Origin of the sequence: Bacillus sp. 37MA (assembly GCF_000372765.1) — a bacterium.
GTDB classification, from domain to species: Bacteria; Bacillota; Bacilli; order Bacillales; family Domibacillaceae; genus Domibacillus; species Domibacillus aminovorans.
In genome coordinates this window covers 1,830,492-2,061,177 of the sequence record NZ_KB889752.1, presented here as the reverse complement: position 1 = coordinate 2,061,177, position 230,686 = coordinate 1,830,492, and the positions used below count along the sequence as shown (strand labels likewise).

252 protein-coding genes, 1 other RNA gene, 6 pseudogenes and 3 riboswitches (2 of these 262 only partly in view) are annotated in these 230,686 nt (G+C 42.4%); of the genes and pseudogenes, 222 read left to right on the top strand and 37 right to left on the bottom strand.

Going from position 1 to position 230,686, the window contains the following annotated elements; translation table 11 throughout:
* From A3M5_RS24775 to A3M5_RS0111490, 8 genes are all read left to right on the top strand, one after another.
* On the top strand, positions 1-1,662 hold the 3' portion of the coding sequence (locus A3M5_RS24775) for a glycosyltransferase family 4 protein (RefSeq protein ID WP_018393930.1). It extends 612 nt beyond the left edge of the window; only the last 1,662 of its 2,274 coding nucleotides appear in the window; its start codon lies off the left edge, out of view; it ends in the stop codon at positions 1,660-1,662.
* Positions 1,659-2,519 (top strand): nucleotidyltransferase family protein, encoded by an 861-nt coding sequence (locus A3M5_RS0111520; protein ID WP_018393929.1) that lies wholly within the window; start codon positions 1,659-1,661, stop codon positions 2,517-2,519. Before A3M5_RS24775 ends, A3M5_RS0111520 begins: the two co-directional genes overlap by 4 nt.
* Positions 2,520-2,570: 51 nt before the next feature.
* Positions 2,571-2,720 (top strand): 50S ribosomal protein L33, encoded by a 150-nt coding sequence (rpmG, locus tag A3M5_RS0111515; RefSeq protein WP_018393928.1) that lies wholly within the window; start codon positions 2,571-2,573, stop codon positions 2,718-2,720.
* 42 nt (positions 2,721-2,762) lie between these two features.
* Positions 2,763-3,329 carry a 5-formyltetrahydrofolate cyclo-ligase gene (locus A3M5_RS0111510; RefSeq protein ID WP_018393927.1) on the top strand — a complete coding sequence of 189 codons (567 nt, stop codon included), beginning with the start codon at positions 2,763-2,765 and terminating at the stop codon, positions 3,327-3,329.
* Positions 3,330-3,380: 51 nt separating this feature from the next.
* Positions 3,381-4,943, top strand: coding sequence for a rhomboid family intramembrane serine protease (locus tag A3M5_RS0111505; RefSeq protein WP_018393926.1), 1,563 nt, complete (start codon positions 3,381-3,383; stop codon positions 4,941-4,943).
* Positions 4,944-4,945: 2 nt separating this feature from the next.
* Positions 4,946-5,155 (top strand): YqgQ family protein, encoded by a 210-nt coding sequence (locus tag A3M5_RS0111500; RefSeq protein ID WP_026221693.1) that lies wholly within the window; start codon positions 4,946-4,948, stop codon positions 5,153-5,155.
* 2 nt (positions 5,156-5,157) lie between these two features.
* Entirely contained in the window at positions 5,158-6,087 is a 930-nt protein-coding gene (locus tag A3M5_RS0111495; protein ID WP_018393924.1) for an ROK family glucokinase, read from the top strand.
* A gap of 363 nt (positions 6,088-6,450) precedes the next feature.
* On the top strand, positions 6,451-8,322 hold the full coding sequence (locus tag A3M5_RS0111490) for an LTA synthase family protein (RefSeq protein WP_018393923.1): 1,872 nt from the start codon (positions 6,451-6,453) through the stop codon (positions 8,320-8,322).
* A 70-nt stretch (positions 8,323-8,392) separates the two neighbouring features.
* Here A3M5_RS0111490 and A3M5_RS24065 read toward each other — a convergent pair whose 3' ends face one another.
* Positions 8,393-8,569, bottom strand: a complete 177-nt coding sequence (locus A3M5_RS24065; protein ID WP_018393922.1) for a DUF2759 domain-containing protein — start codon at positions 8,567-8,569, stop codon at positions 8,393-8,395.
* A gap of 176 nt (positions 8,570-8,745) precedes the next feature.
* Here A3M5_RS24065 and A3M5_RS0111480 point away from each other — a divergent pair, with 176 nt between their 5' ends.
* The 10 genes from A3M5_RS0111480 (at position 8,746) to A3M5_RS0111435 (ending at position 14,205) form a co-directional block, all read left to right on the top strand.
* Positions 8,746-9,375 carry an MBL fold metallo-hydrolase gene (locus A3M5_RS0111480; RefSeq protein WP_018393921.1) on the top strand — a complete coding sequence of 210 codons (630 nt, stop codon included), beginning with the start codon at positions 8,746-8,748 and terminating at the stop codon, positions 9,373-9,375.
* Positions 9,376-9,473: 98 nt separating this feature from the next.
* A complete protein-coding gene (locus A3M5_RS25430; RefSeq protein ID WP_155894709.1) occupies positions 9,474-9,641 on the top strand; it encodes a hypothetical protein in 168 nt (55 codons plus the stop codon).
* Between the two features lie 275 nt (positions 9,642-9,916).
* Positions 9,917-10,141 carry a DUF2626 domain-containing protein gene (locus A3M5_RS0111470; RefSeq protein WP_018393919.1) on the top strand — a complete coding sequence of 75 codons (225 nt, stop codon included), beginning with the start codon at positions 9,917-9,919 and terminating at the stop codon, positions 10,139-10,141.
* 153 nt (positions 10,142-10,294) lie between these two features.
* Positions 10,295-11,374: a competence type IV pilus ATPase ComGA gene (gene comGA / locus A3M5_RS0111465; protein ID WP_018393918.1), complete on the top strand. Its 1,080-nt coding sequence runs from the start codon at positions 10,295-10,297 to the stop codon at positions 11,372-11,374.
* Complete coding sequence (gene comGB, locus A3M5_RS0111460; RefSeq protein ID WP_082193905.1) at positions 11,277-12,368, top strand: competence type IV pilus assembly protein ComGB; 1,092 nt, start codon at positions 11,277-11,279, stop codon at positions 12,366-12,368. Before comGA ends, comGB begins: the two co-directional genes overlap by 98 nt.
* 15 nt (positions 12,369-12,383) lie before the next feature.
* Complete coding sequence (comGC, locus tag A3M5_RS0111455; protein ID WP_018393916.1) at positions 12,384-12,704, top strand: competence type IV pilus major pilin ComGC; 321 nt, start codon at positions 12,384-12,386, stop codon at positions 12,702-12,704.
* Complete coding sequence (gene comGD / locus A3M5_RS0111450) at positions 12,694-13,137, top strand: competence type IV pilus minor pilin ComGD (RefSeq protein WP_018393915.1); 444 nt, start codon at positions 12,694-12,696, stop codon at positions 13,135-13,137. Before comGC ends, comGD begins: the two co-directional genes overlap by 11 nt.
* 13 nt (positions 13,138-13,150) lie before the next feature.
* Entirely contained in the window at positions 13,151-13,435 is a 285-nt protein-coding gene (locus A3M5_RS25820) for a hypothetical protein (protein WP_018393914.1), read from the top strand.
* A complete protein-coding gene (gene comGF / locus A3M5_RS0111440; protein ID WP_196803565.1) occupies positions 13,374-13,847 on the top strand; it encodes a competence type IV pilus minor pilin ComGF in 474 nt (157 codons plus the stop codon). Before A3M5_RS25820 ends, comGF begins: the two co-directional genes overlap by 62 nt.
* Entirely contained in the window at positions 13,783-14,205 is a 423-nt protein-coding gene (locus A3M5_RS0111435; RefSeq protein ID WP_155894708.1) for a hypothetical protein, read from the top strand. Before comGF ends, A3M5_RS0111435 begins: the two co-directional genes overlap by 65 nt.
* Here the strand turns inward: A3M5_RS0111435 and A3M5_RS22900 are convergent.
* Positions 14,180-14,983, bottom strand: coding sequence for a YqhG family protein (locus A3M5_RS22900; RefSeq protein WP_018393911.1), 804 nt, complete (start codon positions 14,981-14,983; stop codon positions 14,180-14,182). The genes A3M5_RS0111435 and A3M5_RS22900 overlap by 26 nt on opposite strands.
* 7 nt (positions 14,984-14,990) lie before the next feature.
* Complete coding sequence (locus tag A3M5_RS0111425) at positions 14,991-16,577, bottom strand: DEAD/DEAH box helicase (RefSeq protein ID WP_018393910.1); 1,587 nt, start codon at positions 16,575-16,577, stop codon at positions 14,991-14,993.
* 167 nt (positions 16,578-16,744) lie between these two features.
* Between A3M5_RS0111425 and A3M5_RS0111420 the strand changes: the two genes are divergently transcribed.
* Positions 16,745-17,335, top strand: coding sequence for a DUF4652 domain-containing protein (locus A3M5_RS0111420; protein WP_018393909.1), 591 nt, complete (start codon positions 16,745-16,747; stop codon positions 17,333-17,335).
* Positions 17,336-17,363: 28 nt separating this feature from the next.
* Here A3M5_RS0111420 and A3M5_RS0111415 read toward each other — a convergent pair whose 3' ends face one another.
* The gene (locus A3M5_RS0111415) at positions 17,364-17,705 is read right to left on the bottom strand and encodes a rhodanese-like domain-containing protein (protein WP_051080869.1); all 342 of its coding nucleotides are present in this window, start codon (positions 17,703-17,705) and stop codon (positions 17,364-17,366) included.
* A gap of 197 nt (positions 17,706-17,902) precedes the next feature.
* Here A3M5_RS0111415 and lipM point away from each other — a divergent pair, with 197 nt between their 5' ends.
* From lipM to A3M5_RS22890, 3 genes and pseudogenes are all read left to right on the top strand, one after another.
* The gene (lipM, locus tag A3M5_RS0111410; protein ID WP_018393907.1) at positions 17,903-18,739 is read left to right on the top strand and encodes an octanoyltransferase LipM; all 837 of its coding nucleotides are present in this window, start codon (positions 17,903-17,905) and stop codon (positions 18,737-18,739) included.
* Positions 18,740-18,982: 243 nt separating this feature from the next.
* Positions 18,983-19,777: pseudogene (locus A3M5_RS22895) on the top strand (ribonucleotide reductase barrel domain-containing protein); the annotation flags it as partial.
* A 318-nt stretch (positions 19,778-20,095) separates the two neighbouring features.
* Positions 20,096-21,862: pseudogene (locus A3M5_RS22890) on the top strand (vitamin B12-dependent ribonucleotide reductase); the annotation flags it as partial.
* A 94-nt stretch (positions 21,863-21,956) separates the two neighbouring features.
* On the opposite strand, the gene A3M5_RS0111395 reads toward A3M5_RS22890, so the two are convergent.
* Positions 21,957-22,334, bottom strand: a complete 378-nt coding sequence (locus A3M5_RS0111395; protein WP_018393903.1) for an SA1362 family protein — start codon at positions 22,332-22,334, stop codon at positions 21,957-21,959.
* Positions 22,335-22,532: 198 nt separating this feature from the next.
* Positions 22,533-22,717: pseudogene (locus A3M5_RS26845) on the bottom strand (DUF1385 domain-containing protein); the annotation flags it as partial.
* Between the two features lie 114 nt (positions 22,718-22,831).
* Between A3M5_RS26845 and A3M5_RS0111385 the strand changes: the two are divergent.
* The 32 genes from A3M5_RS0111385 (at position 22,832) to A3M5_RS0111230 (ending at position 48,581) form a co-directional block, all read left to right on the top strand.
* Positions 22,832-23,251, top strand: a complete 420-nt coding sequence (locus tag A3M5_RS0111385) for a YqhR family membrane protein (RefSeq protein WP_018393901.1) — start codon at positions 22,832-22,834, stop codon at positions 23,249-23,251.
* Between the two features lie 60 nt (positions 23,252-23,311).
* Positions 23,312-23,749: a type II 3-dehydroquinate dehydratase gene (aroQ, locus tag A3M5_RS0111380; protein WP_018393900.1), complete on the top strand. Its 438-nt coding sequence runs from the start codon at positions 23,312-23,314 to the stop codon at positions 23,747-23,749.
* 3 nt (positions 23,750-23,752) lie between these two features.
* Positions 23,753-24,814, top strand: a complete 1,062-nt coding sequence (locus tag A3M5_RS0111375) for a M24 family metallopeptidase (protein ID WP_018393899.1) — start codon at positions 23,753-23,755, stop codon at positions 24,812-24,814.
* Between the two features lie 18 nt (positions 24,815-24,832).
* Positions 24,833-25,390 carry an elongation factor P gene (gene efp / locus A3M5_RS0111370; protein ID WP_018393898.1) on the top strand — a complete coding sequence of 186 codons (558 nt, stop codon included), beginning with the start codon at positions 24,833-24,835 and terminating at the stop codon, positions 25,388-25,390.
* Between the two features lie 97 nt (positions 25,391-25,487).
* Positions 25,488-26,594 (top strand): acyl-CoA dehydrogenase family protein, encoded by a 1,107-nt coding sequence (locus A3M5_RS0111365; RefSeq protein ID WP_051080868.1) that lies wholly within the window; start codon positions 25,488-25,490, stop codon positions 26,592-26,594.
* A gap of 189 nt (positions 26,595-26,783) precedes the next feature.
* Entirely contained in the window at positions 26,784-27,695 is a 912-nt protein-coding gene (gene spoIIIAA, locus A3M5_RS0111360; RefSeq protein ID WP_018393896.1) for a stage III sporulation protein AA, read from the top strand.
* On the top strand, positions 27,692-28,204 hold the full coding sequence (gene spoIIIAB / locus A3M5_RS0111355) for a stage III sporulation protein AB (protein WP_018393895.1): 513 nt from the start codon (positions 27,692-27,694) through the stop codon (positions 28,202-28,204). Before spoIIIAA ends, spoIIIAB begins: the two co-directional genes overlap by 4 nt.
* A 13-nt stretch (positions 28,205-28,217) precedes the next feature.
* Positions 28,218-28,421, top strand: a complete 204-nt coding sequence (gene spoIIIAC / locus A3M5_RS0111350; protein WP_018393894.1) for a stage III sporulation protein AC — start codon at positions 28,218-28,220, stop codon at positions 28,419-28,421.
* Between the two features lie 100 nt (positions 28,422-28,521).
* Complete coding sequence (locus A3M5_RS0111345) at positions 28,522-28,830, top strand: SpoIIIAC/SpoIIIAD family protein (RefSeq protein ID WP_018393893.1); 309 nt, start codon at positions 28,522-28,524, stop codon at positions 28,828-28,830.
* Positions 28,827-29,921: a stage III sporulation protein AE gene (gene spoIIIAE / locus A3M5_RS22885; protein WP_018393892.1), complete on the top strand. Its 1,095-nt coding sequence runs from the start codon at positions 28,827-28,829 to the stop codon at positions 29,919-29,921. The genes A3M5_RS0111345 and spoIIIAE overlap by 4 nt, the downstream gene beginning before the upstream one ends.
* A gap of 4 nt (positions 29,922-29,925) precedes the next feature.
* Positions 29,926-30,447: a stage III sporulation protein AF gene (gene spoIIIAF / locus A3M5_RS0111335; RefSeq protein WP_018393891.1), complete on the top strand. Its 522-nt coding sequence runs from the start codon at positions 29,926-29,928 to the stop codon at positions 30,445-30,447.
* Positions 30,440-30,985 (top strand): SpoIIIAG-related protein, encoded by a 546-nt coding sequence (locus A3M5_RS22880; RefSeq protein ID WP_018393890.1) that lies wholly within the window; start codon positions 30,440-30,442, stop codon positions 30,983-30,985. The genes spoIIIAF and A3M5_RS22880 overlap by 8 nt, the downstream gene beginning before the upstream one ends.
* Entirely contained in the window at positions 30,985-31,506 is a 522-nt protein-coding gene (locus A3M5_RS0111325; protein ID WP_018393889.1) for a SpoIIIAH-like family protein, read from the top strand. Before A3M5_RS22880 ends, A3M5_RS0111325 begins: the two co-directional genes overlap by 1 nt.
* Positions 31,507-31,659: 153 nt before the next feature.
* A complete protein-coding gene (accB, locus tag A3M5_RS0111320; RefSeq protein WP_018393888.1) occupies positions 31,660-32,145 on the top strand; it encodes an acetyl-CoA carboxylase biotin carboxyl carrier protein in 486 nt (161 codons plus the stop codon).
* A gap of 12 nt (positions 32,146-32,157) precedes the next feature.
* Complete coding sequence (gene accC, locus A3M5_RS0111315) at positions 32,158-33,516, top strand: acetyl-CoA carboxylase biotin carboxylase subunit (protein WP_018393887.1); 1,359 nt, start codon at positions 32,158-32,160, stop codon at positions 33,514-33,516.
* A gap of 18 nt (positions 33,517-33,534) precedes the next feature.
* Positions 33,535-33,954, top strand: a complete 420-nt coding sequence (locus tag A3M5_RS0111310) for an Asp23/Gls24 family envelope stress response protein (RefSeq protein ID WP_018393886.1) — start codon at positions 33,535-33,537, stop codon at positions 33,952-33,954.
* 102 nt (positions 33,955-34,056) lie between these two features.
* Positions 34,057-34,449 (top strand): transcription antitermination factor NusB, encoded by a 393-nt coding sequence (nusB, locus tag A3M5_RS0111305; protein ID WP_018393885.1) that lies wholly within the window; start codon positions 34,057-34,059, stop codon positions 34,447-34,449.
* A gap of 15 nt (positions 34,450-34,464) precedes the next feature.
* A complete protein-coding gene (gene folD, locus A3M5_RS0111300; RefSeq protein WP_018393884.1) occupies positions 34,465-35,325 on the top strand; it encodes a bifunctional methylenetetrahydrofolate dehydrogenase/methenyltetrahydrofolate cyclohydrolase FolD in 861 nt (286 codons plus the stop codon).
* A gap of 82 nt (positions 35,326-35,407) precedes the next feature.
* A complete protein-coding gene (gene xseA, locus A3M5_RS0111295) occupies positions 35,408-36,760 on the top strand; it encodes an exodeoxyribonuclease VII large subunit (protein WP_018393883.1) in 1,353 nt (450 codons plus the stop codon).
* Positions 36,747-36,980 (top strand): exodeoxyribonuclease VII small subunit, encoded by a 234-nt coding sequence (gene xseB / locus A3M5_RS0111290; RefSeq protein WP_026221692.1) that lies wholly within the window; start codon positions 36,747-36,749, stop codon positions 36,978-36,980. The genes xseA and xseB overlap by 14 nt, the downstream gene beginning before the upstream one ends.
* A complete protein-coding gene (locus A3M5_RS0111285) occupies positions 36,977-37,858 on the top strand; it encodes a polyprenyl synthetase family protein (protein WP_018393881.1) in 882 nt (293 codons plus the stop codon). Before xseB ends, A3M5_RS0111285 begins: the two co-directional genes overlap by 4 nt.
* 93 nt (positions 37,859-37,951) lie before the next feature.
* Positions 37,952-39,847 (top strand): 1-deoxy-D-xylulose-5-phosphate synthase, encoded by a 1,896-nt coding sequence (gene dxs, locus A3M5_RS0111280; RefSeq protein ID WP_018393880.1) that lies wholly within the window; start codon positions 37,952-37,954, stop codon positions 39,845-39,847.
* Positions 39,848-39,849: 2 nt separating this feature from the next.
* Entirely contained in the window at positions 39,850-40,677 is an 828-nt protein-coding gene (locus A3M5_RS0111275; RefSeq protein ID WP_018393879.1) for a TlyA family RNA methyltransferase, read from the top strand.
* 140 nt (positions 40,678-40,817) lie between these two features.
* The gene (ahrC, locus tag A3M5_RS0111270) at positions 40,818-41,267 is read left to right on the top strand and encodes a transcriptional regulator AhrC/ArgR (RefSeq protein WP_018393878.1); all 450 of its coding nucleotides are present in this window, start codon (positions 40,818-40,820) and stop codon (positions 41,265-41,267) included.
* A 16-nt stretch (positions 41,268-41,283) separates the two neighbouring features.
* Complete coding sequence (gene recN, locus A3M5_RS0111265) at positions 41,284-42,975, top strand: DNA repair protein RecN (RefSeq protein WP_018393877.1); 1,692 nt, start codon at positions 41,284-41,286, stop codon at positions 42,973-42,975.
* 89 nt (positions 42,976-43,064) lie between these two features.
* Positions 43,065-44,156, top strand: coding sequence for a SpoIVB peptidase (gene spoIVB, locus A3M5_RS22875; RefSeq protein WP_018393876.1), 1,092 nt, complete (start codon positions 43,065-43,067; stop codon positions 44,154-44,156).
* 173 nt (positions 44,157-44,329) lie between these two features.
* Entirely contained in the window at positions 44,330-45,109 is a 780-nt protein-coding gene (gene spo0A, locus A3M5_RS0111255) for a sporulation transcription factor Spo0A (RefSeq protein ID WP_018393875.1), read from the top strand.
* Between the two features lie 747 nt (positions 45,110-45,856).
* Positions 45,857-46,078, top strand: a complete 222-nt coding sequence (locus tag A3M5_RS25425; protein WP_155894706.1) for a hypothetical protein — start codon at positions 45,857-45,859, stop codon at positions 46,076-46,078.
* Positions 46,079-46,111: 33 nt separating this feature from the next.
* Positions 46,112-46,324, top strand: coding sequence for a hypothetical protein (locus A3M5_RS25815; protein WP_196803564.1), 213 nt, complete (start codon positions 46,112-46,114; stop codon positions 46,322-46,324).
* A gap of 311 nt (positions 46,325-46,635) precedes the next feature.
* A complete protein-coding gene (locus A3M5_RS25410) occupies positions 46,636-46,782 on the top strand; it encodes a hypothetical protein (protein WP_018393873.1) in 147 nt (48 codons plus the stop codon).
* A 693-nt stretch (positions 46,783-47,475) separates the two neighbouring features.
* Positions 47,476-48,036 carry a recombinase family protein gene (locus A3M5_RS0111235; RefSeq protein WP_018393871.1) on the top strand — a complete coding sequence of 187 codons (561 nt, stop codon included), beginning with the start codon at positions 47,476-47,478 and terminating at the stop codon, positions 48,034-48,036.
* 230 nt (positions 48,037-48,266) lie between these two features.
* Entirely contained in the window at positions 48,267-48,581 is a 315-nt protein-coding gene (locus tag A3M5_RS0111230; protein WP_018393870.1) for a hypothetical protein, read from the top strand.
* Between the two features lie 191 nt (positions 48,582-48,772).
* Here the strand turns inward: A3M5_RS0111230 and A3M5_RS25405 are convergent, their stop codons facing one another.
* Both A3M5_RS25405 and A3M5_RS0111225 read right to left on the bottom strand, forming a co-directional pair.
* Positions 48,773-48,943, bottom strand: coding sequence for a hypothetical protein (locus tag A3M5_RS25405; protein WP_155894704.1), 171 nt, complete (start codon positions 48,941-48,943; stop codon positions 48,773-48,775).
* Positions 48,944-49,189: 246 nt separating this feature from the next.
* On the bottom strand, positions 49,190-49,429 hold the full coding sequence (locus tag A3M5_RS0111225; RefSeq protein ID WP_018393869.1) for a DUF2627 domain-containing protein: 240 nt from the start codon (positions 49,427-49,429) through the stop codon (positions 49,190-49,192).
* A gap of 170 nt (positions 49,430-49,599) precedes the next feature.
* Here A3M5_RS0111225 and lpdA point away from each other — a divergent pair, with 170 nt between their 5' ends.
* Genes lpdA through A3M5_RS0111205 form a run of 4 tightly spaced genes read left to right on the top strand, consistent with a single transcriptional unit; the run spans position 49,600 to position 54,303 of the window.
* Entirely contained in the window at positions 49,600-51,024 is a 1,425-nt protein-coding gene (gene lpdA / locus A3M5_RS0111220; protein ID WP_018393868.1) for a dihydrolipoyl dehydrogenase, read from the top strand.
* A 13-nt stretch (positions 51,025-51,037) separates the two neighbouring features.
* Positions 51,038-52,048: a thiamine pyrophosphate-dependent dehydrogenase E1 component subunit alpha gene (locus tag A3M5_RS0111215; protein WP_018393867.1), complete on the top strand. Its 1,011-nt coding sequence runs from the start codon at positions 51,038-51,040 to the stop codon at positions 52,046-52,048.
* Entirely contained in the window at positions 52,048-53,031 is a 984-nt protein-coding gene (locus A3M5_RS0111210; RefSeq protein WP_018393866.1) for an alpha-ketoacid dehydrogenase subunit beta, read from the top strand. Before A3M5_RS0111215 ends, A3M5_RS0111210 begins: the two co-directional genes overlap by 1 nt.
* A 27-nt stretch (positions 53,032-53,058) precedes the next feature.
* Positions 53,059-54,303 carry a dihydrolipoamide acetyltransferase family protein gene (locus A3M5_RS0111205; protein WP_018393865.1) on the top strand — a complete coding sequence of 415 codons (1,245 nt, stop codon included), beginning with the start codon at positions 53,059-53,061 and terminating at the stop codon, positions 54,301-54,303.
* A 39-nt stretch (positions 54,304-54,342) separates the two neighbouring features.
* Here A3M5_RS0111205 and A3M5_RS0111200 read toward each other — a convergent pair whose 3' ends face one another.
* Entirely contained in the window at positions 54,343-55,203 is an 861-nt protein-coding gene (locus A3M5_RS0111200; protein ID WP_018393864.1) for a DUF1002 domain-containing protein, read from the bottom strand.
* A 201-nt stretch (positions 55,204-55,404) separates the two neighbouring features.
* On the opposite strand from A3M5_RS0111200, the gene A3M5_RS22865 reads away from it, so the two are divergent.
* The 5 genes from A3M5_RS22865 to A3M5_RS0111175 all read left to right on the top strand — a co-directional run bounded on the left by A3M5_RS22865 (position 55,405) and on the right by A3M5_RS0111175 (position 62,018).
* The gene (locus A3M5_RS22865; RefSeq protein ID WP_196803563.1) at positions 55,405-56,934 is read left to right on the top strand and encodes a methylmalonyl-CoA mutase family protein; all 1,530 of its coding nucleotides are present in this window, start codon (positions 55,405-55,407) and stop codon (positions 56,932-56,934) included.
* A complete protein-coding gene (gene scpA / locus A3M5_RS0111190; protein ID WP_018393862.1) occupies positions 56,931-59,114 on the top strand; it encodes a methylmalonyl-CoA mutase in 2,184 nt (727 codons plus the stop codon). Before A3M5_RS22865 ends, scpA begins: the two co-directional genes overlap by 4 nt.
* Positions 59,111-60,190 (top strand): methylmalonyl Co-A mutase-associated GTPase MeaB, encoded by a 1,080-nt coding sequence (gene meaB, locus A3M5_RS0111185; protein WP_018393861.1) that lies wholly within the window; start codon positions 59,111-59,113, stop codon positions 60,188-60,190. Before scpA ends, meaB begins: the two co-directional genes overlap by 4 nt.
* Before the next feature lie 337 nt (positions 60,191-60,527).
* Positions 60,528-60,965 (top strand): BrxA/BrxB family bacilliredoxin, encoded by a 438-nt coding sequence (locus A3M5_RS0111180; protein WP_018393860.1) that lies wholly within the window; start codon positions 60,528-60,530, stop codon positions 60,963-60,965.
* A gap of 57 nt (positions 60,966-61,022) precedes the next feature.
* A complete protein-coding gene (locus A3M5_RS0111175) occupies positions 61,023-62,018 on the top strand; it encodes an aromatic acid exporter family protein (RefSeq protein ID WP_018393859.1) in 996 nt (331 codons plus the stop codon).
* Here the strand turns inward: A3M5_RS0111175 and prli42 are convergent.
* On the bottom strand, positions 62,001-62,096 hold the full coding sequence (prli42, locus tag A3M5_RS25400) for a stressosome-associated protein Prli42 (RefSeq protein ID WP_018393858.1): 96 nt from the start codon (positions 62,094-62,096) through the stop codon (positions 62,001-62,003). The genes A3M5_RS0111175 and prli42 overlap by 18 nt on opposite strands.
* A gap of 155 nt (positions 62,097-62,251) precedes the next feature.
* On the opposite strand from prli42, the gene mce reads away from it, so the two are divergent.
* From mce to gnd, 4 genes are all read left to right on the top strand, one after another.
* Entirely contained in the window at positions 62,252-62,659 is a 408-nt protein-coding gene (gene mce, locus A3M5_RS0111165) for a methylmalonyl-CoA epimerase (protein ID WP_018393857.1), read from the top strand.
* Positions 62,659-64,212, top strand: coding sequence for an acyl-CoA carboxylase subunit beta (locus A3M5_RS0111160; protein ID WP_018393856.1), 1,554 nt, complete (start codon positions 62,659-62,661; stop codon positions 64,210-64,212). Before mce ends, A3M5_RS0111160 begins: the two co-directional genes overlap by 1 nt.
* A gap of 91 nt (positions 64,213-64,303) precedes the next feature.
* Positions 64,304-65,422 (top strand): M20/M25/M40 family metallo-hydrolase, encoded by a 1,119-nt coding sequence (locus tag A3M5_RS0111155; protein WP_018393855.1) that lies wholly within the window; start codon positions 64,304-64,306, stop codon positions 65,420-65,422.
* A 32-nt stretch (positions 65,423-65,454) separates the two neighbouring features.
* Complete coding sequence (gene gnd, locus A3M5_RS0111150; protein WP_018393854.1) at positions 65,455-66,864, top strand: NADP-dependent phosphogluconate dehydrogenase; 1,410 nt, start codon at positions 65,455-65,457, stop codon at positions 66,862-66,864.
* Between the two features lie 363 nt (positions 66,865-67,227).
* On the opposite strand, the gene A3M5_RS0111145 is transcribed toward gnd, so the two are convergent.
* Positions 67,228-69,081, bottom strand: coding sequence for a PAS domain-containing protein (locus A3M5_RS0111145; protein WP_018393853.1), 1,854 nt, complete (start codon positions 69,079-69,081; stop codon positions 67,228-67,230).
* Positions 69,082-69,460: 379 nt separating this feature from the next.
* On the opposite strand from A3M5_RS0111145, the gene A3M5_RS26450 reads away from it, so the two are divergent.
* On the top strand, positions 69,461-69,586 hold the full coding sequence (locus A3M5_RS26450) for a hypothetical protein (RefSeq protein WP_018393852.1): 126 nt from the start codon (positions 69,461-69,463) through the stop codon (positions 69,584-69,586).
* 210 nt (positions 69,587-69,796) lie between these two features.
* Here A3M5_RS26450 and zwf read toward each other — a convergent pair whose 3' ends face one another.
* A complete protein-coding gene (gene zwf, locus A3M5_RS0111135) occupies positions 69,797-71,296 on the bottom strand; it encodes a glucose-6-phosphate dehydrogenase (RefSeq protein WP_018393851.1) in 1,500 nt (499 codons plus the stop codon).
* A gap of 135 nt (positions 71,297-71,431) precedes the next feature.
* Here zwf and rnz point away from each other — a divergent pair, with 135 nt between their 5' ends.
* Positions 71,432-72,349 carry a ribonuclease Z gene (gene rnz, locus A3M5_RS0111130; RefSeq protein WP_026221690.1) on the top strand — a complete coding sequence of 306 codons (918 nt, stop codon included), beginning with the start codon at positions 71,432-71,434 and terminating at the stop codon, positions 72,347-72,349.
* Here rnz and proC read toward each other — a convergent pair.
* Entirely contained in the window at positions 72,346-73,167 is an 822-nt protein-coding gene (proC, locus tag A3M5_RS0111125) for a pyrroline-5-carboxylate reductase (protein WP_034286035.1), read from the bottom strand. The genes rnz and proC overlap by 4 nt on opposite strands.
* Before the next feature lie 159 nt (positions 73,168-73,326).
* Between proC and A3M5_RS0111120 the strand changes: the two genes are divergently transcribed.
* Both A3M5_RS0111120 and A3M5_RS0111115 read left to right on the top strand, forming a co-directional pair.
* Positions 73,327-74,289 (top strand): MBL fold metallo-hydrolase, encoded by a 963-nt coding sequence (locus tag A3M5_RS0111120; protein ID WP_018393848.1) that lies wholly within the window; start codon positions 73,327-73,329, stop codon positions 74,287-74,289.
* 5 nt (positions 74,290-74,294) lie between these two features.
* On the top strand, positions 74,295-75,059 hold the full coding sequence (locus A3M5_RS0111115) for an SDR family NAD(P)-dependent oxidoreductase (RefSeq protein WP_018393847.1): 765 nt from the start codon (positions 74,295-74,297) through the stop codon (positions 75,057-75,059).
* 31 nt (positions 75,060-75,090) lie between these two features.
* Here the strand turns inward: A3M5_RS0111115 and A3M5_RS0111110 are convergent, their stop codons facing one another.
* Complete coding sequence (locus A3M5_RS0111110; protein ID WP_018393846.1) at positions 75,091-76,059, bottom strand: alpha/beta hydrolase; 969 nt, start codon at positions 76,057-76,059, stop codon at positions 75,091-75,093.
* The gene (locus A3M5_RS0111105) at positions 76,008-76,931 is read right to left on the bottom strand and encodes an aldo/keto reductase (protein ID WP_018393845.1); all 924 of its coding nucleotides are present in this window, start codon (positions 76,929-76,931) and stop codon (positions 76,008-76,010) included. Before A3M5_RS0111105 ends, A3M5_RS0111110 begins: the two co-directional genes overlap by 52 nt.
* A 65-nt stretch (positions 76,932-76,996) precedes the next feature.
* On the opposite strand from A3M5_RS0111105, the gene A3M5_RS0111100 reads away from it, so the two are divergent.
* The 15 genes from A3M5_RS0111100 to A3M5_RS0111030 all read left to right on the top strand — a co-directional run bounded on the left by A3M5_RS0111100 (position 76,997) and on the right by A3M5_RS0111030 (position 89,293).
* On the top strand, positions 76,997-77,542 hold the full coding sequence (locus A3M5_RS0111100) for an NUDIX hydrolase (protein ID WP_018393844.1): 546 nt from the start codon (positions 76,997-76,999) through the stop codon (positions 77,540-77,542).
* Between the two features lie 51 nt (positions 77,543-77,593).
* Positions 77,594-78,223, top strand: coding sequence for a stage II sporulation protein M (gene spoIIM, locus A3M5_RS0111095; protein ID WP_018393843.1), 630 nt, complete (start codon positions 77,594-77,596; stop codon positions 78,221-78,223).
* A gap of 55 nt (positions 78,224-78,278) precedes the next feature.
* Positions 78,279-78,761 (top strand): ferric iron uptake transcriptional regulator, encoded by a 483-nt coding sequence (gene fur / locus A3M5_RS0111090; RefSeq protein ID WP_018393842.1) that lies wholly within the window; start codon positions 78,279-78,281, stop codon positions 78,759-78,761.
* 48 nt (positions 78,762-78,809) lie between these two features.
* Positions 78,810-79,700 carry a site-specific tyrosine recombinase XerD gene (gene xerD, locus A3M5_RS0111085; protein ID WP_018393841.1) on the top strand — a complete coding sequence of 297 codons (891 nt, stop codon included), beginning with the start codon at positions 78,810-78,812 and terminating at the stop codon, positions 79,698-79,700.
* A gap of 129 nt (positions 79,701-79,829) precedes the next feature.
* Positions 79,830-81,023 (top strand): phosphopentomutase, encoded by a 1,194-nt coding sequence (gene deoB, locus A3M5_RS0111080; protein WP_018393840.1) that lies wholly within the window; start codon positions 79,830-79,832, stop codon positions 81,021-81,023.
* Positions 81,020-81,835, top strand: a complete 816-nt coding sequence (locus A3M5_RS0111075; protein ID WP_018393839.1) for a purine-nucleoside phosphorylase — start codon at positions 81,020-81,022, stop codon at positions 81,833-81,835. Before deoB ends, A3M5_RS0111075 begins: the two co-directional genes overlap by 4 nt.
* A gap of 13 nt (positions 81,836-81,848) precedes the next feature.
* Positions 81,849-83,153: a pyrimidine-nucleoside phosphorylase gene (locus A3M5_RS0111070; RefSeq protein ID WP_018393838.1), complete on the top strand. Its 1,305-nt coding sequence runs from the start codon at positions 81,849-81,851 to the stop codon at positions 83,151-83,153.
* Between the two features lie 131 nt (positions 83,154-83,284).
* The gene (gene spoIIAA / locus A3M5_RS0111065; protein WP_034299260.1) at positions 83,285-83,638 is read left to right on the top strand and encodes an anti-sigma F factor antagonist; all 354 of its coding nucleotides are present in this window, start codon (positions 83,285-83,287) and stop codon (positions 83,636-83,638) included.
* On the top strand, positions 83,623-84,063 hold the full coding sequence (gene spoIIAB / locus A3M5_RS0111060; RefSeq protein ID WP_018393836.1) for an anti-sigma F factor: 441 nt from the start codon (positions 83,623-83,625) through the stop codon (positions 84,061-84,063). The genes spoIIAA and spoIIAB overlap by 16 nt, the downstream gene beginning before the upstream one ends.
* A gap of 15 nt (positions 84,064-84,078) precedes the next feature.
* Positions 84,079-84,816 (top strand): RNA polymerase sporulation sigma factor SigF, encoded by a 738-nt coding sequence (gene sigF, locus A3M5_RS0111055; protein WP_018393835.1) that lies wholly within the window; start codon positions 84,079-84,081, stop codon positions 84,814-84,816.
* 40 nt (positions 84,817-84,856) lie between these two features.
* Positions 84,857-85,453 (top strand): stage V sporulation protein AA, encoded by a 597-nt coding sequence (locus A3M5_RS0111050; RefSeq protein ID WP_018393834.1) that lies wholly within the window; start codon positions 84,857-84,859, stop codon positions 85,451-85,453.
* A complete protein-coding gene (locus A3M5_RS0111045) occupies positions 85,416-85,871 on the top strand; it encodes a stage V sporulation protein AB (protein WP_231373236.1) in 456 nt (151 codons plus the stop codon). The genes A3M5_RS0111050 and A3M5_RS0111045 overlap by 38 nt, the downstream gene beginning before the upstream one ends.
* Before the next feature lie 14 nt (positions 85,872-85,885).
* On the top strand, positions 85,886-87,304 hold the full coding sequence (locus A3M5_RS0111040; RefSeq protein WP_018393832.1) for a spore germination protein: 1,419 nt from the start codon (positions 85,886-85,888) through the stop codon (positions 87,302-87,304).
* Positions 87,305-87,408: 104 nt separating this feature from the next.
* Positions 87,409-88,728: a diaminopimelate decarboxylase gene (lysA, locus tag A3M5_RS0111035; protein ID WP_026221686.1), complete on the top strand. Its 1,320-nt coding sequence runs from the start codon at positions 87,409-87,411 to the stop codon at positions 88,726-88,728.
* A 196-nt stretch (positions 88,729-88,924) separates the two neighbouring features.
* Entirely contained in the window at positions 88,925-89,293 is a 369-nt protein-coding gene (locus A3M5_RS0111030; RefSeq protein WP_018393830.1) for a GNAT family N-acetyltransferase, read from the top strand.
* Here the strand turns inward: A3M5_RS0111030 and A3M5_RS0111025 are convergent.
* On the bottom strand, positions 89,288-89,854 hold the full coding sequence (locus A3M5_RS0111025; RefSeq protein ID WP_082193901.1) for a DUF309 domain-containing protein: 567 nt from the start codon (positions 89,852-89,854) through the stop codon (positions 89,288-89,290). The two genes, A3M5_RS0111030 and A3M5_RS0111025, sit on opposite strands and share 6 nt — an antisense overlap.
* A 93-nt stretch (positions 89,855-89,947) precedes the next feature.
* Between A3M5_RS0111025 and A3M5_RS0111020 the strand changes: the two genes are divergently transcribed.
* From A3M5_RS0111020 to A3M5_RS0110965, 12 genes are all read left to right on the top strand, one after another.
* The gene (locus tag A3M5_RS0111020) at positions 89,948-90,682 is read left to right on the top strand and encodes a segregation/condensation protein A (protein ID WP_018393828.1); all 735 of its coding nucleotides are present in this window, start codon (positions 89,948-89,950) and stop codon (positions 90,680-90,682) included.
* A complete protein-coding gene (gene scpB, locus A3M5_RS0111015; RefSeq protein ID WP_018393827.1) occupies positions 90,672-91,256 on the top strand; it encodes an SMC-Scp complex subunit ScpB in 585 nt (194 codons plus the stop codon). Before A3M5_RS0111020 ends, scpB begins: the two co-directional genes overlap by 11 nt.
* Positions 91,257-91,310: 54 nt before the next feature.
* Positions 91,311-92,369, top strand: a complete 1,059-nt coding sequence (locus tag A3M5_RS0111010) for a D-alanyl-D-alanine carboxypeptidase family protein (protein ID WP_018393826.1) — start codon at positions 91,311-91,313, stop codon at positions 92,367-92,369.
* The gene (locus A3M5_RS0111005) at positions 92,369-92,950 is read left to right on the top strand and encodes a nucleoside recognition domain-containing protein (protein WP_018393825.1); all 582 of its coding nucleotides are present in this window, start codon (positions 92,369-92,371) and stop codon (positions 92,948-92,950) included. Before A3M5_RS0111010 ends, A3M5_RS0111005 begins: the two co-directional genes overlap by 1 nt.
* Complete coding sequence (locus A3M5_RS0111000; RefSeq protein ID WP_018393824.1) at positions 92,950-93,459, top strand: spore maturation protein; 510 nt, start codon at positions 92,950-92,952, stop codon at positions 93,457-93,459. The genes A3M5_RS0111005 and A3M5_RS0111000 overlap by 1 nt, the downstream gene beginning before the upstream one ends.
* A gap of 90 nt (positions 93,460-93,549) precedes the next feature.
* Entirely contained in the window at positions 93,550-94,281 is a 732-nt protein-coding gene (locus A3M5_RS0110995) for a pseudouridine synthase (RefSeq protein WP_018393823.1), read from the top strand.
* 123 nt (positions 94,282-94,404) lie between these two features.
* Positions 94,405-94,941 carry a thiol-disulfide oxidoreductase ResA gene (gene resA, locus A3M5_RS0110990; protein WP_018393822.1) on the top strand — a complete coding sequence of 179 codons (537 nt, stop codon included), beginning with the start codon at positions 94,405-94,407 and terminating at the stop codon, positions 94,939-94,941.
* Between the two features lie 13 nt (positions 94,942-94,954).
* Entirely contained in the window at positions 94,955-96,571 is a 1,617-nt protein-coding gene (gene resB / locus A3M5_RS0110985; protein WP_018393821.1) for a cytochrome c biogenesis protein ResB, read from the top strand.
* A gap of 21 nt (positions 96,572-96,592) precedes the next feature.
* Positions 96,593-97,783: a c-type cytochrome biogenesis protein CcsB gene (ccsB, locus tag A3M5_RS0110980; RefSeq protein ID WP_018393820.1), complete on the top strand. Its 1,191-nt coding sequence runs from the start codon at positions 96,593-96,595 to the stop codon at positions 97,781-97,783.
* A 92-nt stretch (positions 97,784-97,875) separates the two neighbouring features.
* Positions 97,876-98,580, top strand: coding sequence for a response regulator transcription factor (locus A3M5_RS0110975; protein WP_196803590.1), 705 nt, complete (start codon positions 97,876-97,878; stop codon positions 98,578-98,580).
* Entirely contained in the window at positions 98,577-100,355 is a 1,779-nt protein-coding gene (locus A3M5_RS0110970) for an ATP-binding protein (protein WP_018393818.1), read from the top strand. Before A3M5_RS0110975 ends, A3M5_RS0110970 begins: the two co-directional genes overlap by 4 nt.
* 44 nt (positions 100,356-100,399) lie before the next feature.
* Positions 100,400-100,535: riboswitch (FMN riboswitch) on the top strand.
* Between the two features lie 144 nt (positions 100,536-100,679).
* Positions 100,680-101,252 carry an ECF transporter S component gene (locus A3M5_RS0110965; RefSeq protein WP_018393817.1) on the top strand — a complete coding sequence of 191 codons (573 nt, stop codon included), beginning with the start codon at positions 100,680-100,682 and terminating at the stop codon, positions 101,250-101,252.
* Between the two features lie 44 nt (positions 101,253-101,296).
* Here the strand turns inward: A3M5_RS0110965 and A3M5_RS0110960 are convergent, their stop codons facing one another.
* Positions 101,297-101,545: a ferredoxin gene (locus A3M5_RS0110960; protein WP_018393816.1), complete on the bottom strand. Its 249-nt coding sequence runs from the start codon at positions 101,543-101,545 to the stop codon at positions 101,297-101,299.
* 197 nt (positions 101,546-101,742) lie between these two features.
* Here A3M5_RS0110960 and A3M5_RS0110955 point away from each other — a divergent pair, with 197 nt between their 5' ends.
* The 6 genes from A3M5_RS0110955 (at position 101,743) to A3M5_RS0110930 (ending at position 107,393) form a co-directional block, all read left to right on the top strand.
* Positions 101,743-102,792: a YpbB family protein gene (locus tag A3M5_RS0110955; protein ID WP_196803562.1), complete on the top strand. Its 1,050-nt coding sequence runs from the start codon at positions 101,743-101,745 to the stop codon at positions 102,790-102,792.
* Entirely contained in the window at positions 102,789-104,231 is a 1,443-nt protein-coding gene (locus tag A3M5_RS0110950) for a RecQ family ATP-dependent DNA helicase (protein WP_018393814.1), read from the top strand. The genes A3M5_RS0110955 and A3M5_RS0110950 overlap by 4 nt, the downstream gene beginning before the upstream one ends.
* A gap of 80 nt (positions 104,232-104,311) precedes the next feature.
* Positions 104,312-104,593 (top strand): hypothetical protein, encoded by a 282-nt coding sequence (locus A3M5_RS0110945; RefSeq protein WP_018393813.1) that lies wholly within the window; start codon positions 104,312-104,314, stop codon positions 104,591-104,593.
* A gap of 32 nt (positions 104,594-104,625) precedes the next feature.
* Entirely contained in the window at positions 104,626-105,390 is a 765-nt protein-coding gene (locus A3M5_RS0110940) for a metallophosphoesterase (protein WP_018393812.1), read from the top strand.
* Positions 105,391-105,441: 51 nt separating this feature from the next.
* Entirely contained in the window at positions 105,442-106,341 is a 900-nt protein-coding gene (locus tag A3M5_RS0110935; RefSeq protein ID WP_018393811.1) for a MerR family transcriptional regulator, read from the top strand.
* A 74-nt stretch (positions 106,342-106,415) separates the two neighbouring features.
* Positions 106,416-107,393 carry a YpdA family putative bacillithiol disulfide reductase gene (locus tag A3M5_RS0110930; protein WP_018393810.1) on the top strand — a complete coding sequence of 326 codons (978 nt, stop codon included), beginning with the start codon at positions 106,416-106,418 and terminating at the stop codon, positions 107,391-107,393.
* Positions 107,394-107,406: 13 nt separating this feature from the next.
* Here A3M5_RS0110930 and A3M5_RS0110925 read toward each other — a convergent pair whose 3' ends face one another.
* Positions 107,407-108,360 carry an asparaginase gene (locus A3M5_RS0110925; protein ID WP_018393809.1) on the bottom strand — a complete coding sequence of 318 codons (954 nt, stop codon included), beginning with the start codon at positions 108,358-108,360 and terminating at the stop codon, positions 107,407-107,409.
* A 75-nt stretch (positions 108,361-108,435) separates the two neighbouring features.
* Between A3M5_RS0110925 and prsW the strand changes: the two genes are divergently transcribed.
* The 35 genes from prsW (at position 108,436) to A3M5_RS0110750 (ending at position 138,627) form a co-directional block, all read left to right on the top strand.
* Positions 108,436-109,104, top strand: a complete 669-nt coding sequence (prsW, locus tag A3M5_RS0110920) for a glutamic-type intramembrane protease PrsW (RefSeq protein WP_018393808.1) — start codon at positions 108,436-108,438, stop codon at positions 109,102-109,104.
* 146 nt (positions 109,105-109,250) lie between these two features.
* Positions 109,251-109,967, top strand: a complete 717-nt coding sequence (gene sleB, locus A3M5_RS0110915) for a spore cortex-lytic enzyme (protein ID WP_231373285.1) — start codon at positions 109,251-109,253, stop codon at positions 109,965-109,967.
* Between the two features lie 11 nt (positions 109,968-109,978).
* A complete protein-coding gene (gene ypeB, locus A3M5_RS0110910; RefSeq protein WP_018393806.1) occupies positions 109,979-111,310 on the top strand; it encodes a germination protein YpeB in 1,332 nt (443 codons plus the stop codon).
* Between the two features lie 102 nt (positions 111,311-111,412).
* Complete coding sequence (locus A3M5_RS0110905) at positions 111,413-112,081, top strand: flagellar brake protein (RefSeq protein ID WP_018393805.1); 669 nt, start codon at positions 111,413-111,415, stop codon at positions 112,079-112,081.
* An 83-nt stretch (positions 112,082-112,164) separates the two neighbouring features.
* Complete coding sequence (cmk, locus tag A3M5_RS0110900; protein ID WP_018393804.1) at positions 112,165-112,839, top strand: (d)CMP kinase; 675 nt, start codon at positions 112,165-112,167, stop codon at positions 112,837-112,839.
* Positions 112,836-113,429 (top strand): lysophospholipid acyltransferase family protein, encoded by a 594-nt coding sequence (locus tag A3M5_RS0110895; RefSeq protein ID WP_018393803.1) that lies wholly within the window; start codon positions 112,836-112,838, stop codon positions 113,427-113,429. The genes cmk and A3M5_RS0110895 overlap by 4 nt, the downstream gene beginning before the upstream one ends.
* Before the next feature lie 93 nt (positions 113,430-113,522).
* Positions 113,523-114,662, top strand: a complete 1,140-nt coding sequence (gene rpsA / locus A3M5_RS0110890; protein WP_018393802.1) for a 30S ribosomal protein S1 — start codon at positions 113,523-113,525, stop codon at positions 114,660-114,662.
* Positions 114,663-114,677: 15 nt separating this feature from the next.
* On the top strand, positions 114,678-115,748 hold the full coding sequence (gene fni / locus A3M5_RS0110885) for a type 2 isopentenyl-diphosphate Delta-isomerase (RefSeq protein WP_018393801.1): 1,071 nt from the start codon (positions 114,678-114,680) through the stop codon (positions 115,746-115,748).
* A gap of 118 nt (positions 115,749-115,866) precedes the next feature.
* On the top strand, positions 115,867-117,177 hold the full coding sequence (gene der, locus A3M5_RS0110880) for a ribosome biogenesis GTPase Der (RefSeq protein ID WP_026221682.1): 1,311 nt from the start codon (positions 115,867-115,869) through the stop codon (positions 117,175-117,177).
* Positions 117,178-117,197: 20 nt separating this feature from the next.
* Positions 117,198-118,247, top strand: a complete 1,050-nt coding sequence (locus A3M5_RS0110875; RefSeq protein WP_018393799.1) for an NAD(P)H-dependent glycerol-3-phosphate dehydrogenase — start codon at positions 117,198-117,200, stop codon at positions 118,245-118,247.
* Between the two features lie 18 nt (positions 118,248-118,265).
* On the top strand, positions 118,266-118,469 hold the full coding sequence (locus A3M5_RS0110870; RefSeq protein WP_018393798.1) for a DUF2768 domain-containing protein: 204 nt from the start codon (positions 118,266-118,268) through the stop codon (positions 118,467-118,469).
* 14 nt (positions 118,470-118,483) lie between these two features.
* Positions 118,484-119,209 carry a YphF family lipoprotein gene (locus A3M5_RS0110865; protein ID WP_018393797.1) on the top strand — a complete coding sequence of 242 codons (726 nt, stop codon included), beginning with the start codon at positions 118,484-118,486 and terminating at the stop codon, positions 119,207-119,209.
* A gap of 96 nt (positions 119,210-119,305) precedes the next feature.
* Positions 119,306-120,781: a stage IV sporulation protein A gene (gene spoIVA, locus A3M5_RS0110860; protein ID WP_018393796.1), complete on the top strand. Its 1,476-nt coding sequence runs from the start codon at positions 119,306-119,308 to the stop codon at positions 120,779-120,781.
* A 176-nt stretch (positions 120,782-120,957) separates the two neighbouring features.
* Positions 120,958-121,230: a non-specific DNA-binding protein Hbs gene (hbs, locus tag A3M5_RS0110855; protein ID WP_018393795.1), complete on the top strand. Its 273-nt coding sequence runs from the start codon at positions 120,958-120,960 to the stop codon at positions 121,228-121,230.
* Between the two features lie 154 nt (positions 121,231-121,384).
* Positions 121,385-121,954, top strand: a complete 570-nt coding sequence (gene folE / locus A3M5_RS0110850) for a GTP cyclohydrolase I FolE (protein ID WP_018393794.1) — start codon at positions 121,385-121,387, stop codon at positions 121,952-121,954.
* Between the two features lie 88 nt (positions 121,955-122,042).
* Complete coding sequence (locus tag A3M5_RS0110845) at positions 122,043-122,798, top strand: heptaprenyl diphosphate synthase component 1 (RefSeq protein ID WP_018393793.1); 756 nt, start codon at positions 122,043-122,045, stop codon at positions 122,796-122,798.
* A gap of 4 nt (positions 122,799-122,802) precedes the next feature.
* A complete protein-coding gene (locus tag A3M5_RS0110840) occupies positions 122,803-123,507 on the top strand; it encodes a demethylmenaquinone methyltransferase (protein WP_018393792.1) in 705 nt (234 codons plus the stop codon).
* Between the two features lie 24 nt (positions 123,508-123,531).
* Positions 123,532-124,494: a heptaprenyl diphosphate synthase component II gene (gene hepT / locus A3M5_RS0110835; RefSeq protein WP_018393791.1), complete on the top strand. Its 963-nt coding sequence runs from the start codon at positions 123,532-123,534 to the stop codon at positions 124,492-124,494.
* A 96-nt stretch (positions 124,495-124,590) separates the two neighbouring features.
* Positions 124,591-125,037 (top strand): nucleoside-diphosphate kinase, encoded by a 447-nt coding sequence (gene ndk / locus A3M5_RS0110830; RefSeq protein ID WP_018393790.1) that lies wholly within the window; start codon positions 124,591-124,593, stop codon positions 125,035-125,037.
* A 125-nt stretch (positions 125,038-125,162) separates the two neighbouring features.
* Entirely contained in the window at positions 125,163-125,933 is a 771-nt protein-coding gene (locus A3M5_RS0110825) for a CheR family methyltransferase (protein ID WP_026221679.1), read from the top strand.
* A 151-nt stretch (positions 125,934-126,084) separates the two neighbouring features.
* On the top strand, positions 126,085-127,260 hold the full coding sequence (gene aroC, locus A3M5_RS0110820) for a chorismate synthase (protein WP_018393788.1): 1,176 nt from the start codon (positions 126,085-126,087) through the stop codon (positions 127,258-127,260).
* Positions 127,261-127,263: 3 nt separating this feature from the next.
* Complete coding sequence (aroB, locus tag A3M5_RS0110815; RefSeq protein WP_018393787.1) at positions 127,264-128,358, top strand: 3-dehydroquinate synthase; 1,095 nt, start codon at positions 127,264-127,266, stop codon at positions 128,356-128,358.
* Positions 128,352-128,723, top strand: coding sequence for a chorismate mutase (gene aroH / locus A3M5_RS0110810; RefSeq protein WP_018393786.1), 372 nt, complete (start codon positions 128,352-128,354; stop codon positions 128,721-128,723). The genes aroB and aroH overlap by 7 nt, the downstream gene beginning before the upstream one ends.
* A 15-nt stretch (positions 128,724-128,738) precedes the next feature.
* Entirely contained in the window at positions 128,739-129,836 is a 1,098-nt protein-coding gene (gene hisC, locus A3M5_RS0110805; protein ID WP_018393785.1) for a histidinol-phosphate transaminase, read from the top strand.
* 15 nt (positions 129,837-129,851) lie between these two features.
* Positions 129,852-130,955: a prephenate dehydrogenase gene (locus A3M5_RS0110800; RefSeq protein ID WP_018393784.1), complete on the top strand. Its 1,104-nt coding sequence runs from the start codon at positions 129,852-129,854 to the stop codon at positions 130,953-130,955.
* A gap of 16 nt (positions 130,956-130,971) precedes the next feature.
* Positions 130,972-132,249 (top strand): 3-phosphoshikimate 1-carboxyvinyltransferase, encoded by a 1,278-nt coding sequence (gene aroA / locus A3M5_RS0110795; protein ID WP_018393783.1) that lies wholly within the window; start codon positions 130,972-130,974, stop codon positions 132,247-132,249.
* Between the two features lie 159 nt (positions 132,250-132,408).
* Positions 132,409-133,677 carry a tetratricopeptide repeat protein gene (locus A3M5_RS0110790; RefSeq protein ID WP_018393782.1) on the top strand — a complete coding sequence of 423 codons (1,269 nt, stop codon included), beginning with the start codon at positions 132,409-132,411 and terminating at the stop codon, positions 133,675-133,677.
* A 19-nt stretch (positions 133,678-133,696) separates the two neighbouring features.
* Entirely contained in the window at positions 133,697-134,260 is a 564-nt protein-coding gene (locus A3M5_RS0110785) for a ReoY family proteolytic degradation factor (protein ID WP_018393781.1), read from the top strand.
* An 87-nt stretch (positions 134,261-134,347) separates the two neighbouring features.
* Positions 134,348-134,809, top strand: coding sequence for a YpiF family protein (locus A3M5_RS0110780; protein ID WP_026221678.1), 462 nt, complete (start codon positions 134,348-134,350; stop codon positions 134,807-134,809).
* Positions 134,810-134,962: 153 nt separating this feature from the next.
* Complete coding sequence (locus A3M5_RS0110775; RefSeq protein WP_018393779.1) at positions 134,963-135,466, top strand: Rieske (2Fe-2S) protein; 504 nt, start codon at positions 134,963-134,965, stop codon at positions 135,464-135,466.
* A 14-nt stretch (positions 135,467-135,480) separates the two neighbouring features.
* The gene (gene qcrB, locus A3M5_RS0110770) at positions 135,481-136,155 is read left to right on the top strand and encodes a menaquinol-cytochrome c reductase cytochrome b subunit (RefSeq protein WP_018393778.1); all 675 of its coding nucleotides are present in this window, start codon (positions 135,481-135,483) and stop codon (positions 136,153-136,155) included.
* 45 nt (positions 136,156-136,200) lie between these two features.
* Complete coding sequence (locus A3M5_RS0110765; protein WP_018393777.1) at positions 136,201-136,968, top strand: menaquinol-cytochrome c reductase cytochrome b/c subunit; 768 nt, start codon at positions 136,201-136,203, stop codon at positions 136,966-136,968.
* Between the two features lie 51 nt (positions 136,969-137,019).
* Entirely contained in the window at positions 137,020-137,604 is a 585-nt protein-coding gene (gene lhaT, locus A3M5_RS0110760; protein WP_155894703.1) for a lipoprotein heptaprenylglyceryl N-acetyltransferase LhaT, read from the top strand.
* Between the two features lie 63 nt (positions 137,605-137,667).
* A complete protein-coding gene (locus A3M5_RS0110755; protein ID WP_018393775.1) occupies positions 137,668-137,874 on the top strand; it encodes a sporulation protein YpjB in 207 nt (68 codons plus the stop codon).
* 72 nt (positions 137,875-137,946) lie between these two features.
* A complete protein-coding gene (locus tag A3M5_RS0110750; protein WP_018393774.1) occupies positions 137,947-138,627 on the top strand; it encodes a zinc metallopeptidase in 681 nt (226 codons plus the stop codon).
* 38 nt (positions 138,628-138,665) lie between these two features.
* Here the strand turns inward: A3M5_RS0110750 and A3M5_RS0110745 are convergent, their stop codons facing one another.
* Positions 138,666-139,535, bottom strand: a complete 870-nt coding sequence (locus tag A3M5_RS0110745; protein ID WP_018393773.1) for a YitT family protein — start codon at positions 139,533-139,535, stop codon at positions 138,666-138,668.
* 107 nt (positions 139,536-139,642) lie between these two features.
* Between A3M5_RS0110745 and A3M5_RS0110740 the strand changes: the two genes are divergently transcribed.
* The 16 genes from A3M5_RS0110740 to A3M5_RS0110665 all read left to right on the top strand — a co-directional run bounded on the left by A3M5_RS0110740 (position 139,643) and on the right by A3M5_RS0110665 (position 153,521).
* Complete coding sequence (locus A3M5_RS0110740; RefSeq protein ID WP_034286755.1) at positions 139,643-139,966, top strand: nucleotide pyrophosphohydrolase; 324 nt, start codon at positions 139,643-139,645, stop codon at positions 139,964-139,966.
* Entirely contained in the window at positions 139,963-140,760 is a 798-nt protein-coding gene (gene dapB, locus A3M5_RS0110735; protein ID WP_018393771.1) for a 4-hydroxy-tetrahydrodipicolinate reductase, read from the top strand. The genes A3M5_RS0110740 and dapB overlap by 4 nt, the downstream gene beginning before the upstream one ends.
* A 15-nt stretch (positions 140,761-140,775) precedes the next feature.
* On the top strand, positions 140,776-141,168 hold the full coding sequence (locus tag A3M5_RS0110730) for a methylglyoxal synthase (RefSeq protein ID WP_018393770.1): 393 nt from the start codon (positions 140,776-140,778) through the stop codon (positions 141,166-141,168).
* A 1-nt stretch (position 141,169) separates the two neighbouring features.
* Positions 141,170-142,312 (top strand): N-acetyl-alpha-D-glucosaminyl L-malate synthase BshA, encoded by a 1,143-nt coding sequence (bshA, locus tag A3M5_RS0110725; RefSeq protein WP_018393769.1) that lies wholly within the window; start codon positions 141,170-141,172, stop codon positions 142,310-142,312.
* Entirely contained in the window at positions 142,305-143,498 is a 1,194-nt protein-coding gene (locus A3M5_RS0110720; RefSeq protein WP_018393768.1) for a CCA tRNA nucleotidyltransferase, read from the top strand. Before bshA ends, A3M5_RS0110720 begins: the two co-directional genes overlap by 8 nt.
* On the top strand, positions 143,483-144,457 hold the full coding sequence (locus A3M5_RS0110715) for a biotin--[acetyl-CoA-carboxylase] ligase (RefSeq protein WP_018393767.1): 975 nt from the start codon (positions 143,483-143,485) through the stop codon (positions 144,455-144,457). The genes A3M5_RS0110720 and A3M5_RS0110715 overlap by 16 nt, the downstream gene beginning before the upstream one ends.
* Positions 144,458-144,704: 247 nt before the next feature.
* On the top strand, positions 144,705-145,544 hold the full coding sequence (gene panB, locus A3M5_RS0110710) for a 3-methyl-2-oxobutanoate hydroxymethyltransferase (RefSeq protein ID WP_018393766.1): 840 nt from the start codon (positions 144,705-144,707) through the stop codon (positions 145,542-145,544).
* Positions 145,541-146,413, top strand: coding sequence for a pantoate--beta-alanine ligase (gene panC / locus A3M5_RS0110705; RefSeq protein ID WP_018393765.1), 873 nt, complete (start codon positions 145,541-145,543; stop codon positions 146,411-146,413). Before panB ends, panC begins: the two co-directional genes overlap by 4 nt.
* A complete protein-coding gene (gene panD, locus A3M5_RS0110700; RefSeq protein WP_018393764.1) occupies positions 146,398-146,781 on the top strand; it encodes an aspartate 1-decarboxylase in 384 nt (127 codons plus the stop codon). Before panC ends, panD begins: the two co-directional genes overlap by 16 nt.
* Before the next feature lie 76 nt (positions 146,782-146,857).
* Positions 146,858-149,662 carry an ATP-dependent DNA helicase DinG gene (gene dinG / locus A3M5_RS0110695; RefSeq protein ID WP_018393763.1) on the top strand — a complete coding sequence of 935 codons (2,805 nt, stop codon included), beginning with the start codon at positions 146,858-146,860 and terminating at the stop codon, positions 149,660-149,662.
* A gap of 50 nt (positions 149,663-149,712) precedes the next feature.
* Positions 149,713-149,883: a YpmA family protein gene (locus A3M5_RS24060; RefSeq protein WP_018393762.1), complete on the top strand. Its 171-nt coding sequence runs from the start codon at positions 149,713-149,715 to the stop codon at positions 149,881-149,883.
* Between the two features lie 6 nt (positions 149,884-149,889).
* On the top strand, positions 149,890-150,384 hold the full coding sequence (locus A3M5_RS0110685) for a cell wall elongation regulator TseB-like domain-containing protein (protein WP_018393761.1): 495 nt from the start codon (positions 149,890-149,892) through the stop codon (positions 150,382-150,384).
* A 17-nt stretch (positions 150,385-150,401) separates the two neighbouring features.
* The gene (locus A3M5_RS0110680) at positions 150,402-151,595 is read left to right on the top strand and encodes a pyridoxal phosphate-dependent aminotransferase (protein WP_018393760.1); all 1,194 of its coding nucleotides are present in this window, start codon (positions 150,402-150,404) and stop codon (positions 151,593-151,595) included.
* Positions 151,596-151,698: 103 nt separating this feature from the next.
* Complete coding sequence (locus tag A3M5_RS0110675) at positions 151,699-152,385, top strand: DnaD domain-containing protein (protein ID WP_018393759.1); 687 nt, start codon at positions 151,699-151,701, stop codon at positions 152,383-152,385.
* 12 nt (positions 152,386-152,397) lie between these two features.
* Entirely contained in the window at positions 152,398-153,054 is a 657-nt protein-coding gene (nth, locus tag A3M5_RS0110670) for an endonuclease III (RefSeq protein WP_018393758.1), read from the top strand.
* Positions 153,051-153,521: a YpoC family protein gene (locus A3M5_RS0110665; protein WP_018393757.1), complete on the top strand. Its 471-nt coding sequence runs from the start codon at positions 153,051-153,053 to the stop codon at positions 153,519-153,521. The genes nth and A3M5_RS0110665 overlap by 4 nt, the downstream gene beginning before the upstream one ends.
* Before the next feature lie 47 nt (positions 153,522-153,568).
* Here A3M5_RS0110665 and A3M5_RS22860 read toward each other — a convergent pair whose 3' ends face one another.
* Together A3M5_RS22860 and recU are read right to left on the bottom strand one after the other, a co-directional pair.
* Positions 153,569-156,229, bottom strand: a complete 2,661-nt coding sequence (locus A3M5_RS22860) for a transglycosylase domain-containing protein (RefSeq protein WP_018393756.1) — start codon at positions 156,227-156,229, stop codon at positions 153,569-153,571.
* A gap of 26 nt (positions 156,230-156,255) precedes the next feature.
* Entirely contained in the window at positions 156,256-156,861 is a 606-nt protein-coding gene (recU, locus tag A3M5_RS0110655) for a Holliday junction resolvase RecU (protein ID WP_018393755.1), read from the bottom strand.
* A gap of 283 nt (positions 156,862-157,144) precedes the next feature.
* Between recU and A3M5_RS0110650 the strand changes: the two genes are divergently transcribed.
* The 8 genes from A3M5_RS0110650 (at position 157,145) to A3M5_RS0110615 (ending at position 163,940) form a co-directional block, all read left to right on the top strand.
* Positions 157,145-157,387, top strand: coding sequence for a hypothetical protein (locus A3M5_RS0110650; protein WP_018393754.1), 243 nt, complete (start codon positions 157,145-157,147; stop codon positions 157,385-157,387).
* 20 nt (positions 157,388-157,407) lie between these two features.
* The gene (locus tag A3M5_RS22855; protein WP_018393753.1) at positions 157,408-157,770 is read left to right on the top strand and encodes a DUF1798 family protein; all 363 of its coding nucleotides are present in this window, start codon (positions 157,408-157,410) and stop codon (positions 157,768-157,770) included.
* A gap of 73 nt (positions 157,771-157,843) precedes the next feature.
* Entirely contained in the window at positions 157,844-160,090 is a 2,247-nt protein-coding gene (locus A3M5_RS0110640; protein WP_018393752.1) for a DEAD/DEAH box helicase, read from the top strand.
* A 17-nt stretch (positions 160,091-160,107) separates the two neighbouring features.
* Positions 160,108-161,334, top strand: coding sequence for a ribonuclease H-like domain-containing protein (locus A3M5_RS0110635; RefSeq protein ID WP_018393751.1), 1,227 nt, complete (start codon positions 160,108-160,110; stop codon positions 161,332-161,334).
* A 290-nt stretch (positions 161,335-161,624) separates the two neighbouring features.
* Positions 161,625-161,954, top strand: a complete 330-nt coding sequence (gpsB, locus tag A3M5_RS0110630; protein WP_018393750.1) for a cell division regulator GpsB — start codon at positions 161,625-161,627, stop codon at positions 161,952-161,954.
* A gap of 55 nt (positions 161,955-162,009) precedes the next feature.
* Positions 162,010-162,400: RNase P RNA component class B (gene rnpB, locus A3M5_RS24055), an RNA gene on the top strand.
* A 4-nt stretch (positions 162,401-162,404) separates the two neighbouring features.
* Entirely contained in the window at positions 162,405-162,782 is a 378-nt protein-coding gene (locus A3M5_RS0110620; RefSeq protein ID WP_155894702.1) for an EAL domain-containing protein, read from the top strand.
* A 12-nt stretch (positions 162,783-162,794) separates the two neighbouring features.
* A complete protein-coding gene (locus A3M5_RS0110615; protein ID WP_018393747.1) occupies positions 162,795-163,940 on the top strand; it encodes a THUMP domain-containing class I SAM-dependent RNA methyltransferase in 1,146 nt (381 codons plus the stop codon).
* 100 nt (positions 163,941-164,040) lie between these two features.
* On the opposite strand, the gene A3M5_RS0110610 is transcribed toward A3M5_RS0110615, so the two are convergent.
* From A3M5_RS0110610 to A3M5_RS25810, 3 genes are read right to left on the bottom strand one after another with little or no spacing between them, the layout of a single operon-like run.
* Entirely contained in the window at positions 164,041-165,693 is a 1,653-nt protein-coding gene (locus A3M5_RS0110610) for a b(o/a)3-type cytochrome-c oxidase subunit 1 (RefSeq protein ID WP_018393746.1), read from the bottom strand.
* The gene (locus A3M5_RS0110605) at positions 165,686-166,171 is read right to left on the bottom strand and encodes a cupredoxin domain-containing protein (RefSeq protein ID WP_018393745.1); all 486 of its coding nucleotides are present in this window, start codon (positions 166,169-166,171) and stop codon (positions 165,686-165,688) included. Before A3M5_RS0110605 ends, A3M5_RS0110610 begins: the two co-directional genes overlap by 8 nt.
* A gap of 25 nt (positions 166,172-166,196) precedes the next feature.
* A complete protein-coding gene (locus A3M5_RS25810; protein ID WP_018393744.1) occupies positions 166,197-166,337 on the bottom strand; it encodes a hypothetical protein in 141 nt (46 codons plus the stop codon).
* Between the two features lie 216 nt (positions 166,338-166,553).
* Positions 166,554-166,654, top strand: a riboswitch (purine riboswitch).
* Positions 166,655-166,759: 105 nt separating this feature from the next.
* On the opposite strand from A3M5_RS25810, the gene A3M5_RS0110595 reads away from it, so the two are divergent.
* The 19 genes and pseudogenes from A3M5_RS0110595 to arsC all read left to right on the top strand — a co-directional run bounded on the left by A3M5_RS0110595 (position 166,760) and on the right by arsC (position 186,415).
* Positions 166,760-167,347 (top strand): xanthine phosphoribosyltransferase, encoded by a 588-nt coding sequence (locus A3M5_RS0110595; RefSeq protein ID WP_018393743.1) that lies wholly within the window; start codon positions 166,760-166,762, stop codon positions 167,345-167,347.
* The gene (locus A3M5_RS0110590; RefSeq protein ID WP_018393742.1) at positions 167,344-168,648 is read left to right on the top strand and encodes a nucleobase:cation symporter-2 family protein; all 1,305 of its coding nucleotides are present in this window, start codon (positions 167,344-167,346) and stop codon (positions 168,646-168,648) included. Before A3M5_RS0110595 ends, A3M5_RS0110590 begins: the two co-directional genes overlap by 4 nt.
* A 96-nt stretch (positions 168,649-168,744) precedes the next feature.
* Positions 168,745-169,569, top strand: a complete 825-nt coding sequence (locus A3M5_RS0110585; RefSeq protein ID WP_018393741.1) for a tyrosine-type recombinase/integrase — start codon at positions 168,745-168,747, stop codon at positions 169,567-169,569.
* 567 nt (positions 169,570-170,136) lie between these two features.
* Positions 170,137-171,861 carry a GAF domain-containing protein gene (locus tag A3M5_RS22845; protein WP_018393740.1) on the top strand — a complete coding sequence of 575 codons (1,725 nt, stop codon included), beginning with the start codon at positions 170,137-170,139 and terminating at the stop codon, positions 171,859-171,861.
* Positions 171,862-171,903: 42 nt separating this feature from the next.
* A pseudogene (locus A3M5_RS26170) lies at positions 171,904-172,161 on the top strand (transposase); the annotation flags it as partial.
* Positions 172,162-172,166: 5 nt separating this feature from the next.
* The gene (locus tag A3M5_RS24760) at positions 172,167-172,466 is read left to right on the top strand and encodes a DUF2512 family protein (protein ID WP_231373235.1); all 300 of its coding nucleotides are present in this window, start codon (positions 172,167-172,169) and stop codon (positions 172,464-172,466) included.
* A 202-nt stretch (positions 172,467-172,668) separates the two neighbouring features.
* Entirely contained in the window at positions 172,669-173,223 is a 555-nt protein-coding gene (locus A3M5_RS0110565; RefSeq protein WP_018393738.1) for a tyrosine-type recombinase/integrase, read from the top strand.
* Between the two features lie 192 nt (positions 173,224-173,415).
* Positions 173,416-173,856, top strand: a pseudogene (locus A3M5_RS0110560) (solute carrier family 23 protein); the annotation flags it as partial.
* A 487-nt stretch (positions 173,857-174,343) separates the two neighbouring features.
* Positions 174,344-174,829 (top strand): YhcN/YlaJ family sporulation lipoprotein, encoded by a 486-nt coding sequence (locus tag A3M5_RS22835; protein ID WP_082193897.1) that lies wholly within the window; start codon positions 174,344-174,346, stop codon positions 174,827-174,829.
* A gap of 208 nt (positions 174,830-175,037) precedes the next feature.
* Complete coding sequence (locus A3M5_RS0110545; RefSeq protein ID WP_051080867.1) at positions 175,038-175,508, top strand: chemotaxis protein CheX; 471 nt, start codon at positions 175,038-175,040, stop codon at positions 175,506-175,508.
* Positions 175,509-176,013: 505 nt separating this feature from the next.
* Positions 176,014-179,643, top strand: coding sequence for a dynamin family protein (locus A3M5_RS0110535; RefSeq protein ID WP_018393732.1), 3,630 nt, complete (start codon positions 176,014-176,016; stop codon positions 179,641-179,643).
* Positions 179,621-179,836, top strand: coding sequence for a hypothetical protein (locus tag A3M5_RS24755; RefSeq protein ID WP_231373234.1), 216 nt, complete (start codon positions 179,621-179,623; stop codon positions 179,834-179,836). Before A3M5_RS0110535 ends, A3M5_RS24755 begins: the two co-directional genes overlap by 23 nt.
* Complete coding sequence (locus tag A3M5_RS0110530) at positions 179,820-180,662, top strand: sulfurtransferase (protein WP_018393731.1); 843 nt, start codon at positions 179,820-179,822, stop codon at positions 180,660-180,662. The genes A3M5_RS24755 and A3M5_RS0110530 overlap by 17 nt, the downstream gene beginning before the upstream one ends.
* Positions 180,663-180,834: 172 nt before the next feature.
* Positions 180,835-181,158: a metal-sensitive transcriptional regulator gene (locus tag A3M5_RS0110525; protein ID WP_051080866.1), complete on the top strand. Its 324-nt coding sequence runs from the start codon at positions 180,835-180,837 to the stop codon at positions 181,156-181,158.
* 28 nt (positions 181,159-181,186) lie between these two features.
* Positions 181,187-181,399: a copper chaperone CopZ gene (gene copZ, locus A3M5_RS0110520; RefSeq protein ID WP_018393729.1), complete on the top strand. Its 213-nt coding sequence runs from the start codon at positions 181,187-181,189 to the stop codon at positions 181,397-181,399.
* A gap of 71 nt (positions 181,400-181,470) precedes the next feature.
* A complete protein-coding gene (locus A3M5_RS0110515) occupies positions 181,471-183,891 on the top strand; it encodes a heavy metal translocating P-type ATPase (RefSeq protein WP_018393728.1) in 2,421 nt (806 codons plus the stop codon).
* Between the two features lie 408 nt (positions 183,892-184,299).
* Positions 184,300-184,647 (top strand): ArsR/SmtB family transcription factor, encoded by a 348-nt coding sequence (locus tag A3M5_RS0110510; protein WP_018393727.1) that lies wholly within the window; start codon positions 184,300-184,302, stop codon positions 184,645-184,647.
* Positions 184,648-184,662: 15 nt separating this feature from the next.
* Complete coding sequence (locus A3M5_RS0110505; protein ID WP_018393726.1) at positions 184,663-185,961, top strand: arsenic transporter; 1,299 nt, start codon at positions 184,663-184,665, stop codon at positions 185,959-185,961.
* Between the two features lie 34 nt (positions 185,962-185,995).
* Positions 185,996-186,415, top strand: a complete 420-nt coding sequence (arsC, locus tag A3M5_RS0110500; RefSeq protein WP_018393725.1) for an arsenate reductase (thioredoxin) — start codon at positions 185,996-185,998, stop codon at positions 186,413-186,415.
* Between the two features lie 114 nt (positions 186,416-186,529).
* Here the strand turns inward: arsC and A3M5_RS0110495 are convergent, their stop codons facing one another.
* Together A3M5_RS0110495 and A3M5_RS0110490 are read right to left on the bottom strand one after the other, a co-directional pair.
* Positions 186,530-188,641, bottom strand: a complete 2,112-nt coding sequence (locus A3M5_RS0110495) for a heavy metal translocating P-type ATPase (RefSeq protein WP_018393724.1) — start codon at positions 188,639-188,641, stop codon at positions 186,530-186,532.
* A 5-nt stretch (positions 188,642-188,646) separates the two neighbouring features.
* On the bottom strand, positions 188,647-189,018 hold the full coding sequence (locus tag A3M5_RS0110490) for an ArsR/SmtB family transcription factor (RefSeq protein ID WP_018393723.1): 372 nt from the start codon (positions 189,016-189,018) through the stop codon (positions 188,647-188,649).
* A gap of 137 nt (positions 189,019-189,155) precedes the next feature.
* Here A3M5_RS0110490 and A3M5_RS26655 point away from each other — a divergent pair.
* Positions 189,156-189,308, top strand: a pseudogene (locus A3M5_RS26655) (copper resistance protein CopC); the annotation flags it as partial.
* A gap of 77 nt (positions 189,309-189,385) precedes the next feature.
* On the opposite strand, the gene A3M5_RS0110485 reads toward A3M5_RS26655, so the two are convergent.
* The gene (locus A3M5_RS0110485) at positions 189,386-190,021 is read right to left on the bottom strand and encodes a ZIP family metal transporter (RefSeq protein WP_018393722.1); all 636 of its coding nucleotides are present in this window, start codon (positions 190,019-190,021) and stop codon (positions 189,386-189,388) included.
* 112 nt (positions 190,022-190,133) lie between these two features.
* Between A3M5_RS0110485 and A3M5_RS0110480 the strand changes: the two genes are divergently transcribed.
* From A3M5_RS0110480 to A3M5_RS0110465, 4 genes are all read left to right on the top strand, one after another.
* Positions 190,134-191,183, top strand: coding sequence for a flavin-containing monooxygenase (locus A3M5_RS0110480; RefSeq protein ID WP_018393721.1), 1,050 nt, complete (start codon positions 190,134-190,136; stop codon positions 191,181-191,183).
* Complete coding sequence (locus A3M5_RS0110475) at positions 191,180-191,872, top strand: DsbA family protein (RefSeq protein ID WP_018393720.1); 693 nt, start codon at positions 191,180-191,182, stop codon at positions 191,870-191,872. Before A3M5_RS0110480 ends, A3M5_RS0110475 begins: the two co-directional genes overlap by 4 nt.
* Entirely contained in the window at positions 191,872-192,318 is a 447-nt protein-coding gene (locus A3M5_RS0110470; protein WP_018393719.1) for a disulfide oxidoreductase, read from the top strand. The genes A3M5_RS0110475 and A3M5_RS0110470 overlap by 1 nt, the downstream gene beginning before the upstream one ends.
* A 204-nt stretch (positions 192,319-192,522) precedes the next feature.
* Entirely contained in the window at positions 192,523-192,849 is a 327-nt protein-coding gene (locus A3M5_RS0110465) for a YnfA family protein (protein ID WP_026221673.1), read from the top strand.
* A gap of 54 nt (positions 192,850-192,903) precedes the next feature.
* Here the strand turns inward: A3M5_RS0110465 and modB are convergent, their stop codons facing one another.
* From modB to A3M5_RS0110450, 3 genes are all read right to left on the bottom strand, one after another.
* Entirely contained in the window at positions 192,904-193,584 is a 681-nt protein-coding gene (gene modB / locus A3M5_RS0110460) for a molybdate ABC transporter permease subunit (protein ID WP_018393717.1), read from the bottom strand.
* The gene (modA, locus tag A3M5_RS0110455; RefSeq protein ID WP_018393716.1) at positions 193,565-194,383 is read right to left on the bottom strand and encodes a molybdate ABC transporter substrate-binding protein; all 819 of its coding nucleotides are present in this window, start codon (positions 194,381-194,383) and stop codon (positions 193,565-193,567) included. The genes modB and modA overlap by 20 nt, the downstream gene beginning before the upstream one ends.
* A gap of 87 nt (positions 194,384-194,470) precedes the next feature.
* Positions 194,471-195,574: an ABC transporter ATP-binding protein gene (locus A3M5_RS0110450; protein ID WP_018393715.1), complete on the bottom strand. Its 1,104-nt coding sequence runs from the start codon at positions 195,572-195,574 to the stop codon at positions 194,471-194,473.
* A 138-nt stretch (positions 195,575-195,712) separates the two neighbouring features.
* On the opposite strand from A3M5_RS0110450, the gene A3M5_RS0110445 reads away from it, so the two are divergent.
* Together A3M5_RS0110445 and kimA are read left to right on the top strand one after the other, a co-directional pair.
* Positions 195,713-196,645: a helix-turn-helix transcriptional regulator gene (locus A3M5_RS0110445; protein ID WP_018393714.1), complete on the top strand. Its 933-nt coding sequence runs from the start codon at positions 195,713-195,715 to the stop codon at positions 196,643-196,645.
* A 238-nt stretch (positions 196,646-196,883) separates the two neighbouring features.
* Positions 196,884-197,028, top strand: a riboswitch (cyclic di-AMP (ydaO/yuaA leader).
* A 161-nt stretch (positions 197,029-197,189) separates the two neighbouring features.
* Positions 197,190-199,016: a potassium transporter KimA gene (gene kimA, locus A3M5_RS0110440; RefSeq protein WP_018393713.1), complete on the top strand. Its 1,827-nt coding sequence runs from the start codon at positions 197,190-197,192 to the stop codon at positions 199,014-199,016.
* 163 nt (positions 199,017-199,179) lie between these two features.
* Here kimA and A3M5_RS0110435 read toward each other — a convergent pair whose 3' ends face one another.
* On the bottom strand, positions 199,180-200,445 hold the full coding sequence (locus A3M5_RS0110435) for a cation:dicarboxylate symporter family transporter (protein WP_018393712.1): 1,266 nt from the start codon (positions 200,443-200,445) through the stop codon (positions 199,180-199,182).
* 308 nt (positions 200,446-200,753) lie between these two features.
* On the opposite strand from A3M5_RS0110435, the gene A3M5_RS0110430 reads away from it, so the two are divergent.
* The 4 genes from A3M5_RS0110430 to A3M5_RS0110415 all read left to right on the top strand — a co-directional run bounded on the left by A3M5_RS0110430 (position 200,754) and on the right by A3M5_RS0110415 (position 204,927).
* Entirely contained in the window at positions 200,754-201,983 is a 1,230-nt protein-coding gene (locus A3M5_RS0110430) for a sensor histidine kinase (protein WP_018393711.1), read from the top strand.
* Between the two features lie 4 nt (positions 201,984-201,987).
* Complete coding sequence (locus A3M5_RS0110425; RefSeq protein WP_018393710.1) at positions 201,988-202,917, top strand: response regulator; 930 nt, start codon at positions 201,988-201,990, stop codon at positions 202,915-202,917.
* Positions 202,918-203,116: 199 nt separating this feature from the next.
* Positions 203,117-204,379, top strand: coding sequence for a DUF445 domain-containing protein (locus A3M5_RS0110420; RefSeq protein WP_018393709.1), 1,263 nt, complete (start codon positions 203,117-203,119; stop codon positions 204,377-204,379).
* Positions 204,380-204,576: 197 nt separating this feature from the next.
* Positions 204,577-204,927 carry a YhjD family protein gene (locus tag A3M5_RS0110415; RefSeq protein WP_018393708.1) on the top strand — a complete coding sequence of 117 codons (351 nt, stop codon included), beginning with the start codon at positions 204,577-204,579 and terminating at the stop codon, positions 204,925-204,927.
* A gap of 5 nt (positions 204,928-204,932) precedes the next feature.
* Here A3M5_RS0110415 and A3M5_RS0110410 read toward each other — a convergent pair whose 3' ends face one another.
* Positions 204,933-205,814: a 5'-3' exonuclease gene (locus tag A3M5_RS0110410; protein ID WP_018393707.1), complete on the bottom strand. Its 882-nt coding sequence runs from the start codon at positions 205,812-205,814 to the stop codon at positions 204,933-204,935.
* Between the two features lie 222 nt (positions 205,815-206,036).
* Between A3M5_RS0110410 and A3M5_RS0110405 the strand changes: the two genes are divergently transcribed.
* A complete protein-coding gene (locus A3M5_RS0110405; RefSeq protein ID WP_018393706.1) occupies positions 206,037-206,408 on the top strand; it encodes a GGDEF domain-containing protein in 372 nt (123 codons plus the stop codon).
* On the top strand, positions 206,368-206,514 hold the full coding sequence (locus tag A3M5_RS25395) for a hypothetical protein (protein WP_155894701.1): 147 nt from the start codon (positions 206,368-206,370) through the stop codon (positions 206,512-206,514). The genes A3M5_RS0110405 and A3M5_RS25395 overlap by 41 nt, the downstream gene beginning before the upstream one ends.
* A gap of 36 nt (positions 206,515-206,550) precedes the next feature.
* Here the strand turns inward: A3M5_RS25395 and A3M5_RS0110400 are convergent, their stop codons facing one another.
* A complete protein-coding gene (locus A3M5_RS0110400; RefSeq protein WP_018393705.1) occupies positions 206,551-206,937 on the bottom strand; it encodes a ribonuclease HI family protein in 387 nt (128 codons plus the stop codon).
* Between the two features lie 49 nt (positions 206,938-206,986).
* Here A3M5_RS0110400 and A3M5_RS0110395 point away from each other — a divergent pair, with 49 nt between their 5' ends.
* The 12 genes from A3M5_RS0110395 (at position 206,987) to A3M5_RS0110340 (ending at position 216,211) form a co-directional block, all read left to right on the top strand.
* Positions 206,987-207,643 (top strand): reverse transcriptase-like protein, encoded by a 657-nt coding sequence (locus A3M5_RS0110395; protein ID WP_018393704.1) that lies wholly within the window; start codon positions 206,987-206,989, stop codon positions 207,641-207,643.
* 20 nt (positions 207,644-207,663) lie between these two features.
* Positions 207,664-207,840 (top strand): zinc-finger domain-containing protein, encoded by a 177-nt coding sequence (locus A3M5_RS24050; protein ID WP_018393703.1) that lies wholly within the window; start codon positions 207,664-207,666, stop codon positions 207,838-207,840.
* A gap of 90 nt (positions 207,841-207,930) precedes the next feature.
* Positions 207,931-208,350 (top strand): transcriptional regulator MntR, encoded by a 420-nt coding sequence (mntR, locus tag A3M5_RS0110385; RefSeq protein ID WP_018393702.1) that lies wholly within the window; start codon positions 207,931-207,933, stop codon positions 208,348-208,350.
* Between the two features lie 49 nt (positions 208,351-208,399).
* Positions 208,400-209,524, top strand: a complete 1,125-nt coding sequence (locus A3M5_RS0110380) for a conserved virulence factor C family protein (protein ID WP_018393701.1) — start codon at positions 208,400-208,402, stop codon at positions 209,522-209,524.
* Positions 209,525-209,543: 19 nt separating this feature from the next.
* Positions 209,544-209,975: a BrxA/BrxB family bacilliredoxin gene (locus tag A3M5_RS0110375; protein WP_018393700.1), complete on the top strand. Its 432-nt coding sequence runs from the start codon at positions 209,544-209,546 to the stop codon at positions 209,973-209,975.
* A complete protein-coding gene (locus tag A3M5_RS0110370; RefSeq protein ID WP_018393699.1) occupies positions 209,972-210,757 on the top strand; it encodes a class I SAM-dependent methyltransferase in 786 nt (261 codons plus the stop codon). Before A3M5_RS0110375 ends, A3M5_RS0110370 begins: the two co-directional genes overlap by 4 nt.
* On the top strand, positions 210,750-211,703 hold the full coding sequence (locus A3M5_RS0110365; RefSeq protein ID WP_018393698.1) for a thymidylate synthase: 954 nt from the start codon (positions 210,750-210,752) through the stop codon (positions 211,701-211,703). Before A3M5_RS0110370 ends, A3M5_RS0110365 begins: the two co-directional genes overlap by 8 nt.
* 12 nt (positions 211,704-211,715) lie before the next feature.
* Positions 211,716-212,204, top strand: a complete 489-nt coding sequence (locus A3M5_RS0110360; protein WP_068981743.1) for a dihydrofolate reductase — start codon at positions 211,716-211,718, stop codon at positions 212,202-212,204.
* Between the two features lie 291 nt (positions 212,205-212,495).
* Complete coding sequence (locus A3M5_RS0110355) at positions 212,496-213,476, top strand: ABC transporter substrate-binding protein (RefSeq protein WP_026221671.1); 981 nt, start codon at positions 212,496-212,498, stop codon at positions 213,474-213,476.
* Positions 213,477-213,528: 52 nt separating this feature from the next.
* Positions 213,529-214,455, top strand: a complete 927-nt coding sequence (locus tag A3M5_RS0110350; RefSeq protein WP_018393695.1) for an ABC transporter permease — start codon at positions 213,529-213,531, stop codon at positions 214,453-214,455.
* A gap of 1 nt (position 214,456) precedes the next feature.
* A complete protein-coding gene (locus A3M5_RS0110345) occupies positions 214,457-215,242 on the top strand; it encodes an ABC transporter ATP-binding protein (protein ID WP_415874113.1) in 786 nt (261 codons plus the stop codon).
* A 120-nt stretch (positions 215,243-215,362) separates the two neighbouring features.
* Positions 215,363-216,211 (top strand): DegV family protein, encoded by an 849-nt coding sequence (locus tag A3M5_RS0110340; RefSeq protein ID WP_018393693.1) that lies wholly within the window; start codon positions 215,363-215,365, stop codon positions 216,209-216,211.
* A gap of 115 nt (positions 216,212-216,326) precedes the next feature.
* On the opposite strand, the gene A3M5_RS0110335 is transcribed toward A3M5_RS0110340, so the two are convergent.
* Positions 216,327-216,815: a PCYCGC motif-containing (lipo)protein gene (locus tag A3M5_RS0110335; protein WP_018393692.1), complete on the bottom strand. Its 489-nt coding sequence runs from the start codon at positions 216,813-216,815 to the stop codon at positions 216,327-216,329.
* 135 nt (positions 216,816-216,950) lie between these two features.
* Here A3M5_RS0110335 and A3M5_RS0110330 point away from each other — a divergent pair, with 135 nt between their 5' ends.
* From A3M5_RS0110330 to A3M5_RS0110290, 9 genes are all read left to right on the top strand, one after another.
* On the top strand, positions 216,951-217,718 hold the full coding sequence (locus A3M5_RS0110330) for an SGNH/GDSL hydrolase family protein (RefSeq protein WP_227431858.1): 768 nt from the start codon (positions 216,951-216,953) through the stop codon (positions 217,716-217,718).
* Positions 217,715-218,293 (top strand): YpmS family protein, encoded by a 579-nt coding sequence (locus A3M5_RS0110325; RefSeq protein WP_018393690.1) that lies wholly within the window; start codon positions 217,715-217,717, stop codon positions 218,291-218,293. The genes A3M5_RS0110330 and A3M5_RS0110325 overlap by 4 nt, the downstream gene beginning before the upstream one ends.
* 11 nt (positions 218,294-218,304) lie before the next feature.
* Positions 218,305-218,829 carry a peptide-methionine (S)-S-oxide reductase MsrA gene (gene msrA, locus A3M5_RS0110320; protein ID WP_018393689.1) on the top strand — a complete coding sequence of 175 codons (525 nt, stop codon included), beginning with the start codon at positions 218,305-218,307 and terminating at the stop codon, positions 218,827-218,829.
* Positions 218,826-219,251, top strand: coding sequence for a peptide-methionine (R)-S-oxide reductase MsrB (gene msrB, locus A3M5_RS0110315; RefSeq protein ID WP_018393688.1), 426 nt, complete (start codon positions 218,826-218,828; stop codon positions 219,249-219,251). The genes msrA and msrB overlap by 4 nt, the downstream gene beginning before the upstream one ends.
* 27 nt (positions 219,252-219,278) lie before the next feature.
* Positions 219,279-219,506: a YozE family protein gene (locus tag A3M5_RS0110310; RefSeq protein ID WP_018393687.1), complete on the top strand. Its 228-nt coding sequence runs from the start codon at positions 219,279-219,281 to the stop codon at positions 219,504-219,506.
* 59 nt (positions 219,507-219,565) lie between these two features.
* On the top strand, positions 219,566-220,327 hold the full coding sequence (locus A3M5_RS0110305; RefSeq protein ID WP_018393686.1) for a sporulation protein: 762 nt from the start codon (positions 219,566-219,568) through the stop codon (positions 220,325-220,327).
* Positions 220,328-220,394: 67 nt separating this feature from the next.
* Positions 220,395-221,102, top strand: coding sequence for a purine-nucleoside phosphorylase (gene deoD, locus A3M5_RS0110300; protein ID WP_018393685.1), 708 nt, complete (start codon positions 220,395-220,397; stop codon positions 221,100-221,102).
* On the top strand, positions 221,099-221,878 hold the full coding sequence (locus A3M5_RS0110295) for a M15 family metallopeptidase (protein WP_018393684.1): 780 nt from the start codon (positions 221,099-221,101) through the stop codon (positions 221,876-221,878). Before deoD ends, A3M5_RS0110295 begins: the two co-directional genes overlap by 4 nt.
* Positions 221,879-222,010: 132 nt before the next feature.
* Positions 222,011-223,459: a lmo1851 family serine protease gene (locus tag A3M5_RS0110290; RefSeq protein ID WP_018393683.1), complete on the top strand. Its 1,449-nt coding sequence runs from the start codon at positions 222,011-222,013 to the stop codon at positions 223,457-223,459.
* Positions 223,460-223,596: 137 nt separating this feature from the next.
* On the opposite strand, the gene A3M5_RS0110285 is transcribed toward A3M5_RS0110290, so the two are convergent.
* Positions 223,597-223,881, bottom strand: coding sequence for a hypothetical protein (locus A3M5_RS0110285; protein ID WP_018393682.1), 285 nt, complete (start codon positions 223,879-223,881; stop codon positions 223,597-223,599).
* 148 nt (positions 223,882-224,029) lie between these two features.
* On the opposite strand from A3M5_RS0110285, the gene yoyC reads away from it, so the two are divergent.
* The 4 genes from yoyC to A3M5_RS0110260 all read left to right on the top strand — a co-directional run bounded on the left by yoyC (position 224,030) and on the right by A3M5_RS0110260 (position 226,144).
* Positions 224,030-224,272 (top strand): protein YoyC, encoded by a 243-nt coding sequence (gene yoyC / locus A3M5_RS0110280; RefSeq protein ID WP_018393681.1) that lies wholly within the window; start codon positions 224,030-224,032, stop codon positions 224,270-224,272.
* Between the two features lie 56 nt (positions 224,273-224,328).
* Positions 224,329-224,664: a rhodanese-like domain-containing protein gene (locus tag A3M5_RS0110275; RefSeq protein WP_018393680.1), complete on the top strand. Its 336-nt coding sequence runs from the start codon at positions 224,329-224,331 to the stop codon at positions 224,662-224,664.
* 98 nt (positions 224,665-224,762) lie between these two features.
* Positions 224,763-225,533, top strand: coding sequence for an SDR family oxidoreductase (locus A3M5_RS0110270; RefSeq protein ID WP_018393679.1), 771 nt, complete (start codon positions 224,763-224,765; stop codon positions 225,531-225,533).
* Positions 225,534-225,703: 170 nt separating this feature from the next.
* On the top strand, positions 225,704-226,144 hold the full coding sequence (locus tag A3M5_RS0110260) for a nuclease-related domain-containing protein (RefSeq protein WP_018393677.1): 441 nt from the start codon (positions 225,704-225,706) through the stop codon (positions 226,142-226,144).
* 149 nt (positions 226,145-226,293) lie between these two features.
* On the opposite strand, the gene A3M5_RS0110255 is transcribed toward A3M5_RS0110260, so the two are convergent.
* Positions 226,294-227,664, bottom strand: coding sequence for an MATE family efflux transporter (locus tag A3M5_RS0110255; protein WP_502685412.1), 1,371 nt, complete (start codon positions 227,662-227,664; stop codon positions 226,294-226,296).
* Positions 227,665-227,859: 195 nt separating this feature from the next.
* Here A3M5_RS0110255 and A3M5_RS22830 point away from each other — a divergent pair, with 195 nt between their 5' ends.
* Positions 227,860-229,074, top strand: a complete 1,215-nt coding sequence (locus A3M5_RS22830) for a polysaccharide deacetylase family protein (RefSeq protein WP_018393675.1) — start codon at positions 227,860-227,862, stop codon at positions 229,072-229,074.
* A 141-nt stretch (positions 229,075-229,215) separates the two neighbouring features.
* Here A3M5_RS22830 and A3M5_RS0110245 read toward each other — a convergent pair whose 3' ends face one another.
* Positions 229,216-229,953, bottom strand: coding sequence for a YwqG family protein (locus A3M5_RS0110245; protein WP_018393674.1), 738 nt, complete (start codon positions 229,951-229,953; stop codon positions 229,216-229,218).
* Between the two features lie 457 nt (positions 229,954-230,410).
* Between A3M5_RS0110245 and A3M5_RS0110240 the strand changes: the two genes are divergently transcribed.
* Positions 230,411-230,686 carry the 5' portion of a hypothetical protein gene (locus A3M5_RS0110240; protein WP_018393673.1) on the top strand. Its footprint extends 159 nt past the window's final position, so the window shows 276 of its 435 coding nt (coding positions 1-276); its start codon is at positions 230,411-230,413; its stop codon lies off the right edge, out of view.

The window sequence follows — 230,686 nt, the reverse complement described above, 5'->3', positions numbered from 1 at the left end:
GAGTATGGACAAATGAATGCAGATCATAAGCTATTGATTCCACCAGTCATTCGATTGACAGATGATAATGCCCGCACTTTTTTTGAAGAGATTGATTCATTAGCTATTCAAGAATCTGCTAGACAATTTCATGAACGGATCATTCATATTCCACTCGTATATGAACGTATGAATGAAGGGAAGCCGTTAATGACAGCAGACGAGTTGAATCGCTGTGAAGCTGTATTCCAACTGAAAAATGAGTGGGATGAAAAGGCAGCCTCTCAAATGTGTGAGGCGGGCGGTGTCCTCGATTTAGAATGGGCTTTTTGTTTATATGCTTGTTTGCAGAATCTTGATACTGAACTGGAAAGTGCAAAAGATTCTCTTCGCTATTTACTAGACGGGGCGAGTAAAGATTTTCCAGACTTTGATTATGCTCATCAAAGAATGAGGCTTCATTACGGTGTTGAACTTATTCCAACAATCTTAAGTGAAGAGATGGATGAAATGGACGGCGCTATTTTGATGCTTACATGGGAATATCCGCCAAATATTATTGGTGGAATGGCAAGACATGTTCACGGGCTTGCCGAAGCACTCGTTGAATCAGGTCGCGAAGTCATTGTCCTTACGTCTTCTTATCAAGGTTCTCCAGAATATGAATGTGTAAATGGTGTTCATATATACCGTACCGGTCCTCTCCATGAAGGAGAGCCCGACTTCATGCGCCGTGTGGCGGATTTGAATATGTGCTTGTTCCAAAAAGGAGAAGCGCTCATTCGTGATCATGATATTTCAGTGATTCATACGCATGATTGGTTAACTGGTGACGCAGCTATTCTTCTCGCAGATAATCATTGGCTTCCAATTGTGTCAACTATTCATGCAACAGAACATGGCCGTAATAATGGAATTCACAATGAATTGCAGTCTGCTATTGCCTGGAAAGAAAAAGAACTTATTTCGATATCGAACACGGTAATTGTATGTAGCCAGCCTATGAAAGAGGAATTACGCGTGCATTATGAAGCGAAAAGAAAAGACATTCATGTGATTCCAAACGGTGTTGAATTTGAAGAGAAAACAACGGTAGAAGGGCGATTCAACAAAATGGGCCCGTTCATCTTTTCACTTGGCCGTATGGTATTTGAAAAAGGATTTCAAACATTTTTTGATTTGGACTTAAAAAACTTGAAAAAAAAGAATATTCAGTTTATTATTGCGGGTAAGGGTCCGCTATTAGACGAGTGGCGAATGGAAGTGAGGAAGCGCGGTTTCGAAGGCATCATTCATTTTGTCGGCTATGTGAGCGACGATGAGAGAAAAGCATTATTTCAAACGTGTAAAGCGGCTGTTTTTCCAAGTCTTTATGAACCGTTCGGCATAGTGGCGCTTGAAGCAATGGCCTTTCAAAAGCCGGTTATTGCGTCAGCGACAGGCGGGCTTAAGTCATTTGTTTTACATGAGCAAACAGGTCTTTTATTTGAACCGGGAAATGCAGGTGATTTATCCGAAAAAATCACAACAGTTTTGGAACGCCCGGATCTCGCGAAAGAACTTGGTGCGAATGGACATGAAATGGCAAAAGCATTGTATAGCTGGAAACACATCAGTGAGCAGACAGAAAAGGTGTACGATCAAACCGTTTTTATCAAGAAAATGGAAGGTGTTCGCACATGATAGGAGTATTGCTTGCAGGAGGAAGAGGAAAACGTCTCCGGCCGATTACAGATTATATTCCGAAGCCGATGGTGCCGTTATTAAACAGGCCGCTCTTAGATTACAATTTGAACGTATTTAAGATGAATGAAATTCGCCGTGTATTTATGACTGTCTGTTATAAAAAAGAGATTATCAAACAGTATGCGGGGAATGGAGAAGAAATTGGAATGGACATTCAGTACATTGATGAAATAACACCGCTTGGAACGGCGGGGAGTCTTTTTGCATCGAGTGATTTATTTGAAGAAACTGTGGCTGTGCTGAGCGGGGATGCATTGACAAATGTACCGCTTCTCGATGCATATGCTTTTCACAAAGATCATAAAGCGCGTGTCACCATAGTCATAACCCCATCAGAGCGGCCGGAACAATTTGGTGTGTGCCTAGCGGACCAAGAAGGCCGTCTCATCTCTATTCTGGAGAAACCAGACGAACCACGCCTCTTGACGAATCAGGTAAGCACAGGCATTTACTTAATTGAACCTTCTCTTTTTTCCGATTATGCATTCAGTGGAGAAGTTGATTTTGCGAAAGACGTATTCCCGGCACTAATTGCCAATGAAGAGCCTATTTATGTATATGAAACGAATGCATATTGGCAGGACATTGGTACACTTCGTCAATATGGACTGGCCGAAAAAAGGCTCAAAAGGGGCATTTCAGGAATTAGCATGCCACAGCAATTTTATCCATGGTCTAACAGCATCTCTACACCATATCCACTTGAAAAAACGCAGGTTGCTGCACTTAGTGATTCACATTCATCAATCTTGAAAAAACAGGCTGGTGTTTCTGATGAAAAAGTGCTACTATAATAAAGTCGCAATGAACATAATAAGCGAGACAAGTTTGGAGGGAAATAAACTATGCGTGTAAATATTACATTGGCTTGCACTGAGAGCGGTGATCGAAACTACATCACAACAAAAAACAAACGTAACAACCCGGATCGTCTCGAGTTGAAAAAATACAGCCCGCGATTGAAAAAAATGACAGTGCATCGTGAAACGAAGTAAGCAGCAGGAAATTTTCCTGCTGTTTTTCTTTTGGAGGAAATCATGGAAAAAAAACAAATGAGATTATATATAAAAAAGAAGTTGTCAACACTTGTAAAAACAGAATATGAGCAGCGATGTCATCGTATCACGCAGCTATTGTATGCGCTTCCTGAGTGGCGGCAATCTAACGTAGTTGCATTAACGGTATCTGCACCGTTCGAAGTCGATACGTGGTCGATTATTCGTCATGCATGGATGAATGGAAAAAAAGTTTGTGTGCCAAAATGTGTACCGTTAACAAAAGAGATGCAGTTTTATCTTCTTTCTGATTTTCAAGAACTTGAGAAAGTATATGCGGGTATATATGAACCGATCATTGATAAAACAAGCGCTATATCTTGTGAATGTATTGATATTATGATCGTTCCGGGACTATTATTTAATAAAAATGGATATAGAATCGGATTTGGCGGTGGATATTATGATCGTTTTTTACCTGACTTTACAGGCTATACCGTATCATTGGCATTTTCATTTCAGTTGAGTGATGACATCCCAGTAGAAGTGCACGATTTACCTGTTCAGAAAATTGTGACAGACGAATTTGTCATAAATTGTTTGAAGTAACTCTTCTTACTTTACCAGCTGTATGTGTTCCGCTATAGTGGGAACAATAAGATGTACGAAAGTAGTGATGAAATGAATATACAAACAGATGTGATTTTCTGGCGGCTGGCGTTTTTTTTCGTTGTTGAACAAGAGTACACGATTGCTCGGTTAAGCCAGGACAAACGGGAAATATGGCTGGAGAACCGCTCAAATAAAGAAGCAATGCTTATCCGGTTAAAGAATCAGGATCTTGGATGGGCGGCAGAACTCGGCCGAGATGTAAAACGGATTGTCTGGAATGGTGAGCAAATCCGTAAAAAAATGGGTATGAGAAAACTGTCTTTATTGAATATTGTGGTTTCTCAACACCCGCCAGTTGATGAATATGAAAGCTATTTAAAACCTGTTCTGTCATCAAAAGGCGGCAAAACGAAAGCAGACACATTGCTCTTTACAGGAAATGGTCTCAGTCAGTCGCTCCGGCAGTTGGAGTTAGTTTTATCACCTGTTCCAGAACGGCGTGATTTTGATGGAGCGGAAGATGAAGCAGTTGCGTATGAGAGATCCGTATTATCACATGAAGTAAAGCGAAAAGAAGAAGAAGAGCGCTTTTTCCATTATGGAAAACCATTTTTTACGTATATCTTTACTGCCATTAACATTATTCTTTTTATTATGATGACATTTGCTGGCGGGAGTACAAATACAGCTGTGTTACTTGAATTTGGTGCGAAATTCAATCCACTTATTTTAGAAGGAGAATGGTGGCGATTTATTACACCGATGTTTCTGCATATCGGTCTGCTTCACCTTGTCATGAACTCGCTCGCTCTTTATTATTTAGGCATAGCCGTTGAACAAATTTATGGCCGTCTTCGTTTTATATGGATTTATTTATTCTCTGGATTTACCGGCAGTCTGCTCAGCTTTTTATTAACGCCTAACTTAGCAGCCGGCGCAAGCGGTGCGATTTTTGGTTTGTTCGGGGCACTGCTTTATTTTGGCGTCACAAAGCCGAAGCTTTTTTTTCGAACAATGGGTATGAATGTACTTTTTGTGATCGGGATTAACCTTGTCTTTGGATTCACGGTTCCAGGAATTGATAATGCGGGACATATTGGTGGATTAATTGGTGGCTTTCTCGCGACGGGTATTGTTCATTTTCCAAAAAAACGACGTGTTTTACAGCAGCTTGCTTTTACTATTGCAACGGTTGCAGCCGTTGCAATGGGGCTTATGCTCGGTTTTCAAAGCGGCCATGCAGCACTCGATGCAGATTCCGTTAATTTGCGCGTTCAGGAAGAAATCAACGCTGGAAATGATGCAGAAGCAGAGCAAATGCTGAAGGCTTTTTTAGAAGACGGCGGCGAGCCTTCTGCAGAAACGTATTTTTATCTTGCATTCATTGAGATGGGAGATGGTCGTCTTATAGAAGCGGAGCAGCATTTGAGAAAGGCTACCCGTGAACGGGCCAATTTTCATGAAGCACATTTCAATCTGTCACTTATTTATATGGAGAACGGGCAGTTGGAAAAAGCGAAGCAATCCGTTGAAGAAGCACTTGCGTATGCTCCAGATGAGGCGAAATATCAGGAGTTGGCAAAAAACTTAAGTAATGGACCAGGTGAATGAAAATGAGAACAATTTATGATGTACAGCAGTTATTAAAACGATACGGTGTGTTTGTATATATAGGTAACCGTGTGGCGGATTTGCAGTTAATGGAAGTTGAATTGAAAGAATTGTATCAATCACAGCTCGTCGAAGCACAGGAATACAAGATGGCGTTGTTGCTTTTGCGCAAGAACATTGCGATTGAAAAAGAAAAAGAGCAGGAGGATTGACGATGGAAGAAAAACGGCTTGCTGCAATCGACATTGGTGGAACAACCATTAAAATGGCTTTTTTAACAGTGGGAGGTGACATTATTCGCAAATGGGCGATTCCGACAGATCGAACAGACGGCGGTACAAATATTGTATCTCACATCGCCCGTTCTTTTTCCGCCGAACTTAAACAGGATGGATTGACAACCATTGATGTGATCGCAGTTGGTGTTGGTGCACCAGGTCCTGCTGATCCGATAGAAGGAACGATTTCTGGTGCCGTGAACCTTGGCTGGGTAAATAACTATCCATTAAAGAAATTACTCGAAGAAGCGCTTGAACTGCCAGTTTTTATCGAAAATGATGCGAACTGTGCAGCACTTGGTGAAATGTGGAGAGGTGCCGGAAGTGGAACAGGAGATCTTGTCTGTATAACACTTGGAACAGGTGTTGGCGGCGGAGTCGTATCAAAAGGAACGATTATTACCGGTGTATGTGGATCAGCCGGTGAAATCGGCCATATTACGGTGGTGCCAGAAAATGGGATTTTATGCAACTGTGGGAGGTATGGCTGTTTAGAAACAGTGGCATCGGCAACAGGCATCGTTAATCTTTACAAAGAAGAAGGAAAAGAAGCAACTGATGCCCGAACAGTATTTGCTCAAGCCTCAAAAGGTGACGAAGCGGCGAAACGGGTCATTGACCGGTGCGCGTTTTATCTTGGACTTGCTATAGGGAATATTGCCAATACGATGAATCCGGCAAAAATCGTTGTGGGCGGTGGTGTATCAAAAGCAGGCGATGCGCTTCTTTTGCCGCTTGAACAATATGTACGCCAGTTTACATTTCCACGGGCAATGGAAGTGCTCTCCATTGAAAAAGCAATGCTTGGCAACGATGCAGGCGTGGTCGGTGCAGCGTATCTTGCTAAAGTAAAGACAGTTTCATAATAAAGTCATTCCGCGATTGGAGAACCCTGAAAAACGATTACTATTATTTCTAGGACACAGTATCATAGAGGTGAAATAAAAGGATGAGGTGCTACATATAGTAGTTTCTCATCTTTTTTTTGTCCTTTTATTCACTTTTGCAGTGGTCTCCGATTAGAAAGGCTTTTTTTAAGAAACTTTTTAATCATTGATGCGTATGAATAAGAGATAGAATCGTCATGGAACTATTATAAAGATTTTTTGTATTGTTCTGTTTGATTTTTTGTAAAAAAAGTATTAAGATTGTGGAAGGTAATTTACAAAGGTTGAAAGTCTATTTCAACCCCAGAACGATGTTACAGATGTAACGAGGAGGCTGGAATGATGAAAAGAACAATTCGCAGCAACATATCGCTCATTGCTGTAGCCGTTTTGTTCTTATGGATGAAAACATATATCGTCTATAAAACAAGCTTTAATATTGATATTGAAAATGCATTGCAAGAGTTTATTTTACTGATTAATCCGATCAGCTTTATTATGCTGGCAATGGGGATCGGTTTTTTATTTAAAAGTGATAAAGCGCGAAATCGTTATTTACTCATAATGAGCTTTTTATTAAGCTTTTTGCTTTATGCAAACGTTGTGTTTTACCGCTTTTTTAATGATTTTATTACAATGCCGCTGTTATTCCAAACGAGCAACTTTGCCGATCTTGGCAACAGTGTAACAGAAGAATTTGGTTTCGCTGACATCTTATATTTTGCAGATGTCATTATTTTATCCCTTCTGTTGAAATTTAAGCCATCGTTTGTGAAATTCCGCCCGATGTCAAAAATGAATCGCCGTGCGTACTTTTTATCAGCTGTTGCGATTATGTTTTTAAATCTCGGTCTTGCTGAAATTGAACGTCCACAATTATTAACAAGAACATTTGATCGTGAAATGCTCGTCAAAAACATTGGTACATTTAACTACCATATTTATGACGTCTTTTTACAGTCAAAATCATCTGCGCAGCGTGCACTTGCTAACGGCAGTGAATTGACGGAAGTAGACAACTTTGCAGACGCTAAATACGCGGCACCGAATGATAAATTGTTCGGCGTAGCAAAAGGTAAAAACTTAATTATGGTATCAGTAGAATCAACACAGGCATTTGTATTGAATAATAAAGTAAACGGTCAGGAAATTACACCATTTTTAAATGATTTTGCAAAAGAAAGCTTAAACTATACAAACTTTTATCATCAGACCGGACAGGGAAAAACGTCCGATGCTGAATTTATAACAGAGAACTCTCTTTATCCGCTCAGCCGGGGGGCTGTGTTCTTTACTCATTCAGGCAACGAATTCAATTCAATGGCTGAAAAACTAGCAGAGAACGGCTATTATACGAATGCGATGCACGCGAATAATAAAAGTTTCTGGAACCGTGACATTATGTACGATTCAATCGGGTATGAACGTTTCTATGATGAGGAAGACTATGAAATAACAGAAGATAATAGCGTCAACTGGGGAATGAAAGACATTCCGTTCTTTGAACAATCTGTCGGTTTAATGAAAGAGATGCCAAAGCCGTTTTATTCGAAAATGATTACATTAACGAACCATCACCCATTCCATTATGATGAAGAAGATAAAATGATTGATGAATACAATTCAAACAGCGGTACATTGAATCGTTATTTTGTAACGGTCCGCTATACAGATGAGGCATTAAAACGTTTTGTTGAAGAATTGAAAGCATCTGGACTGTATGAGAATTCTGTCATTGTGCTGTACGGAGATCATTATGGTATTTCCGAGAATCATAATGAAGCAATGTCGCAATACCTTGGTAAAGAAGTAACGCCGTTTATATCAGCGCAGCTTCAAAAAGTACCATTTATGATTCATATTCCGGGTGTTGAGGGACAGGAGATTTCAACGGTCGGTGGACAAGTTGATGTTCGTCCGACATTGATGCACTTATTTGGAATTGATACAAAAGGAGATATTCAATTCGGTCAGGACTTGAATTCACAAGATCATGAAAGCTTTGCTGCTTTCCGTGATGGCCGTTTTGTGACAGAAGATTATGTTTATGCAGACAGCAAGTGCTGGGACAAAGCAACCGAACAACCGACGGAGAGTAGTTACTGTGAGCCTTATATCGAAAAAGCGGCAACAGAACTGAACTATTCCGACCGTATTATTTATGGGGATCTGCTTCGTTTCTATGATCCAGATTCTGCGAAAAAAGAACAATAAAAAAACTGCCTTCCGGGGCAGTTTTTTTGTATGAAAAAAAGCACCCGTTTTAAAACGGGTGCCTGTTTTTTTAGTGAGCTGCTGGATAACCGTGATGAATAATTGTCATGATTGTAAACCAGCCGATGACACCGGCAGTGCCAAGCCCAAAGAAAATACCAAGCGGGTTTTTGTTTTTCAAGGCGCTGATTGTGCCGAATACAGCAAGAATCGCCACTAAAGCGAAAATAATCGTTAAACCGTTCATTTCATCAAACCCCTTTCTTATTGAATCAAAAAAAGAAAAACTATGTAATAGCAGTATACACAACAATATTGTATAGTCTTTTACTCCTTTTGTCGAGAGTGAAAACGCATTGTTCTTTTATCAGACAAGATTTCCTGTTACGATACAATAGTATGAAAAGGAGAGGTGGAGATTATATGGATTGGACACAATTACCGCTTGGTCCGCTTGCAACGAATTGCTACGTGCTTTCTCATAAAAAAGAATGCATTATTTTTGATCCAGGTTCCGAGGGAGAATCGTTGACAGAGTGGCTGAATGAAAGGAGTTTAAAGCCGCTTGCTGTACTGCTGACACATGCTCATTTTGATCATATCGGGGCCATTGAACATATTAGACAGACGTTTAACAGCCCGGTTTACATTCATAAAGCAGAAGAACAGTGGCTCGAAAACCCAGAATTAAATGGTTCAAGCCGGTTTGGGATGGGAGCGATTACAGCATCACCAGCAGACTTTATTTTAGAAAAGGAAGAAGAACTTATAATCGGTCCATTTCAATTTAAGCTGTTTCATACACCGGGTCATTCACCAGGCAGCATCTCTTATTATTTTGAAGAAGGTGGCTCCTTATTTGCCGGAGACACATTATTTATGGGCAGCATCGGACGGACGGATCTTCCCGGGGGCAATCACCAGGATCTGCTCGACAGCATTCATAACAAGCTGTTGTCATTGCCAGAAGAAACGATTGTACTCCCGGGACATGGACCTGCTACGTCCATTGTCAGTGAAATGGACAGCAACCCATTTTTAAATGGTTTTTAAGCAAAATAAAAAAGATTATCGAATTATGCAGCTTTCATTTCCACATCGTGATTATCAGCTTCTTGCCGATACTTTAGTGGAAACGGTGCAAATGCTTGGTGAAAATGGTCGAGGCAGCGGCCGTTAAAGCAGGCCATCGTGCAATGGGGTCTAGGACTAGGAACTATGCTTCTTCCTTAACAGAAGATGAGAAATTTTCAATACTGCAGTCACTAGCTGCCTGGATTGGTTATGTGTCGGAAGCAGAGCGTAGAGAAGATGGATGACATGTTCAATTTATTATATACAACTGTCCGTTTAAAGAAACGCTTTATGATGAAGCCTATATTACATACAAAATACATACCGATTTTTAAACGGAACGTTAGAAGCACTGTTTGATGATGTGCAATTGCATCAAAAAACAAAGATGTTAGAAGGCTGTCATGACTGTACGTATCACGCAATCGTCACAAACTGACTGAAAGAAACATTTACAAATCTGTCACTGTTCCTTTATAATATGATATTGATGGAGTGTATGACAAAGGAGGGATACTTAATGGATCGCATGTTTCGCATGATGGCATTCTGGACCGGAATCTTCTCATTGATGTTTTATCTCGGACACATGGATAAAACTGCATTGCTTTTCCTCGGTCAAACCGGCTTTTTCTTGTTATTAGGTTATTTACGGCTTACTGAACGCATGTACATTTACGTTTTTTTCGCATATTTGACCGTTTCTTTTGCAGGCTTTACATACTGGTCAACGTTCATGATGTAATCCAAGAAAGCGGTAGAATTGAATCTCGCTAAAGCGCCTTTAAAGCATTTTGCTTTAAAGGCTTTTTTTGTTAAGGTTTTGTAAACTTCAAAATAAACGATGAAATTGTCTGAAAATTGTAGTATGGTGTAAAAAAAGAAAGAAGGTGATGGTTTGCACGTCGAACAAAAAATTAAACATGTCTTAATGACTGCAGTTCAGATGCAGGCAACTGATATTCATTTAATGCCAAAAGTAAACGGCTATGTAATGAAAATTCGAGCAGGTGGTACACTGACTGATACCGATTCATTCTCCATCCATGAAGGTGAACGAATGATATCGTATTTAAAGTTCACGGCGTCGATGGATATCGGCGAAAAGCGAAAACCGCAGAGTGGAGCATTTAAACAGATCATTAATGGCATTTCGACTTCTCTGCGCATCTCAACACTGCCAGCCATTCCTCAAAAAGAAAGCCTTGTTATCCGGCTCCTGCCTCAAGAACACGTACCATCTCTTTCTGATTTAACTCTTTTTCCTGATACAGCAAACAAATTAACATCACTACTAAACCATTCAACTGGCCTCGTTTTGCTCAGTGGTCCAACGGGAAGCGGTAAATCGACCACGCTTTACTCCATGATTCAGCACTGTGCTGCAACGTTAAATAAACATGTTATTACTCTCGAAGATCCTGTCGAAAAACAACACGATTCCTTGTTGCAAATACAAGTAAATGAAAAAGCGGGGATTACGTATGCTACTGGGTTAAAAGCGATTTTACGACATGACCCTGATGTGATTATGGTTGGAGAAATACGCGATGAAGAAACGGCTCGAGTTGCTGTTAGAAGCGCTCTTACCGGTCATTTAGTCATGTCAACCATTCATGCACGTGATGCAGCAGGTGTCATTGGCCGTCTCCTTGAATTTGGTGTCACGCATCATGAGATCAGCCAAACAATCGTAGGGATTACTGCACAAAGACTCGTGCGTATCCGCTGCCCTAAATGTGGTGCTCAATGTGCACCGCACTGTGTTCATTTTACACGTCAAGCTATCGTATGTGAGCTTTTATCTGGACGCATGCTTACATCTGTTTTAAAGGAGGTGAGGGCTGGAGACCGTCGTATGATATATAAGCGGCTGAAGGATGAAATTGGAAAGGGGATTGCTTATGGATATCTCACCCAAGAAGAGTGGGCTCGCTGGGTTTTTGAAGAAGCGGATGACAGCGAAAAATGGCGCTGAGTTTATTTTCAGGCTTGGTGAAATGCTTGCAAAAGGGTTTACGATCGGAGAGTCAATTGATTTTTTAATGTTAAACATACAGGGAATCAGCGGGAAACAAACGAAACACATCCAGCAAATGCTACAAGCCGGAACACCTCTGCACGAAATTCTACCTATTCTTCATGTGCCATCGCTTATTTGTCTTCAAGTGTATTTCGCCGAAAAACATGGAAATGTACAAGACGCGCTTATTCATGCGGGAGCGCAATGGAAAAAATCCGAACAGTCAAAAGAAAAATTAATAAAATTGCTTCAGTACCCTATATTTCTATTACTTTTATTAGTAATGCTTCTGGCAGTACTGAACACATTTGTCCTGCCACAATTTCATGATTTGCATGCATCGATGGGGTACGAGCCTGAAGGTATGATTTTATTCCTGCTCTTTTTACTAGAATGGGTGCCTCCGATCATGCTCATTTTACTTCCATGTGCGATTGGCTTATCGATCTTTCTATATGCTCGTTACCGCCTGTTATCGCCTAAAAAGAAAGCAGACATGCTCATCCGTATTCCGTACGTCCGTACGTTTTTTCAACTATATTTCACACGTCTGTTTGCTCGCGAATCCGCCCAATTGTTAAACAGCGGATTTGCTGTGAACGAAATGCTTCATATATTTGAGCATCAGACGATATATCCGATGCTTACAGCGGTTTCAGAGATAATTGATAAACGCTTAATGAACGGCGAATCACTCCAAAAAGCGATCGAAAAGATGGCATGGTTTGATAAAAAGTTATCGGCTTTGACTGGTCATGGCGGGGCAAATGGACGTCTTGGCGAAGAGTTGCTTATGTATGCAGAGTTTTGTGATGAATTGGTTGAAGAAAAAATAAAAAAATTGACCGGTTTTATCCAACCAGCTGTCTTTTTGTTTATTGGAGCAGTTGTCATGACCGTCTACTTATCTGTTATGCTGCCAATGTTTGAAATGATGGGCTCGGTATAAAAGGAGGAACAAAAGATGAAAAAGTGCCTGAAAAACGAAAAGGGATTTACTTTAATCGAAATGATGATTGTTTTACTTGTTATTACCGTCTTATTGTTCATTGCGATTCCGAATGTGGCAAAACAAAGCCAGAACATCAATGCAAAAGGCTGCGATGCTTTTGCGCACATGGTACAAGGACAAGTGCAGGCGTATCGGATTGACAATAAGAAATTTCCTGATTCCATTGAGACGATGGTAACAGATGGATACTTGCGAGAGGATGAAACGAAATGCCCTGGTGGTGGGGATATTACCATTGATGCGGAAGGCGAAGTTTTGGTAAGTGAAACATAAAGAAGGCGGCTTTACGCTGTTGGAAATGATGCTTGTGTTAACGGTGTTTATGGCTTGCTTTGGGGCAGTACTCATTCCGATTTTGAATGTAACGAACGAAGTAAATGAACAGCAATTTTTTAACCAGCTGGAGCGTGATTTGTTTGAAGCACAGTCGTATGCGATTTTGAATAATGTGCATGTTAAGGTCAATTTTTATGAATCGGGGCAGCACAAATATACTATTTCCACGTATGAATATCCTCGTTACATTTTAGCTGAGCGAGATATTCCCGCGTACTTCATTCCTGTAAAGGGAAGTATGATGGATATTATGTTTCAAAAAACGGGGATGACGAACCGGTTTGGCACTGTTTATTTTAAATCAGAAGAGAAGCGAACAAAACTAATTTTTTTAATTGGAAGGGGACGTTTTTATTTTCTGGAAGAGTGAAGAAGGATTTACATTGGCCGAAAGTCTTCTAGCACTGACCGCATTGTTCGTTGCAGCTACTTTTATTTTGCCATTTTGCATGAAAATTGAAGCTGAAACGTCAAATAGATGGGAGCGTCAGGAAGGAATGAGGAAATTATATGAAGAAGCAGAATCGAGGTTGTATGAACCCGCTTCATTCACATATGAAATGGACACGCCTAATTTTACAGGCCGGATCTTTTGGGAAACGGAGAATGGAAAAGATCAGGCGTGTGTATCAACTACTGATAAAACGGTTTGTGTATCAGAACGATAGGGGCTATACCCTCGCTGAAGCTCTTATTGCACTGACTGTGTTCATGGCATGTGCTGCATCATTTCCATTATTGTATGATGCAGCGTATCGTATTGTAGAAGCAAGCAAATCTGAAAAAAATACGGAATGGGAAATTTTTATTGTACAGCTGCGCAATGAACTGCATCAATCCAGTAACTGGCATATATCGGGTGGAAAACTCAATTACGGAGTAGAAGGGTCCATCACATCGATCAGCCAGTATGAGGATAAACTCCGGAGACAAATAAACGGGCAAGGGCATGAAGTGATGCTGCAAAATGTGAAAAAAGCGGCTTTTGCACTCGAAGGAGGGAAATTGTATATTCATGTTACCTTTCAAGATGGAGAAGAAGGAACATCGCTTTATCCATTCAATCAAACGTCTTCGTAAAAACGAATCGGGGATGATTTATCCCCACGTACTAGTACTACTTTTTTTAATGAGTGCTGCTGCTGTGACGGCAACAGATGCAGCAGTGACAAAAATGAAAACAGCCGATCAGCTGACCGAATATTATGAAATGCGGCTAGTTGAACTGATGGCGGTTAGATTCGTGCTAAAAAACCCGGACACTGCTTCCTTTACAATGAAAACAAATAAAGGAACAACGGATGTACAGCTATTAGATCAATCAGAAATAGAACGAAGTATTCGCATTACGACAACGAGAGGGAAGCGGCAGTTTTATGCTACATTTCTTTATAATAAAGAGAACAATCGACTTACAAAGCGGATTGAGCATCAGTAAATGTCTGAAAGCGGCCGGCAGATAAATAGAGGAGTCCGCCGTTCCAGACAGATAGTCGAATAACAGGTTCGAAACGGCGGATAATCGCTTCTTTTTCACGTGTATATTCTTCACTGTCATCTGGATTATTTTCATAAAAAGAACGAAGTAATGAAATTTCCTTATCCTGTTTATTTTTTGCTTCTTTTGCCCATTCGTGGTTTTCCTGATTGAGTTCGTTCATTACCATCTGCTGAAGTCGCTTCAGCCCGCTTATAGGAGTAATGAACGGCGATAACACGTAATGAAAGGAAGGGATCGTTTGGGCAAAAGGAACATCGCTTATTTTGGTTAAAAAGTCACGCTGGATCATTCCACTAATTAGATGAAGAGCGACCGACTCGATTCTCTCTTTTTTACCGTTTGCTTCATACGAAATTAAAAAATGGACGAACAGCCATGGTTCCAGTTGAAGAGGCTTTATGGATGGACATTCTTCGTATAGACGGATAAATTGCGACTGTTGTCCGGCATAGTGAAGCAACTGATGAAACCTTGGCGAACCGAAGCTGATGTATTCTTCGTGGGCACGCAGCGGCTGACCGGTGTCTTTTACATAAAAAGAAACAGTCATTGGCGCCCCTTTTTCATTCAGCTGATCTTTATAGTGCCAGTAAAAAGGACGATTCATGATTGCTCGGTCCATCTGTTCGGACAACTCTACAGTAATCGACTGATCGTCTTGATGGGTAATCTGGCACTCACAGGCTGTGAAAAACTGTTTGAGAAAAGTCATCATATATAATTCACTCCAATGCAGCAGTAAGATTATGCACTTTAATTTCCCATTCACGAATGCTTTTTGAATGATGAAAGGCATCGTGCAAATGTTCTTCCACCCAATTTTCCTCCAAAATATCGTCCAGCTTGCCAATCGCTGACTGGAATAAATGAATTTTTTCATGCAACAGCGTCAGCATGCGGTCTTCAACGGTTTGCTCATAAGCGAGATGATAAATGTGTACGTCTTGAACTTGTCCGAGACGATGAATGCGTCCGATCCGCTGTTCTAATTTCATCGGATTCCAAGGCAGGTCAAAGTTAATGAGCCGTCGGCAAAATTGTAAATTGAGTCCCTCACTGCCCGATTCTGTTGCAATAAAAACTTGAGCAGGCCCCTTAAACAGTTCAACCATCCAGTCTTTTTTCCCTTTTTTGAAATTACCTTGAAAGGAAACGGCTAATAATCCATTTTCTCTAAAGTAGTGTTCGAGATAGCGCTGCGTTGCCCGGTACTGTGTAAAGACAATTGTTTTTTCAGGGTGTTCTCTCATAATAGCCAATGCTTTTTCCGCTTTCGAATTCATGTTGATCTGTTCGGCTAAGAGGGCGACCTTCTCACATTTCTGTCCAGTTAGTTTTTGAATCGTACTAAGTGCGGCATATTTGCTGCTGCATGCTTCCCGTTGTAATGTGAGCAGGGTCATCGCATTTGGTACATCTTCTTTTAAATAGGCAAGTGAATCGTAAAATGCTTTTTCTTCTTTTGACGGAGTGATCCGGATCGTTTCGACACACCGTTTTATGGGCTGCCGATCCATCTCATCCCGTTTGTTTCGAATCATGACCTTTTGCAGCAGCTCTTTAAAGGCATCCTGATCGTGAATGGATCGCTTTCCTTTTTTAAATCGGTTATTGAAAGATTCGCTATTACCAAAATGACCGGGTTTTAATAATGAAACGAGATGAAAGAGTTCATCAACGTTATTTTGTACAGGTGTCGCCGTTAAAAGCAGGCAGTATGTTTTCATCAAACGGCGGACAAATTGATAATTTAATGTAGCGGGATTTTTTAGACGATGCGCTTCGTCAATAATTACCATATCGAACATCGTATTTGCAATGGCATCCGCATATTTTGGTTGTTTGGCCGAATCAATAGAGGCAATTTGGACACCATTCCACGACCAGTCGGGTTTCTTTTTTTGCACGAGTGCATAAATTTTACACTTATCACGTAGTTCTTTTGCCCACTGATTGACGAGAGAAGCAGGTGTCAAAATAAGGGTACGCGATACAAGGCCCCGAAGCATGTATTCTTTTAAAATAAGACCGGCTTCAATTGTTTTCCCAAGTCCGACTTCATCTGCTAAAATAGCGGTTCCATTCATTTCTTCCATGACTGTCCGCGCTGCTTCTATTTGGTGTGGCATAAAGTGAATGGAAGGGAGAAAATCAGGTGTCAGCAGTCCATGAAAATCAGTCGGAATAACGAGCTTTTTCGTTTCGGCTGCCAATGTAAAAAGCGGCCAGTTACTAACGACGGGAGCAGAATGGAGCCAGGCGGGTAGTTGCTTTTCCCATGAGTCATCAATTAAAATGGGCGGTTTCAACGCGAAAATACCTCCTTTTTAATCTAGTTGCTGATCGTTACAAAGCATGATACGATAAAAGAGAAATATGAGATCAGTATGTCCGAATGAATAAAATAGTATGAATACATAATGAAACAAAAAGTGTGTTACTTTTACGTAAAAACGGGTAGGAAGAAGGTTTTTGTATGAAAAGAGCAGTCCTGTTATTTTTTGTTATATCGTTAGGTTTTATTTTATTGGCACGTTATCAAGCAGAGGATCCTGAGCCGGTCGAAGAAAAACCAATTGTGGAAGATAAAAAACCTGTTTTAGAAGAACCAAATCGGTTGTTTATAACAGAAAAAACAGATTCATTTGAGCTTGAGTTTGGAACTGGTTGGAAGGTATCGCCAAATGGTGAAAAAGAAGCGGCTATTGAAGGACGTGGTCCAGATAGTGTAGAGGAAGGGGAAGGCGTACTCGTTGTGAAAGAAGGAGAAACAACGACACTATTTTCATGGCCAGCGGATGAAAAGCAAGAGACCGTTAAATATGTGGAGTGGAAAGATGACACTCATGTATACGTCATTGTTGGCTTTTCACAAGGCACAGTGACCAAAGGCGGCAGTTTGTATGAATTGAATGTGGAAACAGGGGATACGAAAGAGGTGGTCATATCGAATGACCCGAAAGAAGAAGTCGTCTTAGTAAACGTTGAGGAAGGAACATACACGCTCCACACATATGAAGATGACAATTTTATGAACGGAAGCACTGAAGAGATTCCGTTACCATAATAAAAAAGGAGCATGTTTTGCTCCTTTTTTATTTCGTTTTAATTTTACCTGTCCATTTCTTAAATCCACCTTGCAAATGATAAATATCACGGTATCCTTTTCGATATAGCATCTGTGCAGCACGTCCGCTGCGAAGTCCACTCTGGCAATACAAATAAACAGGTTTGTCGGGACGAATTTCTTTCATACGCTGTTTCATTTGCGTAACGGGAATATTGCGAGCACCGAGAATGTGTCCGCTATTATATTCATTCGGTTCGCGCACATCAATGAGCTGCGCTTTCCGGTATCCTAGCACAAAATCTTCTTGGCTGAGCGGTTTCACCGCACGTTTTTGGGAGAAATACATAAAGAGAGCGTACAAAATCATCGCTCCAAGCACTGCGGCAATAGAATAAAGCAACGTCGTGTTCCCCTTTCAAATAAACTGCTTCTTTCATTATATCTATATGCTCATCAGATGAAAAGAAAATTCTCTTTTAAAAAAGCAGTGTTCACGGCTTTGATTTTTACACTTGATTTGTTAGACTATACAAGGGAATCAACAATGAAAAGAAGGCGTTAATCATGAAGAAAGAAAGATGGGCATTTCTTGACACGGGCAATCATAGCGCTGCGTATAATATGGCGGTAGATGAAGCACTGCTTGATTGGCACAGTAAAGGTAAGATTCCGCCAGTTGTTCGATTTTATGGATGGGAGCCGGCAGCACTGTCGATCGGTTACTTTCAAAAAGCGGAAAAAGAAGTGAACTTTAACGCGCTTCAGGAGCAGGGTATTGGCTTTGTACGCCGTCCAACCGGTGGCAGAGGCGTATTGCATGAGCATGAACTAACGTATAGCGTCATCGTTAGTGAAGAGCATCCTAAAATGCCTGTGGGTGTCACAGAAGCATATAGAGTCATTTCAGAAGGTGTGCTGCAAGGATTTCGGGCGCTCGGTCTAGATGCAGAATTTGCCGTGCCGAGAACGGAAGAAGAGAAAGCGAGTTTGAAAAATCCGCGCTCTAGCGTCTGTTTTGATGCGCCAAGCTGGTATGAGCTTGTCGTTGAAGGCAGAAAAGTGGCAGGTAGTGCACAGACGAGGCAAAAAGGTGTGATTTTGCAGCATGGGTCGATTTTGCTTGAGATTGATGAGGACAAGCTGTTTAGCTTATTTCACTATTCAAGCGACCGGACGAAAGAACGGATGAAACGTGCTTTTAAAGATAAAGCTGTTGCGATTAATGCGCTTTGCTCAAACCGTGTGACGTTGAATGAAGCACGTATTGCATTTAAACAGGGATTTGAAAAAGGACTTAATATTGAACTAGAACCGCTCGTTTTAACAGAGGAGCAAGTTTATCAAATTGAAACGATTCAAAGAGAACGCTATGAAAATCGTGAATGGAATTTCCGGAGATAAAAGTTCTCGGGTGGTCGCCTGGTTTTTTATCCTCGGAAAATATTTTTATGCGTTTATTTTACAGGGATTGAGCCTGTTCACGACTTTTTTAGTAAAAAGGCGGCTTGACAAAAAAAAGATTCTCACTCAATATGTAGAATATGAATAAATAAACAAACACAATATATTGTGTTTGTTTTCGTTTTTTCTACTAAAACATGGGTATATGATTTAATGAAACAGAATAATAAAGGAGTTGTTTGCATGCCTGCTACGCCCACAACGCACATGTCGCTAAACGTCGACAGATTAAACAAGGACATCAGCATTTTTCCACAGGTACATCCTGTCACACCGGATATGAAGATTACACACAAAGGTGTTTCCCGTCTCGTCATGATCGACCGTTATTCATTTAAGGATACGGAAAAGATCACTCTGTCTGAAGGCGATTTCGTCGTGTTGACGATTAAGGAAGATCCAAAGTTTCCAGCTCGCGGAACGGGTTTTATTACAGCGATCGACCGTGAAACAAAAAAAGTATCTGTCTTAATTGATGAAGAATACAGAAACGCGATTGACGATCCAAATGAAGCGGCAGAAGGTATTGTACATCGTGGATTTGACGTGATTGAAAAACCGCTTGAAGTGTTTTACGAGCAAATTGCGAAGCGTAATGCAGCCGGTCTTTCATCCGTTGAAAAAACAGACGAAAAACGAAAAGAATGGTTCGATAAATTTTATCATGAACTTGTGAACTTAAACTTTATTCCGGCAGGACGTGTATTGTACGGAGCGGGAGCGGATACGGACGTAACGTATTTCAACTGCTACGTGATGCCTTTTGTCGCTGACTCACGTGAAGGCATTTCAGAGCACCGCAAACAAGTGATGGAAATCATGAGCCGCGGCGGCGGCGTCGGCACGAACGGTTCTACACTTCGTCCGCGCAACACACTAGCCAAAGGCGTAAACGGAAAATCATCCGGCTCTGTTTCATGGCTTGATGATATTGCGAAACTGACACACCTTGTTGAGCAGGGTGGATCAAGACGTGGTAAATCCATTTAAGTGCCTCGTCTCTAAATAAACCTCGTGAATTGCTGGAAACTCTTTGTATGACTTGTTGGCTACAACGTAACTGGAAACGGTAAACGTGAATGCTTGAAAACAACAAGTGGATAAAGACAATCAGCAGCCAAGCTCCTTAAAGGGAGAAGGTTCAACGACCAGCGAAAGCACACTGAATAAGTGGAAGCGAGTAGAGTAGGGATCAAGTGATTCCGAAGTGCGAGGGCACTCTCATAGAGTGTAAGATATGGTCTGAGCTCTAAGGTGACTTAGAGAGTTGATCTAACGAATCAACGCAACAAACTGGCTCAAATGATTATGTTGGCGGACTGGCATCCAGATATTGTTGAATTTATTATTTCGAAAATGCAAAATCCGCGTATTTTACGTTATTTGCTTGAAAATACAGAAGACGAACAAATTAAAAAAGCAGCAAAAGACAAGCTGAACTTTAAGCCGCTTACTGAACGGGAAGAGCAAATGTATCAAGGTGTTGTGAATTACAAGAATATTCCTGGATACGGTGGATTCAGCCCTGAAATATTTAAAGATGCGGAAGAAAAACTACGTACAGGCGGCACTTACAGTGTGCATAACGCTGAATTTTTGACCGGCGCAAACATTTCGATCTGTTTAACGAAAGAATTTATGGAAGCCGTCGAAAACGATGAGGAATACGATCTCCGTTTCCCAGCTGTGGAAAAGTACAGCAAAGAAGAGATGGCACATTATAATGAAAACTGGCATAAAGTCGGTGACGTTCGCGAGTGGGAAAAAGAAGGCAATGCAATTCGTTTATATCGGAAAATTAAAGCACGCGAATTATGGAACTTGATCAACGTCTGCGCGACATACTCCGCAGAACCGGGTATTTTCTTTATCGACAATGCGAACGAGATGACGAATGCAAAAGCGTATGGACAGCAAGTAGTTGCAACAAATCCTTGCGGAGAACAGCCACTTGCACCATTTTCTGTCTGCAATCTTGCAGCGGTTAATTTAGCCGAAATGGCAAATAAAGAGACAAAAAAAGTGAATTTTGATAAGTTGAAAGAAACAGTTCGTACGGGTGTCCGCATGCAGGATAACGTAATCGATGCGACGCCTTACTTCCTTGAAGAGAACCAGAAACAGGCGCTTGGCGAACGACGTGTCGGACTTGGAGTTATGGGTCTTGCAGATTTGCTTATATACTGTGAAAAAGAGTATGGTTCACCAGAAGGCAATGTGCTTGTTGATGAAGTGTTTGAAGCAATCGCTGTGACGGCGTATGAGACGTCTGTTGAGCTTGCAAAAGAAAAAGGCAGCTTCCCGTTCCTTGAAGGGGAAACGCTTGATGAAACGAACCGTCTGCGCGATGCGTTCATCCACACAGGCTATATGAAAAAAATGCCTGAGCATGTTCGCGAAGCCATCGTTGAAAATGGTATTCGCAACTCTCATCTATTAACTGTTGCGCCAACTGGAAGCACTGGAACGATGGTTGGGGTGTCTACAGGGTTAGAACCATATTTCTCATTTACCTATTATAGAAGCGGACGTCTTGGTAAATTTATCGAGGTGAAAGCAGATATCGTAACGGATTATCTTGCACGTAATCCTAAAGCAGATCCAGATCAACTGCCAGCGTATTTTGTGACGGCAATGGGTCTTGCACCAGAAGCACATGCAGATGTTCAATGTGTGATCCAGCGCTGGATTGACAGCTCGATCTCAAAAACAGTAAACGCACCACGGGGCTACACAGTTGAGCAAGTAGAGGGTGTTTACGAACGTCTATACAAAGGCGGAGCAAAAGGTGGCACAGTATACGTCGATGGCAGCCGTGATGCTCAAGTTTTAACACTAAAAGCGGAAGAAAATAGCTGGGATGAAGAAGAAAAGACCGAACCAAAAGAATTTGAAAATCATGTTGTTCTTGTTGATACGATTCAAGATTTGCGTTCAACAAACGTTACAATCGGCAGCGAAATTGGCAATACTTGCCCGGTTTGCCGCAAAGGTACAGTAGAAGAATTAGGTGGCTGCAACACGTGCACAAACTGTGGTGCCCAGCTGAAATGTGGATTATAATTAAGAAAAAAGCCGTTCCGGAGCAATCCGGGAACGGCTCTTTTTTTGAGTAAAGCAGCGGAAAATAAAAAAACCGCCAGCATATCTGGCGGGATCATTCGGAAGAAGCGCGCGTTCTGCGTTTCCCTTTATTCCCTTCAATCAAGGTTAAATGTGAGGGGTTTTTACGTCGGATCGGTTTTTTAGTCATCTTAGCTGAAAGAGAAGAAGCACGGGGCGGCGCATATTTTGTTTTAGGGATATGATGCTTTTTTTTGGACTGCTTTACTGCTTTTGAATACGCGCGCTGTTCAGTATTACCGCCCATCCGTTTTCTCATAAACAAACGGAACAGGAAAATCACAATCGCGACAGACACAATCGCGAACATAAGTTGCTGCAAGAGCTGCCCGGGAGAGGTGATCATCATAGACACGAGACCAATGGCAGCAAGTGCGACAATAATGGACGTTACGACAGTACGAATACTCATTAAAGCGACCTCCCAGAAAGTAGTATTACTTATATATTAGACAATTTCGTCTAATTTTAATCCTATTTCGGCGCTTTCTTCGATGGAAATTAATTTTTCCAATGACGCAATTGCGACTTCTACTTGATCATCCATCAGTTCTTTCATCGTTAACAGCTGTGATCACAGTCCCAGGTACCCAAAAAATAGCTGTCATCCATTTTCATACGCATTAATCACTTTATGCTCGGCACCGTGATATTGGAACAATCGTTTACTAATGAGTGTCATTGAAATGAAGTAAATATAGACGAGCAGCAGTACAATACAAGCTTGAATGTCGCTTCAACTAAAGTTTGCGAAAAATCATCGGAGAAAATAGGACGCGTTACTTCAGACATTACTCATTTATCAGTTCCTTCCCTCAATCATCTAGAAACAGCATGACAGGTATTAATTATATTTTAGCGATAAAACGGCCAAAATAAAAGCAAGACGTATCAGATGGAGGAGAAAGAATGAAAAACCAAAAAATGTCTAATCAATTAGGCTATTTCAACAGGAAAATTATTCAAACAGGCATTGCATCAGGAAGTCTATTGTTTATACTCAGCTTGCTGGCCTATACTTTTCATTTCTCAAAAGTAAACCCAGTATCGCCTGTTTTATTTTTGCGTCAATCAACAGCCATTCAACACATCATCGCTGCTTTGATCATTATTATCATTTCCGTTGTGCTTTCTTTATTATACTATGCACTATTTAGGAAAAGAACGCCCTTACTTGCAGGTTTTGTTATGGGAATCGTCCTTTTTTTATTGCTTTTCGCATTCATTTCCCAAAGTACACTTAATTTGATTACCGTATTCTGCCTGCTTTTATGTTATTGTGTATTTATTAGCGTATCTGCTTCATGGATTTATGAACGGGGCAGGTAGTCATTTGTGCTCTAAATATGATAAACTGTTTTGTGAAAAGAATAGGCGGGGGACGGGAGAATGAAAAAAGTTTTATTGATGAACGGTGTCAATTTAAACAGACTTGGCAAGCGTGAGCCGCATATTTACGGCTACACAACGCTAGATGAATTGGAAGAGCGCGTGATTGCACGTGGGAAAAAAGCAGACATAGAGGTGATTACGTTCTGTTCCAATTTTGAAGGAGAACTAGTGGATCGCCTTCATCTGGCAGAAGACGAGGGAATTGACGGAATCATCTTTAATCCAGGTGCATTTACGCATTACAGCCACGCCATTGGCGATGCAGTTGCAAGCATTACAGTGCCGGTCGTAGAAGTACATATTTCAAATATTCATGCACGTGAAGCATTTCGTCATCATTCAGTTATAGCTCCTCATGCAGCTGGTCAGCTTTGTGGATTTGGCCTGTACGGCTACGAAATGGCGCTCGACTATTTAATGAATCGGGAGGTCTAATACATGTTGCTACTTGAAAAACTACGTGTACAGTTAGCAGAAAACGGTGTAGATGGACTATTTATTATGAGCCCGTATAACCGCCGCTATGTGACAGGGTTTACCGGAACGGCTGGCGCTGCCATTGTCACACAACATGATGCGGTGTTCTTAACGGATTTCCGCTATATGGAGCAAGCAGCAAAACAGGCAGAAGGATTTACGATTGTCCAGCATTCAAAACCCATTTTACAAGAAGCGATGGAACAGGCGGAAAAGCTAGGCCTATCAACGCTTGGATTTGAAACAGAATATGTTTCGCATCAAGAATATGAACAGTTAAAGAAGCAATTTAAAGGTACACTTAAACCAGTGGCTGGACTCGTTGAAAACTTGCGCTTGATTAAGACGGAATCAGAGATTAAGATATTAAAGAAAGCGTGTGACATCGCGGATGCAGCGTTTAAACACATTCTCGATTTTGTAAAGCCAGGGGCACGAGAAATCGATGTGTCAAACGAACTTGAATTTTTTATGAGAAAATGCGGTGCGACTTCTTCATCTTTTGATATTATCGTTGCTTCCGGTGTGCGCTCTGCTTTACCGCACGGTGTGGCAAGCGATAAAACAATCGAATCCGGCGATTTCGTTACGCTTGATTTTGGTGCATTCTACAAAGGATACGCATCGGACATTACACGCACAGTCGCAGTCGGTGAACCGTCCGCGCAGCTGAAAGAAATATATGAAATTGTTCTTGAAGCACAGATGGCGGCAGTTAACCAAATTCGACCAGGGATGACCGGGAAGGAAGCGGACGCTGTAACGCGTGACATCATTACATCAAAAGGATACGGAGATGCGTTCGGCCATTCAACCGGACATGGCCTTGGACTGGAAATACACGAAAGTCCAACGCTTTCCGTTCGCAACGATAAACCGCTCGCAGCAGGTATGGTTGTAACGGTGGAACCGGGCATTTATTTGCCAGGAATTGGTGGCGTTCGAATTGAAGATGATATTTTATTGACAGACAGCGGAAACGAGCTGCTCACACATTCTGTAAAAGAGCTTATTATTTTGTAATTTCCAGGAGGAACACACATGATTTCAGTAAATGACTTTCGGACAGGTTTAACAATTGAAACAGACGGCGGCATTTGGCGAGTTGTTGATTTCCAACACGTGAAACCGGGTAAAGGTGCAGCATTCGTACGCTCGAAGCTTCGTAACCTTCGTACAGGTGCGATTCAAGAAAAAACATTCCGTGCTGGTGAAAAAGTAGAGAGAGCACAAATTGACAACCGCCGTATGCAATATTTGTATGCGAATGGCGATCAGCACGTATTCATGGATAACGAGTCATACGATCAAATAGAACTGCCAGAAGGACAAATTGAATATGAATTGAAGTTTTTGAAAGAAAACATGGACGTATCGATCACAATGTATGGAACAGAAACACTTGGTGTCGAACTTCCGAACACAGTGGAATTGAAAGTAACAGCAACAGAGCCTGGTATTAAAGGCGATACAACGTCAGGCGGTACAAAACCGGCAATCGTTGAAACAGGTCTATCTGTCAACGTTCCATTCTTCATCAACGAAGGCGACGTACTGATCGTTAACACAACTGACGGATCATACGTATCACGTGCGTAATCCAAAAGGAGTGTACCTAACCGGTGCGCTCCTTTTTATTTGTGGTTTTTCGTATGATGAAGGAAAATGAATAGAAAGAAGGTAGTATAAATTGAGTATGAAAGAGGAATTACAAGCGCTTATTCCGAGATTTCAAAAGAGAGAACCGGCTCTTGATCAGTTAAACTCATTTCCATTTGATAATATAGAGGATTTGAAGAAAATAGGCTATACGAAAGCGATGATGCTAGAAAATGGAGGTATGTCGCTGCTTGATTTTGTTCAATGTCAGGAACTAATTGCAAAAGGATGCGGGGCAACAGCTCTATCAATTGGCTGGCATACTGGTATATTGATGGAATTTGCAGAACATAAACATTGGAATCCAGCTATTGCTGATTTCTTGAGAGAAGAAGTGCAAAAAGGAAAGCTCATAAATGCGGCAGCGAGTGAACGAAATGCAGGCAGTCCACTTCGGGGTGCTGCGTTTAAAACGACCGCAGTGTTAGATGGCGGTGAATACGTGATACATGGAGAAAAAACATTTACATCGGCTGCACCGGTACTTGATTATTTTTTTGTGTCGGCATCTATTCAAGGGACAGAAGAATCAGCTGTATTCCTCGTTGCTGCCGATTCAAAAGGCGTCTCGATTCGAAAAACGTGGGACAGTGTCGCGATGCGCGGAACGGCAAGTCATGATTTAGTTATTGAAAATGTTCGTATTCCGTCAGATTATATCGTTGAGAAATTGGATGGATCAAAAAAGTTACGCCGGAACGGCTCGCTTTTACACATTCCAGCATGCTACATCGGTATTGCGGGTGCTGCCCGTGATTATGCGATCGAGTTTGCAGCAAACTATACACCAGCCTCGCTTGATCAGCCGATCGGTACATTACCGGTCACGGAACAGCTGATCGGTGAGATGGAAATGAAATTAATGGCAGCGCAGCAATTTTTATATCGGACAGCTGAATTGTATGACCACGCACCTGATGAACCGATCAAACCGCAAATGGCTGCGGCAAAATCATTCGTTACAAACACAGCAATTGACGTGACTGATATGGCTATGCGTCTCGTCGGTGCTCGCAGCCTGTCTGAAAAAAATCCGCTTCACCGTTATTGGCAAAACGTTCGTGCCGGGCTACATAATCCACCGATGGACGATATCGCGTACCGGACACTTGCTCAAAATGCGATTGCCCGCATCAATCTATAATACAGGGAAGGACCCGTCATTTTAAATGACGGGCTTTTTATTTTTAAGGCATAGAATAGTACATGTAGACGTTAGTATCGGGGAGCACCATAGAAGACACGAATTTAGTATTTGTTTCTCACGACAAATTCATATTTTGGGATATTCATTCATACAGTGTGAAAAGAACGAAAGGAGGCGCTGGTTGTCTTGACGTATGAAGCCATTTTGCCCTATTTGCCAGAAATGGTTGCCCGTTCAGTGACGACTATCTTGAAAAAAGATCCTCGAATAGAAGAAATTAGGCTCAGAACGGGTCAGCCTATTGAACTTTCAGGAGATAAGCAGTATGTTCTTCCCCTCATATTTACGGAAAAAGAACGGCAGGCATTTGTGTATAAATTAACGAAGCATTCGTTCTACATGCTGGAAGAACAGCTAAAAAAAGGATATATCACAATTGCAGGCGGACACCGAATTGGGTTGGCGGGACAGGCTGTGTTAAAAAAAGGATCCGTATATTCCATGACCAATTTGTCCTTTTTTAACATTCGTATTGCGAAAGAAAAGAAAGGAACAGCGCATCACTTGCTACCTTTTATATACGAAAATGGCTGGCAGAGTACGCTTCTCATAGGCCCGCCCCGCTCTGGAAAAACGACATTGCTACGCGATCTTGCAAGGACTGCCGCTACAGGATTGATAGAGCGGGGCATTCTATCTTGTAAAACATCTATTGTGGACGAGCGTTCCGAAATTGCCGGCTGTTTGAACGGAGTCCCACAATTGGACGTTGGAAAGAGGGCTGACGTACTTGATGCATGTCCGAAATCAGAAGGCATGATGATGATGATCCGATCGATGAGCCCGGACATTATTATTGTCGATGAAATTGGCCGTGCTGAGGATGCATACGCCTTGTCAGAAGCACTAAATGCGGGGATTGCTGTCATTGCAACGGTTCATGCACATTCATATGAGGAAGTGATTCGTAGACCGATTATCCGTACGATAACAGAAAGTGGTCTGTTTAAACGTTACATCGAAATGAAACAAAATCATGAGTGCATCATTCGAGACCAGCAGGGCAGAGTGTTGAAAACAGCTATGGCACTCCGATGAAATGGGCTGGTGCTTTCTTTATTATTCTGGCTTCATTTCTCATCGGCCAGCGCAAATCAAAAGCGTATACAAACCGGGTTCTGCATATTCGTCAATTTGAATCCGCGCTGTTAACAATGCAATCGGCTATACTTTTCGGAGCTGATTCGATTGAAGCGACGACTCGCTTTATTGCGGAGACGATTGAAAAACCAGCTGCACTGTTTTTTCGTGATTTTGCGGAGCAGCTGTCGTCAACCGAAACGAGTGCCACCCGCATATGGACACACACGCTGCAACGGCATAATGACTTCTTTGCCTTGAATCCGTCAGATATCCGTCTCATTGAACAGGCAGGTAATATGCTTGGTTCATGTACACAGGAAGCAGAAGAACGAAGAATTAAACACGTGCTCAAGCAGTTAGAAAAGAGAAGAGAAGAAGCAGTGGCAGAAGAACAGCGTTTTGCTGGCATGGTTCGTGCCATCAGTGTTTTATCAGGCCTGTTAACAGCCATTTTGCTTATGTAAGGCGGGGAATGACATGAATGTGGACGTGGATCTTCTTTTTAAAATTGCCGGCATTGGTATCATTGCTGCTTTCTTGCATACCATTTTAGAGCAGCTCGGCAAAAAAGAATACGCTCAGTGGGTAACACTGTTTGGCTTTTTATATATTTTATTTATGGCTGCTACAATCGTCGGACAGCTGTTTGACAAAATAAAATCTGTTTTCTTATTTCAGTGACAGGAGCGTTTGAACAATTGATATCACCTACATTGCCGCCATTGTACTCGTTGCTGTCTTTTTGGCTGTTTTGCTGCGTGAATACAGTGCAGGTTACTCGTTGCTATTCGTTTTTTTCGTCTGCAGCCTTCTTTTATACGGGCTGGCGGGGGAAATAGCGATCCTCATTGCCTCGGTCAGAAAATTGGCAGCATACGCTGGTGCAGAAAGAATATATGTTGAAACGGTATTAAAAGCAGTTGGTGTTGCGTATATTTCAGAATTTATTGCGAATATCGCAAAAGACGCGGGTCAAAACGCGCTGGCAGCAAAAATGGAAATGGCCGGGAAAATCATTATTATGACACTTGTGCTGCCAATTTTAGCGCTGCTAATTGAAACGGTCATGTCGATGCTGCCAGGGCGGTGAAAAAAATAGGACAAGTCCTCGATCCAATTATGAAAAACGTTGATTTATCAGCAATCGAAGATCATTGGAGTGAGATCAAGCACATATACGGTCCATTTTTGCCTAGTCAAATGGATATAGACATCGATAACTTGGATATTACGTCTTTTTTTTCACTAGAGAATTGGATGGATATGTTTCAGTCTTATATTTTGTTTGAGATCACAGAGAATGTTAAATTGCTGTCGATTATTTTTTTGTTGTCTATTTTGGCATCTGTGTTGAAGACGATGGGACATGCATTTGGTCATCAAACTGTGAGTAAAACAGCGGAAGCAGCCATTTTAATTCCGATTTTTATTCTTGCGATGAACACATTCCGGCTGGCGATTGAATCAGCATCTAATGCAGTCGAAAATATGACGGTGTTTATGACCGTTTTTATGCCGGTGCTTCTGGCATTGCTTGCATTATCCGGTGCTGTTGTATCAGCGGCTCTGTTTCCACCACTTCTTTTATTTATGATGAATATATCAGGTGTTTTAATTGATCAAATTGTGTTGCCATGTCTCGTTTTCTCTGTTTTATTCAGCTTAGTCGGTTTATTATCGGACCATTATAAAGCAGACCGGATTGCTTCATTGCTCCGCATAATCAGTGTCTCATTGCTCAGTGCATTTATGGCTGCGTTTCTCACCGTTATGACAATGCGAGGGATGAGTGCAGCAACGGCGGATGGATTAACTGTAAAGACGGCTAAATTTTTAAGCGGGACATTCGTTCCTGTTGTCGGACGAATGATGGCGGATGCGGCTGATACGGCTTCGGGAGCTGCTTTAATGATTAATAATACAGCGGGTGCAGCCGGCATTGCGATTCTTTTATTAACAGCGATATTTCCTGTCTTGAAAATTATGGTACTTGCTTTTCTATATAAAGTAGCAGCTGCTGTTCTGCAACCGCTCGGGGATTCTGCCGCTGCCTCGTGTCTTGACATCATCGGAAAAACGATGTCGTTTGTCCTCGCAGCGCTTGCTCTCGTATCATTTATGTACTTTTTAATGATGGCTGCGGTCGTTGCGGCTGGCAATGCCGCGTACATGATGAGGTGAACGTATGCAATCCGTTTTTGACTGGCTGACTGGTGTGCTGGCTGTGCTCTTATGTGCTGCTATTATAGACATGATTATTCCAGAGTCTCCTATGCAGAAATACGTGCGTCTTGTGGCTGGACTTGTTATTTTAACGGCTATCATCACACCGGTTTTTGCGCTGTTGACCGGTGTTGACTTTTCTTTTTTACTAGAAAATGAACAGAAGACGACTGTGTTTCAACAGGATACAGATGATCATCTTAAACAATTGACTGAAATGGAATCATTGACAGCGAATCCGTATATGAATCAGCAGTTATTGGCAGATGCGGAATCGGCACTTCAACTTTTCCCTTCATGCGATGTAAGAAATGTGGAAGCGGATATAGAGCAAAGTGAACTCAAACATGTCCTTTTAACGGTAAAAGGAACAGAAGAAAGCTGCCCAGAAGAAAAAATAATTGACTTGTTGTCTCAAAAGTGGAATATAGATGCCGTCCGAGTGAATATGGTGATTCAAAAGGGAGGTTCAGGAGGTGAGTGATCGGAACCGGCTGTTTTCTTTTTGGAAAAAAGGTAAGGCAGACAAGCCGTTAAAATGGATCGCTGTTATGTTGGGAGGTGGTATTGCTATAATGGCTCTTGGTGATTTGCAGAAAGAAGATTCGGTTAAAAGTGAAGAGCCAAAAGACGAGCCAGCAGCAGTAGAAGTGGATGTGAAAAGCGAATATGAACGGGAATTAACAAACGCGTTAAATCAAATTGCGGGGACGGGACACGTGTCTGTCGTTGTCAATCTTGCGTCATCTGAGCGGAAAGTGCTGGAGAAAAATACGTCATCTTCAACAGGGAATGGCGATGTAACGAAAGAAGAACAGGTAGCCATTATCCGGAATGGAGATACCGAAAATCCAGTTATTTTAGAAGTGCGTAAACCGGATATTCAAGGGGTGCTTGTCGTCGCGGACGGTGCAGAAAATGTGCATGTGAAAAAACGAATTATGGAAGCAGTGACGCGGATGCTTGGTGTACCGGTGCATCGCGTGGCTGTTATACCCGGGAAAACGGAGGAGACAAAATAATGCCGAAAAAACAAACAGTATGGTTATTTACAATGGTGAGTTTAACGGCGGTATTAGGTGTGTATTATGTGACCGGCCCGGATAAATTAATGCCTGCATCAACACTTGAAGAATCAGTACCGGAATCTGCAGCGAAAGATGTGGACGTGAAGGTAGAAGAAACGGCTGGTGATGAGGTTTTTGAATTAATCCGGCTTGAAACAGATGACGAGCGAAGTCGTTTAAAAGAAGAGTTGACTGCTAAGGTGGCATCTGCAGATGTGTCAGTTGAAGCAAAAAATGAAGCGTACGATGATATGAAGGAACTTGATGCACTTACGTCGAAAGAACAAATGGTAGAGACGCTTATTAAATCAAAAGGGTATGATGACGCACTCGTTCGGACAAGCGATGGTGAAGTGAGGATTACGGTAAAATCAGACAGTCATTCAGCGGAAGCAGCAAATGAGATTATCCGGCTTGCGAAAGAAGAGATGGGCGAAAAAATGCCTGTTTCAGTTGAATTTCAGCCGTTTAAGTAGCAAGAAATGCTCGCCTTTGCATAGGTGAGCCCTTTTTCATTCTTATTCTATATTTGCTAAATGACGAAAAAAAGATAGAATGAGAAAAGGAGTTTCCCCATTTTTGAATGAAGATACTCCAGACATTATGTATATTGAAGGGGTGTTGAGGAAATGAAAGTACAAGAAATTAGAGAGTTGATCAAACTTGTGGATCAATCAGGAATCGAGGAATTTGTTTTTGAATCAGCAGGGAGCAAGCTGAAAATGAAGAAATCAACAGGTACGACTACATATGCAGCAGCACAGGAAGCACCGATTGTAAAAAGTGTACCAGTTCAGGAAGCACCAAAATCTGCATCGGTTGTGCAAGAAGCACCGGCACAGGAAGCACCGAAGTCAGCAGTTGATGAATCAAATTTACATAAAATTATATCTCCGATGGTAGGGACTTTTTATCAATCACCATCACCGGATGCAGATGTGTACGTAAAATTGGGTGAAAAAATTAATGCTGAATCAGTGGTTTGCATCGTTGAAGCGATGAAACTGTTCAATGAAATTGAAGCAGAAGTAGACGGAGAAATCGTTGAAATTCTCGTAAAAGACGGGCAGCTTGTAGAATATGGACAGCCGCTCTTTTTAGTGAAACCGGAATAAGGGGGATTCGCGATGATAAAAAAAGTATTAATTGCCAATCGCGGCGAAATTGCGGTGCGCATTATTCGTGCCTGCAAAGAGCTTAATATTGAAACGGTTGCTGTATTTTCTGAAGCGGACCGTGATGCTTTGCACGTGCAAATAGCAGATGAAGCATATTGTATCGGACCAACGGCATCAAAAGACAGTTACTTAAATTTCACGAATATCGTCAGCGTGGCGAAATTAACAGAAGCAGATGCGATTCACCCGGGCTATGGATTTCTTGCTGAAAATGCTGATTTTGCAGAGCTGTGCCGTGAATGCAATATCATATTTATCGGCCCAACGCCGGAAGCGATCACACAAATGGGGACGAAAGATGTTGCACGTGATACGATGGAAAAAGCAGGTGTCCCGATTGTTCCTGGTTCAGACGGTATCATTCAAGATATAGAAGAGGGTTTGGAAACTGCTAAACAAATCGGCTACCCAGTTATCATTAAAGCGACTGCCGGTGGCGGTGGAAAAGGGATACGTGTTGCTCGTGATCCAGGGGAACTTGAAAAAGGCATAAACATGACACAGCAGGAAGCAGCAACTGCGTTCGGGAATCCAGGCGTGTATTTAGAAAAGTTTATTGAGGATTTCCGCCACGTTGAAATTCAAGTGCTTGCTGATATGCATGGAAATGTAATCCATCTTGGGGAGCGTGACTGTACGATTCAGCGCCGCATGCAAAAGCTGCTGGAAGAAACACCGTCACCAGCACTTGATGAGAAAACGAGAGCATCCATGGGTGAAGCAGCTGTGAAAGCAGCTAAAGCAGTTGATTATACAGGGGCAGGCACGGTAGAATTTATTTACGATGTAAATCAAAGCACGTTTTATTTTATGGAAATGAACACTCGTATTCAAGTGGAGCATCCGGTGACAGAAATGGTCACAGGCGTGGATTTAATCAAAGAGCAAATTTATGTGGCATCCGGTAAAGAGCTTTCTTTGACGCAAGAGGAAGTAACGTTTGATGGATGGGCAATTGAGTGCCGGATTAACGCAGAAAACCCGGAGAAAAACTTTATGCCGTCACCGGGCCGGGTTGAGGGGTATTTGCCGCCGGGCGGGTATGGTGTGCGCATCGATTCAGCTGTCTACCCGGGCTACGTAATTCCACCGTACTATGATTCGATGGTCGCAAAGGTTATTGTACATGGCAAAACGCGAGAAGAAGCCATTGCACGTATGAAGCGCGCATTGTCTGAATTCGTCATAGATGGTGTGTATACGACCATTCCGTTTCATCAAAAACTGCTTGAGCATGACGTGTTTATCGGCGGCGAGTTCAACACGAAGTTTCTTGAAACGTATGACGTGATGAAATCCCAATCCTAATATCGGAGGTGCATCATAATGGCAGAACAACAATCAACTAATCAAGTACTAGAAATGAGCAACGGTGAAAACGGCCACGGCCGTATTGAAATCGCACCAGAAGTCATCGAAGTGATTGCCGGCATTGCCGCATCTGAAGTAGAGGGCGTTGAAAAAATGCGCGGCAGTTTCGCATCAGGTGTCGTCGAACGACTTGGGAAAAAAAATCATGGCAAAGGTGTCAGAGTTGATTTAACAGAAGACGGTATTAAAGTGGACGTGTACTGCGTCGTGAAATTCGGCGTCTCGATCCCGCGTGTCGCGCAGCTCATACAAGAAGGCATCAGGCAGACCCTCTTAAACATGACAGCACTTGAAGCAGATGAAGTGAACATTCACATTGTCGGCATTCAGTTTGAAACGAAACAGCCGGAACAGGAATACGAAGAAGAAGTATAAAAATGACGCTTCGGCATGTCCGGAGCGTTTTTCGCATGTTTTCGCAAGGCTCGTTTTATGCTATGATCATAAAGGCATTAAATTAAAAGGAGCAAATTATGAATGAATAGACGGACAGCGCGTGAAAAGGGTATCCAGGCTCTTTATCAAATGGATTTAAGCGGGGCGGAAGCATCAGAAGCGATTGAAAACGTGTTGAACGGAGATGACAGCGAAAGCAGTTATTTGTACGATGTCGTGGAAGGTGTGGAACGCAATCTTGAAGAGATTGACAACACAATAAAAGAAAATCTTGAAAAATGGTCATTTGACCGCCTGGCAAAAGTTGACCGGAACATTTTACGTCTTGCTGTATACGAAATGAAACAATCAGAAGATGTACCGGCAAAAGTTGCGATCAACGAAGCGGTCGAATTGGCGAAACATTTTAGCGATGAACGTGCCAGCAAATTTATTAACGGTGTATTATCGAAAATAAATAAATCGATGGAATAAGTGAGGGATTTTTTTATGACAGCAGCAATTATTGATGGAAAAGCAATCGCAAAAGATATTCGTGCCGAATTAAAAGAAGAAATCGAGGCGCTCAAACAGTTGGGTATTACACCGGGGCTAGCTGTCGTCATTGTGGGTGACGATCAGGCGTCTCACACGTACGTCAACAGCAAGGAAAAAAGCAGCAAAGAAATCGGCATCTACTCAGAAGTTCACCGTTACCCGGCTGACTATTCAGAAGAAAAACTGCTTCAAAAAGTGGAAGAACTGAACAATGATGACCGCATTCACGGTATTCTCGTGCAGCTGCCGCTACCAAAACATATTTCGGAAGATAAAGTAATCGATGCGATTGCACCGGAAAAAGACGTGGATGGATTCCATCCAGTGAATGTCGGCAAAATGGTGATCGGTAAAGATTCATTTTTCTCTTGTACGCCATACGGCATCATTAAAATGTTGGAAAAAGAAAATATTTCACTTGAAGGAAAACATGTGGTGGTGATTGGACGAAGTAATATCGTCGGTAAACCGGCAGCGCTTCTTTCATTGATGCACAATGCAACTGTGACGATTTGTCATTCCCGCACAAAAGATCTTCCAGCGATTACACGCCAGGCAGACGTTGTGATTGCAGCAGTCGGTATTGCCAATTATGTTACAGCAGATCATATTAAACCAGGTGCTGTTGTCATTGATGTTGGAATTAATCGCAATGATGCCGGCAAATTATGCGGAGACGTTGACTTTAACAATGTGAAAGAAGTAGCAGGCGCGATTACACCGGTTCCAGGTGGCGTTGGTCCTATGACGATCACGATGCTTTTATTCAATACAGTCAAATCTGCTAAAGCAAAAGCAGCAAAAATAAAGTGAACAGCCGATTCATGAAACTGTCTTTCCGATCATGCTATAATCGGAAAGACAGTTTTTTATTTGAAGAAAAAGGTGAACAGAAATGGAAGCCAATCAATGTTTGACCGTAAAGTCATTAACTAAATATATAAAGCGGAAATTTGATGCGGATCCGTATTTGAAAGACGTAGCCGTAAAAGGAGAGATCTCCAACTTTAAGCAACATTCGAGCGGACATATGTATTTCACGTTGAAAGACGATAGTGCGCGCATTTTGGCCGTTATGTTTCTTGCAGCTAATCGGTCATTGAAATTCCAGCCAGAAAACGGCATGCAAGTCGTATTGACAGGTGATATTACCGTTTATGAATCGAGTGGACAATACCAAATGTATGTGAAAAAGATGCAGCCGGATGGTGTCGGCGATCTTTATTTTGCCTATGAACAGCTAAAAAAGAAACTAGAGCAAGAAGGATTATTTCGCGTCGATCGAAAACAGCCAATCCCTGCATATCCAACATGTGTAGCTGTCATTACCTCGCCGACCGGGGCTGCTGTACGTGATATTATGACGACGATGAATCGGCGATATCCGGCTGTTGAAATTTTGATTTATCCGGCACTAGTCCAGGGAGAAAAAGCGTCCGCTTCGATTGTATCGCAAATCGAGCGGGCCAATTCCGATAAACGTGCAGATGTCATTATTGCCGGTCGGGGCGGAGGATCGATTGAAGAACTATGGGCGTTTAATGAAGAACTGGTTGCCCGTGCGATTCACGCATCACGCATACCAGTGATTTCAGCCGTTGGCCACGAAACTGATTTTACGATTGCTGATTTTGCAGCAGACTTACGGGCTCCGACACCAACTGCAGCAGCCGAAATGGCAGTACCGCACGTGGAAGAAGTAGTCGAACGTCTGTTATCAAAGCAAAAACGGCTCACCCGGGCAACAGCTGAGAAGATTCGCGCATCACGTAATCGTCATCAAGCAGTGATGAATGCCTATATAATACGTCATCCACAGGCATTATACAGACAGCAGTCTGAACAGGCAGATAGACTGCAAGAACGGTTGATCCGCAACATGCAATCGGTTTTTGACCGTAAAAAAATAGCAGCCGATCATGCTGCAGCCCGGCTTCAGCGAATGGGCCCCGAGCAGCGCATTCAAATGGGAGCAGCGCAATTAAATAAAATAAACCAGCGTATCCGTTATGTAGCAGAATCAGCAGTGGAAGACAAAAAAGGCCGTTTTGAAAGAACGATTTCACTGCTTCATGCATTGAGCCCGCTCAAAGTGATGGAAAGAGGGTACAGTTTAACATATCATGATGATACATTAGTAAAATCCGTACAAGATGTGAAAGCGGGCGATCAAATCCGCATTAGACTGGCGGATGGCACGTTGAACACACACGTTCAATCAATCGGAGGGAAAGATGATGAAATCTGAAGAATTAAGCTTCGAACAAGCGATGGAACAGTTGGAAAAAATTACGGCCCGTCTGGAAGAGGGTGACGTACCGCTTGAAGAAGCACTCGAAGAATATAAGCGCGGTATGGAACTATCCGCACTTTGTCATACTAAATTAAAAAAAGCCGAATCGGATCTAGCCAAGATTGTGACAAAAGAAGGAGAAGAATCGTTTCAATTGGATGGTGAGAAACAATGACAAACATTAAAAGGTATATTGAGGAAAAGTGCTCCGTTTTTGAACCGTATTTACTCGAACGTGTGGAAATGCTCCAAGCACCTGAATCAATTAAAAAATCAATGGTGTATTCATTGAAAGCAGGTGGAAAGCGAATTCGGCCGATGTTGTTGTTGGCGGTGCTGGAAACGTACGGTCAAAAGGCAGAAAAAGGACTCGATGCAGCATGTGCGCTTGAAATGATCCATACATATTCGCTTATCCACGACGATTTGCCGGCGATGGATGATGATGCACTGCGCCGGGGCCAGCCGACAAACCATAAAGTATTTGGTGAAGCAACGGCGATTCTTGCAGGAGATGCACTGTTAACATATGCGTTTGAACTGATTGCATCGTCGACCGTTCAATCTCCAGAACATTCGATCAGACTCATTCAAATGCTAGCCTTTGCTGCCGGACCTGAAGGAATGGTTGGTGGACAAATGGCTGATATGGAAGGCGAACGAAGAGTGTTATCGCTGTCTGAACTTGAGTACATACATCTACATAAAACAGGTCGTCTTCTTGCTTTCAGTGTGATGGCTGGTGCGTTAATCGGAGGAGCGGATGAACGGGAAACCGCACTGCTTGAAAAATATGCTCGACATATCGGTCTTGCGTTCCAAATTCGCGATGACATTCTCGATGTGGAAGGAACGGAAGAAGAAATTGGCAAACCGGTTGGAAGTGATGAGTCCAATGAGAAAAGTACATACCCGTCACTTCTCTCCTTGACTGGAGCGAAAGAAAAGCTGGCAGAAGAATTAAAAGGGGCTTATGATGCACTTGCATCACTCGGTCGTCCTGCGCCGCTGCTCGAATCATTTGCAAGTTTAATTGTGGAACGTACTACGTAATATCGGAAAATGGTTAGCATCTGTAAACATATGCTATAATAGCGATACATTTCAACTATGATCTGAAACAGATATGAAAGTGAGTTGATCCATTTGGATCTTTTATCGATTGCAGACCCATCTTTTGTGAAAAAAATGAACGTACATGAAATGGAACAGTTAAGTGCAGCAATCCGAAAATTTTTAATTGAAAAACTCTCTGTAACAGGCGGTCATATTGGTCCAAATCTTGGTGTAGTCGAGTTGACTGTTGCGCTCCATCACTGCTTTACAAGCCCGAATGATAAATTTTTATGGGACGTCGGCCATCAATCGTATGTTCATAAAATTTTAACAGGCCGCGCAGACAAATTTGATACATTGCGCCAGTATAAAGGGCTGTGCGGTTTCCCAAAAATGGTGGAAAGTGAACATGATGTGTGGGAAACAGGCCATAGTTCAACGTCGCTTTCTGCTGCAATGGGTATGGCCATTGCCCGCGACTTAAAAAAAACGGATTCACACATTGTGCCTATCATAGGAGACGGTGCGTTAACAGGCGGCATGGCGCTTGAAGCATTGAATCATATTGGCCATGAAAAAACGAATATGATTGTTATTTTAAATGATAACGAAATGTCGATTGCACCGAATGTCGGCGCGTTGCACGGCATACTTGGGCGTATGCGGACAGGCGGCAAATACAACAAACTTAAAGATGAATTCGAATTAATTTTAAAACGTATTCCAGCTGTTGGCGGTAAAGTTGCAAATACAGCAGAACGTTTAAAAGACAGTTTAAAGTACTTGCTCGTCCCGGGTATGTTTTTTGAAGAATTAGGATTCACATATCTCGGCCCAACGGATGGTCATAGTTTTGACGACTTAATTAAAAGTTTAGAACAGGCGAAACGGACAGAAGGACCGGTACTTGTTCATGTCATTACGAAAAAAGGAAAAGGCTATAAGCCGGCCGAAACAGACAAAATCGGTTCATGGCACGGAACAGGGCCATATAAAATGGAAACGGGTGCGATCATTAAAGCAAAAAATGAACCGCCGGCATGGAGCGCACTTGTCAGTGAAACGGTGCGTGAAATTGCCCGTACAGATGAGCGAGTTGTCGCAATTACACCGGCGATGGCTGTCGGATCTAAATTGCTCGGTTTTGCAGAAGAGTTTCCAGATCGAATGTTTGATGTCGGGATTGCAGAACAACATGCGGCAACGGTTGCAGCAGGACTAGCTACGCAAGGAATGAAGCCATTTCTGGTCATTTACTCGACATTCCTTCAGCGTGCATACGATCAAGTTGTTCATGACATTTGCCGTCCGAATTTAAATGTATTTATAGGCATCGACCGATCCGGACTTGTCGGTGCAGATGGAGAAACCCATCAAGGCGTATTTGACATCGCGTTCCTGCGTCATTTGCCAAATATGGTGCTGATGATGCCGAAAGATGAAAACGAAGGTCGTCACATGGTTAATACAGCGATTCAATATGACGGTGGACCGATTGCAATGCGTTTCCCGCGTGGCAATGGTCTCGGTGTTGAGATGGATCCTAAGATGATGACGATCCCGATCGGTTCATGGGAAGTGTTAAAAGAAGGAACAGACGCTGTCATTTTAACATTCGGTACAACCATTCCGATGGCGATGGAGGCCGCTTCGGTACTCAGTGAACGTGGTATGGATGTCAAAGTAGTAAATGCTCGCTTCATTAAACCGTTTGACAAATTGATGATGGACGATCTACTCAGTCAAAATATACCCATCTTGACGATTGAGGAAGCCGTTCTTGAAGGTGGGTTTGGCAGTGCAGTACTTGAATATGCGCATGAATCAGGCTGCCATGGTGCCGTCATTGACCGGATGGGCATCCCGGATCGGTTTATTGAACATGGAAGCGTCAATAAACTGCTTGAAGAAATTGATTTAACGGTGGAGGAAGTGGTGCGTAAAATGGCAGCACTCGTGCCCGAAAAACAAGAGGAAAGAGCATAACGATGGCAAAAAAAGAACGAATTGATGTATTGCTTGTTGAAAAAGGGTTAATTGAAACGAGAGAAAAAGCGAAACGAGCAGTTATGGCAGGCATCGTGTATTCTAATGAAGAACGAATCGATAAACCTGGTGAAAAAATCCCTATTGATGCACCTCTTGAAATAAAAGGAAAAACAATGCCTTACGTCAGTCGCGGCGGTTTAAAGCTTGAAAAAGCATTGAGTGTATTTGATGTGACCGTACAGGATAAAATTTTAATTGATATAGGTGCATCAACAGGCGGTTTTACCGACTGTGCATTGCAAAATGGTGCAGCACTTTCGTATGCACTCGATGTTGGCTATAATCAGTTGGCGTGGAAGATGCGGCAAGATGAACGGGTTGTAGTCATGGAGCGGACAAATTTCCGCTACGTGAAGCCGGCTGATTTGTTGAAAGGAATGCCACAATTTGCGGTGATTGATGTCTCGTTTATTTCGCTGTCCCTTATTTTGCCCGTGTTAAAAACACTGCTCGTGCCGGGAAGCGACGTTGTAGCGCTTGTTAAACCTCAATTTGAAGCTGGCCGCGAACAAGTCGGCAAAAAAGGAATTGTACGTGATAAGGCCGTTCATAAAGCAGTGATTGAAAAAATTGTAAATCTGTCTTTACAGCTCGGCTACGTAGTCGTGAACCTTTCGCATTCACCGATTACAGGCGGTGACGGCAATATTGAATTTTTACTGCATATTCGTTGGCCAGGTGAAGACAATGACGGTTTTGTCAGTTTGCCGCTTACACCTGAACAGGCCGTAGATGCAGCGCATAATGAATTTAAAGAAAAAAGCTGATCAAGATCAAATTATGTTCAGCTTCAAGTGGCCGGCTCTTTCATTGAATAAGAAGCCGGCTTCTTTTTATATACTTTTCAAGACGAATACAGTATGATGATGTATAAACAAGTATAATTATACATTATGAGGTGAGTATCATGAATAAAGGACAACGACATATTAAAATTAGAGAAATGATTGCGAACAACGAAATTGAAACACAGGATGAACTCGTTGATTTGCTGAGAGAAGCTGGTTATAACGTGACACAAGCGACGATTTCACGTGATATTAAAGAACTACATCTAGTAAAAGTGCCATTAATGGATGGCCGTTATAAATATAGTTTGCCTGCAGATCAACGATTTAATCCGCTGCAAAAATTGAAACGGTCACTTGTTGACTGTTTCGTCAGCATTGATTCAGCCGGCCATTTTGTCGTTATGAAAACATTGCCTGGCAACGCTCAGGCGGTCGGCGCATTAATTGATAATCTGGATTGGGAAGAAATTATGGGTACCATTTGCGGCGATGACACCTGTTTGCTTATTTGCCGTGCACCAGAACAGACAGAAATCGTATCTTCTCGTTTTTTAGAAATGCTTTAATAAGGATGTGACGATCGTGCTTCAAGAATTATCGATCCGCCATTTTGCAATTATTGATGCGCTTGAATTATCATTTGAACGAGGATTAACCGTTTTAACAGGGGAAACAGGCGCAGGAAAATCAATTATCATTGATGCATTACAATTGTTAACCGGTGGACGGGGCTCCGGTGAATTTGTCCGGCATGGTGAGAAAAAAGCAGAGATTGAAGGGATGTTTACTTTGCATGAAGACCATCCCTGTTTTCATGTCTGCCGTGAATTTGGTATTGATGTAGAAGAGGAAGCGGTCATTTTGCGCCGTGAAATTTCTGCTGCTGGAAAAAGTGTGTGTCGTGTGAATGGTAAAATGGTCACGCTGTCAATTTTACGTGAAATTGGTTCTCGTTTAATGGATATTCACGGCCAGCATGAGCACCAGGAATTAATGAACGCAGGGAGTCATCTTCGTTTACTGGATGATTTTGGTGGGGCAGCGATTCAACACGCAAAAGAGCAGTATAGAAACATTTATAATCGTTATGATCATTTACAGACAGAAATACGTCGTCTCAGTGAAAATGAGCAAAATTTAGCTCACCGTCTTGATTTAATTCAATTTCAATTCAATGAAATTGAAAAGGCAGAATTGACAACAGGTGAGGAAGAAAAATTAGAGTCAGAAAGGCAGCAATTAGCCAACTATGAAAAGTTGTATGCTGCATTATCGGAAGCTTACAATGCGCTGTCTGGCGATGGAAAAGCACTTGATTGGCTTGGACTGAGTGTAAATGGACTTGAATCTGCATCAGGCATTAATGATGAATATAAACCGCTTCATGATGCTGCTGCCAACAGTTTTTACGTTCTTGAAGATACTGTACGCGATGTAAGTTCTATTCTCGATACACTTGAATTTAACCCCGCAAGGTTGAATGAAATTGAAAGCCGGTTAAATGAAATCAATCAATTAAAACGAAAATATGGAGCGACAATTGATGATATTTTACAGTACGGTAATAAAATTGCCGAAGAAATGGATCAGTTGACGCATCGTGAAACACATGTGAGCCGTTTGCAAAAAGAATTGATGGAAATAGAAGTAACCCTTACAGAAGAAGGGGGAAAATTGTCTAAACTGCGCCATTCATATTCGGAAAAGCTGGAAGAAGCGATTCATCGTGAACTAAAAGAGTTATATATGGAAAAAACGGTCTTCAGTGTGCATGTTCAGTCAGAAAATGGACAATTTAAAAAAGATGGCATAGATCAAATTGAATTTTACATGACGACCAATCCAGGCGAACCGCTTAAACCGCTTGTGAAAATTGCATCCGGCGGTGAAATGTCACGTGTTATGCTAGCAATGAAAACGATTTTTTCCAAACATCAAGGTGTTACGTCGATTATCTTTGACGAAGTGGATACAGGTGTAAGCGGTCGTGTTGCGCAAGCCATTGGCGAAAAAATTTATAAAATTGCCGTTCATTCGCAAGTGCTTTGTATATCTCATTTACCGCAAGTGGCTGCTATGGCTGATACACATTTATACATTCAAAAAAGCCATGACAGAAAGCGAACGAGCACAGTCGTAACTCCGCTTAATGAAGATGAAAAAGCAGTAGAAATTGGAAGAATGATTTCGGGTGTAGAAATGACGAATTTGACAAAAGAACATGCGAAAGAATTACTTACATTATCCGCAAAATTAAAAAAATCAGCTGTTTGAAATGACATCCATCTTCACCCCATATTACCGTTATAATCACACCTCCCTCCGGACAAAGTAACAGGGCAAGACAAGAAGGAGGGAGTGGTATGACGGTAAGAAAAGCATCGTATCAATATCTTTTTTCATTTTTGTTGATGTTATCCGTTTTGGTTGGCCAAGGGACAGTCATTCAAGCAGAGCAGGCGGAACAGGACCTATTACAGTCAGCGGGCTTCCCGGCAGCACAGGAAGAGCGGGAACGCATTTTTGTCGTACCAGGTGGTCAATCAGTCGGTCTCCAGTTGCAGACGAAAGGATTGTATATTGTCGGATTTCATTTTATCGGTACATCGGGTGGCAAACAATCACCGGGAGAGTCAGCTGGACTTCTGCCAGGTGACGTCATTGTGAGTGTAAATGAAAAGAAAATAACCGAGCCGCAATCAATCCGGCCACTTGTTCAATTAGCAGGCGAACAAAATAAGCCGCTTCAATTATCAGTGCTGCGCGGAAAAAAGAACATTCAGATGGCGGTCACACCGATAAAGGATGCAGAAACAAATACGTATAAACTCGGTGTATACATTAAAAATCGGACAGCAGGTATCGGGACATTGACATTTTTTGAACCAAAATCAAAAAAATATGGTGCACTTGGTCATGTCATTAGTGATGTGCAATCCGGACAGCCATTTTCACCAATAAAAGGAACCATTCATCCAGCTCAGATTACTGGTATTCAAAAAGCAACAGAAGGAATTCCTGGTGAAAAAACAGCCGTTATTCCGGATGGGAAAAAGTGGGGAACTGTAACGTCGAACACATCATTCGGTATTTTTGGTCGTCTTTATACAAATATTGATGGCGGGAGGCTTTATCCTGCTGCTCATCCGGATGAAGTTGTTGAAGGACCAGCTGAAATTTTGACAGTAACCGAAAATGAGACCGTTGAAAGGTATAAAGTGTCGATCACACGAACTATTCAGCAGACAAAACCAGAAATAAAAGGAATGATCATTAAAATGACCGACACTCGCTTAATTGGCAAAACAGGCGGGATTGTGCAAGGAATGAGCGGAAGTCCAATCATTCAAAATGGTCGAATTATTGGAGCAGTCACCCATGTATTTGTTAATGATCCACTTTCAGGTTATGGTGTTCATATTGACTGGATGTTAAAAGATGCAGGAATTATTTAAAGAGGGGGCATTTGCCCTCTTTTTGACGGAAAAAGAAGCGAAAAACGTCGAAAAATGACATAAAATTGTGTAAAATATATATTTTCAGTTTTTTAAAGGTTTTCATTCCTCTTTGTCGAAAAATCCATTAGAATAGCTTTAGTAAGGTTAAAGTGGATGAGGAGGAAATAAACGTGGGTGAAATTAAAGTAGCAATCGTAGATGATAACAGGCAGCTCGTTCAGTTGCTCGAAGAAGTCATTTCAAGTCAAGATGATATGACAATCGTAGGTACAGCATACAATGGACAGGAATGTTTAACAATGCTTCCAGAAATAGAGGCGGATGTATTAATTCTTGATATCATTATGCCGCATATGGATGGACTTGCCGTTCTGGAACGTTTAAGTGTCAGTGAGCAGGAAAAACTGCCGCATGTTATTATGCTGACAGCATTTGGACAAGAGGATGTAACGAAAAAAGCCGTTGAATTTGGTGCATCTTATTTTATGTTAAAACCATTCGATATGGATAGCCTGATTAGTCAGATCCGACAGGTGAGCGGAAATGAAAACCCAGTTCAACATATGGAACATCGAGAGAATGCGAAAAAACCAAAGAAAAATATTGATGCGAGTATTACGGCCGTTATTCATGAAATTGGTGTGCCAGCTCATATTAAAGGTTATTTATACTTACGTGAAGCGATTACGATGGTTTTCAATGACATCGAACTACTCGGATCGATTACGAAAGTACTTTATCCAGAAGTTGCTCGTAAATATAACACAACACCGAGCCGTGTTGAACGTGCGATCCGCCATGCAATTGAAGTGGCTTGGAGCCGGGGGAATATGGAATCTATTGCTAAAATGTTTGGCTATACTGTGTCTGTCACAAAAGCAAAACCAACGAATAGTGAATTCATCGCGATGGTCGCGGACAAATTAAGGATTGAATATATGGCTTCATAACGCAGTAGTGACGGTAGTTTAATCGTCAGGATAGCGGACACTCATAACCGATAAACTGACGGAACGACCCGATAAATAACCGCGGGGTTTACCGTTAAATTATGCGTTTCTCTTTATCACAAAGGGAGGCGTTTTTTTTGTTCAATGAAATCGATTTTCAAGTCGACAACATCATGCTTTACTGCGATTCAAAAAACCTTACGCGTAAAACGAAAGCAAGCTATGGGCAATCGCTAAGGCTGTTCATTGCATACCTACGCGACTACCTTCCGTAGATGAGCCGAAATCAATCAAAACGGCCACATACGCACTTATATACAGTATCTACGTGAGCGCGGAAAGTATACCGTCGTTACGAATAAACAATCCCAAACAATTAATAACCCGGATGTGTGTGCCGATAAGCGATACAACCATCGCAAATTACCTCCACAATATCAAAGTTTTTTAAAATTTCCTCGTTGAAGAGCACGAGTTAAAGGAAAGCCTAGCTGCCAAATTACCGAATATCAAACTCCAGCGAAAACAAAAGAAACTGATGACATTACAGGAAATAAAGCGCTGGATGCAGACGTCTGACTATCGGATAGAGTGTACGTTCCTGCCTTGGCTTCATAAAGGAGCCGCTTAAAATGATCGATATTATAATTAATAAAGTGTAGATATCAAATTGTGCAAAATTCAAAAATATTAACAATTATGAGAAAATCCATCAATAAGCACATAAAAGCCATCGAGGCAAGCAATTTGTCTGCCTCCTGGAAACGAAAGCTGATTCGCCTGTTGAATTACCTGCGCGACATTTCACGAGACTATCCTGGACTGTCATTCCGTAAACAGCGCACGATTGCCGCAGACTTCGGAATAAAAAGACCGGATATATCGGCGTATGGCTTAAAAAACTTGCGTCAATGGGCATCGTTAAGGTGCCGCCGACCAAGCGTAGCCACGACATGCAGCAGACGCTAAACTTCGTGCAAATTCTCCCGGTTGTCGACAAAAATGAAAAATGGGGAGCAAGAAGACAATATCATTCCTAAGACAAATACTGTTATTAATAATACGTATGCGGCTTCGCCGTGCCGACCATTTTACCGTCGTTTTAAAGAGTTCATTTCGAATACTATCGGCGACAATCAACGGCTCATTAGCCGTCTATACGGCGTGTATAAGGTGCATATAACCGTTTTAATAAGGTACGGAGCATTCAGCTAGACAGACGTTGAATATACGAGCTACGAGGCGTTAAGGGTGTCTATCATGGCGATGAAGTCGAAACGCATTAGGAACAAAATTGCCGGTTACTACAACGGTACGCTCGACCGGATGCTGGACCGACTATACTTAACAGAGGTATAAACGGATGACAAAACGTAAAAAGAAACACAGTAAACAGCCATCGCAGGTGCCGCCAGTGGATGATCGACATTACATTACAATGGAGAGGCCGTATTATGATAAGAAACGTGGCCGCAATCGCTGGCTAAATCGCTCAGAAACTGCGGAGATTATCGGAGTCTCCGCGTATGCAACTTTATCGAGGAGAACAGCGCAAGGACTTCCAGGGTGAAAAAGACAAGCGTCTAAAGCAACACATCAAAACGCTTATCCCAAAAAAGCGAGATCGGACACTTGCTGAAATGGCGCTGGCAGGCGATGTAAAGGCATTCTAATCGATTATTTAAGCGTTTATGGGTGTTTGAAGGATAGTTACAAAATGTCACTTTTATGGAAATTTTCGAGGCTGAGAATTATACTCTATTGCACAATTTACCTGTATCGAGCCTCTGACGGACGTGCCCTCGAAACATTTTGAACGTCAATTATTAAGCAGGTTACTCTCCGTCTTGCTATCGAAATAGCACGTTGTCAGCCTTCCGATTTCGTCATATTTCGGTGTGCAACAGTGTGCATTTTACCAATGGGTGGTCCCCAGACGAATGGGCCTAAAAAACTCAGAGTGTGCCGTTTATTTTCGATTTTGGCGATCATAGGGGGTTCGGCGAGCCGGTAAAACTCCACAAAAGGGTCATAACATAATATTTCCAACCTCCATTGTTCATACTAAAGAAAAAAATGAGGTGGATGTTATGTCCTGGTTTTACGATCATTTTATCAACACTATGTTCTTCATCATTTCTATGTTTGGTTTAGCGATAATAATAACGGCTATCCTTGCTTATGCACCTAAGAAGAAAAAGAAACAGAATTAGTTAGAAATCTCACTAAAATGGTTTCCTATAAAAACTCTTTTAGTGTCATAACTCAAAAGATTTGAAACCGTTCTGGCGATATAGTAATATCAGGGTGTCATCCAGTGTCTTAACCTAGTGCCATAAGTGAGCGCCGCAAAAGGAGCGATTTTAATGAAATACGGATATGCACGGGTATCGAAGGTAGGCCAGGACTTACAGGTGCAGCTCGACATGTTAGAAAAGGAAGGCTGCGATAAGGTTTATTCGGAGAAGTTTACCAGAACGAAAGCGGATCGACCGGAGTTTCAAAAGGTACTATCGGCGTTAGAAGCGGGAGACACGCTGGTCATAACGAAGCTCGACCGTTTTGCCAGATCGACGTCAGAGGCGCTTACAACCGTTAAGGAACTGTTCGAGCGCAGTGTAAAGGTACACGTATTAAACATGGGGCTAATCGAGAATACGTCAACAGGCCGCCTTATTTTTACGATCATGAGCGGGTTCGCCGAGTTTGAACGGGATACGATCTTGGAGCGTACGCAGGAGGGCAAGGCGATAGCCAAGCAGCGCCCGGACTTCCGTGAAGGCAGACCGCCGAAGTATACGAAGAAGCAGTTAAACCACGCATTGCAGTTACTCGAAACGCAATCGTATAAACAGGTTGAAGACTTAACCGGAATATCGAAGAGCACATTGATTCGCGCGAAAAAGGCAATGCAAGCGAAAGTTTAATTAAATAAAAACGTAAAGGCTGAATGGTTTATGCCGGCAGCCTTTTTCATGTGTATTGGTGGACTCTCCATAGCGTCCATGCAGTGTGCCTTTACATCAGCCGTTCACACTTGATAAATTCTAAAATCAAAATGAGGGTGTTGGATTTATTTACCACTTATATAAGTATCGCAGTTCAGTTTGCTAATCGATATAATTTGTATATTACATATAGAATTGGAGCGGTTAATGTGGCTTTAGAAGATATAGTAAAAGGGACGAAAGAAAAATTAAAAAATGGGGAACCAATTTATTACCGAGAAAGTAGTGATGGAGAATATAAATCATGTCCTATGGATATAGAAGCAGCAACTGTATTTTGTAATAGATATATGAAATACGATCCAGAAGCAAAACTTGTATGGGAATACAGGGTTAACGAGGATGATTTAATCGTAAAGAGAGTAATAGATATGGAGATTATTGAACATGTATTTGGAGAAAATGTGAAAATAAAACATGGATACGAATGTCTTAGAGAAGAACTAGATAATTATTTAAAATAGAATTAATAGAAGCTAAGCGTTTAAATGTAGAAATGAAACGACATGTATCGATATAATGTCGAATTTTCTTGTTCGAAATAACTTGTCATCTACTTTCGGGTTAGTTACAATCAAGGCAACAAACACTCGACAATAAACTGCCGGGTGTAAAACCGATAAAGAGTGACGTATAAAATCGATTATGTAAGTAATCAAGCCTTTAATTCGTAGACTGACGACCAAGCAAAACCAACGAATAGTGGATTCATCGCGATGGTCGCGGACAAATTACGAATTGAGTATAGGACTGCATAAAAGTCTAAAATAGTGATAAATCCATTATCTAAAAGAGCGTAAAATAAAATGGACGTCGATAACTCCATCGCAACACTTTCAATTTCTTGGTTTAGTTAACTAAGAAATTGAAAGTGTTTTTTTGATGGGAAAAACATAACCTTGACGTATATCAAGGTTATGTTTTAAAAAAGATCATTTAATTGGAAAGGCTGTTTCTGATACAATAGATTATCAGGCGTTACCATCTTTAGAGTGGATAAGAAGAAGCAATCAGAAAGGCCAAGAACAAGAAAAACGGTTTCAACCAAACATCTGATTGAGACCGCTTTTCGTTATTCTTTATTCTGAAACTTTGGTTGCACTTTATCTTGCTTCCGGTCACGTCTAAAAATAAAGCCGGCGACAAAACCGAGACCGCCGAGAAACAGCAGCAAACCGGCTATAAACTGCATCCATAAAAAAGGAAATGGAGGCTGCAAAATACCAAAAAGCATGTCGCGCATTAATTTAATCCCCACTCCGGCAAGAAAGCCAGGAACGACGAGAATAAGTAAAGCAATGATACGGATCATTGATCGAAACCCTCTTTCAAAAAGTCTTATTCACAAATCATAACGCACCCGTATCATTTGTCAAGAAAGCCTCGTCAACGTTAAAACAACAAAAAATTCACTTATTACATGACATGGTTTTTAAAACCGTATACAATGATAATAGGATATATATAAAGGGGCGAATACATGTGGTAAAAGAATACGATCTTGTCATTTTAGGCGGAGGAACAGGTGGCTATGTATCAGCAATTCGCGCCGCACAAGCTGGGCTTACAACAGCCATCGTCGAAAAAGAAAAGCTAGGCGGTACATGCCTTCATAAAGGCTGTATTCCGACGAAAGCGTTGCTTAGAAGTGCGGAAGTGTTTAGAACAGTTAAAGAAGCAGCTGTGTTTGGTATAGAGACAGAAAATACATCGCTTGAATTTACGCAAGTACAGAAAAGAAAAGAAAAAATTGTTCAGACGTTATATAACGGGGTACAATCATTAATGAAGAAAGGTAAAATAGACATATACAGCGGTGTTGGTAGATTACTTGGCCCATCTATATTTTCACCGATGGCGGGCACGATTTCCGTTGAAATGAACGATGGGACAGATAACATCATGCTCGTACCTAAACAGGTCATTATTGCGACCGGTTCCCGGCCGAAAACATTGCCAGGTTTTGAAGTGGATGAAGAATGGATTTTATCGTCGAATGAGGCACTTCAACTTAAAAAAGTGCCATCGTCTGTCATCATTGTTGGCGGAGGTGTGATTGGCATTGAATGGGCATCAATGCTTGCTGATTTTGGTGCAAACGTAACAATTATTGAATATGCAGACCGTGTGATCCCGACGGAAGATGAAGATGTTTCAGCTGAAATGGCCCGTTTGTTAACGAAGCGAGGCATACGGATTATGACCGGTGCAAAAGTGCGCTCGGATACAGTGGAAAAACAGCAAGGTGTGATTCGGGTAGAAGTGGAAATGAAAAATGGCCTACAATTAGTTGAAGCAGAAAAAATGCTTGTTTCTGTCGGCCGTGTTGCAAATATTGAACACATTGGACTGGAAAATACAGAAATTATCGTTGAAAATGGATGTATTCAAGTGAATGATAGGATGCAAACAAATGAATCTCACATTTATGCGATTGGCGATGTGATCGGCGGGCTGCAGCTAGCACATGTTGCATCTTATGAAGGGATCACAGCAGTGGAGCATATAGCAGGAGGGGATATTCATCCGATTGATTATATGACAGTCCCCAAATGTATATATTCAAGCCCTGAAGCTGCGAGTGTTGGATTGACTGAACAGGAAGCTAGAAAAAAAGGGTTTCAAGTGAAAACAGGTAAGTTTCCGTTTCAAGCGATTGGGAAAGCACTCGTTTTTGGTGAAAATGATGGATTTGTGAAAATTGTTGCGGATGAAAAAACGAATGATCTACTCGGTGTTCATATCATTGGTCCGAATGCGACAGAGCTTATCTCAGAAGCAGCACTAGCACACGTTCTTGATGCAGCAGCTTGGGAAGTGGGCACGATGATCCATCCGCATCCAACATTGTCTGAAGCGATTGGCGAAGCAGCTCTGTTAGTCGATGGCAAAGCCATTCATATGTAAAAGGAGAATAAACATGGAAAATAGGCATAAAAACATAGGATTATCTGATGAAACAGTGCTTGCGATGTATGAAACGATGCTGCTTGCGCGCCGGATCGATGAGCGTATGTGGTTATTAAACAGATCGGGCAAAATTCCGTTTGTTGTATCTGGACAAGGACAGGAAGCTGCACAGGTCGGCGCTGCATTTGCACTCGACCGCAGTCAAGATTACATATTGCCATATTATCGGGACACTGGCATTGTGCTGGCGTTTGGCATGACGGTTAAAGAATTAATGCTGTTCGTATTTGCCAAAGCAGAAGATCCAAACTCTGGCGGCCGGCAAATGCCCGGTCATTACGGACAAAAGAAAAACCGGATCGTCACAAATTCATCGCCAGTTACCACACAGGTGCCTCATGCAGTAGGCATTGCGCTCGCCGCAAAAATGGAGAAAAAAGATTATATATCATTCGTTACGTTCGGTGAAGGATCATCCAATCAGGGGGATTTTCATGAAGGAGCGAATTTTGCAGGGGTTCATAAGCTCCCGGTTATTTTAATGTGTGAAAATAATCAATATGCGATATCAGTGCCGGTAGACAAGCAGCTTGGTTCTGCCAAAGTGTCGGATCGGGCTATTGGATACGGGATGCCGGGATATACAATTGATGGGAATGATCCGCTTGAGGTGTATCAGTATGTAAAAGAAGCGGCGGACCGTGCACGACGAGGCGAAGGGCCGACATTGATTGAAACGATGGTGTACCGTTTGACACCGCACACATCCGATGACGATGATCGTTCGTATCGTACGGCAGAGGAAGTGGCAAAAGCGAAACTGGAAGACCCAATGATTACATTCCGTACATATGTGAAAGAAACGGGTGTATTAACGGATGAACGGGAACAGCAAATGGAACATGAAATCCAGCAATTGATCGACGAAGCGACCGATTATGCTGAACAAGCGCCGTATGCAAAACCGGAACAGGCACTCGACTTTGTTTATGCCGAAACAGAACAGGAGGGGACTCGATAATGCCTGTTATTTCTTATATCGATGCCGTTACAATGGCGCTCCGAGAAGAAATGGAGCGCGATTCGAATGTGTTTATGCTTGGAGAAGACATAGGGAAAAAAGGCGGTGTTTTTAAAGCGACACAAGGATTGTATGAACAGTTTGGGGAGGAGCGCGTACTCGATACGCCGCTTTCAGAATCTGCTATCGCAGGTGTTGCGATTGGTGCAGCGATGGTTGGGAAACGGCCTGTTGCTGAAATGCAATTTGCGGATTTTATCATGCCGGCCGTCAATCAAATTATTTCAGAAGCCGCCCGCATTCGCTACCGGTCAAACAATGATTGGGACTGCCCGATCGTCATACGTGCCCCATACGGTGGAGGCATTCATGGTGCGCTTTATCATTCGCAGTCCGTTGAAGCGATTTTTGCTAATCAGCCAGGTTTGAAAATTGTCATGCCGTCAACACCGTATGATGTGAAAGGATTGCTAAAAGCAGCGATTCGTGATGAAGATCCGGTCCTGTTTTTCGAACATAAAAAAGCGTATCGATCTATAAAAGGAGAAGTGCCAAATGACGATTATGTGCTGCCGATTGGAAAAGCGGACGTGAAACGAAAAGGGGACGATATAACCGTTATTACGTATGGATTGTGCGTTCACTTTGCCCTGCAGGCTGCTGAAAAGTTAGCAAAAGACGGGATCGAAGCAGAAATCGTCGATTTGCGCACAGTGTACCCACTCGACCAAGAAACAATCATTGAGTCAGCCGTGAAAACAGGAAAAGTATTGCTTGTGACAGAAGATAATAAAGAAGGAAGCGTTATAAGCGAGGTGTCGGCGATTATTGCAGAAAATTGCTTGTTTGATCTCGATGCGCCGATTCAGCGGCTTGCGGGACCTGAGATACCAGCTATGCCATATGCACCGACGATGGAGAAATATTTTATGATGAATCCTGAAAAAGTCGAGAAAGCAATGCGGGAGCTGGCTGAATTTTAACTGTTTGTCAGAAAGGAGTTTTTCAACATGGCGATACAATATATAACAATGCCGAAACTTGGGGAGAGTGTCACAGAAGGAACGATTACAAAATGGCTCGTGACACCTGGCGACCATGTAAATAAATATGATCCAATTGCAGAAGTATTAACGGACAAAGTAAACGCGGAAATTCCGTCATCATTTACAGGAGCCATACAAGAAATTGTAGCGAAAGAAGATGAAGTATTGTCTGTTGGAGACGTTATTTGCACGATTGAAACAGAGGAAGTACAAGCTGTCCAAACGCAAGAAGAAGTCACTCAACTGGAAAAAAAAGCTGCAATAGATAATCGTGCCCGTTATTCACCTGCCGTCTTAAAACTTGCACAGCAGCACGATATTGATTTAAAAGCAATGAAAGGGTCAGGAAAAGGCGGCCGGATTACACGAAAAGATGTGCAGACACTTATTGATGCTGGTGGACAGCCGCCATCTGTTCAAGCATTGCCTGCTCAAACCCAGCCTGTACGAAAGCAGCCACGCCTTGCCCAAACCCAGCCTATTGTTGTGCCAAACATACGAAGTGGTGACGATGACACAATTATTCCGCTTGATAGTGTGAAACAAAGTGTTGCGGCTAATATGGTGCGAACGAAACAGGAAGTACCGCATGCGTGGATGATGGTTGAAGTCGATGTAACAAAACTCGTTGGATACCGTGATTCCATCAAGAAGTCATTTAAAGAAAATGAAGGCTATAATATCACTTATTTTGCTTTTTTTGTGAAAGCTGTAGCTCGAGCATTAAAGGAATTTCCAGAAATGAATGCTATGTGGGCAGGTGACCATATCGTCCGTAAAAAAGCCATTAATATTTCGATTGCAGTAGCAGCTGATGATAAATTGTATGTTCCTGTTGTAAAGCAGGCTGACGAGAAATCGGTGAAGGGCATTGCAAAAAATGTAGTTGACCTTGCGAAAAAAGCACGGTCAGGTGTATTGTCATCAGAAGATGTCAATGGCGGTACATTTACCGTGAACAACACCGGTTCATTTGGTTCCGTACAGTCAATGGGTATTATTAATTATCCGCAAGCGGCGATTTTACAAGTTGAATCGATTGTGAAGCGGCCGGTTATCATCGATGGCATGATCGCTGTGCGCGACATGGTTAACCTTTGCTTATCAATTGATCACCGTGTGCTTGATGGTCTTATTTGCGGGCGTTTTATGCAGCGCGTGAAAGAATTGCTTGAAAATGCGTCGGAAGAAACGATGCCAATCTATTGAAAAAAGGTGTTTTCTCAAGCGAGAAAACACCTTTTTTCATTATTTAAATAATCCAGCGATGGCATCTACAATCGACTGAAGGAAGTCAAGAATGGACTGAAGAATGCCTTGTCCTTCTTCTGAGCTTTTAAAGCTGTTCCATTGCTCTTTCGCTTTATCAATTTGCGAATTGACTTGATCCCAGTTAATGTCCAAGTTTTTCATTTTATCAAACAATGATGCGAGCTGATCTCGTTGCGCGTCGCTTAGTTGAATGTTCAATTCATTTGAAATATTGTTAATGATCACTTTAATTTCCTGAATAGTTTGTGGGTTTTGTACGGCGATTTCTTCCTTAATCCGTTCGATTAGATTCGTTGCTTCTTCCTGACCGATCTCATCGCCTAGTTTCGCTGTTGTGACCATTTCTTCATTTGCGACTTGCTTTTGCTCTTCCGGAATTTTTTCACCGGTTGTCGACTCATATGCTTTAATAATTCCAGTTAACGCAGCCGTACCGGACACATTAAACGGCGCAGTAATATAAATTTCTGCATCTTTTACGCTCGCTGTAGTCAACGCATTTGTATACATTTCTTTTGAAACCCACGTAATATTTTTCGTCTCGACATTTAAGCCGGCACCAGACTCAGCTGTTGTAATTTTACTAGAAGAAATCGCTTTCGTTCCGATTTGTGCTTTTGGAATGTAATCACCTAAATATTGATGTTCTTCTGCATTTGAAACAGTAATGGTCTGCACATCAGCAGGTACGTCCATTTCTGTCAGCAGCTGTTCTTTTTGAGCGGGTGTCAAGTTTTCACCAAGTGTCACAATGATGTCGCCGGGTACGCTATCCGCTGAGACGACGGTTCCTAAACTAAAAATGGCAATAATAAGCAGGCTAAATAGTTTTCTCATTTTTTCGCTCCTGAATAAAAAATTGCTCTTTTTTTAAAAAGAGTTACCAATAGAATAGCATGTCCCTCATAAATTTTCACGTTTTGTCCCGTACACATTGCCTGCTCTATACCGTTTATAATACAATTAAGGAGAAACAAATATGTTTCTTTTTCGTGAATGCTTCAAATTGAAAACGATTTCATTAAAAGGGGTGGAAACATGAAAGAACAGACCTTTTCAGCTGTTACATTGGAAGAATGGAAACAGGCTGCACAGTTGTCGTTAAAGGGGAAGCCATTGTCTAGCCTGTATACAAAAACGTCGGAAAATATTGAATTGAAGCCGCTTTACACGAAAACTGATGTAAAAGGGGTACAATCCTCGCTGCCAGGGGAAAAACCATTTACGAGAGGATTTTACCGTTTAGGAACATTTCCAAAACCGAAGATAAAATTAGCCATTGACCCTGTATCAGAAGGCGCAGCAGCAGGTATTTTTCCGTCAAAAGAAGTGTTTGAACATATACATAATCAGTCAAATATTACAATCAACACTGTACCTTATCACATGGCAGGCGCAAATGCTGTACAGGAACTGGCTTTTGCTTTATCCGAAGCCGTCTTTTATATGAAAATGGCAGCTAATAAAAATGAAACGGTCTCGAAAATGATTGTTCATTTCGCTGCAGGACCACGATTTTTTACGGAAATAGCGAAAATTCGAGCATTCCGGACGCTCTGGTCAGCAGTCATGGATGTATACGAACTAGATGAACAATCGAAGCCGGCAATCAGTGTGGAAACGAGTGAACAGACGTTATCAGCACTTGATCCACACGTTAACATTTTACGTACGGGCAGTGCTGCGTTTTCTGCCGTGCTTGGCAATATAGATTACCTGCATGTCTTACCGTTTAATCAAGTGACCGGAAGTGCAACAGAGCTGTCTGAGCGAATTGCCCGTAATATTCCGCTGATTTTGAAACATGAAGCACATCTTGATAAAGTGATTGACCCAGCAGGTGGTTCTTATTACATCGAGTCGTTAACGAATGAAATCGGCCGTATGGCATGGGATGAATTTGCCCGGATAGAAGAAGCGGGCGGGATTGAATATGCACTTAAAGCAGGGACGATTCAAAAAGAGATAGCGGCTGTACAGGTGAAACGGGAAAAAGAGATAGCGATCCGCAAACAGTTATTAATAGGTACGAATATGTATGCAAATATGACCGGAAAAAATGAATTTACCCAACAGAAAACAAAGAGATCAACCATGAAAGGCGAAAAAATTGTTGCGCTTACGCCAAAAAGATTGGCAGAGCCGATTGAGCAGCTTCGTCAAAAAGCAGCAGCGATCGAACAAACTGGAAAGTCTGTAAAGGTAGGCATTATTTGCCTCGGTAAGTTGAAAACAAACAAACCGCGTACAGATTATATAATAGGTATACTCGCTGTTGGCGGCATTCAGTCGGTACTGTCTGAAAATATTGAGACAGTGAAAGAAGCCGTCCAATTTGTTGAAATGCATGACTTTCCATACTACTGCATTTGTGGAGCTAATTCAACGTATGAACAATTTGGACTGGAACTGATAGAAGAGTTAAGAAAAGTGTCTCGGTCAGCAGTCATTGATGTGGCTGGAAATTGGCAGGTGACGGGGATAGATGGCTCCATTTCGGCTGGAGATGATATTGTGAAAAAATTATTGGCACTGCTTTCATTATTTGAAGGGGGGTCCGAACAATGAATTTAAAAGATTATAATCCATTTAAAAAAGGGGCCAAAAAACCACTTGATGAATGGAAAGCGGCGCTGGAACAGGATGTGAAAAAATCATTCGATGATTTGTCATTTGAAACGAATGAATCGATCTGGCTGCAGGCTATTTATACAGAAGAAGATATAAAATCACTTGACCATATAAACGATTATCCGGGTATTGCTCCTTATACACGTGGTCCGTATCCGACAATGTATGTGAACCGTCCGTGGACTATCCGCCAGTATGCAGGTTTTTCAACGGCGGAAGAAAGCAATGCGTTTTACCGGCGCAATCTGGCGATGGGCCAAAAAGGACTGTCCGTTGCGTTTGACTTGCCGACACACCGAGGCTATGATTCGGATCACCCCCGTGTCGTTGGCGATGTAGGGAAAGCGGGTGTAGCCATTGATTCAGTGGAGGATACAAATATTTTATTTGGCGGTATTCCACTCGATCAAATGTCGGTGTCGATGACGATGAACGGAGCGGTTTTACCTATTATGGCTTTTTACATCGTTACAGCTGAAGAACAGGGCGTGACGCGCGAAAAGTTGTCCGGTACGATTCAAAATGACATTTTAAAAGAATATATGGTACGCAATACGTATATTTATCCACCGGAAACATCGATGCGGATTATTGCTGATATTTTCGATTATACATCAAAAGAGATGCCGAAGTTTAACTCGATCTCTATTTCTGGTTACCATATGCAAGAAGCGGGCGCAACAGCTGATATTGAACTTGCGTATACACTTGCGGATGGTCTTGAATACGTACGGACCGGGCTTGCTGCGGGCATTGATATTGATTCGTTTGCGCCGCGCTTATCGTTTTTCTGGGCGATCGGTATGAATTATTTTATGGAAGTAGCGAAATTGCGTGCGGCCCGCCGTATATGGGCGCAGCTGATGAAGCCGTTCAACCCGTCCAATGAAAAATCAATGGCCCTTCGTACGCATTCGCAGACGTCGGGATGGAGTTTAACCGAGCAGGATCCGTTTAATAATGTTACACGCACATTAATTGAAGCACACGCGGCTGCGATGGGTCATACACAGTCATTGCACACGAATGCTCTTGATGAAGCGATTGCGCTTCCAACTGATTTTTCGGCGCGCATTGCCCGCAATACACAATTATTTTTGCAGGAAGAAACCGGGATCACAAATGTTATCGATCCATGGGGTGGCTCGTATTATGTAGAAGCGCTGACGAATGAATTGATGGAGCGCGCGTGGGCTCATATTGAAGAAATTGAAAAACTTGGCGGAATGACAAAAGCAATTGAAACGGGACTTCCGAAAATGAAAATTGAAGAAGCAGCAGCACGCCGTCAAGCTAAAATTGATTCCAGTGAAGAAACAATCATTGGCGTGAATAAATATCGTCTAAAAAAAGAAGACCCAATTGATATTTTAGATATTGATAATACAGCGGTCCGTTTGAAGCAAGTGGAGCGAATTGAAAAAACGAAAGCAAACCGCGATGAAGTAAAGGTAAAAGAAGCGCTAGCCGCCATTACAGCGTCCGTACAGTCCGGTGTTGGCAACTTGCTTGCACTCGCAGTAGCAGCTGCAAGGTTACGTGCAACTCTTGGGGAAATTTCCGATGCCGTTGAAGCGATAAGTGGAAGACATAAGGCGGTGATCAGGTCCGTGAGCGGTGTATACAGTGCCCATTTTTCCGATTCACAACAAATGGCGCTCGTCCAGCAATTAACAGCGGAATTTGAAGAGCAAGAAGGGCGCCGTCCGCGTATTTTAGTCGCCAAAATGGGACAGGATGGCCATGACCGTGGGGCGAAAGTAATTGCAACAGCCTATGCAGATCTCGGCTTTGATGTCGATATTGGTCCGCTTTTCCAGACGCCAGAAGAAACAGCGAAACAAGCAGTAGAAAATGACGTTCATGCAGTTGGCTTTAGTTCGCTTGCAGCTGGTCATAAAACATTGCTGCCGGCCTTAGTAGAAGAACTGCAGAAGCTTGGCCGTGATGATATCGTCGTGTTTGTTGGCGGTGTCATTCCAGCACAGGATTATGACTTTTTAAGAGAAAAAGGAGCAGCGGCTATTTTTGGACCTGGTACTGTTATTCCGGTGTCTGCACAGGTCATTTTAGAGAAAGTGTATGAGCGGCTCGGCTACGAGGAAGTGACAGAATGACGGAAGAACATCAACATGTTAGAAAAGGTGTGATGGCTGCGCATGATGGCATGATAGCGCCACCGCGGAAAATGTTCCGTAAAAAAAAATCAGTACTGCCAGATTTAAATGTGATGGTAAATGGTATCGTGAAAGGTTCAGTAAAAGAACTGGCGAAAGCGATCACGTTTATTGAAAGCAATGCAGCTGATCATTACAAGTACGGGCAAGACCTACTGCAAAAGCTATTGCCTCATACAGGAAATGCAATTCGGATCGGGATCACGGGTGTACCGGGTGCCGGGAAGAGTACATTTATCGAATCATTTGGGATGAGGCTATGTGATGCGGGCCACCGCGTCGCTGTGCTCACCATTGACCCGAGTTCTTCTATTTCAGGTGGATCTATTTTAGGAGATAAAACGAGAATGGAGCAACTTGCCAAACACCCAAATGCCTTTATACGGCCGTCTCCATCAGGCGGCACACTTGGAGGTGTCCACCGTAAAACGAGAGAAACGCTTGCTTTATGTGAAGCGGCTGGATTTGACGTGATTTTAATCGAAACGGTCGGCGTCGGACAAAGTGAATTCATCGTCCGCAGCATGGTCGACTTTTTTATGCTGCTTGCACTGACTGGAGCGGGAGATGAACTTCAAGGGATGAAAAAAGGCATTATGGAGATGGTGGATGCTGTCGTCGTCAATAAAGCGGACGGCACAAATAAGTCCCTTGCTGAGAAAACGAAGCGGGAATACAATCAAATTTTGCATTTTTTGCAGCCGGCAACGAAAGGATGGGAATCAAAAGCGTATACGTGCTCAGCATTGAAAAATGAAGGAATCGATACGATCTGGACGATGATGAAAGAATTTAGAAATGTGACGGAAAAAAGCGGTGTTTTGATAGAGCGCCGCCGCTATCAGACGAAAGAATGGCTCCATACTCTTATTATGGAAAAACTCAAAAATCATTTTTACCGTCATCCATACGTCAAAGAACAGATAGGCCAGTTAGAGCAGGATGCAATGAACGGGGATATTCCACCGTCGCAGGCTGCAGAACAATTATTTAAACAAGTGTATGGAACAGAGTGAATCTATTAAGATGTTAGATCAAAAGCGAAACGTTCTGTTGCTGAGCTTTGAAGCTGCCAGCTCACGTCCGATGTATTAAAAAAGACCATCCGGATCAATCCGGATGGTCAAATACAGGGAGTGTAAGGGTATGGATTCAGTTACCTTATTACTTTACCCGCGAACGAAAAAGTTAAACATGCATTTTTTTATTTTCGATTCATTTACTTCGCACAGTAGTCTATAATGTTAAAACGTATTTTATGAATAAATCAAGGAATGCCTGGTCCATTTCATTGTAATAAACGATATTTTCACTTATGATATATCTACTAACTAAATAAAGGAGAGATTAAATATGGGAATGGATTTTAATTTTTTCATGAACGATGTAGTCCGTCAGGCGCGCGATGAAATTAAAGCGGCTGGCTATACAGAATTAACAACACCTGAAGAAGTAGATGCAACGTTGAACGAAAAAGGGACGACGCTTGTGATGGTCAACTCTGTATGTGGTTGTGCAGGCGGCATTGCGCGTCCGGCAGCGGCACATGCTATCCATTACGATAAGCGTCCAGATCGTCTTGTGACGGTTTTTGCAGGACAGGATAAAGAGGCCACGGCGCAAGCGCGTAATTTCTTTACGGGCTATCCACCGTCTTCACCATCTTTTGCGATCATAAAAGATGGTGAAGTGAAGGCGATGGTCGAACGTCATGAGATTGAAGGGCATCACCCGATGTCGGTCGTTGAACAATTACAAACACTTTTCGATGAGTATTGTGAAGAAATTTAAATAAGAATGAAAGCCTTGCCCGGTGCGGCAGGGCTTTCTTAAGTAGGAGTGGGAACGATGATTAAAGTTGGCTACCGCACCGCAAAAACAGCAGTCGGCATTGCCGTTTCCATCCTGCTTGCTGAATGGATCGGACTTCATAATGCGATGTCAGCGGGGATTATTACGGTTTTATGTATTCAAAATACGAAGCAGCGGTCGCTTCAGGCAGCGTGGACACGTCTCATCGCTTGTATGGTGGCCCTGTTTTATTCAGCCCTGTTTTTTGAGATGGTTTCGTATCATGCGATTGTGATCGGAATCATTATGATCTTCTTTATTCCAACGACGGTCGCTCTTAAATCACAGGAAGGCATCGTGTCAAGTACAGTCATTATTTTGCATTTATATGCAGCCGATCAACTTACGGCAGGACTCATTTTAAACGAACTCGGTATTATTTTAATCGGCATCGGTGTGGCACTCTTATTAAACTCCTACATGCCGAGTGTCGAGCGCAGCTTAGTTCAGATGCAGGAGAAGATAGAGCGCTTATTTGAACGGATTATTGAAGAGATTATTCTTTATTTGCGGACGAATGATCATTCGTGGGACGGGAAAGAATTGACGGAAACAGCCGACCTTCTCAAAAAAGCAAAAACACTCGCTTTCAAAGATGTTCAAAATCATTTTACACGGAATGACAGCCTTTTTTATCAATATTTCACGATGCGTGAAAAGCAGTTTGAGATTATTGAACGCATTTTATCCATTGTCGTGACAATTTCCCACCGGCCGGAGCAGGCGGACATGATTGCGGATTTTATGGAAGACGTAAAAGCACACATTCATCCAGGCAATACGGCATACGTGCATTTGACACGACTCGATGAAATGAAGCATGCATTTGAAGAAATGCCGCTTCCTGTGACACGTGAAGAATTTGAAGCACGGGCAGCTCTTTACCAGTTTGTGCGGGAGATGGAGCAATATTTACTTATTAAAGCCCGCTTTCGTGGCATGAAAAAAGAGCGGCTAAAAAAGCACGCCCACACTCTACATAAACATCGTTAACCCAAATATCACGGTTGATGCCAGCATCGCAAATAGCATTAAATACACAATAATCTTTTGAAACGTTTTGTTGCGCATGTAATTCTTTCTCCTTTACATCCGTTATTATCTATTATTGTACTGGTAAACGGATAGACATGCAACTGAAGAGAACGGTCGAAAAAGAGGATTTTGTTCAACATTTGTCGAATCAATTTAGGCTGTTTTAGTATTTATATCAAAGGGGTAATGGAATGAAAAAAGTGGATCATATCGGGATTGCGGTCGCATCACTCGACGAATCGATCTCATTATACACAGAACAGCTTGGCATGACACATATGAAAACAGAATTAGTAGAATCGCAAGGTGTCAACGTAGCATTTATTGATGCGGGTAATATAAAGATTGAATTGCTCGAACCAACTAGTCTTGAAAGTCCGATTGCGAAATTTATTGCAAGTCGCGGCCAGGGAATGCATCATATTGCTTATAGTGTGGAACATATTGAAGACCGTATTGCTGATATAAAAGAACGGGGAATCCAAATGATTAACGAAATACCAAAACCGGGTGCAGGCGGGGCACGAGTCGCATTTATGCACCCAAAATCAACGGGCGGTGTATTAATGGAGCTTTGTGAAAAAGGAGAGGAAGCGTAATGTCGGATATTTTTGACAGCATTCATGAGCTGCAGGATAGACGTCGTGAAGTCGAGCTTGGCGGCGGTGACGAACGAATCGACAAACAGCATGAAAAGGGCAAATTAACCGCGCGTGAACGAATTGAATTATTGGTGGATGAAGGTTCATTTATTGAGTTGAACCCATTTATCGAACATCGTAATACAGACTTTGGTCTAGATGGGATAAAAGGGCCCGGCGACGGCGTTGTAACCGGTTATGGAAAAGTGAATGGTCGTCCGATTTACTTGTTTTCGCAGGACTTTACTGTTTTCGGCGGCGCACTCGGTGAGATGCATGCGCAAAAAATAGCCAATGTCATGGATTTGGCGGCTAAAAATGGAACTCCCTTTATCGGGTTGAATGATTCCGGAGGTGCGCGTATTCAAGAAGGGGTTTTATCACTTGATGGCTATGGACATATTTTTTACCGGAATGCGATCTATTCCGGAGTCATTCCGCAAATATCGGTTATTCTAGGACCGTGTGCAGGTGGAGCCGTTTATTCACCGGCGATTACCGATTTTGTGTTTATGGTTGATCAAACGAGTCAAATGTTTATTACCGGACCGAAAGTAATTGAAACGGTCACCGGAGAAAAAATTTCCGGGGAAGATTTGGGTGGGTCGAAAGTACATAATGCAGTGAGCGGCAACGCGCATTTCCGTGCGGGCACGGAAGAAGAAGTTTTGGGAAAGGTACGTGCGCTTTTATCTTATTTACCGCAAAATAATGAAGAGAAGACACCGGTTGTGAATGCAATGTCTCATGAAAGTGATTATCGTGAGGAACTAACAGATGTCGTGCCGTTTGACGGGCTTCGTCCATATGATGTGCGTAAAGTACTTGAGCATGTTGTTGACGAAGAATCATTTATGGAAGTACAAAAAGAATTTGCGAAAAATATGGTGATCGGTTTTGCTCGTGTCAAAGGGGAAACGATTGGTCTCGTGTGCAACCAGCCGAAATTTATGGCGGGTGGACTAGATATAGATTCATCAGATAAAGCGGCGCGATTCATCCGCTTCTGCGATTCATTTAACATTCCGATCATTACATTTGAAGATGTGTCGGGATTTTTCCCAGGTGTGAAGCAAGAACATGGCGGTATTATTCGTCATGGAGCAAAAATTTTATATGCGTATTCCGAAGCAACAGTGCCGAAAATCACGGTTATTTTACGAAAAGCATACGGTGGCGCTTATGTAGCCCTTAACTCAAAATCAATCGGTGCAGATCTGGTATTCTCATGGCCAAATGCAGAAATTGCTGTCATGGGGCCGGAGGGAGCAGCGAACATTATTTTTGCCCGTGAAATAGCAGCGAGCGATAATCCAGAAGCAACGAGAACAGCGAAAATTAACGAATACCGTGAAAAATTTGCCAACCCGTATGTCGCAGCGGCACGCGGTATGGTAGATGATGTCATTGATCCGCGTGAAACACGTATTAAAATTATACAGGCATTAGACATGATGCGAACGAAAAAAGAAGAACGGCCGAAGAAAAAACATGGAAATATTCCGTTATAATCGTGAATCAGTTGAAAGAACAGTTTCTACAGGCTGATTTTTTATACAAAAACGTTTATAATTAAATTGGCAGAAAATTTGGAGGTGCAGCGTGGTTAATGAAGAACGTTTATTGAATGAATTTCTGGAACTCGTTCAAATCGATTCGGAAACGAAACACGAGCAACTGATAGCCGAATCGTTAAAAGCGAAATTTACTGCACTCGGCGTCGATGTATATGAAGATGATACTATGTCAAAAACAGGTCACGGGGCAGGTAATTTAATTTGTACATTGCCAGCTGTGAAAGAAGGAATCGATCCGATTTATTTCACGTCACATATGGACACAGTTGTGCCTGGCAAAAATGTAAAACCGATCGTAGAGGACGGCTATGTGAAAACGGATGGTACGACCATTCTTGGTGCAGATGATAAAGCGGGTTTAGCTGCAATGTTCGAAATGATTCGTCTGTTAAAAGAACGAAATATTGCGCATGGTATGATTCAATTTATCATTCCGGTCGGGGAAGAGTCGGGTCTTGTTGGGGCAAAAGCACTTGATCCTACGCTCGTAAAAGCAAAATACGGTTTCGCACTTGACAGTGACGGCGATGTGGGCAATATTATTGTAGCGGCACCAACGCAAGCAAAAGTGACGGCACGCATTTACGGAAAAACAGCACATGCAGGTGTCGCACCGGAAAAAGGTGTATCTGCGATTACGATGGCGGCTAAATCCGTTTCTCGTATGCCGCTTGGCCGCATTGACGAAGAAACGACAGCGAACATCGGCCGTTTTGAAGGTGGCCAAGCGACGAATATTGTCTGCGATTATGTGCAGATTTTAGCGGAAGCCCGTTCGCTTGAACCGGCGAAAATGGATGCACAGACGCTTAAAATGAAAACGGCATTTGAAGAAGTTGCTGCTGAAATGGGCGGCCGTGCCGAAGTCGATGTGGACGTGATGTACCCGGGCTTTAAGTTTGGTGCTAACGACCATGTGGTAAAGATCGCGCAAAAAGCGGCAGCAAAAATTAATCGCTCGTCTAAGCTGCTCACGAGCGGCGGTGGAAGCGATGCGAACGTCATCGCCGGATTTGGCATTCCGACTGTGAACCTGGCTGTTGGATATGAAGATATTCATACGGTCAATGAAAAAATGCCAGTGAAAGAACTTGTTAAGCTTGCTGAAATGGTGACGGCAATCGTTGAAATTGTAGCAGAGTAAAAAATTTATTAGAGAAAGAAGGATTTATTTTTATGACGAAACAACAAATTGGTGTAATTGGACTTGCCGTAATGGGCAAAAATTTAGCGTGGAACATTGAAAGCCGTGGTTATACAGTGTCTGTTTTCAATCGTTCATCTGAAAAAACAGATGAAATGGTAAAAGAAAGCGAAGGGAAAAATATTGTACCGGCTTATTCAATGGAAGAATTTGTTGCATCGCTTGAAGTACCGCGCAAAATTTTACTTATGGTAAAAGCCGGTGAAGCAACAGATAAAACAATTGATCAATTGAAGCCTCATCTTGATAAAGGCGATATTATTATCGATGGCGGTAATACATTCTATAAAGACACACAGCGCCGTAATACAGAGCTTGCAGAACTTGGCTTTCACTTTATTGGTACAGGCGTATCAGGCGGCGAAGAGGGCGCTTTAACAGGCCCATCCATCATGCCTGGTGGTCAAAAAGAAGCGTATGAGCTCGTTGCACCGATTTTGAAAGACATCTCAGCAAAAGTTGAAGGCGAAGCGTGCTGTACATATATTGGCGGCGACGGAGCAGGTCACTATGTAAAAATGGTTCATAACGGTATCGAGTATGGCGACATGCAGCTGATCGCAGAAGCGTACTCATTATTGAAAGATGTGCTTGGGTTATCTGCAGAAGAGCTTCACACGGTATTCTCTGAATGGAATAAAGGCGAACTTGACAGCTACTTAATCGAAATTACAGCCGATATTTTCACGAAAAAAGACGATGACACGGGTAAACCGCTTGTTGACCTTATTTTAGATGAAGCAGCACAAAAAGGAACAGGGAAATGGACGAGCCAGAGTGCCCTTGACCTTGGCGTACCGCTTCCGCTTGTTACCGAATCTGTATTTGCCCGCTTTATTTCTGCATTGAAAGAAGAGCGTGTAAGAGCTTCAGACGTCTTAAACGGACCGGAGCGTGCATTTGACGGCGACCGTGAAGCATTTATTGAATCTGTTCGCCGTGCGCTTTATATGGGTAAAATATGCTCGTACGCACAAGGATTTGCGCAAATGAAAGCAGCTTCTGAAGAATACGGATGGGATTTGAAATACGGTGACATCGCGATGATTTTCCGCGGCGGCTGTATCATCCGTGCACAATTTTTGCAAAAAATTAAAGAAGCGTACGACCGTGATGCCGCACTTGATAACTTGCTTCTTGATCCGTATTTCAGCGCTATCACAAATGAATATCATTCGGCACTTCGTGAAACGATCTCAAATGCCGTATTGAATGGCGTCCCTGTACCGACATTGTCATCAGCAATGGCATATTATGACAGCTACCGCAGTGCTGTATTGCCGGCTAACCTTATTCAAGCGCAACGTGACTACTTCGGTGCTCACACATATCGTCGACTTGATAAAGAAGGCACGTTCCATACTGAATGGATGGAGAAGTAATAAAGGAATTGCTTTTCGACCAATGATACAGATAGGCGGAAAAGCCTTTTATATCAACATCAACGATTTATGCTGCTATTTTAAGTGGTACAGTTTGCACTCAAATAGACTAATACAGTTTTTTGGGTGGTAAACGGGTGGTAAAGTTTATAAAAACACAAAAAAGCACCGTTTTTACGCGGTGCTTTTTTCTATGCCTGCTTATTCTGTTCTTGGTGTACTGAAGAAAAAAGAGCATCGAGTTTACTCGCAGCACGTTCTTTTTGATATTTATAGGAAAAGTTAGTATAATTTTGAATAATCAACACGGGTGATATATATTTAACAAATCATGAAATGTTAAACGATCTTTACGTAAACCATTTATTGTAATTCCGGCGGCAATATTATTTTTATATTCGTGCCGTTGCCATTATCACTGTCTATTTGAATCGTTCCGCGGTGATTTTCGATAATCTTATAGCTGACCATAAGACCAAGACCCGTGCCTCTTTCTTTATTAGAGTAAAATGGTTCTCCTAAACGACCGATCATTTCTTTTGGGATGCCTCTTCCTTCATCTCTTACTTCAATCGCTACAGAGCCGTCCAGCAATAAAGATGTTGTAATATACATGCTTCCTCCGGAGGGCATTGCTTCGATCGCATTTTTGAAAACATTAATCATCACTTGTTTAATCTGCTTTGGCTCACAGTAAACAAGGGGCAATGAATCTCCCAAGGTTGTATTCATTTCAACTTTATGTAATAAGGCTTCTGGCCACATGAATTGAATAATTTCTGTTAACACTTCATTGATATTGTGATGAGCAAACTTTATTTCCTCATACGGATTGGCAAGCATTAAAAACTCTGTCACAATTGACTCAACCTGATCAAGTTCTTTGAGGATGATTTTGTTATAGAAGTTATTGTCATTTGATTCCTGGGCTAGCAGCTGAATGAGACCTTTTACTGTGGTTAACGGATTTCTGATTTCATGGGCAATCCCAGCCGCTAATTGCCCCAATGCTCCCAGCTTATCTTGTTTTTTTAACGCCTCATCTTGCTTTTTCCACTCCGTTATATCTTGAGCGATACCGATATTTCGGGTAATCTGTCCATTTTCATCAGCGAGAGGAGTCACTTTAATCCGAATCCATCGATCCTCTATTCCTGAATCATCTTTTAGCTTACATTCTAATTCTAGAGGGACGTCGTCGAAAGGAGCGGCATAAACCTTTATCAGTTTTTCCAAGTCCTCTTGATAAAACTGATCTTTCATGACATACGGGTTTTCACAGAGCTCTTCACTGCTGATCCCCCATAACCGTTCGAAAGAGGGGCTAACATATAGAAATTTACATTGCATCATATCAAACAAGGTAATGACCTCATTAATATTTTCTGTTATATCCAGAATAAGTCTTTCCTGACAAGTGATCAAATCATTTTGTTGTTCAATCATCATGGTTGTTTCCATTAATTCAGTAAGATCTTTTGTTATAACTGATACAGCGATAACTGTTCCATCCCCATCTAAAATCGGAGCGATAATTAGGGAGACTGGAATAATCGATCCATCTTTTTTCATCCTAAACGTTTGAAGATGAATTATTTTTTTCCCGTTCCATATTTCTGTCTGGATATAGTCGACTTCATGATAAAGATGCTTCGGAATAGTTGGACAAAACTCCCCTAATAACTCCTGCTTTTTCCATTTATACAAATGTTCAAACGCGGAGTTCACGAGAAGCATACGACCCTCCATATCACAAATGGCCGATGCATCGTCCATTAGATCAAAAAAGTGACTAAGTCCAACGCTATTGGCAATGCTATCCCCAAGATTATCAGAACTCTCTTTAACAAGCTGGCCCATCCCTTGAACCCAGCCTTCCTTTGTTGCTTTTGCATGGCGCCAAAGAAGTGAAATATATGTACCGTCTTTCCGGCAATATCTATTTGTATAGGGGGGGGAAAATTGATTGTTTTGAACAGCACAAAACAACTCATTTGATTTATTCCGATCATCTTCATGAACGAGTTCTAAGTAATTCATGCCTGCCACTTCCGACAAATCATATTGCAATGCTTTTTCTAATGTGGCATTTATGTATTTGATCCTACCTTTTGAATCGAGTAGGATCAATAGCTCTTTCGATAATTCCGCAAACCACGAAAACGCTTCTTTCAGCGTTGAAATTTCCATACCGCCTTCATTCTGTAAATTTTCCATGTGTATTGTCTCCCTCTAAGGTATATTCAGTTGTCTTTAAATTTAATATTAGCAGATAGCGTAAGAGAATTAATCAGAAAATTCCGTGTTTTATATGTTTAATTATGGAATGAATGTATAATTTGGAGTGTTTACAAATTGTGGGAGGGACGCCCTTTTAAATTAGCAATAAAATCGATACCGCATACGTCGTGCTCATTAAAAGGATCGTATAAGCCCTATTTTTCTGAATAACTGAAAAGATTCATGTCGTACACCTTCAGGATTTAATTCATTTTCTCTTTTAATATTTATTGTAAAGATGATAAATGATACAATCAATATATTATTATTGAGTTTTCAATCTCATATTGATATGAATTGGAGAGAAGAAGTAAATATGGAGATGCACCAAATTAAATATTTTATGGAAGTTACAAAAGAAGAACATGTTAATGGACTTTTTGTTTTGCCAATTTTCTTTGTTCCAGTTGTTGGAACACGCGTGTTGATGTCGAATCTTTGATAAAGTCATTGATAAATTGATCAAAGTGGCCAATACGGATTAGCCGTCTGTTTATCAGACCGTAACCTGCCTAAACCTGACAATTATTTTAATTGAGGACTTCATTCTATGTATACTAGCGTGATCCTGTTCAAATTGGATATAAATGATACATTATAGCATAAAAAAAGAGTCCAAAAAGCAGGTGCCAAATGAGCACCTGCTTAAAAATTAATTACAGACATCTACGCCAAGCATATCTAATGGCCACCAGAAGAAGCCGTCTTGCTCAAGTAGTTCATCTGCGGCTTTCGGTCCTGTCGTGCCGGCCGGATAGTTTGGATACGCTGCTTTTTCGTTTCTCCATGCTTCGGCAATGACATCAACAAAGCTCCACGAAAGGGCAACTTCATCCCAATGTGTAAAGTTTGTAGAATCACCGCGCATGGCATCGTGAATCAATTTTTCATACGCTTCAGGCGTATTCATAATATCTGTACCGCTGTTTGCATAGCTAAGCTTTACGGGATTCGTTTCCAGTTGATGACCGGCACGTTTCGCATTTAGATGAAGTGTGATGCCTTCTTCCGGTTGAATATGGATCACAAGTAAATTTGGTTCCAATTCTTGCTCATCTGGACGATAATATAAATTCATCGGAATGTCTTTAAATTGAACGACAATTTTTGTGGATTTCAGCGGCATTCTTTTACCAGTACGAATGTAAAAAGGGACACCTGCCCAGCGGAAATTGTCAAACATTACTTTACCGGCAACGTACGTTTCCGTATTGGATTCCGGATTGACATTTAACTCTTCACGGTAACCAAGCATGTCACCGTTTTCACCAGGTCCGTATTGTCCGCGGACGAAGTATTCATTGACATTTTCGAGTGTTAACGGACGCATAGATCGAAATGCGCGAACTTTTTCGCTGCGAATATCGTCATCTTGAAGGCTGATTGGCGGTTCCATCGCAAGAAGAGAGACCATTTGAAGCATATGGTTTTGGACCATATCTTTCAATGCACCGCTTGTTTCATAATAGCCTCCGCGTTCTTCTACGCCGAGTGTCTCACTTGATGTAATTTGAATGTTGGAAATATACCGGTTGTTCCACAGCGGTTCAAACAATGCATTAGCGAAACGGATCGATTCAATGTTTTGTACCATTTCTTTTCCAAGATAATGATCGATCCGGTAAATATCTTTTTCATCGAAAGAACGGCGAATTTGTGCATTTAATTCTTGTGCTGATGGCAAATCATGGCCAAATGGCTTTTCAATTACAAGACGGCCGAAGCCTTCCGTATCTGTTAAATTATCCTGTTTTAGATGATCGGCAATCGTGCCGAAAAACTCAGGAGCCATTGCCAGATAAAATAGGCGGTTGCCTCCGAGTGAATACCGGTTATCAAGCTCATTGGCAAGCGTACGCAATTCTATATACGAATTGGAATCGGATACGTCATGCGGTAAATAATAAAAATGTGAAATGAATTCCTCTATTTGGTCTTGATCCGTTGTCAATTCTATAACCGATTTTTTTACGTGTTCACGGAAAATGTCGTTATCCCATTCACGGCGAGCTGTTCCAATAACAGCGAATCCGGATGCTAAGTGTCCTTTACGATACAAACGATAAAGAGATGGATATAATTTACGTTTTGCCAGATCTCCTGTTGCACCGAACAGGATCGTCAGAGCAGATGGCGTTTCAGATTTATTCACGTTAATACCCCCGCTTTTAAAATTTATATTTTATATTATTACTATTGCATTTTTTCACAAAACAATGAAAGTGACAAGTATTTTTGTTTATTATAAGAATAAGACCACATAAGATGCATATTAGGAGTGATTACCATCGAAGTATTATTTCTTGGAACCGGTGCTGGTGTGCCCGGTAAAATACGCAATGTTACATCCATTGCACTAAAAATGTTAAATGAACGCGGCGCTGTCTGGCTTATTGACTGCGGCGAAGCAACGCAGCACCAGATTTTGCATACGACACTAAAACCGCGCCGCATTGAAAAAATATTTATTACCCATTTACATGGCGATCACATTTTTGGCCTGCCGGGTTTGCTTGGAAGCCGTTCATTTCAAGGCGGAACAGAACCACTTACGGTATATGGTCCGGCTGGCATACGCATGTTTGTTGAAACCGCACTTCATGTCAGCAAAACGCATCTGCAATATCCCCTTTTCATTGAAGAAATTGAGGAAGGCATCGTTTTTGAAGATAATGGAATGACTGTCACGTCAGGAAAATTGGATCACGGCATTTATTCACTCGGTTACCGGTTTGCTGAAAAGGAAAAAGTGGGCGAGCTGCTCGTGGACCGTCTCCGGGAAGACAAGATTCCACCAGGTCCTATTTATAAACAAATAAAAGAAGGAGAATCAGTTACCTTGCCAGATGGACGAATAATTGACCCAGGGCGTTACACGAAAGAACCACAACCTGGGAAAATCGTCACGATTCTCGGAGATACGAGACAGAGTGATGCAGCTGTACGCTTGGCAGAGGACGCTAATTTGCTCGTTCATGAAGCCACATTTAATGCGGAAAATGAAGAGATGGCCCGTGACTACTATCACTCCACAACGAAGCAGGCGGCCGAAACGGCACTCCGCGCAAGAGTGAAAAAACTATGTTTAACCCACATTAGTTCCCGCTACACGATAGAAGACGCGAGACAGCTATTAAACGAAGCAGAAATTCTTTTTCAACCGGTTGTGATCGCACAAGATTTAATGGAAGTGACAGTCGATTAACGTTTGTACGCTTCACCAAGCTGTTTTGACTGGGCTGCTGCTTCCTTCACACCAGCTGCAATCGATTCCTTCACATGATGTTCATCAAATGTTCGAATCGCTGCTTCTGTCGTTCCACCAGCGCTTGTAATTGCTTTTCGAAGAGCAACTGCTTGGCCATTGGACTCAGAAAGCATGTCGGCTGCACCGAGAAGTGTCTGGATTAAGAGCGATTTCGCTGTGTCGTGATCAAGACCCAGTTCTTCACCTGCTGCCTGCATCGCTTCAGCTACATAGTAAATGTAGGCAGGACCGCTTCCAGAAATGGCCGTCACGGCGTCCATCTTTGATTCTTCAACGGTAATCGCAAGTCCAATTGCTGAAAAAAGGTCGATTGCCGCTTGATGCTGTTCAGCTGTAACGTGTTTATTTAGTGCAATCGCTGTCGCTGATTTTCCGACGGCAGCGGACGTGTTGGGCATTGAACGAATGACAGCACATCTATCTCCAATGGCTTGTTCCATAAAATCAATGCCAACACCAGCAAGTAAACTAATCACGACTGAACCTTCATTTATATAGGACCGAATAGCTTCAAGGCCCGATAAGACATCTTTCGGCTTCATGGCCAGGACAATAGCATCAGCGTCTTTCAATGCTGTTTCTACGTCGTATCCTGCTTGAATGCCATATTGAGTCGTTAATTCTGTTAGACGTGCACTATTGGCCCGGTTGGTCACATACGTACTTTCTGCTTGAAGGGCACCGCTTTTCAATGCGCCGGCAATAATGGCTTCAGCCATAGACCCAGCTCCGATAAAAACTACTTTCAACGTCATTCCTCCTGTTGCCTAAACAATTTGAGTATTCAAAGCGATTATCTCGGAAAAGAAGCATTTCTGTCAAGAAAGAAGTGGGTTATGAATGACAATTCATTCTAGAACAAGTACACTATATATAATTAAATTGTTATTTTACAAAAGTGGCAGGTGGACATAATGGGAATTAAGACATATGACAAGATTATTAAAATAACAGTACCTACTCCTTTTCCGATTGGCGACGTCAACACATATTTAGTGAAAGGAGACCGGCTTACTTTAATTGATGCGGGTATAAATACACCGGAAGCAAGAGTTGCTTTTCAATTGGGATTAGCCGAAGCAGGCTATAAAGTATCTGATATTGAGCAGGTCATTTTAACGCACCATCACCCCGATCACATCGGACTGCTTGATGATTTTGATGTGGACATTTACGGCCACACATACTGTGGAAACTGGATTTCATACAATGAATCCTTTTTGAACTGGCGCCGTGAATTTTTTATCGATCTCTTTCGTGTATTTGGTGTGCCGAAAGAGATGATTCAATTAGCGAATAACCTTGATAACACGCTGAAGTTTGGGTGTGAAAAAAGTGTGCTGACAGGAGAGTTAAAAGAAGGAGACGAGTTGCCAGCATTACCAGGCTGGCGCGTGTTAGAAACACCTGGTCATGCGCAAAGCCATCTTGTCTTTTACCGGGAAAAAGATGGTTTTCTGTTAGCAGGCGATCACGTATTAAAAACAGTATCGTCTAATCCACTTCTAGAACCGCCTTCTGCACGCGGAGCGGAGCGATCAAAGCCGTTACTCCAGTACAACAATTCGCTGTGGAAAGTAAAAAATATGGATATTCAGCAGGCGTTAACAGGTCATGGAAACGATATAAAATCTATCCATTCGTTAATTGAACGCCGATTCGTACGACAGCACGAGCGAGCGATGCATATTTTGTCGATGTTAAAAGAAAAGCCGATGACCATTTTTGAGGTATGCACAAAGCTGTTTCCAGAAGTATATAAAAAAGAAACCGGTTTGACGCTATCGGAAACGGCGGGCCAGTTTGACTATTTACTCGAACGTGGAGATATTCAAGTTGAGTCGATCAAAAATGGCGCCATTTATTACCGGGGGTGACAAAGGTGAAAAAAATTGTTGTCATTACGGGTGCGTCATCTGGTTTAGGGACAGAGCTCGCAAAAGAAGCTGTTTCTTCGGATTACTCGGTTGTATTAATTGCCCGCCGGGTGGAACGCTTGGAACAAATCAAGAAAGAAATAGAAACGTCGCCGGACAGCGTGCGAATTTATCAAGCGGATGTGACAGACCGAACTGCCTTATCTGCTCTATTTACTGAAATCGGACGCGTTGATGTGTTAATTAACAATGCAGGTGTCGGCTATTTTGCATGGGCTCATGAAATGAAACCAGAAGAAACGGCGCAAATGATTAATGTAAATGTTATGGGTTTAATTAACTGTTCAGAGCTTGTTATGCCGCAAATGATCGAGCGCAAGAGCGGCCATATTATTAATATTGCCTCACAGGCAGGAAAGCTGGCGACACCAAAATCGGCTGTGTACGCTGCGACAAAACATGCAGTTCTAGGCTATACGAACAGCATTCGCATGGAACTAGGCCGATCGAATGTAAGGGTAACAGCCATCAATCCAGGACCGATTGCAACACCGTTTTTTGACAAGGCAGATCCAGAAGGCACATACATGAAAAATGCAGGTAAGCTGATGCTAGACCCCGCTGATGTGTCGAAAAAAACAATAGCGGTTATCGGCCAACCGGTGCGGGAAGTTAATATACCGAAATGGATGGCTATGGGCAGTTTCATTCATTCTTTATTTCCTGGAACCGTCGAACGGGTGGGAAGAAAAGCATTTTTCCAGAAATAAGAAAGAGGAGCTGATGCTGAAGCTCCTCTTTCTATCGTTCAGGACTCAATTTATATTTCATTAAAAAGTGATCGATTGCCTCTTCATATTGCTCCGGATTTTCGTTGTAAGACTGTGCATGAACACCGTTGGGCGCCATGTACAATTCTTTCGGTCCATTTTTTTCTTTAAACAGTGCTTCAGTCATCTCAGGCAAAATAAAATCATCATCTTGGCTGTGAATAAACAGCACTGGTTTTTCAATATTCTTTACCGCTTTAAGAGGCGACAATTCAGATAGTTTATAGCGGGCGCGCAGCCAGACGGCCCATTCGGCAATCGTCATTAAGAAGCGTGGCGCCCAGCCAATTTCCCTATTCATCTGATGCTGTATTTGTTTCCCGAATTCAGAAAATGGACAGTCGGCCACATAAAAGTCAGCGCGGTCTTCTACCGTGCCGGCATATAAAAGGAGCGTAACAGCCCCCATTGATTCCCCGTGAATGCCGAAGCGGACATGGTCTCCTTCACGACGGATTAATTCGTCCACAACCGCTTTTAAATCTCTTTTTTCAAAGTGACCGTAACTCGTAAATGTGCCTTCTGATTCCCCATGCCGGCGGTGATCATACAAAATAGCGTTAAATCCACGTTTTAAAAATAAATTCATATATTTAATTGAATTTATTTTATGTTCGGTGACACCATGGCAAAAAATTACATACGAGTTTCCAGGGTTTGGCGTAATAAACACACTTTTTAATCGAATGCCGTCTGCCGTTGTGATCCAGACATTTTCTTTCGGTAACAGATCATATATATGTCGATTGAAACGGCCGGCTTTCGTTTCTCGTTCAACGATTGAAGCATCTGCTTTTTTCGCCATATATAAAATACGGTTAGACATATAGATGCCTGCACAAGCTGCTAATAATATAGCTGCAGAACCGCCGGAAATGACTGTTTTTTTTATAGTCGATGTGCGTCGTAATTGGCTATTTTTACTGTATCTTGAATCCATTTGTACTCTTCCTCCGTCAGCGCGGTTTCACGTACCGCACGAGCATTTTCTTTTAGCTGTTCGATGGAGCTAGCACCGGCGACGACCGCACCGGCTGCTGGATGGTGCAGCACGTAGCGAAAAGCAAGACCGTTTAATGTACGTTCAGATGGACGATCGTGTTCAAGTGTCGTTAAAATAGACGTTAACTCTGCCTCGTCATACCACTTCAATCCTTTTTTTGCTGCTTTTGAAAGCTTCTCGCGCCAATTTGCGCTTAGCAGACCGAAAGCAATCGGACCGCGGGCAACGACACTGACGCCATTCTCTGCTAAAATGGGAAGCACCTGAATTTCAGGACGGCGGTCTAAGATGCTGTACTGCATCATGACGCTTGAAATGGAAGACCGTTTTACATATTGATTAATAACTGTCGGACGGATCGATGAAATGCCGTATGTACGGATGAATCCTTCTTCCTTTAGTTCTTCAAAGGCTTCAATAGTCTCATCAATCGGATCATCAAGTGTGCCGCCGTGTAGCTGATACAAGTCGATATAGTCAGTACCAAGCCGTTTCAAGCTTTGCTTCGCCGCTTCTTTAATGTGTGCTTTAGAAGGATCCCATGTCCAGCTGTCTTTTGAATCGGTCCAGCGGTTTCCCGCTTTTGAAGCGATGACTACTTGATCACGAACAGATCGAAGTGTTTTCCCAATGAGCTGCTCGTTTACCCCGAAATTGTAAAGGTCAGCTGTATCAAAATATGTAATACCTTCATCGAGAGCGGCGTTTAAAATTGCTTCAGCATGGTGCTCTTCTGTGCCGATTGACATGCAGCCGAGTCCTAGTTCACTAACGAAGATACCCGTGTTGCCTAATTCACGTGTATTCATTTCAATCACCTACCTTTTTTGTGTAGTGTATCATAAGGAGGAAGAAAAAAGAAAAGAGGATACTTATGCATAAATTTGAAGAAAAAACGATTAAAACAAAACCCATTTACAAAGGAAAAGTGATCAGCCTGCAAGTCGATGATGTATTATTACCAGACGGAACAGAAGCGAAGCGGGAACTCATTAAACATCCGGGTGCCGTCTGTGTGATCGCCTTAACAGATGACAAAAAAATCATTCTCGTTGAGCAGTATCGCAAAGCACTTGAACGACCGCTTGTTGAAGTGCCAGCAGGGAAATTGGAGCCGGGTGAAGTTCCAGAATTGTCAGCAAAACGAGAGCTCGAAGAAGAAACGGGCTATCGTCCCGGCCGCATCACACACGTGCAGTCATTTTACACATCGCCAGGATTTGCAGACGAAATTGTTCATGTGTTTCTCGCGGAAGACCTTGTAAAAGTAGAAGATGGACTCACTGTAGACGATGATGAATTTGTCGAATTAATGGAAGTGACGATTGAAGAAGCAGAGCAGCTGTTAAAAGAAGACCGTATTTATGATGCGAAAACGATGTGGGCTCTGCAGTATGTCCGATTAAACGATCTGGTATAATTGGTTTCCTCCCCTCATATAGTGGGCAAAAGAGAGGGGAGGCCTTCATTTATGTGGACTGCCATCAATCATCACATTCAAAAACGGGCAGCACTTTATCTTTTTACAGCGGTACTTCTCATGACAGGGACCGTATTTGGTGCCCTGATGGTGAATAGCATGATGCCGCTTCAAAAGTCAGAGCTTTATTCATACGTAAAAGAATTTTTTACACAAGCATCTTCCGGCAGTGTTGCGAATCCTGTTGATTTATTCTGGGAAAGTGTAATTCATAACATAAAATTTACGGGTGCAATGTGGGTCGCAGGCATATCGGTAATTGGTTTGCCGCTTATTTTTATTTTGCTATTTTTAAAAGGAGCTGTTACCGGTTTTTCCGTCGGTTTTCTTATTCAGCAAATGAAATGGGACGGGCTTTGGCTTGCCCTTTGTACCATTTTGCCCCAAAATATGATACTTATTCCTGCTTTTTTATTTACAGCCGTGATGTCGGCATCTTGCTCAATCCGTCTTCTACAAAAATTAACGGTGCGCCAAACTGTTCCGCTGCCTGTAGCGAAAAGTATGATGACGTATATCGGATATGCAGGTGCCGTTACGGTGGCGATTCTTGTTGCAGCATTTATTGAAGCATTTGTGTCCAGCCAACTAATGAATGTTCTTATAAATAAATTCTTTTGATTCATAGCATCATTTTGTTATAATGAAAATTATATAGGCGAGGGAGGGGACAACAATGGAAAGCCGGATTGACCGTATTAAAAAACAGCTGCATGCAGCAAGCTACAAATTAACACCGCAGCGCGAAGCTACTGTGCGTGTTCTTCTTGAACATGAAGAGGATCATTTAAGCGCTGAAGACGTGTACCTCCTCGTTAAAGAAAAAGCGCCTGAAATTGGGTTGGCTACAGTCTACAGAACGCTTGAACTATTAAACGAACTCAAAGTAGTAGATAAAATAAACTTTGGAGATGGCGTCTCTCGCTATGACCTCAGACAAGAAGGCGCAGCACATTTCCATCATCATCTTGTTTGCATTGAATGCGGCGCAGTGGATGAAATTCAAGAAGACTTACTTGATGATGTGGAAGAAATTGTTGAAAGTAGATGGAATTTTCAAATTAAAGATCATCGCTTGACGTTTCATGGCATTTGCAGCAGATGCCACACGAAAGAAGATGATGAAAAAGAAGATCTTGAAAAACAGCATGTTGAATAAAACCTTTCGATTGAATTCGAAAGGTTTTTTATAATTAGGGGTGATGATATGAAAGAGCATATGAAAGACTTTCTTCATTTTTTAATTGTCGAGAAAGGGTTGGCCGACAATACAATTGCCGCGTACCGGCGCGATCTTGTTCACTACACGGACTATTTAGAAAAAGTTGAACAGCTAACGATAAACAATGTGAAGCGAGTACATATTTTACACTTCCTGGAGCAGTTAAAAGAGCAGGGGAAATCGTCAAAAACGATTGCCCGTCACATATCTACGATCCGTTCATGGCATCACTTTTTAATACAAGACCGCGTAACTGATCACGACCCGACCCATCATATTGAAACGCCAAAATCAGGCCGATCGCTTCCGAAAGTGCTTAGCATGGATGAAACAGAAGCACTTCTTTCAGCATCGGACGTATCGACACCGCTCGGCATGCGTGATAAAGCAATGATGGAACTCATGTATGCATCCGGTTTACGCGTCAGCGAATTAACATCATTAAATAAGGAAGATGTACATTTGATGATGGGATTTGTCCGCTGTACGGGAAAAGGAGATAAAGAGCGGATCGTTCCGACAGGACGCCATGCGCTTGAAGCAATGGAACGATATTTGCAACATGGGCGGCCAGAGCTTGTGTCAAAAAAACATAGTGACGATGCGCTATTTTTAAATCATTATGGCAAGCGGCTGACGCGACAAGGGTTCTGGAAAATTATTAAAGCACTGGCGAAAAAAGCGACGATTGAAAAAGAGATGACGCCGCACACACTCAGACATTCATTTGCAACTCATCTTTTAGAGAATGGAGCAGATTTACGCGCTGTGCAGGAAATGCTTGGCCATGCAGACATTTCAACAACACAAATTTACACACATGTGACAAAAACAAGGTTAAAAGATGTCTATTCACAGTTTCACCCGCGTGCCTGAATTCTTTCAGGCGCTTTTTGTAATTCTAAAACAGATCGATTATAATAACAAGGAGAAGTCAGACTTCTGACGATGCGCAGTTTAATCGGTGGAAGGGTAAAAAATAAAAACAACTACTAAGGAAGGGGTATGGTGAAAATGAAGAATCATCGATTTAATCGGATTCACTTAATTGTGCTTGATTCAGTAGGGATTGGAGAAGCGCCAGATGCAGCACAGTTCGGTGATGAAGGTGCTGACACACTTGGCCATATTGCAGAGCAAATGGGCGGATTAAACATGCCAAATATGGCATCACTCGGCCTGTCAAATATAAGAGAAATTAACGGAATTGCGAAAGCTTCGCCGCCGCTTGCTTTTTACACAAAAATGCAGGAAGCGTCAACAGGTAAAGATACGATGACGGGTCATTGGGAAATAATGGGTTTGAATATCCGGACACCATTTCAAGTATTTCCAGATGGTTTCCCAGATTCATTAATTGAAGAACTTGAACAAAGGACAGGCCGGAAAGTGATCGGCAACAAGCCGGCGAGCGGAACGGAAATCCTTGATGAACTTGGCAAAGAACATGTAGAAACGGGTGCGCTTATTGTTTATACGTCAGCGGATTCCGTGCTGCAAATCGCTGCCCATGAAGATATTGTGCCAATTGATGAATTGTATCGCATTTGCGAAACGGCTCGTGAGATGACAAAAACGGGTGATTATATGGTCGGCCGTGTGATTGCCCGTCCATTTATTGGTGAACCGGGAAAATTTGAAAGGACCACTAATCGCCACGACTATGCGTTAAAACCATTTGGCCGTACCGTCATGAACGAATTAAAAGACGCGAATTTCGATGTCATTGCGGTCGGGAAAATTGCCGATATTTATGATGGAGAAGGCGTGACAGAAGCGATTCGGACGAAATCCAATATGGACGGAATGGATACGTTTATCGACGTCGCAAAAAAAGAATTTAACGGTTTGTCGTTTATAAATTTAGTTGATTTTGACGCGCTTTTTGGCCATCGACGCGACCCGGAAGGCTACGGCAGGGCACTTGAAGAATTTGATGCACGTCTACCAGAATTGATGGATGTATTACATGAAGATGATTTGCTCATTTTAACAGCAGATCACGGGAATGATCCTGTACATGCCGGAACGGATCATACGCGCGAATACGTACCTTTGCTCGTTTATTCAAAGAAGTTCTCAATTGGAAGCCAATTAGCATTGCGTACAACATTTGCGGATATTGGCGCGTCTATTGCGGATAACTTTAATATCAAAATGCCTAAATACGGAAAAAGTTTTATGGAGGAATTACGATGAACTATACAGCTATTGAGGAAGCAGCGCAATATTTAACGGAGAAGCTAGATAACAAACCGCAAATCGGCATGATTTTGGGTTCTGGTCTTGGTGTACTGGCAGATGAAGTAGAACAGGCTATGTCGATTCCATATGAAGAGATTCCTCATTTTCCGGTGTCAACGGTGGAAGGACATACAGGAGAGCTTGTCATTGGAACATTATCTGGTAAAACGGTAGCCGCAATGAAAGGACGCTTTCATTATTATGAAGGCTATTCATTTGAACAGGTCACATTCCCGGTACGCGTTATGAAAGCACTTGGCATTGAAACGATCATCGTCACAAATGCAGCGGGTGGTGTAAATGAATCATTTAAGCCAGGCGATTTAATGCTTATTGCGGATCATTTAAATTTAATGGGTGGCAATCCACTGATCGGTAAAAACGATCAGCGTCTTGGCGTGCGTTTTCCAGATATGTCTGAAGCATACAGCCGTGAACTGCGCAGCCTTGCCAAAGAAGCGGCAGCAAAAATAGGCATATCTGTTTGGGAAGGTGTGTATGCAGGGAATACAGGACCGGCGTATGAAACACCAGCAGAAGTTCGCATGGCACGCGTTCTTGGTGCAGATGCGGTCGGCATGTCAACGGTACCTGAAGTGATCGCTGCCCGTCATGGCGGGATGAAGGTTCTCGGTATTTCATGTATTTCCAATATGGCATCCGGCATTCTGAATCAACCGCTTACACATGACGAAGTAATCGAAACGACGGAAAAAGTGCGCGTTGACTTTTTAGATTATGTAAAAGAAATCGTCAAATTTTTATAAAGGTGTGATTCCAATGAGAATGGTCGATATTATTTATAAAAAAAGAAACGGCAATGAATTAACAGAGGCAGAAATTCAATTTTTCATTGAAGGCTATACAAAAGGAGTTATTCCGGATTATCAAGCATCTGCGCTCATGATGGCGATTTATTTTCAAGGAATGCTCCCACGTGAAACAGCTCTATTAACGAAAGCAATGGTGGATTCGGGTGAATCGATCGATTTATCGGCGATTGAAGGCTATAAAGTCGATAAGCACTCAACGGGCGGTGTAGGAGACAAAGTCACATTGATTGTCGGACCGCTCGTCGCATCAGCAGGCGTACCGGTCGCAAAAATGTCAGGGCGTGGACTCGGTCATACAGGCGGCACGCTCGACAAATTGGAGTCAATTGACGGCTTTAACATTGAAATGACAGAAGAACAGTTTATCGACAATGTGAATAAGCATAAATTAGCCGTTACCGGACAGACGGGCAACCTAGCGCCTGCTGATAAAAAACTGTATGCACTACGCGATGTGACAGCGACAGTCGAATCGATTCCGCTTATTGCCGGTTCGATTATGAGTAAAAAGCTAGCGTCAGGTGCAGACAGTATTGTGTTAGATGTAAAAACAGGTTCCGGAGCATTTATGAAAACGCTTGAAGATTCAGAAGCATTGGCGAAAGAAATGGTCGACATTGGTAACAACTTAGGCAAAAAAACGGTTGCGGTCATTAGCGATATGAACCAGCCGCTTGGGTTTGAAGTCGGCAACGCGAATGAGATTAAAGAAGCAGTCGCCATTTTACAGGGAGCAAAAGTAAAGGATCTGCGCAGCTTGTCACTTGAAATTGCAACGCACATGACCGTACTCGCCGGGGCATACAGCGATTATGACGAAGCATATGCAGCACTGGCACAAAATCTGGAAAACGGCAAAGCGTTTGAAGTGTTCCGTCAGTTTGTGATCGCACAGGGCGGCAATATTGCTATGATTGATGATCTGAACAAGCTTCCACAGGCTGCTCATCATATTCATGTTACATCGGACAAAGAAGGGTACGTAACTGAAATTGACGCCGAATCAATTGGTATCGCAGCCATGTATTTAGGAGCAGGACGCGCGACGAAAGAGGACAGTGTTAATCATGCAGTCGGTATTACACTAAACAAAAAAATCGGTGATATCGTGAAAAAAGGGGATGTCCTCGTCACGCTGCATGCCGATACAGCGACACCGGATGATTCGGTTCAAAAAGTCAAAGAAGCATACTGTTTTAAGGAAGGACATGTAGAACGGCCAACATTAATATACAAAGTGATTCGGGACTGACATTCGTCAGTCTCTTTTTTATGTCGAAAATTAAGGTGTTTTTCCTACTTTTGTAAAGGAGAAGGATAAAAGGGAAGAAAAATCGAAATGGAACGTATCAGCATGAAAAGGAGGAATGCAACGTGGTAACGATGACGGCAGAAGTAACGGGGAAAGTTTTATGTATCCGGCTTGGGGGAGAATTGGATCACTATTATGCGGAGCAAGTAAAAGAGTTCGTTGTGTCGGAAATGGAGAAGCACCAAACGCAGCATTTAATCTGGAATTTAGCAGGACTCAATTTTATGGACAGCTCTGGACTTGGTGTCATTCTTGGCCGTTATCGTCAGGTGAACGAAATGGGCGGCAATGTGACGGTATGTGGATTGTCTACGCAAGTAAAGCGGCTTTTTCAGTTGTCAGGCTTATTTAAAATTATGTATGTAGAGTCAACTGAGCAAGATGCATTGCGCAGATTGGGGGAAGAACCATGCAAAACGTTATGAATTTGTCCTTTAGCGCACTCGGTGAAAATGAAGGATTTGCCCGTGTAGCCGTTGCGGCATTTGCAGCAAAATTAAATCCGACAATGGACGATCTTGCAGAATTAAAAACGGCAGTGTCAGAAGCGGTAACGAACGCGATTATTCATGGTTATGACAGCAATCCTGGAGGTATCGTCTACATTACTGCTACGATCGATGATGGTGAAATTGATGTTATAGTCCGTGATGAAGGGCGTGGCATTCATAATATAGAAGAAGCGAAAGAGCCATTGTTTACAACGAAACCGGAAATGGAACGAGCTGGTATGGGCTTTACGATTATGGAGCATTTTACTGATATGCTTAATGTGGAATCAAGCACCTCGACAGGTACAATTGTCCGGTTTAAAAAACGGCTTGCCGGAAAGCGTGTCCGTTGTGTGTAACGGAGCGTCCGTCGTATGAAACAAGCTGTTCAGCTGTCTGATAATGAAGTGAAATCGCTCATTGCAAAAAGTCAGTCTGGGGACACGCAAGCGAGAAACAAGCTCGTTGAATGGAATACAAGACTCGTTTGGTCAGTAGTACAGCGCTTTTTAAACAGGGGGTATGAAGCGGACGACTTATTTCAAATTGGCTGCATCGGTTTGTTAAAGTGCATTGATAAATTTGATCTCTCATACAATGTAAAGTTTTCCACTTACGCGGTGCCGATGATCATTGGAGAAATTCAACGTTTTTTACGCGACGATGGAGAAGTAAAAGTAAGCAGACGGTTAAAAGAAACGGCGGGGAAAATAAGGCGTGAGCGTGAAGAGTTTACCGGCCAATTTGGGCGCCCACCGACCATTTCAGAGCTGGCGGAACGGCTTGATATTTCAGTAGAAGAAGCTTTAATGGCACAGGAATCAGCTCGAAAGCCCGCGTCGATTCACGAAACGGTGTATGAAAATGAAGGAGAACCGATTACACTGCTCGATCAGCTGGCTGCACCGGATGTGCAATGGTTTGATACGCTCGTTTTAAAAGAAGCGGTGGAAAAATTAGATGAGCGGGAGCGGCTTATTATTTATTTGCGCTATTATAAAGACTGTACACAGGCGGAAACAGCCGCACGCATAGGCATTTCACAAGTACAAGTGTCGAGGCTGGAAAAGCAGATTATTCGCAGTATGCGTAATGACATGAATAAAAAGTAAGGAGCACGGGGAAACTCCGTATAAAGCGGAGGTGCTAGATGTGGATGAAACGATATATATTAGCTTAAAACGCCACATTCGTCTCGACCAGCGGTGCATTTCTTTTTTTGATGTGGCGGATGTGCAGGCGAGCGAATATATGCTCCCTGTGCTTGAAAAGATTGTTGTGAAAAAGGTGTCTCCTTTAGCGGGAAACATTGTTGTTGTGACGATTCTAGACGTCATTGATGCGATGAAAGAAGCGTTGCCGGACGCCAAAGCGGTTATTGCGGGTGATACAGAAGCGATTGTCAGTCTGCAAAGTGCTGAAGTGCCATCTCCACTTTGGAAAGTGATATTTGTTTGGATTTTGCTATTTACTGGTGCGGCACTGACGATCATGAATTTTCATGAAGATGTATCGATGCAAAAAGTGCATATCATGCTGTATGAAATCATTACCGGAACGAAGGTTGAAAAACCATTAATGTTGCAAATACCCTATTCAATCGGTCTTGGTCTCGGCATGATCCTCTTCTTTAACCGGCTTTGGCAAAAACGGTTGAATGAGGAGCCGGGGCCTCTTGACCTGGAAATGTTTAAATACGAAGAGGATATCAATGGGTATCTGGCAGCGAATGAAAAGGAACAGAAGTAAAATGGAAACCCCATTTCTTCTTTTTTTAGGACTGGCAGGGGGACTTGCAACTGGTGCCGGCTATGTCGCGTTCATTACAGTACTTGGCGTCGTTCCACGTCTTATGTCTGCAACGAAAACAAAACCATTTATTCATGTATATGAACTGGCGCTCGTTTTGGGTGTTCTTGTGGGAACGTGTCTGCATATCTTTTCCGTGCAGTTATCGTTCCCCGCTTTTACGACCGCGTTTATTGGTTTATTTAGCGGTTTATTCATTGGAATGGCCGCGGCTGCTTTAACGGAAGTATTAAACGTGTTTCCGATACTAGCCCGCAGAATCGGTGTATTTGCGAAAGTCAATCACTTAATGATGGCTGTGGCGATTGGGAAAACAGTCGGTTCGCTTATTCAATGGATCTTTTTTTCGCCGCTTTGAAAGGAGGCTGTATAATGACCATTCATCCGAATGAGATCGATACATATTTAGAAAAAGAAGCAGGGCTCGGCAAAAGTTTTGATGTCGGTGTCAGAAAACTGATCATTGCCGATGAGCCGCTCCATCTTTATTTTGTTAATGGATTATGTGAATCACGATTTATTATTGAACTGATCGAGTCTCTTCTGGCGATTGAGAAAAGACGAAAAGAAACAACAGCAGAACTTGTGAAAAATCATCTTGTCAATCAATCGGTTGAAGAAGTGACCGACCAAACAAAGCTGCCGCTTTTTTTATTGTCTGGTCTTGTTATTATTGCGGTGCCAGCCGGACTATTCGCTGTAGATGTGCGCAGTTATCCAGGGCGTCAGCCGGAAGAGCCGGATACGGAAAAAGTGGTGCGAGGCTCGCGCGACGGCTATGTGGAAAACATTATTGTGAACACGGCACTCACGAGACGGAGAATTCGAAACGGCCAACTGCGCTTTGAAATGATGAAAGCAGGTACCGTGTCTCAAATAGATGTCGCCGTTGCTTACATAGAAGGCACTGCGAATCCAGAGCTTGTGAAAAACATAAAAACAGAAATCCAAAAAATTGATGTTGACGGTGTTCCAATGGCGGACAAAACGATTGAGGAATTTCTCGTCAAGCAGCGCTATAATCCCTTTCCACTCGTTCGTTATACAGAACGGCCCGATATAGGTGCGGCTCATTTACTCGAAGGACATGTGCTTTTGTTCACTGACACATCGCCCGCTGTTCTCATCATGCCCGCTACTTACTTGCAACATTTACAGCATGCAGAAGAGTATAGAGAGCTTCCAGCAGCAGGTACTTTTATTCGAATGCTTCGTTTTGTCGGTGTTTGGCTGTCTCTTTTTTTATTACCACTATGGTTCTTATTTGCAGAGCATCCAGACATGTTGCCGAAAGCACTCTCATTTATCGGCCCGAATGAAAAAACAAATATTCCACTTGCTGTGCAAATTTTAATTGCCGATGTGGGCATTGAGTGGCTTCGCATTGCGGCGATCCATACGCCACAGCCGCTTTCGACCGCGATGGGACTTGTCGCTGCCGTCATGATTGGTCAAATCGCGATCGACACCGGTCTTTTTGTCCCGGAAGTCATTTTGTATACGGCGCTTGCCGCCATTGGTACATTTTCAACACCAAGTTATGAACTGGGGATTGCGAATAAAATGGTACGACTCATTTTAATTCTCGCGGTTGTTTTTTTCGGGCCGGCTGGATTTGTGATCGCGACTACACTCGTATTATTATTTCTCGTCCGTTTGCGGCCGTTTGGAACGCCTTATTTATGGCCGCTTATCCCGTTCGACGCTAAGTCCTTAGGGACGATATTGATTCGCAAACAGGCACCGGAACAATCAGGAATACCGGAAATTAACCGGGCACCTTCTGATTGACCGGTGTTTTCTTCGTGTATTGAGAAGGCAGTCAATGTATGATATAGTACTTTTATTCTGATGCTGAGTTTAGCATAATGTTAAAAGATCGGGGCGATATGATTATGCATACATATGGAACGGCGGCCGTCAACACGCGCGGCCATTTAGAAATTGGAGGCGTCGATGTTGTTGAACTGGCGGCACAATACGGAACACCGCTTTATTTATACGATGTGGCGCTCATTCGTGAACGTGCAAGAGGATTTAAGCAAACATTTGATAAAATGGGTATTACAGCGCAAGTAGCGTATGCAAGTAAAGCATTTGCTTCTATTGCGATGATGCAGTTGGCCGAGCAGGAAGAGCTGTCGCTTGATGTCGTATCCGGTGGGGAACTGTATACCGCTCAAAAAGCTGGATTTCCGGTAGAACGTATTCACTTTCACGGAAATAATAAAAGCCGCGAAGAATTAGAAATGGCGTTCGATGCTAATATCGGTTGTATTGTCGCCGATAACTTTTACGAACTGGCATTAATTGATGAAATTAGTCAGTCACGCAAACAAAAAATGAGCATTTTGTTGCGTATTACGCCAGGTATTGAAGCGCACACACATGATTACATTTTAACTGGACAGGAAGATTCAAAGTTCGGTTTTGATTTAAACAACGGGCAGGCAGAAGAAGCACTTGTGATGGCCGTGGAGAAACCGTTCATCAACGTGCTCGGCTTGCATTGTCACATCGGTTCACAAATTTTTGAAACGACAGGCTTTACACTGGCAGCGGAAAAAATTATCGGGAAATTGGCAGATTGGAAAGAACGTCTCGCATTTGAATCGACGGTTTTAAATCTTGGCGGTGGCTTTGGCATTCGATACACGGCAGAAGATGATCCGCTTGAGCCTGCTGCGTATGTGGAAGAAATTATTCGTAAAGTTCAGGAAGAAACGAAGCGGTTTGGCATGATCATGCCGGAAATCTGGATTGAACCGGGCCGTTCACTTGTCGGGGATGCTGGTGTTACCATTTATGAAACAGGTTCGGTGAAAGATGTGCCGAATGTACGCAAATACATAGCGATAGATGGCGGCATGAGCGACAATATCCGTCCGGCTTTATATGAGGCAAAATATGAAGCGGTCCTTGCTAACCGAGTAAACGATTCGATAGAGGAAATTGTATCCATCGCTGGAAAATGTTGCGAGTCAGGTGATATGCTTATTTGGGACTTGCCGCTTCCAAAAGCAGCAGCAGGTGACTTATTAGCTGTGTTCTGTACAGGCGCATACGGCTATTCAATGGCGAATAACTATAACCGTATCCCCCGTCCGCCTGTTGTATTTGTCGAAAATGGTGAAGCGAAAGTGGTTATTCGCCGTGAAACATATGAGGATCTGATTAAACTGGACTTGCCGCTTCAATTGCCACAGATGAGTTGAAGGGACGGTACAGTGATGAAAAGTAATGTGATTTTGCTTATTTTGCTAATGTTGATAGCGCTCGGTTGGGGCGTATATTACTGGGCTTTTATTGTGAATTAAAGGAACTACCTTGCGAACGTAAGACCGTTTTAGTAATATAATAGGAGTGACGAAATCATGCAGGTAAATCCTGCTAATTGAAGAGGGATTTTATATGCTGATTCGATATAAAAAGTCGTTTAAGAAGATTGCGATGGGACTGCTTTCGTATATGCCGCGGGAAAAAGAATTGAAAACGCTCAAGGAAACGATGGAGTGTTACGAATCAAACGATGACTGGCAGTTGTATTTATGGAAAGTGGATGAAGACATTGTAGGCGTTGTAGGCGTCGTAATCGAGCAAAAAAAAGTAGAGATTTTACACATTGCGGTCAATCCGTCTTACCGCGATGAAGGAATTGGAACAAAAATGATCGTTGAAGTTAAAAAAGCGCATCCGGATTTAAACGTAGTACCGGGCGAAATGATAAGCCGTTTTTACGAAAAGTGCACAAAAGAAGCCGGTAAAGGCAGCCGTTTATAACGGCGCCTTCCCGGCTTTTTTTAATTGGATCGCAAGCTTACGTGCTTGGATAACATCAGATCGGTCGCGAAGCTTATGTTTTTCAGATAAAAACTGTTCATTTAGCTCCGGTTGAAACGTTTGGGTGAATTGGTCAAGTTCATTAGTTAACAGCTCATCTATAATCGGAATCGGCAGCGGTGAAAAAGGCATCCCGTTTTGAAGGCGATTAAGCGATTTTTGAATCACTGCTGTAAAACGATCGGCATCGATGCCGAGACGGGTAAGTTCATGCTGTCTTTTTGAAAAACAATCTATCGCTTTTTCCGCCATTCGCTTGGCTCCATTTACGTTACCGCGACGGTAATGGTAAAGATAGACGGCCGATTGAATTAAACCTACCCAGACGGAATCACGTGCACCGTCTGTTTCTTTCCAATGTTCTTCGAGCAGTTCATGACATTCAAAGTAATCACGGTCAATATGAAAATGTGCCAAAAAAGCAAGATACGGCACAGGATATGTGTACATTGTTTTCCCCCAGTCAACTAGTCGGATTTGATTTAGTTTAGCACGGTTCATTCACATCCTCAACTAGAAAATGTCGAAAGTGAATGTGAAATATACTATACTTTAGTTTATGCAAAAAAGGTACCGGGAAACAGGAGATAGGAAATGGAATATAAAGTAAAGATTGATTCCTTTGAAGGACCACTTGATCTGCTTCTTCATTTAATCAACAAATTAGAAATTGATATATACGATATCCCAGCTGCAGAAATTACAAATCAATATTTATTATATGTCAACACGATGCAGGAGCTTGAACTTGATATAGCGAGTGAGTACCTCGTCATGGCAGCGACGCTTATTGCGATGAAAAGCCGTTCACTTTTGCCGGATCATTCTTCAACAGACGATGAATATGACGAAGAGGAAGATACGGGTGATGAATTGATGCGCCGCCTTATTGAATACAAAAAGTATAAAGAAGCGGCTGTTAAACTGCAGGAATTGGAAAAAGAACGGACAAAATTATTTTCTCGTTCGCCGGCTGATGCACTGTTTGCTCCGGTCAAAGAAGGTCCGCTTAATGTGACGATTTACGATATGCTCGGTGCTTTTCAAAAAATGACACGCCGCAAGAAACTTTCTGTACCGAGACAGGCGACTGTCAGACGGGAAGAAATGTCTGTAGAGATCCGAATGAAGATGCTGATGAAAACATTGCATGATGCGAAGGTACCGGTTCTTTTTGAAGACTTGTTTCAGTCGCATGAGCGGGAGGAGCTCGTTGTCAGTTTTTTAGCCATTCTTGAGTTAATGAAACAAAATGAAATTACCGTTATGCAGAAAGGAAGTTTTGCTCAATTGTATGTGGTGTCTGGAGGAACAACGAATGACAAATGAAAGTATTATTGAGAGCCTTTTGTTCGCTGCTGGAGATGAAGGGCTGTCAGCAGAACAAATGGCTGATGTACTAGATGTGGATGTGCAAACTGTTCAGCATGTGATCGAGCGGATGGCTGAGGCGTTCTTACACGATGACATGCGGGGTGTAACGATCACAACGTACGGTGAGGAATACAGATTAATGACGAAAAAGGAAAATGCTCCGTTTATTCAGGCACTGGCTGAAAAACCGTCGCCGAAAACATTGTCGCAGGCCGCACTCGAAACGCTGGCGATTATTGCATACAATCAGCCAGTGACACGCATCGAGGTGGAAGATATACGTGGAGTGAAAACGGAACGACCGATTGCGACGCTCGCTGCCCGTGGATTAATTGAAGAAGCGGGTCGTGCGGAAGGAGCTGGCAGGCCCATTTTATATAAGACAACGACTGAATTTCTCGATGCCTTTCAATTAAAAAACCTCGACGAACTCCCGCCACTGTCAGAAGGAGAAGTCCAGGTTCAACAGGAAGCAGATTTATTTTTCGGCCGATTTGAAGAAGCGATGGGCGAAACGACAGAAGAATAATCATGAACGCGTCTCTTTTTTCATACAGTAGTGGAAAAAGGGAGGAGCGGACAAATGAAAAAAAAGCTGTTGGTGATCGTCGCATCCATTCTTTTCTGCATCGCCGCTGTTCCATCTAGAGCCGATGCCGAACCGTCTGTTTCAGCGCGGAACGCTGTATTGATGGATATGGACAGTGGTCGTGTGCTCACGTCGAAGTCTGCACATGAACGGCGGTCCATTGCAAGTATTACGAAAATCATGACCGCACTTCTCGCAATCGAGTCCGGCCGTATGAACGAAAAAGTAAAATTCAGTGACCGGGCACTGCAAGTGGAAGGATCGAGTTTGTATTTGGAAAAAGGTCAGTCGCTTACGCTTGAAGAACTCGTATATGGTTTAATGCTGCGCTCTGGAAATGATGCTGCACTTGCGATCAGTGAATTTGTCGGTGGCAGTACGCCTAAGTTTGTTGCGATGATGAATGAAAAAGCAAAACAGATTGGCATGAAAAATACCGTTTTTATGAACCCGCACGGTCTCGATGATCCGCGTCATCAGTCCACTGCCTATGATATGGCATTGCTGACGGCAAAAGCGATGGAAAGCCCTGAATACCGCAAAATTGTTGGAACTGCTTTGTATAAAACGAAAAGCAGCCCGGTGCGCGTCTGGGAAAATAAACATCGTCTTGTCAGAGATGGTGGGATGATCACTGGAGGCAAAACAGGCTATACGAAAAAGACAGGCCGTACACTTGTCACAACCGCGAAGAAAAACGGCCTTAACCTTGTTGCTGTAACACTTGATGCACCGGATGACTGGCGTGATCATCAAGCGCTTTTTGATGAAGGTTTTACAGAATATAAACGGATCACTGTCGTGGAAAAAGAACGATTTACTGTGCCGGGTGAACATGACTTTTTTTATGCGAAAAAAACAGTGCGTTTTCCGTTAACAGATAAAGAGAAAAAGACCGCTTATGTGCGCATCGTGCTGGAACAGAAAAAGAAAGATGGCAGGGCGGAACTTTGGATTGGCAAAACAAAACAGCTTGAAGTCCCCATTTACCGGTCTGAAAACTCTAACCAGGACGCATCATTATGGACGAAATTGAAGGAGGCGATCCGTTAATGGTTAGTGCAGCCTTTGCTTTTTTACTATTATCAGGCTTTGTTTTTGCAGCAGTTAATGGCACGATGGCGGATGTAAATACAGCGCTTTTTCAATCGATGGAGCAATCGGTTCAACTCGCTCTATCGCTTGCTGGCGTCATTTTATTTTGGACAGGCGTCATGAAAACAGCTGAAGCAGCAGGGCTTGTCCGCTCTCTTGCTACCATTGTTCAGCCCATCCTTCGCCGTCTGTTTCCAGACATTCCACACAGTCATCCTGTGTTTGGTCTGATCGCCTCTAATATGGCAGCGAATTTTTTTGGGCTAGGCAACGCGGCGACACCGATTGGCCTCAGAACGATGCGGGAGCTGCGTCAATTAAACGGAGATAAAGACTCAGCCAGCCGTTCTATGATCACGTTTCTCGCATTAAATACAGCGGGTGTTACGCTCATTCCGACGACGGTCATTGCCATTGGTTTGAAGCATGGCGCAACGAATCCGGCTGATATTATTTTGCCAGCCTTTCTGGCGACCGTTATATCTGCCTGCTTTGCGATTGTGATCGACCGACACTATGCCCGTAAGAGGAGCGGATAATGGCTGTCTGGCTTATTCCGGGAATCATTGCTTTTGTTATTGCGGCAGGGGTGTACCGGAAAGTGAACATTTATGACACATTAACAGATGGTGCAAAAGAAGGACTGCATACATGGATAGCGATTGTGCCGCAATTAGTCATCATGATGGCAGCAGTCGCCGTGTTTCGTGCGTCCGGTGCCGCCGCATGGCTAGCTAGTCTCTTTGCGCCGATTACATCACTATTTGGCATCCCCCCTGAAGTCGTACCACTGGCTATTATTCGACCGATTTCCGGATCCGCTACACTGGCCATGCTTGATCAGATTATGCGTGAATTCGGTGCGGATTCATATATTGCAAAACTTGCGGCTGTTATGCAGGGAAGTACCGATACAACGCTGTACGTGCTGGCTATTTACTTTGGCGCAGCCGGTATAAAAAAAACGGGCGATGCGCTGAAAATCGGGCTGCTCGCAGATGCTGCTGCGTTTATATCGGCTGTTTTTGCCGTCACCTGGCTTTTGTAGCCAGGTCTTTTTTATTCTGTTTTCTTTCTCTTTTTCTCTATTTGTGCCATAATGCTTAGGGTATTGAAGACACAATTAGAGGTGAAATAGATGGAACGATTGCAAAAAGTGATTGCACAGGCAGGCATTGCGTCGCGAAGAAAAGCGGAGCAGCTTATTGAAGAAGGAAAAGTGACCGTCAACGGAAAAAAGATTACAGAACTTGGCACAAAAGTTGGATTGAATGATGAAGTAGAAGTAGAAGGTGTGCCAATTGAGCGCGAGCGAAAAGTCTATTATTTATTTTATAAGCCGCGCGGGATTATTTCAGCAGTGACGGACGATAAAAACAGGAAAACGGTCGTTGATTATTTCCCGTATGTGGAAGAACGTATATTCCCAGTTGGCCGTCTTGATTATGATACATCGGGTTTACTTCTCATGACAAATGACGGTGAATTCGCTAACTTAATGACGCATCCGCGCTATCAAATGGATAAAACGTACATTGTGAAAACGGAAGGCATTGTAGAGCGGCATTTGCTGAAGCGCATTATGTCGGGGGTGCAACTCGAAGACGGAAAAACGGCACCAGCAAAAGTGAAAGAATTAGCTATTGACCGTAAGAAGAACCGTTCGCTTCTTGAAGTGACAATTCATGAAGGGCGAAATCGCCAAGTACGCCGCATGTTTGAAACAATAGGTCATCCAGTTCAGAAGCTTCGGCGTGAGCGATTTGCGCATTTAACGCTACACGGACTGAATGCAGGTGAATACCGTGAGTTAACGGCTCATGAAGTAAAACAACTGCGTACGCTCGCTGAAACAGGCAGCCTGCGCTAGTTCATAAAACGTTCACATAACAGAGAGGCGCTATTTTCTGCAAATTCGACAAGTAATGATATAATGTACGTAGTTTTCAAAGATGCCGGCAGTGTTAAAGAAATAAGTGGAGGTTGGCAGTCAATGGATAAAAAGAAAAAACGGCTGTACATACGTACAGCCATTCTCGGTGTGCTTGCGGGACTCGTCATTTACACGCTTTACACAAATTTGACGAAAGACTCGCGCGGTACTCTTGAAGCGGGAGACAAAGCGCCTGATTTTGTGTTGACTGATATGAATGGTGAGCAGCACCGCCTATCGGATTATGAAGGAAAGGGCGTCTTTTTAAACTTCTGGGGCACATGGTGTGAACCGTGTAAAAAAGAAATGCCGCACATGGAGAAAATGGCGCAGGAGTATGCGGGCAAAGTGGAAATTCTCGCAGTCAATGTAGGGGAGTCAAATTTTCAAGTACAAAACTTTGCCGAGCAGTACGGGTTGACATTCCCGATTGCCATCGACAAAAGCAAAGAAGTGATGAACACATACGGGGTTAATCCGCTTCCGACAACGTTTATGATTAAGCCGGACGGGACGATCGATCAAATTGTCATCGGCGGCTTGATTGTAGAAGATCAGGTGCGGGCGCTGTTTGAACGGGTGAAACCATCATCATAAAGGGAGTTTTAGTATGGGGAAAGTAAAGTGCGAATGCGGGCATGTGAATCCGCACGGCACAATTTTGTGTGAATCGTGCGGCCGCGCGCTGACAGAGGAAGCAAAAAAAGAGAATCTTGTCGATATGCGCTATGAAGGAAGTGCCCGCCGCTCACAAACGTACAACAAGACGATTATTGATAAAGTGTGGAACTTTTTCTCCTCTGTCAAAGTGGGTATATGGATTATTGTTTTGATCCTTGTCGCTGCATCATTCGGGACCATTCTGCCGCAGGAATTTTACATTCCATCGAATGTAGAGCCTGAAGTCTATTATGAAGATGTATACGGTTGGTTCGGGAAAATATATTATATGATCGGATTTCATGATTTATATAATTCAATTTGGTTCTCAGCACTCATTGCGGCGCTTGGCGTGTCGCTCGTTATTTGTAGTCTTGACCGGGTTATTCCGCTGTACCGCGCTTTGAAAACGCAACGTGTTGACCGGCACGAGTCATTCATGAAGAAGCAGCGTCTTTTTGCGGAGCAAACAGGTTCGCTGCAAGAAGCAGACATGGAAAAAGTTCGTGCTGAACTGAAAAAGAAACACTATAAAATTCGAGAAAAAAACGGGTCTCTTTTGGCAGAGAAAAATCGATTCTCAAGATGGGGTCCTTATGTCAATCACGTCGGGCTCATTCTTTTTTTAGTTGGCGCAATGCTGCGCTCGGTACAAGGTCTGTACGTAGATGAGCTGCTTTGGATTCGCGAAGGTGAAACGCTGCAAATTCCGGGTACGGACGGAGAATACTACGTGAAAAATGACCAATTCACGCTTGAAAATTATGAAGAAGGTGAAGATCCGGAAGTCTTTAATGAAGCAATTAATCGTGTAGGCACAGTAGCGAAAAATTATCAGACAGATGCCATTCTTTATCACGATGAAAACAATGGTCTGCCGGGTGCAAAACCTGAACTTTCAGAAGTGAAGCATGATGATATACAAGTGAATGAGCCGATGAAATTCGACAACTTTGCTGTGTATCAGACAAGTTTCCGCCAAGATGAAATGAAGGCGATGCATTTTGCGCTGACGAATAAAGAAACAGGCGAAGAATTTGGTGAAGTCGTCGTTGATTTGTTTGATCAGCAGGAAATGTATGATCTCGGTAATGGTTACAAAGTGGAGTTGCTTGGCTATTACCCTGATTTTGACGGTTTTACGGAAGAAGGAGAGCCGACTTCAAAATCTCCATTGCCAAACAAACCAGCTTTTCTCTTTAACATGATTTCACCTGAAAAGCCGGACGGCGAAGTAAGTTTTGTTGAAATTCAAAATACGATGGAACCGCTCGGTGAAACGACTTATAAAATGGCGTTTAAAAACCTGGAAACGCGTGATGTATCCGCATTGACTATCCGTAAAGATTTAACTTTGCCTATTCTTAGTATCGGAGGCATCATTTTTATGATTGGGGTTATTCAAGGCGCATACTGGAATCACCGCCGAATCTGGATTCGTGAAAAAGATGGATCTATTTATACGGCCGGTCATACGAACAAAAACTGGCACGGGCTGAAGCGGGAGATTCATACGATTTTAGAGGGCACAGCGGTTCCAGAGCCGGAAGATAGACAAACGGATTAAAGAGGAGGGGGCAAAAGCTTAATGTCAGATTTAGCAGGACTAAGCAGCACGCTGCTGTATGCAGCATTTTTGTTATATTTAGTCGCGACCGTCTTTTTTGGCGGATCGATCCGCCAAAAAGGACTTCGTGAAGGCGATCGGTTAAATTGGTGGGGGAAGCTGGCCATTACGATTACAGTCATTGGCTTTGCTGCACAGCTAGGGTATTTTTTCACACGTTGGGTGGCAGCAGGACATGCGCCGGTTAGTAACTTATTTGAATTTACGACATTCTTTGGCATGATGATTGTCGGGGCTTTCATTCTGATTTTCTATATTTACAAAACGGCTGTGCTCGGTCTGTTTGCTTTACCAGTCGCCATTATCATTATTGCTTATGCAAGCATGTTTCCTCGTGAAATCAGCCCGTTAATTCCGGCGCTTCAAAGTTACTGGTTGCATATCCATGTGACGACAGCTGCAACGGGACAAGCGATATTATCGATTAGTTTCATTGCCGGTATCATCTACCTTGTGAAAAATATCGATCAGTCAATTAGTACGAAAAAAACAAAATGGCTTGAAACGGTTATGTTCTTTATCGTAACGGTTGTCGGCTTTATCATCGTTACGACTGGTTTTGCGCTTGCAGATTACAGCGCAAAATTCGAATATGTCAATAAAGAAGAGGTAGCAGACGTACAGGAATATAACGTTCCAGCACTCGTCGGACCGAATGAAGGTGTACTTGTAACAGATGGGAAAATGAATCCGCTCGTTGACATGCCGGCAATTATTAATGCGAAAAAATTGAATACGGTGCTCTGGTCACTCGGTGCGGGCATTATTCTTTATCTGGCGATCCGCCTCATTGCGAGAAAACGGGTGGCAGCCATTATGCAGCCGCTTGTTCGTAATGTAAGCTCTGATTTGCTTGATGAAATTAGTTATCGATCTGTCCTAATTGGTTTTCCAGTTTTTACACTGGGGGCACTTATTTTTGCGATGATCTGGGCGCAAATTGCTTGGACACGTTTTTGGGGCTGGGACCCGAAAGAAGTGTGGGCGCTTATTACGTTTTTATTTTACGCCGCATTTCTTCACCTCCGTCTATCAAAAGGATGGCACGGTGAAAAATCGGCCTGGCTTGCTGTGATTGGTTTCGGTATTATCATGTTTAACCTTGTCGCGGTTAACCTTGTTATTGCCGGCTTACATTCATATGCAGGATAAGAAAAATGTCTCTGCTTTGGCGGAGGCATTTTTTTGTATTATAATGAGGGATATCGTGTGTACTTGGGAGGGGAATATCATTGGAAAAAGAAATGAGAATTTTAGTGGTGGATGATGAAGATCGTATTCGCCGTTTGCTTCGTATGTATTTAGAGCGAGAAGAATATGTGATCGATGAAGCAGCGAATGGGGAAGAGGCGCTGGAAAAAGCGACAGCTAGTGATTACGATTGTATCTTGCTTGATTTAATGATGCCAGGTAAAGACGGTATTGAAGTGTGCCGTGAGCTTCGCGAGACAAAAACAACACCGGTCATTATGTTGACAGCTAAAGGAGAAGAAGCAAACCGTGTGCAAGGCTTTGAAGTAGGCACAGATGATTATATCGTGAAGCCGTTTAGCCCGCGTGAAGTCGTTTTACGAGTAAAAGCACTTTTACGCCGTTCGTCGCCAACAACATACTTGCAGGCTGATACGAAAACAAAAGATTTAATTGTCTATAAACATTTAACGATCGATAACGATGCCCATCGCGTAACGGCAGACGGGGAAGAAGTGAATTTAACACCGAAAGAATATGAACTTCTTTATTTTCTCGCTAAAGCACCGGATAAAGTGTTTGACCGTGAGCATCTATTAAAAGAGGTGTGGCATTATGAGTTTTTCGGAGATTTACGAACAGTGGATACACATGTAAAGCGGCTCCGTGAAAAGCTGAATAAAGTATCGGAACAGGCAGCTAAAATGATTGTCACGGTCTGGGGTGTCGGCTACAAATTTGAGGTTGGAAGTGAATGAAAATATGGCGAAGTGTTGTCGGGAAGCTCTGGGCCACGATCCTGCTTCTCGTTTCATTTGTTCTAGCTTTTTTAACGATTTTACTGCTTGAGTTTTTCGAAAACTATCACATTACTCAAGTTGAGCAGCAGCTGGAAAATACAGCAGAAAAAATTGCAACGGTCATTGCTGATCATGAAAATAAAGCGACTGGTTTAGAAGTCGCGTGGGAGCTTGTAGATGATCCGGCGCATGTCATGATTGCTGAAAACGAAAATGTCTATCATTATTCGCCTGTTGAAACAGATGAAGCGAAATTAAGCAAAGAAACCATTACCGGTGATCCAACGTTGTCAGCCGTTTTTGAGGGCCGGCAAAAAGTGCAGGCAGAAGTGCCAATTGACGAAGGATCGAGTTTAGACAGCCGCTATGAAAATTCATTTATTGTCGGTGTGCCTTTTGAAATGAATAACGGGGAAAATGGAGCTGTCTTTATTTATCAGTCGCTGCAGGTAATGAAAGAAACGACCGAACAGACGACAAAACTTATTTTGGCTGCAGCGGGTATTGCCATCGTTTTAACAACCTTTTTTGCTTTCTTTCTATCCACTCGTGTCACAGCACCGCTTCGAAAAATGCGGGAAGCAGCAACAGAGTTGACACAAGGGAATTTCGATATGAAAGTACCCATTTTAACGAATGATGAAATAGGGGCACTTGCAACGTCCTTTAACAAAATGGGATACCAGTTGAAAGGAAACATTCATGCGCTTAATCAAGAAAAAGAACAGCTGTCGAGTATTTTAAGTTCAATGGCGGATGGGGTTATTACACTCGATCAAAACGCAAAGGTGCTGATTACAAACCCGCCAGCGCATCAGTTTTTACATAACTGGCAATTTGAAAACAAAGCGAGCGGCAATGAAGCCGAAGTACCGACACTGTTAACTGCTTTATTTGAAGAAGCGGTAAAAACAGAAACAGAGCAGGAAGGCGAATTGACGATGCAGGGCCGTTCTTATGTTATCATCGTCAGTCCGCTTTATAATGACGAATCTGTGCGCGGTGCTGTGACGGTCGTCCGAGATATGACGGAAGAGCGGCGTCTTGATAAATTACGTGAAGACTTCATTGCCAACGTATCCCATGAATTACGTACGCCGATTTCAATGATGCAAGGCTATAGTGAAGCCATCGTCGATGATATTGCGTCTACAGAAGAAGAAAAGCGAGAAATCGCACAAATTATTCATGAAGAGTCGCTGCGGATGGGGCGTCTCGTTAATGAACTGTTGGATCTTGCCCGCATGCAGGCCGGCCACATGACGCTAAATAAAGAAGAGGCAGACATTGAGCCATTTTTGATCCGTGTGACCAATAAGTTCCAGGGGATTGCAAAGGAAAAAAATATTCACCTGTCAGCGGAAACGAGTTATTCTCATGCGCCAGTATCGATTGATGAAGATCGGATTGAACAGGTGCTTACAAATTTAATCGACAATGCGCTGCGCCACACGCCAGAGAATGGAAACGTGAAAGTCGTTCATGAATTAAAAGAACTGTATCATGTCATTCGCGTCGAAGATTCCGGTTCTGGTATTCCGGAAGAGGATTTACCATTTGTCTTTGAACGTTTTTATAAAGCGGATAAAGCCCGGACGCGTGGACGTTCAGGAACCGGACTTGGTTTATCGATTGCAAAAAACATCGTTCATGCGCACGGCGGTACGATTAAAGTACAAAGTCATCTTGGACAAGGTACCGTTTTTTTCTTTACCATTCCAATACATGCTTGACAAAACAATTCCAAATCTGAGATAATAAACTTCAAATTTAATCAATTCATCTTCGGGGCGTGGTGAAATTCCCGACCGGCGGTAATTGGAGCTCAGTCTCCTTAAGCCCGCGAGCCGATAAGGCAGGATCCGGTGCGATTCCGAGAGCCGACAGTATAGTCTGGATGGGAGAAGATGAAGGTATGCCAGCGTTCAAAATGGTGCATGATGGACGTTTATTTGAGCATGACTTTTCTCCCCTTAGGCCTCCTGCTTAAGGGGATTTTTGCTGTTCGGTATACCTTCCTTCTGGAGAGATGGATCATAAGAAGGGGAGAATTAAATATGAAGAAGAACAAAGTACGTGTATTAACGATGCTGGGGCTGCTTTCAACATTATCTTATTTGTTGATGCTGATCAATTTTCCAATCCCGCCATTTCCACCTTTTTTAATGATTGACTTCAGCGATATTCCTGCACTGATTGCCGCTGTTGTCTTCGGTCCAATTGCGGGCATTACAGTCGAATTTTTGAAAAATGTATTGAATTTTATTATGATAGGAAGTCCAACTGGCGTTCCGGTTGGCCATCTCGCCAACTTTGTGGCAGGTGTCACCTTTATATTACCTGTCTATTACGTATATAAACGATTTGAGTCTAGAAAAGCGATGCCTTTTGCGATTTTAACGGGTGTTATCTTCATGTCTGTGATCATGAGTGTGCTGAACTACTATGTCATTTTACCGGCGTATACACTGTTCCTCGGTTCACCGGCTATGAGCGGTCCAGAAATGCGTCAAATGGTTGTCGCAGGTATCTTGCCATTTAACATCGTAAAAGGAATGATCGTTGGTATTGTGTATTACATGATTTTTGTCCGCTTGAATAGCTGGACGAAAAAACAGCTGGCGGCTTAACGAAAAAAATGGCCCTGCTTCTTTAAGAAGCGGGGCTATTTTTTCTATTCGAATTTAAGTGCATCACCGTCAAATGATTCATCAGCAATTTTGATTGAGTCTGTCGGGCAGCCTTCAAATGCGTCCTGCATGTCTTCTTCGAGAATATCAGGAACGATAGCAGTACCTTCGTTGTCATCTAAAATAACGAATGCAATGCCCTCGTCGTCATAATCATAAATATCGGGTGCAGCAGCGCCACAAGCGCCACAAGCGATACATGTGTCTTTATCGACAATCGTATACTTTGCCATGAGTGGACCTCCTATAAAATTTGTCAGTAAGCGTCGACTAAACACTTCTACCCTTCATTCTAAGTCCGATTAAATGACTTTTCAATACAAAACTCTTTGAATCCATAATGAAAAGGCTTACAATATAAAAAAAGAACCAAAAAGACAAGAACGCATGTTTTGTGGTACAATAAAGTAAAAAGGAAGAGGTGATGTGTGTGAGGTGTTTAGAGGCGGTTATGGTAAATGCTATAAAGGCTGTAGAAGGAGAACGCACATCATCGTCTGTTTATCATTTACTAAAAGGAAAAAAATCCGCGCAGACGATTCAAGATGCGCACTTATATCAATTAACGAAATGGTTTCATACTGCTCCTTTCTTAACGCTCTCTTCATTTGAAACAATGATGAATGGCCTTATAAAAAAAGCGTATATAACGGGTGATTTGCAGCGCCCATTTGTTACACAAGAAGGAGTAGAAAATATGAATCGCCTTTTTCAGCAGACAGGTTCGTTTAACGAATTGTCGGGATGGCAATTCTCTGGGACGGCCTCTGTCTTTTTTAGTCGACTACAGCTGCTTGTTCAGGTAGCGTCACATCTTACTTACGGTGATTCGTCTTACTATCCGGTGACACGTGATGACAGAATCCTTGAATGGGTGAAGAGATTTTTAACCTATATGCCATGTTCAAAAAAAGAACTCTCACCCCGTCTGTATAGTGAACTTGATTGTCTCTTTCGACAACTTCCAGAACAGCCTGAGTGTATTGTCATCCGTTTTTCGGGTCATAAACAGACTGGTAAAACGATTGCGCAAGCAGCGGAAAGGCTTGAAATGGAAGAAACAGAATACTGGTTCCGATTTCTTCATGCTCTCCATTCGATGATCAAAAATATAACAGAATCAATGTCGGGGACCCCTTTGCTGCAGGCGGTCGTGATGGATATACATGATCCGGTGACATTGACAATATCGGCACGCCAGACAGCGGATTACTTGAAAAAAGCGATGACAATAGATCAAATTGCTGCAAGCAGGCGGCTAAAAGAAGCAACGATTGAAGACCATATTGTTGAACTGGCGTTGAATGATCCATCATTTTCGATCCGCCCGTTTATTGAAGAAGAAAAAGAAGCAGCGGTCATCGAAGCAGCAAGGCTCGTTTCAAACCGTCAATTAAAGCCATTAAAAGAAAAACTACCGGATCATTCTTATTTTCAAATCCGACTCATACTGGCGAAAGAAAGCGGGAAATCGGTATGAACGTAGAAAATGTGCTTCATGAGAGATTTGGTTTTGCAGAGTTTCGTCCCGGACAGCGTGAGACGATCGAGTCGGTTTTATCCGGACAGCATACATTAAGCATGCTGCCAACCGGAACGGGAAAGTCGCTCTGTTATCAGCTGCCAGCCTATTTACTTCCAGGGACGGTCTTAATCGTATCACCGCTTCTATCGCTTATGCAGGATCAAACGGAACAATTAAAGATGCGTGGGGAAAAACGGGTTATTGCGTTGAATTCATTTTTGCAATACGAAGAAAAAACAGCGGCACTTGCGAATCTGAACCGGTACAAATTTATTTTTTTATCACCAGAAATGCTTCAATTGCCGCAAGTGATTGGGGCACTGTGTCCGCTAACTGTTTCGTTATTTGTCGTGGATGAAGCGCACTGCATTTCACAGTGGGGATATGATTTTCGTCCGGATTATCGTTTATTGGGCGACGTTCGTCATGAACTTGGCAGCCCGCTGACGCTTGCGTTAACCGCAACGGCGACAGAAAAAGTACGACAGGATATTAGAGAAGGCCTTCATCTGCCGACAGTAAAAGAATGGGTATTTTCTGTCAATAGGCCGAATATTGCTTTACAAGTGGAGACGCTGCAAAATCAGATGGATAAGCACCAACGGCTTATTGAACTCGTTACTTTTTTTAAAAAGCCGGGAATCGTCTATTTTTCAGGACGGAAAGCAACGGAAGAAGCGGTCATTCAATTAAAACAGGCGGGTATTGTAAGGGCCGCTTATTATCATGGCGGGATGGAGGCAAGTGACCGCCTGCTTATTCAACATCAATTTTTAACGGGTGAACTAGATGTTGTATGTGCAACGAGTGCATTTGGGATGGGCATTAATAAGGAAAATATCCGATTTGTTATTCATTATCATATGCCGCCGCAAATGGAGTCTTATTTACAGGAAATTGGGCGGGCAGGACGTGATGGGAATCCGTCAATAGCCATTCTTTTATATGCTCAAGGGGATGAGTCGCGTCATGAGTTTATCGCAGCGATGGAGTTTCCAGATGACGGACAGATTAGGCAGTTGACGGAGTATTCGGTGAATCCGCGTGATATACAGCCGCCGCTGTCTGAGACGCAAGAGCGTTTTGCTGTTCATTATAAACAGGAAGCAAACGAGAAAAGACTGAATGCTGCTGTTTATATGAAAGAGAGACGGAATCATTTACTGGCACGGAAAGCGGAAAAACGTAATGAAATGCTTACATGGATTTTTTCTTCAAACTGCCGCCGGGCCGACTATATGCACTTTTTTAATGAAAAGCCGCTTAAACAGCCGCACTGCTGTGACTGTTGTGGCATCGATCTATCCATATATAAAAACAAATCGGTGAGCAGGCGCAGTGAAGAACAACTAAACTGGCGCAATATGCTAGCTCAGTTACTGCCGGGAAAATGACCTATTAACCAACACGTTCTTGTCGAGTATAATAAGAATAGTCAATTGCTTTTTACGATTTAGCCTGGGGAGGAACCGTTATGAAGAAAGACCCATATCGTGAAATGGCCGAACAACATAAACAGCCGCTTGAAAAAGTGCAGAACAAACAACAAGAAGATAAAGGGACACCACAGCGGCCAGTGAAAGAAAAAGGCGAAAAAAAGCGTCATTATCCGCTTTTAACAGCTCTTCTTATCTGTTTTATCGCATTACCTTTTCTGGCGGTGTATGTATATAAAGAAGACAAACCGCCTGTAGAACGAGTCTTTACGGAGCAGCATGATACAGTGAATGAAGAAACAGCACAAGATGCAAACTAAAAATAGTTTATAAGATTGAAGGGAAGCTCATCATGTTGAAACAACTTATGCTTGCGGCTGCCCCTTTTGCCGCAGCCGGTCTTTATATGTGGAAAGAAGCATTTTACAATGAAGTAAAAGAAACTGTGATAGCCGACAAACGATTTCCGGAAAAGGCGCCGATCGCGCTTTTTTTTATTTCAGATATTCATCGCAGACTGATACATTCATCTATTATTAAACGTGTACAAGGACGCGTGCAGGCCGTTATCATTGGCGGAGATTTATGTGAGAGCGGGGTTGAAGACAAGAGGATTCGGGAAAATATAAAGAGGCTGTCTTCGATCGCACCGCTTTATTTTGTACCAGGCAATAATGATTATGAAATAGAGTGGGGCCGTCTTGCGGCTATTTTTTCTGAATGGAATGTGACAGTGTTGAAAAACGGGTCCGCTGCGCTGGCACCGGATGTATATGTACTCGGTACAGACGACTTGAGTAAAGGAAAGAGCGACAAAGGCGCTCTATTTCAAAATGTTCCATCACATTCGTACAAAGTAGTAGTGAGCCACAACCCAGCGTTTATCCGGAAGATCCAACAAAAAGACCGTGTGGCCATCCTGTTAAGCGGCCATACGCATGGTGGACAAATTCGATTCGGGCCATGGGGATTATACGAAAAAGGACAATGGAAAAAAGTGAATGGGATCCATGCGCTCGTGTCAAATGGATATGGTACGACAGGCATTCCATTTCGTCTAGGCGCCCGAGCAGAAACGCATCTTATCACTATTTCCCGGTCAAAGGAGACGTTCTAAATTTAACATGCCGTGTAATGACTGTATGACTACCGGGAAAGGACGAACATCATGAATGAAGGAAAATACAACATTAAAGCTGTTTCTACAATAACAGGTATTCAGCCGGGTACGCTGAGAGCATGGGAACGTCGCTATCACATTTTAGAACCGGTTCGCAACGATGCAGGTCACCGATTGTATACAGAAGAGCATATTCGTAAGTTAAAATGGCTTTCTGAAAAAGTACAGCAAGGTTTGACGATCAGTCAGGCAGTTGCCATCTTTGATCAGCACGAAACAGAACCGGGATCTTATACTTATGTTGAAGCGGCAGAAATGAGTCAGCAAGAAGTACTGTTTGAGGAGCTTTTACAGGCGCTTCTTCGCTTTGATGAAGTGAAAGCACAGGAACTCATTAATAAAGGATTTGCGTTATATACGATTGATCATGTGACCATTCATATTCTCGCGCCCCTTCTTATTCGAATCGGAAAGCTATGGGAAGAAGGCGAAATTACGACAGCACACGAACATTTTGCAACCTCGATTCTTCGCTCACGTATCGGTATGGTCATGCATTCATTCCCACACAATGGTGTTTTACCAAAAGTCGTCGCTGTATGCGGTCCAGGCGAGTGGCACGAACTTGGACTGCTTATTTTTACATTGTTCGTCAGACGGCTCGGTTATGAAGTTGTTTATCTTGGCGCGAGCCTAAAAGAAAAAGAAGGCGACATTTTTACCGTGATCGATATAGTGAAGCCGAAATTTTTGTTTTTTTCTTGTGCAAAGTTTGACAACATAGCGCCGACAATCCAATTAGCAAATAAATTGAAAGCAGCTTATTCAAATATGGAAATTGGCATAGGCGGTTCGGCAATGAACGGACCGTTGCTGGATGGAGCAGAATCTTATGCTGTCGGCGAGACGCAGCAAGAGTGGAATCAGTGGATGAACAGTCGGCTGTAAGAGTGTCTAATTGAATTATCCCTCTATTTTTTCTACAATGTAGAGTAGAGAAATATAGGATAGGAGCGATTGTGATGAAAAAAGAAGACTGTATTATTGTCGGAGGTGGCCCATGCGGGTTAGCAGCGGCAATTGCATTAAAGCAAATCGGCAAAAACCCGCTCGTGATTGAAAAAGGAAACGTCGTGAATGCTATTTATGAATATCCGACCCATCAGACGTTTTTTAGTTCTAGTGAAAAACTAGCGATCGGTGATGTGCCGTTCATTATTGAAGAGCGGAAACCACATCGCAATCAGGCCCTCGTTTATTACCGTGAAGTCGTAAAATTAAAAGAACTGCGCATTCACCGATTTGAGCAAGTAACCAGTGTTGAGAAGCAGGAAAATGGGTTATTTCATGTACATACGTCAAAAGAAAAATACGAAACATCATATGTTATTATTGCAACGGGCTACTACGATCACCCAAATTACATGAAGATTCCAGGTGAAGAACTTGGCCATGTTTTTCATTATTTTAAAGAAGCTCATCCGTTTTTTGATACAGACATCGTTGTCATCGGCGGGAAAAATTCAGCGGTGGATGCGGCATTGGAGCTGCACAAAGCAGGTGCAAGAGTAACGGTCATTTATCGGGGCAGCGAGTATTCACCGAGCGTGAAGCCGTGGATTTTACCGGAGTTTGCCGCGCTTGTAAGAGATGGAGAAATTGCCATGGTTTTTAATGCAGAAGCGAAAAAAATTACAATGGACTCATTTACATATGAAAAGAATGGTGACCTTGTCACAATCAAAAATGATTTCGTTTTTGCGATGACGGGCTATCACCCTGATCATTCATTTTTAACGAGAATGGGAGTGGAGATTGATAGAGAAACAGGACGGCCTAATTACGATGAAGAAACGAAAGAAACGAACGTAGACGGTATTTTTATTGCTGGCGTTATTGCAGCGGGCAATGATGCAAACGAAATATTTATTGAAAATGGTCGCTATCACGGAGGTGAAATTGCGACAGCGATTGCAGAAAGAGAAAAAGGCGGGGCTTAATGCCCGCCTTTTTTTATGCGAAAATGTCTGGTAATTCTTCCTTGCGGCCGGAGGATAGGGCAGTTAGTAATTTTAACCGTGCTTTTTGGCCGTTTAACCCGCCTGCAAAAAGTGCACCTGCTTCTTTTAAAGTACGGCCGCCGCCTTCATAGGAGTAGACGGGCTGGACAATGCCGCTGACACACCTAGAAGCGATGACGACGGGTACGCCGGATTCAATTAGTTGGATGACGGCCTGTGCAGCGGCAGGAGGCAAATTACCTTGACCAAGTGCCTCAATAACGACGCCATCACAATGGCTGAGCTGCTTGATAAGAACATCGTCCATGCCGATATATGCTTTTAATAACGGAATGGTGAAATCAATTGATCCGATATCGAACGTTTCTGAAGCGGCTGGTGTACTGAAAAAATGGGCGCCCGTTTTCAGTACACTACCGATAGGTCCGGCGTCAAAACTTTGAAATGCGTTAAGGTTACTCGAATGTGATTTTGTCACATACTGGGCGCTGTGAATCGTTTCATTCATCACGACAAGGACACCTTTATTTGCTGATTGATCGCTGACCGCTGTTTTGACTGCTGCGATCAAGTTGGAAAGTCCATCTGCACCGATTTCATTGCTTGAGCGCATTGCACCGGTGATGACGACTGGAATGTCAACTGAAAGGGTTAAGTCCAGAAAATAAGCTGTTTCCTCCATCGTATCAGTCCCGTGCGTCACAACGACTCCATCTGCCTCGGTCTGCTCGATGAGTTTTTTTAAGGTCATCATTTCGTTCACAGTCATGTGAGGAGACGGGATTTGAAACGGCTCTTTTACTGTATAGACCGCATCGACGTCTGGGATCTCAATGACGTCTGCGATAGGATTACCGCCATCTAGTTCTACACCGCCCGTTTCCGCATGTTTTTTCATCGAAATCGTCCCGCCTGTATGAATGAATAAAATGTGTTTTTTCGACATAACATGCACTCCTTATTTTCAATCTGCATGTCTCATGATACGATGGGAGAAACAGAAAGAAAAGAGGAAAAGCGTATGCTCCCGATTCTTTCAGCGGGGATTGCGCCAGGTCTTGCGCTTCTCTGTTATTTTTATTTGCGGGACCGTTATGAAACAGAGCCGGTAGCCACGGTAGCTAAGGCGTTTTTATATGGCGTCGTTATTACGTTCCCGGTCATGTTTTTGCAATATGTGCTTGAAGAAGAACAGCTTTTGTCCGGTGGGTTTTTGCAAGCGTTTCTATCTGCAGCCATGCCGGAAGAGTTTATGAAATGGTTTATTTTATATTATTTGATTTATAGTCATACTCATTTTGATGAACCATATGACGGCATCGTATATGCGACGAGTGTGTCTCTTGGTTTTGCTACAGCGGAAAATGTGCTTTATTTAGCAGTACACGGTGTAGAACATGCATTTTTGAGAGCGCTTTTGCCAGTATCAAGCCATGCATTATTCGGTGTTATTATGGGCTATTATTTTGGTCAGGCAAAATTTGGCAAGATTCATTTGGAAAAGAACATGCTCTTTTTGGCCTTTTTGCTTTCCTTTTTACTGCACGGATCATTTGACTATATTTTATTTATTGAAACGACATGGATGTATTATATCATTCCATTCATGCTGTTTTTATGGTGGTTTGCGCTGCGAAAAGTAAAAAAAGCACATCTATTAACGGAAATATACCATCGGACGAAAGCGTAAAGACGCGGTGAAAAGAGACTCTCTCTTACCGCGTCTTTTTTGTGCATAAAACAGTGAATCTCGTGTCACACTACTAGCATATTGAAGCATATTGAAACAGGAAGGTGACACATATGAAAAAGTGGAAAAAAGCCTCTGTAGTTTGTATGACATTGATTCTTCTTTTGACAGCTCATCATGTAGGCGCGTTTTCCAATCAGATCATTCAGCGTGGAGCAGAAGGAGACGATGTCATTGAATTGCAGGCACGGCTTCAGTATACGGGCTATTATCGAGATTCAATAGATGGTGTATTCGGCTGGTCGACCTATTGGGCGCTGCGAAATTTCCAAGAATCATTCGGCTTGCCGGTTGATGGCCTAGCCGGGACCGCAACGAAAAAAAAGCTGGAGAAGGCATCGAAATATGATGAAGCACACGTGAAAAGCCAACTCCGTAAAGGCCGGTCGTTTTCCTACTACGGTGGCGCTGACACGACATCGCAGTCCGTCAATTCACCGCCCGGTTTTTCGCAAAATGATATTCAGTTGATGGCAAATGCCGTATACGGAGAGGCACGCGGGGAGCCGTATGAAGGGCAGGTAGCTGTTGCAGCTGTTATTTTAAATCGAATAGGCAGTGAAAGCTTTCCAAACACAGCGTCGGGGGTCATTTTTGAGCCGGGTGCGTTCACGGCTGTAGCAGACGGTCAAATTTGGCTGAAACCAAATGAAACGGCTAAAAAAGCTGTACTCGATGCGATAAATGGATGGGATCCGACTGGTGAAGCGCTCTATTATTTTAACCCGAATACGGCAACGAGCGCATGGATCTGGTCGAGGCCGCAAATTAAAAAAATCGGTCAACATATTTTCTGTGAATAGGAGTGAAAACGATGCGTTCATTTACAATAGCTGCTCTTACTTTGTTGCTTGCTGTCACGGCTATATGGGGTTTTTCACAGTACCGGCAAAAAGAAGCCATGTACATTGAAGCGGAAAATGGCTATCAGCAGGCGTTTCATGAACTCGTCTATCAAGTCGATGTTATTCATGACCGGACTGGCGAAGCGCTGGCTATGAATTCAAAAGGGAATTTAACACCGGCGTTGACGGACGTATGGAGGCTTACCTCTGAGGCGCATAATGCGATTAGCCGGCTGCCGCTCGGATTTATGCCATTTTCTAAAACAGAAGAGTTTCTTGGTTCAAGTGGAGATTTTACGTATAAAACAGCTATTCGCGATTTGGATAATGAACCTTTAACCGATAAAGAGTATAACCAGTTAGAAACGTTGTACAGCCAGGCAGCCGATATTCAAAAAGAATTGCGGACCGTACAAATGTCTGTACTTGATAAAAATTTGCGTTGGACCGACATTGCACATGCAACAGCGAAAGGCGATGAACCAACTGATAATACCGTTATAGATGGATTCAATACGATTGAGAACAAAGCATCCGAATTTTCAGAAGCAGATGTCTCTCAAGCAGCTCAGGTGAAGAAATCCATTTCAGACGATGAGTTAAAGCGGCTGAAAGGGGATAAAGTGACGAAAGAAGAAGCGGCATCGATTGCAAAAGACTATTTTGACATTGATGCGGAAGTGACAACTGTGGAGAAAAATTTGAAAGGGGCAGCCATTCCGTTTTATAATGTGGCCGTTATCGGAAAAAATGGAGAAGAAGCCAGTATGGATGTGACGCAAAAAGGCGGCTATCCACTTACTTTCAATGTGAATAAAACGAGCGGAAAAGGCAAAATCAGCCTTCATGATGCATCTAAAAAAGCCGCTGCCTTTTTAAAAAAGCATGGATTTGACAACATGGTTATGACAAATAGTGCCCAATATGACCATACGGCTGTATTTACATTTACGACGAAGCAAGGTGATGTATTGATTTATCCAGAGTCAGTGACGATCAAAACGGCACTTGACAATGGCGTTGTCTCTGGATTAGAGGCACAAAACTATTGGAAAAATAAGCGTGAAAGAGATATTGGATCGCCTACACTAACGTCGGATGAAGCGAAAAAAGAACTTCATCCAAAGCTGACTGTCATGGAAACGCAAAAGGCGATCGTAACAAATGAAGTGGGAGAAGATGTACTATGCTATGAATTTTTAGCTGAAAACGGGACGGCTTCTTATCGCATTTTTATTAATGCAAAAGATGGAAAAGAAGAGCGGATTGAGAAACTTGCCGAAGCGGAAGCAGGGTATTAATTAAATAAAGTCCATTGCATTCCAAAGTCGTTTCTATTATAATTTTTTCCGGGTAGATGCTTTAGGTCAAAAGGCATACTTTTTTGGGAAAAGTGAGTGGTGATGGAAATGCTTGAAGCTGGCTTGACAATGACTCTTGAACCGTATGAAAGTGCAAACGATAAAGAAGAATATCGATGCAGAGTCGTAGATATTGAAGGTGGGAAAATCTTCATTGATTATCCGGTAAATATAGAAACAAATCGGACGGTCTTTTTGCTTGATGGGATGCACTTGGCTGCCAGTTTCATTGACCCGGCGTCTTCTTCCGCTTTATATATGTTTCGTACGGAAGTAATCGGCAGAGTCGAAAAGAAAATTCCAATGCTCATGTTGCATGACCCAGGCCCGAGTGATTATCTTCGCGTACAAAGAAGAAAATTTGTTCGCGTTCAAACGGTGATCGATGTCGCTGTACAGTTTGAAGGTTATCCCTCTTTTAAAGCGGTAACAGAAGATATGAGCGCAGGGGGAGCAGCAGTTGTATTGCCACATTCAACTAGGGTAGAAGAAGGGGAAACGGCACGTTTATATGCTGTGATTCCATCGAATAATAAAGAAAATCATTATCTTGAACTGAGTGCTTCTCTCGTACGGATTCAATCGGATGAAAAGAGCGGGCGCAGCATTGCGTCCTTTCAATTTCAAAATATTAGTCATATGGAACAAAAGGTATTAGTGCGTTTTTGTTTTGAGCGACAGCTTCAATTGCGAAAAAAAGGTTTAGAATAAGAGCCCGGGAGCGGGTTCTTTTTTTGTATCCATACATAACTATGTTAAAATAAAAAAGAACTTTTTGCATAGAGGTGACAAAAATGGAGAGAAAGATTCAAATTGCGATTGACGGGCCGGCGGCTGCTGGAAAAAGTACAACGGCAAAACTTGTGGCGTCGCGGCTTTCTTATATTTATATCGATACAGGTGCGATGTATCGATCAATTACGTATAAAGCGTTACAAAACGGCATAAATTTGGAGGACGGAGAAGCGCTTGGTGAGCTCCTTGCTGGAACGGAAATCACATTGAAACAAGGAGTAAACGGTCAAAATGTGTTTCTTGATGGTGTGGATGTAACCGATTCAATCCGAACAGATGCTGTGACGAATAACGTGTCCAACGTGGCTCGTCACAGTGAAGTCCGCCGTGATATGACGATCCGTCAGCAGCAGCTGGCTGCAAAAGGCGGTGTCGTTATGGATGGCCGAGATATTGGGACGAGTGTTCTTCCCGGCGCAGAATTAAAAATATTTTTATTAGCCGGCGTGGAGGAGCGGGCAAAAAGACGTCATGCAGAAAATCTTAAAAAAGGATTTTCATCAGATTTGGAGAATTTAAAAAGAGAGATTGCTGAGCGCGATCGCATGGATACGGAACGAGTAGAGTCACCGCTTAAAAAAGCGGATGATGCGATTGAAATCGATACGACATTCATGACAATAGAGCAAGTAGTGGAAGCGATCATGGCGAATGTGATTGAGAGGATCGGATGACGGTGGTAACACTTTATACAGTAGCAAAAACAGCGGTTAAACTAGCATTAACGCCTGTCTACCGTATTCAAGTCTTAGGAATGGAGCATTTTCCAAAAGAAGGCGGGGTTCTTTTATGCGCCAACCATATCGACAATCTTGATCCACCTGTTGTTGGTATAACATCGAAACGTCCTGTTCGGTTTATGGCGAAGGAAGAGCTGTTTAAGACAAAATGGACAGGCAAACTGATGCGCGGATTAAATGCTTTTCCCGTTAAACGTGGAATGAGCGATCGTGAAGCGCTGCGAAGCGGTTTGAAAATGTTAAAAGAGGGGCAAGTGCTCGGTCTGTTTCCAGAAGGCACCCGTTCCAAAAATGGGCAGCTCGGAAAAGGGCTTTCCGGTGCAGGTTTTTTTGCATTGCGCACAGATGCAGCGGTTGTGCCATGTGCGGTCATCGGTCCTTATAAAATAGGTCGCAAGCTAAAAGTTGTATACGGTCCGCCCATTGATATGAGTGAACTCCGCGCGAAAAAAGCCTCCGCTGAAGAAGCGACAGAAACCATTATGAATGCAATCGGCCGCTTGATTCAGGAACATTCTGTGTGAGCTTTCAACTTGACAAATCCGCTCGTTTGTAAGAAGTTAGAAGAGAGAATTTTTTAAAAAATTGCAGCAGTTTTGTATTGAGGAGGATTACATATGACAGAGGATATGAACCAGGTAGAAGTGAACAACTACTCCGTTGGTGATAAAGTGAGCGCCACGGTCGTGAAAGTCGAAGAAAAGCAAGTCCAGGTGGAAATCGCGGACAGCAAGAAAGACGGCATTATTCCGATCAGTGAACTGTCAAGCCTTCACGTAGAAAAAGCATCGGACGTCGTCAAAGAAGGCGACGAGCTAGAGCTGCTTGTTACAAAAGAAGAAGACGATCTTTACGTTTTATCAAAACGGAAAGCAGACGCGGAAACAGCATGGGAAGATATGCAGCGCCGTTTTGAAGATGGTGAGATTTTTGAAGCGGAAATTAGAGAAGTCGTCAAAGGCGGCCTCGTTGTCGATCTTGGCATTCGTGGATTTATTCCTGCTTCACTTGTTGAAGATCACTTCGTTGAAGATTTTGAAGACTATAAAGGTAGAGTAATCAAGCTTAAAATTGTCGAACTTGAACAGGATAAAAACCGGTTGATCTTATCACATCGTGCTGTTCTCGATATCGAAAAAGCAGAAAATAAACAAAAAGTGCTTGAAGACATTCAAGCAGGCGATGTGCTTGAAGGGAAAGTACAGCGTTTAACAGACTTTGGCGCATTTGTTGATATTGGCGGCGTTGACGGACTTGTCCACATCTCGCAACTATCTCATGAGCATGTTGAAAAACCATCTGATGTGTTAGTAGAAGGTCAGGATGTAAAAGTGAAAGTGCTTTCGATTGACCGTGACAGCGAGCGTATTTCATTGTCAATTAAAGAAACACTCCCTGGACCGTGGGAAAATATTGCGGGTCGTGCACCGATCGGATCAGAGCTTGAAGGGACAGTGAAACGTCTCGTCTCGTATGGTGCTTTTGTAGAAGTATTCCCGGGTGTGGAAGGACTTGTGCATATTTCACAAATCTCTAACCGTCATATCGGTACACCACATGAAGTGCTTGAAGAAGGGCAGAATGTAAAAGTAAAAGTGCTGGATGCCAATGAAGAGGAGCATCGTCTTTCTCTTAGCATGAAGTCGTTTGAAGAACATGAACCGGAAGAATCATATGATTCATATGAAATGCCAGAAGAAAGTTCTGGATTCCAAATTGGAGATATTCTTGGTGATCAATTAAAAGACTTAAAATAAGATGGTGATGAATAATTGAGCAGAGCGGAGCGAAAGATTGATCATATACACTATGCGCTTTCAACGGGACAAAGCCGTGGTACCGGACTGGATGATATTCAGTTCGTTCACCGCAGCATCCCAGGCTCCTCTGTCAACGACATATCGCTTTCAACCGAAATTGGCGGACTTCAATGGAGTTCGCCAATTTTTGTGAACGCGATGACAGGCGGAGGCGGAACAACAACAGCTGACATTAACCGGCAGCTAGCAGAAACGGCTGCAACATGCGGGATTCCGATGGCGGTAGGATCGCAAATGTCAGCGCTGCGTCATCCGCAAGAACGAGATACATTTACGGTAGTAAGGAAAGTGAACAAGAAGGGGCTTATATTCGCGAATATTGGATCAGAAGCAACACCAGAAGAAGCGCTGGCGGTGTGTGACATGATTGAAGCAGATGCTCTGCAAATTCATTTAAACGTGATTCAAGAATTGGCCATGCCAGAAGGAGATCGCAATTTTCGTGGAGTGGCTGAGCGAATCGAATTGATTTCGAAGCGTGTGCCCGTTCCAGTGATTGTGAAAGAGACAGGGTTTGGCATAGGACGTGAAACGGCAGTGCTGTTAAATGAACTTCCTGTGGCAGCGATTGATACAGGCGGTTTTGGCGGGACCAATTTTGCGATGATCGAAAATCAACGATCTGAAAAACCAATGTCGTTTTTTAATAACTGGGGTCTTCCTACGGCAGCGTCTATAGTAGAAACGGTAATAGGAGCACCGGGGAAAAGAACCATCGCATCGGGAGGCCTTCAAACAGCTGAAGATGCAGTGAAATCACTAGCGCTCGGTGCATCAGCAGCAGGTATGTCTGGCTTTCTATTAAACATTTTAATAAATGATGGTATAGATGCATTAATTGAATATGTAGAACAATTGAAGAACGATATGAGGATGATGATGTGTGCACTCGGTGCAAAAACGATTGCAGACCTTCATCATGTTCCGCTCGTTATTCACGGTGAAACACATCATTGGCTGAGGACTCGTAAATGTGAGCCTGATCGATTTGCGGTGAGAATTCCACCGTCATTTGATTCATGAAAGAAATATTGGTAAAATAAGATGATGACTGAACCCCTTCTCACGGCAGAAGGGTTTTCTTTTGAACAAAATAAATAAAGCGGGAATAAATGAATGAACCATTGAAGGGAAAGATGCAATAATGAAACGGACCGTAGCCATCGTCGGCAGACCAAACGTCGGGAAATCGACGATCTTTAACCGCATTGCTGGCGAGCGCATTTCGATTGTCGAAGATGTGCCTGGTGTAACGCGTGATCGAATTTACAGCTCTGGAGAGTGGCTGACACATGAATTCAATTTAATTGATACAGGCGGAATCGACTTGAGCGACGAACCATTCCTCGAGCAAATTCGGCAGCAGGCGGAAATCGCCATTGATGAAGCAGATGTTATTATCTTTATTGTCAATGGACGCGAAGGTGTTACATCAGCGGATGAAGAAGTAGCAAAAATTTTATACCGATCGAAAAAACCAATCGTACTTGGCGTCAATAAAATTGATAATCCGGATATGCGTAGCGATATATATGATTTTTATTCGCTCGGTTTTGGTGAAGTTTATCCGATTTCTGGTTCACACGGAATTGGTCTAGGTGATCTTCTTGATGAAGTAGTTTCACATTTTCCTACTGGAGAAGATAAGCCGTACGATGATGACACAATTAAGTTTTCATTGATCGGCCGTCCAAATGTGGGTAAGTCATCACTTGTGAATGCGCTTCTCGGTGAAGAGAGGGTCATCGTCAGTGATATTGCCGGCACAACGCGCGATGCGGTTGACTCGCCTTATACGTATAACGGGCAGAAGTATGTATTGATTGATACAGCGGGTATACGTAAACGTGGAAAAGTATATGAAACGACAGAAAAATATAGCGTATTACGCGCGATGCGTGCAATTGAACGCTCTGACGTTGTCCTCGTCGTCTTAAATGCGGAAGAAGGCATCCGCGAGCAGGATAAACATATTGCCGGTTACGCACATGAAGCGGGACGAGCAGTAGTCATTGTTGTAAATAAATGGGATGCAGTTGAAAAAGATGAAAAAACGATGAGTGAATTCGAAGAAAATATTCGCAGTCATTTTCAGTTTTTGGATTATGCACCGATCGTGTATTTATCCGCGAAAACGAAAAAACGTATTCATACGCTTATGCCATTTATTGACCGAGCAAGTGAAAGCCATTCAATGCGTGTTCAATCAAGCGTGTTAAATGATGTCATTGCGGATGCAGTCGCGATGAACCCTGCGCCGGCGGATAAAGGGAAACGTCTTCGCGTGTACTATGCAACACAGGTCGCAGTCAAGCCGCCGACATTTGTTGTTTTTGTCAATGAGCCGGAACTGATGCATTTTTCGTATATTCGCTTCTTAGAAAATCGTATTCGTGATGCCTTTGTGTTTGAGGGGACGCCTATTCATATTATCGCACGTGCGAGAAAATAATCAGAAAGGCAGGGGTTCATGTGACTGAGAAAATTGCCGTACTTGGAGCAGGCAGCTGGGGAACGGCGCTTGCACTCGTTCTTGCAGACAATAGGCATGACGTCTTTTTATGGACGGAAAATGAAGAGCGAGTGAATGAGATAAACATGACTCATATGAACAGCCGCTATTTGCCGAATATTAAGCTGCCTGAAAACATTACGAGCACAACATCTTTAGAAGAGGCGCTTGTAGATGTTGGCGTTGTGGTGCTCGCTGTGCCGACAAAGGCAATTAGAGAAGTGGCTGCCGAAGTCGTAACGGCAGCTACAACGCCTGTCATGATCGTTCACGTATCAAAAGGAATTGAACCAGATTCACTTTTGCGTATATCTGAAATGATTGAACAAGAAATACCCGCAAATGTGCTTCGCGATGTGGTTGTGCTGTCCGGTCCTTCTCATGCAGAAGAAGTAAGCTTGCGTCATCCGACGACCGTGACGGTTTCCTCAAAGTCGTCCGAAGCTGCGGGGAAAATACAAGATTTGTTTATGAATCAGCATTTTCGTGTCTATACAAATCCAGATATTATTGGTGTTGAAATCGGTGGTGCGCTGAAAAATATTATCGCGCTTGCCGCTGGTATTTCAGATGGTATTGGTTATGGCGATAATGCAAAAGCGGCCTTGATTACACGAGGCCTCGCTGAAATTGCCCGGCTTGGAACGAAAATGGGAGCCAATCCGCTCACATTTTCGGGCCTTGCCGGCATCGGCGACTTAATTGTAACATGTACGAGTGTACATTCACGTAACTGGCGCGCCGGAAATATGCTTGGAAAAGGCCAGAATCTTGCTGAAGTACTAGAAAATATGGGCATGGTCGTTGAAGGAGTACGAACGACGAAAGCCGCTCACCAGCTGTCTGCAAAGTATGACGTGCAAATGCCAATTACAAATGCGTTGTATAATATTTTATTTAAGCAGCAGGACCCGAAAAAAGCCGTTGATGAATTAATGGCCCGTGTGAAAAAACATGAGCTGGAAGATTTAATTAACGTACTCGGGGCGAAACAGGACGAGTTACTATAAACGAAAGGACGAATCGGAATGTCAGCATCAATGCTCAAAATGTGGATATCATTTGCCGGAATGGGGCTGATGATCGTCGCCATTTTCTCGATATATGTAAGCCGCTATAAAATAAACAACAGAGCTATAAAAGGTGTGACTGCACTTTTTGCTTATTTGTGCATGGTCATTGGCGGTCTTATTGTGGCTTATGTGGTATTAAGCGGTCCGACTGGTCTGTAAAGGAGTATCGTGCGATGAAGAAAAAAAATCAAACAGTTGTTTTTGTGATGATGACCGCGGTATTATTCTTAAGTGGCTGTTTATATCCCGATGAAAACCGCAGTCAAAATCAAGTGCCATACGAAGATCAATTGCAGGCTGTGCAGGTAGCAGTTGATCAATTTCAATTGGAACAAGATGGGATTTTGCCGATTAAAACAAAAGAAGACGACCCGGATATATATGAAAAATACCCGATTGACTTCAGCAAAATTTCACCGCAATATATGGAAGAACCGCCAGGAAATGCGTTTGAAAGCGGTGGTATTTACCAGTATGTTCTTGTAGATGTAGAAACCGATCCAACCGTTAAATTAATTGACTTACGCATTGCCGAGCAAATTCAAAGTATTAATATTCGATTAATTGCACATAAGTATCCGCCATTTAAAGAGACACTTGCTGATAACGTGTATTCGATTGATTTTAAGGAACTTGGTTATAAAGAAGAACCACATGTGACTAGTCCATATTCACAGAAGCAATTGCCGTTTGTTATGAGTGGTGATGGAACGTTGTATATTGATTATGCGGCCGATTTATATGCCGTACTGCAGGAAACGAAGGAAAAGCCAGAGCCAGGTGAAGATATCCGTTCATTACTCGTGAAATCATCACCGTTTGTACCCGCGTACTCTGTCCCGTACACAGTGGACGATCAGGGAGAGCCTATTTTTATGAACGGCAGGAAGTCTGACTAACTCAGTCAGGCTTCTTTTTTTCATAAAGACAGGCACACGTTCATACAATGTATTGTTGACGGCGGACGGGCCGTTAAGTACGGAAGGGGGCTCCTCATGGAAAAGGCAGAGCTGATGAAAGATATAGCAGAACGAACGGAAGGAGATATTTACTTAGGCGTGGTTGGTGCTGTTCGGACAGGAAAATCAACATTCATTAAGCGTTTTATGGAACTGCTCGTCTTACCGAATATGGACAGTGAATCAGAGCGGCGTAGAGCGCAGGACGAGCTGCCGCAAAGCGCATCCGGTAAAACGATCATGACGACTGAACCGAAATTTGTTCCAAGCCGTGCGGCTGCAGTGCAGGCAGGCGGTGTACAAGTAAACATCCGGCTCGTTGACTGTGTTGGCTATGTTATTCCGGAAGCGATAGGGTATGAAGATGAACATGGCCCGCGCATGATTCAAACGCCGTGGTTCGATGAGCCAGTCCCTTTTCATGAAGCGGCTGATATCGGAACGCGCAAAGTGATTGAAGAGCATTCGACAATCGGTGTTGTGGTCACGACAGATGGATCGTTTGGCGAAATAAGACGGAGCGTATATGTAGAAGCGGAAGAAAAAGCGATTGAAGGGCTCAAAGAAGTTGGTAAACCGTTTATTGTCATTATTAATACGGCAAGACCCGATCATGTAGAAACGGCACAGTTACAACAAGAATTAAGTGAGAAATACGATATTCCGGTACTGGCAATGTCTGTGGAAGCGATGACAGAGTCGAATGTGCTGCACGTGCTGCAAGAAGCGCTGTTTGAGTTCCCAGTCCATGAAGTGAACGTACACTTGCCTTCCTGGATTATGGCACTTGACGAATCACACTGGCTGCGTGACCGTTATAATGATATGGTCAAAGAAACAGTGAAAGATATTAAGCGGCTCCGCGATGTCAATCGTGTCGTCGATCAATTTGGCGGCGGCGAGTATATCCAATCAGCCGTTTTAACTGGGATGGACATGGGCCAGGGGGTTGCAGAAATTAATTTGAACGCACCGGACGGTTTGTATGAAACAATCGTCAATGAAATTATTGGCGAACCGCTGCGCGGCAAAGAACACTTGCTGGAAATTATGCAGCATTACGCTCGTATTAAAGAAGAATACGGACAGGTGGAAGAAGCGGTGAATATGGTGAGACAGACGGGATATGGTGTTGCGGTGCCGTCGCTTGCGGATATGCGCCTTGAAGAACCTGAAATTATTCGTCATGGTTCAAGATATGGTGTCAGAATAAGAGCGGTCGCACCGTCCATTCATATGATTAAAGTCGATGTAGACTCAGAATTCTCTCCTATTATAGGGACAGAAAAACAAAGTGAAGAACTTGTACAGCACGTCATGAAAAACTATGATGAAGATCCATTGTCCGTTTGGGAAAGCGATATTTTCGGGCGCAATTTAAGCTCGATTGTCCGTGAGGGTATCCAGTCCAAAGTATCTCTTATGCCGGACAATGCACGCTATAAATTAAAAGATACACTTGAGAAAATCATTAATGAAGGATCGGGCGGCATGATTGCTATTTTACTATGAAAACGATCAGGCTCTCGATCTCGAGAGTCTTTTTTGTATGAAAACGGTGAAATTGAACGTTTGAGGGGGATTCTACTTGATATGACCGAACACATGTGATAATCTTTTAACAGAATTACGGTAAAACATTGATATAACAATGTTTATCGGGTCCTATCCAGGAGGAGGTGAATGGCATGAATAAAACTGATTTAATCAATGAAGTGGCAGAAACAGCAGAACTTTCAAAGAAAGACGCTACGAAAGCGGTGGATGCTCTTTTCGATGCCATCCAGAACACATTGGCAAAAGGCGACAAAGTACAATTGATTGGTTTCGGAAATTTCGAAGTACGCGAACGTTCTGCACGTAAAGGACGCAATCCACAAACAGGTGAAGAAATCGAAATCGCTGCAAGTAAAGTACCTGCATTCAAACCGGGTAAAGCTTTAAAAGATGCAGTTAAATAAGTACATAGCCAATTGAGGCTGTAGATGGGACTGCTCTATTAAGGGCGGTCCCGTTTTTTATGAACAACTTCTCTTTGCCGGACAATGAATTGGTATGCTAATATGTATAACAGTACATAAATAAACGCATTGAGCATATACAGGAGTGATTAGAATGGATAGAGTAGATCATGCCAAAATTCAAGAGGCTGTGCGCCTCATTTTAGAAGCAGTGGGAGAAAATCCGGACCGTGAAGGCCTGCAGGATACACCAAAAAGGGTAGCGAAAATGTATGAAGAAGCTTTTTCTGGTCTTCATACGGATCCAAAAGAATATTTTGAAACGGTCTTTGAAGAGCAGTATGAAGAGCTTGTGCTTGTAAAGGATATTCCGTTCTATTCGATGTGTGAGCATCACCTCGTCCCATTTTTTGGCCATGCCCATGTAGCCTACCTGCCAAAAGGCGGAAAAGTAACGGGTCTTAGCAAACTAGCTCGTGCTGTTGAAACGGTGGCACGGCGCCCGCAGCTGCAAGAACGGATTACAAATGAAGTTGCAAATGCCATTATGGAAATGCTGGAGCCGCATGGTGCGATGGTGATTGTAGAAGCAGAGCATATGTGTATGGCGATGCGTGGCGTGAAGAAGCCGGGTGCGAAGACAGTGACGACAGCAGCACGAGGCCGCTATGAAAATGATTCACAGCTTCGGACAGAACTCCTTGCGCTCATTCGATCGTCATAATGAGCGATTTATGGTATACTGTACTTGTTTTTAATTGAACGGGAAATAAAAAAACAATGATTTGATTTGAGATTGAGGGGTTTTAGAAATGGATGAGTGGCAAATTGAACAGAAAGCGCTAGTGGAGGAAATTAGACGGACGTGTTCACAGTCATCTTTGGTCAAAGTGATCGGTGCTCCCGACATTAACTCTCTGCGGGTATCTGCTTTGATGCTGGCATTTACAGACAAGGAACGAACAACACTTCAAGTACGAAAGCAAATGACAGCTGCTATAATCATTCAACTGGCCCTTGATACGCACGATCAGATTGCACCAATCTTGACGGAGATCACGCAAAAGGATCAGTTAATTGCCCTAGCAGGTGATTATTTCAGCGGAATGTACTACCGGACACTGGCAGAAGCGGGATGTATTCATTACGTTAGTATGTTGGCTGAAGCTGTTAAACAAGTAAACGAAATGAAAACAGCGCTTCACCAGAAAGAATGTACGTCATCAGCAGATGTGTTCCATACTGTACGCGTGATTGAATCGAATATTATTCGTGCTGTCTGCGTAGAAAATGAGGCGGATGATAATTTAATTGAAGCGATGTCTTTATTATTGACGGCGGAACGTCTTCGTAATGAAATGGAAAATCCATTTATTGTATACGGTGTGCTTCTTCATATGCTCAATCATTCCTCCCATGTGATAGATGAAATAAAGAGCTATTTATACGAGCTTGAAAGCAGTATTCTTATGCATATACAAAAGCTGGATAAGCAGACAGCAGCCGTTGTACAGGCAGAATATGACCGTATATTTGACCGTGAACTTCGATATGCGGAAGAAGGGTGACGACATGCAGCAATCGAAAGAAGAAAAAGTCCACCATGTGTTTGAAAAAATCTATGGGAATTACGATAAAATGAATTCTGTCATCAGTTTTCAGCAGCATAAACGGTGGCGCAAAGAAACAATGAAAATCATGAATGTGCCGGCCGGATCTTCAGCGCTTGATGTTTGCTGCGGTACGGCAGACTGGACGATGGCTCTTGCTGAAGTAGTCGGTAAAGAAGGCGCTGTTAAAGGGATCGACTTCAGTAAAAATATGCTGCGAGTTGGCGAAGAAAAAGTGCAGGCGGCACATTTGGATCAAGTAGAGCTTATTCATGGCAACGCAATGGAACTGCCGTTTGAAGATAATACGTTTGATTATGTCACAATCGGTTTTGGTCTTCGCAATGTGCCAGATTATATGCAGGTGCTCAAAGAGATGAATCGTGTGTTAAAACCAGGCGGCATGGCCGTGTGTCTAGAAACGAGTCAGCCGGAGCTGCCGGTTTTCAAAGAAGGATATACATTGTATTTCCGCTATGTGATGCCGGCAATTGGCCGTTTGTTTGCTAAAAGCTATGATGAATATTCGTGGCTGCAAGAATCTGCCCGTCACTTTCCTGATATGAAAGAATTGGCACGGATGTTTCAGCAGGCGGGATTTACAAACGTACGCTTCAAGCCACATACAGGCGGCGTGGCGGCGACACACTATGGGAATAAACAATAGATCAAAAGCCGGGTGAAGAAAAGAATGAATATTAAACTGATCTATTCGCTTATGAAAGCGGATATTGATTTAATCGAAAAAGAACTCGAACGCGCGGTGAAATCTCACTCTCCTATATTAGAAGAGGCATCTGTCCATTTGCTCAAGGCAGGTGGAAAACGAATTCGTCCGGTTTTGCTTTTGCTCGGCGCGAAATTTGGCGAATACGATATTCACCAGATAAAGTATGCCGCTGCCGCACTTGAATTAATTCATATGGCTTCGCTCGTTCATGATGATGTCATCGATGACGCGGTTATACGGCGTGGAGAAAAGACGGTGAAAGCAGAATGGGATAACCGTATTGCCATGTATACAGGGGATTTTATTTTTGCAGCAGCACTTGAATGCATGGCACAAATAGATGATCCGGAAGCCCATCAAATTTTGTCACATACGATGACAGAACTGTGCATTGGCGAAATTGTACAAATTCAAGATAAATACCGGTATGATCAACATTTGCGTGACTATTTGCGTCGAATCAAACGGAAAACGGCGATTTTAATTGCTACTAGTTGTCAACTCGGTGCGATTACTGCAGGAGCGCCTGCTCACGTTCATCGTAAACTGTACGAGTTTGGCTATAACGTAGGGATGTCATTCCAAATTACCGATGATATACTCGATTTTACTGGTAGTGAAAAAGAACTAGGGAAACCGGCCGGCAGTGATCTTTTACAAGGGAATATTACATTGCCTGTTTTGTATGCAATGGAGCAAGATGAACTGCGCAGCCGCATTGTAGATGTTTCCGCCCATACAGACAGACAGGATATTAATGAAATTATTTTCTTGTTGAAGCAAAGCGATGCAATCGAACGATCAAATGAATTAAGCCGCCGTTATTTACACCGCGCACTGGCTATTCTAGATGAACTTCCACCGGGACGTCATCAAAATTCGCTCCGTGAAATAGCCCACTTTATAGGCCGCAGAAAATATTGATTTTTTCCATGAAAGCGTTGTAAATTTACAATGAAAATGATACGATTCATCATGTCCGCATGAAAGCGGTATACATAACTTTAGGAGTGATGAAAGATGGAAAAAACATACTTAATGGTTAAACCGGATGGTGTACAACGCGGATTAATCGGTGAAATTACAGCACGTTTTGAGAAAAAGGGATTCCGTCTTGTTGGAGCAAAACTAATGCACGTATCACGCGAAACAGCGGAAAAGCATTATGGTGAGCATAAAGAACGTCCTTTTTTTGGTGAACTTGTGGATTTCATTACATCCGGTCCTGTTTTTGCGATGGTGTGGGAAGGCGAGAATGTCATCGCGACTGCGCGTCAAATGATGGGTGCTACAAACCCGAAAGATGCAGCACCAGCAACAATCCGCGGTGATTATGCAGTAAGTGTTGGCAAAAACATCATTCATGGTTCTGATTCTCCAGAAAGCGCAGCTCGTGAAATCGGTATTTTCTTTAAAGAAGAAGAACTGACACACTATCAAAAGTCTGGTTCTGAATGGGTATATTAATTTTGAAAGCTTTTAGCTGTTTTTGAGGCTGAAAGCTTTTTTTGTGTGAAAATGATACCACTACTTTTCCTAAATTCAGCTATAATAAAAGGTAGACTGAATCGACGTGGGAAAGGGTGAGTGAAATAGACGATTACGAAAAGTTTGTTTCGTCCATTAAAAAGAAAATAGGAATTGACCTTTCTCTATATAAAGAAGCTCAGATGAAACGGCGGCTAACGTCACTTTATGAAAAAAAAGGCTACCAATCATTCTCGGCTTTTTTCGACGCATTAGGCAGTAATCAAGATATGATGAATGAATTTCTGGACCGGATGACGATAAATGTGTCGGAATTTTACCGAAATAGGAAACGTTGGGACGTGCTGGAGAAAAAAATCTTGCCGCGCCTCCTCAAAGAAAACAGCCGCTTAAAAGTATGGAGCGCGGCATGTTCGACAGGAGAAGAGCCGTATACAATGGCCATGGTGTCTTCGAATGTTATGCCACTGTCCGCGGTAAAGGTGCAAGCAACAGACCTTGATCAGAACGTGATTCAAAAAGCGAAAATAGGTGTTTATTCCGAGCGCTCATTGGAAGAAGTACCGGATGCAGTGAGGAAAAAATTTTTTCGAGAAGAAGGACAGTATTTTAAAATAGCTGATGAAATTAAACGTACAGTAACATTTAAACAGCAAAATTTGCTGTCCGATCGGTTCGAATCAGGCTATGATTTAATTGTCTGCCGGAACGTTATGATTTATTTTACAGAAGAAGCAAAAGATAGGCTGTACCATAAATTCAATTCAGCACTACGTCCCGGCGGCGTTCTGTTTGTCGGCAGTACAGAACAGATTTTTAATCCGGAGCGATATGGGTTTGAAGTAGAGGATACGTTTTTTTATAAAAAAGGGTAAAGCAGGGGGCCGTAATGGCTTTTTAAATTTGTCACAAATAAACATGGAATTGTGATAAAATGCTCAAAAACAGTCGTTTCGGCTGTTCCACAAAAATAAAATATGATATAGTAGTACATAACCGCTTTAACGTACTGAAGGGAGAAGGAAAATGAGATATTTAACAGCAGGGGAATCACATGGCCCACAGTTGACAGCGATTATTGAAGGGCTGCCAGCGGGAATGGAGCTTTTAGCCGAAGACATTAACATTGATTTACTGCGCCGTCAAAAAGGGCATGGACGCGGACGTCGTATGCAGATTGAAAAAGATTTAGTCGCGATCAAATCCGGGGTGCGCCATGGTGCAACGCTCGGTTCTCCAGTTACGCTCGTTGTTGAAAATGATGACTGGAAACATTGGACAAAAATTATGGGCATTGAACCGCTTGAAGGAGAAGAAGCGGCTGAGGAAGTGAAGCGTCAAATTACCCGTCCCCGTCCGGGACATGCGGACTTAAACGGTGGTATTAAATATGGACACCGAGATATGCGAAACGTACTTGAGCGTTCATCTGCACGTGAAACGACAGTCCGTGTAGCAGCCGGTGCTGCAGCGAAAAAGCTGTTGAAACTGCTCGGTATTGAAATTGCATCTCATGTCATTGAAATTGGTGGCATCCGTGCAGAAAATATTCAATTTGATACAATTCAAGAGCTGCAAGAGCGCAGCGAAGAATCGTCTGTCCGTTGTTTAGACGAAGACGCAGCACAGAAAATGATCGAAGCGATTGATAACGCAAAGAAAAATGGTGACTCAATCGGAGGCGTGGTGGAAGTCATCGCAGAAGGGATGCCTATTGGCGTAGGAAGTTACGTGCATTACGATCGGAAGCTTGATGCAAAGGTCGCAGCAGCCATCGTTAGCATAAATGCGTTTAAAGGCGTGGAAATAGGCATTGGCTTTGAAGCAGCCCATAAATTTGGCAGTGAAGTGCATGATGAAATTACCTGGAACGAAGAAAAAGGCTTTTACCGAAAAACGAATCGCCTTGGCGGATTTGAAGGCGGCATGACAAATGGAATGCCAATCGTTGTACGAGGTGTCATGAAGCCGATTCCGACGCTTTATAAACCGCTTGAGAGCGTAGATATTGACACGAAAGAAACGTTTACTGCAAGCATTGAGCGCTCGGACAGCTGTGCGGTACCGGCAGCAGCCGTTGTGGCAGAAGCAGCGGTTGCATGGGAGCTTGCACAGGCCATTTTAGAGCAGTTTAACGGTGACCGGATGGATGCCCTTATTCGGCAGATTGAGGATCATAAGCAGTACGCAAAGGAGTTTTAATGAATGAACCAAGTGATGATAGAAACAGTGAACAAAACATATCCTGTCATCATCGGTGAGGGAGCGATCAATACGATCGCTTCTTTCATCGACGAAATGAAACAAAAGCCGACACGATTATTTATCATTGCAGATGAATCGGTGCGTACGATTCATGGAGCACGTCTCGAGTCAGCATTGCCTGAAGGGATTCCAGCTGACTGGCATAATGTACCGGCGGGAGAATCAGCGAAATCATTCAACGTATTTGAACAGTGTTTAACACGAATGCTCGAATGTGCACTTGACCGTCGTTCACTCGTCGTTGCATTTGGCGGCGGCGCATGCGGGGATCTAGCTGGCTTTTGTGCTGCAGCGTATATGCGCGGCATTCCGTTTATTCAAGTGCCGACAACGATCTTAGCGCATGACAGTGCAGTCGGTGGGAAAACAGCTGTCAATCATCCGCTCGGTAAAAACATGATCGGCGCATTTCATCAGCCAGAAGCGGTTATGTACGACACGCTGTTTTTGCACTCGCTGTCTGAAAAAGAAACGAGAAGTGGTTTTGCAGAAGTGATTAAACATGCATTAATCGCTGATGTGGAACTATATCATGACATTCGCGCGAACGTGAACGATGTAAAGGCCATCGCAGGTTCTTTTCTGGAACATAGCTTGAAGCGAGGCATTGAAATTAAAGGGGCGATCGTGAAAGAAGATGAACTTGAAACAGGCGTGCGTGCGTATTTAAACTTTGGTCACACGTATGGTCATGCGATTGAATCGTTATCCGGCTACGGCAATATAGCACATGGAGAAGCGATTGCTTGTGGAATGATTTTTGCCCTATATGCATCAGCATCAAAAAATGGTCTGTCGTTCGACATTCCGTCCTTTGCTGTGTGGCTAAAAACGATAGGCTATCCAGTTGAATCCGGAATAGCGTTTTCATTTGATGACATATATGACGTCATGACGCGCGATAAAAAAGCGTTTGGCGGCACGGTTCGATTTGTTTTATTAAATAAAATTGGTCACCCATACGTGACGGATATGACGAAAGAAGAATTGCAGAAAATAGATGAACAATTTCGAAAGGAGGCCGTGCATTGGTAAGAGGAATTCGCGGGGCCATCACGGTGAAACAAAACGATGGTGCAGAAATGATAGAAGCAACAGAACGTTTGATTAAGGACATGATTGAACAAAACAAGATTGAACCGGATAGTGTATGCTCGGCTTTTATTTCAGCAACAGATGATCTAGATGCAATGTTTCCAGCACGTGCTCTTCGCCAATTAAAAGGATGGGAATATGTGCCTGTCATGTGTATGCAGGAATTGGCGATAAAAGGCGGCTTAGAGAAATGCATTCGCATTATGATGCACGTGAACACAGAAGTCGCGCAAAAAGATATTCGCCATATCTATTTAGAGGATGCAGTCGTTTTGCGTCCTGATTTACAGCAATCAACAAATTGAAAGGGGACTGCAAATATGAAATGGAAAGAGCAGATGTTATCATTAAAAGCCTATCAGCCAGGACGGACGACAGACGATGTAAAAAAAGCATATGGATTGAAAGAAGTTGTGAAACTGGCATCGAATGAAAATCCATTTGGATCATCAGAAAAAGTGAAAGAGTGCATTCATGCATATGCTGATTCGTTCGCGATTTATCCGGATGGCTACACAGGTAGTCTACGCACAGTGATGGCTGAATTTTTACAACTCGATGAAAAGCAGCTTATTTTCGGCAACGGTTCAGATGAAATTATTTTAATGATTTCCCGTGCCATGCTAGAACCAGGTAAAAATACAGTGATGCCGACACCAACATTTCCTCAGTATCGTCATAATGCCGTTGTTGAAGGCGCGGAAGTCCGTGAAATTGAGCTTTTAGAAGGCGCACATGACCTCGATAAGATGGCTGATGCGATTGATGAAAACACAGCAATTGTCTGGCTGTGCAGCCCGAATAATCCGACTGGCATACATATTACAGACAACGAGCTTCGCGCATTTTTAGACCGCGTACCACAAGATGTATTCGTTGTGCTTGATGAAGCGTATTATGAGTATGTTACAGCAGCAGATTACTTCGACGCACGTGAAATCATCAAGCAATATAAGAATGTGATCGTTCTTCGCACATTTTCAAAAATTTACGGTCTTGCGGCATTTCGTGTCGGTTACGGCTTTGCGGATGAGTCATTAATCGCGCAGCTTGATCCTGTTCGTGAACCGTTCAATGTAAACACACTCGGACAGCAGACGGCAGCAGCAGCTATCAGTGATCAATCATTTATTGAGATGTGCAGCTCTGAAAACAAAGCGGGCTTAGAACAGTTCTATGCATTTTGCAAGGAAGAAAACTTAGATTATTATCCGTCTGAAGCTAACTTCATTTTGATCGATTTTAAATGTGATAGCGATGAGCTGTTTGAATATTTAATGTCAAAAGGCTACATCGTTCGATCGGGTGCAGCGCTTGGCGTTCCAGGCACTGTCCGCGTAACAGTCGGTTCAAAAGAACAAAACGAAGGCGTCATGAGAGCGATGAAAGGCTTTTTGACAGAAACTGTGAAGAGATAGAAGGTGTACTCGCCTATGAGGGGAAATGTGTTTATTGCAGGCCTTGGCTTAATTGGTGGATCACTTGCTAAGGCGATTAAAAAAGCCCATCCACAGGCACATATTATCGGATTTGATTTACGCGAATCCGAACTGGGGCTTGCGGACGCGCTTAATATTATTGATGAAAAAGCGGCCTCATTTGAAGCTGGTGCAGCTACTGCAGATTTAATCATTATTGCTGTGCCTGTTTTGCAGACGGAGCATATGATTGAGCATCTGGCATCACTTCCACTAAAAAAAGGTGTATTAATTACGGATACAGGCAGTACGAAAAGCCGTATTATGAAGCGGGCACGTGTATTAGAAGAGAAAGGCATTGCATTTATCGGTGGCCACCCAATGGCGGGATCGCATAAAAGCGGTGTTGCAGCAGCAAAAGAATTGCTTTTTGAAAATGCGTTTTATTTGTTGACGCCACCAAAATCGGCAGAAGAAAAGAATATAGCTATTTTAAAAAAATGGTTGGAAGGCACGCGGGCAAAAATAATGGAAGTAACAGCAGAGCAGCATGATGAAATGACGGGTGTCATTAGCCACTTTCCGCATATTATTGCCGCTTCCCTCGTTCACCAAGCGCGAAAATTTAACGATGAAAACCCGCTAATTGAACGGCTAGCAGCTGGTGGATTTAGAGATATTACGCGCATTGCGTCATCTAATCCAGAAATGTGGAAAGACATTTCGCTTCATAATAAAGAGATGTTGCTTACGCTTCTGGCGGACTGGCGCGATGAAATGAATGACGTCCTTTCTATTTTAGAAAAAGAAGATGAGGATGGGTTGTATCGTTATTTTGATGATGCCAAAACATTTCGTGATTCCTTGCCGATTCGTTCACAAGGTGCGATTCCTTCTTTTTACGAGCTGTACGTGGATGTACCCGATTATCCAGGGGTTATATCGGAGTTGACTGCCTATTTGGCTGAAGAGCGCATCAGTATTACAAACATTCGCATTATGGAAACACGCGAAGATGTATTCGGTGTTCTTGTTATTAGTTTTCAAAATGAAAAAGATCGCTTACGTGCAAAAATTTGCATTGAGCAAAAAACGACGTACGACTTATATTTAGCATAAGAGAGGGTATGAACAGATGAAACTGAATTTCGGACAACCGTCTCTTGGCGGGAGAATTGAAGTGCCTGGCGACAAATCCATCTCGCATCGCTCGATTATGTTCGGTGCGCTTGCAAATGGAAAAACGGTCATTCGTCACTTTTTAAAAGGGGAAGACTGTTTAAGTACAATTGATTGCTTCCGCAAACTTGGCGTAGAGATTGAAGAAACAGACGAAGAAATTATTGTTCATGGAACAGGATGGGATGGATTAAAAGAACCGTCGTCGATTCTCGATACAGGTAACTCGGGGACGACAACACGTCTTATGCTGGGCATTCTTGCAGGATTGCCGTTCCATTCGGTCATGATTGGCGATGAATCGATTGCCAGACGCCCAATGGATCGTGTAACGGTGCCGCTTGCATCAATGGGAGCGGATATAGCGGGACGCGATAATGGACGGTTTACGCCGCTTTCCATCCGAGGCAGCAAGCTAAAGACGATAGAATACAGGCTTCCTGTCGCGAGCGCCCAAGTAAAATCAGCTGTTATTTTCGCCGCACTGCAGGCAGAAGGTGAATCCGTTATTATCGAGCCAGAAGCGACGCGTGACCACACGGAAAAAATGATTGAACAGTTTGGCGGTATCGTCCGCCGCGAAGGAGACCGCATCATCATTAAAGGTGGTCAGTCTTTTAAAGGAACCGATGTATACGTACCAGGCGATATTTCTTCTGCAGCGTTTTTTATGGTTGCTGCTGCCATTGCTCCACATAGCGAGATTGTTCTTCTGAATACCGGATTAAATGAAACGCGTACTGGAATTATTGATGTATTCAAACAAATGGGTGCCGATATGACGATTGAAAAAACATCTTTTAAAGGCGAAGAAATTGGCACGATTACAGTCCGTACATCCAAATTAAAAGGTACCGAAATTAGCGGAGCGCTTATTCCTCGCTTAATTGATGAAATACCGGTTATAGCGCTTCTGGCTACGCAAGCAGAAGGTGAAACCATTATTCGCGATGCGGAAGAGTTAAAAGTAAAAGAGACGAATCGGATCGACACGGTTGTCGATGAGTTGAAAAAACTGGGTGCAGACATTGAAGCGACCGATGATGGAATGATCATTCGAGGAAAATCGAAGCTGCACGGTGGATCTGTTTCTTCTCACGGTGATCACCGTATTGGTATGGTCATGGCCATTGCAGCACTTATTGCAGATGGAGAAGTCAAGCTTGAGAATCCTGAAGCTATTGCGGTATCTTATCCAGAATTTTTCGAACATGTGAATCAGCTGATCAAATAACGTCCTCTTGTCGAGGACGTTTTTCCAGTTTATAAAAAGAAGGAAATGAACAAAAAGAATAGAATTAACAATACAGGCGAAAAAGTTGATGATTTGAATGTGTTTGATTAAAATAAAGAATCAAGAAAAGAAGTTTGATGAAAGAAGAGGCGAATATGTATGATAAATGCAGAGAAAATGATTGCACATCTTGAACAGGGAGACATGGAAAAGGCGTCTTCACTGTATGAGAGTGTACTTGCCTCAAGCGACGCAGAAGAACAATTCATGCTGGGTGAGCAATTGCTCCAGCTAGGTTTTTTAGATGAAGCACGACAGCTTTTCATGGTTCTCCTAGAGTCGTTTCCGGGAGAAGGCGAGTTGTCGTTGCTATTAGCCGAGACACTGGTCGAGATGGACCGAGAAGAAGAAGCGATGAATATTCTGGAGGAAATTGATGATACCGATCCGTTTTATGCACGCTCGCTGCTCGTTCTGGCAGACATCTATCAAATGCAAGGGCTGTATGAAGTAAGTGAACAAAAATTATTGAAAGCGCAGCGTGTAGAGCCGGACGAGCTAATCATAAATCTTGCACTCGGTGAATTATATTTGGAAGAAGGCAAGTTTTTGGAAGCGGTGCGGCAATATGAGACGCTTGCTGAAGCGAATGAAACTGAGATCGCTGGCATTTTGATTTATAAACGATTAGCCGAAGCATACAGTGCCGGCGGAGCGTTTGAAGAAAGTCTGCCGTTCTATAAAAAAGCGCTTGATTCAAAAGTGGATGTCGATACGCTCTTCATGTACGGTTTCACTGCATTTCAAGCAGGACAGTATAAACTCGCGGCGATTAAATTAACAGAGGCAGCTGAACTGGACCCGGATTACCATTCTATTTATTTACACCTTGCCCGTGCATATGAAATGGAAGAAGAAATCGATTTAGCCCTTGAAGCGGCAAGATCCGGCCTTGCCCGTGATACGTACCAAAAAGAATTGTATTTGCTTGCCGGCAAACTGGCATTGAAAAGCGGAATGGAAGAAGAAGGAGAATCTCATTTACGCGAATCGTTAGCCCTTGATCCAGAATATACAGAAGCGGCACTTGCGTTAAATGCGCTTTTAATGAAAAAAGAACAGTACGCGGGAGTGCTTGAAATCGTCTCGATGTTCCGTGAATCAGGCAGTGCAGAACCTCTTCTTTTATGGGATGCGACGCGTGCGGCTGAGCGTCTGGAAGAATATGAAGAAGCCGGCGAACTGTATGCACAGTTGTTCCCTATATTAAAAGAAAACACGGAATTTTTATCAGAATATGGATATTTTTTACTTGAAGAAGGACGTCGTGCTGACGCGCTTGTCGTATTTGAAATGCTTTTAAAAGAAGAGCCGCAAAATGATGAATGGATAGATTTAGTCGATCGTCTTAAAATGGATGTATACTAAGTGATTGGGAGTGATGGTAATGACTGCCCCGGTTTCTGCTCATGAGAAAAAAGATTTTATCCGCTGGTTTTTAAATCATTATCAGTTGAAAAGAAGAGAATCCGTCTGGATTTTAAACTATTTAATGAGCCACGACCAGCTGATGGAAAATGTGCACTTTGTCGATGATGCCCAATATTGCCCGCGCGGCATGATTATGTCTGCACACTGTGTAGACAGCGCGCCGTTTCGTTTTTTTAAAGACAATATTATGACAACAGACGCGGAGAAATCGTTTCATGATATACGTTTAAATAAAGAAGAAGACATTTTTATTGAATTGAAGTTTAACGGTGCTCCTCAGTCGCACCAATACGCAGCCGTTCGAGAAGAAAATCCTTTTATGCCAAAGCAGATGAGGTTAACAGAAAAAGAAAAAGAACTGGCAGAACAGTTTTTGAAATGGAGCGTCTATGAATTTCAACGGGATAGGCTTAATGAAAAAATTGATGAAGCGCTTGATTGCGGAGACAAAGAACGATTTTTACAGTTGACTGATCAATTAAATGATCTAGCAAAACACATCAAAACGTCTGATAATTAAACAGGCGTTTTTCTTTTGCCATTTGCCTCGCACTCATGTTTGCAACAGCAGAAAAGGGAGTGTATGATAAAAAAAGAGGTGAAAAAAATGAACTGGAACGGGAAAGATACAGCTCTTTTTTTGCAGCAAAAAGAGTATATTGACACGGCCATTGTACCTGTTGTGCCAGCTGACTTTGGTCCGGGTATGATTGGGGCAGCGGAACAGTATGAATTTATTCAACTGCTCGTCACATTTCTTGAAAAACAATTTAAAGGGCGTTTGCTCGTCACACCGCCGCATGCCTACTTGCCGGATCGTGATGAATTGGTAAGCGATGCTGCTGAGTGGACAGGAAGGCTGAAAAAGGTTGGATTTAAACATGTTTTCTTTTTCACATCAGATAGTCGATGGAGAGAAAGGGAACAAGAAACGGGTGCGGCTGTTATTTGGGTGCCGTCTGTACCACTTGGTGATATGGAAGACAGTGTGAAATATTCACTCATTGAAAATCAGGCGAAGCAAATTGTCAATATTATTGTACAGAAATGGCAGGAAAGTGTATCATAATTCAAAAAATCGTCACAACCTAATATCTGTTTTCATTCCGGATGATATTGACCTGTTACGCTGTATAGATTATCATAATGATGTCCTAGTTTATGTTTATGCTCATACACGGTCCGTCGAGGGCGAAGCTTATTGTATAGAGGGGGGAAAAGAATGAGTAAAAAACAACCTGTATCAAGACGTCAGTTCCTGAACTACACACTAACGGGTGTAGGCGGTTTCATGGCAGCAGGGATGTTGATGCCGATGGTGCGTTTTGCTGTAGATCCAGTGCTGAAAGGAGAAGCAGCCGGCGAATATCATCCGACACAGCAAAAAGTATCTGAATTAACGGATACACCTGTACGCGTCGACTTTTCTTATGAGCAAACCGATGCATGGTACACATCTGAAGTAACGCACACCGCCTGGGTATACAAAAATGACAAAGGCGAAATTGTTGCATTATCACCGGTGTGTAAACATCTTGGCTGCACAGTCAGCTGGGAAGGAAACGATCATAAAGACAAGTTTTTCTGTCCATGTCACAATGGCATGTACGAAAAGAACGGAAAGAACATACCAGGAACACCACCGCTTAAACCGCTTGATGTTTATCCAACAGCTGAAAAAGGCGGCTTGCTGCAACTTGGCAAACCGGAGGCAAACAACGTGTAAAGGAGGCGTAATAAATGCTTAATAAAATTTATGACTGGGTTGACGAACGTCTCGATATTACGCCAATGTGGCGTGATATTGCTGACCATGAAGTGCCTGAGCACGTAAACCCGGCCCATCATTTTTCGGCATTTGTATACTGTTTTGGCGGTCTGACGTTTTTTGTCACTGTCATTCAAATTTTGTCAGGTATGTTCTTGACAATGTACTACGTGCCAGACATTAAAAATGCATGGGAATCTGTTTATTATTTACAAAATGAAGTTGCTTTTGGTGTAATTGTACGTGGTATGCATCACTGGGGTGCGAGCCTCGTTATCGTTATGATGTTTTTACATACGTTACGTGTATTCTTCCAGGGAGCGTACAAAAAGCCGCGTGAATTGAACTGGGTTGTCGGCGTACTTATTTTCTTCGTCATGCTCGGTCTTGGTTTCACAGGTTACTTGCTTCCTTGGGATATGAAAGCACTATTTGCTACAAAAGTAGGAATCGAGATTGCGGCTTCAACACCGCTGATCGGTCATGAACTGAAAGTATTGCTTGCTGGACATCCTGATATTATCGGTGCGCAAACGTTAACTCGTTTCTTTGCGATTCATGTGTTCTTCTTGCCGGCGGCTCTTCTTGCTTTAATGGCAGGTCACTTTATCATGATCCGCAAACAAGGTATTTCAGGACCATTGTAAAAAATAAATTAACCGTTATTTTTTAAAAAAGAAGGAGGGGACACAATGCATCGTGGAAAAGGGATGAAGTTCGTCGGCGACTCACGTATACCGTCAGAACGAAAACCAAATATACCAAAAGATTATTCGGAATATCCAGGCAAAACAGAAGCTTTCTGGCCAAACTTCCTTTTGAAGGAATGGATGGTCGGGGCCGTATTCCTAATTGGTTATTTATGCGTAACAATCGCTCATCCATCACCGCTTGAGCGTGTAGCAGATCCGACCGATACAGGCTATCTTCCATTGCCTGACTGGTATTTCTTGTTTCTCTATCAATTGCTTAAATACACATATGCTTCGGGTCCATACAACGTAATTGGCGGTTTTATTATTCCAGGTCTTGCATTTGGAGGCTTAATGCTTGCACCGTTTATCGATCGTGGACCGAAACGCCGTCCGACGCAACGTCCATTTGCGACAGGGTTTATGCTGCTTTCATTTGCAGCGGTTATTTACCTTACTTGGGAATCAGCCGATGCAGTTGACTGGGAAGCGAAAGAAGCAATGGGGGCCATCGTAGAAGAAGCAGAGATTGACACAAATTCGGATGGATTCAAAATTTATCAAGAAAACGGTTGTATTAACTGTCATGGTGATACATTATCCGGAGGGGCAGCTGCTCCGTCACTCGTTGGCACCGGATTGAAGCCGGAAGAAATTGCTGAAATTGCGAAAAACGGTCGAGGTGGAATGCCTGCCGGAATGTATAAAGGCAATGAAGAAGATCTCGTTAAATTGTCTGAATTCATTTCAACGCTTGAAGCAAAATAATAAAAAAGAAAGGACTGCCGGATTTGTTCGGCGGTTCTTTTTTATGGAGGATTGCCGATGCTATACTTCCTTTTGTCAAACCGTTCGTTTATGTGGGCACTGTTTTTGATCAATTTAGTAGGCACTGTTTACGGATATATTTGGTATATGCCTCAGCTTGAGCAGACACCGGCGGTTTACCTGCCGTTTGTGCCGGATAGCCCGACAGCAAGTTTGTTTTTTACGATTGCCTTGTTCGGCTTGCTTATTGGACGCGGATGGGGTCTTATGCAGGCACTCGCTGTCATGACGCTATTTAAATACGGGATATGGGCCGTTGTGATGAATATATTGACATTAATCGTGACGGGGCACCTCTCGTGGATCGGCTGGATGCTTGTCGCCTCTCATTTTGGTATGGCGATACAGGGACTGTTATATGCACCATTTTTTAAGGTGAAAGTCATCCATCTGATGATTGCGGCTATCTGGACTCTACATAATGAAATCATTGATTACGTATATATGCAGTATCCCGTTTATTCACAGCTTCATTTGTACATTCAAGAGATTGGCTATTTTACATTCTGGCTTAGCATTATATCGATTTTTGTCACATGGTACATGTGCGCCAGATCAAGCCGGACAACCTGGTGATAAGTCATCATCTTTTCTCCACCCACCTGCATATACTATGACATGTGGATGGGGGGAGTGGAGATGGATAAAATCATCGTCTTTATATGGAGTTTCCTTCTCGTATTTGTTCCAGTGAGCGGCGCCGAAGAGATGAAGCCGAAAGAAAAAGAACAGCTCGTTCATGTAACGGCGCTGACCGGCGGTGTGATCATTGCGGCACTTGTATATACAGGGAGAAAAAAGTATAAAGGAATGAAAAAAGAAGAAGTGATGAAGCGTAAACATTGACGTATAGGGGAATAGATCGGTACAATAATAGTAACAAAATACGACATTACACATGGAGGTAGACAGAAGTAAATGAGTTTTCTACTATACTTTGCGATCATTATTATCGTACCATTATGGGCGCAATTTAAGGTGAAAAGTACGTACAAAAAATATTCACAAGTACCGGCTTCCACAGGTATTACTGGCGCGCAAACAGCGAGACGTATTCTCGATGAAAATGGATTACAGCAAGTAAACGTAGTGGAGACACGTGGATTTTTAAGCGATCATTATAACCCGATGACGAAAACAGTTCATTTATCATCAAACAACTTTCACGGTCATTCGATTGCTGGTGCCGCTGTCGCAGCGCATGAAGTCGGCCATGCCATTCAAGATAAAGAAGCATATGCGTTCCTTCGTTTCCGTCATGCACTTGTCCCGGTAGCGAATATCAGTTCAAACTTATCATGGGTGTTTATTATGATCGGTATCTTTTCCACAATGACAAACATGCTGTTGCTCGGTATTGTGCTAATGGCAGCGGGTGTATTGTTCCAGGTAATCACATTGCCGGTAGAATTTAATGCTTCCAACCGTGCAATAAATCAAATTGTTTCATCCGGGATTATTCGGAATGACGAAGAACGGGAAGCACGGAAAGTGTTAAATGCTGCTGCGATGACATATGTTGCCGCTGCAGCAGTTGCCGTACTTGAACTTGTGCGATTGATCTTAATGTATACAGGTATGCAGCAAAGTGATGATTAATCAAAAGCACCAGAATCTTCATGATTCCGGTGCTTTTGTCATTCGATCGGCTGTTTGTTTTCATCCAGCGTGAATCCTTCGCCAAATACGTCATGAACGACTGTAACGGATACAAATGCATGCGGATCAACAGCGTGAATCATATTTTTTAATCGGACAATTTCATTTTTGCCGACGACACAGTAAAGCACATCGCGCGGTTGTTTTGTGTAGGAGCCGTATCCTTTTAAAATGGTAACGCCACGCTCCATCCGCTTGTTTATTTCAGCGGCAATCTCCTCATTTTGATTGGAAATAATCATCGCACCGCGCGCTGCATACGCCCCATCTTGCATGAAGTCAATGACGCGTGCACCAGTGAATACGGCGACAAGCGTATACATCGCTTCTCGGTAATCAATGTAGGTGAGGAGAGAGGCAAGGATGACGCATGCATCAAAAATAAACATTGTTTTCCCCATGCTGATCTGCCGGTATTTATGCAAAAGCCGTGCGATGATATCGACGCCGCCGGTTGTGCCGCCATAGCGGAACGTAATACCGAGCCCGGCACCGATAAAAACACCAGCAAATAAAGCTGCAAGAAACAGATCGTCATGAAGTGGAATGTGAAACTGCCAGCGCTGAAAAATCCACAAAAAAAGCGAGACGCTAAACGTGCCGATGAGTGTGTAATAAAATGACACACGTCCGAGCAATTTCCATCCGATAAAAAAAAGCGGAATATTCAACAAAAGGTTAGAATATGCCGGATTAATATGAAAAAAGCTGTATAATAAAAGCGTAATACCAGTGAATCCGCCTTCTGCAAGATTGTTTTGCATGTTAAAATGAACGAGTCCGAATGAAAAAATAGCCGAACCCAGTAAAATAAATAAGATATTTTTGAAACGCATGCTAAACAACATAAAATCCCTCCTTCCCTTTATTATAACGATAAGCAGAAAAAAATTGCGCCGTCCGTTTATAATTAGTAACATAGGTAAAGAAAGTGGTGAATAAAGTGGAAAAATCAATGCGAAGCATGCAAAAAGAAGTCGATGATTATATCGGCCAGTTTAAAGAAGGTTATTTCAGTCCACTCGCGATGATGGCGCGCTTGACAGAAGAGTTAGGTGAGCTTGCGCGTGAAGTAAACCATTATTACGGGGAAAAGCCGAAAAAATCGACAGAAGAAGAAAAGACGATTGAAGAAGAACTCGGCGATGTTTTGTTTGTGGCGATTTGTCTAGCAAATTCGCTTGATATCGACTTGCAGACAGCACATGACCGGGTCATGAATAAATTCCAGACGAGAGATAAAGACCGCTGGACGAAAATCGAGGAGGAACAACAATGAGCAGTATTCGTGTCATTATTGCAGGTCCACGAGGCCGCATGGGAGAAGAAGCAGTAAAAATGGTGATGGACACACCAGAATTTGAATTAGTGGCAGCGCTTGATCGGAAACACGGCGGCGAAACGTTGTCAGATATCGGATTTAAAGGATCAGACGCACCAATTTATACAGATGTACGCGACTGTTTTGCAGATCAATTAGCCGATGTATTAATTGACTTGACGACGCCTGAATTTGGCTATATACATACGAAAGCAGCGCTGGAGCATGGTATTCGTCCCGTTGTTGGTACAACGGGATTTACTGATGAACAGCTTCAGGAGTTAAAAGAGTTATCAGAATCAAAAGAACTTGGCTGCATTATCGCGCCGAACTTTGCCATAGGTGCCGTGTTAATGATGAAATTTTCACAATTGGCTGCAAAATACTTTGACGACGTGGAAATCATTGAATTGCATCATGACAAAAAATTGGATGCGCCGTCTGGTACAGCGGTGAAAACAGCCCAAATGATTAATGACGTGCGCGAACCGAAGCAGCAAGGCCACCCGGAAGAAAAAGAAACGATTCCAGGTGCGCGAGGGGCGGAAATGAACGGAATGCACATTCATAGTGTTCGCCTGCCGGGATTAATTGCCCATCAGCAAGTATTATTTGGTGCAGACGGTGAAACGCTCACAATCCGTCACGATTCATACAATCGGGCGTCCTTTATGTCCGGCGTAAAAGTGTGTGTCGAAACGGTCATGAAAACGAAAACGCTTGTGTACGGCCTTGAAAATATTCTTGATTAATGGAGGGGTTTATTTATGAATATTGCACTTATTGCACATGATAAAAAGAAAGATGCTTTAATCGAGTTTGTTTCACTTCATAAAGATGTATTTGCTTTGCATTCATTATTCGCGACTGGTACGACTGGTACTAGAATTATGGAGGCAACCGCTCTTGATGTACATCGTTTTCAATCAGGGCCGCTCGGGGGCGATCAGGAAATTGGTGCCCGCGTTGCCCGCGGCGAAATTGATTTTGTTTTTTTCTTCCGTGACCCGTTAACAGCACAGCCGCATGAGCCGGATGTAACGGCGCTCTTGCGTCTTTGCGACGTATATGCGGTTCCGCTTGCGACAAACATTGGAACAGCGCGCGCCATCGTAAATGGTATTTTAGCAGAGATGAGTGAGGGAACGGCAGGCGAATAAGATGAGACTCAACATTGGTATAACTTGCTATCCAACTGTCGGCGGCTCGGGCGTTGTAGCGACGGAGCTCGGAAAGCTGCTGGCAGAAAAGGGACATAACATTCATTTCATTACATCGGCCGTTCCATTCCGTCTGAACCGGATGTATCATAATATATTCTTTCATCAAGTGGACGTCAATCAATACTCCGTTTTTCAATATCCACCATATGATATTGCGCTTGCCAGCAAAATGGCGGATGTCATTGAACGGGAAAAGCTCGATATATTGCACGTTCATTATGCCATTCCGCATGCGGTTTGTGCGATTCTAGGAAAACAAATGGCGAAATCAAACGTAAAAATTGTGACAACGCTGCACGGAACGGATATTACGGTGCTCGGATCTGATTCATCGCTCACGCAGGCAATTAAATTTGGCATTGAACAGTCTGATGCGGTCACCGCTGTGTCTCATTCACTTGTAAGCCAGACAAAGGAACTGATTGCGCCCGAGAAAAACATTGAAACGGTGTACAACTTTATTGATGAACGTGTCTACCGGCCAATGGAATCGATTTATCATTTGAAAAAAGAGTATGGCATTGAAGACGGTGAAAAAGTCATTATTCATGTGTCGAACTTCCGGCCAGTGAAGCGGGTTACAGATGTTATCAATGTATTTGCCCGTATTGCGGAGTCAATGCCTGCGAAACTTTTTCTCATCGGCGATGGCCCTGAAATGACAGTCGTCTGCCGGCTTGTCGAAGCACTCGGACTTGAAGGGCGTGTCCTTTATCTTGGCAAACAGGACAATTTAGCAGAACTGTATGCGATTAGCGACTTGAAGCTGCTTTTGTCTGAAAAAGAAAGCTTCGGTCTCGTTGCGCTTGAAGCAATGGCGTGCGGTGTGCCATGTGTTGGAACAGACGCGGGCGGGATACCAGAAGTGATTGATGATGGGAAGAATGGTTTCATCCGTCCGATTGGCGACATTGAAGCGATTAGCGAAGCGGCTATAACACTGTTAACGGATCAATTGTTGTATGAAAAAGTAAAAAACGAGGCCATTAAAACGGTGAAGACACGTTTTCATTCAGCGGATATTGTAGAGCAATATGAACGGGTGTATGATCGTCTTTTAAAGGAGAATGATTATGATTGACGATCCTTTTTTTAAAGAAGCATTCCCGATCTTGCAGGCGCTTGAATCGGCCGGTTATGAAGCATACTTTGTGGGAGGAGCAGTTCGAGATCTTTTTTTAAATAGACCCATTCATGACGTAGATATCGCAACATCCGCCACACCGGATGAAGTCAAAACCGTCTTTCTTCACACAGTAGACGTTGGGATTGAGCACGGAACCGTTCTTATTTTGCTTAATGGTCACAGTTTCGAGGTGACCACATTCCGCACAGAATCCACGTACAGTGATTTTAGAAGGCCGGATGATGTCCAGTTCGTTCGGTCGCTGCAAGAAGATTTAAAGCGCCGTGATTTTACGATGAATGCCATGGCTATGACGTCCAATGGGCAGTTTATCGATCCATTTAATGGAAGGGAAGACTTGAACAACCGAATGATTCGGACCGTTGGAGATGCATCAGAGCGATTCTCAGAAGATGCCCTCCGTATCATGCGTGCCGCCCGATTTGTCAGTCAGCTTTCGTTCGAACTTGATTCGGACACGATGCAGGCAATGAAAGAATATGCGCCGCTGTTGTCGCACATTGCGGTTGAACGAAAACTGAATGAAATGGATAAGCTATTCGCTGGCTTAGCTAAAGAGAAAGGATTATCTGTCCTCATTGAGACAGGCCTTTTTCTGTTTCTACCTGGTCTTTCCAGTCAAAAAAAAGCACTTGTCCAAATGAAGGCAAGAACGTTAAAGTCATTAAACGCGGATCAAATGTGGCTGCTCATCGCTTATGAAGCAACAGACAGACACGTAACAGACTTTTTGCGTAACTGGCGCATGTCAGCGAAACGGATTAAACGAATTGAAAAAGGTGTTCGTACATTAAGAAGAGTGCGTGCAGAAGGCTGGCACGATGTTCTGTTATACGAGGCACAGCTTGAAGCAGCAGTTGACTGTGCTGAAGTAGAAGCAGTGCTTGATGGACGTGAATCAAAATCAACAGATGTCATTGCCCACTGGCAAGCACTGCCGATCAAAGACAGGGATGAACTAGACATAACGGGTTCTGATTTAATGGAGTTGAGCGGAAAACAACGCGGCATCTGGATTAAAGAATGTCTCATATTATCCGAAAAAGCGGTTGTGAATCGTGAAATTGAAAATAAGAAAGAACAAATAAAGGAGTGGTTGCGGTCGTGCAATCTTCTGTAAAGCATACGTTACTTGAAGCTTTTTCAAAAGCGGACGGCGAATTCGTATCCGGACAAGCGCTTGCTGATATGATCGGCTGCTCACGCACAGCGGTTTGGAAGCATATCGAATCACTTCGCCAAGAAGGATTCGAACTCGAAGTGGTCCGAAAAAAAGGGTATCGTATTACGTCCAAGCCAGATAAAGTGAGTGAAAATGAATTACTGATCGGACTTGAAACAAACCGTTTAGGCAAGCGGATTGTCTTTAAAGAAAGCGTGGAATCAACGCAAAAAGAAGCGCATCAAATTGCGGAAGAAGCAGAAGAAGGCACGCTCGTCATCGCAGAAGAGCAAACAGAGGGGAGAGGACGGATGGCGCGTCCGTGGCAGTCGCCAAAATATACTGGCATCTGGATGAGTATCATTTTAAAACCGGAACTGCCTCCCTTTAAAGCGCCACAGTTTACGCTTATTGCGGCAGTCGCCGTTACAGAAGCAATTCGTGATACAGCAGGTGTCATGCCGTCCATTAAATGGCCGAATGACCTATTGTTAAACGGGAAAAAAATCACTGGTATTTTAACTGAATTGCAAGCAGACGCTGATCATATCCGCTCGATTATCATCGGCATCGGTGTGAACGTGAACCAGCGTGAATTTCCGGAAGAACTTGCTGATATTGCAACATCGATTGCGATTGAAAAAGGGGAAACGGTCTCTCGTGCAAAAATTGTTCAAGCAATTATGAAAAACTTGGAGACGTATTACGATGAATATATGACGAACGGATTCAGTCTCATTAAAGAGAAATGGGAGTCATATGCTATTTCAATCGGACGTCACATTATTGCACGCACCGTCACGGGGACAATCCGTGGTAAAGCACTCGGTATTACCGATGATGGTGTTTTGAAATTGGAAGATGAAAATGGAATCATTCATGATATTTATTCAGCCGATATTGAAATCGAACAGTAAATTATCGTAGTCAAAGAATACACACCCTGTTATAATGAACTTAAATCAGGCGGTATCAAGTTGAGCTGCACCGGTTAAACAAGTGAAAATGAAATCTTACTTAATAAGACGTAAACTGCCTTGATCCATATGGACAGGGACAGAGGGTCGAAACATTTAAGCCGTATTGAACGGGTCCTTCTGCCTTTTTGCTGAGGACCCTTTTTATATTGTTTCGTCACCTCTAATTTAAAAGGAGGGCGAACAGATGAAAAGAACAGTTGATTTTATCCAAATGAAAGCAAATAATGAAAATATTTCCATGGTCACCGCCTACGATTTTCCATCAGCAAAACAAGTACAATCAGGTGGAGTAGATGTTGTTCTTGTCGGTGATTCACTAGGTATGACCGTTCTTGGCTACGAGTCAACCGTATCGGTGACGCTTGAAGACATGATTCATCATACGAAAGCAGTAAAGCGTGGTGCACCTGAAACATTTACCATTACCGATATGCCATTTATGACGTATCATGTGAACAAAGAAGAAACGATGAAAGCGGCACGAAAACTGATGCAAGAAGCAGGAGCAGATGCGGTAAAAGTAGAAGGAGCCGGTGATATTGTCGATCGTGTTCGTGAGTTAACGGCTGCGGGAGTACCGGTTTGTGCCCATCTTGGTTTAACGCCTCAGTCTATCGGAGTGATGGGTGGATATAAAGTACAAGGGAAAACAGCTGAAGCGGCCCATCGTCTCCTTGCTGATGCGAAAGCAATGGAGCAGGCCGGTGCGTTTATGCTGGTACTTGAGTGTGTGCCGCATCAAGTGGCTGAATCTGTCTCAAAAACGCTGCAAATACCTGTTATCGGCATTGGTGCGGGCGCCAAAACAGATGGACAGGTCCTTGTCTATCATGATCTGATGCGCTACGGTGTCGGGCGCACGGCAAAATTTGTGAAAAGCTATGCGGATTTTGATAATCAAGGTGTACCGGCTATTCAGTCGTACGTGACAGATGTAAAAGCCGGCGTTTTCCCGGCTGCTGAACATGCATTTACGATGAATGAAGATGAACTTGACCAGCTGTATGGAGGTGTGCAATCATGATAGTGATCTCAACGGTGGCGCAAATAAAAGACGTCGTCCACACGGAAAAAAAGAACGGACAGACCATCGGTTTCGTGCCGACAATGGGGTTTTTACATGAAGGACACATCACATTGGCGAAACAGGCGCGGAAGGAAAATGATGTTGTCATTATGTCTATTTTCGTCAATCCGCTTCAATTCGGTCCGAATGAAGATTACGAGCGGTATCCACGTGATCCGGAACGCGATACAGTACTGGCGGAAAGTGCTGGCGTTGATTACTTGTTTATGCCATCTGTTGACGACATGTATCCAGACGAGCCAGCAGTCGTGTTAACGGTGAAAAAACGGACGAACGCATTATGCGGATTAAAGCGGGAAGGTCATTTTGACGGTGTCGCAACCGTTGTCTTAAAGCTATTTCATATAACTGAGCCAGATAAGGCGTACTTTGGTAAAAAAGATGCACAGCAGCTGGCGGTTATTTATGGTTTAGTCGATTCCCTCAATGTGCGTGTTACGATCGTTGGTGTTGATACAGTACGAGAAGAAGACGGACTTGCGAAAAGCTCGCGTAATGTGTACTTGCTGCCGGAAGAACGTGAAAAAGCGCCGGCGATTTACAAGGTTTTATCTCATGTGAAAGAAGCGCTTGAAGCGGGTGAAACAAATGTGAGCCGTTTAAAAGAACAGGCCATTCATTATTTGAATGACCATTCAGGCGCGGAAGTAGAATATGTAGAAATTCTTTCGTATCCGGGGCTTGAACCGGTACGTGAAATAGAGGGAACGATCATGATAGCGGCGGCTGTTCAATATAAAAATGCCCGGTTAATTGATAATGTCATCTTAACTGTGAAAGGAAGAGCGTCATGTTTCGAACAATGATGAACGGTAAAATTCACCGTGCGACAGTGACAGAAGCAAATTTAAACTATGTCGGCAGCATTACGATTGATGAAGATTTACTCGATGCAGCCGGTATGATGGCAAACGAAAAAGTGCAAATCGTGAATAATAATAACGGTGCACGTCTTGAAACGTATATCATTCCAGGCGAGCGGGGGAGCGGCGTTATCTGCTTAAACGGAGCAGCAGCGCGTCTCGTGCAGCCAGGGGACACCGTGATCATTATTTCGTATGTGATGGTCGCGGAAGAAAAAGTGAAAGATCATAAACCAAACGTGTTGATTATGGACGAAAACAATCACATTGCGGATATGCTACATCAAGAGCCGGCCGCAACCATTATGTAACCTTTCAGACCGCTATGCGTGAAGCGGTCTTTTTTATGGTAAACTGAAGAGGAATTTATTAAAAGGTGTGTTTGCCGTGATCAATGATTTACGATTTGTGGTGGCTGATTTTGAAACGACCGGCCATTCTTATGCAAGCGGAGGCCGCATCATGCAGGCGGCATTCGTTGCCATTGAAAAAGGAGTAATAACGGAACAATATGATACATATTTAAACCCGAACGCACCGATTCCACCGTTTATTCAAGAGTTGACAGGGATCGATGAGGAAACGGTAAAAGATGCGCCGCCATTTTCAGCGAAAGCTAGTCTTTTTAACGAGTGGATGGATGAGTCCGTTTTTGTCGCACATAATGTGACGTTTGATTTAACGTTTTTAAATAGTGAGTTTGCCGCAGCCGGTTACCCATCATTTGAGGGGCTTGTAATCGATACGGTGGAACTATCAAAAATTGTCCTGCCGACATCGGACAGCTATAAGCTCGGTGATTTGTCTGAGCAGTTTCAGTTGAATCATGGACAGCCGCATCGTGCCGACAGTGATGCCTATGCAACAGCACAGCTTTTTTTGCAGTTAATGGAGCGGCTTGAGCAATTGCCGCTTGTGACGATTGAGCAGCTTGCAAAACTGGCCGTCGGACTGAAAAGTGATATTCACGTCCTGCTCACGCGTATTGCCGTGCAGAAAAAAAAGCGTATTGAAACGCTACCAGCAGAATGGACGGTATACAGGGGCCTTGCTCTCCGAAAAAAAGAACGGCCAGTAAAGCGGAAGGCGGATAAGTCGATTTCATTTCCAGAAGAAGTGGAAGCAAGGTGGGCGTTATTAGCTGGGGTGCCTGGCATGGAGCGCCGTCCTGGTCAGATGGAGATGATGAAAGCGGTGCAGAAGTCGCTTGAAAGCAGTGTCCACACAGTCATTGAAGCGGGCACTGGAACTGGAAAGTCACTCGCTTACCTTTTGCCAAGTGTGTATAAAAGCAGGCAGTCAGGCAAGCCGGTTATCATTTCAACGTATACTGTCTTATTGCAGCACCAGCTTCTTGAGCGCGAGCTGAAAAAAATGCAGACGATGCTTCCATTTGATGTGAAGGCAGCCGTGTTAAAAGGAAAACGTCATTATCTTGACTTGTCGCGGTTTGTGCGGGCGCTAAGAGAACGAGAGACGAATTACGACCGAACGATCGCGAAAATGCAAATTCTTGTCTGGCTGCTTGAAACGATGACAGGAGACGGAGATGAATTAAATTTGTCTTCAGGTGGACTTCTTCTTTGGGGAGAAGTGTGTCAGGCAGATGATTATATGAATAAAGCGAAGCAGGCGTGGCGTGCACATGACTTTTTTTGGTATGCAAAAGAGGTAGCGACAAATGCGGATATAATTGTCACGAATCATTCGTTTTTAATTGCTGATATGAAAGCAGAGCATCCGCTTTTGCCAAACAATGGGCATGTTATTGTCGATGAAGCACATCAGTTTGAAAAAGCGGCACGTGAACGGCTCGGAAAAGAACTATCACTTTCACAATTGAAATTTTTGCTTGGGAAAATGGGTACGCCGGATGAGAAGAGGCTGCTTTATCAGATCATGAGAATAGAGAAAAAGCATCTATCTGTGCCGTCTTCTGTTGAACTGACGAAGCGGATGTCATCTGTTTTAGTGGAAGCGGAGGAGTGGTTTGCCCTGATAGGGGCTTTCTTCGGACAAAAAACGAAATGGATGGCACAGTCTAAAAGACAGTTGGCAATTGATGAAGAGAAGCGCGAAACGGCCGAATGGCAGCAAATCGAATGGGGAGCGGAGCGTATTTATAAAGATCTTTCGTTGTTCACTGAAGAATTATCGAAAAAAATAGCCCCTATTGAACAAATTCGCGGACAGATGCCTGCGCGCGATGAGTTGTTTGTCGATGATACAGTGACACTAATCGAGCGGTGCCGCCAGTGGAATGAGTGTTTGTTTGAACTTGTATTTCGCCCGGATGATCGCGAAGTTGTCTGGATGGAAGGCGACGTTCGGTCTTTATTAAATACATTGACTATGCGCACACAGCCTGTTCATGCAGGCGTGCTCATTAGCAATTATTTGCTTGAACGTAAACATGTCGTGTTTACGTCGGCAACGTTGACCGTTGAAGATTCATTTCAGTTTTTTGCACATGAAATTGGCTTGTCTGCGTTTTCATATGATGAATACGTGTTCAAATCGCCGTTCAATTATGCGGAACACTGCCGAATCGTCATTCCGAATGATGTGCCGGAAGTGAAAGATGTGGACAGTTTAGCTTATGCTGCTGCAGTGGCCAATTATATTATCGCCGCAGCAGAAGCAGCCGGTGGACGAATGCTTGTCTTGTTTACATCATTTGATATATTGAAAAAAACATATGATTATATTCGAGAAACAGAACTGCTGGCCGATTATGCGATTATTGCGCAGAGCATTACGAATGGAAGTGTCACACGTCTAACGAAAAATTTTCGTCAGTATGACAAATCGATTTTGCTCGGAACTGGCGCTTTTTGGGAAGGAATCGACATTCCAGGTGAAGATTTATCTGTCTTGTTTATCGTTAGACTCCCGTTTGCACCGCCGGATGATCCATTTGTAGCGGCTAAAAGCAAGCAGTTGAAGGAGGAAGGGAAAAATCCATTTTCCGCGTATTCACTTCCGCAGGCGGTTATCCGCTTCCGGCAAGGATTCGGACGTTTGATCCGCACGCAGTCTGACCGGGGGATTGCGGTTGTTTTTGACCGGCGCATTGTATCAAGCCGGTATGGAAAATCCTTTTTACAGTCGATCCCAGGTGTAGCGGCTGTTGAAGAAGATATTGCCGGTACGATGGAGCTAATTGAAAAGTGGCTCCCAAATGAAAAATAACTGTATAAAGAGTGGATATTCCTGCTATAATGCCAACAGGAGGGGTTGTAATGGAGTCGAAAATTGATGTACTGTCGACCGTAACGGTTGAAAATAGCGGTGATTTATATAAGCTCGTTGATACGTTAAATCGGACACTGAAGCGTGAAAATTTAATGTTTGGTCTGGCGCTTGATGCAGAAGACGAAACGAAAGCCGTTTTCACCATTTATAGAACGTAAGAAGCGATGAATAAACGAACAAACTTTAAAAAATGGCTATTAATAATCGGAGTTCCGATCCTTGTTGTTGCACTAATAATTGGAATCATGTATAATAATGCACAAAAACCGTATGAAAAAGAAAAAGCGACCGCTGTACAGAAAGTGAAGGAAAAAGCTGCTCTCACAGAAGTGGAAGAGGTGTATCTGTACAAGAGTACGGATGTCTTTTATGCGGCGACAGGGAAAGATGAAAACGGCAAAAATGTCGCCGTCTGGATAGCGCAGGATGGCAAGTCAGAACCGATTATTAAACCACTTGATACAGGTGTCACAGAAAAAGAAGCGCGTATTCTCTTCAAGAAGGAAGCGGGCAATGCAGAGATTCTTTCGCTCACACTTGGCATTGAGAAAGAAACCCCTGTCTGGTTGTTCACGTTTGAAAATGAAAAAGGTAATTTGAATTACTACTATTTATCGTTTACGAACGGAAAATGGTGGAGAAAAATCGAAAACATATAATAGAATGGAGAATTCAAATGGATGTACAATTAGCAGAACGAGTTAAAGCACTTACCCCTTCAGCGACGCTTGCCATTACAGCGAAAGCGAAAGAAATGAAAGCGCAAGGAATCGATATCATTGGTCTTGGCGCTGGCGAACCGGATTTTAATACGCCAGATCACATTATTGAAGCAGCATATGCATCATTGAAAGAGGGACAGACAAAATATACACCGGCGGGCGGCCTTGTGGAACTGAAAGATGCTATCATTAGCAAATTTAAAGAAGATCAAGGTATTACATATAAACAAAATGAAATTATTGTAACAACAGGTGCAAAACACGCGCTTTACAACCTTTTCCAGGTTATTTTAAATGAGGGCGATGAGGTCATTATTCCAACACCATACTGGGTTAGTTATCCGGAGCAGGTAAAGCTCGCAGATGGTATTCCAGTATACGTAGACGGCAAAGAATCAAATGATTTCAAAATTACGCCTGAACAATTAGAAGCAGCGATCACAGATAAAACCAAAGCAGTGATTATCAACTCGCCATCAAACCCAACCGGCATGCTTTACACAGCGGATGAACTAAAAGCACTTGGTGAAGTTGCACTCCGTAAAAATATTTGGGTCGTATCCGACGAAATTTATGAAAAACTAGTATACGGTGACAACAAACACATTTCGATTGCAGAATTGTCTCCAGAGTTAAAAGAGCAGACGATCATTATTAACGGTGTATCAAAATCTCACTCAATGACGGGGTGGCGCATTGGCTATGCAGCGGGTAACGCAAAGGTCATTAAAGCGATGACAGACCTTGCAAGCCATTCTACATCAAATCCGACAACAACATCCCAATATGGTGCCATTGCGGCTTATACAGAGACTCAAGCGCCAGTTGAAGAGATGAAACAAGCATTTCAAGAGCGCCTGAACATTATTTATGAAAAGTTAACAGCTATTCCAGGTGTTACATGCTTGAAACCACAAGGTGCATTTTACTTGTATCCAAATGTGACAGAAGCGGCGAAATTGACGGGTCATGCAAGTGTAGATGACTTTGTTACCGCTCTTCTTGAAGAAGCAAATGTAGCGGTCGTACCGGGAAGCGGCTTCGGAACGCCTGAAAACATCCGTCTTTCTTATGCAACATCACTTGAATTGCTTGAAAAAGCAACACAGCGCATTGCAGATTACGTTAACAATAACAAAAAAGGGTAACATTATTAGCAAAGCTGTCCATTCGGGCGGCTTTTCTTTTTATGTGTCAGCTAGTATAATATGAAACAATGCCAGTGAAAAAGTTTTCGAGGTGGAATGGAAAATGAAAGAAAAAGAGCTATTAATGAACTGGATGGAAGATGGGATGACAAGCATTCCGAACGTTCTTCTCCAAAACTATAAACGGCTGCAAATCGATGAAAAAGAGATGATGGTGTTGTTGCACATTTATTCGTTTACTCAAAAAGGCATATTGTTTCCAAGTTTTGAAAACCTTGCGGAACGGATGACGATTTCGTCTGCCGATTGTGCAGCTTGCGTAAAAAAAATGATTCAAAAGCAAGTGGTGGCTATTGAACAAGGTGATCAGACCGGCTATGAATTTTATTCATTAAAACCGCTCTGGAACAAGATTGCTGCTCTTTTTGAATCTGATGCACGCGGACAGTCATTGCAACAGGCGATGACAGAAGAAAAAGATTTATACAGCTTGTTTGAAGAAGAATTTGGCCGGCCGCTCTCAGCAATTGAATGTGAAACGCTGGCGCTCTGGATTGACCAGGATGCACACGATCCGTCGGTTATTAAAGCGGCTCTTCGTGAAGCTGTGATGTCAATGAAGCTGAATTTCCGCTATATAGACCGCATTTTATTTGAGTGGAAAAAGCAAGGCATTAAAACAGTGGATCAGGCGCGCGAGCAAGGGCGGAAATTCCGTAAACCAACTGGAACAGAGCAGGTAACACGTTCTGAAAATGCTGTTCCATTTTACAATTGGCTTGAGCAGTAAGGAGAATTTGATATGCTGACAAAAAAAGAAATTCATCATTGTCTCGATACGTTTGGCGAGATGTTTCCAGATGCGCATTGCGAACTGAACCATGCGAATCCGTTTGAACTTGTCATTGCTGTTCTATTATCTGCACAATGTACAGATGTACTCGTCAACAAAGTGACGAAAGGGTTATTTGAAAAATATAAAACACCGGAAGACTACATAGCGGTGCCGCTCGAAGAACTGGAGCAAGACATTCGCTCGATCGGCTTGTACCGAAACAAAGCGAAAAACATTCAAAAATTGTCGCATATGATGATTGACGAGTTGAATGGGATTGTTCCGGAAACACAGGATGAACTCGTAAAACTTCCAGGCGTCGGCCGTAAAACAGCAAATGTGGTGGCATCCGTTGCATTTGGTGTACCGGCGATCGCGGTTGATACGCACGTGGAACGCATCTCCAAACGACTTGGATTTTGTCGTTGGAAAGACAATGTGACTGAAGTGGAAGCGGCATTGATGAAGAAAATTCCGATGGATGAATGGTCGGTAACACATCACCGGATGATCTTCTTTGGTCGCTATCATTGTAAAGCACAGTCTCCGAACTGCCCGGAATGCCCGCTTTTAAATCTATGCCGGGAAGGGAAAAAGCGAATGAAGCGGAAGGCTGGCGCGTGAAGAAAATAGTCATATTGCCGGAGTCGCTCCGTTTTTTTTCAGAAGAACAGCATATATCGCTCCCAGAAAAGCTTGATGAATATCCTTATTTTTTGTATGAATTAACCGGTGAAAAAACACCGTGGCTAAAAGAGCAACATGGGCTGCCAGAGTTGCTGCCGATATGGGAACGACTTGAAGCTGCTGTGAAGGAAAAGCACCGCCAGCGTCAAAAAGATGTGCAGGAAGAGATGAACGCTCTGCTGGCTCTTTTTTTCATGGCGCTATTCTGGGTGAATGGCTCGCCGGCAGCTCCTGCTGTCTGGAAGCAAAGAGAAGCGGAGCTTAGCATAAAACCGATTAATTTTCGCGAACGATTTCAATTTATTGTCGCCAGACCTTACACATATGCGGCGTTTCGACAGTTGGTCGAACTGATGTCTGAATTACGGAAGGCGGCAGCAGTAAATGCCATTCGTAAGCGATAAAAAAGCGTCTATACGGAGCAAATGCTCTATATAGACGCTTTTGTTTTTTATTCTGTTTCTGCGGGTACCTTAATACTGTTACTTTGCGTACTGCCGCTGTTGTTACCATTACCATTACCATTACCAGTTGGTACGTCAGGTACTGGCACTGGGTTAGGAGTTGGTTCCGGTTCAGGCTCTGGTTCTGGTTCAGGCTCTGGTACTGGCTCTGGCTCCGGTACTGGATTAGGAGTTGGTTCCGGTTCAGGCTCTGGTTCTACAACAGGGTTTTCTGGCTCCGTGGTTTGGCCACCTGGAATGGTTACCGATGTAGAAGCGGAGTCAACGCTTTGACCATTGACAAGTGCTGTCACAGTAATCGAATAGGTCTGACCGGGCTGCCCGCCGCCAAATACGGTAGAGAATCCGCCAATCGACTGTGTTTCCGATCCGTTCGTCACGCTAAATGATGCACCACTGCCGCTAAATGACCAAGAGACAGAGATATTGCCGCCCGCGTCAGCTGTAGCACTTAATCCGGTTACTTCACCAGATGTTGTCTCTTCTTCCTGCTTTGGTTTTTCTTTATCATCTTCAACAGGCTTTTCTTTCGGTTCCTTTTCTTTGACCGTTTTTGCTGTCCGTTTCGGTTGTTCACCGCGCACGAACAACTCATAGACTTTATCACTGTCCGATACACCGTCTCCAGCAATTTGGGCCGGATTGGATCCTTTTACAATGGCCAGTTCAACGACGCTGTCCGGTTTTTCAAAGTCTTCGGTTTCTATATTAGATGATATTTCCGTCATTAACTGTCTAAACAATTCTTTTGCAATTTGTTGGCTTTCTGTGGATAAATATTCTGTCCGGTTTTCATATCCGGTCCAAATGGCCGCTGTATAATTTGTCGTATAGCCAACAAACCAAGCATCCGGTGATCCACTGTATGGGATGTCGTATTTTTCCATTTCGTCTGCTGTATAGTTTGTTGTTCCAGTTTTACCGGCGACAGGGAGGCCGGGAATATTCGCTGCTCTTCCGGTTCCATAGTCCACAACGTCTTTTAGCATATCTGAAATCATATAGGCTGTGTAATCACTCATGGCTGATTCGGATTTAAATTCGCTTTTAATTTCCGTACCATCCGGAAGCGTAATTTTTGTCACGGTATGCGGCTCATTGTACGTACCGCCATTGCCAAACGCGGCATATGCACCGGCCAATTGAAGAGGGGAGATCGCATCTTCGCCGTCATTAGCACCGATCGCATACGATTCATATTCGTTTTTCATATCAATGCCGAGTCCCGACAGGAATTTAAATGAATCTTCAAATCCGACTTCCTTCAACGTACGAACCGCTGGCGTATTTTTCGATCGTACTAGTGCTTCGCGCATCGTCATCATTCCGGCGTACGAACCGCCGGCATTTCCGACAGATGGTCCGCCATTGGAATAATTGAGCGGGCTATCGTCAATTTGTTCATACGTCGACCATTTCAAATGTTCAATTGCCGGCCCGTAATCAATGAGCGGTTTAATGACGGATCCGGACTGACGCTGAGAATCAACTGCATAGTTCCAACCACGCTGTACTTCTTGGTTTCGACCGCCGCCAATAGCGCGTATTTCACCAGTTTGTGTATCTGTGAGCGCAATCCCAGCTTGGAACAATTCATTCGGATAGTTAATGAATTCATCGCTGTTTAACAATTTATCCATGTACAACTGTGCGTCTTTATCGAGTGTTGTTTCAATGATTAAGCCGTCTGAATACGCATTGTAGCCCATTTTATCTACTTCTTCAACAACGAGGTCAACATAGGAGTCATATTCTTTTGATACCTCTGATTTGTTCACTGGTTCAATTAAAGAATCAGTAATGTCTTGATTTTGAGCATCTTGCATTTCTGACTGCGTAATTTTATCGTGTTGATTCATAAGTGAAAGAACGATGTCTTTTCGTTTTTCTGCATTTTCTGGGTTCTCATTGGCATTATAATTATTTGGACTTTGTGGCATGCCAGCAATGTAGGCGGCTTCCTGCAAGGTCAATTCACTTAACTCTTTGCCAAAAAAGTAATCAGCAGCAGCTTTAATGCCATTTATTCCTTTAGACATATACACTTTATTTACATACATTTCAAAAATCTCTTCTTTTGAATAGGCTTCTTCGAGTTTATATGCTAGCCATGCTTCCTGCGCTTTCCTTTTCAGCGTTTTGTCATAATCTAAATATGACATTTTCACAACCTGCTGAGTAATTGTACTGGCGCCCTGCGAGCCAAAGCCCTCTGTCACATTTTTCACAACGGCGCCGGCAAGCCGGATTGGGTCTATCCCTTTATGTTTAAAAAAGCGAACATCTTCTGTCGCCAAAATAGCATCGCGCATGAGAACAGGGATGTCCTTATACTGAACATAATCGCGCCGTTCTGAGCCAATATTCGTAATAAGGTCGCCGTTCATGTCATTAATTTTCGATGAAATCGGGTCGCGAAGCAATGCATCATCCAATTCCGGTGCATCCTTTACAAAGTAAGCAAACAATCCTGCGCCTCCTGCAAGTGTTAAAAAGACAAGCAGTACGAGCGCAAGTAAAATACGTTTAATAATCGACTGCTTTTTATTAGTAGGTGTTTTTTTCTGTTTCGGTACTTTTCTTGAATGAGCCGTTTTTTTTCGTTGTTGGCTCCTCTTTTCAGTTCTCGATGTGTATTCCTCAGACATGTGTCTTATTTCCTCACTTTCAAAAGTTAAAAATATATGCTTTCGACCGCATCCAAATAAGGGATTCGAGGCGATAATCCGAGCTTGAGAGGGGCACCGCACGAAATGAGTTCTTTTTTCGCAATCGATTTGCGTCCGCCCTCAATCATTCGGCACCAGAACGTATACAGCGCTTGAAAAGGTAGAAAAAAGAGCTCGTCCAATTGGGAAAAGCGAATGATGACAAACGCAATGCCCCCGTGCGACTCTACCTGTTTCATATGAATGATTTGATGTTCGTGAAAGTTTTTGAGCGGAAAAGAAGACGCAATTTTCGTTTCTTTCGCTTCAAAATCAATGTACTTTCCTTTGTATACCCCGTTATAATCCGTTGTGGACGCCTGTCTGAAATAAGCTTCTTTAATGACAGCTGCACTTCGAACGGGATAATCGACGCGGACAATTTGGATGGGGACAGGTTTTTTGTGAATGACCGCAATCCCACGATTTAAATAGTACGAATTCGTCGTATTGATATCTTCTTCAAGCGTCATGCCCCGGTTGCTGAAGGTGGTGTCTTTCAGTGGCTTTTCAGATTGATTTAGACGTGCCGGATACGTATGTTTTTTGCCATTTGGGTAGCGGATAGCCATTTTATTCCCTCCTCTTGAATCCATACATATTGTACCACATGAATGAGCAAATCGCCTGTTTGGAAAGCCTTATTGCTTTTTTCCCATTAACATTGAATAATCTATGTAATTCGGCTACTATAATAATGGTTAGCATATGCATAAGAAAGCCAGGCCATTTCTATAATAATTGTCGAAATTCTTCTTTCTTTGCCGGGTCATAACTTGTTTTGTCGACAAGGAAGGGATTACACAAAGAAGTGCGAATACCTATCATTATCACAGCAAAGGGGTGGAGACGATCATGACAAAAGAAGAATGGATGGAACGATTAGCCGAGATTGAACAAGAGACGCTGGAACTGGAAAAACTCGTACACACAAAAGTAGCAGCTGAACGGCATCGACAGTTATTCGGAATGCGGGTGCAAAAAGAACGCATTCAAAACAGGCTGTTACTTGTAGAAGAAGGCGCTCGCTTTTTATGTGGCGAACCGGACATACCTTCTTTCATGTCTACGTTAAAACCAGCGGCAGGGTCAATGTAAACGAAACGGGGTAGTAGGCAGTGCAGTTGATTGAACAGACGAAAACACTTCAAACGCTTATCCATAAAGCAAAATCAATTTATGAAGAGCGGAGAGAAACAAAGGAAGTAGCTGATTTTTTCAGTGTTGTGAAGCCATTTGCTGACGAAATGGACAAAGTGGCCGATGCATGGGAACAATCCGCGCTCGACTGGCTGAAAACAAATCCACAAAAATATGTACATGCGGCTCAAGTGACACAAACGGCGGATAATGCACGCCGTGTCGGTGCATACGCACATTTTTTTGACACAGGCAAAGCAAAATTTATTCAATCGGCAGATTCCGCGTTATACGTGCTTGAATCGCTTGAAAAAATATTGAAACAAGATGGAGCGCTATAAGGCGTTCTTTTTTTTGCTTTCAAAAAGAGCGTTTGTTCGTTAAACTAGCATAGTAAGAGAGGTGTGAAGGTCGATGAAGAAGAAAACACTTTCAGAATTAATTGCTGAATTACGAAACAATGAAAATATTATAAATTGGCATGAGATCGAACCAGAGGAAGCGAAAACGAAACCGATTCCGGAAATGGTCGACGAGCGGATTCGAAAGGCACTTCAACAAAGAGGTGTCGGGGAGTTATATACGCATCAATATTCCGCTTTTGAGACGGTCGTGAGTGGGGAAAATATTGTGGCGGTAACACCGACTGCTTCAGGAAAAACGCTTTGTTACAATTTGCCCGTTCTGCAATCGATCGCTGAAAATGAAGTGAACCGGGCGCTATATATTTTCCCGACAAAGGCGCTTGCTCAGGATCAGAAAAGTGAATTAAATGAAATGATCAGTGAAATGGGCATCGATATTAAAAGTTTTACGTACGACGGAGATACGTCGCCTGCGATCCGGCAGAAGGTGCGAAAAGCGGGTCATATTGTTATTACGAATCCGGATATGCTTCATTCGGCTATTTTGCCAAACCATACGAAATGGGTTCATTTATTTGAAAACTTGAAGTACATCGTGATCGATGAACTGCACACGTACCGCGGTGTCTTTGGCAGCCATGTAGCGAATGTAATCCGGCGATTGAAGCGGATATGTTCTTTTTATGGAAGCAGCCCGATCTTTATTTGTACATCGGCGACAATTGCGAATCCGCAAGAACTGGCAGAACAGTTAACGGGCAATCCAATGAGACTGATCGATAATAACGGGGCGCCAAGAGGAAGAAAGCATTTTGTCTTTTATAATCCGCCGGTCGTGAACGAGCCGCTCAATATTCGAAAGAGCGCTACGGTGGAAGTGAACAATATCGCAAAAGAATTTTTAAAGAATAAAATCCAAACGATTATATTTGCGAGAAGCCGGGTGAGAGTGGAGATTATTTTAAGCCATATTCAAGAACTGGTAAAAAAAGAGCTGGGTCCAAAGACAATTCGAGGGTACCGCGGCGGTTATTTGCCGAATGAACGCCGGGCTATTGAAAAAGGACTGCGTGATGGGGAGATTTTAGGCGTTGTCAGCACAAATGCATTGGAGCTCGGTGTCGATATCGGGCAGCTGCAGGTGTGCGTGATGACGGGTTATCCAGGAAGTATTTCCAGCACATGGCAACAGGCCGGGCGAGCTGGACGAAGGCACGGCGAAGCGCTTATTATTATGGTCGCAAGTTCTACTCCAATCGATCAATACGTCGTCCAACACCCTGACTACTTTTTTGAGCGTTCACCGGAATCTGCACGGATCAATCCGGAAAATTTGATTATTCTCGTTGATCATTTAAAATGTGCCGCTTATGAATTGCCTTTTAAAGAAGAGGAAGAATTCGGACCGATCGAAGTCCATGATATACTGGAATACTTGCAGGAAGAACGAGTACTTCACTACAATGGGGGCAAATATCATTGGGCACATGAATCATTTCCTGCAACGAATATTAGCTTGCGTTCTGCTTCTCAGGAAAATGTGATCATTGTGGATCAATCCGATGTGGGGAACGTGAAAATTATCGGTGAAATGGACCGGTTTAGTGCGATGACTCTTTTACATGATGAAGCTATTTATTTGCATGAAAGTGTGCAATTTCAAGTTGAAAAGCTGGATTGGGCGCATAAAAAGGCGTACGTCCAGAAAGTGGATGTGGAATACTATACAGATGCGAATCTAGCTGTTCAGTTAAAAGTGTTGGAAATTGATCGATCGACAGAGCGAAACACGACAGCTATTCATTATGGTGATGTGACAGTGAACGCACTTCCGACGATTTTTAAAAAAATCAAGCTGTCGACATTCGAAAACATTGGCTCTGGACCGATTTCACTGCCGGAAGAAGAGCTGCATACGAGTGCAGCATGGCTAGAATTAAAAGAGATCAGTCCGGAATTAAAAGAAAAGACGCTTGAGCAATTGCTGATGGGGATTGCGAATGTGTTGAATCACATTGTGCCGATCCATACGATGTGTGATCGGAATGATATTCACGTTGTCTCGCAAATAAAAGCAACACATACGGGACTTCCGACAATTTTCTTATACGATCATTATCCGGGCGGCATTGGTCTAGCTGAAGATGTGTATAAGAGATTCGATGAAGTGAAAGCTGCTGCAAAAGATTTAATTGAAGAATGCCCATGTCAGGATGGGTGTCCTTCTTGCATTGGCATGGAAATCGACGGAATGAATGCAAAACGAAAAAGTATCCAACTGCTTGATCAATTTTAAGGAAGGAGTACTGACGGATGAGTATGACCAAAAAACTGCAACGGATGAAAAAACATCTTGTGCGGGAAGAGATAGCGGTACCGATTGAAAAGCAGCAAGAGAACATTCGTCACTGGGATACGTGGGAAGCGGCAGGCGCAAACGTATTCCATTTTGAAGGCGAGTACTGCATTACCCGTGAAACGCATTATTCACTTGATTATAAGCATGGCCATTACACATTCCTTGATGCGAAAAAAACGATTCAGGACTGGTCTTCTTTTGACGGCGCTCATCCGTTGTCCGCAAAAGGATTTTCTTCGTCGGATTTGTATTTTTTTGATACGGAAACAACAGGTCTTAGAGGATCAGGCAGTGTTATTTTTTTGCTCGGAACGGCCCGCATTTCAGGCAACCATGTAACAGTAAAGCAGTATTTCCTGCCGTCACCCGGTAATGAAACGGCACTCTATGCGAAGTTTTTACAAGAAACAGATTATACGACACTTGTAACCTATAATGGGAAATCTTTTGACTGGCCACAGGTAAAGTCACGCCACACATTTGTGCGTGACCGAGTGCCGGCTCTTCCCGCATTTGGTCATTTCGATCTATATCATGCATCGCGCCGATTATTTAAACATACAATGGAATCGGTCAAGCTCGTCAATGTAGAAAAAAACATTCTTGGCATTGAGCGGATCGATGATGTGCCGGGGCACTTAGCACCAATTATTTATTTTGATTATGTGGAGCGTGGGGACCCGGAAGGTGTATTGCAGGTAATGAAGCATAATGAGCGTGATATTCTCAGCTTGCTTACACTATATACACATATTAGCCGGCTTGTGCTAGATGGCTCGACCCGAAATGACGATCGCACAGCCCTTGAAATCGCTAAATGGTTTGAATCATCCGGCAACGTTGAAGCTGCCCGAATGGCCCTTGCGCAGTCAGCAGGTAGGGGGCAAGACGACGTTGCGCTTGACGCTGCCTACAGACTGGCGATGCAATATAAGCGGAGAAAATCGTTTGAAGAAGCGAGAGCGTTATTTGACCGCGTCCGGCAGTCCCGCAGTACGCGGGCATTCGATGCATCAATTGAGTTGGCCAAGCTGTATGAACATAAATGGAAGGAAATAGACGAAGCGATTAAGATAACCGAACAGGCACTTAAAATGGCGACAGATGAAGGGGTAAGAAAGGAAGTTGAACACCGTTTGACACGGCTAGAAAGAAAAAAGTCGAAATACCTTAAAAACTAATGTCATTTTGTTGTAACATGATTGAAAACATCGTAAAATAAAGAGTGCCATTTTAAAAAGAGAAATTATAACTATGGGGTGAATGACAGGTTGAATCGTGCGATTTTTCTATTATTTTTTGTGTTTATCGGATTGACTGCATTTGTGTTAACGAATTTAAAAGATAGTTTCTATGCTTTTTTGTAAAAAGCAATAAACCTTTAGACGACCTGTTTCCTAATTGACAAACGGCACTGTTTTTGAAACAATTAACGTATAAAAACAGGAATCGATGAAGGTGGTGCAAGGCAATGTTGTCAGAGCAACTTAAGCTGACCGGGAAAGATATTCTCGAAAAAGAATTTAAAACATCCATGCGCGGATACAATCCGGATGATGTGGATCAGTTTTTAGATCTGGTCATTAAAGATTATGATGTATTTCAACAGGCAATTGAAGAATTACAGCAGGAAAATTTACGTTTGAAAAAAGAAAACAGTTCCATCGCTTCCCGTCAAAGACAACCGGAGCCGCCGATACGCGCGCAGCAACCAGTAGCGGGATCAACAAATTTCGACATATTGAAACGTTTGTCGAATTTAGAGCGGCACGTATTTGGTGATCGTCTTAACAACGAATAAATACTCGTTGCATTTGGACCGTCCATCTATTATAATAAAGGAACGAAAATGAATAACGTTCGGGTAATCGCTGCAGTCCGAGCGGCTGCAGAGGAAAGTCCATGCTCGCACAGTGCTGAGATGCCTGTAGTGATCGCGCCTGGCGAAACCATAAGCCAGGGCAGCATTTTAATGCTGACGGCAGGGAAAACACCTAAGTCCTCATGGATATGGTGTGAATACTTTGAAAGTGCCACAGTGACGGAGCTTTATCAGAAATGATAAAGGTGGAACGAGGTAAACCCCGTGAGTGAGCAACCCAAATTTTGGTAGGGGCACTTTCCGGACGGAACTGAACGAATGGAAAGGCAGAAGCATAAGTTTCTGCAGACAGATGATTGCCACCGGAGTACGAGGTCACACCCTGGCCGTTTGCAGTACGAAGGAACAAAACATGGCTTATAGAACGTTATTCAGGGTTCAAATATACAATACTCGGCTCTCCTTTTTAGGGGAGCTTTTCTTCTATTTTTACAAGACGACTTTATTGAATCCGTACGTGGCATTATAAGTGATGAGAATGTGCCCGCCCGTCTTCTTGAACTGGAAGTGACCGAAAGTACGGTCATGCTGGACGCGAAAAAATCTGTGCAGCGGCTGACAGAGCTGAAAAGTATCGGATTTAAATTGTCGATTGATGATTTCGGCACCGGGTACTCATCACTTAGTTATTTAAGGCGTTTTTCTATTGACCATTTAAAAATTGACCGAAGTTTTATTCAGTCCATAGACCAGTTTGCAGAATTAATTGATTTTCTTTATTTGGATTTAACGGAAGAATACGAATGAAAAGAGGATGTTATGACGTATACAATCATCGCGACAGCTGCTATGGGTTTAGAGGCGCTTGTTGCTAAAGAAGTAAAAGAGCTCGGCTATTCGCCGCGAACGGAAAATGGCAAGGTATATTTTGAAGGAGATGCGATGGCAATTGCCCGCTGCAATATGTGGCTGCGGACGGCAGATCGTGTCAAAGTAGTGGCCGCTGAATTTTATGCGAAAACGTTTGATGAATTATTTGAAAAGACGAAAGCGATTGAATGGGAACAATTTTTGCCGAAAGATGCATCGTTCCCGGTGCAGGGGAAATCAGTTAAGTCAACGTTGTTTAGTGTATCTGACTGTCAGGCCATCGTCAAAAAAGCAATTGCAGAACGATTGAAGCATGTGTATAAAATGGAGGCGTGGCTGCCAGAAACGGGTGCGCATTTTCCACTGGAAGTCGCACTCTTAAAAGATAAAGTGACAATTACGATCGATGCGAGCGGTGCAGGTCTACATAAACGAGGCTATCGGATCGGACAAGGAGAAGCACCGATCAAGGAAACATTGGCTGCTGCACTTATTCAGCTGACAAACTGGTACCCAGACAAGCCATTTGTTGATCCATTTTGCGGTTCGGGTACGATCCCGATTGAAGCAGCGCTGATCGGTCAAAACATTGCGCCTGGTTTTAACCGGGATTTCGTGTCTGAACAGTGGGCATGGATAGGTGACAATGTATGGAATGACGTCCGAACGGAAGCAGAAGACAAAGCAAATTATGATCAGCCGCTTGATATTGAAGGGTTTGATATTGATTCAAATATGATCAGTATCGCCAACAGCAATGCATTTGAAGCAGGGCTTGGTGATTTAATTAACTTCCGGGTTGGAGATGTTACACAGTTTGAAACAGATAAAGAGTATGGCGTCATCGTTGGCAATCCACCGTATGGTGAGCGACTAAGCGACCGTCCAGCTGTTGAAAAATTGTATGCAGATATGGGATATAAGTTTAAATCGCTTGATACGTGGTCTATTTACATGCTCACGTCGCATGAACAATTTGAAGAAGTATATGGCAAGCCAGCGACGAAAAAGCGAAAACTATTCAACGGGTTTATTCGCTGTGATTACTATCAATATTGGGGCAAGCGCCCGCCGCGCCGCTCTGAATCTGAATAAAGCGGAGCGATCAGAAACAGTGGTGATTGGTCAGAAATCCAGAAGATATAAAAAGCGCAAAAGCGGTGCCAGGCCTGCTTTTGCGCTTTTTTATATGGTATTACCAGAGCTTGAATCCTTTTGATCCGAGTGGACCGCCGTTAATTATGTCCATAATTGGAACCGTGTATGCAACTAAGATGAGCACAACTAATACAGTAATCCAGACTTTCCAGTTTTCGAGAATCTTCGGTGTTTTTTCAGCACCTTTATCGATTGCACCAACAGGGAATTCTTCATCGCCTTTTGGTGCAAACCAGCATAAGTTCACGAAAATGATCAAGACTAAAATGATGCCGAGGAACAAGATTGTACCGCCGACGGCCTGTGCGATTTGATACGGAATCCATTCGAGTGCCTGCTCAGCATCGCCATATGTTGAGTAAGACGAACGACGTGGTGCCCCGAGAAGACCGACCCAATGCATCGCGCCGGACATAATTGTCATCCCAAACGTCCACGTAAATGCTTGTATAATTGCAAGTTTATTCATTTGTGGCGTTAAAATGCGTCCTGTTAAATGTGGAATGAGCCAGTAGGCAATCCCAAAAAACGTTAATAAAACAGTTGTTGCAACGGTTAAATGGAAATGACCCGTCACCCATATTGTATTGTGAATCACCTGATTCATTTGATAAGAGGCGTTGATAATACCACCGGCACCAGCTGGAATGAACGCGGCCATACCGATAAATGGAACAACGAAACGTGCATCACCCCACGGAAGCTTGTGAAGCCAGCCGAACAATCCTTTACCACCGAGTTCACGTCCACGCAGCTCAAATGTGGCAAACATACTGAATGCGGTCATGAGCGACGGAATGATAACCATAAAGGTTAAAATAACTTGTACGAATTTCCAAAATTCTGTAATACCTGGTTCTGTTAGCTGATGGTGAATACCAACCGGAATCGAGAACAATAAAAATAAAATGAATGAAAGACGGGCAAGTGAATCCGAGAAAATTTTACCACCGATCACTTTCGGGATAACCACATACCATGCCATGTAAGCAGGAAGGAGCCAGAAATATACGAGTGCATGACCGAAATACCAGAACAGTGTACGTGTAATTGCCACGTCGACACGTTCAATGAACCCGAGTGACCACGGCAAAAGTTGAAGCAATACTTCTGCTGCGACGCCAAGTGTTGCAACGAACCACATGAGGGAGTTGGCAACGACCATATACGTTAAAAGCGGGGACATTTCTCCTTTGTTTTCTTTGCGCCACTGTGCATACTTTGCCATTTGGGCAAAGATGACGAACCAGCTGCCAACGACGATAAATGTTAAACCGAGATAAAAAATCCAGTGTGCTTGCAGCGGTGCATAAAATGTATATAAAACCGTTGCTTCATTTAATAAAATCATCGTTGCTGACATCACAGTACCTAGCAGCATAATCCAAAAACCAATCCAGCTAGCCAGGCGCTGTTTCGCTGTAAATGTACCAGATGTACGGCTGACAGCAGCAGCTTGGAAACCGAGAATGAAAAATGTTGTTAAGACAAGTCCAAGCATGACGCCGTGAACGGTTAATACTTGATAATAACCGATATTTGCTGGAAGCTCGAAACGTCCAGAACGGACAAAAACTTGTAAAAGTCCCATCAATCCGCCAATGGCAAGGGCCGCAAATGCAACATACATATGGGCCATCGCGAGGCGCGCATCGCGTTTATCTACGCATAAAAATGTGCTGTTATTCATTTATATCCACCACCTTATACATCATTTTCATCGTGTGATGTCCTGTGCCGCAATACTCGTTGCATACGACAAGGTATTCACCTGTTTTATCCATCGTTGTGACATATTCACTTACGTAGCCCGGTTCGAGCATCATGTTAATATTCGTGCCGGCCACTCCATATCCATGCACAACATCTTTCGTTGTAGCGATGATTTTCACAGTTGAACCAACTGGAATCTCCACTTCAGTCGGCATATACATGAAAGCAGAAGCGACGACGACAAGTTCGTAGTCCCAATTTTTACCTTCTACTTTTCTAAGGCCAGGTTCATTAAATGGAGCGACTTTGTCTATTTGTTCATAGTTAATCGTTTTTACTGAACTAGGCGGCTGATGTCCTTGGTGGAACGCACTAATCCCAACGATGACGAGGAATAAGACAAGCGAACCGATTCCAAACGTGAGCCACCACTTTTCATAACGGTGTAAATGCATACGTATAATTCCTCCTTCAAACAAATTAGAAACGATCAATGAAAATAGAAAAGACGACCATCCATGAAGCGATGATAAAAATGCCTATTCCAAATACGGCGTATAATGTACCTTTTAATGAGTGCCCTTCTTCCCGAAGTTTGTGATTACGTTTTCCAGAAGCCATTTTAAATCTCTCCTCTCTTGATCGTCTTATTCCTCGTTAACACTATCTTAAGTGTGTAAAAAAATAGATTCTGTGAGAAAAATCACGAATTATTTTTTTATTGTGAAAAAAATGTGAAATAGTGGTGAATATATGTTAACGAATAATCAGAAAAAATAGAATCTTAACGTTCGTGTTTTATCTTGATTTTTTCGTGCTTTCTGCTAATATATAAAGCATAAATGAACTATACCCGCTCATATAATCGTGGGATTTGGTCTGCATGTTTCTACCGGACTATCGTAAATGGCTCGACTATGAGTGAACAACAGTGCGGTTCGTCCGTTCGCAGCCTGAGGGGCATTGTTCACTCTATTCAATAAAGAGAAAATCATGCTTTAGGCTTTTTTTATGTCTGAAGATGTAAATAGGAGGAAGAAAGAATGAAACGTCTTCAGGAAAAAATGAAACAGGACGGACGCGTTTTGTCCGAACATGTTTTAAAAGTAGATTCTTTTTTGAACCATCAGATCGATCCTTTGCTCATGAAAGAAATTGGAGAAGAATTTGCCAATCGTTTTGCATCAGAAAAAATCACAAAAATTGTTACACTTGAATCTAGTGGCATTGCACCATCTGTTATGACGGGTCTCGTACTCGGCGTGCCAGTCGTGTTTGCTCGTAAACGGCAGTCGCTGACGATGACGGATGATTTACTGACAGCCAATGTGTATTCATTTACGAAAGAAACGGCGAATCGTATTGCCGTATCAAATGCCTTTTTATCGGCGGATGATCATGTGCTCATTATTGATGACTTTCTTGCCAATGGCCAGGCAGCCCTCGGATTAATCGACATCGTTCGTCAGGCGGGCAGCTCCATTGCAGGTGTTGGCATCGTTATTGAAAAATCATTCCAGAACGGCGCCCAATTGCTCGAACAAGAAGGTATACGTGTCGAATCATTAGCGCGTATCGGATCGCTTAAAGAAGGGGAAATCCAGTTTAAAGAAGAGGGGCCGCAAAAATGAAGCCCTCGGCGTTTAAAACGGCATCCCTTGGCATTCAGCACGTTCTAGCGATGTATGCAGGCGCGGTCCTTGTTCCATTAATCGTAGGTGCAGCGATCGGCATGACGCCGGAACAGCTGACGTATCTCGTATCGATTGATATTTTCATGTGCGGAATTGCGACATTGCTGCAAGTATGGCGTGGCAAATGGGTCGGCATCGGACTTCCTGTTGTTCTTGGCTGTACGTTTACCGCTGTCAGTCCGATGATTGCAATCGGGACAACGCACGGTATTAACTATATATATGGTGCTATTATAGCATCAGGCATTTTTGTTTTACTTATCGCTCCTTTTTTCAGCAGGCTCGTCCGCTTTTTTCCGCCGGTTGTGACAGGTTCGGTTGTGACGATTATAGGCGTGACACTTATTCCGGTTGCGATGAATAATATGGGTGGCGGGCAAGGCAGCCCAGACTTTGGTTCAACCGAGAATATTACCCTTGCATTTACGACGCTGGCTATTATTATTTTGATGTATCGCTTTTTTGACGGTTTTGCTCGTTCCATTTCTGTGCTGCTCGGTCTTCTTATTGGAACGGTTATTGCCTTTTTTATGGGCAAAGTCGATTTTGCTCCTGTTATGGATGCATCTTGGTTTCATGTCATTCAGCCGTTTTATTTCGGTGTCCCCGCGTTTGAATGGTCCGGTATTTTAACGATGATCCTCGTGGCGATGGTGAGTCTTGTTGAATCAACAGGTGTTTACTTTGCCGTTTCAGATATGTGTGATGAAGAAGTCACTGAGCACGATTTGGCGAAAGGATACCGTGCAGAAGGAATAGCGATTATGCTCGGCGGGATTTTTAATGCATTTCCGTATACGGCTTTTTCACAAAATGTCGGTCTTATGCAATTGTCGGGTGTGAAATCAAGAACCGTTATTTTTTACACAGCCGGCTTCTTGATTTTCCTTGGCCTTGTGCCGAAAATCGGTGCATTCACGACGATTATTCCGTCGAGTGTGCTTGGCGGTGCGATGCTGGCGATGTTCGGAATGGTGGTGGCTCAAGGAATTAAAATGCTTGGAAATGTCGACATGGGCAAGCAGGAAAACTTACTGATTATTGCCTGCTCAGTTGGGATGGGGCTTGGCGTGACAGTTGTACCGGATTTATTTGCAGGTCTGCCGGACGGTGTGAAAATTTTAACGGGAAATGGAATCGTCGCCGGCAGTTTGACGGCGCTTGTCCTTAATGTACTGTTTAATGAAATCGGCTGGAAGCGGACAGCGGATGCACCCGCGAAAGAAAAAATGTCATAAAACAACTGATGAAAAATATTCCCACGTTTTAAAGACATGAAAATGTCGTAACGTCATCTCCATTTCTTACATGAAAAGAAATGGAGGTGACGTTTTTTGTATTCAAAAAGAGTAACAAAACGGCAGGTAGCAAATGAAGAAATAGAGTTTAAATTTACATTTAAGCAAGCATTTGATTACTTTTTATCGGCAAAGAAATCGGAAGGTTTACGAGCGCCGACAATAAAAAGTCACGATGAACATTATCGTTTCTTTATGAGATGGGTAGAGGGAAATCATCCCGATACAAAATTAGTTTCTGAACTAACTTCATTTATAGTCAGGGAATATCTTGTTTATATGCAGGAAGATCATTTTAACTATAAAACAAAAACAAATGGCTTAAGCATCCAGACGATCAATGCAAGACTCAGATTTTTAAAGACATTTTACAATTTTCTTGAAGATGAAAACATAATCGGAAAAAACATCGTTGCGAAAATTAAACTGCTTAAAGCTGACGAAAGAAAATTCAGCAAGTTGACAGAAGAGGAACTAAAACGATTATTTACGATACCAAATAAAGAGAATTTTCCCCAATTCCGTGATTTTGTCATAATGAATCTTTTATACGATACAGGAATGCGAATAAGCGAAACGATTTCGATTAAGAAAAATGATTTAGATTTAAAAAGCAGAAAGATTAATCTTCCGCCTGAGGTGACAAAAGGAAGGAAAGGAAGAATAGTTCCAATATCAAACTACACTCTGAAATTGTTGATAGAGTTAATCACTGAAAATGATACGCATTGGGATAATAAATATGTGTTCTTAAATTGGAATGGTGAGCAGATGTCCGAAGATACTTTCAGAAGAAATTTAAAAAGGTATGTGCTTAAAGCGGGAATTGAAGAAGATTTTTCTTGTCACGATTTTAGATGACAGACAATCACATATATGTTATAAAATGGTATATGAAGCTGTAAAACTACTGTTATTTCCATTAATTTGTGCGTACGATGGAGAGAAAATGCCAGGCTACCTTCAAACACTTTTGTTGGAGACTCACCCTTATGTTCTAATAAAGGATGAATTAATCGTTTCTGAACAATACCAGCCAATAAAAAAGGAGCAAGTATGAAGAGGTTTCTTTTTTAAAGTATAAAATAAGGAGGGCTGAACATCAGCTGTCCTTTTTTTGTGTGTAAGGAAACGAGGATCGGTGGCCTCTGAGAAATCTGTCACTAGTAAAAAGTGACAAAGTTTTGTTAAATCAGTAAAGATTTTTAAAGGAAAAAATGCTAAAGTTTCCGTTAGGAAGAATTTCATTAGTAAAGAGGGGTTCAACAAGTTGCGCATTCACGGAACACTAGGCTATGTAAGCCCCGTGGATTTTAAAAAAATGTCCCTTAAAAAAGTTGTTTGAATTAGTGTTGACATTCCAAAATTTATAATAGACTCCAAAAATAACTATGATATATTTTAAATTAATGGAAGTGGTGAAGTACATTGGAGAAATTAAAGAAACCCTTAATTTTCATTACGATTATCTATGCGCTGATTTATTATTTGTTTATTCTATTTTGGTCAACAAACACATTAGGAATGGGAATTGTAGCCGTTACGGGTCCCATCATAGCCCTAATATTTTTAGGTGTAGCGATTTATCATATAAAGGAATTAGAGGAAAAAAGGTTCTGGTTTATTATATTCGCAGCGTGTTTTAGTTATTTTATTGGCGAATTTATGTGGGTAGCAATGGATTTCCCTTTCCCTAGCTGGGCTAATTTCTTTTTTAACATGTTTGTGATTTTATATAGCCTTGCTATTCTTTATAAAGTATATATGAAGAGGAGACAATACGGTTCTATTCAGTTGTTTTTTGATTCGTTTATCATTATGACCGTGTTGACAACCATAACGTGGGTTTATTTCTTAGAACCATTATTGCAATATGAAACTAGTACTTTTCATTTCATCCTTTCGTTAACTTATCCGGCTGCACACTTAGGGATATTGATAGGGATTGTGATGCTATTCGTTTCTTATAAATCGACTTTCCCACCTATTGTTTTGACCATCAATACTGCGGTCGTATTTATTTATACCATCGCAGAGTTTTATTACTTATATCGAGCCATTTATGACAATTATAATTATTTATCCCTTATAACCCCGGTGTGGAATATCTGTGTCATCTTAATAGGCTTATCAAGTTTTTATGGTAGTCATATTGACGTTCAATCTCCACAAGAAGAAAAAAATCAACCTAAAAAGGTTCATAGTATATTCATTATCATCCCTTATTTAAGCTTAATGCTTTTAGTCATTCTTGCGATAATCAAAAAAGAAGCGATCTTAGGTATTTTTATTGGAGGAATGGTTGTTCTATTTTTTATTGTTATTCGGCAAGTCATTACGATTTTTGAAAATAGAACTTTAGTTCGCCAACTAAAAGGGAGAACGGAAGAGCTAGAAAGGCTACAGATTGAACAGTTGGAATTAAAAGAGGCTGCAGATGAACAGAGCTGGTTAAAAACGAGAATTGCTGAAATTGCGACTATGTATTCTGGAATAGATAACATAGAGACATTAGCCCGCCAGTTGATCAACAAGATTACTCCTATGGTACGCGCAACGTATGCCGTGATCTACGTGAAAGATGATAAGGGGATCTTACAGAAGCTTGCTGCCTATGCCGATACTCGACAGGAGGATATAGGGGCCAGCAGCTTTCATTTAGGGGAAGGAATTGTCGGACAATGTGCATTGGAAAATCGCATAATTGTTCTTAATCGAATTCCGAAAGACTATATAAAAATCACGTCTGGCCTAGGTTCAAAGCAGCCCTCCCGTGTAACAGTTATTCCAGCAGAATTTCAAGGAGAAGTATTGGCTGTTATTGAATTAGCCTCATTTCAATCATTTAGTCATCTAGAAGAAATGTTGCTACAAGAGGTCGTGAGTAATCTGGGTATCAACATACAAAGTATTTTAGGGCAGATGCAGGTAAGAAAATTGCTTCAAGAATCGCAGGCTTTAACAGAAGAATCACAGAGCCAATCGGAAGAGCTTCAATTACAACAAGAGGAGTTAAGAACCATTAATGAACAACTTGGAGAGCAGTATGAAAGTTCCGAACAGAAATCGAAAGAATTAGAAAAGGTACAAAGTATTCTTGAAGAAAAGGTACAGCAATTGGAGCGTCTACACTTGTCTGGACAGAAAAATTAAGGTCACGTACACTTGATCTAAAACAGATGAGGAGTTCCAATTATGATGAAGCGAGAACACCGTACCTTTACGCCTGAGTTCAAAAAACAAATGGTGGTTCAGCTGCACCAGAATGGAAAAACGAAACGAGCGATTATCGAAGAATATAATCTGACTCCATCCTCCCTTGACCGGTGGATTCAACAGGATGAAACCTCCGGTTCTTTCAAAGAAAAAGATAATCGGTCCCTTGAACAACAGGAACTTTTGAAACTGCGCAAAGAAAATAAGCAGCTGGTGATGGAGAATGATATTTTAAAACGATTGTGGCTTATATCATCGGTGATTTGTTTATTTTCCGTAAAGCCGGAGATGATCGTGATCGTAATGCAGACCATCAAAAAAGAAACATCATTGCGACCATTTCAGATGCTGTCTTATCTTTTTTAGTTATCTGGCTCATGGGGAAAGAACTTTTTACAGATGATAGTGATGTTTTAATAGCTTCTATTCTCTCAGCGGTTATTATTGCAGTAGGGGCATGGTTTTTCCACAAATATCTCGACAGACATGTATTTGATGAAAAGCACCTCGATGACACACGCACTATCCGCCATAATAACTAATCTTTGAAAAGAAAGAAATTCAAAAAGGCAATTACTTCGTCCAGAGGTAATTGCCTTTTTTGTTATTATGAATGTAACATTATCTTTAATATGTTACATTCATATGATTGACTTTATTGACATATCCTGTTTTTTCTTCTATAATCAGTTTATAGAAATTATACGTTACATTCAAAATACTGATTTTAAAGGGGGGACGAGCATGGCGACCATTAAAGATGTTCAACCGATTCGAAACGAGAAAGATTTAGAAAACATGAAATGGTCACTCAAACGACATTGTGGTGAACGTGATTACATCTTATTTCTTCTTGGTATCAATAGCGGTCTACGAGTGAGCGATCTACTTGAATTGAAAATAAAGCAGGTAAGTGGAAAAAATGAGATTACAGTCAGAGAAGGCAAAACGAAGAAGGTGCGAAAGATTCACTTGAAGCAGATCAAAGAGGAACTGAACGACTATATCCGTACACTAGACGATACCGAATGGCTATTTCCATCACGTAAAGGGGATAAGCCTATTTCACGCATACAGGCATACAGACAACTTAATAAAGCGGCAGATATGGCAGACATCACGAGCGGGATTGGAACACATACGATGAGGAAGACATTCGGCTACTGGCATTACAAAGCATTTAAGGACGTAGCCAAGCTGCAAAACATTTTAAATCATTCCCATCCATCCATCACATTAGACTATATCGGAATTACAGCGGAAGAAATCGAGAAGGATTTTGAAACATTCAAACTATGATATGTTAACAACTGGCGTGTTTTTCTTTTTATATGGAAATAGCACGTGTCCGTATAAAGAAGGACTTCTCTGTGTGCATACTGAAAGTAATAGATATATATGTAAATAAAATGTAGTTGATTATTAAATACATGGGAGTATTTGATTGATCAAAATGCTTATATATCAAGGTATCAATGAACGAATATAAAATCGGCTTTTTCACAAAATGTCGGTCTTATGCAATTGTCGGGTGTGAAATCAAGAACCGTTATTTTTTACACAGCCGGCTTCTTGATTTTCCTTGGCCTTGTGCCGAAAATCGGTGTATTCACGACGATTATTCCGTCGAGTGTGCTTGGCGGTGCGATGCTGGCGATGTTCGGAATGGTGATGGCTCAAGGAATTAAAATGCTCGGAAATGTCGACATGGGCAAGCAGGAAAACTTACTGATTATTGCCTGCTCAGTTGGGATGGGGCTTGGCGTGACAGTTGTACCGGATTTATTTGTAGGTCTGCCGGACGGTGTGAAAATTTTAATGGGAAATGGAATCGTCGCCGGCAGTTTGACGGCGCTTGTCCTTAATGTACTGTTAAATGAAATCGACCGGAAGCGGACAGTGGATGCGCCCGCGAAAGAAAAAATGTCATAAAACAACTGATGAAAATATTCTGATGTGATGTTAGTAGTTGAGTTAACATCTCCTATTATCAGAAAATATCTTGTGTATATGAAGGAAGATCATTTTAATTATAAGACAAAAACAAATGATTTAAGCATCCAGACGGTCAATGCTAGACTCAGATTTTTGATGAGATAGCCGTTTATTCGGCTATCTTTTTTCTTTTCTATGGTGAATCGGGTGAAAGTCCACGATTTCAGCGCCTTGAAATTTAACATCGTTGGCACCGATATGGGATTATGTATACAACTTCTTAATTTCTTCAATTACTATTGAGCTGAACAATTTCATCGGCTCCAATAATACTCCAGCATTCTGATGTTCAATTTCTTCATTAAAATCATTCATAAACCAGATTGAATCCGGAAAGGCTAAAAAAGCAGTCATTAAAAAGGAGTGAGCACTGTGGGACAAAATCATCAATTTTTAAATATTTTGTATAGTTAAAGGAGGAAATATGATGGGTAAATTTAATATTTATATTACAGTTTGTTTGACCATTCTTACATTGATAGGATGTAATAATAAAGAAAGAGTGGCTGAAAATGAAAAAGTAGTCGTAGAAGAGACAAGCGATAAAGCAATAGAGGAGAAGGTTGCTGGAGATGAAGAATTGCAGTTAGAATTGCCTAGGTCTGAAGCAACACAAATTGCAGATATGAAGCAAATCGAACAAGCACATGTGATCATTCAAGGTCACAAAGCTTATGTTGCTTTAGTTTTAAATGATACAGCTGAAGCAGTCCCAGTTCCTATAGAAGAAAAAATTTCGGACCTGTTAATGGATGAAGATCCACAGATTGAGGAAGTATTTGTTTCAGCAAAACCTGAATTCGTAAAGTATATGGCTGAGTTTGAAAAAAGACTTACTGCAGGGGAACCAAGTAAAGATTTTATTGACGAATTTGGTAATACAGTTCGAAAAATATTTCCAAATACTTAAATAAATTCAGGTGTAAAAATGTATGCATAAAATAAACGAAAGGTCGTGCTAATTTTGAGCAGGACCTTTCGTTTATTTTTTAGTTCTAAAGTTATGGTAAAAAATACTGACAAATGAGAAGATCTACAGTAAAATAAAGTGAAACTTCACTCAATGGGGGTCTTACTGCCTGTTAATGTGGGATAAAAAGAAAAAGCGGGGTGTGAATATGGAAAACACACAACTAGATAAAAATACGGTCATTAAAGAAGTGTTGAATTGCGCCATTGAATCCATCCGGACGGTCATTCCAATCGAAGTGCAGGTGGGACGACCGACATTATTAACGGAGTCATTTAGCCATCATGCAATAGGTGTTTTTATCGGGATCACCGGTGATTTGCCGGGCCGCCTAATTTTAGAAGGATCAGAAGAATCGTTTTCACGTTTAGGGACGAAGATGTTTGGCATGCCAATCGAAGGTGAAATGGTTGAGTCATTTGCTGGTGAAGTTGTCAATATGATCGCGGGCAATATGGGTGCCGCATTGTTTACAAAAGGAATTACGATTGATATTACACCGCCAACGATCATTGTAGGTGATTCGAAAATTTCCGGATTCAGGCAGGCGATCAAGCTGCCAATAGCGTTTCAGGAAGCCGGGGAATACGAGTTAGTTTTAAATATTGAAAAAGGCTAACAGCAGTTGTCGAATTCCATATACATAAACATATTTAAGTATATATAAGATGGCATTGAATAGGCTGTTATATAAAATAGACATAAAGTCTTTCGTGCGAATCGTAAGGGGGATTTCGTTTTTGCCCTTGCGTGATGTTTACTCATGTATACATCTTTTTGACCGATGATGAATAAGGCATCTTTTTTTGGGTTGCAAAAAAAGAAAATGGGTGTTAGGATATAAATAAGGATGAAAATCATTATCAACTAAGAAAGAAGGCGTTTGAAATGATCTGGTTATTTGTGACGGCGACAGTGGTAACGTATGGTGGAGTAATGAAATTTGTGCTGGATCGTACGGCAAATCAAACAAGTACGCCTGTATTTAAAAAATAATAAATGACAATGAATATAGGGATACAGTGAAACAGGTGCACACCGCTTTCATTGTATCCTTTTTTATTTGCCAAAAATCATATACAATAATGAAAAAAAGGTGTACGCATCGAAGGGACGGAACAAATATGGAAGCACCGACAAAAAGTCACACGATGGAAACAATTCGGGCACGCACAGCGAGGCTTTATGAACAATTTATACATAATGAAGACACTGAACGGGCGGAAAAGGCCGAGCTCTTTTTACGCAAAATGAATGATCATGAATTTATCGTCGCGTTTTGCGGCCATTTTTCAGCCGGCAAATCGACGATGATTAATAAATTAACAGGTGAAGCACTTTTACCGTCAAGCCCTATTCCAACAAGTGCCAATCTCGTTAAAATTAAACCGGCTGAAGAAGACTTTGCCAAAATTAACTATCATAATGGCCGTCCGCTCCTATTTAAAGCGCCATATGACATAAAGCATGTAAAAAAGTTCGCAAAAGATGGCGATGAAGTGGCATCCATTGAAATCGGACATTCGTCGTCACATTTGCCGCCTGACGTGACCGTGATGGATACGCCGGGCGTTGATTCGACAGATGATGCACATCGTATCTCAACTGAGTCTGCGCTTCACCTTGCGGATATGGTGTTTTACGTGATGGATTACAACCACGTACAGTCAGAATTGAACTTTATTTATACGAAAGAACTGTTGTCGCATGGGGTGAAGTTGTATTTAATTATTAACCAGATAGATAAACATAAAGAAGAAGAATTATCGTTTAGTGCGTTCCGCCAGTCTGTGTATGATTCGTTTGCAACGTGGAATGTACAGCCGGAAGCGTTTTTCTTTACGAGTCTGTATAACAGGGATCTGTCATATAATGATTTCGATGAAGTAAAACAGCTTATTCATGATAGTATGGCGAACCGGGAGCAGTTATCTGAACAATCGGCTGAAACGATGATGAATCGTCTCGTACATGAACATATTGAATGGCTTTTAGATCAGCAGAAAGAAGAGAAGACACACTTTGAAGCGGTTGTTGCGGAAGCAGGAGTCCAGTCCATTGAAGAAAAAGAAGCGGCTCTTGCAAAAGAACTGGAAAAGCGCGATGCGGCGTTCTGGTTGAAACAGTATGAACAAAAACGCGAAGATGTACTGAAAAATGCGATATTAATGCCGGCATCTACACGTGAAATGGCTCGCAGTTATTTAGAATCGACTCGTCCAGAATTTAAAGTAGGCATGCTGTTTGCGAAAAAGAAAACGGAAGAAGAACGTGAAAAACGTTTGAATACGCTGCTTGTCGATTTGAAAAAACAGACAGAAGCACAGCTGGAGTGGCATGTGCGGCAAGTGACAGCCTCATGGCTGAAAGAAAGCGGCTTGGACGATCCATTGCTTGCGTTGAAGGCGGAGGAATTATCTGTGCCGATGGATTCATTCGTCATTACAGATGCAGTGAAATCGGGTGCTGGCGTAACAGGAGATGCTGTGCTGAATTACTGTGAAGATGTCGCTAGTCTCATTAAAAAGCGGGCTCGTGCTGTGTCGGATGAGTGGGAACGTGAGGCCGCACCGGTTTTAACGGAACAGTTTGAAGGAGAATATGCGCAGTTCGCGGCCGATCATCTTATTTGGAAAGAACGTCTTACAGCAAAAGAAAAGCTTGTATCGCTTGAATTTGCGCGAAATGTGCGTGAAAATGAGTTAAAAGAAACGTTGTTAATGGAAGACCCAGATATGCCGCCTATGATGGGTGAGCTGATGGAAAAATGGCGTGTGGAAGCAGAAAATATAGCGGTTTACACCGGACAGGAAGATATGGGGGAAGTACGGAAAGAAGAGGAGCAGGCGATTGATACGGAACCGGTGCAGGAGATGGCTGTTATTGATGCAGCTTCTACGGTGAAAAAACTGCGTCATCTTGCGGACCGTTTAAACGGCGTGCCCGGTTTTGGGCGATTTATTGATGGTGCAATTCAAAAAGCGAAACGTCTTGAAAACAGAACGTATACAATTGCGCTATTCGGCGCGTTTTCAGCGGGGAAATCGTCGTTTGCGAATGCACTGCTCGGTGAAAAAGTACTGCCAGTATCACCGAATCCAACGACAGCTGCCGTTAACCGGATTCATCCCGTAGCAGAAGGGAAAAAACATCGCACAGCAGATGTTCATTTGAAGACAAGCTTCATGATGCTCGCCGATGTGAATGTATCACTCGGACTGTTCGGCCGCAGTGCGTCGTCGCTTCATGATGCATATAAAATGGTGCCAGGCGTGTTGGATTCGAATGAAGGTGAAGGGAAAGAAAAAATTCATTTATCTTTTTTACGCGCGTTTCACGCTGGTTTCCATGATTACGAAAGCCAGTCGGATGAGACGATTAACGTGGATCTTGACACGTTTAAACAATATGTCGCCAATGAACAAAAAAGCTGTTTCGTTCATTCGATTGATTTGTATTATGACTGTGATTTTACCCGTCTCGGTATTACACTTGTGGATACACCGGGAGCTGACTCGATTAATGCCCGCCATACGGGTGTCGCATTTGAATACATTAAAAATTCCGATGCGATTTTATTTGTCACATATTACAATCATGCGTTTTCAAAGGCAGACCGGGAATTTCTCATCCAGCTCGGCCGTGTAAAAGATGCATTTGAGCTTGATAAAATGTTCTTTATGATTAACGCGATTGACTTAGCGGCGGATGAAGACGAACTGAATGAAGTGAAATCGTACGTGCGCGAGCAGCTGCTTCAATATGGCATCCGTTTCCCGCGTCTTCATGGCGTATCAAGCATGCTTGCGGTCGAAGAAGCGAAGCGCGGCGAATGGGATCATCCACGGTCCGGTATGAGGCAATTTAAAGAGCCGTTTCGCGCGTTTTTATCAAACGACCTTGCGTCAATGGCGGTGCAGTCGGCGGAAGCGGAAGTGGAACGGGGCATTTTGCAGTTAGAGAAGTTAATTGAAACGGCGAAGGACAACCGCGATAATCGGACGCAAAAGAAAGCGGAACTAGAAGATAAGTGGAGCCGGATGGCTGTTGCAATCGACAGTGAGAATACAGACGTGGAGAAAAAGCGGATGACGCAGGAACTCGATGAACTTGTGTATTACATTAAACAGCGTGTCTTTTATCGTTTCTCCGACTTTTTCAAAGAGTCATTTAACCCGGCCACGTTGAGTGGACAAGGAGACGTAAAAGGGTCTTTGCAAAAAGCGCTGGAAGAACTGCTTGAATCCGTCGGGTATGATCTTGCTCAAGAAATGAGGGCAACCTCAATTCGCGTTGAAAATCACGGTGTGAAATTGCTTCATGAAAAGCAGGTGCGTTTGACTAATAAAGCATCGTTGATTGAGCCGGAATTGCTTTTATCCCATTTGGATGCACCGAAACTCGTCGTGCCGGATTTTGATCCAGCCTTTACAGAAGTACCGCGCGAGCCGTTTGCAAAGCCGCTTTCATTATTTAAAAATGCCCGTGCGTTTTTTGAAAAAAATGAGAAGCAGGTGATGATGAAGGAGTTGCAAATGATGATCGAAGCACTGGCGGATCTGTATTTAGCCGATCAAAAAAATGCGCTTCAAACGAGTGCGTTCTTGTTCATTGAGCAGGGAACGGATGAGGTGAAAAAAGCCGCTTCATTAGACGTGAATGAACAGTTTACAGCGTGGCTTGATGTGCTAGAGCACAGTGAAAATATTGAGGAGTGGGAGCGTGTATTAAGTGACATCCAACCTGCCTCTTAATACACGCTTTCATGCATGTGCAACGTGCCGTCATTTCGAGGCGGTGAAAACATCTGCTAACATGATATATAGATGCCGCAGGCTCGGGTTCGAAACGAATCCGAGCTACCGGTTTAACTGTTGGGACCCGAAAGACAATGTGAGAAAATTAATGGAAAAGGAACAGGTGAATGAACATGATCGTAACGACTGACTGGCTTCACGAACAGCTTGAAAATAACAATGTCATCCTTTTCGACTGCCGATTCAATCTGGCAGATCCAGCGGAAGGAGCGAAATTATATGAACGAAGCCACTTGCCAGGTGCTTTTTATGCACATCTTGACGCTCATCTCTCCGGAGAAAAAGGAGCAGCAGGAGGGCGTCACCCATTACCGGACATGAGCGTATTTACACTCTTTTTAGAAAGCTGCGGTGTGTCTAATGACTCGACCGTTGTGGCATATGACGACGGCGTGTCAATGTTCGCTGGCCGTCTCTGGTGGCTGCTCAAATACGCGGGTCATGACGATGTACATATTTTAGACGGCGGATTTTCCGAATGGGTGGAAAAAGGATACCGGGTCACAACGGAAATGCCGATCCGACGCTCAGCTTCGTTTCAATTAAACGTGCAGGATGGCATGCGTGCATCCATTGAAGAAGTAAAAAATGCATCTGAAACAGGTTCATCTTTACTAATTGATTCCCGTGCACCAGTTCGTTACCTCGGTGAAATAGAACCGCTTGATCGTGTGCCTGGCCATATTCCCGGCGCGATTAACCGTTTTTTCGCGGAAGGATTGGACGGAACAAAATGGAAATCAAAAGAAGAGCAAGCATCTCGATTTGAACATATTCATAAGGATGAACCGGTTATTGTATACTGCGGCTCAGGTGTTTCAGCGACACCGAATGTGATGGCTTTGCAAATGGCAGGGTATAAAAATGTTAAATTGTATCCAGGCAGCTATAGTGAATGGTCAAGCGATACGTCACGTCCAGTTGAAACAGAAGGACGAGATATCGTTGATAAATGAAAAAAAGAAAATTTTAACCGTTCAGGTTTATTGAACGGTTCTTTTGTATATAGTGGTAAGAATAAAAAATTTTTATCAGCCAAATAATCTATGATAAATTCAAACAAAATACTATTCATACACTAGGGGGGTATGGTAAAGTACATGTAAGGGAGGTGGCAACGTGAAAGTAATGGAGATTCAAAAGTGTGATATGAACGACATGACTGGTGCTAATCGAAAGAGCCACCATTCTGAGAAAACGAAAAAAAATTTAGTGACGCGACTCAATCGGATAGAAGGTCAAATTCGTGGAATTAAAGGCCTCATCGAAAGGGATGTTTATTGTGATGATGTCATTACGCAAATTTCCGCGACGCAGGCGGCGTTAAACAGTGTGGCTAAAATTCTTCTCGAAGGACATATGAAAAATTGTATAGTCGAGCGTATCCAAGAAGGCGATCATGGAGTAGTGGATGAACTGCTTGTCACGATTCAAAAATTGATGAAAAAATAAATACTTAAAATGGAAGGAAGATAAAATAGTGGAACACACAACGTTAACTGTACAAGGAATGTCTTGCGGACATTGCATCCAATCCATTGAAGGCAGCGTAGGAGAATTGAACGGTGTGAACTCAGTAAAAGTTCATTTGCAAGAACATACAGTGGATGTGGAATTTGATAGAAAGCAAGTATCTTTGGATAAAATTAAAGAAGCCATTGATGAACAAGGATATGAAGTGGCGTACTTATAAAGCGTGCTGATCTTTCAGCACGTTCTTTCCGGTAGAAAATATACCCCATATAGGTATAAGGAGTGAGCAATATGAACGATCAAGCGAAGGAAACAAGCCTTCAAATTTCAGGTATGACATGTGTAGCCTGTGCCGTAAGGATTGAAAAGGGATTAAATAAACTGGATGGTGTAGAAAAGGCTACAGTAAACTTGGCATTAGAAAAATCCCAGGTAAAATATGATCCAGTTAAAATAAAGGAAGAAGATATTCAACAAAAAATTAACGACCTTGGTTATGGCGTGATCGTGGAAAAGAACGAATTTTTAATTTCCGGCATGACGTGTGCAGCGTGTGCAACAAGGATTGAAAAAGGATTAAATAAACTCGACGGTGTGACGAATGCGAATGTCAATCTTGCTCTTGAGAGGGCGACGGTCGAATACAATCCTTCTGCTCTTTCGAAAACAGACGTCATAAAAAAAGTGGAGTCACTTGGGTATGGCGCTGTTTTGAAAGAAGAAGACAGCAGCAAAGCGAGTATCGATCATCGGCAAAAAGAAATTGAAACACAGACAGGGAAATTTATCTTTTCAGCCATTCTTTCTTTGCCTCTCTTATGGGCGATGTTTGGGCACTTTGAATTTACTTCTTCGTTCTATGTACCGGCCATGTTTATGAATCCGTGGGTACAATTAGCGCTCGTGACTCCTGTACAATTTATTATTGGGAAGCAGTTTTACATAGGAGCCTATAAAGCATTAAAAAATAAAAGTGCAAATATGGATGTGCTCGTTGCGTTAGGAACATCAGCCGCTTACTTTTACAGTTTGTATTTATCCTTTGAATCGATCGGACATTCTGGTCATATGGTCGAACTGTATTATGAAACGAGCTCGATTCTCATCACATTGATTATTTTAGGGAAATTGTTTGAAGTAAAAGCAAAAGGCCGTTCTTCGGAAGCGATCAAAAAATTAATAGGTTTACAGGCGAAAACAGCTCTCGTCGAACGAGATGAACAAGAGATGGAAATTCCACTTGAAGATGTGCTTGCAGGAGATATTCTTCATGTGAAGCCGGGTGAAAAAATTCCAGTAGACGGTATTATTATGGAAGGGCAATCCGCTGTTGATGAATCGATGCTGACAGGAGAAAGCATTCCAGCAGATAAAAAGCCGGGTGATGAAGTCATTGGTGCAACGATGAATAAAAACGGATTTTTGAAAGTGAGAGCGACGAAAGTAGGCAGGGATACGGCTTTGTCGCAAATTATTAGAGTCGTGGAAGAAGCACAAGGATCAAAAGCGCCGATTCAGCGGTTAGCAGATCAGATTTCCAGTGTTTTTGTTCCGATTGTCGTTGGAATAGCCGTTGTCACATTTTTAATCTGGTTCATTTGGGTGACGCCAGGAAACTTCGCTGAAGCGCTTGAAAAACTGATAGCTGTTTTAGTTATTGCCTGCCCTTGTGCGCTAGGACTTGCGACGCCAACATCCATTATGGCGGGATCAGGACGCGCTGCGGAGTACGGTATTTTGTTTAAAGGTGGAGAGCATTTAGAAACAACACACCGTATTGACACTGTCATTCTTGATAAAACAGGGACAATCACGAATGGGACGCCTGTATTAACGGACGTTTTAGTACATGAATCCATTGATCAAGCAGAATTTCTTGCACTAGTTGGAGCCGCAGAAAAACAGTCAGAGCATCCACTGGCTCAGGCGATTGTACAAGGGGTTAAAGACAAAGGGATTTCATTAAAAGAAACAGGCCAATTTGAAGCGATCCCTGGTTTTGGCATTAAGGTCATGGTCGAAGAAAAAGAATTACTGGTAGGGACACGTAAACTCATGAAGCAGTACAATGTAGATATGATGGGTGCCCACGTGAAAATGGTGGAGATGGAGAAGGAAGGAAAAACGGCTATGCTGGTGGCGATCAATGGCCGGTATGCAGGAATTGTCGCCGTAGCAGACACGATTAAGGAAACATCTAAAGCGGCTATCGGACGCCTAAAAGAGATGGGTCTCGAAGTCATTATGATGACAGGCGATAACAAACAGACAGCGCAGTCGATTGCCGGGCAGGTAGATATTGACCGTGTGATCGCGGAAGTTCTTCCAGAAGGAAAAGCAGATGAAGTGAAGAAGCTGCAAGCACAAGGGAAAAAAGTGGCCATGGTTGGCGATGGAATTAATGATGCACCGGCACTAGCAACGGCCGATATCGGGATGGCAATTGGAACAGGAACGGATGTCGCATTAGAAGCAGCGGATATTACGTTAATAAGAGGAGATCTGAATAGTATTGCTGATGCGATCTTTATGAGCAAGATGACAATCCAGAATGTAAAACAAAACTTGTTCTGGGCGTTCGGCTACAATACAATCGGTATTCCGATCGCAGCTTTAGGCTTTCTGGCACCGTGGCTCGCAGGCGCTGCCATGGCATTCAGCTCGGTATCTGTTGTCCTTAATGCGCTTCGACTGCAAAAAGTAAAATTATAAGGACGGGATTACATGAAAAATTGGGCATTTGCGGCAGTTGCTTATTTAATGGTTGTCATCGCTGTTTATAAAAGTATCGTTTAGGTGAAAATCCACATATTTTGTGGACTAGCCTGTAGACAAAGTCTTCAAAGTGAAGGCTTTGTCTGCAGGTTTTTTTGTTTTATTTACGCCGAAATCAATAAGTACTAGTAGATTAGCGAAAACGAATATGTTTTAAAACGTTTGGACTATATTCCAAGCGTTTTTTTGCATTCTTAAAGGAATCAATCCCACCAATAAAAATGTGGAAATACATATTTGTCCTTTGGTGATTGTACGAAGTAAGAAATGAAACAAAGTTTTTATATAATGATTTACTTATATAAATAAATCATTATATACTAATATCGAAAGGGGGGATAATACATGAGTGTTGATCCAAAGCTTGATATGCAAGAAGTGTCACAAATACTGAAATTACTTGGAGACAAGACACGTCTTACGATGATGAAATTGCTTCAATCGCATGACTGCTGTGTATGTGAATTTGTCGCCATTTTTAAAATGAGTCAGCCCGGAATTAGTCAGCATTTACGCAAACTAAAAGATGCTAGTTTGGTAAAAGAAACACGCAGAGGACAATGGATATTCTATTCGATGAACCGGGATCATGACTATGCCCTTTTAATTGATGATTTATTAAACTATCTTCCGGATCAGAATGAACGATTCGTTGAACTGGAAGCACAGGGATTACGTATTTTCTGTGACTAGAGAGGAGTAAGACATTTGTTTTCTGTTATTGCAGCAACATCCATTTTTCTTGTGACGCTTATCTTTGTTATTTGGCAGCCAAGAAATTTATCCATTGGCTGGTCGGCCTGTGTAGGTGCTGCGGTTGCCTTATTGGCAGGGGTTGTAGACTTTGGTGACGTCATCGATGTGACATCGATTGTTTGGAATGCCACATTGGCGTTTGTTGCCATCATCATTATTTCTCTTATCTTGGATGAGATTGGTTTCTTTGAATGGTCGGCTCTACATATGGCTCGCATGGCCAAAGGAAATGGCGTCAAAATGTTTGTATATGTGTCCATACTGGGCGCTTTAGTCGCAGCCTTCTTTGCGAATGATGGAGCTGCACTGATTTTAACGCCGATTGTTCTCGCGATGGTCCGTAACTTGAAATTTGAAGAAAAGATGGTTTTTCCTTTTATTATCGCAAGTGGATTTATCGCAGATACAACAGCACTGCCGTTAATCGTCAGTAACCTAGTAAATATCGTTTCGGCCGACTATTTTGACATTGGATTTGCGGAATATGCGTCCCGGATGATTGTACCGAATTTATTTTCATTAGTGGCCAGTATCACAGTCCTATATCTTTACTTCCGCAAAAGCATTCCGAAACAGTATGACATGTCCATGTTAAAAGCACCGGATGACGCGATTAAAGACCATAAAATGTTTCGTTTGTCCTGGTTTGTACTTGGTATTCTACTGATTGGCTATTTCGTCAGTGAATTCCTGAACGTTCCTGTTTCCATTATCGCCAGCATAGTCGCGCTGTTCTTTTTGGCTATGGCCCGAAAAAGTCCGGCTGTTCACACGAAAAACGTCATCAAAGGGGCGCCATGGGCGATTGTCTTCTTCTCCATCGGCATGTATGTCGTGGTATATGGTCTGCGTAACGCGGGCTTAACATCGGTTCTTGCTGATGTCATTCAGGCAACGGCGGAACAAGGATTATTCGCTGCAACAATCGGCATGGGCTTTATCGCCGCTATCTTATCGTCGATTATGAATAATATGCCAACCGTGATGATCAACGCACTGGCGATTTCGGATACGGCTATCTCCCCGATGATCAGGGAAGCCTTAATTTACGCGAACGTCATTGGATCGGATTTAGGTCCAAAGATTACGCCGATCGGATCGCTTGCTACTTTATTGTGGCTTCACGTCCTTCGTTTAAAAGGGGTCAAGATTTCATGGGGCACATACTTTAAAACAGGTATCATCTTAACCATTCCAACCTTGTTCATTACGTTAGTCGGGTTGTATCTATGGTTATTGCTTATTCATTAATCCATCAAATTGAACGTAAAAGGGGACTGCTGCTATGTCTAAAAAAACAATTTATTTCTTATGCACGGGGAATTCTTGCCGCAGCCAGATAGCTGAGGGTTGGGCAAAAAAATACTTAGGTGAAGAATGGCAAGTACTTAGTGCAGGTATCGAAGCACATGGGTTAAACCCGAATGCGGTAAAAGCGATGAAAGAAGTAGGTATTGATATTTCAAACCAGACATCGGATATCATTGATCCGGAAATCTTAAACAATGCAACGTTGGCTGTGACACTTTGTGGCGATGCAGCTGATAAATGCCCAATTACACCTCCTTCAGTACGCCGTGAACACTGGGGATTTGACGATCCAGCCAAAGCGGAAGGGACAGAAGAAGAAAAATGGACGGTCTTCCAACGTGTCCGTGATGAAGTCGGTAAACGCATCGAACGATTCGCTAAAACGGGCGAATAATACGCCTTTATTTCTTTTTCTCAAAAATGTTAATCTTTCTTACGTAAAGTGTGAGGTATCTGTACCTGCTTCAGTCCCCTTTCATTTTAAGTGAAAGGGGACTGCTAGTACTTATTAATGGTATTTCGTTTTCAGTAAACGCAGTGAGTTGAGTACAACAATCAATGTGGCACCCATATCAGCGAAGATCGCCATCCATAGGGTCAACCATCCCGGAATGATCAAAAGTAAAGCTAGCAGTTTTAATCCGAACGCAAACGTGACATTCTGTTTAATCACATTGAGTGTTTTGCGGCTCAGGGCGATCGTGTATGGCAGTTTCTCGAGGTCATCAGCCATTAAGGCAATATCGGCTGTTTCTAACGCTGTATCTGTTCCAGCGCCTCCCATTGCGATTCCGACTGTGGCACTTGCAAGAGCAGGCGCATCGTTGATCCCATCGCCCACCATTGCTACTTTTCCATGCTGTTCCCTGAGTGATTTAATGGCTTCGAGTTTATCCTGAGGCATTAAGTCGGCTTTTACTTCACTTAACCCTAATTGCTTTCCTATCGCCTTTCCAGTCGCTTGATTATCACCAGTCAGCATGATAGTTTTTTCAATCCCTAGTTTTTGCAATTTTTGAATAATAGACAAGCTGCTTTCCCGTACCTGATCTGCTACGGCTAAATAACCTTTAATTTCTTCCTCTGTCCCAACCAGCATCACCGTTTTTCCTTGCTGTTGAAGGCCGATAATCTGATTTTGAATTTTTTTAGGAATGGATCTCATTTCATCAAACAATGTTGGGCTGCCAATAAAATAGGTCGTTTCGTTCAAAATGGCTTTTGCGCCTTTGCCCGTAATCGATTGGAAGTCATCAGCTGTATACTCATCTACATTCTCTTGTTCTGCTTTCCGAAGAATAGCAGAAGCCAAAGGATGCTGTGAAAATTTCTCAATGGCTGAAGCAATAGCCAAAATGTCTTTTTCACTCAGATCAGATAAAGAAACGACATTGGTCACATCTGGTTTTCCTTCTGTTAACGTGCCTGTTTTATCAAATGCAATGACGTTCAAACGGCCTGTTTCTTCTAAATGAATGCCACCTTTGATTAAAACGCCATTTTTCGCTGCATTTCCGATTGCTGTTACAATCGCCACCGGTGTAGAAATAACGAGTGCACATGGACAACCTACGACAAGCACGGCCAAGCCGCGATAGATCCATTCTGACCATTCGGCCCCCATAAAAAGAGGTGGGATAATGGCTACCAAGAGCGCAATCATCATAATAGCGGGCGTATAATACTTAGCGAATTTATCAACAAATTGCTGTGAAGGGGCGCGCTCAGCTTGTGCTTCTTCCACTAAATGAATGATTTTCGCAATCGTCGTGTCTTCTGTACGTTTCGTCACACGGGCTTCTAAAAAACCTTCTTCATTTAAAGATCCGGCGAATACTTCATCACCAGTTTGCTTATGAACAGGAATCGATTCGCCTGTAATAGCGGCTTGGTTAATGGAAGACTGACCATTTAGCACTTCTCCGTCCATTGCTACTTTTTGACCGGGTTTAATGACCATAACATCGCCGACTTGAATGTCTTCTACATCGACTTCAAACTCATTCTTCCCCCGTTTAATAATAGCAGTATCAGGTGCGATATCCATTAAAGACCGGATAGATTGGCGTGCTTTCTCCATTGAATAGCTTTCAAGTGCTTCGCTTACGGCGAAGAGAAAGACAACAACAGCACCTTCGCCCCATTCTCCAATAATCGCTGCGCCAATAATGGCTACAGTCATGAGCGTTTTCATATCAAATTGAAGTTTGGTCAGGTTTTTCAACCCGACTTTAAATAAAGCAAATCCACCAATTAAAATCGACAAGGCAAAAATCATTATAGTAGCCGGGCTGTCTTCCCCGATCGTGGAACTAGAAGCATAACCAAAGACCAAAAAGGCGAGCGAGACCATCGATTTTTTATTTTCACGTTTTTGCCAAAATGGAATTTTTTCTTCTTTTCGTTTTTCGTTTGCCAGATAGACTTTAATGCCATCAAACGCACCGGCTGCTTCTAACTGCTCGACGGACGCCTCACCAACGATGGCAATTTTAGAGGCGCCAAAATTTAGCTGGACATCTTTAACGGTCTGAATATCCAGTATATTCTTTTCGAACTTCGCGGCACAACTTGTGCAGGATAATCCTTGCAGGCGATACTCATTTTTTGTTTCGCTCATTGTTATCAGTCCTCCCGTGAATGTTCAAGTGCAATGCGGACTAACTGGTGAACGTGTTCATCTTTTACGGAGTAATACACCAGTTTGCCCTCTTTTCGATATTTTGCTAGTCCCATATTTCGAAGCAGTCGTAAATGATGGGATGCCGTAGCTGTTGTGGAACCGATGATATGAGCCACGTCACAGACACACAATTCTTTTTCGAGCGTTAAGGCATAAACAATTTTCAATCGCGTTGCATCGGACATTGCTTTAAAAAGAAGTTCAACACCGTTCACATCGTTAATTTTCGGCTGCACACGTTCTACAATATCTTCGTTAAAACAAGACGTTTCGCACGTATCATCAGTCTGTTTGAGCTTTGTTTTTTCTGACATACGCATCCTCCTCATTCAAATATTCGTTTGATTGTATGTTTTTAGTGTATGATGAGTTTGCAAAATTGTCAATTGTACATTCAAATGATTATTTAATTATGAAGTAACGCTTGGTACAATTAAAGCGAAATAACAAGGTGGTGAATGGTTGTGAAGAAATCCACTTTGATAGTAGTCAAGTGGACGAAAAGACACTTGTTGGATCGATGGAAGAACCGTTAGAAAGCGGCGATTACACAGTAAACGGGCGTATTATTGGAGAAGATGGGCATCTCATTGAAGGGAACTATTCGTTTAACGTTCACCAAGAAAATGAAGACAATGAGAACTTGGACGCGAGGGTTGAACAGACTGAAGAAAGCAATTATCAGCTGTGTTTTTTGAATAAGAATTCCCATACAGCTGTGAATAGTAAAAAACCAATTGCTATACCTACAATCAGCCCGTTTAATTTGATCGGCAGCGCTAAAGAATATCCTAGGATCGAAAAGAACAGAAAAACGCCGGATAAAAGAGCGCTGAAGAGGAAAAAAACAAGCAAGGAAAGACGCCTTCTGTCTGAAAGCAGTAAGGAAGCCATAATCGCCAAACCTTCCGGGATTTGATGAATCATCATGGCTGCAATAAATGAAGTGGATAAAATTTGATTATCCAATGTTGAACCGATGGCTAAGCCCGCCGGAATATTGTGAACGGCAATGGCTGTAATTAAAAATAACGCCGGCCGATATGTCGGAGACGATTTACCTTCCATTAAGTCATGGAGGCCCATACAAATCAGCACGCCCAGCGAAGCACCAAAGGCAACACTTATAAAACCGTATTCCTTCAAAGCATGTGGAATTAGTTCTAAAACAAGTAATGCTGTTAAAACAAGACCGCAAAGAAGGTATAAATGTGGCGCTTTGATCTTAGGGATTTTGTAAAGAACACATGCGACAAGCGCTCCGACATTCGTTCCAAGAAAAAGATAAAAGCTGAGCAAGTACGATACTGTGTGCATAGTTACACTCCTATTCTCGAGAGATAGTTCATTTATATTCATGAGGGCAAATAAATAGTAAACAAGGAAAGCTTATTTACCTCTATCCAAGACAGTGACAGGAGGTGTTTATATGTATCAAACCGTCATCATAGGGGCCGGGCAAGCAGGGCTGGCCATAGGGTATTATCTGAAGGAAATGAATCAGTCGTTCCTTATTTTAGATAAAAATCAGGAAATCGGGGATGAGTGGAGAAATCGGTATGATTCTTTGGTGCTGTTTACGCCAAGAATGTACAGTTCTTTACCCGGGCTGCCACTGACTGGTGATCAGCAGGGGTTTCCAACGAAGGACGAAATTGCGAACTATTTGGCTGATTATTCAAATCGCTTTGACCTTCCTGTTCAATCAAAAACGGAAGTACTCTCAGTTCGAAAAGAAATGGGCCGTTTTTATATCAAAACGGAAGACCGTGAATATGAAGCGGAGAACATCATAGTGGCATCCGGACCTTTTCAGAAACCGAACATCCCTTTATTCGCAAAGAGTTTGTCACCAGATGTTTTACAGATCCATTCTTCCCAGTATAAAAATCCACAGCAGCTGCGTTCTGGAAACGTGCTGGTTGTAGGCGGGGGCAACAGCGGGGCTCAAATTGCCGTGGAATTGTCCAACGAACGGAAAACGTACTTATCGATCAGTCAAAAAATCAAGTTTTTCCCGTTGGAAATAGGAAATAAAAGTATCTTTTGGTGGTTTGATAAGGCGGGAATATTGAAGGCTCCTCGTCATTCGTGGATTGCTAAAAAGATACAGGCAAGCGGAGATCCTATTTTCGGTTCGGAATTAAAAGATGCATTGACAAGTAAGTCAGTGGTTCAAAAGAGCAGGACCGTAGATGGAGAAGACACAAAGATCCGGTTTCAGGATCAGTCTATGCTTGAAGTCCAAAACGTTATCTGGTCCACCGGTTTTGTTTTGGATTACAGCTGGCTGGAAGTGAAAGGGACGCTAAATTATGAGGGGCGACCCCTTCATAAAAGAGGGATTGCACAAATAGAAGGTTTATATTTTTTAGGACTGCCGTGGCAGTACCGGCGTGGTTCCGCACTTCTTCAAGGGGTGGGAGAAGATGCTAAATATATTGCCGAATACATACAAAAAAGTGGAGGTACTTTATGAAAAACAGTAAAAAAATTGTGATTTCGACGCTTATTCTTTTTGCCGCGATCGTTGGACTTGTGTTGTTTTTAAATAGAGAAGATGAAACGGCACAGGAAACAGATCAAACAACGAACAGCAAAGGGCATCCTCCCATTGAGGGACAGCCTACTTTAGGAGGTGCGGATGCACCTGTCTCCATTGTAGAGTTTGGCGATTATAAATGCCCATCGTGCAAACAGTGGGGCGAAACGATATATCCTAAATTGATAGAAGACTATGTGGACACCGGAAAAGCAAAATTATCTTATATCAATGTGCTATTTCATGGAAAAGAGTCCATTCTCGCAGCACTGGCTTCTGAGTCCGTCTACAAACAAGACCCTGAATCATTCTGGGCATTCCATAAAGCAGTATTTGACGCGCAGCCGGCCACACAGGAACACGACACCCCGTGGGTGACAGTAGATAAATTAAAAGAAATAGCAGCAAAAACAGCACCAAATGTTGATCTTGCTCAGTTGGAAACCGATTTGAATGCAGATGGTACATCCGTAGCTGAAGATGTCAGCAAGGATGACGGTTTAGTGAAAGAGTTTAATGTGCAGTTCACACCATCCATTATGGTGAATGGCGTCATGCTGGAAGATCCGTTTGATTATGAAACCATTGTATCTTTAATCGAAAAAGGGCAGGAAGGGGATAAGTGATGAGCGGTCAAACAAAAGCATCATTTGTCCAGAACTATGCCCTGTATGCTGCCTGGGTCGTGGCAGTTATCGCTACGTTAGGAAGCCTTTATTTTAGCGAAATCAAAGAGTTCGTCCCATGTGAACTATGCTGGATTCAGCGAATTTTTATGTATCCATTAGCGATTATTCTAGGGATCGCAGCTTTTAATAACGAAATGAACATGAAGAAATATGTATTGCCCTTTTCCATCATTGGCGGATCAATTTCTTTCTACCATTACCTTGTACAAAAGGTGCCAGGTTTTGCGGAGATTAAGCCATGTGTTCAGGGTGTTCCATGCAATATTCAATATATTAATTGGTTTGGCTTTGTCACCATTCCTTTTCTTGCCTTAATGGCGTTTACGCTGATCAGCATTTTCATGGTGCTTTTGTATATGAATACACGGAAAAACAAAGGCTAAGAATATCGATCGTGAAACTCACTATCGGCTACTTCATTTTTAAAAACGTGAAATTAAAAGAGAAAGAGTGAAAGGCAATGGGACATTCGCATGATCGCAATCATCATGGAAGCAGTAATAAATCTGCTTTAAAAAAGGGCAATAAAATACTTAAGAAACTATATAATTCGTTATAAACATAGATGATGGAAAGTAGGGACTATTATCATTTATACGATTGGTTTATTTTTACTTGCAGGGTTGGCAGAAATTGGTGGGGGGTATCTGATTTGGCTATGGCTAAGAGAAGGGAAGCCATTCTCTTGGGGAATCGCTGGAGGAGTGGCTTTAGCTTTGTACGGGGTGATTGCGACCTTTCAAACGTTCCCTACATTCGGCCGCGTGTATGCAGCTTACGGGGGAGTGTTTATTGTTCTTTCAGTTTTATGGGGATGGGGAGTAGATAAAAAAACGCCTGATTTGTATGATTGGATCGGTGCTGTCATTTGTTTGGTCGGTGTTTCTGTCATGTTGTGGGGACCAAGGCATTAAGTATAGTACTTAAATAAAAGAAAAGCATAGCAGAGTTTCAGCCAAGCTTTTCTTTTATTTTTGTTTTACTTGGACAGTAAGCAGCATCATAAAGGAGATCATCACGATAGAAATCACCCATAGCCAAGCCATTTTCATATTACCAGAATCAATCGCTACATAAATCGCTGTAGGAATGGTTTGGGTTTCTCCTGGAATATTACCAGCAAACATTAAGGTAGCACCAAATTCGCCTAAGGCTCGCGCAAAGCTTAATATGCTGCCTGAAATAAGAGTCTTGGATGCTAAAGGAATGGAAATAAAACAGAAAATTTTCCATTCATTCGCTCCATCTATCCTGGCTGCTTCTTCGATCTCAACATTTACTCCTTGAAATCCTGATTTGGCGGACTGGTACATAAGTGGGAACGCTACAACTGCTGCAGCAATGACAGCAGCCCACCAAGTGAAAATGATGGGTTGCTTAAAAAGCCATTCAATCGCCTGTCCAGCCGTGCTATTCTTCCCAAAGATGACAATGAGAAAGAATCCAACAACTGTAGGAGGAAGAACCATTGGAAGCATGAGAATGGTTTCCAAAATGGCTTTTCCCTTAAAAGTTGTTCTAGCCAAAAAACGACCTACCAATGTTCCTATTATAATGACAACAATGCCTGACACAATCGCTATTTTTAAAGACAACCATATCGGACTCAAAAATTCTTGCATTAAAGCTTCATTCAGTAGTAAATCCATAGTCCCTAAATACCTTCATCGCTTCATCGCTTTGTAGATAGCTGTAAAAATCTTTTGTCTCTTCGTAATGTTTGGAATCCTTAATAATGCCTGCTGGATAAATAATAGGTGTATGGGTCCCAGGATCTGCTGTTGCGATTATATTTACTTTGTCAGAGATTAATGCATCTGTTTTGTAAACAATTCCTGCGCCAACATTTCCCGTTTCTACATAGGATAATACTTGACGTACATCCTTAGCATAAACTACTTTTGACTCAACATTTTTCCATACATCCATTTTTTCAAGAGACTCCTTTGCATAGTTCCCCGCTGGAACTGATTCAGGAGTTCCAATTGAAATTTTATCTACCTCTTCTTTTGCAAGGTCATGAAAACTTTCAATGATGGACTGTTCTTCCTTTGGGACAACGAGTACTAGTTCATTCCCAACAAGATCCACTCCGTCTTCTTTTGCAATATCCCCACTGTCTACCAATTGGTCAAACTTATCTTCCGCAGCCGAGAAAAAGAGATCAACAGGTGCTCCCTGAAAAATTTGCTGCTGTAAGGCACCAGAAGCTCCATAGTTAAATTTTAATTCCACTTCAGGATGTTCTTTTTTATACGCACTCTGAATAGCTGTCATGGCATCTTTTAAACTAGCTGCTGTTGAAACAGTTAATTCTACTGTTTCCATATTTTCAGATGCTGGTTTCTTCTTATCTGAAGATTGATCTGTGCCTTGGTTATTAGAGCATGCCACTAAAAACATAAGTAAAGATAGGAGAGTAATGACGAATTTCAACCTTTTTTGCATGTTTCTCACCTCTTCAATTAAGATATAATTAGTTATAATTAATTATATCTTATTATAAACTATTATAATTGTCTATGGAATTTGTTCCTATTTTGGATAAATACGGTTTTTTGTTTTGTTATCAAAGAAGTGAGCTTTATTCATATCTAATGCTAATGTGAGGACTTGTCCTCGTTTAACATTAGAGTGAGAATGGACACGAGTAATGAATGGTTGATTGTCAATTTGTGAGTACAACATTGTTTCTGCACCCATTAATTCAGTTACCTCTATTATTGCATCAATACTAGAACTTTTAGACATTTCAACGAATTTAGATTCATCATGAAAATGCTCTGGACGGATACCCATAATAATTTCTTTGTTGACATATCCTAGCTCACGTAAATCGCTCATTTTTCTTTCTGGGATCGCGATTGAAACATTTCCAATATTAATTTTGCTCTCTAAAAGAGTACCAGTAAAGAAGTTCATTGCAGGAGAGCCGATAAAGCCTCCAATGAAAACATTTTCAGGTTTTTCATACACATCTTTAGGAACACCAATTTGCTGAATAACCCCGTTTTTCATAACAACAAGGCGAGTTGCCATTGTCATCGCTTCTGTTTGGTCGTGAGTCACGTAAATGGTCGTTGTTTGTAAACGTTGATGAAGTTTCGTAATCTCAGCCCGCATTTGTACACGAAGCTTTGCATCTAAGTTTGATAATGGCTCATCCATTAAAAATACTTTTGCATCGCGAACAATGGCACGGCCTAGTGCCACACGTTGACGTTGACCACCAGAAAGAGCCTTTGGCTTACGATCTAAATATTGCTCAAGACCTAAAATATGTGCAGCTTCTTTTACACGACGATCAATCTCATCCTTAGGGAATTTACGTATCTTTAATCCAAATGCCATGTTATGATACACGTTCATATGGGGATAAAGGGCATAGTTTTGGAAGACCATCGCAATATCACGCTCTTGTGGAGAAATATCATTCATGCGTTTTCCATCCATTAGAAAGTCGCCATGTGAGATATCTTCTAAACCGGCTACCATACGCAATATGGTAGATTTGCCACAGCCTGAAGGACCAAGAAAAACAATAAATTCCTTATCCCCAATATCAAGATTGCAATCTTTTACCGCTGGTTCATTCTTGTTGTAGACTTTATAAATGTGTTGTAATTTTAATTCAGCCATAACCGTCATCTCCTTAAAAAAGAAAGTATTTTATATTTAGTTATATCTTATTATAATAAAATATAACTATAGAGTAGATCTCTTTTTGGAATTTATTGATAAAAAATAATTGAGTTATAATGAATGGGGAGGGATCGTATGAACCAAAATTCGTCTTACACTATTGAAGAGGTTTCTCAATTACTAAAGATATCTAAATTGACAGTCTATGACTTAATCAAAAAAGGAGCGCTTCCTGCTTATCGAGTTGGAAGGCAAATGAGGGTCGATCAACAAGACATTGAACAATATAAAACGAAAAATAAAACAGGCATAGGGCATGAAGATCCCCATAATATAGAGGTGAATAAGGGGTCTAAAAAAAAGAATAAAAACCAAGTATTGATTAGTGGTCAGGACATCGTTTTAGATATGTTAAGTAAATATATTGAAACACATACCTCCCTTACCCCTTTAAGATTATATAACGGCAGTTTAAACAGTCTGATTTCGATGTATAACGGAGAATGTGATGTGGTGAGTGTCCATTTGTATGATGGCGACACGGATGAATATAATCTCCCCTATGTTAAACGTATATTGATTAGTCAGCCGTTTATACTGATTAATTTAGTCTGTAGAAATGCAGGGCTGTATGTACAACAAGGAAATCCGCAGAATATAAAAAGATGGGGTGATTTAGCTAATCCTCATATTACGCTTGTTAATCGTGAAAAAGGTTCCGGAGCAAGAGTTTTACTCGATGAACAACTAAGGATGAATGGAATCTCTACAGATTCACTAAAGGGATATGAAAGAGAATTGACGAGTCATTTTTCTGTAGCTTCAGCCGTGGCTAGTGGACAAGCTGATGCAGGTGTAGGGATCGAAAATGTCGCCAAAATGGTCAATGTGGACTTTATCCCACAGATTAAAGAACAATATGATTTAGTCATTTTAAAAACAAAAGAAAACGAGGAATTACTCAAAGTCATTAAAGAAGCTGTCTATTCCACTGAATATCGTTCTCAATTAGAACAATTAAACGGATATGATCTCAGTCTTACGGGGAAGATCATATTCGAATCTTAAGAAGGATAGCGAGCACATCAGGAAAAGAGTAGATTATTTGAAGAAACGAAAGAAAAAGGGGACTCATAAAGATTCAGAAAAGCTTTCAAAACGCTGGCGGTGTAAAGAAAGCTCTTCAAGTTATGGATCCGTTTATTAAAAAAAGTGAGCAAGATGCAGGCTGAATCGTTACAAAGAATTTGGTTTGAAAATTCTTTACAAGAATTAAACACAGGAGTATGATAATCACCAGTTTCGCATTTCTAAATCGCTGAAACCATCAGGTACGGGGGAACCATTTTTTGTGGATTGTTTCATAATCCGAGGGGTGAATCCTTTTTAGGTAGGGCTACTCAAGGGCCCGAATCCGACAGCTAACCTCGTAAGCGTTATATTGAGAAGGAAGGTGGAGCTTGTGAGACAAGAAACGTAATGTCTACAAGTCTATTAACGATGACTTGTAGACATTTATTTTGTTTTTTATGTGATTGTTTTCTTTTCGCTGAGATGTTTATTTCATTAATAGGACAATGTACTTATTAATAATAATTGGAGGAAAACACGAGTGCTGTCTTCTATTAAGAGATTTTTAATTGGGCGACCGTTAAAGTCAACTGCATTGGGTGAGCAGAAATTGAACAAAACGAAAGCGTTAGCCATTCTTTCTTCCGACGCTTTATCATCCGTTGCCTATGGTCCTGAACAAATACTGATCGTCTTAATTACCGTTAGTGCGGCAGCGTTTTGGTACTCAATCCCGATTGCCCTTGGCGTATTAATTCTGTTAACGGCTCTCATTTTGTCTTACCGGCAAATTATTTTTGCGTATCCTCACGGTGGAGGAGCGTATGTCGTATCAAAAGCAAACCTCGGTGTAAACCCTGGGTTAATCGCTGGCGGTTCCTTGCTGGTGGATTACATTTTAACGGTGGCAGTAAGTGTGTCTGCAGGTACAGATGCCATTACGTCTGCTTTTCCAAGTTTACATGCTCATAATGTCGTCATTGCCAGTATATTTGTGATATTTATTACACTCTTGAACTTAAGAGGGGTAACGGAATCGGCTTCCATTTTAGCTTATCCCGTTTATTTATTTGTGGTAGTGCTATTCATATTAATCGGTGCAGGGTTATATAACATTGTAACGGATGAGGTGCCGCCTGATTTACACACGCCAATCGGCACACCGATAGCAGGAATCAGCTTATTTATCCTCCTGCGAGCCTTTGCTTCGGGAAGTTCTGCGTTAACAGGCGTTGAAGCCATTTCCAATGCCATTCCAAACTTTAAAGACCCTGCCCCTAATAATGCGGCTAAAACGTTAGCGACGATGGGTGTCTTACTTGCTTTGTTATTTTCAGGCATTGTGTATTTAGCTTATTATTATGGAATTACACCTAGGGCAGAAGTAACTGTTGTCTCACAAATTGCCGAAGAAACATTTGGTCGGAATTTTATGTATTTCTTCGTTCAAGGAACAACTGCATTGATCTTAATACTTGCGGCTAACACAGGCTATTCTGCTTTCCCATTGCTGGCCGTTAATCTGGCTACTGATAAGTTTATACCAAGAATGTTTACCGTTAGAGGAGACCGGTTGGGCTATTCCAATGGGATTATCATCCTTGGGCTTTCTTCCATCTTGTTAATTATTGCGTTTGAAGGACATACGGAACATCTGATTCCTCTTTATGCCGTTGGTGTGTTTATTCCATTTACCCTGTCTCAGACGGGAATGATGATGAAATGGATACGCGAAAAACCGAAAGGCTGGATCTCGAAACTCATTATTAATTCAACCGGTGCCCTGATTAGCTTTACGGTCACAATCGTGTTCTTTTTAACTAAATTTGCACAGGTTTGGCCCGTCTTAGTGTTTTTACCGATCATCATTTATGTCTTTCATCGAATTAAAAAACATTATGAAGCAGTCGGCGATCAACTAAGGATTACGACGAGTGCGTCTTCTGTGCCGATCGAAGGGAATGTCATGATTGTTCCAGTGGCGGGTATCACGCATGTCGTAGAAAACTCATTAAACTATGCTAAATCTCTTTCAACCGAACAGATTATTGCGGTTTACGTTGCTTTTGAACGAGAAGATGAAAAAAAGTTTGAAGTACAATGGAAGGAATGGCAGCCTGATGTGAGGCTGGTTACACTTCATTCTCATTATAGAAGTATTATTCATCCACTAAGCAAATTTGTTGATACAATTGAACATAAAGCGAGTGCATCAAACTATCAGGTTACGGTCGTCATTCCACAATTTATTCCTAAAAAAGGCTGGCACAATATACTTCATAATCAGTCAAGTTTACTTATACGCTCCTTTTTGCTTTATCGAAGAAACGTCGTTGTTACGACTGTGCCTTATCATTTGAAAAAATAATATTGCCAAATCAACATGGATGAAGCAGGCTGACCAAAAGCTGCTTCATTTTTTAAATTCAATAGGTCTTATGTCTATTCCTTACGGGAAAGCCATTGTGGATCCAAGCCTAGGAGATTAGAGAGGATCCTAACGAAAAAAGCAGACCTATTGGTCTGCTTTTTTATGCTGATTTTTGTACATCCTCTAAATATTGCTTTGCCTTTATAGGACTATATTGGCCTTCCCATTTAGACAAAACAATCGCTGCTAAAGAGTTTCCGACAACATTGACAACTGTACGAGCCATATCGAGAATACGGTCAATTCCAGCTATGAAAGCGAGCCCTTCAGCTGGTATACCGACACTTCCTAGCGTAGCGAGTAATACGACAAATGATACGCCAGGAACCCCGGCAATCCCTTTAGATGTAACCATTAATACGAACAATAATGATATTTGATCAGCGATAGATAAATCAATTCCGTACATTTGTGCGATAAAAAGAGCTGCTATAGCCTGATAGAGAGTAGACCCATCCAAGTTAAAGGAATACCCTGTCGGAATAACAAAGGAAACAATGGCTTTAGGACAGCCGAATTTCTCCATTTTCTCCATTAACTTTGGCAGAACTGTTTCTGAACTTGCTGTCGAATAGGCGAGGATTAACTCATCTTTCAATATTCTAAACAAGTGGAAAATATTTACCCCTACAAACTTTGCTACTAATCCTAGTACGATTACGATGAAGAAGAACATGGCACCGTACACTAAAATAACGAGCTTACTAAGAGGAATGAGTGAAGCTAGTCCAAATTTGGATACTGTCACACCGATGAGAGCAAATACACCAAACGGAGCAAATTTCATAATTTGATTGGTAACAAAAAACATCGCGTCCGCTGTACCCTGGAAAAATTGGAGAACCGGTTTTCCTTTTTCTCCGATAGCAGCCACACCAAGACCAAAGATGACTGAAAAGAAAATAATGGCTAACATATCACCTTTAGCAAGCGATTCAAATAGATTTGCAGGGACAATGTTGACAAACGTATCAGCAAAACTGTGATTTTGTACTTCTTCTGCTGTACTGACATAACTATCGATATTTCCCTTATCTAAGGAATTCATATCAAGGCCGGCACCTGGCTGAAAAATATTTGCGGCAAATAAGCCAACAATGATTGCAAACGTTGTAATAATCTCAAAATATAGGAGCGTTTTTCCGCCTAGTTTTCCTAACTTCTTAATATCACCTACACCTGCTACTCCGATGATGAGGCTTGCGACGACGATAGGAATGACAATCATTTTAATCAATCGAATAAATATATCACCAATGGGCTGTAAATAGGTTTGCACAGCAGGATTTTCGTAAAAGATCGCTCCTACCGCAATACCTATTATTAAACCAATCAATATTTGCCAAGCTAAACTAACCTTTTTCAAACAATCAGTCCTTTCGACGATTTAATATGGATTTAAATAATATTTGCCCTCTACAAGAAAGACGGCTACACCTGTCCATTGAAATATTAAGCGCTTTCAAAAGGTATTATTGATATTGTATAAATGTAAAGGAGCACCTACAGAATCATACAAATACCTACAAAAAAGCTGTAATTTTTGAAAAAAATGAACGTTGTTGTTTTAATAGTAGAGGGATTATATACTGATTTTCAGACAAATTAAAGAGGTGAGAAGTGACCTTTCATCTTAGTTCATTAATAAAGAAGGATATCTACATCATTATACTCATGATCGTCACGGTGCCACTTGCGGGGGAGCTGAAGTTTTATCCGTTCAATGAAACGTTCCGTATCGGTTTCGGTGCTCCCACGATGTTTTTCTTTTTATTATTGCTGCAAAAAGTGCCTTTTGTTATACCTGGTTTTTTTACGGCTGCAGCAGTTATCTTTTTTCGTGTTACCATTGATCTGGTTACAGGGAATATGGAGAATATGGTGCTTTCTTTTCAACATCATTTTCCAGCGTTTTTCTTTTACTTTACGTACGCTTGTTTATTTCAACTAGTAGACGTAAAACGATTTCGCAATTGGTCGCTCTTAATCGGGCTTATTGGTCTTTTGACGGAACTAGTATCCAATGGGACAGAGCTGCTTATTGAATATTTCTTGTTGAAATCGACCATTTCATTTGCAGAAGTGATCGAAATGGTGAAGATCGCATTTGTCCGTTGTTTTATTGTCGTGAGTTTTTTTAATATGGTAAAACTATATGAAGCACAATCAAGGGAAAAGCACATACGGGAACAAAACGAGCACATGCTGATGCTTATTTCCAATTTGTATGAAGAAGCTGTTTATTTGAAAAAAACATTAAAAAATGCAGAAACAGTGACAAAAGAATCGTATGATTTATATCGTGCTTTAAAAGAGATTGACAATGGAATGAGCCAGAGAGCGCTACGGATGGCTGGGGAGATACATGAGATTAAAAAAGATAATCAACGAATTTTCGCAGGGCTTTCGAAATTAATTACCAATGAAAGCTATAAAGATTACATGAGTGTGGCGGAATTAATTCAATTAATCATCCACATTAACGAAAAATATTCATATTCGCTTGGGAAACACATTGTCTTTACGTATTCGATTAAAGGAAACCATTCAAATTATCACGTCTACACAGTTTTGTCGCTAATTAATAATTTAGCTGCCAATGCAGTAGAGGCTATAGCGGAGAGCGGAACCGTCCATGTCGAGTTACTCGAACATGATGAAATGGTTGAATTTAACGTTTATAACAGTGGTTCTGTTATTCCTGAAAAATACAAAAAGGTTATATTTGAACCAGGTTTTACATCAAAATATGACGAACGTGGAAATCCATCTACAGGCATTGGGCTAGCCTATGTTAAAGAAGCAGTTACAAACTTTGGCGGAGACATTGTTTTTGAAAACCAAAAAGACGGGGTCGTATTTTCGATAAAATTGCCAACCCATCAGTTGATTCAGAAAGGTTGATTTTATGCGGTTTTTTATTGTAGATGATGATGATGCCATTCGGTCCATCTTAAGTCAAATCATTGAAGACGGGGATTTAGGCGAAGTAGTTGGAGAAGCATCGGATGGTGATCAATTAACAGGTCCTTTTTTGAATATGCAAAAAGTGGACATTCTTTTTGTTGATTTATTGATGCCTGTTAGGGATGGAATTGAAACGATACGCCATCTTGACGGACAATTCAAAGGGAAAATTATCATGATCTCCCAAGTGGAATCAAAGGAATTAATTAGCGAGGCTTACGCACTCGGAGTAGAGTATTATATCATGAAGCCAATTAATCGAATTGAAATTGTCACGGTCATCCGAAAAGTGGTGGAACGAATTCAACTCGAGAAATCGATTCAAGAAATAAAAACATCTCTCAGCAGCCTATTAAATTTAGAGGATCAAACAGTACAGTCAACTGCGGTTAACGAAAAAAGTATTGCAAACATCGGTGAGTTTTTATTAGCGGAGCTTGGTATTGTTGGGGAGAATGGATCGAGGGATTTAATCGACATTCTTAAATGTTTATTTACGTACGAACATGCAAAGGCCTCTGAACAAAATTTTCCATCCTTAAAAGAGATATTCAAACAAGTTGCTCAAAAAAGGCTGGGATCGTCTGCTTCAGAAAAGGATATAAACAGGGAAACGAAAGCTTCTGAACAGAGAATACGAAGAGCTATTACACATTCGCTTATTCATTTTGCTTCTCTTGGTTTGACAGACTACGCCAATCCAAAATTTGAGAACTACGCATCGAAATTCTTTGATTTTATGGTCGTTCGTCAAAAAATGAGGGAAATTCAGGAAGATTCATCGACTTTTTTTACGCCCACGAAAGTAAATACGAAGAAGTTTATCCAAGTCTTCTTTTTTGAAGCTAAACGGTTATACAAAGACATATGAGGATAAACATTAATGTACTGTTCTCTTCTCAAGCCTGAGAATATCAGTCAACCTATTCGAATCAGGAGTTAATACAGATAATTGTAATTCTGGAGTAGAAAGATTATGATATTGTATTCAAATAACTAAAAGTATTAAAAAAATAAGAATTTTTTTATTTAGGTATAGCAAATCTATTTTGTAAAGGGAAAAAGGGAATATGACTTCTAAAAAATCAAAACAATCAAAGCACTTAGCTAGTTTTTCACTGGCTGTTATGGGGACTGGTTTTGCAGCAACGATTCCATTTCACGGATCATCGTGGATTGATGTCGTGCACGGAGGATTTGAAGCGGGTCTAGTCGGTGGACTAGCCGATTGGTTTGCCGTCACGGCTTTATTCCGCCATCCATTGGGAATACCTATTCCACATACAGCTCTTTTGCCTAAAAACCGTAACAAAATGATCAAAGCGCTTGTTTCTACGCTTGAAAATGACTGGCTTTCAAAAGAAAGTATTCAAGATAAACTACAAAAAATTCAATTTACTGAAAAAATATTTCCAATTTTAGAAAAAGAGCTTCATTCCGAATCCGCAAGAAAAGGATTAGTCTCACTTGCAGATCAACTAATTCGTTCTGTTCAAGTGGAGAAGATAGCACCTTTTATCGAAAAGGAATTAAAGTTTTCTCTTTCTTCTATTGAAATAAACGGGGTCCTTCAATCTGTCGTCGATCAAGTGCTGATTCATGAATATGATGAGAAAGTATTCGATTATGTTCTTAGTGAAGCAGAACAGTGGGCAAAAAGAGAGAGTACAGGTCATCAACTTGGCAGTGTGGCCATGCAGGCACTTAACAATATCGAGTTAGACGGTTTCATGCAGTTTGCTTTAAAGTCTGTTCAAAACTTATTGAATGAAGAAAAACTCGGCAGTATATTACAAAACCTTCTACTTAATGTTGTAAGCCATTTACGCCAGAAAGAAGATCCGAATAGAAAAGCGTTTCTTTTACATGTACGTAAAAAGTTACGAAGTATAGAAGACAAGAAAGAATGGTTAGAAGAAATCGAAAATTGGAAGCAACATCTTCTTGTTAAATGGGAGCCGGCTGAGAAAATAACTGAAATCTTACAGCGAATTCAGCAAAAAGCATTAGCCTTTATTCAAAGCAGCGAGTTTATGGACACGTACGTTCTTCCATTTTTAACAAGCTTACTAAATAATCTAAAAGAAGATCCAATAAAAAACAGCATGATTGAAAATGGGGTACAAAAGCAAATTGCCAATCTCGTTGAAGATAATCATTCCAAGATCGGTAAGCTCGTGCAGGAAAATCTAGATAAGTTAGATAATGACAAGCTTGTCTTCATGATGGAAAACAATATTGGAAAAGACTTGCAGTGGATTCGGGTGAATGGAGCTGTTTGCGGTTTTATGATCGGGATCGTTTTAACAGGAATCAAAGCACTCATTTATTAAAAAGCAAAGACCTTATCAGCACTAAGTTGACAGGGTCTTTGTTTTGAATAGATAAAATAGGCTTTTGTTTTACAAAAATCTATTTAATTGAAAGGAATATCGCTATTGAAGAAGAAGTGTTAAGTTATGAAAAAGTTGATTAAATAGTTGGGGAATTTTCGGTGTTGAATCTGCAATGATAGATAAGGGGGATATAAATGATTGCCATTACAGATGAAGACAGAAAAATTGTTTACAACTACATCATACATAATTTGACGATACGACTATTGCAAAGTGAATTAAAAGAGAATGAAAAATCAACTATAAAAATGAAAAGAGTTTATTTATCAGCGAATCAATATCAAGAAAGCCAGGCCCTCAAACAGTTAAAAGAATTAAGAAAAGAGATGAGTACGCGAGGATTAAGAATAGTGGGGGAACACACGCTTGATAACGATATGACTGAATTCCGTTATTTATGTCGTGGTGTTCCATCGACTATACACTTTGAAGATAAGGAGCTTCATAAACTTATTCAAGAAAACCGCTTTGAATTGCTGCGCTGAGCAGCTTAATATTTAATGTTAAGTTCCAATTCTTTTAATTCTGCAATCAAATTGTTTCTCTCTATATTTACGTGCAAATCGTCAAAAAGAAACTCATTTAACTCATGAATATCGCATATGATGGCTGATAATTCTTTACTGATGAGTGCCAATTTTTGTCCTTCAATAAGCTTTTTCTTGTAACGATTAAATTTCGGATCCAGGACGTCTATTTGCTCGAAAATATTTTCTAAAGAGCCGTAAAGTTGAATTAGCGGCAAGGCCGATTTTTCGCCAATTCCCGGACAGCCAGGAATATTATCACTTTTATCGCCTAGAAGTGCCTTCACATCAATCCATTGCTCAGAGGTAATGTGATAATCATCTTGAAAGTGATTGAATGAATAAACAATATCTCCTTTTTTTCCACCGATAAGTTGAGAAATATTTTTGCTAAGAAGCTGATACAAATCCTTGTCATTACTATAAATATAACAATGGCCATACTCATTCGAACACCACATTTTCGCTAAGGTGCCAATGACATCATCCGCTTCATATGAAGGGACGGATACTTGTTGAATGCCTATGCTTTCCAATACATCTTTACACACTTCAAATTGTTGAATTAACGCTTCTGGCAAGTCGGAGCGGGTTGCTTTATAAAAATCATGTTTTAACCTTCTCGTTGTTTCATTTTTTTTGACATCCCATACAATAGCGAGATGGGTCACTTCATATTGAGAAATAAGATTAAATGTCTTTTGGAAAAATATTCTTAATGCATTTGTATAAACACCTTTACTGCTTTTCGTCAATTGCTCTAATTCTTTTCCGTAAGATGTAGCAAAGTATCCACGGCTTAACAAATTAAATCCATCTATTAGTAGTAATGTTTGGTTTTTCATCACGATGATCTCCTTGTTATATGTACTATTCACAGGTTAAGTTATTAATCGATTAAAATCAATTACAATGTACATAGCAAGGAAGAAGATCTATACATTTTTTTGCAGAGGATAAAACGAAACAAGCCAGACTGTATAAGTCATAATAAAGAAAAAATGCTCGATATTTTTTGCGGTTCCGTGATTAACTGGTCGATTTTTTAAAGCATTGCGTACTACCGGGTGAAATATGAAGAAGCACTCGGTAAACTTAAAAAGATGACGGTTATTGATGAGCTGACGGGTTTGTATAATCGCCGCTATTTTGAAGAAGATATGGATATAAGCAGACGGACAAATGCGGCTTTACTGCTTATTTTGTTAGACATCGACCATTTTAAACAAATTAATGATACGTACGGTCATATTTGTGGAGATATTATTTTGAGAAAAGTGGAGGATACGATCCGGCAAAATGTAGATGAGATGGATACCGTTTTACAGATCGGCGGCGAAGAGTTTGCGTTCTTATGCAGGAATACATTACGAGAAGATAGAAAGAAGAAAGAAGATTGTGGAACGAATTATTTACCGCAAAGAACAGCTGCGTGTTGATTACAAAGGACAACACGTGCCGGTCACCATTAGCGCCGGCATGAGTCAATACAAAGATGAATCGATAGACGAATTTTTCGGAAAAACAGCTCAAGCCATATTATGAAGCGAAACGAATAGGAAGAAACCGGGTCATCACCGCTTAACGATTCGCCCGGATCGCTTTTTTTGCTTCTAGATCTGCTTTATTTTGTTTGGATGGAATCCATTTGACGAAAAAAAGAGGAAACTCTTTCGATAATGTTAAAATAGTGGTTAAGAGTGGTTTGTATGATTGTTTATGTATATACTCTTTTTCAATCGCTGAAACGACTGTTTGTGAATCACTGCGGAGTGATACGGTATCTGCGCCCATTTCTTTGCATAACTCAAGTGCTTTAATGACTGCCATGAATTCCGCCTCGTGCGTATCACATTCTCCGAGCGGAATGGAAAACCGTTCTGTTTTTCCATCGTGACGAATGACAATACCGGCACCAGCAAGACCTGGATCGCCAGTGGATGCGCCGTCTGTGTATACTTCAAACATTAAGGATACCCCCAATCTTGTTTTTATTTTAGAGGAAAGAGGTTGGATTATGCAAATGAAAATTTGTTTTTTATATAGCTTTAAAGGTGTTCAAATGATGTTTGAATCCCAACCGGTTGACCGGGAGATCGTTTTGAAAACAGCTGACGATTTGCTGAAAACCGGCCGTACAAAAGAAGTAACGATTGTCGATGAGTTAGGCCAGGAGTGGACACTGAAGGAATTTAAAAAGTTGAACGAAAAACTGGATGAAGAACCAGAAAAGGTCACCGTCTTGTTTGACGGCAGCTACGATGTAGATTCAAGCCGTGCTGGCGTTGGAACAGCCATTTATTATTCAAAAGGTGGCAAGCGATACCGTCTGCGTGAAAATGTACCGTTGGATGCACTTCAATCAAATAATGAGGCGGAATATGCAGCGCTCTCTTTTGCGGTAGGAAAGCTTGAAGAACTTGGTGTGGTCAGTCAGCCGGTGACGATTTCGGGCGATTCATTGACGGTGTTGAATCAGCTGAGCGGCGAATGGCCGTGTTATGAGGAAAATCACGCGCGCTGGCTCGTGCGCATTGAAGAAAAATTAAATAAACTAAGAATTAAGCCGCTTTACAAACCAATCGATAGAAGGCACAATAAAGAAGCTGACCAGCTTGCCCGGCAGGCGCTTGAAGGTGTTGAGATACAGAGTCACGCCGAAATCGGGACGTAATCGAAAGGTGGCATGTGAACTTGAGCCGAATAGATGTATTTATTGAAGTAGAAGATCTGCTAAATACGTATTGCAAAGACTGCCTCGTTAAAGCTGCGTTGCGTAAAGAAAAAGGCAAGACTGCGGCGCATAAATTTTGCATTACGGAGTGCTCAGTAGGAGAAAAATTAAAGCAATATGGAATGAAGTTGTCGTAAGCCGGAATACACATCCCGGCTTTTTCCTTGTTCGTACTGCTTGTATATAGTAAACTTTTAATGATGAGTAATGTCAGGAGGAATATCCACATGCCGACACCGAGTATGGAGGATTACATAGAACAGATTTATTTGCTGATTGATACGAAAGGATACGCACGTGTATCAGATATTGCGGATGCACTTTCTGTTCATCCGTCAAGCGTAACAAAAATGGTCCAAAAGCTTGATAAAGATGAATACCTCGTGTATGAGCGTTATCGTGGGCTCGTATTGACGCTGAAAGGACAAAGAGTAGGTCAGCGTTTAGTCGCACGTCATGATTTGCTCGAACGTTTTTTGTCGGTGATGGGGGTGAAAGAGGAGAACATTTATAATGATGTGGAAGGGATTGAACATCATTTAAGTTGGGATTCTATTAACCGTATTGCCGATTTAATCGAGTTTTTTGAAGAAGATCCGGCGCGAATGGCAGAATTAAAAGAAATCAACGAACGAAATAAAGAATAATCCGTCCGCAGTACGGGCGGATTTTTTTCACAAAATGGAGGCGTATTTGATGAAGATTTTAAAAATAGAACCGACACCGAGCCCGAATACGATGAAAGTCATTTTGGATGAAGAACTTGCTGCAGGTAAAAGTACGAATTACAAACCAGAAACAGCCGAACATGCACCAGATGTGATTAAAGCGATTTTGACGATCGAAGGGATTAAAGGCGTGTATCACGTTGCCGATTTTATTGCACTTGAACGAAATGGACGGTATGACTGGCAGGAGGTTTTACCAAAAGTGCGGGCGGCATTTGGGGAAGGCGATAGCGAGGCAGGAGCAGCGAGACCAGAATTGGATCATTTCGGTGAAGTAGAGACATTCATCCAAGTGTACAAAGGCGTTCCAATTCAGCTAAAGTTAGTATCAGCCGAAGGAGAAAAACGGGTGGCGCTGCCGGATTACTGTCAGGAAGCGTTTCAAAAACTGATACAGGACGGCGACAACTACATTTTAGAACGGAAATGGCAGGAGTTTGGTATTCGCTACGGCGAACTGGAAGAAATAGCACCAGAATTGCTTGAAGAAGTAACGGCGGCTTATCCGAAAGAGCGTATCGATCGCATTGTTGAAGCAGAAGGGCGTGGGGGACCGCTTATTCAGCATAAAGAACATGGTGTCAAACCGGAAGCTAAAAAGTGGCTGGCAGAGTCAGAATGGCGGATACGATATCAGCAATTAGAACAAATGCCTGATCCAGATTTAACGGATATGGCGCTTCTTGACGCAGCATTAAACGATGAAAAAGCGGCGATTCGCCGGCTAGCTGTCGTATATGCCGGCATGATTGAAGATACACGCATTTTGCCTGTTTTGTACAAAGCATTGAAAGACCCGGCCGTGACTGTGCGCCGGACAGCAGGTGACTGTTTGTCTGATCTTGGTTTTTCCGAAGCCGTACCTGAAATGATTCACGCATTAAAAGATAAAAGCAAAATTGTCCGCTGGCGGGCGGCGATGTTTTTGTATGAAACAGCCGATGAATCCGCGTTGCCAGCTTTAAAAGAAGCCGCAGACGATTCGGAATTTGAAGTGAAAATGCAAATTTTGATGGCGATTGAACGGATTGAAGGCGGCGAAGAAGCGAAAGGCTCTGTGTGGAAGCAAATGACAGAATCGCGTAAACAATAAGAAGAAGGAGGAATTTTTAATGAATGCTTACGAAGAATATATGAAGCAAATGGTCGTGCCGATGCGTGCAGAATTGACAAATGCAGGATTTATTGAGTTGACAACAGAAGAAGAAGTGAATGAATTTATGGAGTCAGCAGAAGGAACCACACTCGTTGTTATTAATTCTGTTTGTGGCTGCGCAGCAGGTCTTGCCCGTCCGGCAGCGGTACAGGCGTCGATGAATGAGCATGCACCTGATCGTCTCGTGACAGTATTTGCCGGTCAAGACCGCGAAGCGACAGCAGCAATGCGCGCGTGGATGCCTGAATTTGAGCCATCTTCACCATCAATGGCGTTGTTAAATGGGAATAAGGTCGTTCATTTCGTGCCGCGTCATGAAATTGAAGGACAGGACCTTGGCACGATTATCGGCCATTTAACCGCTGCGTTCGATGTGCACTGCCAGTGATCGTGACAACATCACAGCGGGCAGGGATGGACGTGAAAACACGTGCGGCAACGGAAGCGAACTTATTAGGTGCCCCCTATGTGGAGCGAAGCAAGCTGTCAATTGCCAAAATGACGTCTTTTCACAACTGTCCGGTCTTGCTCGTCACGGAAGAGCGGATGGAGCTGCATGACATGAACGGCATTTCGCCGTTCTTTTTTCATCCCGGATCGGCCATGTTCCGGGTGAAAAGGCTTTTAAATGGAGAGCCGGATGCATTTGTGGATGCGTGCAGACTGCGCCCAGGCATGTCGTTTTTAGACTGCACGATGGGTCCTGCTGCAGATAGTATGACGGCCTCCTTTGCTGTCGGTGCAAAAGGCCATGTAAAGTCGATTGAAGCCAATCATGTTGTTGCGCGTATTGTGGAAACTGGATTGTCAAACTGGACAGAAGGACCGGACGAATTATTGGAATCGATGCGCCACATTCAAGTGACGGCGGCAGATTATCATACCTATTTACAAACGGTTCCGGATGATTCGTTTGATGTTGTGTATTTCGATCCGATGTTTGAGGAAACGATTGACTCGACAGGTATTGCACCGCTCCGCCCGTTTGCATCGTATTCAGATTTGACGATAGATGCGGTGAAAGAAGCAAAGCGGATTGCAAAGTGTCGCGTTGTGCTTAAAGATCATTTTCGTTCGGAGCGGTTTGCGAAATTTGAATTTGAGCAACATATTCGTAAGACGTCAAAATTTCATTTTGGCACGATAGAAAGTGGGAGCGTACATGAGTAAAAGTGAGCAACAGTATGTAAATTTATGCCATGATATTTTAGAGAATGGACATAAAAAAGAAGATCGGACGGGGACGGGGACAATATCGGTTTTTGGCCGGCAAATGCGGTTTAATTTAGCGGACGGTTTTCCGCTTTTAACGACGAAGCGTGTACCGTTTAAGCTCATTGCATCTGAAATGCTCTGGTTTTTAAAAGGCGATACAAATATTCGGTATTTGCTGGAAAATAACAATAATATTTGGAATGAATGGGCGTTTAAACGGTGGGTGGAAAGTTCGGAATATACAGGTCCTGATATGACCGATTTTGGCCGCCGTGTGTTGAAAGATGAAGCATTTGCGAAAGACTATCATGAGCAAATGACTTCGTTTAAACAACGTGTTCTAAAAGAGGCCGATTTTGCGGCAAAATACGGGGAACTCGGTGATGTGTATGGCCGTCAGTGGCGTGAGTGGAAAACGTCACAGGGTGAGACGATCGACCAGATTGCGGATGTGATAAAGATGATTAAAAAAACGCCGGATTCGCGTCGATTAATCGTATCAGCATGGAATCCAGAAGATGTACCATTTATGGCTTTGCCGCCGTGTCATACGATGTTCCAGTTTTATGTAGCAGATGGGAAATTATCGTGCCAGCTTTATCAAAGATCGTGTGACATTTTTCTTGGCGGGCCTTTTAATATTGCGGGGTATGCATTGCTGACACATTTAATGGCAAATGAGTGCGATCTTCAAGTAGGTGAATTTGTACATACGCTTGGCGATGCGCACATTTATACGAACCATATAGAACAAGTAAAAACGCAGCTAGCACGTGAGCCAAAATCACTGCCGGAACTTTCATTAACGAAAGGGAAATCGTTGTTTGAGATGGAATTATCAGATATGACGTTAACAGGATATGATCCGCACCCGGCCATTAAAGCACCGGTCGCGGTTTAAAAAGGAGCGGGAATGATGATTTCATTTATTTGGGCGCAAGATGAAAATGGACTTATTGGCAAAGAGAACAGTCTGCCGTGGCATTTGCCGGAAGACTTGAAATTTTTTAAGAATACGACGCTCGGGTCTTCGATTGTGATGGGGCGAAAAACGTATGAATCGATCGGCCGCCCTTTACCGGGGCGGGAAAATATAATTTTGACGACCGATCCATCGTTTCAAGCTGAAGGCTGTACAGTCGTCCATTCCGTAGATGACATCCTGCTCAAAGCGGAAAATGAGGAAGTATTTGTCACGGGTGGAGCGGCTGTATTTCAAGCTTTTTTGCCGTACGTGGAGCGGCTGTATGTGACGCGTATTCATCATACGTTTGAAGGTGATACATTCTTTAATGCTATTACATGGAATGAATTTAAAATTGAAAGCTGTACACCAGGTGTTAAAAATGAAAAAAATCCGTATGACTATGAATTTTGCTTGTATAAACGGGTGAACAGATGATTTGATTTGTTGTCTTTTTCGTTTAAAGGGAGCGTCAAAGTATTTAAAAACAAAGGGCTCAAAAAGTGGACATCTGCCCGTACTGGCGCTGTCGTATGGACTCTGATTATGTCGAATGATCTTGTCGATGCCAATTTAAAGAAGACGGCTGCAAGTGTGCAAAAAATGATTGAACCGGAGTTTCTCCGGTTTTTTTTTGAACTAAAAAACCTTGCTTTTCTGTTATTATTCAACGATAATAAAAGCAACTTTACACATAAAAGCGGTTATGCGCGAATAGGGGGCATATTGATGAATAAGTGGACAAAAGGGTGGTTGATCTCGGGTGCTGCCGTGCTAATGCTGGCAGGCTGCGGAGGTGGAGAAGAAACGAACGAATCAGGTGGCGAAACATATAAAATTGGTGTGTCACAATTTGTCGAACATCCATCGCTTGATAAAGCTTACGAAGGCTTTAAAAAAGGCTTGGAAGAAGCAGGTGTCACAGCTGAATTTAATGAGCAAACCGCACAGGGTGATCAAAATAATAACCAAACCATTGCGAACAACTTTGTGAGCGATGACGTTGATTTAATTTTCGCGAACTCGACACCGAGTGCGACAGCTGCATTAAATGCAACGAAAGACATTCCAATCGTGTTTACATCGGTCACCGATCCGGTTGCGGCAGGTCTCGTTAAAGATACGGAAAAACCAGGTGGCAATGTAACAGGAACGATTGATTTACATCCGGATGCGATCACCAATACGGTGAAGTTTATGGCTGAGCAGTTTGAGGGCAAAAATGTCGGCGTCATTTATAATGCCGGTGAACAAAACTCTGTTGCCCAGGCTGAAGCGGTTGAAAAAGTATTGACGGATAACGGTTTGAAAATGGTACCGGTCACAGTGTCCACATCATCTGAAGTAAAACAGGCGACAGAATCATTAATTGGCAAAGTGGATATGTTCTACATTTTTACAGATAACACAGTCGTTTCAGCACTTGAATCTGTCGTTCAGGTTGCGAACAAAGAAGATTTGCCACTGTTTGTGGGAGAGAAGGATTCCGTTGCCCGCGGTGGATTTGCAGCATATGGATTTGATTACGAAGACATTGGCATAGAAGCAGGGAAAATGGCTGCTCAAATTTTAAAAGGTGAGAAAAAAGCAGGCGACTTGCCGGTTTTACCGCCACAAAATTTGAAACTTGTCATTAATGAAACAGCCGCAAAAGAAATGAATATTGAGATTAAAGAAGAATGGAAAGCAGAAGCTGAGCTTGTGAAATAACGAAAAAGTGCGCCTTTCATAATAGGCGCTCTTTTCGTGAGGAGGATTTTTTATGATGACAGCCATGTTTGGCGCCGTAGAGTCCGGCGTCATTTATGCGATTATGGCACTCGGCGTGTACTTGTCATTCCGCGTGCTTGATTTTCCCGATTTGACAGTCGACGGCAGTTTCGTTACAGGTGGGGCGGTCGCATCGATTATGATCGTGAACGGATACGATCCCTTTATCGCCACGATAGCTGCTCTTTTTGCTGGTTTTTTAGCAGGATGTATGACAGGCCTTTTGCATACGAAAGGCGGGATTAACCCCCTTCTTTCTGGGATTTTAATGATGATTGCTCTTTATTCTATTAATTTGCGCATAATGGGGAAACCGAATGTGCCGCTTTTAGCAGAAGAAACGGTGATAACGAAAATTGAATCATGGTTTACGTCAGAATGGAGCATTTTCTTCTTTATGCTCGTTGTGACACTCATCATTAAATTTGTGTCGGACTTATTTTTAAAAACAGAAGTTGGATTAAGCTTGCGCGCAGTTGGAGACAACGAAGGCATGGTCCGCAGCTTTTCAGCGAACACAGGCTGGATGAAAGTGCTTGGCCTCGGTTTGTCAAATGCGCTCGTCGCCTTTTCTGGCGCATTAGTCGCGCAATATAATGGATTCAGTGATGTCGGGATGGGGATCGGAATGATTGTCATCGGGCTTGCTTCCGTTATTATTGGGGAAGCAGTCATTGGCAATTCAACTATTGCTCGTGCGACACTGGCTGTTGTCATCGGTGCGATTTTGTACCGTATTATTGTGACGCTGGCACTCCGCATCGAATTTTTAGATACAGGCGATATGAAACTGATTACAGCTATTATCGTCATTATTGCACTCATTATGCCGAAAGTACTCGATAAACGAAAAGCAGCCGCCCGGAAGAAAAAACGGCTGGTACAGTTGAACGGAGATGGAGGTGGCCCTGTTGCTTGAAATGACTCGAATTTTTAAAGTGTTTTATGAAGGGACACCGGATGAAAAAATTGCACTCAATAAAGTCGATTTATCTATGCGGCCTGGTGATTTTGTAACGGTGATCGGCAGTAATGGTGCCGGAAAGTCGACGCTTATGAATATCATATCTGGTAAATTAGTGCCGGATGTAGGGACAGTCATGATTGATGGCGGGAATATGACGTCCCTTGCTGAGCATAAACGAGCCGTGAAAATTGGACGTGTATTCCAGGATCCGATGGCTGGTACTGCGCCTACGATGACGATTGAAGAAAATTTGGCGATTGCATACAATCGGACAAAAAAGCGTTCACTTGGCTTTGGTGTGACGAAAAAACGGCGTGACTTTTACAGGGAAAAGCTCGAAATGCTGCATCTCGGCCTCGAAGATCGCTTGCAGGCGAAAGTAGGCTTGCTATCGGGCGGAGAACGGCAGGCATTGTCCTTGTTAATGGCGACATTTACGGATCCGAAAATTTTGTTGCTGGATGAACATACGGCGGCGCTTGATCCGGCTCGTGCTGAGTTGATCACAAATTTGACGAAAGAAATTGTCAGCACACTCGGGTTGACGACGCTCATGGTGACGCACAATATGCAGCAAGCACTTGACCTTGGCAACCGCTTGATTATGATGGACAAAGGACAGATCATATTTGAGGCGGATGAGCAGGAAAAACAGGAATTAACGATAGAAAAATTGCTGGCAGAATTTCAGAAAATTAAAGGCGGAGGCGGGCTGAGCGATCGATCGCTATTATCATAAGAGGAAGACCTAGGTCTTCTTCTTTTTTGTGTAAACATGTTAATACGATAGGAAGAATGGATAAAGAATAGTAATATGAACGAAGAAGCATTTGAAAGGGTGAGAAAGAAGGGATATAAGATGGGTAAAATTAAAATTGTCACAGATTCAGCACTTGATATGACGAGTGACGAATTGACTCCGTTCAACATTGTGATAGTACCGCTGACTGTCTTGGTAGAAGGTCAAACCTATTTAGACAATGTGGACCTTTCACCGGCAGAATTTTTAGAGAAAATGGCGCATACGAAAGAGATGCCAAAAACATCACAGCCGCCAGTTGGGCGTTTTTTAGAAGTGTATGATAAGCTCGGACAGGATGGCAGTCAAATCATTTCTATTCATATGACAGGTAGCATGAGCGGCACGTATCAATCGGCAAAACAAGCAGCAGAAATGTCGAAATCAGATGTGACCGTTATTGACTCACGCTATATATCAAAAGCACAGTCCTATCAGGTTTTAGAAGCGGCACGTATGGCAGATTCCGGTCATACGGTAGAAGAAATTGTGAAGCGGCTCGATGAAGTACGTTCAGAGACGAAATTATATATTATGATCGATACACTTGAAAATTTAATAAAGGGCGGCCGAATCGGCAAAGCACAGGGATTTATCGGTTCATTGCTCAATATTAAACCAATTGCGAACCTCGATGTTGGTGAGCTGTTACCTGTAACGAAAGTGCGTTCTCACGCAAAAGCGATTACATTTTTAGTTGATCAAATTAGTGAAGAAGTAAAAGGGCGCGACCTTGTTCGTTTTTCGATCGTTCACGCGGGCCACAATAGCTTTAAGTTTTCGCAAAACTTACGTACAAAGATAACGGAAGCAACTGGATTTAAGGATATCGACATTTGCATCACAACACCAATCATTTCCGCACATGCGGGCCCCGGAGCTGTAGGCATTATGTATTGGGCGAAGTAAGATGGATACACCGGACGAATGATGTCCGGTGCTTTTTCGACTCGGAAGATGCAGTGAGTGGCCGGAAATGTGGATGAGCGAGCAGAAAAACCGGATCACGCAAAGTGTGATCCGGTTAGGCGCCTGGAAGAGGCGTTGGAGTTGGTTCGGCGTAGCCTTCGCTGTATGTGTTGTCGATCCATGTGCGAATTGTATCAACAGATTTGCCTTCTTCGGTCATGACGGCTGTTGTTGCTGCGATTTCAAGACAGACACCGCATCGTGTGCCATGGTCGTCCCACACAACTTCATCGTCATTCACATCAGCGATGAAGCAGTTTAAGTTGCTCGTGTGGCCGGCTGATTCACCGCAGCCGCAGTAGCATGGCATTTGTTTGATTACATCTGCATGTTTAGCAGCGGCTAAATAAATGGCCCGCATATTTTCGTCTTTATCGTCTAAAAAAGCCGGCAAGTCGGTGATAGAAGCGGTTGCTTCTTGCAAATCGCCATTAGGTGCTATCTGTGTATGTCCTTCGTGATTGTCATGTACCTCGTCATTTCCACAGGCAGCTGCAAATGGAATCGTTATCGTTAATAGGATCGCACATAATGATTTTTTCAATCGTTAAAGCTCCTTTCATTAAAAGAAATAATGTACGGCATGCTATAATCATATATTGAAAACATATCACTTTCAACCTGACGGGGAACGTGATACGATTTCACAAAGAAGAATGAGGTGACCGCATTGAAGCGAATGATGGCGGGTCTCTTCCTAGTTGCAAGTATGGCGGGATGTGGGAATACAGTGGAAGAAACCATAGCACCTGTTCCACAAAATGTAAAAATAGTATCTGTTGGTGATTCGCTTACGGAAGGTGTGGGCGACAGCACGGGCAGTGGTGGTTACGTCCCTTATTTAGAAACAAAGCTCGAATCACTTCATGAAATCAAAGACGCTGTTTTTACGAATTATGGTAAAAAAGGAAATCGGACTGATCAATTACTTAAACAGGTTCAAACAGATGAAATGAAAGCAGATATTAAGGCAGCAGATATCGTGATGATCACGATCGGGGGCAATGATGTCGTCAAAGTGGTAAAAGAGAATTGGTCCCATTTGACGATCGATAATTTTGAGGAGGAAGAGACAGGATACGGGAAACGAATACGTGCCATTTTAGCGGAAATACGGAAACAAAATGAAGACGTAGGCATTGTGCTCGTCGGTATTTATAATCCATTCGGCAAAATATTTGTCGAAACAGAAGATGATGAGGAAATTATCCGCTCGTGGAATGAAACGGGCAAATTGGCAGCAGCACGATTTGACCGGACGACATTTGTCAGCATCGAAAATATTTTTTCAAAAGGCAGTGCCGAATTATTTTTCGAGGATCAGTTTCATCCGAACGATCTTGGGTATAAACAAATAGCAGACCGTATTTTTGATACAATCAAAGGTGAGGAATTGGAGCAATTAACGAATCAGAAAATGGTTTTTACGAATGAGGGATCCCATTGAGAAAATGGAAAGTGGCCTTTTTTCTATTGCTCTTCATGGTCATGGCGGCAATCGGATTCATTTTGATCATGCTTTTAATGCCATCAGATGCAGGAAAACCGGCCATGACAGAGACGGAAGGTGAAATCGCGTTTCATGTTACAGCAACAAAAGCTGAATTAAATAAGTTTGTGTCGTACTATTTACAAAAAGAAGCTGACAGTGCGCCATTTGATTATGACGTCTATATAGGCAATGAAGTCGAACTGTACGGGTCGATTCCGGTCTTTGCGACTGATATTGATTACCATATGACGTTTGAACCAGAAGCACAGGAAGACGGTAATATCATGCTTCGCCAAAGTGGACTGCGTGTCGGTTTGCTTGACGTACCCGCTTCATACGTGCTGAAAACAGCAGAAAACGCCGGTGCGTTCCCGGACTGGGTGCGCGTCGTGCCAAATGAAGAACTAATTTATGTGTCACTTGGCGATATGGAACTTGATAATGGTATGAGAGTAAAAGTAGAGGCATTTAATTTAGAAAAAGATGATATTAAATTCGCTGTACTACTCCCTGAAGGGGCAGCACAATAGGAGAATGAACAATGGAAAAAGCAATATTCGCTGGCGGCTGTTTCTGGTGCATGGTCAAACCATTTGACGAGCAGCCCGGCATTCAATCTGTGATCTCAGGATACACAGCTGGTCACACCGAAAATCCGACGTACGAAGAAGTATGCTCAGACACAACCGGTCACGTGGAAGCAGTCGAAATTACGTTTGACCCAGATATGTTCTCATACGAAAAACTGCTCGATGTGTACTGGATGCAAATCGATCCGACAGACGGCGGCGGTCAGTTTTATGATAGAGGCCGTTCGTACATGCCCGCCATTTTCTACACAACAGATCAACAAAAAGTACTGGCAGAAAAGTCAAAGCAATCACTTGATGCAAGCGGGCGCTTCAATCGTCCGATAGCTGTTCAAATTTTACCTGCAGAACGTTTCTTTGAAGCGGAAGAGTATCATCAGCAATATTACAGGAAAAATCGGCTTCATTATGAAGCGTATCAAGCAAGATCCGGACGTGCTGGATTTATTCAATCAAACTGGGGGGCCATTAAATGAATAAAGAAAAATTGAAACAAACATTAACACCAATGCAATATAACGTCACACAAGAAAACGGTACAGAACCACCCTTTCATAATGAATTCTGGAATGAGTTCGCGGACGGTATTTATGTCGATATCATCTCCGGAAAGCCGTTATTTTCATCGAAAGACAAATATGACGCCGGCTGTGGATGGCCGAGCTTCACGAAGCCGATAGAAGCCGTTGAAATGGTAGAAAAACGAGACATTACACATGGCATGATCCGAACAGAAGTACGAAGCAAAACAGCGAATGCCCATTTAGGCCATGTTTTTCCAGACGGCCCGCGTGAGGCTGGGGGTTTACGTTACTGCATTAATTCGGCGTCGCTTCGTTTCATCCGGAAAGAAGATTTGGATAAAGAAGGATACGGGGAATTTAAAGACCTTTTTTAAGGTCTTTTTTTTGGAGGAAAGAAGAATATGCATAAATCGTTTTATCACTATTTAATGAAATATCGAGAAGAAACGCCGCGTGACGAGATCGCTGCCTTTGCAAATGAGGCCTTTGCGGATCATTCATTTCCAAAAGGTGCAGATGAGTACGATACATTGAGCCGTTATTTAGAAATGGATGTTGATTATTTGCCTTCAATGTCGGTATTTGATACAGCGTGGGAAAAATACGAACAGGATGAATTAATGGTTTGAAACTTATTTTGGGGATCGTACGTAAATGGAATCAAAACGAATAAAAGGAGCGATTCATGATGGCTTTATTTAATAAAGTGCTAGCAAGTATTGGAATAGGAAATGCGCAGGTAGATACGAAGCTTGAGAAATCGGCTTATACGGCGGGGCAACTAATGCGCGGCGTGGTCTGGGTAAAAGGCGGCAATGTTGAACAGCATATTGATTCGATTTATTTGACGGTGTACGCGACATATGTGCGTGAAACAGATGATAAAAAGGTGACAGATCAGGCGGCGGTTTTGAAGCGTAAATTGAATGAGCCGTTTACGATTGGCGCGGGTGAAACGCGTGAAATTCCGCTTGAATTGGAATTGCCGTATGACACGCCGATTACACAAGGAAAAACGCGTGTATGGGTGGAGACAGGGCTTGATATTAAGCAGGCGGTTGATCCTGGTGATAAAGATTACATCGAAGTAAGGGCGACACCGATTGGTGAAGCAGTACTTGATGCCGTTCGGACACTCGGTTTCCGTTTGCGTGAAGTAGAGTGTCAGCATGTGCGCGGCCAAAAGTATCCATTCGTGCAGGAGTTTGAGTTTGTGCCGGTGAGCGGGACGTATAAAGGGAAACTGGATGAGCTTGAAGTGACGTTTTTGGAGCAATCTGTCAATGAAGCGACTATACTTCTTCAAGTGGACAAGCGTGCGCGCGGCCTCGGTGGATTCTTGTCTGAAGCGATGGGAATGGATGAAACGAATGTCCATCTTCGCGTTAGCAAGAGTGATCTTAATTCGCTTGAATCCAAATTGAACGCAACGATCAGCCGCTTTTGCTGATGGTTGCAGGATGAATAAAAATGGCATAAAATAATGGATGGATATTGGCCGAATTGGAGGAATATATATGAGTGTACACATTAGCGCAAAGGCAGGCGATATTGCGGAAACGGTTTTGCTTCCAGGTGATCCGCTTCGCGCAAAATATATAGCTGAAACATTTTTAGAAAATCCGTTCTGCTATAACGAAGTGCGCGGTATGCTCGGTTTTACAGGCACGTATAAAGGGGAAAAAGTGTCAGTACAAGGAACGGGCATGGGTGTGCCGTCCATTTCGATTTATATTAATGAGTTGATGCAAAGCTATCATGTGCAAAATTTGATCCGTGTCGGCACGTGCGGCGCGATTCAAAAAGACGTGAATGTTCGCGATGTCATTTTGGCAATGACGTCATCAACAGATTCAAGCATGAACCGTCAGACGTTTAATGGCATTGACTATGCACCGACAGCAAACTGGGAACTGCTTAAGCGGGCGTTTGATGCGGGAACAGAAAAAGGATTGTCCTTAAAAGTCGGAAATGTTTTTACAGCAGATCAATTTTACAATGACCATGCAGATCATGAGAAATGGGCGCAGTACGGCATTCTAGCTATTGAAATGGAAACGGCGGCACTTTATACGCTAGCTGCGAAACATGGCTGCCGTGCACTGTCTGTTCTAACGGTCAGTGATCATATTATCACGGGCGAAGAAACGTCATCAGACGAACGTCAGACGACGTTTAACGAAATGATCGAAGTGGCATTAGAAACGGCGGTTCAATCGAAATGAAAAAAATAGCTGCATGGCTGATGACAGGATCTGTACTGCTTGGCGCCTGTTCGTCAGCGGAAGAACCTGTCAAGGAGAAAGAAGAAACAACTGCACCGGCAAAAGAGCCGGCAGCAGAAGAAAAAGGCCCTGTTTTGGACGCATCTTATTTTAATGAGGTGGAAGAGATCGAAGGCATTCAAGTTATTCAAAATCCGGAAAACACGTTGGTACTTGTCAATAAAGAGTTTGCCTTTCCATCCGAATACACACCGCCTGATCTTGTTCGCCCGAATGTAACGTATTCATTTGGCGATCAAGACATTGAGAAAAGTTATATGAGGAAAGAAGCTGCTGGTGCACTTGAGGAATTATTTGTAGGGGCGAAAGAAAATGGTTTGTTTTTGTTTGCTGTATCAGGCTACCGCTCATATGATCGCCAACAAGAAATTTTAGCGGCTGGAGCGGCGGCAAGTAATGAAGCAAAAGCACTTGAATCGATTGCACCACCCGGTATGAGTGAACACCAATCGGGTCTTGCCATGGATATTTCATCAGAAAGCAACGGCTTTGAGTTGAATCAAGACTTTGAATCGACTGAAGAAGGCCAGTGGCTGAAAGAACATGCGCATGAATATGGATTTATTTTGCGCTATCCAAAAGGAAAAGAAGACATTACACGCTATGTATACGAGCCGTGGCATTTCCGATATGTTGGCAAGAAAGCGGCGGCTGAGATAAAGGAAAATGAATGGACGCTCGAAGAATATTTTGACAATGTAAAACCGGCGGAATAATCGCCGGTTTTTTCATTATTCACAGTGAAATGAACCTTGTCGTTAACGAGGTGAGGTTTTTGTTTTCAAATAACGATAAAAACTGATAGAATGAATAAATCAATGTACAAAGAGTAGAAGGCGGGGGACAGCATGGAAGAGGAAAAACCAGAACAGGGTCATTATATTAAGATAAAACGATTTCAATTTATTATGATTGTTTTTGCACTCGTGTTCGTGACAGCTGCGGTGACAACTATTACGCTCGCTTTAGGTGATGAGAAAGCGGTCGAAGTCGGTGCACCTGCGCGGGCAGAGTTTAATAAATTGTACGAAGCGTATGACAAAATTGAAAGCGGCTATTACAAAGCGGTTGATCAAGATGCACTCGTGAATGGCGCGATTAACGGGATGATTGATGCACTTGAAGATCCGTATTCAGATTACATGAACAAAGAAGAAGCCTCACAGTTCCATGAAGGCGTGTCCAGCTCGTTTGAAGGAATTGGCGCAGAAATTCAAGAGCAGGATGGCTTTATTATGATCGTCTCACCGATCAAAGGGTCACCTGCAGAAAAAGCTGGATTGAAGCCGAACGATATGGTTATGTCTGTCGATGGTAAAAGCATTCAAGGAATGAGTGCGTCTGAAGCAGTTCTGTTAATACGCGGTGAAAAAGGCACAAAAGTGACACTTGAAGTAAAGCGTAATGGGTCAGACAAAACGCAGGAAATGATCATCGTCCGCGATGAAATTCCAATTGAAACGGTCTATGCCGAACTAGATGAAAACAAAATTGCACACATTCAAATTACTAGTTTTTCTGAACATACAGCCGAAGAATTAAACACGGCGCTTGCAGATATGGACAAGAAAGGGATGAAAGGCATCGTCCTTGATCTTCGTCAAAATCCAGGCGGTCTGCTTGATCAAGCGATTAAAATGGCTAATTTCTTCGTACCGGAAGGGAAAAATATTGTACAAATTGAAAGCAACGATGGCAAGGTGCAGGCGTATAAAGCAGAAGGTGGCAATAAAATCACGCTTCCAACCGTAGTCTTAATTGACAGTGGAAGTGCGAGTGCGTCTGAAATTTTAGCAGCTGCGCTACATGAGTCAGCTGGTATCGCATTGATCGGTGAAAAATCGTTCGGGAAAGGAACTGTTCAGTCTGCTGAAGATTTCAGTGATGAATCCAATTTGAAATTAACGACGGCGAAATGGCTGACACCAAATGGTACGTGGATCCATGAAAAAGGCATTGAACCGGATACAGCGGTCAAGCTCCCGGATTATGCGAGCCTTTCGTACATTAATCCAGAATCTGAGTTGAAAATGGAAACATTATCCGACGAAGTAAAAACAGCTGAACAAATGTTGAGCGTACTGGGCTATGATCCAGGTAAAGTGGATGGCTACTTTGATGAAAGTACAGAAAGCGCCGTTGAAGAATTTCAGGCAGAATCAGACATCGAATCAAACGGTATTTTAACCGGTGCGGCGACGACGAAGTTAATGGAAGAACTGCGCCTCAAGCTGCAAGAAAATGATACACAGCTAAACAAAGCGGTTGAATCCGTGAAAGCGAAAGTGAAACAATGAAAAAGCTGATCCGGCTTATGCCGGAACAGCTTTTTTTGGCGGAGGCATTAAATAAAATGTAATCGGCCTTTTCTTTCAGTGCGATAAACAGTACGTCTTCTTTTAATTTTTCAGCACGGTCATCCGTTAGCAGCCCGCTAATCGGAATCGCTACAATCTAGTCCCAGATTTTCAATTGAGGTGTCGCAATCTCCGTTATGAAGCCCATTCAACAGGTGATTATTTGTTTCATCGTGTAATTGAAAAAAAGCAAGTGATTTTCCAATTGCTTCTTCAGCATATTGGAGTCCATATATATGCACCATCTGTCCGGCGGTGTCATTCATCCAGACGATGTCCAAGTTCGCATCGGCAATGAGAGCCGTTTCGTTAACATTATTTAGAACGGTGTATGCATTAAGATTGATCAGGCAGCTGGCCAACCCCCATAAAATCTCCTACTTTCAACTTTCATATAGCTACAGTATACTATAAGAACTAACGTTTGCACCTTTTCAAAAGACTAATTTCGTCATAAAATGATAAAGGGAAACGTCTATCTGAGAGAATCGGGGCAAAAGGAGGGGTTTTGTGGCGAAATGGCACAAATCGTACGTACGAATTTGGAAAGGCCGGACATTTGACGATATGGATGAAGCGATGGAAAATGAATTGCTTGATAAACTCACTCACCCAAGACTCCAGAAAAAGGTAGAGGTTAAGTTTTTCGAATCGGTACGGCGGGTAAATGAGTCGGATCTTTCGGATGCAGAAAAGGTGCAGCTCATCGATGCATACATACACTGTTTTGAGCAATTGAAACAAAAAGAGTAAACACATATACCTTCGCCTGTATAAGATACAAATAGAAATGGAAGGAGGAATGAAAAATGTATTTTTTCACCATTGCAGCAATGGTACTCGCAGTTACTATGCTGATTGGATATAAGCGGTACTGGCCGGTAAATGTGAAACGCATTTCTCCTGAGGAAGCAGACGGTCATCCGGTTATTGATGTACGCGACTGGCAGGAAGCGAATCATGTCCCACTCATTGGTGCCGTACATATTCCATGCGGTTACATTTCACGCCGTGCCGGTGAATACGGTGGACAGGAAGTATACATTGCCGCAACGACAGCAGTGGAACGTAATTTTGCGGTGCGTTTGTTGAAAAAATATGGTATTCATGTAAAAGGATTCATTTGCATGGGTAAAGCATGTTAAGCCGGTGCCCTCGTGCCGGCTTTTAAAGTTGCATTCAGCTCGGGCTCTGATTAACATAAGGAGAAGAGGGTTTGTTTTAAAGGGGGAACGGGGTACATATGATAAAAACGGCACTTATTACAGGTGGATCAAAAGGAATAGGACGAAAAACAGCAGAATCGCTTGCAGCGGCGGGCTGCAGAGTCGTTATCAACTACCGTTCAGACCGAGAGCAAGCAGAGCAGTTTGCAAGCGAACTATCAGCTACGTTCGGCGTTGTAGCAGCGGCGGTTGGCGGTGATGTATCATCAAAGGAAGACTGTGAGCATATCGCATCATTCGTACTGCGGGAATTTGGCGGTGCGGATATAGTGGTTCATAATGCCGGTCCATACATACATGAACGAAAGACGATGGCGGAGTATTCATGGGATGAGTGGACTATGCTTATGAACGGCAATATGACAGCTGTCTTTTATTTAACGAAATTATTATTGCCATCGATGAAAGAAAATGGCTGGGGCCGCATTATTACGTTCGGCTTTGATCGAGTGGACACTGCGCCAGGCTGGATAGACCGTTCTGCATATGCGGCGGCAAAAACAGGCTTAGCGTCATTGACGAAAACGATTGCAGCGGAAGAAGCGGCGAGCGGTGTAACGGCGAACATGGTGTGCCCAGGCGACATTACAGGCAGCTGGAAAGAAAAGAAGATGATCGATGCACTTGGTGTTCACTCCACTCATGTCCCTGTTGGCCGGCCGGGCACAGGCGAAGATATCGCGCGCGTTGTGGCATTTTTAGTATCAGAGGAGTCGTCATTTATTACAGGCGCGATCATTCCGGTTACAGGTGGACAGGATGTACTAGGAAAACATTTCCGCAAATGAAATGGTTCCTTGCGTCCTTTTCTATTAGGAAGGGTTTTTATAAAGGAGTAGGTGAAGAGGTCGGAAAAGAGGACGAGTGGTCAGAAACGTGGCTGAAAGGTCAGAAATGCGGAAGAGCGATCGGAAACATGGTCGAATGTACAAAGTGAAACGAAAATAGGACGGATAACGTGATCGTTAAGCAGCGAGAAAAGCCGGATTATGTTGAAAAGGTGGAGGTGTTGCTTGGGCGGGTGCCAGAACAACATCCGGCATTGCTAGAAATTCGACCGGAGCTTTCGCACGCAGGGCTACAAGGCGAATTAAACGTGGGTTTTTATGTGAAAGAATCACTGCAGTTGGATACAAAAGTTGTGCATGATTTACGATTGCGAGCGGATACGGGGTCTTTATTTGAAATGGATACGTTTGTTGCGACAAAACAATTTGCACTTATTTTTGAAACGAAAAACTACTCGATCGATCCGCCTGATGAAAAAATAAGTAATCTTCTTTTATATCCTTCAGAAATTCCTGCGAAAATAAACTATATATCCATCTACAATCCGACGAACTTTCCCGATTGGGTACTGTGTTCAAGAAAGAACACAAGCCGTTGCATACAAATGTAATGAAAGAATTTTCGATTCAAGATTCTCATATGCAAAAAGGAATCGCTTGCTTAAACTGCGATATGCGTTCGATGATCAGACGTCTAACATTGAATGGTTAAAAAAGAAGTGAAGTGATCAGAAATAACAGAATTTCAAAAAGAAAAGCATCACTCCACGGCGGAGAGTGATGCTTTTCTTTTTTGAAAAAGTTTCAATCGAATAGACAATGTGATGGCGCCACACGTTAGTCCGGTAATCAATCCGATCCAGTAGCCGTATGGCCCCCATTCCGTAAATCGGGCGAGCAGCCAGCCGAGCGGGAGCCCAATGATCCAGTAGCTGATTATTGTCATAAGAAAGGTGACGTTTACATCTTTATATCCGCGCAGTGCACCTTGTACAGGTGCTTGGATCGCATCGGATAGCTGGAACAACGCCGCAAACAGCAAAAATCCGGCTGTTAATTCCAGTACTTCTGTGTCGGTCGAGTACAAGTAGGCAACTTGCTCACGGAAAAAGAAAATGCCTGCTGTACATAGCAATGAGATGCTGACTGCCATGATGACGGCAATGGAACTATAACGCTGGGCGTCGGCCCACCGGCGAGCACCTGCTTCAAATCCAACTACAATCGTGAGCGCCATGGACACGCTCATTGGAATCATATACGTCAATGTAGCAAAATTGAGTGCAGCTTGATGGGCGGCAATGACTTGTGTATTGTATTCGCTCATGAGCAGCGTGACAGCCGAAAAAATGCTCGTTTCAACAAAGAGCGATAAACCGATCGGCAGTCCTAATGACAAAATTTCTTTCCATTTGGCAAACGAGGGGCGGGGCAGTGCAGAAAATAACCGGTATGCCCGGAAAGGTGCACGCCGGTGAACAATCCAGGCGAATAAAAAGAAAATAAGCCAGTAAGTAATTGCAGACGCGTAGCCAGACCCGACACCGCCAAGTTCAGGGAATCCCCATTTTCCGTAAATCAATACATAGTTAAAGAAAATATTAAGCGGCAACGACATTAACATAATGATCATCGATGTGCGCGTCATACCAAGTGCATCTATAAAACCGCGCAGAACCGCTGTTAAAAAGAGCGGAATAATTCCGAATGAAAGGCCAATCACATACTCTATTGCAATGCGCCGAACATTTTCCTCTAGATTCATGGTGTTCATGATCGGCATCAATAATAAAAGACCTAGAGCATAAGTTACTCCCGCAATAAAGAGCGATACATAAATGCCCTGCATCACCGAGAATGCTACTTTTTTCAGCTGACCGCCGCCAATTAAATGGCCGACAATGGGCGTGATCGACATTAAAATGCCGGAAAGTCCTGTATAAACCGGCACCCAGAGGGACGAACCAACTGCTACACCGGCAAGATCATCTGCGCTATAGCGCCCCGACATAATCGTGTCAAAAAACGTCATCGAAAACATCGCTAGCTGTGTAATTAAAATAGGGACTAAAATATATAAAAGCTGACGCACTTTTGCGCGTGTTGTCATTGCTTCAATCAAGCTCTTCATCTCCTCACAATCTAGTAGTATACCATAATTAACATCCTAGTTTAGTAAAAAAGAATGAAAAGAAAATGAAGATAACGTGAAAAAATAGATGTAAAATCTACTTATTTTGGATCATTTTGAAATATCGTCACATCTATTTTAGAAAAAAACTGGTACAATAGACCCTATAACAGAAAAATACAGAGGAGTTTTAATGTGAACGAGAGGGAGAAAAAGAAACGGATTTTTGGCGCGATTGCGTCGTTATGCATAGCAGGATTTTTCATGATGGAAACGCAGGCGTCGGCTGATCAGGTGAAGCTTCATGAGACAATGCCTGTTTATGAAACGATTAACAATCAGCAAGTGTGGATCGGTGCGTTAATGAAAGGTGGAGTGTATGCGGCAGCAAACGGTACACGCGAAGTGGAATTTGGCAACAGCAAGGTAACGATCAGTCTAGATGGAGGGACAGTGACCGCGTCATCAGCGCCCACTGAAACAGAAGCAGAAGATACGATCATTACGAAAAAACAGCAAGTTATTTTTAATAGTATAGGTACAGACCGCGAACCGATGGCCATTTTGAATCGAAATGTCCGTTTCCCGGTTACCGGTAAAACGGGTGCTTGGTATACGGTGAACGTCGGTGGACAAGAAGGTTATATTCATCAGCAGTCGGTAGAAGAAGATAACGGCATCCCTGTTTTAATGTATCACCATATGGTTGAAAACCCGGAAAACACAGTCTTTTATAATAATTCGATGGTCATCAAAGTGGCTGAATTTCAAAAGCAGATGGATTATTTAAAGCAAAAAGGCTACCGGACGATTACGCTGCAGGAGCTAGAAAGCTATTTACGTCATGAGAAAAATATGGTTGGTAAAGCAGTGGTCATCACATTTGATGATGGAAACATGTCGACATTGAAATATGCATACCCGATCTTAAAAGAATACGGCATGAAAGCAACGCAGTTTTTAATCGGTGGCCATCTTAATCAAAAGAGCAGACCATGGGATGAAAATACGCTGCAATATGTTGGATTCGATGAAGCGGCTGTAACGGGCGACGTGTATGATTATCAGAATCATACACTCGGTATGCATTTGCGTGAACCAGTCGGCGGCCTGCCGTATTTACAAACGAAAACGTATGAGGAGATTAAAAACGATTTCCTTGCTGCCGGAGAACGAATTGGTCGCATTTATGATGGAGATTCCGCGCACATTAAGTATTTAGCGTATCCATGGGGTCAATTTAGCCCACAAGCTATTCAAGCTGCGCGTGACACTGGTATTACGATGGCGTTTACAACAGAAACGGGCAACGTTAAACTGGACGACGATCTGTATTTGCTGAAGCGCCAAGGTGTTGCCCCGCGCCACACAATCGAAGATTTCGCTGCTAAACTTGAAGGAGTCTATTAACAAAGCTGCCGCCTTGCGCGTGCGGCTTTTTGTTGGAAAATCATTTAAGCGCAATTAAAAAATCAGGGCAGACAGTAGGCCTGTCTGCCCTGATTTTTTATAGTCGAAGAAGCTACGTAAGTCCATTAAATGATTGATAAATTAATAACATTGCATACTAAACCACGTTTTCTCAAAGCGCTTTGATGCCAAGTCATGCGCTCCAATCACATAATAAAGCATGCCCATGTCACCCCACATCATGTCGAGGTCATCGTCTGTGTCAACCTGAAACAGAAGGACAGGCTTGCTATCTATATGTTCGGCCACTTCTGCAAATACTTCGCCTTGTATGGACACGGGTACTCCGAGCAGTTGATGATCGAGCTGCTCATACAGCTGATCCATTAATTTCTCAAACCTTTCATCATCCGCATCCTGCTCAAAATAACGGAACTCGAGCTTTTCTGCTTTCTTAAAAAGCATGCGACGCTCCGGATAAGATACCGCTCCCTGGGCGCTCATGCCGCTCGTATCATCCGTGTACAGGACACGCCATCCATCTTTCTGCTCGGGTTCGCCGTATACTGCTTCCTCATCACCATCATAATAAAAAAAAGACAGCATGCCGGACATCGGCAAGGGGTTGTTCTTCAAATGGAGCGCAGACACTTCGGTTAAGTTAATCTGTCCGATAAACGAAAGTGGCGTGCCATTAAACGAAGGATACGCTGTCTCAGCCGGTAAATCCGCCACGCCGCCGAATTTTGATGCACCGCACGGAAGCGTTTCTGCCGCTACACTTGAAATTGAGACACATTCGTAAACAGCACCTAAAATATCAGCTCGTACATGTTCAAGATCATATTCTGTAATCAACTGATGCAATCGTTCACTCATCGCAACTACTCCTTTATCTTTTATTATCTCATTTAGACAGGATATTAAGATATTAAGAGAAGACTTTCCATGATATCGTAAAGAGATAAACGTTATCCTGATATCTATATTACTTGTTTCAACAGTGTATTCATTTCGACCACCATGAAAGAAAATTATTTTGTCGAACACTTGTACTATACCGTATTTTCGTGTACATAGCAAGCGAAAAGATTATTTTATTCGGAAAAATCTGATAATTACAGGGGAGCGGAGCAAGCGTGAAATGGTCACAGAAAGTGAGTAACCAGCGCACAAGCTGAGTAAGCAGGCCCGCACATGCTGTCACTCGATCCGTTCAAATGATGTAATCGCTTACAAAAATGGTTCATCCATGCTAACATGAAGATAACGTTAAGTGTTTTTGTCCATATAGTAAGCTTGAAGGATGAAAAATCTGATTAATTGAGGTGCAGTCATGAAAAGATGGATATTGATTGTCTTGTTGATTACGTTTGCTTCGCCAGCTCAATCGCTTAGTTGGTCCTATCCTTTTGTCGTACACGACGGCAATGTATATGAAGTAACGGAAGAAGAAGTGATCAATGTCGGCTCACAAATCGGTGAAGTGAATCGGGAAACGGAGAAGATGACTGGCGATTATTCAGGTGATGCTTCTAACGTTTATCCAGTCGGCACCGCTTACGTGGATATTATCGGTCTCCCGACGGATATCGCCATCGCAGTCGAAACA

Excerpts from the sequence above, each read along its gene's own strand:
- A3M5_RS0111520 (WP_018393929.1), top strand. The coding sequence starts at position 1,659 with ATGATAGGAGTATTGCTTGCAGGAGGAAGAGGAAAACGTCTCCGGCCG.
- rpmG (WP_018393928.1), top strand. The coding sequence starts at position 2,571 with ATGCGTGTAAATATTACATTGGCTTGCACTGAGAGCGGTGATCGAAAC.
- A3M5_RS0111510 (WP_018393927.1), top strand. The coding sequence starts at position 2,763 with ATGGAAAAAAAACAAATGAGATTATATATAAAAAAGAAGTTGTCAACA.
- A3M5_RS0111505 (WP_018393926.1), top strand. The coding sequence starts at position 3,381 with ATGTACGAAAGTAGTGATGAAATGAATATACAAACAGATGTGATTTTC.
- A3M5_RS0111500 (WP_026221693.1), top strand. The coding sequence starts at position 4,946 with ATGAGAACAATTTATGATGTACAGCAGTTATTAAAACGATACGGTGTG.
- A3M5_RS0111495 (WP_018393924.1), top strand. The coding sequence starts at position 5,158 with ATGGAAGAAAAACGGCTTGCTGCAATCGACATTGGTGGAACAACCATT.
- A3M5_RS0111490 (WP_018393923.1), top strand. The coding sequence starts at position 6,451 with ATGAAAAGAACAATTCGCAGCAACATATCGCTCATTGCTGTAGCCGTT.
- A3M5_RS24065 (WP_018393922.1), bottom strand. The coding sequence starts at position 8,569 with ATGAACGGTTTAACGATTATTTTCGCTTTAGTGGCGATTCTTGCTGTA.
- A3M5_RS0111480 (WP_018393921.1), top strand. The coding sequence starts at position 8,746 with ATGGATTGGACACAATTACCGCTTGGTCCGCTTGCAACGAATTGCTAC.
- A3M5_RS0111470 (WP_018393919.1), top strand. The coding sequence starts at position 9,917 with ATGGATCGCATGTTTCGCATGATGGCATTCTGGACCGGAATCTTCTCA.
- comGB (WP_082193905.1), top strand. The coding sequence starts at position 11,277 with ATGAAATTGGAAAGGGGATTGCTTATGGATATCTCACCCAAGAAGAGT.
- comGC (WP_018393916.1), top strand. The coding sequence starts at position 12,384 with ATGAAAAAGTGCCTGAAAAACGAAAAGGGATTTACTTTAATCGAAATG.
- comGF (WP_196803565.1), top strand. The coding sequence starts at position 13,374 with ATGGAAAAGATCAGGCGTGTGTATCAACTACTGATAAAACGGTTTGTG.
- A3M5_RS0111435 (WP_155894708.1), top strand. The coding sequence starts at position 13,783 with ATGTTACCTTTCAAGATGGAGAAGAAGGAACATCGCTTTATCCATTCA.
- A3M5_RS22900 (WP_018393911.1), bottom strand. The coding sequence starts at position 14,983 with ATGATGACTTTTCTCAAACAGTTTTTCACAGCCTGTGAGTGCCAGATT.
- A3M5_RS0111420 (WP_018393909.1), top strand. The coding sequence starts at position 16,745 with ATGAAAAGAGCAGTCCTGTTATTTTTTGTTATATCGTTAGGTTTTATT.
- A3M5_RS0111415 (WP_051080869.1), bottom strand. The coding sequence starts at position 17,705 with ATGATTTTGTACGCTCTCTTTATGTATTTCTCCCAAAAACGTGCGGTG.
- lipM (WP_018393907.1), top strand. The coding sequence starts at position 17,903 with ATGAAGAAAGAAAGATGGGCATTTCTTGACACGGGCAATCATAGCGCT.
- A3M5_RS0111395 (WP_018393903.1), bottom strand. The coding sequence starts at position 22,334 with ATGAGTATTCGTACTGTCGTAACGTCCATTATTGTCGCACTTGCTGCC.
- A3M5_RS0111385 (WP_018393901.1), top strand. The coding sequence starts at position 22,832 with ATGAAAAACCAAAAAATGTCTAATCAATTAGGCTATTTCAACAGGAAA.
- aroQ (WP_018393900.1), top strand. The coding sequence starts at position 23,312 with ATGAAAAAAGTTTTATTGATGAACGGTGTCAATTTAAACAGACTTGGC.
- A3M5_RS0111375 (WP_018393899.1), top strand. The coding sequence starts at position 23,753 with ATGTTGCTACTTGAAAAACTACGTGTACAGTTAGCAGAAAACGGTGTA.
- efp (WP_018393898.1), top strand. The coding sequence starts at position 24,833 with ATGATTTCAGTAAATGACTTTCGGACAGGTTTAACAATTGAAACAGAC.
- A3M5_RS0111365 (WP_051080868.1), top strand. The coding sequence starts at position 25,488 with ATGAAAGAGGAATTACAAGCGCTTATTCCGAGATTTCAAAAGAGAGAA.
- spoIIIAB (WP_018393895.1), top strand. The coding sequence starts at position 27,692 with ATGAAATGGGCTGGTGCTTTCTTTATTATTCTGGCTTCATTTCTCATC.
- spoIIIAC (WP_018393894.1), top strand. The coding sequence starts at position 28,218 with ATGAATGTGGACGTGGATCTTCTTTTTAAAATTGCCGGCATTGGTATC.
- spoIIIAF (WP_018393891.1), top strand. The coding sequence starts at position 29,926 with ATGCAATCCGTTTTTGACTGGCTGACTGGTGTGCTGGCTGTGCTCTTA.
- A3M5_RS0111325 (WP_018393889.1), top strand. The coding sequence starts at position 30,985 with ATGCCGAAAAAACAAACAGTATGGTTATTTACAATGGTGAGTTTAACG.
- accB (WP_018393888.1), top strand. The coding sequence starts at position 31,660 with ATGAAAGTACAAGAAATTAGAGAGTTGATCAAACTTGTGGATCAATCA.
- accC (WP_018393887.1), top strand. The coding sequence starts at position 32,158 with ATGATAAAAAAAGTATTAATTGCCAATCGCGGCGAAATTGCGGTGCGC.
- A3M5_RS0111310 (WP_018393886.1), top strand. The coding sequence starts at position 33,535 with ATGGCAGAACAACAATCAACTAATCAAGTACTAGAAATGAGCAACGGT.
- nusB (WP_018393885.1), top strand. The coding sequence starts at position 34,057 with ATGAATAGACGGACAGCGCGTGAAAAGGGTATCCAGGCTCTTTATCAA.
- folD (WP_018393884.1), top strand. The coding sequence starts at position 34,465 with ATGACAGCAGCAATTATTGATGGAAAAGCAATCGCAAAAGATATTCGT.
- xseA (WP_018393883.1), top strand. The coding sequence starts at position 35,408 with ATGGAAGCCAATCAATGTTTGACCGTAAAGTCATTAACTAAATATATA.
- xseB (WP_026221692.1), top strand. The coding sequence starts at position 36,747 with ATGATGAAATCTGAAGAATTAAGCTTCGAACAAGCGATGGAACAGTTG.
- A3M5_RS0111285 (WP_018393881.1), top strand. The coding sequence starts at position 36,977 with ATGACAAACATTAAAAGGTATATTGAGGAAAAGTGCTCCGTTTTTGAA.
- A3M5_RS0111275 (WP_018393879.1), top strand. The coding sequence starts at position 39,850 with ATGGCAAAAAAAGAACGAATTGATGTATTGCTTGTTGAAAAAGGGTTA.
- ahrC (WP_018393878.1), top strand. The coding sequence starts at position 40,818 with ATGAATAAAGGACAACGACATATTAAAATTAGAGAAATGATTGCGAAC.
- spoIVB (WP_018393876.1), top strand. The coding sequence starts at position 43,065 with ATGACGGTAAGAAAAGCATCGTATCAATATCTTTTTTCATTTTTGTTG.
- A3M5_RS25815 (WP_196803564.1), top strand. The coding sequence starts at position 46,112 with ATGAAAAATGGGGAGCAAGAAGACAATATCATTCCTAAGACAAATACT.
- A3M5_RS25410 (WP_018393873.1), top strand. The coding sequence starts at position 46,636 with ATGCAACTTTATCGAGGAGAACAGCGCAAGGACTTCCAGGGTGAAAAA.
- A3M5_RS0111235 (WP_018393871.1), top strand. The coding sequence starts at position 47,476 with ATGAAATACGGATATGCACGGGTATCGAAGGTAGGCCAGGACTTACAG.
- A3M5_RS25405 (WP_155894704.1), bottom strand. The coding sequence starts at position 48,943 with ATGGAGTTATCGACGTCCATTTTATTTTACGCTCTTTTAGATAATGGA.
- A3M5_RS0111225 (WP_018393869.1), bottom strand. The coding sequence starts at position 49,429 with ATGATCCGTATCATTGCTTTACTTATTCTCGTCGTTCCTGGCTTTCTT.
- A3M5_RS0111215 (WP_018393867.1), top strand. The coding sequence starts at position 51,038 with ATGGAAAATAGGCATAAAAACATAGGATTATCTGATGAAACAGTGCTT.
- A3M5_RS0111210 (WP_018393866.1), top strand. The coding sequence starts at position 52,048 with ATGCCTGTTATTTCTTATATCGATGCCGTTACAATGGCGCTCCGAGAA.
- A3M5_RS0111205 (WP_018393865.1), top strand. The coding sequence starts at position 53,059 with ATGGCGATACAATATATAACAATGCCGAAACTTGGGGAGAGTGTCACA.
- A3M5_RS0111200 (WP_018393864.1), bottom strand. The coding sequence starts at position 55,203 with ATGAGAAAACTATTTAGCCTGCTTATTATTGCCATTTTTAGTTTAGGA.
- A3M5_RS22865 (WP_196803563.1), top strand. The coding sequence starts at position 55,405 with ATGAAAGAACAGACCTTTTCAGCTGTTACATTGGAAGAATGGAAACAG.
- scpA (WP_018393862.1), top strand. The coding sequence starts at position 56,931 with ATGAATTTAAAAGATTATAATCCATTTAAAAAAGGGGCCAAAAAACCA.
- meaB (WP_018393861.1), top strand. The coding sequence starts at position 59,111 with ATGACGGAAGAACATCAACATGTTAGAAAAGGTGTGATGGCTGCGCAT.
- A3M5_RS0111180 (WP_018393860.1), top strand. The coding sequence starts at position 60,528 with ATGGGAATGGATTTTAATTTTTTCATGAACGATGTAGTCCGTCAGGCG.
- A3M5_RS0111175 (WP_018393859.1), top strand. The coding sequence starts at position 61,023 with ATGATTAAAGTTGGCTACCGCACCGCAAAAACAGCAGTCGGCATTGCC.
- prli42 (WP_018393858.1), bottom strand. The coding sequence starts at position 62,096 with ATGCGCAACAAAACGTTTCAAAAGATTATTGTGTATTTAATGCTATTT.
- mce (WP_018393857.1), top strand. The coding sequence starts at position 62,252 with ATGAAAAAAGTGGATCATATCGGGATTGCGGTCGCATCACTCGACGAA.
- A3M5_RS0111160 (WP_018393856.1), top strand. The coding sequence starts at position 62,659 with ATGTCGGATATTTTTGACAGCATTCATGAGCTGCAGGATAGACGTCGT.
- gnd (WP_018393854.1), top strand. The coding sequence starts at position 65,455 with ATGACGAAACAACAAATTGGTGTAATTGGACTTGCCGTAATGGGCAAA.
- A3M5_RS0111145 (WP_018393853.1), bottom strand. The coding sequence starts at position 69,081 with ATGGAAAATTTACAGAATGAAGGCGGTATGGAAATTTCAACGCTGAAA.
- A3M5_RS26450 (WP_018393852.1), top strand. The coding sequence starts at position 69,461 with ATGGAGATGCACCAAATTAAATATTTTATGGAAGTTACAAAAGAAGAA.
- proC (WP_034286035.1), bottom strand. The coding sequence starts at position 73,167 with ATGACGTTGAAAGTAGTTTTTATCGGAGCTGGGTCTATGGCTGAAGCC.
- A3M5_RS0111120 (WP_018393848.1), top strand. The coding sequence starts at position 73,327 with ATGGGAATTAAGACATATGACAAGATTATTAAAATAACAGTACCTACT.
- A3M5_RS0111110 (WP_018393846.1), bottom strand. The coding sequence starts at position 76,059 with ATGGATTCAAGATACAGTAAAAATAGCCAATTACGACGCACATCGACT.
- A3M5_RS0111105 (WP_018393845.1), bottom strand. The coding sequence starts at position 76,931 with ATGAATACACGTGAATTAGGCAACACGGGTATCTTCGTTAGTGAACTA.
- A3M5_RS0111100 (WP_018393844.1), top strand. The coding sequence starts at position 76,997 with ATGCATAAATTTGAAGAAAAAACGATTAAAACAAAACCCATTTACAAA.
- spoIIM (WP_018393843.1), top strand. The coding sequence starts at position 77,594 with ATGTGGACTGCCATCAATCATCACATTCAAAAACGGGCAGCACTTTAT.
- fur (WP_018393842.1), top strand. The coding sequence starts at position 78,279 with ATGGAAAGCCGGATTGACCGTATTAAAAAACAGCTGCATGCAGCAAGC.
- xerD (WP_018393841.1), top strand. The coding sequence starts at position 78,810 with ATGAAAGAGCATATGAAAGACTTTCTTCATTTTTTAATTGTCGAGAAA.
- deoB (WP_018393840.1), top strand. The coding sequence starts at position 79,830 with ATGGTGAAAATGAAGAATCATCGATTTAATCGGATTCACTTAATTGTG.
- A3M5_RS0111075 (WP_018393839.1), top strand. The coding sequence starts at position 81,020 with ATGAACTATACAGCTATTGAGGAAGCAGCGCAATATTTAACGGAGAAG.
- A3M5_RS0111070 (WP_018393838.1), top strand. The coding sequence starts at position 81,849 with ATGAGAATGGTCGATATTATTTATAAAAAAAGAAACGGCAATGAATTA.
- spoIIAA (WP_034299260.1), top strand. The coding sequence starts at position 83,285 with ATGACGGCAGAAGTAACGGGGAAAGTTTTATGTATCCGGCTTGGGGGA.
- spoIIAB (WP_018393836.1), top strand. The coding sequence starts at position 83,623 with ATGCAAAACGTTATGAATTTGTCCTTTAGCGCACTCGGTGAAAATGAA.
- sigF (WP_018393835.1), top strand. The coding sequence starts at position 84,079 with ATGAAACAAGCTGTTCAGCTGTCTGATAATGAAGTGAAATCGCTCATT.
- A3M5_RS0111045 (WP_231373236.1), top strand. The coding sequence starts at position 85,416 with ATGGGTATCTGGCAGCGAATGAAAAGGAACAGAAGTAAAATGGAAACC.
- A3M5_RS0111040 (WP_018393832.1), top strand. The coding sequence starts at position 85,886 with ATGACCATTCATCCGAATGAGATCGATACATATTTAGAAAAAGAAGCA.
- lysA (WP_026221686.1), top strand. The coding sequence starts at position 87,409 with ATGCATACATATGGAACGGCGGCCGTCAACACGCGCGGCCATTTAGAA.
- A3M5_RS0111030 (WP_018393830.1), top strand. The coding sequence starts at position 88,925 with ATGCTGATTCGATATAAAAAGTCGTTTAAGAAGATTGCGATGGGACTG.
- A3M5_RS0111025 (WP_082193901.1), bottom strand. The coding sequence starts at position 89,854 with ATGAACCGTGCTAAACTAAATCAAATCCGACTAGTTGACTGGGGGAAA.
- A3M5_RS0111020 (WP_018393828.1), top strand. The coding sequence starts at position 89,948 with ATGGAATATAAAGTAAAGATTGATTCCTTTGAAGGACCACTTGATCTG.
- scpB (WP_018393827.1), top strand. The coding sequence starts at position 90,672 with ATGACAAATGAAAGTATTATTGAGAGCCTTTTGTTCGCTGCTGGAGAT.
- A3M5_RS0111010 (WP_018393826.1), top strand. The coding sequence starts at position 91,311 with ATGAAAAAAAAGCTGTTGGTGATCGTCGCATCCATTCTTTTCTGCATC.
- A3M5_RS0111005 (WP_018393825.1), top strand. The coding sequence starts at position 92,369 with ATGGTTAGTGCAGCCTTTGCTTTTTTACTATTATCAGGCTTTGTTTTT.
- A3M5_RS0111000 (WP_018393824.1), top strand. The coding sequence starts at position 92,950 with ATGGCTGTCTGGCTTATTCCGGGAATCATTGCTTTTGTTATTGCGGCA.
- A3M5_RS0110995 (WP_018393823.1), top strand. The coding sequence starts at position 93,550 with ATGGAACGATTGCAAAAAGTGATTGCACAGGCAGGCATTGCGTCGCGA.
- resA (WP_018393822.1), top strand. The coding sequence starts at position 94,405 with ATGGATAAAAAGAAAAAACGGCTGTACATACGTACAGCCATTCTCGGT.
- resB (WP_018393821.1), top strand. The coding sequence starts at position 94,955 with ATGGGGAAAGTAAAGTGCGAATGCGGGCATGTGAATCCGCACGGCACA.
- ccsB (WP_018393820.1), top strand. The coding sequence starts at position 96,593 with ATGTCAGATTTAGCAGGACTAAGCAGCACGCTGCTGTATGCAGCATTT.
- A3M5_RS0110975 (WP_196803590.1), top strand. The coding sequence starts at position 97,876 with ATGAGAATTTTAGTGGTGGATGATGAAGATCGTATTCGCCGTTTGCTT.
- A3M5_RS0110970 (WP_018393818.1), top strand. The coding sequence starts at position 98,577 with ATGAAAATATGGCGAAGTGTTGTCGGGAAGCTCTGGGCCACGATCCTG.
- A3M5_RS0110965 (WP_018393817.1), top strand. The coding sequence starts at position 100,680 with ATGAAGAAGAACAAAGTACGTGTATTAACGATGCTGGGGCTGCTTTCA.
- A3M5_RS0110960 (WP_018393816.1), bottom strand. The coding sequence starts at position 101,545 with ATGGCAAAGTATACGATTGTCGATAAAGACACATGTATCGCTTGTGGC.
- A3M5_RS0110950 (WP_018393814.1), top strand. The coding sequence starts at position 102,789 with ATGAACGTAGAAAATGTGCTTCATGAGAGATTTGGTTTTGCAGAGTTT.
- A3M5_RS0110945 (WP_018393813.1), top strand. The coding sequence starts at position 104,312 with ATGAAGAAAGACCCATATCGTGAAATGGCCGAACAACATAAACAGCCG.
- A3M5_RS0110940 (WP_018393812.1), top strand. The coding sequence starts at position 104,626 with ATGTTGAAACAACTTATGCTTGCGGCTGCCCCTTTTGCCGCAGCCGGT.
- A3M5_RS0110935 (WP_018393811.1), top strand. The coding sequence starts at position 105,442 with ATGAATGAAGGAAAATACAACATTAAAGCTGTTTCTACAATAACAGGT.
- A3M5_RS0110930 (WP_018393810.1), top strand. The coding sequence starts at position 106,416 with ATGAAAAAAGAAGACTGTATTATTGTCGGAGGTGGCCCATGCGGGTTA.
- A3M5_RS0110925 (WP_018393809.1), bottom strand. The coding sequence starts at position 108,360 with ATGTCGAAAAAACACATTTTATTCATTCATACAGGCGGGACGATTTCG.
- prsW (WP_018393808.1), top strand. The coding sequence starts at position 108,436 with ATGCTCCCGATTCTTTCAGCGGGGATTGCGCCAGGTCTTGCGCTTCTC.
- sleB (WP_231373285.1), top strand. The coding sequence starts at position 109,251 with ATGACATTGATTCTTCTTTTGACAGCTCATCATGTAGGCGCGTTTTCC.
- ypeB (WP_018393806.1), top strand. The coding sequence starts at position 109,979 with ATGCGTTCATTTACAATAGCTGCTCTTACTTTGTTGCTTGCTGTCACG.
- A3M5_RS0110905 (WP_018393805.1), top strand. The coding sequence starts at position 111,413 with ATGGAAATGCTTGAAGCTGGCTTGACAATGACTCTTGAACCGTATGAA.
- cmk (WP_018393804.1), top strand. The coding sequence starts at position 112,165 with ATGGAGAGAAAGATTCAAATTGCGATTGACGGGCCGGCGGCTGCTGGA.
- A3M5_RS0110895 (WP_018393803.1), top strand. The coding sequence starts at position 112,836 with ATGACGGTGGTAACACTTTATACAGTAGCAAAAACAGCGGTTAAACTA.
- rpsA (WP_018393802.1), top strand. The coding sequence starts at position 113,523 with ATGACAGAGGATATGAACCAGGTAGAAGTGAACAACTACTCCGTTGGT.
- A3M5_RS0110870 (WP_018393798.1), top strand. The coding sequence starts at position 118,266 with ATGTCAGCATCAATGCTCAAAATGTGGATATCATTTGCCGGAATGGGG.
- A3M5_RS0110865 (WP_018393797.1), top strand. The coding sequence starts at position 118,484 with ATGAAGAAAAAAAATCAAACAGTTGTTTTTGTGATGATGACCGCGGTA.
- spoIVA (WP_018393796.1), top strand. The coding sequence starts at position 119,306 with ATGGAAAAGGCAGAGCTGATGAAAGATATAGCAGAACGAACGGAAGGA.
- hbs (WP_018393795.1), top strand. The coding sequence starts at position 120,958 with ATGAATAAAACTGATTTAATCAATGAAGTGGCAGAAACAGCAGAACTT.
- folE (WP_018393794.1), top strand. The coding sequence starts at position 121,385 with ATGGATAGAGTAGATCATGCCAAAATTCAAGAGGCTGTGCGCCTCATT.
- A3M5_RS0110845 (WP_018393793.1), top strand. The coding sequence starts at position 122,043 with ATGGATGAGTGGCAAATTGAACAGAAAGCGCTAGTGGAGGAAATTAGA.
- A3M5_RS0110840 (WP_018393792.1), top strand. The coding sequence starts at position 122,803 with ATGCAGCAATCGAAAGAAGAAAAAGTCCACCATGTGTTTGAAAAAATC.
- hepT (WP_018393791.1), top strand. The coding sequence starts at position 123,532 with ATGAATATTAAACTGATCTATTCGCTTATGAAAGCGGATATTGATTTA.
- ndk (WP_018393790.1), top strand. The coding sequence starts at position 124,591 with ATGGAAAAAACATACTTAATGGTTAAACCGGATGGTGTACAACGCGGA.
- aroC (WP_018393788.1), top strand. The coding sequence starts at position 126,085 with ATGAGATATTTAACAGCAGGGGAATCACATGGCCCACAGTTGACAGCG.
- aroB (WP_018393787.1), top strand. The coding sequence starts at position 127,264 with ATGAACCAAGTGATGATAGAAACAGTGAACAAAACATATCCTGTCATC.
- hisC (WP_018393785.1), top strand. The coding sequence starts at position 128,739 with ATGAAATGGAAAGAGCAGATGTTATCATTAAAAGCCTATCAGCCAGGA.
- A3M5_RS0110800 (WP_018393784.1), top strand. The coding sequence starts at position 129,852 with ATGAGGGGAAATGTGTTTATTGCAGGCCTTGGCTTAATTGGTGGATCA.
- aroA (WP_018393783.1), top strand. The coding sequence starts at position 130,972 with ATGAAACTGAATTTCGGACAACCGTCTCTTGGCGGGAGAATTGAAGTG.
- A3M5_RS0110790 (WP_018393782.1), top strand. The coding sequence starts at position 132,409 with ATGATAAATGCAGAGAAAATGATTGCACATCTTGAACAGGGAGACATG.
- A3M5_RS0110785 (WP_018393781.1), top strand. The coding sequence starts at position 133,697 with ATGACTGCCCCGGTTTCTGCTCATGAGAAAAAAGATTTTATCCGCTGG.
- A3M5_RS0110780 (WP_026221678.1), top strand. The coding sequence starts at position 134,348 with ATGAACTGGAACGGGAAAGATACAGCTCTTTTTTTGCAGCAAAAAGAG.
- A3M5_RS0110775 (WP_018393779.1), top strand. The coding sequence starts at position 134,963 with ATGAGTAAAAAACAACCTGTATCAAGACGTCAGTTCCTGAACTACACA.
- qcrB (WP_018393778.1), top strand. The coding sequence starts at position 135,481 with ATGCTTAATAAAATTTATGACTGGGTTGACGAACGTCTCGATATTACG.
- A3M5_RS0110765 (WP_018393777.1), top strand. The coding sequence starts at position 136,201 with ATGCATCGTGGAAAAGGGATGAAGTTCGTCGGCGACTCACGTATACCG.
- A3M5_RS0110755 (WP_018393775.1), top strand. The coding sequence starts at position 137,668 with ATGGATAAAATCATCGTCTTTATATGGAGTTTCCTTCTCGTATTTGTT.
- A3M5_RS0110750 (WP_018393774.1), top strand. The coding sequence starts at position 137,947 with ATGAGTTTTCTACTATACTTTGCGATCATTATTATCGTACCATTATGG.
- A3M5_RS0110745 (WP_018393773.1), bottom strand. The coding sequence starts at position 139,535 with ATGTTGTTTAGCATGCGTTTCAAAAATATCTTATTTATTTTACTGGGT.
- A3M5_RS0110740 (WP_034286755.1), top strand. The coding sequence starts at position 139,643 with ATGCGAAGCATGCAAAAAGAAGTCGATGATTATATCGGCCAGTTTAAA.
- dapB (WP_018393771.1), top strand. The coding sequence starts at position 139,963 with ATGAGCAGTATTCGTGTCATTATTGCAGGTCCACGAGGCCGCATGGGA.
- A3M5_RS0110730 (WP_018393770.1), top strand. The coding sequence starts at position 140,776 with ATGAATATTGCACTTATTGCACATGATAAAAAGAAAGATGCTTTAATC.
- bshA (WP_018393769.1), top strand. The coding sequence starts at position 141,170 with ATGAGACTCAACATTGGTATAACTTGCTATCCAACTGTCGGCGGCTCG.
- A3M5_RS0110720 (WP_018393768.1), top strand. The coding sequence starts at position 142,305 with ATGATTGACGATCCTTTTTTTAAAGAAGCATTCCCGATCTTGCAGGCG.
- panB (WP_018393766.1), top strand. The coding sequence starts at position 144,705 with ATGAAAAGAACAGTTGATTTTATCCAAATGAAAGCAAATAATGAAAAT.
- panC (WP_018393765.1), top strand. The coding sequence starts at position 145,541 with ATGATAGTGATCTCAACGGTGGCGCAAATAAAAGACGTCGTCCACACG.
- panD (WP_018393764.1), top strand. The coding sequence starts at position 146,398 with ATGTTTCGAACAATGATGAACGGTAAAATTCACCGTGCGACAGTGACA.
- A3M5_RS24060 (WP_018393762.1), top strand. The coding sequence starts at position 149,713 with ATGGAGTCGAAAATTGATGTACTGTCGACCGTAACGGTTGAAAATAGC.
- A3M5_RS0110685 (WP_018393761.1), top strand. The coding sequence starts at position 149,890 with ATGAATAAACGAACAAACTTTAAAAAATGGCTATTAATAATCGGAGTT.
- A3M5_RS0110680 (WP_018393760.1), top strand. The coding sequence starts at position 150,402 with ATGGATGTACAATTAGCAGAACGAGTTAAAGCACTTACCCCTTCAGCG.
- A3M5_RS0110675 (WP_018393759.1), top strand. The coding sequence starts at position 151,699 with ATGAAAGAAAAAGAGCTATTAATGAACTGGATGGAAGATGGGATGACA.
- nth (WP_018393758.1), top strand. The coding sequence starts at position 152,398 with ATGCTGACAAAAAAAGAAATTCATCATTGTCTCGATACGTTTGGCGAG.
- A3M5_RS22860 (WP_018393756.1), bottom strand. The coding sequence starts at position 156,229 with ATGTCTGAGGAATACACATCGAGAACTGAAAAGAGGAGCCAACAACGA.
- recU (WP_018393755.1), bottom strand. The coding sequence starts at position 156,861 with ATGGCTATCCGCTACCCAAATGGCAAAAAACATACGTATCCGGCACGT.
- A3M5_RS0110650 (WP_018393754.1), top strand. The coding sequence starts at position 157,145 with ATGACAAAAGAAGAATGGATGGAACGATTAGCCGAGATTGAACAAGAG.
- A3M5_RS0110640 (WP_018393752.1), top strand. The coding sequence starts at position 157,844 with ATGAAGAAGAAAACACTTTCAGAATTAATTGCTGAATTACGAAACAAT.
- A3M5_RS0110635 (WP_018393751.1), top strand. The coding sequence starts at position 160,108 with ATGAGTATGACCAAAAAACTGCAACGGATGAAAAAACATCTTGTGCGG.
- gpsB (WP_018393750.1), top strand. The coding sequence starts at position 161,625 with ATGTTGTCAGAGCAACTTAAGCTGACCGGGAAAGATATTCTCGAAAAA.
- A3M5_RS0110615 (WP_018393747.1), top strand. The coding sequence starts at position 162,795 with ATGACGTATACAATCATCGCGACAGCTGCTATGGGTTTAGAGGCGCTT.
- A3M5_RS0110610 (WP_018393746.1), bottom strand. The coding sequence starts at position 165,693 with ATGAATAACAGCACATTTTTATGCGTAGATAAACGCGATGCGCGCCTC.
- A3M5_RS0110605 (WP_018393745.1), bottom strand. The coding sequence starts at position 166,171 with ATGCATTTACACCGTTATGAAAAGTGGTGGCTCACGTTTGGAATCGGT.
- A3M5_RS25810 (WP_018393744.1), bottom strand. The coding sequence starts at position 166,337 with ATGGCTTCTGGAAAACGTAATCACAAACTTCGGGAAGAAGGGCACTCA.
- A3M5_RS0110595 (WP_018393743.1), top strand. The coding sequence starts at position 166,760 with ATGAAACGTCTTCAGGAAAAAATGAAACAGGACGGACGCGTTTTGTCC.
- A3M5_RS0110590 (WP_018393742.1), top strand. The coding sequence starts at position 167,344 with ATGAAGCCCTCGGCGTTTAAAACGGCATCCCTTGGCATTCAGCACGTT.
- A3M5_RS0110565 (WP_018393738.1), top strand. The coding sequence starts at position 172,669 with ATGGCGACCATTAAAGATGTTCAACCGATTCGAAACGAGAAAGATTTA.
- A3M5_RS22835 (WP_082193897.1), top strand. The coding sequence starts at position 174,344 with ATGATGGGTAAATTTAATATTTATATTACAGTTTGTTTGACCATTCTT.
- A3M5_RS0110545 (WP_051080867.1), top strand. The coding sequence starts at position 175,038 with ATGGAAAACACACAACTAGATAAAAATACGGTCATTAAAGAAGTGTTG.
- A3M5_RS0110535 (WP_018393732.1), top strand. The coding sequence starts at position 176,014 with ATGGAAGCACCGACAAAAAGTCACACGATGGAAACAATTCGGGCACGC.
- A3M5_RS0110530 (WP_018393731.1), top strand. The coding sequence starts at position 179,820 with ATGATCGTAACGACTGACTGGCTTCACGAACAGCTTGAAAATAACAAT.
- A3M5_RS0110525 (WP_051080866.1), top strand. The coding sequence starts at position 180,835 with ATGGAGATTCAAAAGTGTGATATGAACGACATGACTGGTGCTAATCGA.
- A3M5_RS0110515 (WP_018393728.1), top strand. The coding sequence starts at position 181,471 with ATGAACGATCAAGCGAAGGAAACAAGCCTTCAAATTTCAGGTATGACA.
- A3M5_RS0110510 (WP_018393727.1), top strand. The coding sequence starts at position 184,300 with ATGAGTGTTGATCCAAAGCTTGATATGCAAGAAGTGTCACAAATACTG.
- arsC (WP_018393725.1), top strand. The coding sequence starts at position 185,996 with ATGTCTAAAAAAACAATTTATTTCTTATGCACGGGGAATTCTTGCCGC.
- A3M5_RS0110495 (WP_018393724.1), bottom strand. The coding sequence starts at position 188,641 with ATGAGCGAAACAAAAAATGAGTATCGCCTGCAAGGATTATCCTGCACA.
- A3M5_RS0110490 (WP_018393723.1), bottom strand. The coding sequence starts at position 189,018 with ATGTCAGAAAAAACAAAGCTCAAACAGACTGATGATACGTGCGAAACG.
- A3M5_RS0110485 (WP_018393722.1), bottom strand. The coding sequence starts at position 190,021 with ATGCACACAGTATCGTACTTGCTCAGCTTTTATCTTTTTCTTGGAACG.
- A3M5_RS0110480 (WP_018393721.1), top strand. The coding sequence starts at position 190,134 with ATGTATCAAACCGTCATCATAGGGGCCGGGCAAGCAGGGCTGGCCATA.
- A3M5_RS0110475 (WP_018393720.1), top strand. The coding sequence starts at position 191,180 with ATGAAAAACAGTAAAAAAATTGTGATTTCGACGCTTATTCTTTTTGCC.
- A3M5_RS0110470 (WP_018393719.1), top strand. The coding sequence starts at position 191,872 with ATGAGCGGTCAAACAAAAGCATCATTTGTCCAGAACTATGCCCTGTAT.
- modB (WP_018393717.1), bottom strand. The coding sequence starts at position 193,584 with ATGGATTTACTACTGAATGAAGCTTTAATGCAAGAATTTTTGAGTCCG.
- modA (WP_018393716.1), bottom strand. The coding sequence starts at position 194,383 with ATGCAAAAAAGGTTGAAATTCGTCATTACTCTCCTATCTTTACTTATG.
- A3M5_RS0110450 (WP_018393715.1), bottom strand. The coding sequence starts at position 195,574 with ATGGCTGAATTAAAATTACAACACATTTATAAAGTCTACAACAAGAAT.
- A3M5_RS0110445 (WP_018393714.1), top strand. The coding sequence starts at position 195,713 with ATGAACCAAAATTCGTCTTACACTATTGAAGAGGTTTCTCAATTACTA.
- A3M5_RS0110430 (WP_018393711.1), top strand. The coding sequence starts at position 200,754 with ATGATCGTCACGGTGCCACTTGCGGGGGAGCTGAAGTTTTATCCGTTC.
- A3M5_RS0110425 (WP_018393710.1), top strand. The coding sequence starts at position 201,988 with ATGCGGTTTTTTATTGTAGATGATGATGATGCCATTCGGTCCATCTTA.
- A3M5_RS0110420 (WP_018393709.1), top strand. The coding sequence starts at position 203,117 with ATGACTTCTAAAAAATCAAAACAATCAAAGCACTTAGCTAGTTTTTCA.
- A3M5_RS0110415 (WP_018393708.1), top strand. The coding sequence starts at position 204,577 with ATGATTGCCATTACAGATGAAGACAGAAAAATTGTTTACAACTACATC.
- A3M5_RS0110410 (WP_018393707.1), bottom strand. The coding sequence starts at position 205,814 with ATGAAAAACCAAACATTACTACTAATAGATGGATTTAATTTGTTAAGC.
- A3M5_RS0110400 (WP_018393705.1), bottom strand. The coding sequence starts at position 206,937 with ATGTTTGAAGTATACACAGACGGCGCATCCACTGGCGATCCAGGTCTT.
- A3M5_RS0110395 (WP_018393704.1), top strand. The coding sequence starts at position 206,987 with ATGCAAATGAAAATTTGTTTTTTATATAGCTTTAAAGGTGTTCAAATG.
- mntR (WP_018393702.1), top strand. The coding sequence starts at position 207,931 with ATGCCGACACCGAGTATGGAGGATTACATAGAACAGATTTATTTGCTG.
- A3M5_RS0110380 (WP_018393701.1), top strand. The coding sequence starts at position 208,400 with ATGAAGATTTTAAAAATAGAACCGACACCGAGCCCGAATACGATGAAA.
- A3M5_RS0110375 (WP_018393700.1), top strand. The coding sequence starts at position 209,544 with ATGAATGCTTACGAAGAATATATGAAGCAAATGGTCGTGCCGATGCGT.
- A3M5_RS0110365 (WP_018393698.1), top strand. The coding sequence starts at position 210,750 with ATGAGTAAAAGTGAGCAACAGTATGTAAATTTATGCCATGATATTTTA.
- A3M5_RS0110360 (WP_068981743.1), top strand. The coding sequence starts at position 211,716 with ATGATGATTTCATTTATTTGGGCGCAAGATGAAAATGGACTTATTGGC.
- A3M5_RS0110355 (WP_026221671.1), top strand. The coding sequence starts at position 212,496 with ATGAATAAGTGGACAAAAGGGTGGTTGATCTCGGGTGCTGCCGTGCTA.
- A3M5_RS0110350 (WP_018393695.1), top strand. The coding sequence starts at position 213,529 with ATGATGACAGCCATGTTTGGCGCCGTAGAGTCCGGCGTCATTTATGCG.
- A3M5_RS0110345 (WP_415874113.1), top strand. The coding sequence starts at position 214,457 with ATGACTCGAATTTTTAAAGTGTTTTATGAAGGGACACCGGATGAAAAA.
- A3M5_RS0110340 (WP_018393693.1), top strand. The coding sequence starts at position 215,363 with ATGGGTAAAATTAAAATTGTCACAGATTCAGCACTTGATATGACGAGT.
- A3M5_RS0110330 (WP_227431858.1), top strand. The coding sequence starts at position 216,951 with ATGATGGCGGGTCTCTTCCTAGTTGCAAGTATGGCGGGATGTGGGAAT.
- msrA (WP_018393689.1), top strand. The coding sequence starts at position 218,305 with ATGGAAAAAGCAATATTCGCTGGCGGCTGTTTCTGGTGCATGGTCAAA.
- msrB (WP_018393688.1), top strand. The coding sequence starts at position 218,826 with ATGAATAAAGAAAAATTGAAACAAACATTAACACCAATGCAATATAAC.
- A3M5_RS0110310 (WP_018393687.1), top strand. The coding sequence starts at position 219,279 with ATGCATAAATCGTTTTATCACTATTTAATGAAATATCGAGAAGAAACG.
- A3M5_RS0110305 (WP_018393686.1), top strand. The coding sequence starts at position 219,566 with ATGGCTTTATTTAATAAAGTGCTAGCAAGTATTGGAATAGGAAATGCG.
- deoD (WP_018393685.1), top strand. The coding sequence starts at position 220,395 with ATGAGTGTACACATTAGCGCAAAGGCAGGCGATATTGCGGAAACGGTT.
- A3M5_RS0110295 (WP_018393684.1), top strand. The coding sequence starts at position 221,099 with ATGAAAAAAATAGCTGCATGGCTGATGACAGGATCTGTACTGCTTGGC.
- A3M5_RS0110290 (WP_018393683.1), top strand. The coding sequence starts at position 222,011 with ATGGAAGAGGAAAAACCAGAACAGGGTCATTATATTAAGATAAAACGA.
- A3M5_RS0110275 (WP_018393680.1), top strand. The coding sequence starts at position 224,329 with ATGTATTTTTTCACCATTGCAGCAATGGTACTCGCAGTTACTATGCTG.
- A3M5_RS0110270 (WP_018393679.1), top strand. The coding sequence starts at position 224,763 with ATGATAAAAACGGCACTTATTACAGGTGGATCAAAAGGAATAGGACGA.
- A3M5_RS0110255 (WP_502685412.1), bottom strand. The coding sequence starts at position 227,664 with ATGAAGAGCTTGATTGAAGCAATGACAACACGCGCAAAAGTGCGTCAG.
- A3M5_RS0110245 (WP_018393674.1), bottom strand. The coding sequence starts at position 229,953 with ATGAGTGAACGATTGCATCAGTTGATTACAGAATATGATCTTGAACAT.